Below are 230,686 nucleotides of genomic sequence, written 5' to 3' on the forward strand. Positions count from 1 at the left end.
TTGCAGAGCCTGGTAAAATTCCTGCCCATGCGTATAAGCCTTTTGGCAACGGCCAGAGAGCCTGCATCGGGATGCAGTTCGCACTGCATGAAGCGAACCTTGTGTTAGGCATGATTTTGAAGCATTTTGAGCTGCTTCCGAATGGTGATTATCAGCTTAAAATCAAACAAACTTTGACTTTGAAGCCGGATAACTTCACGATCCGTGTCAAGCTTCGCAGTCCTCAGATGCCTGCTGGAGCAGAGACTGTTCTAAATGCCGATCCTAAGATAGACAATAAGCCTGCTAGGATACAAGAACCTGAGTCGAAGGGTAGTCTCCTAGGTATAAACAATAGGCCGCTTGTGGTGCTGTATGGCTCCAACATGGGAACTGCGCAGGGAGTAGCCCGTTCCTTGGCCGATACGGCAAGTCTGCATGGCGTCAGAAGCGAGGTCGCGGCACTGAATGACCGAGTCGGCAAATTGCCGAAGGAAGGGGCTCTATTGATCGTGGCTTCCTCTTACAATGGCAAGCCGACGACAAATGCTGCTGAGTTCATTCAATGGCTGGACAATTTGGGCGCTGGAGAGCTTGAGGGAGTTACTTACTCGGTATTTGGCTGCGGTGACCGCAACTGGACAAGCACTTATCAGGATGTGCCAAGGTACATTGACGAGAAGCTGGAACAGAAGGGAGCCAAGCGATTCTCACCGCGCGGAGAGGGAGACGCAAGCTCGGATTTCGAGAAGCAGCTTGAGGATTGGCAGTCTACGATGTGGGCTGACGCTATTGCCGAATTCGGGCTAACCTTCAATCCCAGTGCGGAGAGAGAGAAGGCCGCGCTTAACATTCAATTTGTGAGCAGTGCGGCCGGAACTCCTTTAGCCGAAACGTATGAAGCCGTTCATGCGGCAGTGCTTGCGAATAACGAGCTGCAGCTGGAAGGGAGTGAGCGAAGCACCCGCCATATCGAACTGAGGCTGCCTGAGGAGGTGTCTTATCAGGAAGGAGATCACCTCGGGGTGCTTCCTAAGAATTCGGAGGCTATCGTCAAGCGGGTTCTGCACAGGTTCCAGCTGAGCGGTAATGATCATATTGTGCTGACTGCCAGCGGGCTTAGTGCAAGGCATCTGCCACTAGGTCATCCAGTGCGGCTGTTTGATCTGCTCAGCGCAAGTGTAGAGCTGCAGGAGCCGGCGAGCCGAGCTCAGCTTCGGGAGCTGGCTTCATATACTGTCTGTCCTCCTCATAAGAAAGAACTTGAAGCTATGTTGCTTGAGGAGAACTACAAGCGCGAAATTCTGGACAAGAGAATCACGATGCTTGATCTTCTTGAGAGATATGCAGCTTGTGAGCTGCCATTCGAACGATTTCTGGAGCTGCTTCCTCCGCTAAGACCGAGATACTACTCGATCTCAAGTTCTCCTAAGATTGATGCGAGCCAGCTAAGCATCACTGTAGCCGTTGTACAAGGACCTGCACGAAGCGGGCAGGGGACTTTTAAAGGAGTAACATCGAATTATTTGGCTGGCCTTAAGCCGGGAGAGGAAGTCATGGTTTTTGTCCGAACCCCGGAGTCTGGCTTCCAATTGCCGGAGGACCCCGAAGTGCCAATCATCATGGTAGGGCCAGGCACAGGAGTTGCTCCTTTCCGCGGCTTCCTGCAGGCAAGACATGTACTGAAGCAGCAGGGGCGGTCTTTAGGGAAAGCCCATTTGTATTTTGGATGCAGAAACGACCAAGATTTTATTTACCGGAAAGAGCTGAATGACTATCAGGAGCAAGGGCTTGTCACCCTTCACACCGCATTTTCCAGGGGGAAGGGGCTACCGAAAGTCTATGTACAGCATTTAATGGAACAGGATGCGGAGCAGATTATTCGTGTTTTAGATCAGGGAGGAAGATTATACATCTGCGGAGATGGCAGCGCCATGGCCCCGGATGTGGAAGCAACGCTGCGCCGTGCCTATAGTTCTGTCCATGGAGCTGATGAACAAGCTGCACGAGAGTGGCTCAACAGACTGCAAGCAAACGGTTACTATGCCAAGGATGTTTGGGCAGGAATCTAATGGCTAAAGTGTGGATAAAGATGGTAGAATGGTTGGACAATTATATGAATGCTATTGTGAAGGGATGATTGTTCAACGATGACGACTGATGTTCTTCAACAAATCGTAAAAAGCTACGGGATACGCCAGCCTGTTATTACTTACCTAAGACATAGTGAGAACCGGACGTATCGCGTAGAGGATTTGGATGGGCACAAATATCTATTGCGGATTCATCGTCCGGTAAAAGACAGCATGGCAGGTCTTCAGCATACCTATGAGGGGCTGCTGGGCGAACTTGAGATGTTGGAGAAGCTTGCCGCAAAGAGCCGTCAGAAGATACAGTCTCCCTTACGCCAGCTTAATGGAAATCTGATTCATGTAATGGAGTACGAAGGCAAGCAGCTGAACAGTTCGATGCTCACTTGGCTGGAAGGCCGGGATATTCAGCGGGAGGATGTTGCCAGCATCGAGATGGCTAAGAAGCTGGGAGCGCAGATTGCAGAGCTGCATGCCTTCTTCAGAACGTACAAGTCTGCTGGGCTGCAGCATCGCCCAAGCCAGGACATTGCATATAATGAGCGCATGGTTCACACCGTCAGACAGGGGATCGAGAAGGGTTTATTCGCTGCAGACGACATCGATACGATTGATGAGACGATACAGCTCATTAATTCCAGGCTTCACAAGCTTGGCATCACGGCGGAAACATGGGGACTTATTCATGGCGATCTGGGGGTGGGCAATACAATTATTGACGACACAGGGGAGGCAAGCTTCATTGACTTCGGCTTCTTCGGGACGGGCTACTATTTAACAGACGTAGCTATGGGGACGTTCATGTTCCCGTCTGGCCACAGGGACGCATTTATGGAGAGCTACTATGATTATTTGGGCGTGCAGCCTTATGACTTGGAGCTTATAGAAGGTTTCATGCTTGTTGCCATTATAGGCTTCTATGCCTTTGAGCTTGGGAACGAGGCTTTCCATGATTGGATGCGTGAGCGAATGCCAAAACTGTGTGCAGATTATTGCCGGCCCTACCTATTGGGAGAACGCATTTTTTACAAATTTTAATTAATACATGGAGCAATAAGAGAAGGATTTAGTAAATAAGCACTGGCATTTTATAAAGTTATATGTTAGCATATAAAAAATTCAAAATTTCATGTGATGATAAGGACCAGTACCTATGGACCGGTTTCAGAAAGCTGCTGGTTGATGTGAAGCAGCACCTGGTGAATAGGGAACTCCCCTTGGAGCAGCCTGATTGAAATCCTTAATCAAGAATGGTTGATGGAGACTAGGTTAGGACGGACGGCCCTCCGTTAAAGGGGAAGGGGAGCAGCTCGCTTAAATGGCTGTGTCTCTAAAAAGGGCGTGAACAATGTTCACGAAACTAGAGTGGTACCGCGTAGGACAACAGTCTTTCGTCTCTTGATAATTCAAGAGGTGAAAGGCTTTTTTTATTTATAGAGGGGGAATAATCGTATGTTTGACCATCGAAAATATCAGAAGCAGTATTATCTTCCGCCAGTTATGACCTATGATTGGGTGAAGAAGGACAGTATCGAGCAGGCGCCTATTTGGTGCAGTGTAGATCTTAGAGATGGAAATCAGGCCCTTGCCGCACCTATGGATCTGAGTGAGAAGCTTAAGATGTTTGAGCTCCTTGTAGAGATTGGATTTAAGGAGATCGAGGTAGCTTTTCCAGCTGCATCGGATACAGAGTTTCAATTCCTGCGGACCATCATAGAGAATCACATGATTCCGGAAGATGTAACGATTCAGGTGATTACGCAGGCTAGGGAGCATATTATCCGGCGTACGTTCGAAGCCCTTGAAGGCGTACCTAAAGCGATAGTGCATCTTTATAACTCCACCTCAGAGGCACAGCGCAGACAGGTATTCCAGAAATCCAAGGAGGAAATAAAACAGCTTGCCATTGATGGGGCCATTTGGGTTCAGAAGTATGCTCAGAAGACCAAAGGAGATTTCTATTTCCAATATAGTCCGGAAAGCTTCCCTGGAACTGAAGTTGAGTATGCCCTTGAAATTTGCAATGAGGTTCTAGAGGTGTGGCAGCCGACCCCAGACCATAAGGTGATCATAAATATTCCGACGACCGTTGAAAATGCTATGCCGCATATTTTTGCAGGTCAAATTGAGTATATTCACAAGCACTTGCAGTACAGAGACAGTGTCGTCCTATCGATTCATCCTCATAACGACCGAGGCTGCGGTGTCTCCGATGCTGAATTTGGAGTGATGGCCGGTGCCGACCGGGTGGAGGGGACTTTGTTTGGCAATGGAGAACGAACGGGGAACGTTGATCTGATTACGGTAGCTATGAATTTGTATTCTCATGGCGTAGATCCTAAGCTCAAGCTCGGCAATATGCCGAAGATTTGTGAGACTTATGAGCAATTGACTAAGATGAAGGTACATGAGCGTCAGCCATACTCTGGCGCACTGGTATTCACTGCTTTCTCGGGTTCACATCAGGACGCGATAGCCAAGGGGATGAAGTATAGAGAAGCAGCCCAGAGTGAGTTCTGGGATGTTCCCTATCTTCCGATCGATCCTGCTGATGTGGGGCGCAATTATGAAACAGAAGTTATTCGGATCAACAGCCAATCCGGCAAGGGCGGAATTGGTTATGTGCTGCAGCACCATTATGGCATTAAGCTGCCTTACAGCATGAATGAGGAAATGGGCTATCTGGTGAAAGAGGAATCAGACCATAAGCATAAGGAGCTCTCCTCGCAGGAAATCTATCAAGTGTTTGAGAGATCTTATCTTGAATTTAGACCGGTGCTTAATGTTGCGGATTTTAGATTTACACGGGAGGAAGAGATCACGGCAGACGTCACCGTGGAATACCAAGGCAAGCAGCAGCAGATCAGCGGGCGGGGGAAAGGACGACTGGATTCCGTCAGCAATGCCCTAAAACATGAGCTCGGCCTGGAGTTTGTTCTGGAAGACTATGAGGAGCATTCACTCGGGAAGGATTCTTCTGCCAAAGCAATAGCCTATGTAGGAATCAAACATCAGGACAACTATTACTGGGGGGCCGGAACAGATGAAGATATTATCCGCGCCTCGGTCTTTGCACTGACGGTGGCAATCAACAGAATGATAGAACATAAGGGGAGAGCCATTCGTTAACACGGTTACTTTGCTTGATAGATGGATCGAAACTGACTAGGAGGTGGGCGCAGGGCCTGCCTCTTTTTTGTATCAGAGGAATGTAATTTGGATAAGAGTAAGGGAATGAGTAATCCGATTGGTTGGAACATATATGTAAAATAATAAATAATTGACAAAAGCGGAGTCTGATGCAATTATAGTCATGTATCTGCTTACCTTTTGTGCAAACGTTTTCCTTGGAAAGTTCTTGGGATATAAATTCAAATATCATTCTTTATCAGTAGGGCGATATCTAGCAATCTCAACCAAAGAGCAGCAGTAAATCCCTAATTTTGAAAGCGTGTTCAGTACTGTGGTATGGTTCATTTTCGCTCTGTTTACTCCTAACCCTAGGTTAGTTGTAAAAATAAAGACCATAAGGAGAGTGTTGTATGAAGAGAAAAGTCAGACAGTTATGGAGTCTCGTTCTGTTTGCGGCATTGCTGTTGCAGTCCTGGGGCTTTACGGCAGAGGCTCAGACAAGTACGGATATCACACAGCTCGAAAGTCAGAGTATACATCCGTCCCAAGCATCTAACTATGGGCTTCCGCTTAACACCAAAGACGGTCTTATCTTTCACGCATGGAACTGGTCATTTGAGAGCATCATGAACCATCTTCCAGCCCTTGCAGAAGCCGGATTTAAATCGGTGCAGACATCTCCAATTCAGGGCACAAAAGAGAGTTCAACAGAAGGCAGCAAGTGGTGGGTATTATACCAGCCTGTTAACTTCAAGATAGGCAACAGCCAGCTCGGTACTCGGGAGCAATTCAAGAGAATGTGTGAAGAAGCAGAGAAGTATGGCATTAGCATTATTGTTGATGTAGTCGCTAACCACACAGGAAATGCAGGCGGTGGAAATCTAACCTATACTCCGGCTGCAAATGTTGATCCTGCCATCAAGAATAACAGCAGCTTTTGGCATGAAGCAAGAGGAGTTGAGAATTGGAATGACAGATGGCAGGTCACCCAATGGGGGGTCGGACTGCCTGACCTTAATACGTCTAACCAGCAATTGCAGGATATGATCATCTCTTTCATGAATGACGCCATTAATCTGGGCGCCGACGGATTTAGGTTTGATACGGCGAAGCATATTGAGCTGCCTAATGATCCGGGTGGTTCAAATTTCTGGCCAAGAGTATTAGGCGGTCTCTCTAACAAAGCAAGTCTGTTTAATTACGGTGAAGTGCTTCAGGGCGGAGCTGATAACTTTGCGGGTTATACTAGCTATCTTAACGTGACTGCCTCCAACTATGGTCATAGTGTGCGAAATGCGGTCGGCTATCAAAGCAGTAAAAATGTCGAGGCCGCTAAGTTTTTCAACGCCAGTGGGGTTAGCCCTTCAAAACTGGTGACATGGGTTGAATCCCATGACGACTATGCGAATGATAACAATGTTTCTACAGCTATGAATGAATGGCAGATCAAGATGGGTTGGGCGATCATTGCCTCTCGGGCAGAAACTACGTCGCTCTTTTTTAACAGACCTGTCGGGAATGGTAAATTTGCTGGGAAGCTTGGGGACCCTGGGAATTCCCTGTGGAAAGATCCTGACATTGCAGCCGTGAACAAATTCCATAACGCAATGACCGGAGAAGGGGAGTACCTTAGAACCCAAGGAAATGAGACCCTCTTGGTGGAACGCGGCACCAAAGGTATGGCCATCATTAACCTGGGCGGCATTACTCAAATCAACTCAGAGACCAAACTTGCGGATGGCATCTATGAGAATCGGGCCAGCAGCGGCGGTACGTTCACCGTATCTAAAGGCAGAATTACAGGCAGCCTTGGAGGCGGCCAAATTGCAGTTCTCTACAAAACAGGGGGACAAACTCCAACCGTATCCATTGATGTGCCTGAAGGCGAATTCAATACAGATTCCCTTAAAGTTAAAATGACATATGCCAATGCCGATTCTGCAGTTTATTCACTGAATGACGGGCCGGAAACCGCTTTTCGTTCAGGAGACACAATTACGCTTGGAACAGGGGCACCTATAGGTTCTACCTTTGTTCTTAAGATTACTGCTTTGAGTGCGGCAGGCCAGACTGTGAAAACATACACCTTTAAGAAAGAGGACCCGAGTTCATCGCTGATCGTTCACTTCTATAAGCCTTCCGGGTGGGGGACACCGAATATCTATTATTACGATGACACTGCGAGTCCTATCAAAGAAGGAGCTCCCTGGCCGGGAACTGCAATGAGAGGTGAAGGAAACGGCTGGTATGTGTTGCAGATTCCGACATGGAAGATAGCCAAAGTTATGTTCAACTCAGGCAGCAATCAAATCCCCGGACCTCAAATGCCAGGTTTTGAAGTGAGCGGGGAGAAGTGGATTAAGGATGGCCAAGTATTCTCTAGCAACCCTGAATCTAATCCTGTTCATCTCCTCATGGACCAAGAAGAGCAGCTATTCTATACGGAGACACCGGGTGTATATAGAATCAACTAAAGAAAAGAACGTTATAGGACCGTATTTAAGCCGTGATAACAGAAAATTCAATGTAAAACTTTATCTATGTAACTATCAGTAAATAACCGTAAGTAAAGGGTTGGAATTAAAGCGCCTTTCTAAAAGGAATGCAAACGTTTTCTAATTGAGCTTGGTATAAGTGAAATAGTATAAACTTGTGTCTGTTATTGAATAAGATCCCTCATCTATATAGGATAGATGGGGGATTTTGCTTTGTATCTATAAATCTATATTAAAAGTTTGAACCTGATTCATAATCATTTCGCCTATATAGTATAGACAACAAGGTTAGGATGTGATGTTACAAATGCAAGATGAACAATACTGGATCAATTGCTGCCGTAACGGCGACCAAAATGCGTTTTATATGCTGGTTGAGCCCCTGCTGAACAAGGTTTACAGTGCCTCTGTTGCGATTCTGCGCTCTACTCACCAAGCGGAAGATGCTGTCCAGAATGCAATGCTTGAGGCATATGCTGCCATTATGAAGGGTAAGGAAATTCGGAATTTTACCAGCTGGTTCAAGCAGCTAGTTGCCATGAGGGCTATAGATTTAGCCAGGAAACAGACCAGACAACAGCAGCTGACAGAGAATTGGGGATGCATGGAACCGGTTGATGAAGAGGAGCAGCCCGCTGAAGCTTTGCTCAGGAAGGAAGAAGAAGCCATACTTCTGAAGCAAGTGATGTCGCTGGATTTCAACCATAGATCGGTGATCCTGCTCTACTATTATCAGGACATGTCCATTGAAGAAATTGCTGATGTGTTGAACATCAAAAAGGGAACTGTTAAATCAAGACTCCATCACGCCCGTCTAAAGCTGTTAAAGCTTAACCAAGCTAATCCAAATAAGAAGGTGATTCTACATGCTTAATCAGTTGGACGAGAAAGAGCTGGTACAGGGGATAAAGGCATCGTTGGAGCCGCTTGCCGCTCCCGAATCGTTAAAGGCCTTTGCACACGATATTGCCAGCCATGCTCAAGAATCGAAGAGACTCCATGCTGCCAAGCGCAAAAAGAAATACTGGAGAGGACTGGCGGCTTGTGCAGCGGCTTGCGGAATTCTAATATTCACGGCCCAAGTGTCACCTGCATTTGCAAGCATGCTTCAGAACATCCCCGGCTTCTCTGTAGCTTCGGATTGGCTGTCTACCAAGAGAGGCCAGGATGGGGTGGAGAACGCGGCACATCACCAGTACAAACCATTTGAACCTGTGATGGAGCAGTTTGGAGACATTAAAGTCAGCTTAGCTGATGTCTATCTAACGAGCGATAAACTGGTGTATAAAGCTTTTATCAGCTCAAGCGCATTTGAAGGGCACATCATCCGGAATCCGGATGGAACCCTGGGTCTTGACCGGGAAGCAGAGCGTTTCACGGTCTTGAATGAAGATTTTGAACAGATTGAAGGGGGAGAAAGTCAGGAGATCATTCGGGATAAGGAGACTGGGGAATCCATCCTCGTGAGCTCTTACACCATTCAATTGACTCCAGAAGAGGTACAGGCCTTTATCAAGAAGAATCCGAAGATTCTCCAATTCAAACTGTATATAGCAGGTGTGAACAAACAGAAGGCGGATCGAGAATTCGCCGTCAACGTACCCTTCCAATCCTCTCAATGGATGCAGGACCGGGTGATTCATCTTAACCAGCCTGTGGATGTAACAGGTGATCCCGATATCCAAGGCCTTGTGCTGGAAAATGTTAAGATCACACCGGTGCATACTTATGCTGAACTTCGTCTGGATTCAAGCCAGGCTTACGAGCTGAATCTGGACCTAGCCAAGGAGCATGTGGTTCAGCTGACAGATAACAATGGCAAGGTTTATCCGCTGGAAACTTACCGATTAAAGTACCAGCCGACAAACGTTAAATATGAGCCGGGACGAATTGAACTTTCCTTCAATTCTTCTCCATATTTCGATGAGACGGTGAAAAGTCTGCAGCTTCATATAGCAGATATAGAGGTGTCGGATGTATCACAGGGAAGTATGTTTACATTGGACATGAATGAGAAGCTCCCGCAGGTTGTTCAATTTAAGAATAGTAAAATGACGATTACCAAGGCTCGCTATGAGGAGGGATTCTTGAAACTTACGGTCGTTCAAGATACAGAAGCACCTATGCAGATTCGCTTCAATGTTCCAGCCTATATGAAGAAGATAGCCGAATCACCGGAACTCACCAAAAAGTATTATGAGGAAGACACCGCATCCCGTGCGGATTTGCTGATTCCAGAAGCAGGTCGTACTGAATATGAATTGTCAATTATGGCTCCAGAACAAAGCAAATATGAAATCCAAATGGCAAGAGAACTGGATGAGGTCCAGGTCAATCGAACGATTGACGTTAATTTGAAATAAGGCGAAGAATTAGAGTGGCAGACAGAGCAGCCTTGGACGAAATAAAGTCCAAGGCTCCTTCCTATTTTGTTGCATATTCTTATTTCAGGTCATGCTCGAGCTCGGTGATCATCCCTTTGGCCAACTCCATAACCGCATCATCTCCTGCAAGGAGTGCAAATTTGGCAACTAAGGCCGGATAGGCTGCCCACTGTTCCACAATATGCTCATGCATTCTAGGCCAGACTTGGCCTCCAAAACGTTCATACCTCTGAAGCAAATCGCGAAGTCCCTCTGGGCCAAAGAGTCCGAGATAGATGGTGAAATCTTTTCCCGGGTCAGCACCTTCGGCCTCGCTCCAATCAATGAAGCCTGTCACACGCTGCGACGGATCAACTAGAATGTGGGGTGGATGTAAATCGCCATGGTTTATCGTAGAATGCTCTGGCCAATAGGAGTCTGTGGACAACCACTTATCCCACCTTTCTTGAACTTTGGACGGAATTGCAAGGGAGTGTTTAATGTCTTCAATATTGCTGGAAAATTCCTTGCGTGCCTCATCCGGACCCTTGATTCGTATGCCGGCCTTTGCTGCTGCATCTTGATCAATACCGTGAAGAGCAGCTAACGCTTCAGCTAAGGAATCAAAGAACACATCAGGCAGAGCTTGCTGATCCTGCTGCCAGAGATAACCGCCTCCGGAAGGATCCACAGTCGCAACTGGCGTCCCGTTGAGCAGCGGATAGGCGATAAGCTCACGGGTAACAATACGCCAATTCGGCACATCAATAGGGAGTTTGTCCCGGATGAACAGCAGCGCCTTGTGCTCGTTCTCTGCCCGCTCCCAAACATCGGGACGTCTCGGGCTGCGCAGCACCCAATCAGTACCTTCATAATCTGTCGCGAATGCAACGCGAAAGTCCATTCCTGTCTCATTCAATTCCATGCGGTGAGGGTCCAATCTCAAGCCGCAATGGCCGGCGATTGCAGCTAGTTCATCCTTTATCTTCTGATGATCGTGTTTGTCAGCTCCCATAAAGCCAACCAACCTCCTTATGATAAAAATAAATAAACACAGGGCATGCTGCCTGTGTTTATAATCGAAAAGGCCATGATCATCTCTAATAGGCGTAAGAAAATAGACTCCCCCTTAATAGGGGAGAGGAAAATGATCTTAAGGCCATATTATAGGTATACGTACGTGGAAAGAAAGGCCAATCCCGATTCTGCAGAACACAGACAGCTAGCCAGCAGTATGCTGCGGTTATTTGCATTGGATTCTTACTCGGCCATAATCAATCACACGTAACCCTCCGTTCAGTTGAATTATGAAAATTTTACCATACGTTGTCGTTGGAAATCAACCAGCTTCACAACGGAAATATTATGGTCATAAAAAATGAGTTGATTGAGAGGAGCGAGTTCAATGCTTCTTCATCATTAGGTGAGATTCTTCCACTATTAATCATTATATGGCATAATTTTTTTAAAGCTCGTTTGAGGCATTAGGTTTTGAGAAAAGACTGATTTATGATCAGAGAATAGAGGGGATTTACATATGAATATACGAGACTATGTCAAAGCAGGCTTTGAAGCCCATTACAATCGCTTTAATGAAGTATCGGAGGACGGTTTTTGCAGATGGATGCGTCCAGGTGTCCCTAATTCAATGAGGGTAACCCCGAATGATGAGGAATGGGCAGTGTGGAAGCTGGTCCCGTCCACAGTTACTGAAGAAGATATTCATCAGCTGGAAGAAGAGTTTGGTTTAACTTTTCCAGAGTGGTATCGGGCGTTTATTTCTGTATATCATCACTATTTCGACGATATTCCTGAGCAAGGACTGGATGAACCGCTGGATGATATCAGACTCATGTACAATCCCTTGCTGTGCAAGCACGGCTATCTCCCGTTCTCTTGGGATTCGGAGTATGGATGTATTATGTGCATAGATCTTAACGGCGGAGCGGATGAGGAACAGCAAGCAATTTACCAAATCGATCATGAAATACTATTTGATTTCGAGGAGGACGCGGCTCGGGAGCAGCTTCAGGCCTCGTTGCAGTACTTGTACCCGAATTTTAAAACTTATTTTGATCAGCAATTTGTGAATCCTATTACAAGATAAAATGAAAGGGATCCCATAGTAATCGAAGATTATACGAGCAGACAGGCCGAAGATGAGTTTCATTACTCACTTCGGCCTATTTGTCTTACGGTGATGCGGAAATATAGGAATGTATGTTCTTAATTTAGGTCTTTTAGGGCTAGGGTCACTAGAAAATATTAGGTATGATATATACTACAGGCTAAATATCATATATCTATAGTTCTGTTAACTGTTAGATGGACCATTGTAGAGGGGGAAGGGAAGTTTGTTAGAGATTACGGACACTTGGATCGACTCACTTGCGCCAAACAGCGCTGCTATAAAGAATGGAAAAGACTTGAACAAGAAAGGGAAGTACATCGAGCTTCATCAGTCAGAGGATGAGCAGGTGCTGTTCGGTCTATGTGCGGGAAGCGGTAAGAACCCGTATGCTGCCCCTTCAGCAGATTTCGTCACCCCGGACAAACCGGTAATGCGGTGCAGTTGTCCAAGCCGACAGTTCCCATGTAAGCATGTGCTTGGCTTGCTGTATGCTTATGCGGAAGGAAAGCCGTTTACAACTGCTCCGGTTCCTGAAGACCTTGCGGCCAAAAGGGAAAAGGCCGAGAAACGCGAGGAGAAGAAGGCCAAGGAGACTGCCACTGGAGCTGCCGTCAACAAACCGAAAAAGGTCAATAAGGCAGCGCTCAAGAAGAAAATTATGGCCCAGCTTGAGGGGCTGGATTTGCTTGAACGGCTGACGAACTCCTTGATTCGGCGCGGTCTTGGCACGTTGGACGCCAAAGATCTCAAAACCATTCAAGAGCATGTGAAGCAGATGAAGAGCCACTATTTGAGCGGTGCTCAAATTCAGCTGCGCAAGCTGCAATTGATTCTGTCGGATGGTAAGGACCAGGAGAAGGCGTATTCCTTGGCCGCAGAACAGCTTGCCGTGGTTCATGCCTTCATTAAGAAAGGCCGGGCTCATTTGAACGTGCGGCTGGAAGATCCCGAATTAGCGCTGGACCACGAATCCTCGATCGAAGAATGGCTTGGTCATGCCTGGCAGCTATCCGAGCTTAAAGAGGCCGGATTAGTCTTACCTGAGACAGAGCTGGTTCAGCTGTCCTTCCACAGCTGTGATGATGTCTCGCGTCAGGAATTTGCTGATCGGGGCTATTGGATGAACCTACATAATGGAGAAGTATATTATACGGTCCAGTACCGTCCTTATAAAGCTGCAAAGTTGATGCGTGAAGAAGACAGCTTCTTTGAAGTGGCTACCGTGCCGGAACTCTATCTTTATCCCGGAGAGCTAAACCGGCGTGTTCGCTATGAATCTATGGCTGCGAGAGCAATTACAGAGCAGGACATCACGCACATTCGGAAAGCTGCCGCCAAGTCTTATGCGGAGGTTGCGAAGAAAGTGAAGAACCAGCTTAAAAATCCGCTCAGTGATCCGCATCCTGTCGTACTGCTCTATGCAGAGAAGATAGTTACCGATGCCGAAGGCAAACTCTTTATGGCCGACTTGCAAGGGGATACGCTTGAACTGCGGGACATTCTCGAAGACGGTACCATTCATCTGTTGAAATTTTTACAAGAAAATAACTTAAGAGAGGTTGCTGTGCTTGGAATGTTCAATCATGATTCGCATAGCGGACGATTGACGGTCCAACCTCTAAGCATTGTAAATAAGCAAGAGCTGCTTCGTTTGATCTATTAATAAGCCGATATGGAGGAACGTGCATAATGAGTCATGCATTGCTAATAGAACTCAACCAAGAATTACGGCGGCTATATATCGCCGGGAGCGATTTGGCGGCCGAGGACTTTAGATTGAAGAGGCTGCTGCCCTCCTTTCAACAGCTGGGAGAACGGGCACCGGTATTTAAGAAGCTTGCGGAGGGGATTGATGCTTTAATCTCTGGAGGCAGCGGAGCAGACTCGGCTGTGCGGCTCCAGGATGTGAATCTGCTGCTGCAATCGGTACTCCGTACCCAGGGGAAAGGAGGGGCCGAGGGTCAAACGTCCGATCTGTACAATAAGGCGGTGAATCTGCCCACCAGCTTCTCATATCGCAGACTTTCTCCCGTCCGTACCGCGCTTACAACCCGTGGCGGAGGACGTCACGAAATCATTGTAGGAGCGTTCCGGGAAGGGATATTCCAGGACCTCCGCCTGCTTCCGCTGGCGATTGAAGCTTTGAACGATCCCTACGTAGAGATTGCAGAGTTTGTAATGACCGATATTTTACCATCTTATGGCCCGGCGCTTGTGCCGCACCTTATTGAGAGCTTTAATCCAGAAGGCGGCAGGCTTGAAGCCCGCAAGCTGATAGTTATGGCCAAGAGCGGTGGAGAAGAGGTACTGAAGCTGATTTATGAAGCAGCCATGGCCGGCTCGAATGAAGTACGGACGACGGCAATCCGGCTGCTTGCTGATCATGCCGAGTATGAACAGGTTCTGCTGGACTTGAGTCATGATAAGAAAAAGAACATTCGTGAGGCTGCCTATCAAGGGCTGGCCGAGAGCAGCTGGGACAGTGCGGCAGAACGCCTGTATGAAGCGTCCAAAGGGAAAGACAGCGAGCTTGTGGGTCCTTCATTATCCCGAAGTCAGTCGGAGCTGCTTAGCGGTTGGCTGATACGAGATCTTGCTGAGCTGGTTCATATCGCAGAGGACACCGCACTTAATAAGGAGAAGCGAGAAGAGCTGAGAACACAGGCCGTCCGTTATTTCTGGGCGGTGAGCCGCAAGGAGAGCCAGGAATTGGAGCAGATTTATTTAAAGGTTCTGCGAAACTATAAACACTTTATGTTTACATTAGGCTGGACGTTCTTGGTGAATGAAGCGATGAATTATTTGAAGAGCATCGGGTCGGAAGAAGGACGGGAGCTGATGAAGGCGGCAATTGAACTCGATCTGAAAAAGTATGCCGGCACGCATTCCTACGCTGGGGATGTCTTTGTCAAAGCTCAGCCTATTCTTTCTCCAGAGCGGCTATATGAAGAATACTCTGCTCTTCTTAATGGACGGAAGCATGCTTCGGCTGCGAGCCGGAGTGTGAATACGGCCAAACAGCTTCTGGATACGATGGAGAGCATGGTGATCAACCGGAGATACCAGATGATCAGACAGGAATGGGCCTATGGAGAAGAGGGCTATGCCTATAAGGTAGAGATACCGTCACAGGAAGAAATTGCTGCAACCTGGGATTCCCGCTGGCTGGATCATTTTATTGAACTGGATCGTATGAATCTGGTCAGTGTTTTTGCTCGCCCAGGGCATGCGGAAGTAGCCTCTTTCTTACTAAAGAAGCTGCGCCATTCTCCGGAATTCCGCAACCGATTCGCGAATATCGCTGTCATCGGGCTGGTTCGTGCAGGCGTATCGGAAGAAGTATTACACGAGGCGCTCATACAGGCTGTGGAGGACGAGCGAAATACGGAATGCCGGGAGATCGAGCCGTTTTTATTCGAACAGCTAAACCGTCTTCCTGCTGTCTATGCAGACCGTCTTCGCGCTTGCCTGCATAAATTCACCTTCACAAGCAGCGAGCAGCTGGAATTTATCTTGAAAAACATGGAATCGTCCATTCATTCATAAAAGGGAGCGAGCAAAATATGAGTACGGAACCGGTGATGCAGGACATCATGCGTAAGCCTGCGGAGATTTTATATCAAGAAGAACTGCAGGCTTTGATTCGTGAGGACCAGGGGAAAGTTCCGACGGGATGGCAGATGTCACCCCAGTCGGTGCTCAAATTTATTGTTGGTGGAACCGCGGGAAGTCAGATCATTACACCTAAATATATCGGAAACCGGCGTATAGTTGAAATGGCCATTGCGACACTTGTTACAGACCGGGCCCTGCTATTGATCGGTGAACCCGGCACAGCTAAGTCCTGGCTGTCAGAGAACCTGGCTGCGGCAATTTACGGCCAATCCGGTCTGGTTGTGCAGGGAACTGCTGGCACAACCGAAGAACAGGTGAGGTATTCCTGGAATTATGCCATGCTGCTTGCACAAGGCCCTACACCTGATGCCCTGGTCAAGAGTCCGATCATGCGGGCAATGGAAGCAGGGGGGATTGCCAGGTTTGAGGAGATTTCTCGCTGTGCATCTGAGGTGCAGGATGCTCTGATCTCGATTTTGTCAGAGAAGACGATCTCTATCCCCGAGCTCGGCAAGGAGCTGAATGCGCACAAAGGCTTCAGTGTGATTGCTACGGCCAATACCCGCGACCGCGGTGTGAATGAGATGTCAACGGCATTGAAGCGACGTTTCAATATGATCGTGCTGCCTGCGCCAGCGGACCTTGAAACCGAGGTGGAGATTGTGAAGAAGCGCGTCTCCGAGATTGCCGCTTCTTATGATTTGCAGGCGGCGGCTCCGGCTGACGAAGCCCTGCTCAAGGTCGTGACCATCTTCCGGGAGCTGCGCAGCGGAATGACACTCGACAAGAAAGAGAAAGTGAAATCCCCAGCCGGTGTCATCTCAACTGCAGAAGCGATCTCACTGCTTACAAACAGCATGGCGCTGGCAGCGAGCTTTGGAAGTGGAGAAATGACAGATGAGGATCTGGCGGCCGGACTGCAAGGGGCTATTGTAAAGGATGACGACAAAGACCGGTTAGTCTGGAAGGAATATTTGGACAATGTGATGAAGAAGCGCGGAGCAAGCTGGCGCAGTCTGTATACCGCATGTAAGGAGTTGAATTCATGAACACGGCTTGCGGCGCTGGAGTGCATATTTACGGCGTCCGGCATCTGTCGCCAGCCGGTGCATACCATGTTACCGAATATTTGGAGCGGGTACAGCCAACGGCAGTATTAATAGAGGGTCCTTCGGATGCATCATCCGAGATTGTGCACTTGACGAATAGATCGACCAAGCCTCCGGTAGCGATCTTAGCTTTTACGGAGGAGCTGCCGGTACGAACCGTTCTCTGGCCTTTTGCCGTGTATTCGCCGGAATATCAGGCAATGATGTGGGCACAGCATCATGGGGCTTATTGTGCATTTATAGATTTGCCTTCTAGCTCGGCAGTCTGCTTGCAGGATGTCCGGGGGATTGCTCTAGAGGTCCCTTCTTCCGCACATGTTGGAGATGCGGAAGAAGACGGGCTGCCTATCTCTGAGGGGAGCAGCGAGGGCACGGAAAGCACACTTTACAACCAAATCGCGGAGCTCGCTGGGGAGTATGACTATGACACGTATTGGGAGCGCAGCTTTGAACATAACCTGAGTCCGGGCGCGTATGAGCAGTCGATCTTAGAGCTTTCCAAGCAGATGCGGGAGCTTACCGAAGAACAGGAACAGCGACACCACAGGGTTGAATACGTTTATAACGCTGTGCGCGAAGCTTATATGTGCCGGCAAATTGCAGATGCGATTGCAGCAGGACACAAACCGGAGAAGGTTGTGGTCATTTGCGGGGCATATCATGCTTCGGCCCTTCTCGATCTCACGAACGCGATGAACGATAGGGACTTGGAAGAGCTCCCCTCTCGTAAGACCAAGCTGACGCTGATGCCGTATTCCTATTTGAAGCTGTCGTCATTAACCGGCTATGGGGCGGGGAACATCGCGCCATATTATTTCCAGATGATGTGGGAACACATGCGGCGGGGAAAGCTTAAGGAATTACCGTATCTCTATTTGGCTTCCGTTGCCGCCGATCTTAGAAAATCAGGCACTCATCGGTCAACAGCGGAGGTAATTGAAGCAGTCAGATTCGCCGAATCGCTGGCAGCTTTACATGACGGCTTTGCTCCCACATTGATGGATCTTAGGGATGCTGCCAAGACGCTGCTCGGCCGCGGTGAGCTGTCCGTAGTTGCGGAATCGCTGGCTCGGATCGAGGTGGGAACGGCGATTGGTGCTTTAGCCGAAGGTGTCAGCCAGACGCCTATTCAGGATGATGTGAACAGGCAGCTAAAGAGACTTAAGCTGGAGAAATACAAAACGGCGGTGTCAGCCGATCTTGCTCTGGATCTCCGAGAAAATCGAAGAGTGTCTTCAGAAGAAGCGGCTTTTCTTGATCTAAATCGTTCGTTCTGGTTCCATCGTCTGAAGCTGCTGGGCATTCATTTTGTCAAAGAGAGGACAAAGACTGAGACCCAAGCCGTATGGGCAGAGCACTGGATCATCCAATGGTCGCCTGAAGTGGAGATCCAGGTGGTGGAATCCAATCTGCTGGGGGAGACCGTGGAGACCGCTGCTGCATTTGTTCTGCAGCAGCGGCTGGAGAGCTGCTCCTCCATTAAAGAAGCCGGCGAACTTATCACCGCTGCTTACGAATGCGGGATGATTCATCAGATGGAAGCTGGACGAATTGCCTTACAGCGGCTTGCTGTCCAGAGTCAGAATGTGGTAGAGATTGCGACTGCCGCAAGGCAGCTCTCGCAGCTTATCCGGTTTGGCGGCATACGCAGAATAGATACGTCTCCGCTCATACCGCTGCTGCAGCAGCTGTTCTTGCGCGCTTGCCTGTTCTTATATGATGCCAGCCAGTGCAATGATGAAGCCGCACAGGCCATGGCCGGAGCCATGAATGAACTGAACCATATGGCACCTGAACATCACGAGGATGTGGATGATATCCTCTGGGCCCAGGAACTGGTCCGGCTATCTGAAAGGGACGATGCCCATCCGCTGCTTTCCGGGCTGGCCTGTGCCATGCTTCTGGAACGAGGCGCACTTACTGCTGAGCAGTGCGCAGCGGAGGTGTCCCGGCGGCTGTCACCAGGCATTCCGGCAGATCTTGGTGCGGGCTGGTTCGAGGGCTTGTCCATGCGGAATCGGTATGCGCTGCTATCCCGGTTGAGCTTATGGGAGCAGCTTGATGCGTATATATGCGCATTGGACACCGATGAATTTAAGCGAGCGCTGGTTTTTCTGCGGCGCGCATTCAGCGTTTTCAGCTCCAAGGAAAAGACGATGGTTGCCGAATTGCTCGGCGAACTCTGGGGAGTAGAGCCAGAGCAGGCAGCTGAAGTGATGATGGATGATCTGAAGGAGGAAGAAGCCCAGATGTTAGATGAACTCAATGATTTTGATTTTGAGGATTTCTAGGCAATGGTAGAACCGTTAAATCGTCAAGCCCTTTCCCGATGGCGGCTCATTCTGGGCGCGGCCGCTGAAGGGGAGCTTGCGCAGCTTGGCAGAGAAGGACAGGTTGGACTTACGAATGATGAGCTCATCATGGATCAGGCGCTTGCTGCCATCTATGATGAGACAGACCAGACCGGGGGCGGCAGTTCAGGGAGCAGCACAGGTTCCCGCGGGGCCGGACAAGGCAAATCCGCACCCAGGCTGGCTAAGTGGCTTGGGGATGTGCGGAGCTTGTTCCCTGAGGACGTCGTCTCCGTCATTCAGAACGATGCGATGGAGCGCAAGGGCTGGAAGCAGCTCTTGTTCGAGCCTGAGGTGCTTGCCAGTGTGAAGCCGGATATTCAGCTCGTCGGTACGCTGCTCACCCTCAAAGGCAAGATTCCCGAACAGACCAAAGACACAGCACGCATGCTAGTGCAGGCTGTGGTGGATGAGCTGGTCAAGCGGATGAGCCAAGAGATTCATAGGGCGGTAACAGGCGCTTTGAACCGCAGGCAGCATACGCCGCTTCCTTCCCTAAGCGGGATTGATTGGAAGCGCACGATCCAGCGAAACCTCAAGCACTATGATGCTAAATCCAAACGGATCATTCCTGAAAGGTTCTATTATTTCGACAGGGCCAAACGGAACAAAGAGTGGACAGTTATCGTCGATATTGATCAAAGCGGGTCAATGTCGGAATCCGTCATCTGGGCATCGGTGGTCGGGTCCATCTTTGCCAGCATTCCTGCACTCGATACCCGAGTGGTTGTATTTGATACGGAAGTGGTCGACCTGACCGAGCAATGCGCGAACGATCCCGTGGATATGCTGTTTGGCATCCAGCTTGGCGGGGGGACTAATATTGATAAATCTGTCGCTTACTGTGAGCAGTTTATTCATGAACCGAAGAAGACTTTGTTCATCCTTATTTCTGATCTCTATGAAGGGGGCAACCAATCGAGGCTGATCCGTCGAATGCAGGAAATGAAGGAGTCCGGGGTCAAGACGTTATGCCTGCTGGCCTTGTCGGATGAAGGCAAGCCCTTCTACGATGAACGGATAGCCAGAGCCTTCGCTAAGGGCGGAACGCCTAGCTTTGCCTGTACGCCAGCCATGCTGCCGCAGCTGGTGGAAGGTGCGCTGCAAGGACAGGACTTGTCCCTGCTGGTTAAGAAGCTGGAAAATAAAGCCGGTTCTGCTGTTTAAGGGATCTCTGCGAAGGTGCGATGCTTGTATCCATTACAAGGATTCTGTTTTTTTACAAGAGGGAGATTCGTTATAATGGGTACAGTGTTCTAGGAAAGGAATGTCATCATGAAGAAAGTGATTGTGATCGGAGCAGGGATTCTCGGGGCATCTACTGCGTATCAGCTATCAAAAATGGGGTCTAAAGTGATTCTTGTTGACCGTAAGGATGAAGGACAGGCTACAGATGCCGCAGCCGGCATTATCTGTCCCTGGCTATCCCAGCGGCGGAATCAGGCATGGTACCGCCTGGCCAAGGCAGGAGCGCGCTTTTATCCAGGCTTGATCGAAGGGTTGATCTCTGAAGGAGAAACCGAAACCGGCTATGCCCGGGTTGGTGCGCTGAGCATTCACCAGGACCCGGAGAAAGTTGTGAAGATGGAGGAACGGGCACAGCTGCGGAAGGCGGATGCACCGGAAATCGGGGGAATTACCCGTCTTGATGAACAAGCAACTGCTGAGCAATTTCCTCTACTGGCAGAAGGGTATCACTCGGTTCATATCAGTGGTGCTGCTCGTATAGATGGCCGTGCCCTGCGTGATGCACTGATCCGCTCGGCTCAAAGGGAGGGAGCGGTTCTGATTGAGGGAGATGCAGTACTTGAGTTTGAATCTGGCCATGTAATAGGAGTCCGTGTTAGAGGAGAACGGATTCTGGCTGACGAGATCATTGTATGCGCTGGCGCTTGGGCTAATCAACTGCTTAAACCCTTAGGGGTTGACCTTAAAGTTCGTTATCAAAAAGCGCAAATTATGCATTTACAGCTGGATGGTCAGGAGGACACAAGCAACTGGCCTGTCGTTATACCTCCATCAGACCAGTATTTACTAGCGTTCGATCATCAAAAAATCGTGATTGGAGCTACACACGAGAATGAAGTAGAAGGTTACGATACAAGGATCACCGCGGGCGGCATGCAAGAAGTGCTGAATAAGGGACTGGAATTGGCACCTGGTTTGGCGAACAGTACTTTTGCAGAGGTAAGAGTGGGGTTCCGGCCATTCACGCCGGGTTTCCTTCCGGTGATAGGCAGGGTTCCCGGCTGGGAAGGACTAATTGCAGCTAATGGACTAGGATCATCGGGATTAACCATGGGTCCATTCATCGGCAGTCAGCTGGCGAGGCTGGCGCTTGGTCTGGATTTAGAAATCGATATTCGTGATTATGATTTAAGGAGTGCAATGGAGGAGAGCTGATTCAGTTCTGACGGTAAACCTTCATCTGCTTCTCACGACCGTGCTTTGAAGCGCGGTTTTTTTTGTTTCTCATGACACAGAATCTATCATTATTTATCAGTACTGAGTTCCAGAAATTGATAAATTTTGTAATTGCGCACTTATAATAAATACATTAGTCTACCAATAAGATTGTTATTAGGAACCCCAATTTTGCAAACGCATTCAGAGGATGATTTTGGAGGAAAGGGTGAATGATCATTGAAGCATGGCGTTAATCGAGAGTACGGTACAGAACCCAGACACCTTAAGACGGCTTCTGCGCATGCACGGTGACAGCCCAAACACCGAAACCCATTGTCCGATGATGAGCTTGCCCAGCGGCTGAAAGCCTGCTTTAAGCTGGAGAACTAAATTCACCGCATTGTCCACAAAGCTAGTTTCTCTTAGGTGATCTAATTATGCGTCAATGTCGCTCAAGGAACGCCCCGGATATATAACGCTGCGCGACATCACATGTCACTAGATGAGCCCGAGGCTCCTGCATTTGTAGGCCGTCTCCTATGTCAAATTACCGCAGTAAACGAGGTTGGCCGCTTAAGGCTGGATCCTTGTTTTACTGCGGTTTTTTCTATGACTTTAACGCAATAATGTCATAGATAGATTGTTGTCATAGGGAGTCTTCAAGCCGGTCGACAACATCCTTCGCATCTTTCAAGGACAGGTTGGTGGCGATTCGAAGTTCCTTGATGGCCTTAATTTTACTGCCTTTCCGGATCAGAGTGATCAATCTGAAGCGTAGATGATCGTCTAGCTGCATAGTGTCAGGATGCCCGAACTTTGCAGGATCATAGATAAAATGAGTTTGCGGGTCAGGCATGTTAGAAGGGGAACTTGGTGAGTAGTTCTTCAGGCGCTCCACATCACGTTTTAATTCTCGTACCTGACCCGACAAATACATTACCCAAATAAGCAGCAGGGCAACAAGAAGCAGCAGGATCATAGCGAATAGGGTCATGTTCATCACGAATTGCATCTTTCCTTTCCAATTCTGTTACTGATGTCTAGCAAATAATAGGTTATAGTATAAGATTAAACTTCAGACGCATTTGGTACAAACCGGCATTGACTTATGCCTGTCGAGTTTAGCAAGGCCACTCATGAAAAAAACTTTTTCCAGAATAAGATAAGTGAGGGCTAGATCTGGTGTGTAAGTATAATTATTCACAAATAATAGAAAATAAAAATAATTGATGCATTATATATACGGATTGTATAATAAATATTAACGTGAAAAAGAAAGAGTACAAGGGCTAGTACAACTAAGAGATGAAGCGTACTCGAAGTCATCATGAAGGAGGACATATGAAATTAACTAAGGTCTCATTATCAATTGTATCGCTGCTGCTCCTCCTAGTTACCGGATTGTCCGGTTGGACGGGAAGTGCCGCTGCAGAAGCAAACTCAGGAAAGACGTATATTATCGGTACCGATATTACGTTTGCGCCGTTTGAGTTTCAAGATGTGAATGGCAATTATGTCGGCATCGACTTGGATTTATTGGATGCCATCGCCAAAGATCAGAATTTCAAGTATGAGGTTAAGCCATTAGGATTTAACGCAGCCGTTCAAGCGCTGGAGTCAAATCAGGTAGATGGCGTCATCGCGGGGATGAGCATCACCGACGAGAGAAAGCAGAAATTCGATTTTTCAGAGCCCTATTATCAGTCCGGTGTGGTCATGGGTGTACGAAAAAGTAATGAGGATATTAAAAGCTACGAGGATTTAAAGGGTAAAAAGGTAGCTGTAAAAACAGGTACAGCAGGTTTTAGTTTTGCTGAATCGATCGCCTCAAAATATGGTTTTACACTTGTTCCATTTGACGATTCTACTCAGATGTATGACGATGTGAAGACTGGAAACTCGGCAGCCTGTTTTGAAGATTATCCTGTACTTCGCTATGGTGTATACTCCCAAAATAACGGTCTAAAAATCGTTACCGAGATGGAAAAAGGGGGATCCTATGGCTTTGCAGTAAGCAAAGGTCGGAACCAAGAGCTCTTGACAAAGTTTAACGCTGGACTGGCAAATCTCCATGCAAATGGCGAGTACGACAAGATCAAAGCCAAGTATCTCGGTGATGATACGAAGGTGGCACCTCTTGGCCGCTGGGAACTCATCCAGCAATCTTTACCGGCACTCTTAAAAGGTCTTGGAAAGACACTGTTGTACACGATTGTTTCTCTGTTCTTTGCCTTTATTCTGGGACTGATCTTTGGGTTTATGAAGGTAGGCCGCAATCGGTTCCTGCGCGGCGTCGCAACCGTATTTGTTGATGTATTCCGCGGCATTCCGCTAATTGTCCTGGCTTTCTTTATCTATTTTGGTATTCCCCAAGCACTTGGCTTTACTATGCCGCTGTACTTGGCTGCCATTCTGACACTCAGTTTGAACGCGGGCGCCTATATTACAGAAATCATCCGGGGCGGTATTCAATCGATTGATGCTGGCCAAATGGAAGCTGCACGTTCGCTTGGTCTGCCGTACGGGAAGTCCATGATGAAGATTATTATCCCGCAAGCGATTAGGATTATGATTCCTGCCTTTATCAACCAATTGGTTATCACGCTCAAGGATACGTCGATTCTATCGGCCATCGGTCTGGTTGATCTTACTCAATCGGGTAAAATCATTATCGCCAGAACGTTCGCATCCTTTGACATCTGGCTGGTTGTTGCCATTATGTATCTGATTGTTATCACGATCTTGACGAAAATTTCAAGTCATTTGGAAGGGAGGGTTCGCCGTGGGTAAGATCCGTGTTGAAGGATTGAAGAAAAGCTATGGCACGAATGAGGTGCTGAAGGGAATTGATCTGTCCGTCAATGAAGGAGAAGTTGTCTGTCTCATCGGCCCTTCCGGTTCAGGGAAAAGTACCTTCTTACGTTGTATCAATCGGTTGGAGGAGATCTCGGCAGGCCGGGTTATCGTAGATGATCAGGACCTGAATGATCCGAAAACAGATATTAACAAAGCAAGGGAAAATATCGGCATGGTATTCCAGCACTTCAACTTGTTTCCACATTTCAGTGTGCTTAAAAATATCATGTTCGCTCCGATGGAACTTGGCAAAATGAATGGGGAGCAGGCGCGCAGCACAGCGCTTCGCTTGCTGGAACGTGTAGGCCTGGCAGACAAAGCGCAGGCTTTCCCGAATCAGCTGTCGGGCGGGCAAAAGCAGCGGGTCGCGATCGCCCGTGCACTGGCTATGAACCCTGACGTTATGCTCTTTGACGAGCCAACATCCGCGCTCGATCCGGAGATGGTTGGTGAAGTGCTTAGCGTCATGAAGGACTTGGCGCGTGAAGGAATGACAATGGTGATTGTTACGCACGAGATGGGCTTTGCCCGAGAGGTGGCAGACCGTGTTATCTTTATGGACGGAGGCTTCATCGTGGAAGAGGGGTCACCAGAGAATGTATTCGGAAATCCGAAGAACGAGCGTACCATCAACTTCCTGGAGAAAGTGCTGTAAAATAGATATAATGATAAAAAGTTCTTGTTCCTAAGTAGGGGACAAGGACTTTTTTTGTTAATTATGAAGCCTTTGAACGGATGGCATAACAAATTGACAAATATTAATAAAAACGATGGGAAAAGAGCAAGGAAGAAGTAAAAAGCAAGAGGTTTCTATGCTAAGCTTTTATTAAACCCAATTTTGCAAGCGTTATCATTGATTTGGGATATTGTCAGTTGTGCCGTAGCATTCCAATCGTTCTCTTCGTGTTGCTTGGATTAAATTGCAATAAGGAGCAAACTGTCCCTTGGGAAAATTTAAAGTTAAAATACTTATTTACGGTTTGTTGTTAGGGTGCGTTCCGACAGTAATCATCGGTCTCTTCTCATACTTTATAGCTTCCAAAGATGTGGAGAAGAAGGTGAATGAAGGGAATATGCACCTCCTCAACCAGACACGGATGAGGGTGGAGCAGGTATTGGATTCCATGCAGAGAACTGCCTTGCAGTTCGAAAACTCATCTCTGCTTAAATCTGTAATGGGCAGCAAGCTTAGTGGACAGGATTTCATCAAGGTTCGTGAACTGATGAAAGAAATGTTTAATATGCAGACATTAGCCACTTTAAAACAGGCATATGTTGTTAATCTCAAGCAAAGCTGGATTGTGGACTTAAATTCGTTGAGGTCACTAGATACTATGAACCCTGGAGAATTGAACCGTTACTTAAACACTGCAAAAAGCATTTTCTGGGTAAACGGGTCTGATTCATTTTCTAAGAACTCAATGACAGCGGATGCGGATAATGCGGATAATTGGAACGGCCCTCGAGAGACGGCGACGACATTAAGGCTGGTGCATAAAATTCCTCTCCTCTCCCACAAAAGGTCCCCCTCCGGGATCGTGATACTTGAGATTTCGGTCAAAGATATTCTCGATATGCTGGATCCGGGCAGCTTGCTTGCAACACAGTATATTCTTAATGAGCATGGGGAAGCCTTCCTGTCGCTCGCGGAGGATAAGGAAGCTTATCAGGGTATCAATGAACATATCGCTGAACATGTGGGTCGTTCCGGGCAGCTTGAAGGTGCATTTCATGTGGATAGTGAAGAAGGAAAGGTTAGTGTGCAGTACACAAGTTCAGAATATAATGGATGGACATATGTTTCGGTAGTACCGCTTGATAAAGTAACGGAACAGATGGGAAATATCGCTCTGATTACGGCCGCAGCTTGCTCCTGCATGATGGTTACTGTTCTCCTGGCATCCTTGCTTGGCAGCCGGAAGATGTATTCTCCAATCCGAAGACTTCACGAGTTTGCAGCCGGCGTTCAGCCGGAGCGTGGAGCTTTTTCACTTCAGCAGGATGAATTTGAGTCCATCAGGGAGAGTCTATCTTCGCTTGCCATATCCAGAAACGAACTGGACAAACAGATGAAATCCCATACGGTACATTTACGTGAATTCTATGTTCTCAAGCTGTTCACTGAGCAGATGCCTGGGGAATATGGCAAATTTGCTTTTGAAAGATACGGTTTCCCGTGGGGTTGGGGAAGTCTTGGAGTATTGGCACTGGAGATCGATAATCTTCAGCAATCACGATTTCATGAACAGGACCGGGAGTTGTTGCTCTTTGCTATAAATAATATAGTCGCAGAAGCCTTACCGGATGAATCACGCTTTTGCCCAATTGTACTGAATCATACTCAAGTTACGCTGCTAACTTGCAAAGAGGAGGATCCTGCGGCAGGGCATGCTTTGTTCTATGAGACTGCTCAACAGATTAAATTGAAGGTTCAACAATATTTGAGCCTGGAATGTAGCATTGGTATCAGTCATCCATTCAAGAAGCTGGCCGATACGAAGCATGCTTATCAGGAGAGCATGACGGCTCTAAAAATGCGCTTTGCCCTCGGGTCCAATATTATTGTCCGATATGCGGATACCCAGGAACAAGGCAAGGTTGAGAAGATGGCTTACATGAAATTGCGACAAATCGAGGATCAAATTATGCTTGCTTTGGAGGAAAGGCAGCCAGAACAGGTCGAACAGCTGCTCCAGCTGTACCTCAGTCAATTATTGTGTAAAGAAGGACTGCATCAAGAGCATCAATTCCTGTTACTGCAATTGGCATCGAGGACGGTGAGCTTTGTGCATGAGCAAGGCCTGACCTTACAGCAATTATGGAGAGGAGAAGAAGAACTGGAGCATCTGTTCCTTCTCCAGACACGAGCTGAAATTTCGAACTGGTTCCTATCCAAATTGTTTATGCCGATTATCGAAATATTGACGGACATGTCCGAAAAACAATTTGTGAATATATCACGCCGCATGGTCCAGATTGTGCATGAGCAATTTGATAACAATATCTCACTTGACTACTGCGCGGCGGTGATGAACTATAACCCTGCTTATATTAGCCGAGTATTTAAGAAGGAAATGGGCGTCTCCTTCAGTGAGTATTTGTGTGAATACCGGATGAACTATGCCAAGCAGCTGCTTGAGACTACGAATATGAAAATCTCGGAGATCGGCGAGAAGGTTAGCTACACCAATATCAGCGCATTTATTCGAACCTTTCGGAGAAACTTCGGTCTGACCCCCGGTCAGTATCGGGATCAGTTAAACAAGGGAGATGGACGCTAAATCAACCCTCTGCTATAGGATCATCATTCTTAAAGAGCCGGGCGATATCGTCCGGCTTTCCTCATGAAGCAATGTGCAGAATTAAAGATGCTGTCGGGTGAAGTGATAAACAGCATATGGAAGGTTGAAGACGAAGGATGGGCCGGGAAGCTACTAGCTGACAAACTACCTTAGGACCACGCTTTTTCCGCGTCCCACCTAGAAAGTCATAATCGGAGTATAGCTTATCATGAATAGCTTGATAAATAATGAGTTGAGAAAGCGCATTCAACAAGCTGAAGTATACATCTATTGCTAGGGGAGAGGTGCCTATGAAATCTAATCACACTCTGGCGTCGGCAGGTTCACAGATGAAGAAAGATCTGCGCCGGCAGAGGAGGATGCAACTTAAACGGGATTTGCTAAGGGACAGGTGGATGTATCTGATGCTGCTGCCCGGAGTGCTGTATTTTATCATTTTCAAATATGTTCCGATGTACGGGGTGACCATGGCATTTCAGGATTACAAGCCTCATCTCGGCTTTTTCGGAAGCCCGTGGGTCGGATTCAAGCATTTTATTCGCTTTTTCAATGAACCGCAGTTCTGGATGCTCTTCCGCAATACGCTTATTCTAGCCTTGTACAATCTAATCTTCTTCTTTCCACTGCCGATTGTTTTATCGCTCATGTTAAATGAGCTGCGAAGAGAGCGTTTCAAGAGATTTGTACAGACATTAATTTATATTCCTCATTTTGTATCCTGGGTTGTTGTCGTAGGCATTTTCTATATTTTGTTTACCACCGAAAACGGTATTCTTAACGAAATCATATATCAGGTGACCGGACAGAAAATCGCCTTCTTGCTGGAGGCTGATTGGTTTAGGACCCTAATCGTATCTCAGGGTATCTGGAAGGAAGTAGGCTGGGGGACCGTTATTTTTCTGGCTGCCTTAGCCGGTGTTAACTTGACGCTCTATGAAGCCGCTCGTATCGATGGGGCGGGACGCTGGCGCCAGCTTTGGCATATCACGCTTCCGGCTATTCGCAGCACGATCATCATCCTGCTGATTCTTCGCCTCGGGAATTTTCTGGATTCAGGATTTGAGCAGATTTTCCTTATGATTACTCCAACGAACCGGGAAGTGAGCGAAGTGTTCGATACGTACGTGTACACAAAAGGGATGACGCAAGCCCAATACAGCTATAGTGCTGCCGTAGGCTTGTTTAAATCCTTTGTCGGATTACTGCTCGTTCTCGGCTCGAACTGGTTGGCCAAGAAATTCGGGGAAGAAGGCGTTTATTAAGATGGTGCATATTCGCAAGATGACAGGAGGGACAGAAGTTGCGTCAAGATAAGAACTGGGGTAATCGGCTGTTTGACATCATCAACTATTCGGTTCTATTAATTACTGCCATCGTCTGTGTCCTTCCCTTCCTCTATGTTCTGGCGGTGTCGTTTGCAAGCCCGGCTGAAGTTGCCAAGGGCGGGCTGATCTTATGGCCCAAAGAGTGGTCACTTGTATCTTACCGGTATATCTTCTCCTCCGAGACACTTCCTCGAAGTCTACTCGTCTCTGTGTACATTACGGTAATAGGCACGCTGATTAACCTTACTCTTACTTCACTTACGGCATATCCCTTATCCAAGGTGACCCTTCGGGGCAGAAATCCTATCTTACTCGGAGTGTTGATCACCATGCTGTTCAGCGGGGGGATGATTCCTACCTATTTTATCGTGAATGCACTGAATATGACCAATACGCTATGGTCATTAATGATCCCTAATGCAATCAGTGCATTCAATCTGATTGTTCTCAAGAATTTCTTCCAACAGATCCCCGAAGGCCTAGAAGACTCTGCTAAAATTGATGGCTGTCACGACCTGGGAGTTCTGCTGCGGATTGTCATTCCGTTGTCACTGCCCGCAATGGCTACCTTCGGATTATTCTATGCCGTTGCTCACTGGAATCAGTTCTTCAATGCAATCCTGTATATCAATGACAGCTCGAAATGGCCAATTCAGGTACTGCTTAGAGAGATTGTAATTTTGGCACAGAGCCGAGTTGGAGATTCCAATTTTGATGAGATGGATGTACAGCCTCTAACCATCCGCATGGCGGTCATTGTTTTTGCGACCTTGCCCATCTTGATCGTATATCCTTTTCTGCAAAAGCATTTTGCCAAGGGTGTCATGTTGGGCTCTGTAAAAGGTTGAATTCCGGATAGAGAAAATTATTTTGGAGGGATAACATGAGGAGAAGATGGATGAATCTCTTCCTAATGATGCTTTCAGGTATGCTGATCCTTACTGCATGCGGAGGCAAAAGCGATTCTGCTAATGAGGACGATGGACCCTATCCACTCACACTGGTTGTTAATCAGGTAGGGGAAATACCGGACCCGAAGAACCCGATCGAGGAGAAGATCAGAGAGTACACAGGTACGGATCTCCGGATTCAGTGGATTCCTTATTCTGCATACGATGAGAAGATTAACGTCATGATTGCTTCTAATGAGCTCCCCAAGCTCATCAAGCTAAACTATACGCCCACTACAATCAGTTCACTTGAAGCAGATTTGTTCTGGGATATAACCTCTCATCTTAAAAATTATCCGAATTTGGCCGCACAACCGCAGCAATATTACGATAATATCAGTGTAAATGGCAAAGTCTACGGTGTTCCTCTATTCCGGGATATGGGCCGGGCGATTGTCAGCTTTCGTCAAGACTGGCTGGACGCTGCTGGGCTTAAGGCACCTGTAACTTTGGATGACTGGTATAACATCATTCGTTACAGCACAGAAGAAGACCCGGATAAGAACGGTAAGAGGGATACCTATGGCATGATGCTGGATAAAGGGTACAACCGAGGAAATGCCTCTACATTGACCCGGCTTGCCGTCTCTCAGGGAGCTCCTAACAAATGGGGGATCGATGAAGAAGGGAATTTCTATCCTGAATTTGAATCCGCACCATTCTACGAGGTAATGAAGCTGCTTAGGAGATTGTATGAGGGGAAGCTGATCAATCAGGATTTTGCCGTTGTTGATTCATCTGAGCTGAATAAGGTGTATGAGGCAGGGCGTGCGAATATCCGGATTTCTGGAGGGAACGCTCAATCCCTGCAATCCAAAGTGGAGAAGGTGATTCCGACTGCTGTTGTGAACGTATCGCCGTTACAAGGTCCAGAAGGGATTAGAGTTCCTGGAGAAAGCGGAAATACGGGATTTTTGGCCATTCCCAAATCGACCGTTACTTCCGAGGATGAATTGAAGAAAGTGCTGACATTTGTCGACAAGCTGCTCGACCCGGAGATGGTGAATTTGATTAACAAAGGGATTGAAGGCGTCCATTATAAAGTGGAAGGTGATTACACAGTGACCCTAGATGTCGATAAGGATGTTCAGGAAGTGAAGCCTTATCGGGATTCACTTCCGCAGCGGGGCGAATTGTACAATATGGAGAAGAAGGCCAAAGGTACCGAGCTCTTTAATCTGAATAAAAAAATTGTGTATGAAAACGAAAAGTATATCGTTCCCAATCCGGCGCTTACCCTTAAATCCAATACCTATAATGAACGAGGAGGTGAATTGGAGCAGATCATTACCGATGCCCAAACCAAGTTCATCATGGGACAGATTGACGAAGCAGGCTGGAAGGCTGAGGTAGAAAAATGGAAAAAGAGCGGCGGAGATCAAATGGAAGCAGAATATAAAGAATCCAGCCAGCATCAATAGATGACTCTTGATTATTGATTAACTTGAAATCCTAGCCAAGCGAACAATATTTATGGAATGCCTTTATTTTATCCATGTCGTTTGCGATACTGCAACGGAGTCGTACCCGTGACTTTCTTAAATATTTTGTTGAAGTGGGCAGTATGTTCAAAGCCCATTTGTTCGGAAATGACTTGAACGGATTCCCTGCTGCTAATGAGCTTTTCCTGTGCTTCCCAAACCCTTACCGTCTGCAAATACTCGCGAAAGTGAAATCCTGTGAGCTTGAAGAAGATGCGGCTAAGATACGAGGGGCTGATATAGAACTGCTTGGCTACCTGCTCCAAAGTGAGCCGTTCATGATAATTGGACTTGATATAACGGGCAATTTCTGAGATCTTCTGGTGCATGGGATGTTCATATTCAGGAGCAACCTTGGATTGAAGTGTGGCCTCAATCCGGTGGAGACGTATGAGCAGCTCATTCATTAGTGAGCATACCAATGAGATATAATGAGCTTCCTTTGTCTTACATTCGACTTGCATCAGGTGAAGCAGCCGTTCAATTTCAGGCTGATCTCTCAGAGGAATCCGCATGAGTCTTGATTCACCGTGCTTTAATAGCTCAGCTGCATTGGCATTGCTTTGTTCAATGAAACTCTCAGAAAAGCTGATCAGGACTCGCTCAAATAGCAGCTTATCTGAGCTTGCGGTGGAGTGCAGTTCGTGCGGGGGGATGATCATCATATCACCTTTCTTAACAGTAAAGATCTTATCATTTACGAAGTACATCCTCTCGCCGCCAAGCAAATAGTACATTTCAAAGTAAGGATGCTTATGAGGGCGGGGCATGCTGCTGGAACCGTTGCGGGCCATATATTGAATAGAGAAATCGTGATCTCCAATATGGTACTTTGGATTTAATCTGTCATTCACCTTCACACGCAGCTCCTTTCAGCAAGGGTTTATCTTAGCAGTTATGAAATCCTCAACAGCAGAACGCATTAAACATCGTACAAAATATATATCATGGCGGATTCGGTCATACAAGGATAGGGAGATACATTTCGTTGCTTGCATGGCTTAAGACGTAGTTCACATAATTTCTGCAACTGATAACGAATTCTTCACCGTTTTTTAAGAAGAGGAGGGGGATGGAGTGGTATTAATGTCAGAAACGTTAATGTGGTACGACAAACCGGCTCAACATTGGAATGAAGCTTTACCTATCGGGAATGGAAGACTCGGAGGTATGGTGTTTGGATCGGTTGAACAGGAGCGGATTCAATTTAATGAAGACTCAGTGTGGTATGGAGGACCTAGAGATCGGAATAATCCCGATGCGTTACAGAATCTTACACTCATTCGCCAACTTCTGTTTGAAGGAAAGCTGAAGGAAGCACATCGTTTGTCGGAGACGGCGTTTTCCGGAACGCCGCGAAGCCAAAGACACTATGTAACGGCGGGCGATTTGTATATTAATTTCGAGCATCCAGAGGGGGAATTATCTAATTACCGCAGAGAGCTGGACTTGGATAGGGCGATCATAGCAACAAAGTATCAGTATGGAGACATTACTTATCGCCGTGAGGTATTTTCAAGCTATCCAGATCAAGTGATGGTCATTCTGCTTGAAGCAGACCGATGCGGTGCCATTACCTTTGCAGCACGCTTTGAGCGCAGCGAAGGTAAGCACATGGATATATCACACAGATATGGCTCGGATACAGTTGTGATGACAAATGATTGCGGAGGAAGGGATGGGCTTGTCTACAGTGTGGCTGTCAAAGCAATCGCTGTAGGCGGAACAGTAAAGGTTGTCGGTGAGCATTTGCTGGTGGATCAGGCTGATAAAGTTTTTTTATTTCTTGCTGCTGCTAGTACGTTCCGGGTTGCTGAGCCAAGTAGACACTGTTACGAATTGCTCGAGAACGCATCGCTTCAGGATTACAGCCAGCTGCTGAACAAGCATGTTCAGGATTACAGGGAGCTGTTCCAGAGGGTTAAGCTTGAGCTGCGTGCGGCCACAAGTCAGGAACCGAGTTCTATACCTGTTGATAGGCGTTTGGAACGAATTCAGGCCGGTGAGGATGATGCCGAACTGTACACTTTATATTTTAACTTTGGTAGGTATTTGCTTATCTCCTGCAGCCGTCCCGGGTCATTGCCAGCTAATCTGCAAGGCATTTGGAATGATTCGATGTCCCCGCCATGGGACAGCAAATTTACGATTAATATCAACACCCAGATGAATTATTGGCCTGCGGAGAGCTGCAATCTTCCCGAGTGTCATGAACCCTTGTTCGAACTTATCGAGCGGATGAGACAATCTGGACGAATTACGGCGCAGAAAATGTATGGTTGTCGCGGGTTTGTTGCTCACCACAATACAGACATTTGGGCGGATACTGCGCCCCAAGATATCTATCCTCCTGCTACCCAATGGGTGATGGGGGCGGCTTGGCTTGCGCTGCATCTGTGGGAGCATTACAGATTTAACCCACATCCGGCTTTTTTGAAGAAGGCATATGAAACGATGAAGGAATCGGCTTTGTTCTTTAAGGACTTTCTGGTACAAAGTCCAGAAGGCTATCTGGTGACAAGTCCGTCCGTGTCTCCCGAAAACAGATATGTCTTGCCAAATGGTGAAGCTGGGACATTGTGTTATGGGCCCTACATGGATACCGAAATTTTGCTAGAACTGTTAGAAGCCTGCATTCAGGCCAGTACGGAGCTGAACATTGATGAACCTGCCCGTGAGGATTGGAAGGCAATGAAAGCAAGTTTGCCCGAACTGAGAATCGGGAAGTATGGGCAGCTGCAGGAGTGGCTGGTAGATTATGAAGAAGCAGACCCCGGACATAGGCATATCTCCCACTTGTTTGCGCTACATCCGGGTAATGCGATTAGCCCTGATACGACTCCAACCTTAGCGGAAGCTGCCAAGGTCACCTTGCAGCGGCGCCTCGATCATGGCGGGGGACATACAGGGTGGAGCCGGGCCTGGATCATAAATTTCTGGGCACGTCTGCTGGATGGCGAACAGGCTTATTTTCACACAAGGGAGCTGTTGAAGAAGTCTACGCTTCCGAATCTGCTTGATAATCATCCTCCGTTCCAAATCGATGGCAATTTCGGAGCTGCCGCAGGTATGGCCGAAATGCTGATACAAAGCCATCTTGGGTTTATTCGTCTTCTGCCAGCACTTCCGGAAGCATGGCCTAAAGGACGTGTACAAGGGCTTCGTGCAAGAGGAGGCTTTGTCGTTGACATCGAGTGGAACGATCTGCGACTTGTGGAAAGCGTTATCATCTCACAGGGCGGAAAAAATCTTCGGTTGTACACGGATCATCCTGTAACCATCATGGCATCTGATGGAAGGGAAGTGATTGCAGCTCAGCATGGTCATATATTAAATATTCCAACTTATAAAGGTGGAAAGTACAGGATTATTCCATTGTAGAAGCAAAGCCTGTGATTTGGACACAAGGAGGTTCATTTGAAGGAAGGGAGGTGATGCAGTACAAACCGCTGCTCTGAATTATTAATGAAGGAGGAGACTTGCACTTGAAAACAACAAAATGGTTGAAACAGATGATGGTCATCGTGATGTTGTTCACTTGCTTTACGGACGGGGTATACGCAGAAGAGGGATCACAATCCGTGAAATCGACGAATTCTTCAAGGACCCCTGCCTTTCCAGGTGCTGAAGGAGGCGGTAAATATACTACAGGGGGACGAGGAGGTGAAGTGGTTGAAGTAACTACACTTGCCGATTCGGGCCCAGGATCGCTTCGAGAGGCTGTCAGTACAGGCAACCGAACCATTGTTTTTAAGGTTGGCGGAGTCATACAGCTGGAGTCGCCTCTGAAGATTATTGGGGACAATGTGACCATTGCCGGCCAGACAGCTCCGGGAGACGGAATCACGGTCATTGGTCATCCGACGACCTTTGAGGGCAACAATCTGATTGTCCGATATATGCGGTTTCGGCTGGGTGATGCCAATGTCGCTGGAGCTACCCTGCCGAAGCGGGATGCTATTGATGCCAGAATTATTAGCAATGTTATTCACCGGACAGGAACTCATATCAACTCCCAGAACGAGGTGGGAGGATATCCGCTGTTTGAGAGGGCCGTAACGACTTTGGCCGATGACGATCATGATGGGATGCCTAATGAATGGGAAACAGCGCATGGATTAGATCCGCACAATTACGGTGATCGCAATCTGGTTAATGAAGAGGGGTATACCAACTTAGAACTCTACTTGAACTCAATAACGGGAAATGGTTCGGCCAACCCTTCTGTGGCTATTACCAAACCGGCTAACAACACGATTATCAAGGCAGGATCGAACGTGACTTTCGAAACTTCCGTTGCCGACAAAGACGGCACGGTCAAGAAGGTAGAGTTCTTTCATGATGGGAAGAAAGTCGGCGAGGATGACCGCAAGCCATTTCGCTATAAGTGGAAAGATGTGACGGACGGAACCCATTATTGGACAGCGAAGGCTATTGATGATACAGGCACGGCTTCATTTTCAACAAGTGTTGTCGTTCATGTGAATACGAAGGGGAACATCAAGCCTTGGCAGTCTTCAGATATCGGGAATCCTGGCATCCCGGGACATACTCAGCCTGGTGAAAACTCTGGAGACATCACGATTAAATCCGCAGGCGATATCGGCGGCACGAAGGATGCCTTCCATTTTGCACACCAGAAGATTACAGGGGACGCTGAAATTATCGCCAAGGTTGAAAGCGTGACCGCAACAAATGAGGAAGCAGAAGCTGGTGTCATGTTCCGGGAAAGCCTGAAGGAAGACGCTCCCTTTGCCTCCCTTGTCGTCCCGTATATCAGAACAGGCAAAAAAGGCGTTACACTCAGTCGTGCGGCAAAAGGTGGAGAGGTCTCATCTATAGTCCCTGAGCAGGAATTCCAGCTGCCCTATTGGATTAAGCTTGTTCGTCAGGGGAATCAGTTCACATCGCTGATCTCTCAAGATGGGAAGGACTGGACTTCTGTAGGCAAAGTCAACATTGACTTACCGAAGAAGGTATATGTCGGCTTGGTCGCGGATGCTGCCAAAGTCAACAACGAGACGGATAAATATAATACCTCTAAGTTTTCTGGTGTAGCAATAAGGCCTGTTACCGCAGAACGCCCACAAACCATTTACTATGTGAACGATAATTTTGAGAATTTGGAAATTGGCTCAGTTCCTGCCGGATATGTGGTTAACCCGAATCCTCAGGATGCGGATCATACGGTCACGATCCAGAAGGTTCCGGCGGATTTTTCCGGGAATGATTCTGATAAGGTCCTGAAAATCTATGATCAGGCCGCAGGCAGCACCTGGTTCGCCCTTAACTTTCCGAAGCAAATGGGGACGGTTATCGTGGAGGCGGACTTTATGTCTCCTGCAGTTCCAGGGACCTCAACCTTGTTACAGGTAAAGGATCCCGATGGTGCGAAGACACCGATCTCCATAGAGGTGCGTAAACCGCAATTACCCGTGTCAGAAGATGCTTATGCCTTAGTCTACAAGAACAAGCAGGGTCAAGATGTGAAGCTGGCCGACCTTCCGAAAGATAATCGCTGGTACAATCTGAAGCTAATTGCTAACGCGGCAGCGAACACGATGGATATTTACCTAGATAATGTGCTTGCTGCAGAGCAGGTTGAGCTGAGAGAAGATATGCAGCTGCTGGGACATGGGAGTGCTTTGTTTGGCAAGACTCCAGGAACCGGCAAGGGCACCTATTATTTGGACAATATTAAGGTTTATGTAGAGCCTGTAACCATACCGAAAGGATTGCGGGCGATTCCGGGGAATGGGAAGGTACAACTGGATTGGAGCACCGCAAGTGGTGCTTTAACGTATTTGATTAAAAGAAGCACGACTAGCGGAGGGCCTTATGAAACAGTGGCCTCGGGTTTAAGTGCATCCACCACGACATACTTGGATACTACCGTTATAAATGAGACTACATATTATTATGTAGTTACCGCTGTGAGTGAATTAGGGGAAAGTGATCCTTCCAACTCAGTTCACGCCACCCCTTCAGTCCATGCTGTAAAGCCACAAGCCCCAACTGGGCTTATAGGACTTGCCCGCAGCACGCAAGCTGAGCTGGTCTGGCAGCCGGTCGAGCAAGCGATTAGCTATACGGTGAAGCGCAGCGAAAGCCGGGAGGGGCCTTATGTTGAAACTGCTCGTGTGGAGGAGCCTTTTTACAGGGACAGCGGTCTTATTAATGGAAAAGAGTACTATTACACCGTAACGGCAGCGAGTGTTGCAGGTGAAAGCGAGACTTCTGATGTGACAGCGGTTCGCCCCATAGCCCCGCTGCAGACGCCCAAAGCGCTAATAGCTAGTTCCGGCGATGCCTCGGTCATGCTTTCATGGAATATTGTTGAAGGGGCCACAAGCTATCAGATCAAGCGAAGCACAGTGAACGGAGGCCCTTACACTGTAATTGCTGATCAAGTGACTGGAACCAGCTATGAGGATCGGGGTCTGGAGAACGGTACCGTATATCACTATGTTCTCTCCGCTCAGAATGAAGCGGCTTCCAGCATGAATTCCGATCTTGTCCGTGCTACGCCTTACGCTGCGAATACTCTACCAGCTACAGCGCATCTTCAATTATCCGCCGCTGAAGACCGGGTGACGCTCTCCTGGCCGGCCGTTGATGGTGCGAGTTCATACCAATTAACGCGGTCGGATTCCCGAGATAGGGTAGGCACCGTGATCGCTTCCGGTTTGGAGCAGCCAGAATATACAGATACTGACGTCAAAACGGGCAAAACCTACTATTACTCGGTTCAGACGGTTAATGAGAATGGTCCTGGCGTCGCCTCGTACCCACATGCGGCCACTCCTGCTAAAGTGATCGTGGTAGCCAAAAATGGGAGCGGGATGTTTACAAGCGTTCAGGCAGCGGTAGATTCCATTCCGGAAGGGAATACGGACAGAACGGTCATCTATATCCATGATGGAATCTATGAGGAGCAGCTAACGATTCCGAAGACGAAGCGTGCCCTCAGTTTGATTGGCGAAAGCGAGGAAGGAACTATAATTACCTACACCGGAATTACAGGCACAGGGTTTAATGAAAGAGCTACTGCTGTTGAATCCGATGATTTCATTGCCGAGAACATCACGTTTGCGAACGGTGCCGGGCCCCAGGGACCAGCGCCCGCATTAGAGCTTAAGGGGGATCGGGCGTATTTCAATCATGTACGCATGCTTGGTTATCAGGATACATTCTATGTAAATAATACAGGGAAGCGGGCCTACTTGGAGAACAGCTATATTGAAGGGGCAGTGGATTTTATCTATGGGCCAGGGATTGCTGTATTTAACCGAAGCGTTATCCATAATGTCCGGTCCGGTGGATATATTACTGCAGCTAGCACCCCGCAAGATCAGACCTATGGATTCTTATTCATAAACAGCAAGATCACCGGGACAAGCGGAATTGAAGACGTTTATCTTGGACGTCCTTGGAGACCGTTCGCCCAAGTTCTCTTCATGAACACGGAAATGGAAGGGATTCTTCACAGCAAAGGCTGGCATAACTGGGGGAAGCCGGACAATGAGAAGACCGCCAGATATGCTGAGTTCAGCAATTTTGGAGCCGGAGCGGCTGCGGAATCCCGGGCGGCCTGGTCTAAGCAGCTGACGCCAGAGGAAGCCAACCATTTTACGATCCCTATGATGATGAAGGGAAGCGATGACTGGGATCCGACACGGATGCCGGTTCTACCCAAGGTAGGGCAGTGAGATTCGAGTGGACCAAAGCACCGGTTGCTTACGCCGGATGATTTTGGTCCTTTTTTGGCATGATCAGCTAAGCCATCCTTATCATTTTTTGATAATTAGTGTCTATAATCGAACCGAGCCAGAAATGGAATTAGCAGATAGGAGGCAATAATTATGAGAAAATTATCAAGAGCTTGGATGATCTTAATCGTGAGCGTATTCGTCCTGGTAACAGGATGTGATTACTTGGATGACTTCAAACAGAAGGTCATTGAAGAGACGCAAAAAACAGCCCATTATACAATAGATCTCGATGAGGATACTGCCTATACGCTTGAACAGCTTATCGATGAAGGAAGAGTGGACAGAGTCGTGTTTGATGGAAAGCTGTATGAGTTTGAAGGCAGTGCTGAGCCGGAGTCGAAGGGGGAGAATTTGGGTTTTATCGGAAAGACCTATTATGTGGATCAGGAGGGAAAGAGGTGGACGGAGGAGGAACTAAAGAAGCCATATATTAATAAGGATCCAAAAGATATCCGAGAGAAACGTCCCCTCATCTATGGCTTGGTCTATCGTTACAAAGGGGAGCCCAAAGGCAGTACCAGCCGGATCGTCATTGAATTTAACCGTAAGCTTGTCAAGGCGAAGTTAATTCGTGGTGAATAAAATACTGCTGGTTTCTGAGAACCCAAAAAATGAAATGCCCCAAATCATCCGGCACTTTTGCCGGGCGATTTGGGGCATTTATAGTGTGCGCCCGGCATGGGCGATAACTCGGCGGTGAAAGTCCGCTACAGGCTTGGCAGTAGGAACTGTTAGCTGAAGGCAAGGGTGTCCGCCGCGAGGCGGAATCTGAAGGAAGCCGGAGGCAAACCCTCGGTCTGACGAACAGAAATCACATAGAAGGCATCATGGGACGGACGAGCTTGCACTACAAAGCAAAGTCCAATACTGCCCGAATCCCATGGTGTAAATGTGGCAGATAGATGAGGGGAAGGTTATCGCTCTTACCCGGGGAGGTCTCACAGACGACAAGTAGGAAAAAAAACCGAAAGACGGAGTAAAGCTTGCTGTGAGAAGTCAGCAGAGGCCATAGTACCCGGAAGGTTTTTTTTTTCGGGGAAGGGCCGAACAATCGTAAGTCTCGAGTACATACCGAAAGGAGAGCTGACGCGATGAAAGCAGAATACCGAAAGGGCTACCTGCAAAGGGATAGCGTGGAACGCGAAGAGCATGCGGGAGTGCGGAGCGCCGGCACTCGGGAACGTAAAGAAAGAGGCGGTGCAACAGACCTGCTGGAGCAGATTCTGGACAGAGACAATTTGAACAGAGCCTACAAACAGGTCAAACGCAACCATGGAGCGCCAGGAATCGACGGAATGACCGTAGAAGACGCGCTACCCTGGCTGCAGGAACATAGAGACGAGCTGTTGCAAAAGATCCGGGAAGGCAGATACAAGCCCAGCCCAGTACGGCGCAAGGAAATTCCCAAAGCAGATGGAAGCGGAGTACGGAAGCTTGGCATACCCACGGTCGTAGACCGAGTGATTCAGCAGGCAGTCGCCCAGCAGCTCCAGCCCCTGTTCGAGCCGCTCTTCTCGGAGGGAAGCTATGGCTACCGCCCCGGTCGGAGCGCACAACAGGCCATTCGCAAGGTGAAAGACTATGCAGAACAGGGATACGGCTACGCAGTAGAAATCGACCTCTCCAAATACTTCGACACGCTGAATCATGAGCTGCTTATGCATCTTTTGCGCAAACAAATTCAGGACAGACGCGTAACCGAACTGATTAAGAGATACCTGAAAAGTGGGGTTATGGAGAACGGGGTGCACTGCAAAACAGAAGAAGGCTCCCCTCAGGGAGGCCCCCTGTCGCCGCTTCTGGCGAACATCTACCTGAACGAATTTGACCAAGAGATGAAAGGCCGCGGAGTGAACGTCATCCGCTATGCGGACGATATTGTGGTGCTTGCCAAAAGCAAACGGGCAGCGGTGCGGCTACTGGAATCCTGCGGAAAGTACCTGGAGACCAAACTGAGACTCCAGATCAATACGCAGAAAAGTAAGGTCGGTAGCGTAGTGGCTCGAAAGCACTTCAAATTTCTCGGCTTTGCCCTGGGAAAGAACAAGAACGGCATGTATATCCGTGCCCATGGACAATCCCTCGCAAAAGCGAAGAAGAAGTTGAAAGAACTCACAAGTCGCAGCCAGGGCAGAAATGTTCGCCAAGTCATGGAAAAGGTAAAAGTCTACATTCGGGGATGGATTGGTTACTACTATGTGGCCGACATGAAACGGATTCTGCAAAGCTGGAGCGAATGGTTGCGAAGACGACTGCGGATGTACATCTGGAAACAGTGGAAAAAGCCGCGAACAAAAGTACAAAACCTGCGGAAGCTGGGGGTACCGGAATGGCAGGCTTACCAGTGGGGCAATTCCCGTCTCGGGTACTGGCGCATCGCCGGAAGTCCAGTGTTGTCTCGTTCCATAACAAACAAAAAGCTCGTACAGGCAGGATATTATGACTTTCCTGCGCAATACGAGCGTCTACGTAAATTGCACTTATGCGGTTGAACCGCCGTATACCGAACGGTACGTACGGTGGTGTGAGAGGTCGGCTACTCATCTAATGAATAGCCTCCTACTCGATTATGATATGTCTGGTGAAACTCACAAGAAAGTGATGGAGCGTAAGTTATCTGTACCAAGAGCTAGGCTCAACCCTTGGTTTCCAGTTGGAGAGAAGGCCCAAAGAACTCATAATGCAGCTGTTCATCACGGAAGCCGAGCGCTTTAAGATCACGAATGACAGATTCCATGAACGACACGGGCCCACATACATATACATCACCGGATGGGTCTACATATTCCTGAAGCAGTTCTTTGTTGATTCGCTCAGATTTCTGCTTCGAATATACAAATTTCAACTTGGCATTGCTTAGTTGTTTTGCCTTAGCTTCAATCTCATGACGGAAAGCACCAAGCTTCTCGTTACGAGCTGCATGTACAAAGGCAACCTGGCGCTCAGGGGTGAGCGAAGCAACGGTTTCGAACATGCTCATCATCGGAGTAATTCCGACACCCGCAGATATAAATGCAACAGGTGTGGTCTTCTTCGTATCCAGAACGAATTCGCCAGCAGGCGCACTTATTTCCAGTGTATCCCCTTCCTTGACTTCATCATGAAGAAATAGGGAGACCCGGCCATTCGGATCATTGTCAGCTTCCCGTTTAACAGAAATACGGAATTCGTCAGGATGGGCGGCCTGTGACAGGCTGTACTGGCGAATCATGGTATACTCTCCCCCTGGAATAGATACACGTACCGAAATATATTGTCCAGGCTGGTACGAAGGAACTTGCTCGCCATCAGCGGGTTTTAAATAGAAGGAGATGATACTACCGCTCTCCTGCACTTTCCGAGCGACAATAAATGGCTTGAAGAAATTCCAGCTATGCTCCTGTTCTCTTGCTTCTTTGTACATTCCTGCTTCAACGCCGATAAAAGCATCAGCGATTACACTATACGCTTCTTTCCAGGCATTCATAATCTCATCCGTCGCTGCGTCGCCGAGCACCTCTTTGATCGCCTTCAATAGAAATTCCCCAACGATCGGGTAATGCTCCGGTTTGATGCCAAGACTGACATGCTTATGAGAAATCTGCACGACAGCAGGAAGAATAGCTTCCAGATTATCGATGTGTACAGCGGCAGCATAGACGGTATTGGCAAGCGCGGTTTGCTGCCGGCCCTTTGCTTGATTGGCATGATTGAATATATTCAGCAGTTCCGGATGCGCTTCGAACATTCTACGGTAAAAGACCGATGTAATGGCGGTACCGTGTTCTGCCAGTATTGGAGCAGTAGATTTTACGATTTCACGAGTTCGTTGAGACAGCATGTTGATTCCTCCCTAGATAGTGTTTGTCGCTTAACGGAAACCATATTTAAGTTTCATAACGGTTCTAAGGTTAGAACAACTGGATGGTATCAAGCGTGATTATTATCACTATTTTTGTGAATTTTGTGACAAATGTCACTGTCCGAACCGATACAAGAATTAATAACATTTACTTGTTTTACTCCTGATTTCCTATCCTGGAGGCAACTGAACGCAACTGAACGCAACATGAAATGTAATCGTTGAATGGTAGTGAAATCGAAAAAAGAAATTATAATACTTTTAAGGATGTGAAAAAAATGATTAGTATGAATTTAAAAAAAATGCGCAAAGTGCATCGCCTCACTCAAGAACAAGTTGCCGAACGGATTGGGGTTTCAAGACAGGCTGTGGCGAAATGGGAGAGTGGCGAGACTGTGCCGGACATTCAAAATTGCATAGCTCTAGCGGAAATGTATGGGGTGGCACTTGATGACCTTGTTCATTATTCCGATGACAAAGAAGGGATCCGGCCAAAGGGGAAACACATTTTTGGCATGGTAAAAGTAGGAGAAAGGGGACAAATCGTGATCCCTAAGAAAGCCAGAGAGGTCTTCGACATTCGCCCTGGAAGCAGCCTACTCGTGCTAGGTGATGAGGCGCAAGGGGGGATCGCGATTATGAAGAGCGAAGACTTGCTGCAATTTGCTAACGAGATTTTTCAAGCACAGACCCATGAGGAGGATCATGAGTGATTGCCATTCAAACAAAGAACTTGACGAAGAAGTTTCGGAACAAAACCGCAGTAAATGGTCTCAATTTAACGATAAACCACGGAGAATTATATACTTTGCTTGGGGTAAACGGGGCAGGCAAGACAACCACAATCAAGATGCTGACCTGTCTAAGCAAACCTACGAGCGGAGATGCAATGCTGTTAGGTGACAGTATTGCTTCGAGTACATATAACGTCAAGGAAAAGATCAATGTATCTCCACAGGAAACGGCTGTCGCCCGCAATCTGTCGGTTAAGGAAAACCTTGAATTTATTGCCCGGATTTATGGTTTTGATAAAAAAGATATTGCGGCAAAGGTACAAGAAATGCTGAGCACTTTCAAGCTTGAAGATTACTCCAGAGATAAAGCAAAGACTTTATCTGGAGGACTGCAAAGACGGCTTAGTATTGCCATGGCTTTGATTTCTGATCCGAAGATTCTGTTCCTTGATGAGCCAACACTTGGACTAGATGTGCTTGCTAGACGGGAGCTGTGGACAGCGATCGAGAAGCTTAAGGGGGAAGTAACAATCATTCTCACAACGCACTACATGGAGGAGGCGCAGGCTCTTTCGGATCGGGTAGGCATTATGGCCAAAGGGGAATTGAAAGCCGTTGGAACGGTGGCGGAGCTAATGGCGATGACGAACACCAAGACCCTTGAAGATGCATTTGTATCCCTTGCAGCCATGGAGGAGGATAAGTCATGAAGTCTTTAGCATTTGCCACAAGAAACCGCAAGGAAATGGTTCGGGATCCGCTGAATTTAGCATTCGGCATCGGTTTTCCCTTAGTTATACTGCTGCTGTTATCTGCTCTGCAAGCGAACAGTGAAGTCGAACTATATGTTATTGATCAGCTAGTTCCAGGTGTAGCCGTATTTGGTCTGTCCTTTATTTCTTTATTCTCAGGTATGCTAATCGCTAAGGATCGCGGCAGCTCTTTTCTAATGAGGTTATTTACTGCCCCTCTTGGAGCTTCGGAATATATTCTAGGCTATACGCTCCCGCTAATCCCAATGGCGATACTGCAAATTGCCGTTAGTTTTATTGCTGCATTTTTCCTGGGATTACCGGTGAGCTTCAGCGCGCTGTTCTCGATTATTGTACTTATTCCAACAGCCGTGCTATTTATCGCAATCGGGCTGCTGGCGGGCAGTATATTCAATGACAAGCAGGTTGGGGGGATTTGTGGAGCGCTGTTAACTAACCTTAGCGCTTGGCTTAGCGGTACGTGGTTTGATCTGAACCTAGTTGGCGGCTGGTTCAAAGAAATTGCTTATCTACTGCCTTTTGCGCATGCAGTGGAAGCAGGGAGAGCAGCCCTTTCAGGAAATTACTCATTGATCTTTCCTCATCTGTGGTGGGTCATAGGTTACGCGGTTGCGATCACAATTATAGCTATCCTTGCGTTCAAGAGGAAAATGGATGGCGACAACGAATAATCGTTTGAAAGTCAACTTAAGTTTGTGCTACGATAGACTTAACTTAAACGAGAGGAGTGGGAGGATGGATATTTCTTGCTAAGGATATAAAACAATAATGCGATTTTTTTTCGCATGTTTTAATCTTTATGCAAGAAAGTTACTTCATCTTTTCACTCCTAGAATATATCCATATCTGATGCCTTACTTAAGGTCAGTCGGGTTGCTGTATATTTGGGCTGCAGGAAAGTTGTAACTTTCTTGCAGCCTTTAATTTTTGCGCTAGGAGGTTACCTCTCATGTCACTAATCCAAGTTAGCAACCTGACCTTTGCTTATGACGGCAGCTATGACAATATTTTTGAGAATGTCAGTTTTCAGATCGATACTAATTGGAAGCTGGGCTTCACGGGAAGAAACGGGCGGGGAAAAACGACCTTTTTGAACCTTTTGCTTGGCAAGTACGAATACAGCGGCCATATTTCCGCAGATGTCTCCTTTGAGTATTTCCCTTTCCAGCTGGAGAACAAGGAGAAGCTGACCATGGATATCGTTGAAGAAATCTATCCGGATTACGTTCACTGGGAATTGATGCGCGAGCTGTCACTGCTGAAAGTATCTGACGATGTGTTATACCGGCCGTTCGAGTCCTTATCGAATGGAGAGCAAACGAAGGTGATGCTCGCAGCTTTGTTCCTGAAGGAAAATAGCTTTCTGCTGATAGATGAACCGACCAACCACCTCGATCGGGAAGCCAGAACGCTCGTCAGCGATTATTTGAACAAAAAAAGCGGATTTATTCTGGTGTCCCATGATCGAGCCTTCCTGGACAACTGCGTAGATCACATTCTCTCCATAAATAAGACCCATCTTGAAATCCAGAAAGGAACCTTCTCGGATTGGTGGGAAAATAAACAGCGTATGGATAACTTTGAACTTGCAGAAAACGAGAAGCTTCGCAAGGACATCAAGCGTTTGTCTGAGGCGGCTAAGCGAACAGACGGCTGGTCAGATGAAGTGGAGAAGACGAAGAATGGAACAAGAAACTCCGGCTCTAAGGTGGACAAAGGCTACATCGGCCACAAGGCTGCCAAGATGATGAAACGGTCCAAGTCTATGGAACAAAGACAGCAGTCAGCGATTGAGGAAAAGTCCAAGCTTCTGAAAAATATTGAGACTTCGGAGAGCTTGAAGCTTACACAGCTCATCTACCTTAAGCCACAGCTAGTTGAGCTGGAGAGAGTCTCTATTTATTATGGGGATAAACAGGCTTGCCAGGATATCAGCTTTACGATAGAACGGGGGGACCGGATCGCGTTATCCGGACAGAACGGTTCTGGCAAATCCAGTATTATCAAACTAATTAATGGAGAGGATATCCGTTATACTGGAACATTCCGCAAGGGAAGTCAGCTGAAAATTTCCTATGTGTCACAGGACACCTCACATTTGAAAGGCAATTTGTCAGAGTATGCACAAAGCCGTGGTATTGACGAAAGCCTGTTTAAGGCGATTTTGCGGAAATTGGATTTTTCCCGGATACAATTTGAGAAGGATATGGCAGATTTCAGCGGCGGCCAGAAGAAAAAGGTGCTTATCGCGGGAAGCCTCTGCGAGCAAGCACATCTGCTCATTTGGGATGAACCGCTGAATTTTATTGATGTGATTTCCCGCATGCAGATCGAGGAGCTCTTGCTTGAATATGAGCCAACTATATTGTTTGTGGAGCATGACCGTGAATTCTGCGATACCATTGCCACCAAACAAGTTGAACTTTAACAGCAGGTAAGTATAAATCCGGTGTACACCAGACCGATGAGTTGTTTTACAAAGACGAGAGGGAAGCTAGCTTAAGATGCTTAAGCCAAGCTTCCCTCTCCTCTTTGTATAGGCTCAAAAGCCCTAAGAACCCTTTTCTAATTCATCACGGCATACTTTACCCCGAAGCCAGGTTCCAAGCTTCTTTGATTGAAATAGGTGCCTTCTTGCTTGTCTGTCCGCTGCCTTCTTCAGTCCAGAGCGGAGGATAATAGCCAAACACTTGTCCAGCCTCGAGCTGTTTGATGTCCTCTTGCCACCCCTTCCAGCGGAAGGTCTGATAGAAAAGGTTCAAATCTCCACTTGCTAGCCAACCGACGAAACCGGAATATTGAAGGTCTGTTGATTCCCATTCCAGCGCATCCGGTGCAAAATAGTAAATCAGTCCGCTGCGTCCAAATTTGCCTGTGTCTAGCGCAAAAAAACCACCTGCCGCATCATAAGCGACTACAAGCAGTCCATCCGCTGCTGATATCACGGGATTCTGAAGCCCGTTCCAAGAGGCCAGGCTGCCAAAGATTCCATCACAGCCCGAACCAAGCAAAGTAATCCAGCCGCTGTCCCATTGAACCCCGCCTGTCTCGAGCGCAATCGCTCCTAAATACGACTTCGTGCTCACCTGTAAGCGATATAAAGTATCTTCTGCAGACTCACGGTTAGCAGGAAAAAGAGCATAGGAATTGGCACCTTGGCGGAAAAGATCCAGGATCTCATCCCAGGCGTGATGGTTTAGGTCAATTAGTTCTGCAACAGATAATGGATGCATATGATCTCCTGCCTTTCATTATTATATCTATCTAGCTATCTATCTTCTCCATGCTTTTCCAGTGTATCATGCATAGATAAGAAAGATCGAATGGTTATGTTCTTGTACCGTGAAGGGTACCCTCAGCCTTATATCAGCAAAGTTAAGCAGGTCAGCGCTGTACAGAACACCTGACACTCTTCGCTTTGCGGAAATATCTTCTTGTCTACTTTTCAAACAAAACTTGATAAGGTAGAGGGTACAACCAAGAAGAGGTGATGATGAGTATGATCAAAAAGCAGTGTCTGTTCTGTGATGAGATTGTTCCCACAAAACCGGATGGAGATTATGATAGATATATAGGCTGCTCTTGTTCACAAGGCGGGTTCTATCGGCTGCAGAGAGACAGCTATACGGCTATTCATTCGCTTCCTTATCAAAAGAAACGTGACATGTTCCATTTAGTATCGGCTTATATTCGGGAGCTAACAGATGCTGATGAAACGGTCACTTTGTCGGACAGCGACTTAGAGCCTATTGTAAATTCTTCACGAATTCCCGTGAGCATCGAGGACAAAGGAAACCGTCTGCTGCAATATCTATATAGACATTCCGAAGGGCCCATGGACCCGGTAGTCATCCGGCCGCTCTCAAGCAACTATAACCTGACATACTCTCATAATTTACAGGAACTGGTATATATTATCGATAAGCTAATCAGCGAGAAATTGATCCTTAGAGAAGGCATGACCTTTAAGCTAACAGAAGAAGGCTGGCGGGAAGCTTCCGCGGCTGCTGGAGGAAGAGTATTGAAGCCCTGCTTCGTACTCATGCCGAATAAGGAGGATGTTAGAACGGAGTGGCAGGATCGGTTGTTCCCCAAAATCGAGCAATCGGGTTACCTGCCGCGTATACAGACACATTTGGATCAGCCTAATCGTGATAAGTCCACCTTGGAGCAAATTGCTGATAGTAAATTGGTGATTGCTGATTTAACAGGACAAGCTTCGGAAGTGTATTTTGCAGCCGGGTATGCACTGGGCCTGGACATCCCTGTGATATGGACCGTGAACAGAAATGATGCCGATCGGCGAATATGTCCTGTACAGGATATTCGTCCAATCGTATGGGATACCATTGATGAACTAGGAATAATGCTTCAGCAGAAATTGAGTTCATGACCTAAAGGAATGACCAGCAACAGCACATGGCGTTATAGGGCCAAGGCTACAGCTGGTCATCATTATAAGGCCGGGTATCTGTCCTAGATAAGGAGGAACTGATTTATGAATAGCTTGCCTACAATTCTATTAGAACGATTAACATTACGGCCTTTCAGTTTAGAGGATGCACCCGCAGTTCAAGCATTAGCGGGCGATCAATATGTTGCTGCAACGACATTGTACATCCCGCATCCTTACGAGGATGGAATAGCAGAAGAATGGATTCGAACCCATACTGCTAATTTCCATGAAGGCCGGGTACTTGAGTTGGCGATTGTACATACGGAGGAACAATATTTAGTCGGCGCTATAAGCATCGCTCTAAACAAGAACTTTGATCATGGGGAACTCGGATATTGGATTGGGCAGAAGTATAAGGGTCAAGGTTATTGCACTGAGGCAGCACGAGGAATCGTAACATATGCCTTTGAAGAGATGGATTTAAATCGCATATTTGGCCGCCATCTAGCAAACAATCCTGCATCCGGGAAGGTCATGCAAAAATTAGGCATGCAGTATGAAGGACGGCTCAGACAGCATGTGAAAAAATGGGGGAAGTATGAAGATCTGCTGCACTACGGCCTATTAAAGAATGAGTACTATTCAGAAAAAAATTAAAAAACGCTCAAATTAGGAACATCTTCCTCCTCCACTGCCTCAGTTTGGTATAATTAAGAACACCATCAAATATATGGAGGTAACTATGGGAGCAGGAAGAATATTGGGAATAGCCTATAATGTAATTCCGGTTACAAACGTAGAGAAATCTGCAGCATGGTTTGTGAAGCATTTTGGATTCAATATTCGGAATCAACGGGAAGGGTATTTAAGTCTTTTCCGGGATAACCGCCCAATCTTAGATTTGATTCAAACGGACCATCCATCGAGAGCAGTATTTCAAGTACAAGGGAAGAACAGATGGGTCATTACCTTTTTTACAAACGACATCGAAGCCTTACATAACGATTTGAAAGCCGACGAAGTAAAAGTAGGAAACATTAGTGATGAAGGGAAGTACGGAAAGTTCTTTGTGTTTGAAGACCCGGACGGCAACTTATTCGATGTTTGGGAACATCATGATTGTGAATTGGTGTACTGATGAAGACCTCGGAATTTTTTCCGAGTCTTTCTTTAACTTGCGTAACTTGGGCGACTTGATCTCCTATATAATGTGGAGCAAAACATAAAGAAATTAAACTATCGAGCAAATGACAGCGCTTTTATAATTGTGGGGAGTAGTTATGGAAAGGAGCGTGAAATTACGGTGAGTCAGAAGATAAGGTTTAATGATGGCTGGGAGTTTGCCAAAAGCGGTCTGGAGACTTTAGATCTATCGGATTTAACCTTTGAACCGGTAGATGTTCCCCATGATTGGCTGATCTACAATACCCTTGATCTCTATGAAGATAGCATTGGCTGGTACAAAAAGACGTTTACTTATACGGAAAGTAATCAGGAGGTCTTGCTAGCCTTCGATGGGGTTTATATGGATTCTTCATTGTATGTGAACGGGCGGTGGATGGGGGAATGGAAGTACGGATATTCTTCCTTCGAGCATGAGATTACAGAAGCGCTTGCATCTGGGGAGAACGAAATTCTTCTTAAGGTGGTACATCAAAGTCCGAACAGCAGGTGGTACTCCGGTGCGGGGATTTACCGCAGTGTATGGTTGAAGACCCGAAGCCACAGCCATATCGTAACAGATGGCATCTATATCTCTACTGCGCGGGCCGATGAGGACTGGCAAGTGGACATTCAGACGGAATTGCAGCTTGATCAGAATGCGCAAGTTTCCCACACTTTGATGTACAAGGGCAATATCATTCAATCGAGTTCGGAGCGGGTCACAGCAGATGCCGATTCTGAGATATTGAATTTGCAAAAGCTTACAGTCTCTCATCCGCATCTATGGAGTACTGAAGAGCCTCATTTATATACGCTTGTTACAGAATTGCGCGTGGCAGAGCAGGAAACGGATGATTTAATTTCCGGCGTGATCATAGACACCGTGACTCAATCTGTCGGTTTCCGGGAAATACTCTTAACTCCCGATACAGGCCTATTTTTGAACGGGAAGCCAATGAAGTTAAAGGGTGTCTGTGAACATCATGATCTAGGCGCTCTGGGGGCTGCCTTTAATAAGGATGCCTTGAAACGGAGATTTCGGATATTGCAGGAGATGGGCGTTAACGCGATCCGGACGGCACATAATATGCCGGCACCCGAGTTGATGGACCTGGCTGATGAGATGGGGCTTCTGGTTGTATCCGAGGCTTTTGACATGTGGGAAAGATCTAAAACAACCTATGATTACGCTCGCTTCTTCAAGGAATGGTCATCTGCGGATGTAAAGAGCTGGGTCAAGAGAGACCGGAATCATCCTAGCCTCCTTATGTGGAGCATCGGCAATGAAATCTACGATACCCATGCTAGCGAGAGAGGGCAGGAAGTAACCCGGATGCTGATGGAGGAAGTGCTCAAGCACGATCCTAAGCAGAATGCCCGGGTCACCATCGGCTCTAATTACATGCCTTGGGAGAACGCGCAGAAATGCGCGGATATCGTAAAGGTTGCGGGCTATAATTATGCGGAAAAATACTACTCTCAGCACCATTCCGAGCACCCGGACTGGATCATCTATGGCAGTGAAACCGCTTCGGTCGTGCAGAGCCGGGGAGTGTACCATTTCCCGCTGGAGCAGTCTATTCTATCCGATGATGATGAGCAGTGCTCCGCGCTCGGGAACAGCTCTACCAGCTGGGGAGCGAAATCTGCTGAAGCCTGTATTTTGGCTGAAAGAGACACCCCTTTCTCCTTAGGACAATTCTTGTGGAGCGGGTTTGACTATTTAGGCGAACCCACCCCCTACCATACTAAAAATTCTTATTTCGGACAGATTGATACAGCGACTTTCCCAAAAGATTCTTACTTTATCTATCAGGCGGAATGGACGGATTACAGGCAGCAGCCAATGGTTCATTTGTTTCCTTACTGGGACTTTAACCCAGGACAAATGATTGATGTCCGCATCTGTTCGAACGCTCCCCGTGTTGAACTGATATGCAACGGTACTGTAATTGGAAGCCACGAAATTGATCACGCAAAGGGCCAACAGCTGGTCGGATGGTGGAAAATCCCCTATCAGGAAGGTGAGATTAAGGCCATTGCCTATGATGAGAAGGGAGATGTAATCGCGACAGATATCCGCACCTCGTTCAAGGATGCGGCACGGATCAAGCTTATGCCCGATAAGGAGCATCTGATCGCGAGCGGAACGGATCTTATTTTCGTCGAAATCAGCATGGTGGATGAAGAAGGCCGCCTGGTTGAGAACGCAAATAACAGGGTGCTCGTTGAGGTAACGGGAGCAGGCCGGCTCATTGGACTAGATAACGGTGACAGTACCGATTACGATCCATATAAAGGAATTAGCCGAAGACTATTCAGCGGAAAACTCATGGCGATCGTTGCGTCGGGTACAGCGCCAGGCACCATCCGGATGAAGGTCAGCTCACAGGGGATGGAAAGCCAGGAGCAGGAATTTGATGCATTACCTTGTGCGTCCGAAGAGCTGCGGGGAACCTCCACGCTGATGAGCAACCAGGAAATGCCGTGCGTCACTGGCACCTCTGATGAAATTCCGCTGCGCAAGCTGGAACTATTCAGCCGCTCAGGTCAGCACTTGAACGAATCGAAGTCCGAAATTGAGGTGGAAGCCAAGCTGCATCCTCATAATACCTCTTACACAGAAGTGGAATGGAGCATTGTGAATGATGCCGGAATTCCTTCGAATCTTGCTGAAGTTGAAGGAGACGGACATTTAGCACGCATTAAAGCTTTAGGAGACGGTCAATTCCGTGTTCGGTGCACCAGTAGGAATGGTACGGACAAGATCAAGCTGATCTCTGAGCTGGAGTTCCAAGTTACAGGAATCGGTACAGCGGGTAAGGACCCCTACAATTTTATCTCCGCCGGACTATACGATTATAGCTTTGGGGAAATTAGCAACGGTAATGAAAGAGGTGTCGCTACGAGCAGGGACGGCGAAACCCGGGTTGGTTACCGGAATTTAGATTTCGGACCTCATGGCTCTGGTGAAATCACAATTCCTATCTTTGCGTTATCCAGCGAACCTTATCCGCTGCAAATCTGGGAAGGCATGCCTGGAGAAGAAGGCAGTCAGTTGCTTGCAGAGGCCGTTTATCAGAAAAAGTCGAAATGGAATGTATACCAGGAAGCCACGTTCCGTCTAAAGAAGAGACTCAGAGGCGTGACTTCGATTTGCTTTGTATTATGGCAGAAAATCCATATCAAAGGGTTCTATTTCAGCCGCCAGAATAGGGCCTTTGAACAGAATGCAGCGGCAGATTGTAACCGCATTTACGGGGATACGTACAATATCGCGGAAACCCGCGTGGAGGGGATCGGCAACAATGTGTCGCTCGAAATCAAGCAGATGGATTTTAGGACAGAAGGTGCTTCAAGACTACTTGTTTATGGACACTCGCCGATCGACAAGAACACCGTTCATGTTCGATTCTCCGGTCAAGATGGCGAAAGTCAGCAGCTGATCGAATTTACTCAAACCAGCGGGTACGAATTGAAGGAATTCTCACTGAACAAGGTGATCGGCAATCAGGATGTGACGTTTATTTTTCTGCCGGGCAGCCAATTTAATTTTGGCTGGTTCCAGTTCGGAAAATAATGCGCTAAGGCAAAATTTGGAGATACGATCCAGTATATGATATTAAATGACCATTTTTTTATATTTATAAATAGAGCTTATTAACTTAGAATGTCATTATATTTGAGAAGCCGCTCATCAGCGGTTTTTTTGCTGATTGGACTTATCGGATGAACACAAAGGCATAAAGGAGAAGGTAGAGTGGCGAAACGAACGAAGAACTTTAACAAGGCATATGCCATGCAGCTGGCTACGATATTTTTAGGGTTTGTTGTATTTGGATTTTCGGAGAATATCAAAGGTCCGGCCATTCCGCGCATACAGCTGGACTTCTTATTGAATGAATCCCAAATTGGCACCTTATTATCGCTTAATGCGCTAGGCTATTTAATTGCTTGTTCTTTTACAGCTTTCCTGACCAGGAAATGGGGAATCAAGCGAGTAACGGTTGCTGCCTTCACCGTGATGATTATTTCGGGTGTTTTCATTTTTTTCTCCAACCTGTATTCTTTGTTCTCTGCGTCTTACTTCTTGATGTATATCGGCAACGGCATGCTCGAGATCGGTTTGGCTATACTGGGGGCGCGAATTTTTGTTAAGAACACGGGAATGATGATGAATCTGACCCATGGCTTCTATGGACTCAGCTCAACCGTAGCTCCGCTTATCGCCTCAGGACTGATGAGAGTAACTATTAATGGCTATACGCTCGATTGGCGGGGAATGTATCTCGTTATGCTTTCCTTATCCATCCTGCCGATTATTTTTGCTCTCTTAAGCCGCTTTCCAGGAGATGATATTAAGCAGGAGGAACGAGTTCCGTTTAGAATACTGCTGAAAGACCCTGTATTATGGTTGATGGTGCTTATTCTCTCATTTGGCGTCGTATCGGAACTAGCCGTTGGAGGTTGGCTTGTCAACTTCCTGGAGAAATCCTATAAATGGGATGCAGTTACGGCTTCGGGGATGCTGTCTGCCTTTTTTGTCTGCTTCACACTTGCTAGGCTTCTGCTGGGACCGGTAACGGATAAAATCGGATTTACTTTATCCCTTACTATTTTCTCTGGATTCTCGGCCGTGTGCACCTTCGCTGCAATCCTTGGAGAGGAAGCTTGGGCATTTCTATTTGCTGCATCCGGGATCGGAATTGCGATGATATATCCCACAGTGATGGCCTTCATCTCCAAGAGATATCCCAATGGAAGCGATACGGCCATAACGTTCACGGTTACACTTATGGGTCTCTTCAGCGTGATCGGTAACTATCTGATTGGCGGAGTTATAGAAGGGGTCAAGAGCTTATTCAAGGCTGACTCGCAGTTGGCTCTGCTCCGCGGGCTCCAAGCTGGATATGGATTTATCGGCTTATGTGCGGCGTTATGCTCGGTTACCGGGATCATTCTATACGTTTATCTACATAAACGACAAGAAGTAATATAACTACGTGACCTATTGAAATCTATGGATCACCAAGAGTTCTAGGTTAATGTGTGGAAAAATATAAACCAAGCCCAAGCCCTGAGCACTCTGCTCAGGGCTTCGTTAAATTCATCACTTGTTGATGACCCATTAAAACCGCGTTATTAAATAAATACCCAATAAGCAAATTTTCTCAATAGGCATTATTGCACAATGGGCAACCAAGTGTTAAGCTATACCCAATAAATCTTGGAGAAATGGAGGTGTAAGGTGAGACCATGAAGCCACAAAGCTTGCGTGACATCAAAAGGGAAGCAACGGCCAAGGCGCTGGCAAATGCAGCGTTCGAACTAGCCATTGAACGGGGAATGGACGAGTTTGTCGTTGAAGATGTAGTCCAGCGTGCGGGTTATTCAAGAAGAACATTTGCCAATCACTTCTCCTGCAAGGAAGAGGCGATAGCATCAGCAGTCATATCGTTCAGCAGTACAGAAGAAGCAGAGTTCGAGATGCTGGATAAGCCGGAAAACATAACCCCGCTCAATGCGCTTCAGCAGTGGTTAAAATTGCAGCTTACAGCCAATTTGCTGTGGAAGCTTCGGGAGATTATTTCACTATCGAAGCGGCATCCCTCCCTGGAACCGTATATTCTCAGCATGTTCCATGGCCTCCAAAAGCGGGCTCAGGAAACCCTAAGCAGCTATTTTGAAGGCCGCTATTCAGAGGAATATACATATCTCCTGGTAGGGGCTCTGTATGGAGCATTACTGCCTGTACTTGATGGCAGTCTTACTGTACTGCTGCCCGGTGATTCGGCTGAAGGCCATCCTGAGGCTACAACATTTGATCAATATTTGGCTAAGACGTTCAGCTACTTGCGGAGCGGATTCTGATTCCATAGAAGTACAAGGTTTATATTGTATTTAAGGGAGAGAACATACTGATATGTCGAAATTTTTGTATAAGCTGGGAAAGAAGGCGTACGACAAGCCGTGGTACTTTATTAGTGCCTGGATCCTCATATTAGGTGTCGTTATTGCGCTGCTCGGCATTAATGGGATGAGTGTAAGCTCTGATATGAAAATTGAGGGGACCGAGTCTCAGAAGGTGCTGGACAAGCTGGCAAAAGAACTGCCTGAGGCCTCTGGCGGTCAAGGCAGTGTGGTGTTTACAGTCCCTGATGGGGAACGCCTGGATACCCCGGAACGTGTCCAAGCGATTACGGAAGCGGTTAACAAGGTATACGGATTAGATTATGTAATTAATCCTGCCGAATTAGCTGCTGCAGCCGGAAGCGGATCAGCACAAGCTGATCAGACAGCGCAGGCTCAAGCACAGGCTCAAGCCGCCCAGGGAGGGAATACAGCAGGGTCAGAAAACGCTGCACCAGCTGAAATGCCTCCTTACGGACCGCTTAAGGTGAATGGGTTACCTGTACCAGGTGTGTTAATAGCTACAGACGGCAGTGTTGCCCTGTTCCAATTCCAGTTCACTGTGCAGCAGACTTCACTTCCTAAAGGCGTTACGGACTCGGTTCTTGATGCCGTCACTGGAGTAGAACAGAACACAGATATTACTGCGCTGCCAAGTGATTCTCTGAAAACAACAGAAGCGCCGATTGGGACAAATGAGATCTTCGGACTGGTTATAGCGGCTATTGTCCTTATTGTAACACTCGGCTCCATCGTGGCCGCTGGATTGCCCCTTGTCACTGCGCTGTTCGGTGTGGGGATCGGCGTCGGCGGGGCATTCGCGATTTCCAGCTTCGTAGCCATGACCTCCTTCACCCCTGTACTAGCCCTTATGGTCGGTCTGGCTGTAGGCATCGACTATGCGCTCTTTATTGTGAATCGTCAGCGCCGTCTTATTATGGACCAGCAGTTATCTGCGCGTGAAGCAGCAAGCCGGGCTGTCGGCACATCGGGAAGCGCCGTCTTCTTCGCGGGTTTAACCGTCATCATCGCTTTGTGTGGACTGCTCGTCATCGGTATCTCCTTCCTGAGCATGATGGCGATCGTAGCTTCTGTAACGGTGCTGCTTAACGTTCTGATTGCACTTACCATGCTACCGGCACTGCTTGGTCTGGTGGGTGAGCGAATCTGTTCGCGTAAGGCGCGTGAGAAGAGCCATGCCAAGGCGGCGAACAAAGAACATGGCGCTGCAAATGGCTGGATTAAGGGAATCGTGAAATTCCGCTGGCCTGTGATCATCGCTATTGTTGTTATTCTAGGCACAGCAGCTATACCGGTTGCCAAGATGGAGCTGGGAATGCCTTCAGGCGCTACGGCTAACTTGGATACATCTGCGCGGCAAAGCTATGACGCAATTTCCAAAGGCTTTGGTGAAGGATATAACGGTCCGCTTCTTATTGTGGCCGAGCCGAAAGATCCTTCGGGTAAGATCACGACAGAGACGCTGTATGGTCTTGTCCAGGATATTCAGCAGGCCCAGAATGTGTCTGTCGTATCACCAATGGGTGTGAATAAGGACGGTAATGTGGCGATTCTGAGCCTAATTCCGAAAACAGGCCCGACGGATACCGTAACGAAAGATTTAGTACAGGAGCTGCGTGCTACCGATTCAGCAATAGCTCAAAGCCATAACGTAACCCTTGGGGTTACAGGATTCACAGCAATTAATATTGATATGTCGTCCAAGCTTGCGGAAGTCTTCCCGATTTATATTGGTATCATTGTCGTTCTGTCTCTGATTATTCTGTTATTGGTATTCCGGTCGATCCTTGTTCCGATCAAAGCTACAGTCGGTTTCCTGCTCAGCGTGCTCGCTACCTTCGGAGTGACAACGGCCGTCTTCCAATGGGGATGGTTGAAGGAGCTCTTTGGTTTTGATACTGGCGGACCGCTGCTGAGCTTTATTCCGATCATAGTTACGGGGATTCTTTACGGATTAGCTATGGATTATCAGGTCTTCCTCGTGTCTTCTATGCGTGAATCCTATGTCCACGGACACCGGGGCAGACATAGTGTAGTTCACGGCTTTAATCTGGCCAGCAGGGTTGTTGTAGCGGCTGCAATTATCATGGTTTCGGTATTTGCAGGCTTCATCTTCTCGCATGATATTATGATTAAGCAGATCGGTTTTGCGCTGGCCTTCGGTATTCTGATTGACGCATTCGTCGTGCGGATTACACTGGTTCCGGCAATCATGGCACTGTTTGGCGATAAAGCTTGGTGGCTGCCGAACTGGCTGGATCGCTTGCTGCCGAACCTTGATGTTGAAGGGGATAAGCTTATTGCAGAACTTAATGCCGGTGCTGCTAACGGCTCAAAAGGCTTACCGACCTCTCACTAGTATGATCTTTACAAAAAAATGAATAATCTAACCCTATACTTAAAAAGGTCGCCGAAACGGCGGCTTTTTTTGTGTAAACAACACAGATTGGGTGCATCGAATTGACGACTGAGTATATACTGTATATACTATATATATACAGTATATACTCGATGAAATTTAGTGAGGTGTGATCGGACATAAAAATTACAATATCGAACGCTTCAAGCGACCCGATTTATATACAGATCACGAACCAGATTAGACAAAGCATCTTGAGCGGTGAGCTGCACGCAGGAGACAGCCTGCCCTCCATTAGACAGTTAGCTAAGCTACTACAAGTCAGCGTAATTACGACGAAGCGTGCGTATGAAGAGCTGGAGAATGAGAAGCTGATCGACTCCGTCTTAGGTAAAGGATGCTTTGTATCCGGTGCGAATAAAGACTTCATTCGGGAGCAGCGTATGAAACTGCTGGAAGAGAAAATGGTAGAAATTATTCGAGAAAGCAGGGAGCTTAACATGAGTCAGAAGGAACTAATCGGGCATCTGAGTCTATTGTTTGAGGGGGAAGAGACAGAATGAATGTGATTGAAATACGCAATGTAACCAAAGCATATCCAGGGTTCACAATCGATAATTTATCTTTGGATGTAAAACAAGGCTATATTACAGGCTTAATTGGCCCAAATGGGGTTGGCAAAAGCACCTTGATCAAGATGATGATTGGCATGATTCAGCCTGACTCCGGGAACATAAAAATCCTTGGCCGTGATATGCCCAAGCAAGAAGTGGAAATTAAGCAGCGCATTGGTGTCGTTTCAGATGATTGTTTCTACTATGAGCATCTTACGATTCGTGAGATGGAGAGGATGATCGGACCATTCTATAAGCAGTGGAATCGCAAGAAGTTTAATGATTATCTTGAGCAATTTGGGCTGTCGCCCAAGAGCAAGATTGAGAATTTATCCAAGGGGATGAAGATTAAGTTCTCCCTCGCGGTAGCACTATCCCATGAGGCTGAGCTGCTGATCATGGATGAGCCTACCTCTGGACTAGATCCTGTGTTTAGAAGAGAGATGTTAGACCTGCTTGGGGATATGATTCAGGATGAGCGAAATTCGATTATTTTCTCCACTCATATTACGACGGATCTAGACCGTATTGCCGATTATGTCACCTTCATAAACCGCGGTAAACTTGTTATTCATCAAGCGAAAGATGAAATGCTCGACAGTTATGTCATTGTGAAGGGAGATGTCCGGCTCATTGATTCCGACATTAGAAATAACTTTATCGGAATTCGAGAGACTCCTATAGGTTTTGAGGGCTTGGCAGGAGACAGACAGGAAGCTGTAAAGTGGTTTGGCAATGAGGTTATTTATGAAAAACCCTCATTAGAAGACATCATGTATTTTACAGATAAAGGGAAGGTGTAAATATGCTTAATTTGCTGCGTAAAGACTTGATCGCCTTAAAAAGCTCACTATGGATGGGATTTTTTTATCTGGCTGTATTTAGTTGCGCTTTTATACCCAAAAGTGAATTGTCCATTCACTTTGTAGGGATCTACACCGCTTTCGGCTTGATCAGTCTCGGCACCATGATAGATATCAAAAACCATAACCATCATTTTCTGGTGACACTTCCGGTCAACCGCAAGCATATTGTGCAAGCCAAATACGTAGCAGCCGTTATTTTTGCGCTGTTTGGAGTCCTTGGTTCGTATGGGATTCACACGATCGCTAAATCGGCTATCCCGCAGCTTAATAAGCCAGATTATACGGTTCTGGATATCCTGATCCCGGCCGGAGTTCTGCTGATCTTGATCTCCATTTATATGCCTCTTTTTTACGCACTTAGTAAAAAGGGGGCCGGAATTATTAATACCGTTTTCTTAATAGCCTTAATCATTCTGGCCCAGCCCACAGCCTATCTAATCAATATGTTGAATGAGAAAAGTGCAGCCCATGAACAAGCCTTGCTATTGATTCCAGTAGGCATCTTGCTGCTATTCATTGCTTCCTATTTCTTAACCATATATCTGTTTCGTAGAAAGGATCTATAAGGGGAGTGCCGGAAGATGCGCTTGACTACAAATCTGCTAGATGAGATGATGTGTTGATCTTAATTCAGATGATTCATTGACTTCGAAATGAAACAAGCCAAAGCATTCTGCCCAGCAGAACAGCTTTGGCTTCTGGCGATATTCCTGTATAAGGTGTTTGGTTTCTTAAGCGTTCATATCGTACAAACCAGGGCTGTGTTCGTTAGGCATTTCTGGTAGGACAGGAACCGGGAATCCTTGAGGAGGGTTGACGACTTCCAATGTTCCACCGTTGCGGCTTGGCGTTTGACCGCTGAATATTTCGCCGATTCGTGTAGAGTCTAGCCGGAAATTAAACTGTGCATTATGGAAGCCCATATCCACGTATTTTCGGCATTCTGGATATTTATTGATGTCATAGTTAGGAACAGGGAACAGTTTACCCCACTCGACTCCAAGTGTCTCAAGAGCTTTGGCGAATGCATTCTGATGTGCATTATCGCGGACGATCAGAAAGGCAAGCGTCTCGCGGAAAGTTTTATTCGTACTCATTTCATAAATCCGTGATTTCTGCAGCACTCCAGTTGATTCAAGTACAAGGTTGTCAAGCAGGTCACTGATCAGATTGCCATGACTGTATACATAGTTGCCGTTCCACGGATTTCCGGCTGCATCCACCGGTAATGAGCTTTGCGCCCCCATGATGAAATGGTGGGGATTGGCATGTTTAATTGCCTCTTGAAGAGGTGCTCCGTTCACTCCGCCGTTTCCTGGCGGCTCTTCTCCAGAACCGGTTAGCAGTTGGTTAATCGTATTCTGAACCAGTTCCACATGACTGATTTCCTCTAGAAATATTCCTTTTAGTAAATCCCGGTACTGAAGAGCATTCCCGCGGAAATTGCTGCTCTGGAAAAAGAACTGCATCATGGTCCGCATCTCGCCAAAGCGGCCGCCCAAAGTTTCTTGAAGCACCTTGGCTGCTTCCGGATCAGGCTTGTCCGGTACGATGATGTTTATCAAATCTTCTTTATAGAAGTACAACAGATTTCCTCCTTGTCATAGCTGTATTTATTTCTTATACTTCATTTTGGTACAGACGCTGGGTAATTATGCGATGCATGAGAAACTCCATAATCATTTCCAGACTCAATGACAGCTAGTTGTTGGAACGACAGGAGGAGCCTTGAGTGACCATTGAAGTTAAAGACGTTGTTTCCAGGAAAATTCTTAATGAGGCATCGGGCTATTTGGATATTGGATTCACACATTCCCTAAATCCTTATAGCGGTTGTGCATTTGCGTGCAAATATTGTTATGTCAGAGAGATGCCCATTCAACAGTTTAAGGATATGCCCTGGGGAGAATGGGTGGAGATCAAGACGAATGCAGTCGATATCTATAAGAGTGAAATGATCAAACTCCGCCGCAAAAGCAGTAAGGCTCATATTTTTATGTCTTCGGCTACGGATCCTTATCAACCTATTGAGCGCGAGGCTGGCATTACAAGAGCAATACTGGAAGCCATGCTGCAAGAGCCTCCTGATCTGCTGCAAATTCAGACCCGAAGTCCTCTGGTGACCAGGGATATTGACTTATTAACACAACTTAAGGATCAATGCCAAGTTCTAGTCTCGATGACGATTGAAACCGATCGAGAAGAGATCAAGCGCATTTTTGCCCCTTACGCACCTGGAATCAATATGCGATTAGAGGCATTAAAAAAAATTCATGATGCCGGCATTTATACTCAGGCCGCATTGTCTCCTGTGTTACCTTTTACCCCTCAATTCCCAACGGTCTTAGCAGAGATTGCGGATCGAATCTGGATCGACACCTTGAATATTGGAGATGGTCGGAGCGGAAAACGCTCGGAGCGATTAGGCATGCCTCAGTTATTTAAGTCCCACGGCCTTTCGGAGTGGTACCGGAAGGATATCCATATCAGGGTCAAGAAATACTTCATGCGAAGCTATCCACCTGAGAAGATTCATGTTTCAAAGGAGGAAGCTTTTTGGGATGGTGGAGATCTAAAATAAAATAGTAAGGACGATAAAATACAATGAGGGAATGCTGCTTTAAAATAAATCTATCCTTAGAAGAAGCTAAAAAGCGCTATAGAGAATGGTCAAATGAAGATGTCCAATTTGAAATAGATGAAGCTGGGATCTGCATGGCGGATTCAATTCAAATCTCTGAGGCAGAAGAGGGCTGGACCTATTTTATAGACTTTGAAGGTGAAGCATTCTTTGGCTTATCAAGAGAAGCCTGGATCAAGCTTGCAATGGATAGTTCTGTGATCTACGCGTATTATGATGAAAATTTCAATGCAGAGCTAGTTGTAATTGAAAACGGCAAATTAATTCGAGAATTTGCACGTTATGAAGATGAGCCCGATGCGAATGCAGATTTCGGAGTATTAGCTTGTGAAGAGAGCTCGGCCATTGACGGATGGGAGGATGTAGCAGATTACATAGAACAAGAACTGATCATATAATTACTAATTTTCCCCACGAGGTGAGTAATGGATTTACTGCTGCAAATCTGTTTAGCGGTCTTGTTGATTTTAGCGATTATCAGCATTATTGTTTTATTTGTTGACCCTAATTTTAAACATTGTCTTGTTGCCTTGATCATATCAACCAGCTTTTTTATATGTTTTCTTGTTTACATTCAGCAATTTTTAGGAAGGGGGATCTAACCTTACTATTAACTAATAACCTTACATAACGAATACTCAGTTAATAAGATACTGCAATCTGTCATATAGACAGTTATTTTAGAAGCAACCTAATCCCAACATGTAAAGGGGTTAGGTTGTTTTAATTTTTTTTAACTATAGATTAGGCCATATTTTCTATTGAGCAGTAGAGAACTTACGAGAGATGTTCCTAAACTGTGTAGGTGATATCCCTTTTTTAGCTTTAAATTGCTTAAAAAAATAAGTGTCATACTCAAACCCAGTAGCGCGGGCAATATCATCAAGCTTCATATCTGTATGCGTTAAAAGCTCACACGCAACTTTCAACCGATGTGAAAGCAAGTAGCCTATGGCTGTAGTTTCGCACCTTTCTTGAAATAACTTATTAAGAGTTACACGGTTGAGATGCGCGCAATTCGTCAAATCCTCTAAGGAAATCTTTCTCGTGTAGTTCGTGTGAATATATTCTAACACTAAGTCAACAGGGGACTGCTCTCGATTCTGATTTAAGTCCTCTAACAGCCCTAAAATCTGAATGAGGTATTTTTTTATCCTGCATACCCAGCGTCTATCGCTTTGCGCTTGCACTTCCATACCAAGTATAAAAAACCACTCAAATAAAAGCGGAAATGCTTTTTCAGTTACACGAGGCATGCCAGAATATAGATGATCACGTTGAAAAAGTGAAAGCCCTGTTTGGATGCTCGGAACGCTTGGAAAGTACCCTTGAGTTTCAGAGAGGGCTACTGAATTAAGAAATTCACGGTCAAAACTAAAGGATTGCGCAGCGAAAATACAATTCTGGGTGACTACCATATGATCATTTTCAGCCAAGCAAAGGACACCTGGAGCAACTATCGATATTGGATGTTCATTTAAGTTCCCATTCATGGTTCCAGATGTAATTAAAATTAGTGTAAGACGCTCTGGGTAAGGAAGATTAGTAAAGTCCTCGACTGCGATAAATTCAATATTTACGGAACGGTTTTTGTACCGGTCAATTTGCGGCATAGTGTATTCACCTTATCAAATAGTATAGTTAGATGCTTCATTTTTTGCATTGTAGCACAGAAGTTCAAGGGATATTATTCGATGTAACACAACAATAGAGGAGGAAAATTAAGATGGCTGCTGAACGTTTTCATATTCACATTCCCGATGAAATCCTTGATGACTTAAAAAACAGATTACATCATGTCCGCTGGCCAGATCAATTAGAAGGCTCAGGTTGGGAGCTAGGAACGGATTTAAAAGCACTGAAATCTCTCGTCTCGTATTGGCGGGAACAGTATGATTGGCGCAAACAAGAAGCTCAGTTGAATCGCCTCTCCCAGTTCGCCTGCAAGATTGATGGGATTGAGATACACTTCGTGCATGAGCGAGGTAAAGGGCCTAACCCAATGCCCCTTATTCTTACTCACGGGTGGCCAGACAGTTACCTTCGTTACCAAAAAATCATCCCTTATCTTACGGATCCGGTTAGCCACGGCGGTGACCCTGAGGACTCTTTTGATGTCATTGTTCCTTCCATACCTGGATTCGGATTCTCCAGCCACCCTAAGCAACCTGGGATTAATAATTATCGTGTCTCTGAAATGTGGGCTAAATTAATGACACAAGAATTAGGATACAAGAAGTTTGCTGCTGGAGGCGGGGATATTGGCTCCGGGATTACCCGATATCTGGCATCCAACTATCCAGAACTTTTATTTGGAATTCACCTAACAGATATTGGAATTATACGAGATCTTCTCACCTCACAGGAGCAGATAACACTGTCAGAGGAAGAACTGCAATACAAGAACAAAGCGTTAGCATGGATTTCACTAGAGGGAGGGTACATGTCCCTACAATCGACACGCCCTCAGACGCTTGCTTATGGACTTTCCGATTCGCCAGTGGGCTTGGCTGGTTGGATGATTGAGAAATTCCGTGCTTGGAGTGATTGTAATGGAGACCTTCTGCAGAAATTCAGCGAGGATGAGCTGATAACGAATATTATGGTTTATTGGCTTACTAACACCATTGGCTCAGCAGCACGTATATATTATGAGAATTCAAATTCTTTGCCGCCACTCGGCTACATCAAAGTACCGACCGGAGTTGCCTTGTTCCCGGCAGATATATTGTCACCGCCTAAAGAATGGGCCATGCGCAACCTAAATGTAACGCGATGGACTTCCATGGCTCGCGGCGGACATTTTACCGCTATGGAAGAGCCTGAACTTTTAGCCGAGGATATTCGTGCCTTCTATAAGCCTTTTAGGGTCGGAAGATAAGAGCTGAATATGACTATATTTGTAGAAGAGAATATGTAAGCTTCCTTATCATTTCCTTATCATTTCCTTATCATTTCCTTAGAATTACTTGATAATCTTCCCTTAAGATCTACAACGTACTAAGGAGAGGTGACTAGGAAAGATGAGAGTTTTTAGTAAAAAAGGCATGTGGCTAGGTAAAGCAGCAGTAATTCTGACGCTGGGGACAATGGTTCTGAATTCTCCCTTCTCGGTAGGGGCAGCCGCATCTGTAAAGACGGCAAATCAAGAAAACAGAACAAAGCAAGTTATGCAGAAGCAGGCGCATTCATTATGGTCATTAACATCAGAAGACTTCAAAGATTTGCAGTTTCTCAAGAAAACACTCAAAGACAAAAAAGTCGTTAGCTTGGGGGAAAACTTCCATAGAGTGAAGGAGTACAGCCAGATCAAGATCCGCCTGATCAAATACCTGCATGAAGAACTGGGGTATGATGTCATTGCCTTCGAATCCGGGATGATGGAAGCGGAGGCAGCCCGTATCAATCAAGATCAGCTTACACCGGAGATGATGATGAAGGGCTCCATTTTCCAAATTTGGCACTCTGAAGAGACGCTTGAGCTGTTCAACTACATACAAGAGCAGGCAAAAACGGATCATCCGCTCATATTAGCGGGTTATGATATGCAGCTGAGCTCTTACTACTCAACTGCTTTTATTGGACAGTGGATGTCGAAGATCAGCCCCGAGACGGGTGCTGAATTTCAAAAGATGGACATGGAAGCAATACCGGCTGTATACGCAGCTTATGGCAATCAATTGGAGGAAAAAATAAGCCCGGAAAAAAAGGCGGCCCTGAAGAAGGTCGAGGCGGAATATACGCCTAAGTACCGTGCGGCTATGGATTTTATGAAGAAGCATAAGAAAGAGCTGTTAAGTATGTATCCAAAAGAGCCGAAGCTTGTGGATATGGCGGTAAAGATGCTTGCAGATCGAGTGGCGTTTATTCGCATGATGCAGAAGGATGCCGTGGATTCCTATGAATATAGGGATCAGATCATGGCGGAACATGTGGAATGGCTGAGCCGTGAATTGTATCCGAATAAGAAAATGATACTCTGGGCGCATAACGATCACCTGGCTAAAAATACCTCCAAAATGAAGACGATCGAAGGCGGCAAATGGGTCAATAGTTTTAAGAGTATGGGCGAGATTCTTCATCAAAAGCTCAAAGACCAAATGTATGTTGTCGGACTGTACATGAATCAAGGATCGGCTGCGAAAATATCTACAGGAGAGCCATTTAAAATCAAAAGGATGCCGGCAGGCAGCCTGGAATATCGAGTGATGCAAAGCGGCTACAGCAAGTCTTTCATTGACTTATCGGCTTTCAAGACAAAAACAAAAGATACGGCTTGGATGTGGCAGCCCGTCTACGCGGCAGAGGATGGGATGACGTCCGAAGTCATCGCGCCGATGTCCATGAAGTTTGTACCTAAAGAACAGTATGATGGATTGATTGTGATAGATCAGGTTCATGCTCCAACACCGGTGAAATCTACGTTAGAAAAATAGTTTAGCTCCTGAGCTTGTTCAGTAAAAAGTGAATCTGATTAATTCAATAATATACAGTGGCAGCTAAGGATTTGATACAAAGTCCTAGACTGCCGCTGTTTTTTTGAGCCAATTTAAGCTCTCTGCGCGTACAGTTGGGAAGTCACGCGATCGAGCCTCTCTTTGATCAGGATTGCATTTGCATATCGAGCAGGGATACCCTCGAATCCGTAGTAAATCCCTGCCAACCCGCCGGCAATGGCACCGATCGTATCGGAATCTCCTCCCAGATTGGCTGCTTGCTGCACAACCCCTGCAAAATCCGGCGCTTGGAGCAAAATATGCAGTACCCACCTGAAAGTATGTACGACAAAACCGCTCGGCGGGCAGTCAGGCTCTGCTTCAATGTTTCCTTCATATTCACTTCCCGCTATCTCGGCCAGGATGGCCGCTCTTAAGTTCTCACCCATCAGAAGACGATGAGCCATCCGATTATACATAACGCATACTTCAGTACACCTCGGATCGTAATGCGTCATTCGTGACTGCGTTGCGGTTACTCGCTCGGCGGTTTCTAGATCCTTATATGCCAGTGCCACCGGCAGGCATCGCATGAGAGAACCGTTCCCGCCGCTTTGACCTAGGTCCATGTGCGCAACAAAAGCTGATTCCAACCAGTTTCCTTCATATTTTTCAAAAACATGACGAATGATATTCCCTATATCTTTTGGCCTTGATTGGTACCATTCCAAAAATAAACGTCCGATTGGCTCTATCGGATCATCCGGATTCTCGAGAATACCTTCTGCTACGCAGAGCGTCATCATGGTGTCGTCTGTCACTTCTCCTGGTTCCAGGCGCCACACCCCGCCGCCGATGATTTCTGTCAAATAGCCATGATATATCTCAATCTCCCGCGTGCTCATAAATTCCGTTGTTCCGCCAAGAGCGTCGCCAACGGCGACTCCGTATAGTCCGCCCTTAATTCGGTCGAATAATTTGCTGTCCATGCCAGGCACCTCACGTTCTGCTGGTTTTAAAGAAATCTATTCTTCTATCTTCTCCTTACAGTCTATTACTAAATTTAATGTGTTCACAACTCTATTTTGCTGTCGAATCCTTAGAGGAAATATTGTCCGTTAAACCGCTTCTTCGTTTAAAACGATGAGATGTGGTTCTTTCCATATTTCAGCTAAATATGTCATGATGAATTTGGAGGGCGATACAAGATGTTTAATGATTTCAAGCTTACAGATCGGGACCGGCCTGCCTACATCCAGGTCAAAGACTATTTAAAACGGCTAATTCTAAGGGGCGCGCTGCAGGAGAATCAGAAGCTGCCTTCGACTAGAGAAATGAGCACGCTGCTCTCGGTCAGCCGCAACACTGTGATCGCTGCGTATACCGATCTTGAGGAGGAGAGGCTGCTATATGCTGTTCCGGGCAAAGGCAGCTATGTAGCCGCTGTTCAATCCTCCGTTACCGATGAAGAGCTCTCCTGGCAGACCAACTGGGACTCCCGAATCAATTCTTATGCACGCAAGGCTGTGGAGCTGGACCGGATGAAGCATGGCATACGTGCAGGCAGAGGCTTTATTTCCTTTACAAGCATCGCACCTGATGAAGAGCTGTTTGATCTGGAAAATGTCAGACGGGCGTTCATGGACAGAATGGCGATTGAAGGAAATGTGCTGCTGAATTACGGTTATGCCAAGGGTTATAAGCCATTAATCGAATATTTAAAGCGCTATATGGAACAGAAGGGTGTAGATTTGGAAGGGAAGGATCTCTTGATTACCAGCGGTTTTACGGAAGGATTCGATATCGTCTTATCTGCGTTGGGCCGTACTCATGGTACCGTGCTTTGTGAGAATCCGACGCACCATACCGCGATCAAAAATCTCAAGCTGAATGGATTTGAGATTACCGGGATCGAGATGGAGGATGACGGTCTGAATCTTCAGCAGCTGAAGCAAGCGCTGTCCGAGCGGGCATACGATTGTGCGTATCTGGTTCCTTCTTACCACAACCCAACAGGGATCGTAACTTCTCCGGCAAGAAGGATTGCTGTGATGAAGCTCCTGGCAGAGCATCAAATCCCCGTCATCGAGGACGGCTTTAATGAAGAGCTCCGCTATTCAAGCTCACATGCATTGCCTTTAATGTCACTTGCAGGACAGGGGAACGGGGTCATCTATCTGGGAAGCTTCTCCAAGGTGCTGTTTCCGGGAATGCGGGTAGGGTGGGTGCTTGCCGATAGGGAACTTGTTTCTTATTTGGAGAGTATTAAACGGGCTCGTAACATTCATACTTCAACGCTTGATCAGTCGGTGCTGTACCAATACCTGCACAACGGCCATTTGGATAAATATTTGAAGAAAGCACGCTCCATATACAAGAGGAAATTTGAATGGACGCGGAAGTGCTGTGAACAATTCATCCCTTTTGCCAAGGTTTCTGGAGATGGAGGACTGCATCTTTTCCTAAAATTCAATCCGGATTTTGATACACATCTGCTATTAGAAGCGTGTTCTGAGCAGGGCGTCGTCTTTACGCCTGGGGATATGTTCTATACGGATGAAAGGGGCAGAAACACCATGCGGATTGGTTTTTCCCGGGTCAGTGAGAATGATATAGAAAGAGGACTTCGGATCATCGGGCGAACGGCTGCCGAGCTGCTTGGCAAAAGATTATAAGGGGGACGCGATGATGAGAGTAGGCGTTATCATGGGAGGAAATTCCTCGGAAAGGGAAATATCCTTGTTAACCGGAAAGGAAATGCTGGCGCATCTGGATACACGTAAATATGACGCGATCCCTATAGAAATTCGGGACACAGAGGAACTAGCTGCCAGAGATTTAGACATCGATTTTGTTCTGCTTGCGCTGCATGGGTCTTCCGGCGAAGATGGGACCGTTCAGGCGATGCTGGAATCGATGGGCATCCCCTATTCGGGGAGCAGCCCTGCGGCCAGTAACCTATGCATGGATAAAAACAGCTCCAAAAAGCTGCTGCGCTCCTCCGGTATTCCTACCCCGGATTGGCTGTGTTGGAGGAGCCAAAATGACTACTCGGAGGAGGCCGTGCAGCAGCTTGGATATCCGGCCTTCGTTAAACCGAATACGGGCGGTTCCAGCGTGGGGGCATTGCCAGTAACCGGTGAGGAGTCGCTTAAGGCCGCGGTACAGGAGGCTTCTCGTTGGGATACCGCTGTGTTAATCGAACAATTAATCGAAGGCCGTGAACTGACCTGTTCCATTCTAGGCAGGGAAGTGCTTCCTATCCTGAGCATTCGTCCCCAAACTTCCGGATGGTTCGATTACCGGGCTAAATATGAAATGGGAGGAGCGGATGAGCAGGTCGCTGATCTGCCTCCAGCTGTTAAAATACGGGAGGAAGAAGTGGCACTGGCCACTTATCGAGTGTTAAATTGCAGCGTCTACGCCCGAATTGACATGATGCTACACCAAGGGATTCCATACGTCCTTGAAGCCAACACCTTGCCTGGCTTGACACAGACCAGTCTGATGCCCAAAAGTGCTGCAGCGGCAGGCATAAGCTTCTCAGAATTGCTTGACCGCATTATTGAGCTGTCGCTTCAAGAAAGAAACAAGGATAGGAAGGGAATCATCCATGAATAAGCAGACGTTTTTTTATAGAGATACATGGGTAGATGTTGACCTTGGACATATCGCTGAGAATGTGAGCCTGATCAAGCAGCAGCTGCCTGAAGAGGTGGCGATCATCGCTGTAGTCAAAGCAAATGCATACGGACATGGAGATTTGCAGGTGGCACAAACAGCGCTTGCTGCAGGCGCATCCTACCTTGCTGTTGCATTTCTGGATGAAGCCATCGCGCTTAGAGAGCAGGGGATCCATGCCCCAATTCTTGTATTGGGCGCTACGAGGGCAAGAGACGCACATGTGGCAGCAGCTTACCGCGTTACGTTAACCGTTTATCAAACTGATTGGATCGAGGAAGCGAAATATGTGCTAGAAGATCAGGAACAGCTTGCGGTGCATCTAAAGCTTGATACCGGGATGGGCCGGATCGGCATAAGAAACTCAGAAGAACTACAGCAAATAGAACATAGCTTAAAGGGAGTCGGCCGTTTCAACCTGGAAGGCGTATTTACGCATTTTTCCACCGCTGACGGGCCAGATGAGGCTTATTTTCAAGACCAGTATAAGAAATTTCAGGAGCTGCTTGCTGTTATGGAGCATCTGCCTCCCCTCGTACACTGCAGCAATAGTGCGGCTGCTCTTCGGTATCCGGCTGTACATTGCAATGCAGTTCGGATCGGTATTGCTATGTATGGGCTGGCGCCCTCTCCCACAATGAAACAGCAGATGTCAGTATCTTTGAAAGAAGCCTTCTCGCTGCATAGCAAGCTGGTACATGTAAAAAAGGTGGCTAAAGGAGAAAAAATCGGTTATGGAGCCACCTATGAGACCCAAAAGGACGAGTGGATCGGAACGCTTCCCATCGGCTATGCTGATGGCTGGATCCGCAAGCTGCAAGGGCAGGAGGTGCTTGTAAAGGGACAACGGGTCCCTATTGTAGGCAGAATATGCATGGATCAATGTATGATCCGACTGCCATTTGAAGTTGAAGTGGGTACGCCAGTTACATTAATTGGCTGTAATGGCGGACAAAGAATATCAATCGATGAAATAGCGGGCTCGCTGGACACGATTAATTACGAAGTTCCTTGTCTGATTGGGTCCCGGGTTCCGAGGGTTTATACGTATTAAAGAGCATCCATTTTTGTGCGGGAGTGAATTGTATTAGTTTTGAGCCTCATCAGCTATGTTAAATGGCTGATGATTTTTTTCTATGAATAAGCAAAGTATTTCATCAAGAACAAGCAAGGTCCATGTTATAATCATGTTAAACATATCCAGAAGTTCTGTATTTATACGATAATTCCATCTATGTGAAAGTTACCCTCCATACAAAACAAAGCTCATTTCCTTTAAGAACAATTGTAAGCGCTTTATGATGAATGATGAATGAAGGAGGATCTGTCCATTGGAGAACAGGATGTTACCGCCGAATAATACGAACGGTTTACCAAGAAAACTAAACCGAGGTGTACCCGCATGGAAAGAGAAAATCAGCCATTTAGAGGGAACTGTCTATAATCCGTTGATCTGGGCCGATATTCCAGACCCCGATGTAATACGGGTTGGAGAAATCTATTATATGACCAGCACGACCATGCATTTCAACCCAGGCGTTCCGGTGATGAAGTCGTACGATCTCGTACATTGGAATATTGTTAACTATGTCTACGATACTCTAGAAGATGGTGACGAACAAAGACTGAGCAATGGTCGTAGCGAGTATGGAAAAGGCTCCTGGGCAAGCAGTCTACGCTTTCATAGCGGTAAATTCTATGTTGTATTCTCATCCAATTCGGCGGGGAAGACATATATTTACCAAACGTTGGACATTGAGAAAGGCCCCTGGACACGTTCGACACTTGCTTTCTATCATGATATGTCCTTGCTCTTCGATGACGATGGTCGTGTGTATCTCGTGCATGGCAGCGGTGACATACGAATTACAGAGCTCACATCGGACGCGACAATGGAGAAAGAGGACGGTCTGAACAAAGTAATTATCAGAAATGCTAGTTTGATTGCGGGCCCGAACGTCGGCCTTCCCGCAGAAGGTGCTCATATCCAGAAGATAAATGGATATTATTATATATCTCTGATTACTTGGCCTAAAGGCGGCATGCGAACACAGCTGATCTATCGTTCTGACACCATTGATGGACCTTATGAGGGGAGAGTAGCTCTTCAGGATGCTGGTATCGCTCAGGGTGGTCTGATCGATACCTGTTCAGGAGACTGGTATGCGCTTTTGTTCGGAGATCGGGGTTCTGTCGGCCGAATTCCTTACCTCGTACCGGTAACCTGGAAAGATGACTGGCCGATTTTGGGATATCAAGGCAAAGTCCCTGACTCTCTATCCTTGCCGCTTCATCGTACAGAATCAAACCTTGTAACCTCTGATGAGTTTGATCAACGGTCTGAATCTGCTTCTTCCTCTTCCAATCTGGCTCTAGCGTGGCAATGGAATCATAACCCAGATGGTCATTCCTGGTCTCTTACAGAACGTCCTGGCTTCTTGCGGCTTAAGAATGGACGCATATGCCGAGAGCTTCTAGACGCCCGCAACACTTTAACACAGAGAAGCTTTGGTCCAGAAAGTTCTGGCTGCATTGCTATTGAAGTGGGTCATATGAAAGATGGGGATACAGCTGGTCTTGCTGCATTACAGGAGAACTATGGTTTTGTTGGTGTTAAAATGAACGGTTCCGCTAAATCTATCGTTATGGCTAACGGTAGCACTGCACAACTGCAAGTCATTGAAAGTATCCCTCTAACTCAGGATCGCGTTTATTTAAAAATTGAATTTGATTTTTACCATTTAACTGATAAGGCATATTTTTATTACAGCCTTGACGGCAATCTATGGACACCCATTGGCAATACACTTCAAATGACCTATACACTCCCTCATTTTGTTGGATATCGATTTGCATTATTTAACTACGCTACAGTCACTGCTGGAGGATATGTTGATTTTGATTATTTTAGGGTGGACGACCAGATTACTGCTAATCACAAATCTAATTCTGATCTGAGAAGCACAGAAGATCCATTATTAACGAAAGAGGTAGATGGCAAATGAACGAAAATTTCCTGAGAGACCTTCGCTCAAATGTGGGTGATGGTGACGGGCCAATTGCCCCCAAAGATCCGGTTGCCAAACGCAGCGGATTTTATGTTATTCATGAATCTCTGATCGAGTCTACTGTTCGTCCGGATGGCAAGCTTTCACATGAGATATATCTGGAAGGCCGGCTAGCCGAGAAAGCTCGTTATACAGGTGGGGTTTTGGATGAGAGCATTCTGACCCAATTAGGAAACTCCAGTGGTTTTCGTCAGTTAGTACATAGTATTGGGATCTCAGTCAAAGCAGAAGACAGCGAGATATCCTCCGTTCAATTTACCATGGAGAACCGGGAAGTAATCAGTCCATATGAATCAGGCTCTCAATTTACAATCTCCTGCCCGGCGGACGGCTCAGAAGTAATTCTAATTCTGGATCAGTACGAGCGGTCTCCAAATGATGAAGTTCCCGGGAAATTCACCTTTGAATTCGAGCAGGGAGGGGTGGTTGCGACTGCCAGCGTAAAGTTCTACCTCCATGATGGCTATCAAGTTCCGGAGGCTACAACAGAACCACCGATTGACTTTGAATCACAGGCCTATCACGAAATGATTGCCAAATCCCTTCTAAACAAAGGCAACAATAGACGGTTAAAGGCAGCTATCAAAAAAGCGAAGAAAGGCGAGGAAGTTACGATCGCTTATATCGGCGGGTCTATTACTCAAGGTGCAACAGCTGTACCGCTTCATAAGGAATGCTATGCCTATCGTTCATATAATCTCTTCAAGCAAATGTTTGGACAGGACGGAACGGAGAAGGTGCATCTCATTAAAGCAGGAGTGGGCGGAACGCCATCAGAGCTGGGCCTCGTTCGTTATGAACGGGATGTGCTAAGAGATGGGGCTGTGAATCCGGAAATAGTGATTGTGGAGTTCGCTGTTAACGATGCCGGTGACGAAACACGGGGAAACTGTTATGAAAGCTTGGTGCTTAAAGCATTGAACTCCCCCAACAAGCCCGCCGTGATCCTACTGTTCAGCGTGTTCATAGACGACTGGAATTTGCAAGAACGGCTGGCTCCTGTAGGCTGGCACTACAACCTACCTATGGTTAGCATAAAGGATGCTGTAGTTGACCAGTTCCGTCTGAGCAGAGCTGAAGGTAAGGTCATTTCGAAGAAGCAGTTTTTCTATGATATCTATCATCCAACCAATGCTGGACATAAGATTATGTCTGATTGTCTAGGCTGGTTGTTCGAAGTAACAGACCGCTCCTCTCTGGATGAGCAGGACATCACTACAGATAAGCCGCCGATGATTGGAAATGACTTTGTTAACGTGCGGCTGCTGGACCGCCGGAATGCAGATGCGATTGCTGATCTTGACATAGGCAGCTTCAGAGAAATTGACACCGATCTGCAGATGGTGGAATTGGATGATCATCCCTATGCTTCTCCTCAATTCCCATATAATTGGATGCACGCCGGCAATGATGAAAGTCAGGGCTTCAAGATGACGATCTTCTGCAAGCGCCTTCTCCTTGTGTACAAGGACTCAGGAAAGAGCGAATTTGGAACAGCGGAAATATGGGTTGATGGCAAGCTCTTTAAAACTGCTGATCCCCACGAGAACAATTGGACACACTGTAATGCTGTAATTCTGGTCAATGAGCAGGTTGCTGCTGAACATACGATTGAAATCAAGATGGCTGCTGAGCACAAGGAGAAGCAGTTTACCATACTGGCCTTTGGTTACGGGCTGTGACCCATACACAGAAGGTTTCAAGGATGCGGTTTTAGGATGGGAGGTGCTGAACTTGCGAATACTTAAATGGCCCTGGTTAGGGCTTTTTCTTGTGGGGGTATTTTTATTCATTACTCTCGTATTTCAAGATCGAAGCAATAAGCTAGATCAACAGGTCATGACGAAAAATGATGAGAGACATCATAGTTATAGGGGACCAGGATTAAGTAAATACAACCCGCCTATTGTACTTACCTTCGTACAGGAGAATAGCGATGAACTTGAGGATCTGATCAATGTCCTTCCGGGTGAGACACTGGAGAACAATCGCTGGAGCCAGCTCTATGAGCAGGTGCTTGGTATTCAGATTAAATATGATTGGGCTGCTAAAGGAAATTTATATTATCAAAAGCTGGGAGTAGCCCTTGCCTCAGGGAATCTGCCGGATATCGTAAGGGTAAATGGCGAGCAGCTCCGACAGCTCAGCAATGCAGGAATGATACAAGATTTGACTCAAGTCTACGAGGATTATGCGGCTCCATTGACCAAAGAAATTCTTGGTCAGGAAGGAACAGGCCCCTTTGAAGCTGCTACTGTGGACGGGAAACTGATGGGAATACCTGAGACGGATTCATCGATCGAAGAGGCTGAGTTCATATGGATCCGAACCGATTGGCTTGAGCGTTTAGGGTTGCAGCCGCCGAAGACGATGCAAGATGTGCTCGTCATCTCTAAAGCTTTTACGGACCAAGACCCTGATCAAAACAAAAAGAAGGATACCATGGGCTTGCCTATAACGCAGAACCTATGGGACCCTGTTATGGGTCTAACTGGTTTTATGGCAGGTTATGAAGCCTATCCTAACCTATGGATACAGGAGGATTCAGGAAAGCTAGTTTATGGAGCCGTTCAGCCATCAGTAAAGAAAGCATTAAAGGTGCTTCAGGACATGTATCGGACAGGGCAAATAGATAAAGAATTTATGTACAATGACGGTGTCAAAGTAAAGGAACAGCTCACCAATGGGAAATACGGGATGATGTATGGGCAACAGTGGGGCTCTTTTTGGGTTGAGGCCAATTATTCACAAGACCGTTCAGCAAGGTGGAAGGCTTTCCCGATCGTTTCCAATACAGAAAAAGCAGCCAAAGTACCATTACGGTTTGCTACCCACCAATTTCTTGCTGTGAAAAAAGGGTATGCCCATCCTGAAGCGATCGTGAAGCTATTGAATCTGCATTTGGAGAAGAACTGGGGTGCCACAGCCGAATATGAAACCTACTACAGCACCCCTTATCCAGTATGGAAGCTATCTCCAGTGACTCCATATCCCGCTCTTAAGAATCTCGATGCTTATTACCAAATTGAAGAGGCTCGTCGGACGGGCAACTCTGCTGTCCTTAAAGATGAAGCTAGAGCGATTCAAAAATATATGGATGGCTTTGTCACAAGAAATGACTTAATAGGATGGGGATGGGAAAAAACCTATGGACCTACCGGTGCTTTTGCCATTCTCGATCATTATAGGAAGAATAACCAGCTATTGTACGACAGCTTTGCAGGCGCTTCAACAGACACCATGATAGATATGGAACCAATTCTCGATACGCTTAAGAATGATACTTTTATAAATATTATCATTGGTCGTCCGCTTGAAGATTTCGATTCCTTCGTCAAGGAGTGGTATCGATTAGGCGGGGCGAAGATGACGGAAGAAGTGAATGAATGGTACCGAAATAAGAAGGAATAAGTCCATTAAATGAAGTTCAAAAGTGAATTTTAAAGTATCGGAGGGGCGTTTCGTTGTTAAGGATCCCTGTAAATTCATTGCGCCACACCATCTTCGTGAGGCTATTAATGATGTATTTGGTCATTATCCTTCCGATCATATTGCTTGGAGTCTATCTGTACAACTGGAGCTATAGGAATGCAAGCGAGGAAATGTCCCGGAATACTTTGACGCAATTATCAACATACCTCGAAGATTTGAACCGGGAAATAGAATGGCTAGAAATTCAACAGTTCGATATTTTGCAAGAAGGGGAATTAAATAGAATTGCTGTTACTTGGCAGCAAATGGATAGGGTTGAGCAAAGGAGGAGTATTAATTATGTACTCCGTCGCTTGGTCTCGATCAAAAACAGCAGTGCTTATGTTAAAGATATCTATGTTCATATCCCTTCCATAAATAAAACAATATCGGCTAATAGCGCTGTACATGCCCTAGAACGAGAGCGCTACGAGCAGATCCGTTCCATGGGAGGTCCCGGTGCAAGCCGATTGGTCAGACAGGGAGATTCGCTTCAGCTCAGCGCATTCAGGTTTGGGGGAAAGCATAACAAGGAGCCGCTATGTACTGTTCAGGTTGAAATCGATAGCGAGAAATTAAAAGACACACTGCAACTACTCAATGTATACCCTGGAAGCGGATCCATGCTCATTTCGAAGGATTCTGGATTTCAAGTTGAGAGCCGCGGTGCGTCGCAAGAGGTTATAGAGGCTTTCAAGAGAAAGGCTGGGGGGAGAACTGACAATACGATCATTTTAGGAATTGAAGGCCACAAGTATCATTTTAACATGGCAGATTCCAACAAACTTAACCTTTCACTTCTATCCTATTTACCTGAGGAAACCGTTAAAAGACCGTTATATAAATTTAATCGTTGGGCATGGTTATTTATGATTACGTCAGTCTTTGCCCTGCTCGTCTATATTATCTCCACCTATCGTTTCGTTCATCGACCACTGCTTCTATTAGTACAAAGCTTTCGAAGAATGGAGAGCGGAATTCTAAATAGTCAAATCAAACATGCCCAAAAGGATGAGTTTGGCTACCTATACGATCGCTTTAATCAAATGCTCATTAAGCTGCAAACATTAATAGACCAAGATTATAAGCAAAAATTGATGATGCAAAAGGCCGAGTTAAAACAATTACAATCGCAAATTAATCCCCATTTCTTATATAACAGCTTTTTTATTCTGAATTCGCTTGCCAAAACTGGCGATATAGAACGGATTGAGAAATTCACGGTTATGCTGGGCGAATATTATAGATTTATTACGCGTAATAGTGAAGACAACGTGCCGCTCTCCGAGGAAATCAAGCATGCAAGAAGGTATATGGAGATTCAGCAGCTTCGATTTTCCAGACGAATCCGTGTTCAATTCGATGAACTACCTAAGGAGATGGAGAGGATTAAGGTACCTAGGCTGATCGTTCAGCCGATTATTGAAAATGCGTATGAACATAGTCTCGAAAAAGTGCAGAAGGAAGGCTTGTTAAGGGTCACATTTGCACAGTCCTCTGGCGAATGGACTATTTCCGTGGAGGACAATGGAATCTGCCTTGATGATGCAGAAATCGAGATGCTAAAGGAGCACTTAGCACATCATACTAAATCTCATGAAATGACCGGATTAATGAACATTCATCGACGCATCGTACTGACCTATGGAGAAGGCAGCGGATTAATCATATCGAGAAGTGAACTAAATGGTCTTAAGATTGTCATTCGAATTCAGGCCAAGGAGGAGATCCTAGATGTATAGACTTCTGATTGTTGACGATGAGGATATCATTACCGATGGTCTTTATGAAGTCTTTAGTCATTTGAAACCAGGACAGCTTGATGTATGCAAGGCTTATTCTGCCAAGGAAGCCCTTGACTGGATGTCGCGCACAAGAATTGATATTATCTTGACGGATATTGCCATGCCAGGCATGAATGGGCTGGAACTATCAGAAGAGATTCAGCGATATTGGCCCCGGTGTAAGGTCATTTTCTTGACCGGGTATCAGGAGTTTGAGTTTGTCTACCGCGCTATTCAGCAGCTGAATGTGCGTTATGTTCTGAAGGCGGAGGGGTATGGTAAAGTCATTGATGCCGTGCAGAGTGTAATCAGCGAAATAGAGCAAGATTACTCGCTAAACCAGCTTCTAGAGCAGTCTCAGGAGCATTTATTATCGATCCGGTCTATGGAACAGAACAATTATTTGCGGTATGTGCTTCAGGAGAGTGATGTTCTATGCGAGCGGGAGGAAGCTTGGCATGATGATTTTCACAAGCTAGATATACCTTTGGATCCAGAATATCCGGTAGTGCTGGCGCTTGGACACATCTCTTACCGGGTAGGGATGACATATGCGGAGAAAAGCAGCATCGTTCTATCCGTTAAAATGTTAGGCAGTTCTTTTTTTATGGAGAAGACCCGCAGCATGTGCATTGTCGATAAGCATGATGAGCTGATCTGGTTTGTTCAGCCGTCTCCTGAGGTCAGCGGTAACCCTGACGGCCATTTCATGAAGTATGTGGAGGGAACACTGGAACTGTTCCAGGAAGCGTGCATTACATCCTTAGGACAGTCTATCGGGTTAACCATGAGCGGCTTCGCTTGTGAATGGAAGATGGTGACGCACCAGTATGAGCGGCTTCGCCAGCTGCAGCAGTTAAAGATGGGTAATGGCGATTTGATATTTGTCAGAGATCGTGAACATGGTTCGCTCCTAGAAGGTAGGCAAGGCAGGGAATGCTTTGCAGATGGACGGGAAGTCGAAGTATTGAAAACCCATCTTGAATCCGGAAGGATGAAGGAGTTCCTGACGGAGTTAGATAAAGTGTCGAGTAAGATGCTGCACATGGACGGAAACGGAAATGTGCAGCTTGTGGTTGAAACTTATTATACGATTGCGTTGATGCTGTATTCCTGCATTGCCCGTCTGGGGCTACATATACATATTGATGACTACGGAAGGCTTCTGCGTTTGGATGAGCATACCTCGATTCGAGAAGGATTTGCTTATTTAGAGCAAACAGGGAAGCGAATCTTTCGATTTAAACAAACAGAAGAGCAAGGCAGATCTGCGCTCATGGTTGATCGGATCTGTCAGTATATCGAACAGCATCTCGGTGAAGATTTATCGCTTGTTCGGCTTTCCGAAATCCATCATTTTAATCCGTCGTATTTATCTCGCTTTTTTAAGCAGGCGAAGGGGATCAATCTATCCGAGTTTATCGATTCATGCCGAGTCAAGAAGGCCAAGGAACTGCTCAGAGAAAATGATCTGAAGGTAAGAGAGGTCGCTTTGTCTGTCGGTTATGAGGCTGCTCACTCATTTACCCGCTTTTTTAAAAAAATGACAGGGCTGACCCCGCAGGAATATCGTGACAGTTTACTGTTAGGATGAAAAAGAAGACCAATTCCTTGAATTTGACGGGTGATTAGAGCAGATTAGGCTGGTTTTTTTGGCCTAGAGAAGGCATTACAATAATTAAAATTCTCAGTATGAAAAGGCATGGTTATAAACTGGGGAATTAAGCTTACTTGGGAGTTGATGATAATGACGAATGAAGTGATCCATTCACCGATCGGCAAAGTGCCGCCAAACGGTAACCCGCTAGTGTCCCATCGGTTTGGGGCTGACCCTTATGTGTTAGTCTTTAAGAATCGTGTATATGTGTTTAATACGGACGACGTGCTGGAATACGATGAGCATGGGGGAATTAAAGACAATAGTTATAGTACGATTAACCGAATATCAGTCCTGTCTTCGGATGATTTGGTGAACTGGACGGATCATGGAGTCATTCCTGTTGCGGGTTCCGAGGGGATTGCCAAGTGGGCGACTCAATCATGGGCGCCGGCAGCTGTTCACAAGTGCATAGGGGGGAAAGATCAGTTTTTCTTATACTTTGCCAATAACGCAAGTAGCATCGGAGTATTGAAGAGCGACAATCCTACAGGTCCTTGGGTAGATCCTATCGGCAAGCCGCTGATTACAAGGGACACAGCCGGCGTTGAAGGTGTGGTATGGCTGTTCGATCCTGCCGTTCTGGTCGATGATGATGGTCAAGCCTATATATATTTTGGCGGAGGTCTGCGGGAAGGTCAGCATGAGCAGCCGGATACCGCTCGTGTAATGCGACTAGGCGAAGATATGATCAGCGTCACTGGTGAAGCAAGAATAATTCCGGCCCCATTCATGTTTGAAGATTCGGGTATCCATAAAACTGAAGGCATTTATTATTACACATACTGTTCTAATTTCTATACTGGCTCACGATCTGACGGAAGTCCACCGGCGGGGGAAATTGCTTATATGACCAGTGATAACCCAATGGGGCCCTGGACTTATAAAGGTACCATTCTCAAGAACCCAGGTCACTTTTTCGGGGTGAGCGGAAACAATCACCATGCGATTTTTCAGTTTCAGAATGCTTGGTATATCGCCTATCATGCACAAACCTTATCCAAGGCGATGGGGACTTCGAAGGGCTATCGTTCGACCCATATCAATCGAATAAATTATGATGAAGATGGTTTCATTAAGGAGGTCGCTGCTGATTTGAAGGGAGTGGAGCAGATCAAGCCGCTGAACCCTTTCATCCGTACAGAGGCTGGAACTTTAGCTTGGAGTGCAGGAATCAGCGTGCAGATGCTGCAGGAATCCGTTTCGTTGCAAACTGGTGCGTCTAGGATGATCTTGACTGATATCCATCATGGTGATTGGATTGCTGTATCCGGCGTTGATTTCGGTAACGGAGCGGCCTCCTTCTCTGCTTCTATGTTAAATAATGGTGAAGGAGTTGGGTGGATCGAGCTTCATCTGGATACTGTGAATGGAAGGCTCATTGGAATGCTTGAGGTTCCTATAACTTATGGGAAATGGAAGACGATTGCTACAAACATTAGTGATGCTTCAGGTATTCATGACCTGTATTTACTGTTCAAGGGCGCCTCCAAGCAGCCTTTGTTCCAGATTGAGAGTTGGCAATTCAAATCATCCATATCTTGATGCCATCTAAACTAGAGGCCCGCCCGGTCATGCCGAGGCGGGCCTTTGGTGTTATTGAATTATGCAGAGAGGGTGATTTGCTTCCTAAATTCTTTGGCACTAACCCCCGTATAAGACTTGAATTTCTTGTAGAACCAGTCAAGCTCGACATATCCAACTTCCTTGGCAATTTCATAAACTTTCAAATTTGTGTTTGCCAGCAAGTATTTCGCTTTTTCCATGCGCTGTTGAAGTAGGTATTCTTTGAAGGTCATGCTCATTTGGTCTTTAAATTTTTGTCCCAAGTAAGAATAATTAAAATGAAAAATATTTGATATTTCCTTCAGTGTGATATTCTGATCCAGCGTATCTTCAATATAAGCTGTGACCTTATCAATAATGCTGGCTGAAGGCACTGAAGAAGCTTTGTTGGCGGGATAAACAGCAAGTTCTGATCGAGATGCGAAGACGTCCTCTGATTGAGACTTTACCTTTTCCATACTTTCTACAAAGTCCCGCGGCATAAAGGGGTCCGGCAAAAAGTCGCTTACACGGTAGGACAATGCTTTCCGAGCCACTTGAAAGTCTTTGCTGCCGCCGATTAATATAATCGGCACATGGCTGATTCTCCGGATTTGTCCGCACAGCCGGAGACCTTCATCCTCTGAGGATCTCAGACTAATCACTACAAGGGAGTTGTAATCTCTGGATAATATAGACATGGCATCAGCAGGTGAAGCGGTTTGGAATTCATAAGAGAAACTGATCCGTTCTCCGTTAATCAGGGCATGCGTTATTTCTTTTGAACGATGATCGGGATCAACAAGCAGCACTTTATACAAAATGTTTCCCCCTTTAACTTATCGAGTCATAGCTGCAGCATATTTTGTAATCGTTTTCTTCTATTATGAAAAGCACAACCTTATCAGGCAATGTGCTTTTTTTTATTTTGGCAACCGTTGTTTACTTATTCGCACGGTACAGGCAGCAATTTAATTCCATCTATGATTTGACGGGTAGAAATTCTAATTTGCAGCAGGTTGCTCCATTTCGGATGTAAGCGCTACAATTTTCGTGTCAATGGGTTTCTTATCATGAGACAGGGAGGGTTTTGGGCATGCGAATTCGGAAAACGTTGATGCTGCTCTGTACGCTGGTGCTTATATTGTCGGCCTGCAGCAGTAGCAGCTCAAGCTCACAAAACGGGGCTAACAAAAAGGTGAACCAGGAGGCAAAGGAGAACAACAGTACAACAACTGCCAATACAAATAATAAGGTGGATACGGGAGGCGATCAGACGTACAAGACGCCAGAAATGAATTTTGACATGGGCGGCAGAACGATCAAAATGGTCTCGTGGTGGGATATGACAATCCCGGAGGATAATCCGGACAATATCCAGCGTAAGAAGAATCTTGAAGAGCTGGAGAAGAAGCATAACTTCAAGATGGAGTATGTAGCAATTGATTATGGCGAATACCAGCAGAAAGTGACGGCATCTTTATTAGCGGGAGAGCCGATCGGGGACATTGTTAGACTTGGAAAGTTTTATACCATTCCCACGCTCGTAAAACAGGATTTATTCTGGCCCATTGATGAGTATACAAAAAATCCAGTTTCATTCAATCAGCAAGTAACAGATGAATATATGCGTTACAACGGAAGAGGTTATGGGTTCAACAACCAAGCCAATATCGTACAGGGTATTTTTTACAACCGTACGCTGATGAACAAGCTCGGCATGAAACCTCTGCAAGAGTATGTGAACGAAGACAAGTGGAATTGGGATACCTTTATCCAAGTTGCAAAAGAGGCTAATAAGGATACGAATAACGACGGTAAATTAGATTCCTGGGGGCTTGCTAACCCTTCGCCATTGGAATTTGCATTAATATCCAATGAAACTAGTCTTACAAAAGAGGACAAACAAAATCTAAGTGATCCTAAAACAATAGAAGCGCTTAACTTTGTTTCACAGATTGCAAGGGAGAAAGTAGCCCGACCGACTGAAGGCGGAGATTGGACTGAACCAGACCAGTTCTTCCGTCAAGGTAACACGTTGATGTATACAGGAGCTCTATTTCAGTTAGATGGATTTAAGAAGGATATGCCTGATGCTGATATTGGTTTTGTTCCTTTTCCTAAGGGGCCGAGCGCTTCAAAATATCATTCTTACGAGGCGGCATATCAAGCTTTATTCATCCCTAAAGCGGTGAAGGATCCTGATAAATTACTTTATATTTGGGAGAAAATTAATGACATTGATTCTATATATGACTATCCAGACCAGGCATCTTATGAAAGTCTGCTTACGAATGAAGAAGATATAAGTAATGCGAAGGAAGTAGCGGCCAATATGGTCTTACTCGACCACAAGACCTTTCCTAACTTAAAGTACTATGATTTTGTCGGGGAGCTCAGTGATGGAACCTCGGTATCCACCGTTGTAGAGAAATACAAGGCATCATTCCAGGCAGCGATCGATGAGGTATATGGAAAGAAGTAAAGCGACAGCATGTTCATTCGAGTCCCGGTTAGATCTAACTCTGATCGGGACTGATAATTCACTAATAGTCTTTTGCTGCAGGAGGGAGAAATGTGATCTTCAAAAAGAAGAGCCTTGCCATCATCATACTCATTCTTGTCACCCTATCATCTGTCAGTATTTTTTCCCCTTCGGGATCAAATGAGACTAGGCGAGTTCATGCTCAGACGGATTTCCAAAACACAGAACAAACCTTCGACCCAAACGGCTACGAGTCTTATCTAAAGTCTCACTCCAATGCCAAGCAGCCTGCTCAGACGATCCGTATAGAGGGCGAGAAATTCTCCACTACAGAAGGGGAAGGGTTTGAAATTGTTAAGCAGGAAAAGGGAGAAGCCGTCCTAACACCAGAATCAGGGGCGATCAGCTGGAAGGTTCAGATTGATCAGCCTGGTCTTTACAACATCAGAATTCGATATTTGCCTGTGGAAGGTAAAAGCTCTGCGATTGAAAGGCAGCTTCAGATTAATCAGCAGCTGCCTTTTAAAGAGGCGGATATATTCACGTTAGACCGAGTTTGGGGGAACCGTGATCAGAAGATCATACAGGATGACAGGGGAAATGACCTGCGTCCAAAACAAGTCGAGAAGCCTATTTGGCAGATTGGACCCTTAACAGATAAAAATGGTTATTTTGATGAGCCCTTGTTGTTTTATTTTGATGAAGGGCTGCAAAGCATTACTCTGACAGCAATCAGAGAGCCTGTGACCATTGATTATATTGAATTGTACCAGGAAGAGAAGCTGCAGACCTATGAAGAACTGAAGGCAGAGTACGAAGTCAGAGGAATAAAACCGGCCGCAGATCAGTACATGCTCATACAAGCCGAGGAGGCAGTGTACAAATCCTCGCCGACGCTATATCCGATATCTGACAGGTCTAGTCCGACAGTTGTTCCTTACGATGTGTCCAAGATCCGGATCAACACGATCGGGGGTGGGAATTGGAAGCTGCCAGGGCAATGGATCGAGTGGGAATTTGAAGCTAAGGAGGACGGTCTTTATCAAATCGCATTGAAGGAGAAGCAGAATCAGCTCCGCGGCATCTTTGCAACTAGAAGTCTGACGATTGACGGGAAAATTCCCTTTAAGGAAATGAAACGAGTTCGCTTTGATTTTAGTCGGGATTGGAACATGCATGTGTTAGGTGAGGGTGAGAAGGAGCCATATTTGTTTCATCTGACTAAAGGCAAGCATCAGATTCGTATGATGGTCTCACTGGGAGAGATGGCTCCACTGCTTCGAACCATCCAGTCGAGTGTACTTCAGCTGAATGAGACATATAGAAAGATCTTGATGATTACGTCCAACACGCCAGATTTATATCGAGATTATCAGCTGGAGAAGCGAATTCCAGGGATGGTGGAGCAGTTCAAGCGGCAAGCCAAGTCGATCCAAAGCGTCGCGGATTACTTGGAACTAGCAACAGGGGAACAAAGTGATAAAGTCGCAATACTTCACACGATGGTCAAACAGCTGGAAGACATGGCGAATAATCCAGAGACGGTCGCAAAGCGCTTGGAAGCTTTTAAGACCAATGTTGGCGGGTTGGGAACCTGGATTCTTACGGTAAGGGAACAACCGCTTGCCCTGGATTACATTGTCATCTTCTCGCCGAATCAAAAGCTGCCTAAAGCGGATGCCACGCTCATGCAAGTGCTCAAGCATGAAGCTGGCGCCCTAACAGCTTCCTACACTCAGGACTATGACAGTGTAGGCAACATCGGTAAGAATAAGCGTGCGATTACGGCATGGATCACCACAGGGCGCGACCAGGCACAGGTGATAAAGAGCTTAATCGATGAGTCTTTTACCCCAAGCACGAACATATCGGTCGAACTCAAGCTGGTTCCTGCCAATATTCTCCTTCCAGCTACCCTTGCCGGAGAAGGGCCCGATGTCGCCATGCAGATCGGTGAAGATGTACCCGTTAATTACGCAATGAGGGGGGCGGCCGCCGATTTGACGAAGTTTCCTGATTTCGATACAGTAGCCGCCCGCTTTCGTGATAGCGGACTTGTGCCCTACAAGTATGCTGAGGGAGTATATGCTCTGCCGGAGCAACAGACCTTCCCGATGCTATTCTATCGGAAGGATATCCTGAAGGAATTGAACCTCAAGCCGCCAGAAACCTGGCAGGATATCTATAACATGATCTCGGTATTACAAAAGCATAACATGGAATTCTATCTACCCATTGAAGCCATAAACGCCAGCCTAGTTCCGAATGCAACGTTCTCTATGCTGCTGTATCAGAACGGGGGAGAGTTCTACCGCGATGGAGGCAGGAAGAGTGCGCTGGATTCAGATATCTCTATCGAAGCGTTCAAGAGATGGACCCAATTCTATACGAGCTATAAGTTCCCGCTGCTTGCCGATTTTCCGAACCGGTTCCGAACCGGCGAAATGCCGATCGGCATAGCGGATTATACGACTTACAACATGCTCACAGTCTTGGCTCCAGAAATTAAGGGACTATGGGAATTTACCATGGTTCCGGGTACGAAGAGAAATGGCATCATCCATCATGAGGTAGCCAGTCATACCACGGGGGTGATGCTGCTTGAGCGCGCCAAGGAGAAGGAGGCGGCTTGGGAATTTATGAAATGGTGGACGGATAAGGAAACCCAAATCGCTTATGGGCGCGAGATGGAAGGCTTGATGGGCGAGGCTGCGCGGTACCCAACCGCAAATGTCGAAGCGCTGGAAGAACTTCCGTGGCCGGTCAGAGATTATCGCAATTTGGATAACCAGTGGAAATGGGTAAGAGGGATTCCGCAGGTTCCGGGAGGCTACTTTACTGGCAGACATCTAGATAATGCGTTTCGAAAAGTCGTTAACGCAAACGAGAACCCGCGTGAAGCTTTATCTGATTATCTCTTATACATCAATGATGAGATTGAGGTCAAACGGAAGGAATTCAAGTTACCTTAACAGTCAGGGGGTGATGTCCGATGCAACCCGAAACAACTCGTCAAACTTCGCCGGGACGGATTCAACCTAAGAAGCAATCTAGGCTGAGCCAGGTTGTCACAGAAATGAAGAAGAACAAGCATTACTACATTTTGATGGGGCCGTACATGCTTATTTTCTTCACATTTACGGTTATCCCCGTCATTTTTTCAATGATCCTCAGTTTCTTTAATTTCAATATGCTTGAATTTCCGAGGTTCGTAGGCTGGCATAATTATTCCAGATTGTTTTTAAGCGATGATGTTTTTATGATTGCTTTAAAAAATACGCTGTTATTCGCGGTGATCTGCGGACCGGTCAGCTATCTTGCCTGTTTCCTTTTTGCTTGGATTATCAACGAGTTATCCCCTAAGATCCGAGCCATCATGACACTTGTCTTTTACGCGCCATCCATCTCGGGCAACGTGTTCTTTATATGGCTTATCGTATTTTCGGGAGACCGATACGGCTATTTAAATGGATTCTTGATTAAGTACGGGTTCATGCTCGAACCGATCCAGTGGCTAACGAACGAGAAATATATTCTAGGTATTATCATGGTCGTTCAGTTGTGGCTTAGTCTAGGCACCAGTTTTTTGGCGTTTATCGCCGGTCTACAGACAATCGACCGATCTCTAGTCGAAGCCGGAGCGATAGACGGCATCCGAAATCGCTGGCAGGAACTGTGGTTCATTACCCTGCCTTCCATGAGGCCCCAGCTGATGTTCGGGGCTGTCATGCAGATAACAAGCTCATTCGCTGTCGCGGATATTTCGATAGCGCTTGCAGGATTTCCTAGTGTTAACTATGCCGGACATACGATCGTTACTCACTTGCTGGATTATGGAACCATTCGTTTTGAAATGGGCTATGCATCCGCCATAGCGACGGTATTGTTCGGGATTATGCTTGGGACCAACATGCTGACACAGCGACTGCTTAGAAAGGTAGGGGAGTGAGGTTGGGAGCGAGAACGATAGGTGCATTCCGAATGACCAAACGGCTTAACCGGTCGCTTTCTGTCAGCTTTTTCCTGTTCGTCTTCCTTGCTTTGGTCGGGGCATTTATGGCACTTCCATTGGTATACGCTGTAAATAACGCTTTTAAACCATTAGATGAATTGTTTATTTTTCCCCCACGTTTTCTGGTCAATAACCCGACGCTCGACAACTTCTATGATCTCATCGCTTTAATGGGCAATTCATGGGTGCCCCTTTCCCGTTATGTAATGAATACGCTGGTTATTACCGTTATTGGAACTGTCGGCCATATTTTGTTGGCTTCCGCGGCAGCTTACCCGTTAGCGAAATATCGCTTCCCAGGGTCCAAGACATTATTCTCCATCGTGGTTATGTCCCTGATGTTTTCAGGTCATGTTACAGCCATCCCTAATTATATGGTGATGTCCTGGCTCGGATGGATTAATACACATGCATCGATCATCGTGCCTTCTCTTGCATTTTCTTTGGGACTGTTCCTAATGAAGCAATTCATGGAACAGATTCCTGATGCCCTGCTAGAAGCCGCGAAGATCGACGGAGCTAACGAGTACCGTATTTATTGGACTATCGTGATGCCGAATGTGAAGCCAGCGTGGTTAACTTTGATGATTTTGCAGTTTCCATTGCTATGGGGGTCCGACGGCGGCAATTTCATTTATAGCGAAAACTTGAAAACGCTCCATTACGCATTGGGCCAGATTGCTGCAGGAGGAATTGCTCGTGCTGGTGTAGGAGCCGCCGTTGCCTTGATCTTGATGGTCGTTCCGATTACACTCTTTATCATTTCACAGAGCAACGTCATTCAAACGATGGCGACTTCCGGAATGAAAGAGTAGCGAGGAGAGTCTGCCATGATGCGAAGAAGCAGATTGATATGGAAAGCCTCACTTTCGGCCGTGATTTGCTGTCTGGTAAGCATAGGTTTAGGGGCGATGTCAGCTTATGCCGATAATAGCCCCTCCTATAATTACTCATACTGGAAGGATACCGTCCCTGCTCCGGCTGCTTATGAAGCGACTTCCTTGTTGGATGGAAATAGACTGGGAATCGGTCGTTTCAAGGATCCGAGCGATATTCATGTTACAGCAGACAACCGGGTCTATATCCTGGATTCTGGCAATAACCGGGTGGTTGTATTAGATGACAAGCTTGAGCTGGAGAAGGTCATTGATTCTTTTAATCACGATGGAAAGAAGGATACGTTCAACCACCCGCAAGGATTGTTCGTGAGTGAGCAGAACGAATTATTCGTTGCCGATACAGGCAACAAACGGGTTGTTCATCTTAATCCAGAGTTACAGCCTATTAAAATCATTAAAGCACCGAAATCAGATTTGCTGCAGTCAAACTTTGACTTTCAGCCGGTTCGTCTGGTCGTCGATCGGGCTCAGCGAATTTATGTAATGTCGACCGGTGTGTTCGATGGATTCATGGAATTCAATGTTGATGGAGTCTTTACCTCCTTTATCGGAGCTAACCGGGTCAAGGTGAATCCCGTAGAGCTATTCTGGAAGAGAATATCCACGAAAGCCCAGCGCAGCCAAATGCTCATGTTCACGCCCACAGAATTTACGAATCTAGATATTGATGAAGACGGATTCATCTATGCTACGAGCGGGGATTATTCGAACAATCCCATCAAGAAGCTTAATGCACAGGGCACCGATATTTTAAGGCGTACCGGGTATTTTAATCCGGAGGGCGATATCCGCTTTACCGCCGATGAAGGTCCCTCAAGAATTGTCGATATCGATGTCACAGACAGCGAGATGTATTCTGTACTTGATGGTAAGCGGGGAAGAATCTTCACGTACAGCGGAGAAGGGCATTTGATGTATATCTTCGGCGGTCTTGGCAACCGGAGTGGTGAATTTAAAACCCCAGTGGCAATTGAACGGATGGGAGACAATTTTCTTGTGTTGGATAAGGCCTACGGAGAGGTTGCGGTGTTTCATACAACAGAATACGGACGAACTTTGAATCAAGCGGTCAGAAGCTACTACAGCGGAGATGAAGAGAAGGCATATATTCTTTTTAAGCAGACCATCCATATGAATGCCAACCTAGAGTTTGCCTACTCTGGTATTGGCAAGGCGCTCCTTCGGAAGGGGGAGTACAAAGAGGCGATGCATTATTTTAAGGAAAGCTATGACCGAACAAATTATTCGAAGGCGTTTTTGCTCTATCGCAAGCAGGTGCTTAAATTGTACTTTCCATCCATAATGACCACCATTACGGTACTTGCCATAGGTTTGCCGCTTGCTAGAAAAATACTGAGAAAGAGAAGGAAAAGGAGGGATTACGTTGAGTCTTGAACCGTTGAAGTACCCGTTATATCTAATTGTTCATCCCTTCAATGCTTATTGGGAGCATAAATACGAGCGGAACAAGCGGCAAGATCTGATCACCTCCTTCGTGATCTTGTTTCTAATGATCTTGACGAATGTGCTTGGCTATCAGTACAGCGGTTTTCTGGTGAACATGAACAATCCATTGGATATGAATAGTCTCATGGAAGCCGTATATGTAATCGTGCCTGTCTTGTTCTGGTGCGTGGCTAACTGGTCGCTGACAACTCTGATGGAAGGGGAGGGGAAATTTACTGAAATCTTCACATCCACTTGCTTTGCACTGGTCCCCATGATCATTATCAACTTTCCCTGGATATGGCTAAGCAATGTTATTTCTATACAGGAGACTACATTTTATTATTTCTCGCAAAGCTTGGCTATCTTATGGTCGATGTACTTATTGTTTGTAGGAAATATGACGGTACATCAATACTCCCCCTCGAAGACAATCACTACCATTTTCCTAACTATTTTGGCTATGGGGTTTTTAGCCTTTATCTGTTTGTTGTTCTTCGGTCTGATTAGACAGATCGTTTCGTTCGCTGACATCATTTATCAGGAAATTACAATGAGGAGCTCATGAAAGGAGCGGGAGAAGTGGGGAAAGCTGCAACTGCACTAGTCGCCATAATCCTCATTATATTGGTACTGGCCGGTGGCTCTGATTCGAAGTCGGCCAATTCCAACCCTGCAACTAGCCAAACTGCATCCACCTTTACAAAAGGTCAGCCTTTAAGGTCGATCTTCACAGACTCTCGTGCACCCGGGATGTCAGGGGTAGTGGAGAATGAGCGATTACAGCTATTTGTGGATGAGGGAACAGGCGCAATCGCTGTTCTTGACAAACAAAACGGTCAGTTTTGGCACAGTAACCCACCAGGACGAGACAACGACAAAGTCGCTTCCGGTGTAAATAAGAGTAACTTATCGTCGCAGTTAAAGTTCGATTACTATAACAGTTTCGGGCAAGTCACATCAATGAACACCTTCTCTGACAGCGCTGCCCATAAACAAATCAGGTTTGAATCCATTCCCGGCGGGCTTCGGGTAACTTATCAGTTCGGTACAGCTGTAAAGTCAGCCGCCGATTTGCCGATGATGTTAAGCCTTCCGCGCATGGAAGAACTATTGAACAAGCTGGATAAAAGTGGTCAGAGGGCTTTGATCATTGGATATAAGGAAACTCCAGACAAGAAGGCTTTTGTTCGAAATGATAGTGCACTGAGCGGACTGCAGTTGGAGCGGGCTTTTAAGGCATTTGAAAAGGCAGGATATACTCAGGAGGACCTTCGGAAGGACATGGAGGAACTTGGCTTTACCCAGGAAAAGCCTGAACCTCGTATCTTTCTAGTTTCGATAGAATACGTGTTGGATGGAGATCATCTGATTGTAAATGTTCCTGTCTCACAGATTGAATATCCTGACGATTACCCCATCGGCACGATTTCGCTCCTGAGTTTCATGGGAGCAGCCGGGCCGGGGGAGGAAGGTTCGCTTTTTGTACCGGATGGCTCCGGTGCGCTCATTCATTTTAATAACGGTAAGCAACAATACCCAGCATATCAACAAGCGGTGTATGGAGACGATTTGACTTTGAAAATGTCCGAGGGTACCGAGGGGACCAAGACTGAGCAGGCTGTCAGATTGCCTGTATTCGGGATGATCCGAGACCATAACGCTCTTCTTGGAATTATAGAGAAAGGAGCATCGGTCGCAACGGTTAACGCGGATGTAGGCGGGAGGCTTAATAGTTATAACTATGTATATCCCAGCTTCAGTCTAATCAACAAGGGTCAGGTTACACTGAAGGCCAACGAACAGGAACGAACGCTGCCAAGATTCCAAGAGCAGCCAGTTAAGACCGATTTTACAGTTCGCTATGTGTTTTTAGGAAGGGATCAGGCGTCCTATCAGGGAATGGCGAAATATTACCAAAGCTATCTGGAGCAAACCGGTGGCCTGCCTAAACGGGAAGCAACTGCGGATGAGGGGGAAGTACCTTTCTACCTTCAGTTAGTGGGCGGCATTAAGAAGCAAAAGCAATTTATCGGCATCCCCTATCAAACGATTGAGCCCTTAACGACGTTTAAACAGGCTGAGGAGATTCTCCAGCAGATGAGGAAACGTGATATTCACAATATCAAGTTGAAATTTTCGGGTTGGTTTAATGGAGGAATCACGCACAAAGTACCCAAGCGGATTTCCGTTGATCAAGCAGTGGGCGGCAGCAAAGGACTGAATGGCTTGTTATCATTCGTACATGAGCAAGGGATCATGATCTATCCAGACCTGGCCATCCTCAGAGCAAATGCTGGAGAAGGCTTTAGCAAAAACAGGGACGCAGCGAGAACGCTCACAGGGGTTCCAGCCTCAATCTATTCCCTGGATCTTGCACTAAATCGCCGAGAAAGCAGCAAATCGCCATCCTATGCACTCTCGCCTCGGCTTGTTGTTCCATATGTAACATCAATGCTTGAGAATTTAAAGAAATATCAGTTAAGCGGCATCTCACTGCGGGATTTGGCAGGAGAAATTAACAGCGATTATCGGAAGAATAAGCAGATCGACAGATCGGAGTCCGAGGATGCCTCGGTCCAAGCACTGAAGAGCATTCGGAAGGAGGGTCTCCAGATTATGGGCGATGGCGGCAATGGGTATGCCCTATCTTCCTTGTCCGATATTACGAACGCCCCCATGACCCATAGCCAATTGAAAATTGAAGATGAGGAGATCCCATTTTATCAAATGGTCATTCGAGGATACATCAATTATACAGGCAGCCCTTATAACCTATCAACGTTTACGGGGGAGCGGCAATATATCCTAAAAAGCTTGGAATATGGTTCAGGCGTGTACTTCAATTGGATTCACGAACCTAATTACAAGACGAAGGAAACGGAATACAACCATTTATACGCAGTTAATTATGAGGCGTGGATCGATCAGGCTGCTAGAATTTATCATGAAGTGAATGACGTTCTAAAGAAGGTCCAGAATCAGCGCATTGTGAAACATGAGAAGCTTGGTGAAGGTGTGTATAAGACCAGTTATGAGAACAGTGTATATATTATTGTTAACTATAATAATGAACCGATATCGATAGAAGGGCAAACAGTAAAGGCTGAGAGCTATGTGACAGGTGGTGGACAATCTTGAGAATCATCATGAAGCTCGGTGGGAAGCGCCGTTCTTATAAGGAGCAGAAAGCAATTTGGGGAATAATTTACGTTCTTCCCTGGCTGATAGGCTTTGTCTTTTTTTTCTTCGTACCCCTGATCATATCCTTGCGCTATAGCTTAAGCACTATTGATGCAAACGCTAACGGCATGAAGATCAGCTTTGCTGGATTATCCAACTATGCGGAAGCGTTAACGGTAAATACGAGTTTTAACCGAACGCTTATCAATTCAATAGTAGACATGGTAATCAACGTTCCATTGATCGTTATTTTCAGCTTATTTCTGGCTGTATTGTTGAACCAAAAGTTTGTTGGCAGATCCATTGCAAGATCCATCTTCTTCCTTCCTGTCATACTGGCCTCAGGGGTAATTGCGAATCTGGAGGCATCTAGTTTGGTTGAAGCGATTAATCAGCAGAATGCAGGGGGCGTTATCAACGGTTTTGGAACCGGCGAGCTGTCTCGGATCATGATAAGGTCTGGCGTCAATGAGGACATCGTTATGTACCTAGTATCTGCAGTGGATCGTATCTATCAGATTGTAAGTCAGTCAGGTGTACAAATTTTGATCTTCTTGGCAGGGATCCAGACGGTGTCACCCCAGCTCTATGAGGCATCGAAAATGGAGGGGGCTACTGGATATGAAGCATTCTGGAAAATTACACTTCCGATGGTCAGCCCGCTGATTCTAGTCAATGTGATTTATACGATCATCGACTCCTTCTCTCAAAGCAAGATGACGACACTGATTAAGGAAACGGGATTTACGAGCTTCAACTTCGGATTGAGCTCAGCAATGGCTTGGATCTATTTCGTCGCGATAATGATTGTATTAATGATCGCTACGTATATTTTGTCGAAAAGGATTTTTTATCAGGAATAAGGGGAGAGTGAGGAGCGTTGCATATAGCCCGTCTCTTGTCGTTGGAAAGCTGGAAGCGATGGCTGTGGTCATTTGTACGCCTGGTATTGATGGCCGGATTATCGTTCGTGATTCTATACCCTATACTTCAGAAAATATCAACGGCTATAAAGGACAAAAGCGACTTGTACTCACCGGTTGTCATATTTATACCCGAGCATTACACATTAGATAATTTTAAGCAAGCGATATCGATTATGGATTACTGGCTAACGTTGCTCAACACCTTTGCGTTGTCTGCTGTTACTACTATCCTGACAGCCGCTTCCTGTGCATTCGCAGGCTATGCCTTTGCCCGGCTCAAATTTAAAGGCAGCAACTTGCTTTTTGGTGGAGTAATACTAACCATTCTGGTTCCTCCTACGACAATCCTTATACCTATCTATATGAATTTAAAGGATTTCGACCTGATGGGTCTAATTCCCCTGATGACAGGTGGAACGATTAACCTGCTGGATTCGTACTGGCCCTTTATTCTAACTTCAATCACGGCAAATTCCTTAAAAGCAGGGCTTTACATTTTTATATTCAGGCAGTTTTTTAGAGGAATTCCTAAGGAAATGGAGGAGGCTGCTTATATTGACGGAGCAGGAGTAAGCAAGACCTTCCTGCGTATTATGTTGCCTAGTGCTTTACCGGCAATCGTAACGGTATTAATCTTCTCATTTGTATGGCAGTGGAACGATAGCTTCTTTACCACCACATACTTGACCTCGGGTAAAGTGATGTCTACGCAATTGGCTTCGCTGCCTCACAACCTTTCCATCATGCTTGAAGGCGGGGTAGCGACCAACAAAGATCCTTTTTATATGAGTATGGTACAGGATACTGGAATACTGCTTGCTATTCTGCCTTTAATTCTTATTTATTTGGTGGCACAGCGATATTTTGTTGAAAGTATCGAACGTACAGGAATCGTCGGTTAAACACGGCTTGGATAGACACAGATCACTTTTAGATTTGAGGGAAAATATAAAAAGCGCGTGCCATTAAAGTAAAGGCACGCGCTTGCAGTTAACTGATCTTGATGAATTTCCATTGCTGATTTAGATCGCCGCGATATAAATTCTGCTGAAGCTTCGCTCCGTCTGCGTTAGAAGCCCCAGTAACCTCAACGGCTTTATTGCTGTTTACATTAAGAATGCTCCAGTTCCCGTTGCTTAGCTTAATTAATCTGAACTGCTGTGCCGTATTTTTTAGATCCTGCATGAGCTGAATAGCTTCACCATTATTCTTCGTCCCATTTCGAACATCCATTACTTTATGATCAGAAGAGCTTACACTTTGTAGTTTATAAAAATTGTTGTAGGTTCCCAAATCATCGACGATCCATTGCTGAGCAGTCGCGTTATTATCCGGCCATTGCTGGAGTTGGAGTCCATTGGTATTTTGTCCGCCCGGCACATCGATCACTTTGCCTGATGCCTGATTAACAATCTTATAGGTGGAACCTGAGGATAATCCATTCCAAATCCCATTCCAAGGATTAATCTGTGCGCGCTCATAGAACCATTCAAATATAAAGCGTGCCATGCCATCTCGTGCCGCATCTCCATCATATTTCAAGCCCGCTGTCGGATCAGCAAAAGAGCTTCTTGGACCAGCTTCAAGTAGAAACCCATTCATATGAACGGCGATGCTGACATTTCCAGCCTCGGTGAAGATGGCCTTGGTATTCTTGCCGAAACCCGCATTTGAACCATTGAATAATTCCCAATAGGACGAGTCGCCTGGTAATGTTTTGAACCAAGTTGTCTCTGTTATATTAATAGGATATTTGTCAGCACAAGGCTTTATGTTAGTGTCCCATTGCTGCTTCAATGTTGAATAATCGTCATGGGCACCATATCCTGGGTACCAGTGAACAGCATAGCCTAGATTATTTAATGGGTCTGTTAACGGGTGAGAAGCGGCTAATTGATAGTATTGATCCCAGCCTAACCCTGCCGCCCAAATCACATTATCCGCGCCCTTGTTCCGAATCGTTGAGATAATAGAGTTTTGGAATTTCTTGAGGGAATTCCAATGCTCAACAAAGTTCCCTTGGTAGGGATTTCCTCCCCATTGTCCATTTACATCGCTCAATACAGGCTCATTGATAAGCTCGAACATGACGTTATCTGCGCTCTTAATTCCGTTTTGAGAGGCAAGATAACCCCAAATCTGATTAAACTTCTCGAGATTTGATTGTGTTGTGGCTTTATTGTCCAGCAATGTAAAGTCAAGCCCAAGTGTAACATAGACACCTTTAGTCTTAGCATAGTTAATATAAGGAATAATAAGATTCTGAGTAACAGCCTGCAGTCCGGCAAAATTGTATGTTCCTGCCGCAACATCCCCCATGTCTTCCCGGTCAATGAACAGGCGGACCTGATTCATATACCACCCATGACTGTTACCATACTTAGGGGAAGTGCTGGTAAAGGTGTCCGTAATGTCTTTTAAATACTCTAAAGTCGCTGCATGCCGATTCCCTCCATTGCGATCAAGATAGTACTTGCTGCTCTGATATGTCCAGTAAGAACCGCTAGGCTGATGCCATCCACTTAACAATACCGGCTGTCCACTGCTATTTACGAGTTGATTACCGTTAACATGAAGCTTAGAAACAGGCGTGCCCTCCCATGCTTTAGCAGAATTGCCGTTCGCCATTAACGGAACCATGATTAGCGCCACCACTAGCAACATTTTTAGTGCCGAGCTAAATCTTTTCTTCCTCACAAACACCATCTCCTTTTTTATTTTGTATATATGTGTAGTTTCTTGGGGGTTCCAGTTCAGGCATTAAATGTAAACGTGTTCAATAAAATTGTACTGTGCAGGAAAATGAAGAAACAACCTGTTAAATTACGGATTCTAGCAGGCCCCGAGATCAAACGATAAGCGAGAGGGGCTAATATTGAGTTTGGATTTTGGCTGGGCAAGGAACAATTTCGTAAGGGAGGTGAGGAAAGTTGGGCGATATGAACTGATTTCTCAGCCATCAAATCAATATGAAGAAAGAGAGGATCTGTCAACAAAAAAATGATAGCGCTTACCTACTTCCTTGTTCATCAAACGTTGGTTCACATTACGATGAGTAAACGAGAGGATGGGGGCTTGTGATTACGATGAAACGGAAATGCGGATTGATCTTATTTCTATGTGCGTTTACCTTCTCAAGCCTTGGCTGGGGCACATTCTTTGGGATTAAAGCGGTAAGTGCGGCGGTGGGAGAAGAGGAGACCGCTGATGTAATGATGTATAAATATGATTTCGGCTCTGGAGATACGGCAGAAGGCTATACGACAGTCGCTGCGGATACCGCTTATACCGCTGAGTCGGGTTATGGCTTCACAGACCTGTCCAAGGTCACGGTTCAGGACCGAGGCACGGATGACCCGCTCCGGTCGGATTTTGCTTTGCTGACCGAAGGGGCGGGATTTAACATTGATCTGCCAAATGGTGATTACACCGTCTCCCTGATAGCCGGAGATCCGCAAGGGAATACGGACATTGCCATCAAGGTGGAGAGCATGGACAAGGTGCTGTCCACCGCCAAAGCAGCCGGTGAATATCTGGAGATGAGCATTGATATTGCACTGGTGGATGGGCAAATGAACTTTTTGTTTGCCGGAGCGGCGGCAAAATTGAATTCGCTCACAATTAAGAAGCTGCCGGACCGTGAGGCTGGCAGCAAGCCGGTACTGTACCTTGTAGGAGATTCCACCATGCAAACGTATGATCCCTACTGGCAGCCTCAGGCAGGCTATGGACAAATGCTGCCGTCTTTTTTCAGCGATGCCGTGGAGATCAAAAATCACTCCATCGGCGGACGCAGCTCGAAATCGTTCATCGTCCAGGGCAGACTGGATGAAATACTGAGAGTCATTCGTCCCGGAGACTATTTGCTGGTGCAGTTTGGACATAATGACGCTACAATCAGCGTACCTGATCGCTATGCTTCGCCCGCCGATTACAAAAACTATCTGAAAACCTACATAGACGGGGCGAAACAGCGAGGGGCAACGCCGATTCTGGTAACGCCAATGGGACGGAGAGACTTCAATGCCGATACAGGCAAGTTTAATGTGTCTTTCCCTGAATATGTGCAGGCCATGAAAGAGGTCGCCGCTGAGAAAAATGTAAAGCTGATTGACCTTAGCGCACGGAGCATTGCCTATTACGATTCGATAGGTCCGGAAGCGACCTTGTCCGTATTCCTTCACGTGCCTGCAGGGATCTACCAAGCGTTCCCAAACGGGGCAACAGACAATACCCATTTCCAGGAATACGGGGCAATTCAGATTGCCCGGCTTGTTGCTAATGGTATTCGCGAACTGGGTCTACCGCTATCGGAAGCGGTCAAGGATGCCGAGGTTCCTGCAGAAGTTCCTGCCAAGCCTAAGGATCTAAGAGCAGGCAGCATTGGAAACGCAGGAGCAGATCTAAAATGGACAGACGATGAAACTGCTGATATTTACAAGATATACCGCAAACGGGCTTTCGAGCCGGAGTCGGCCTATAAGCTTGCGGGAACGGCAACCGTGCCGATGTTTACAATGAGCGGGCTGACGGAAGGGCAGTCCTATTCGGTTCGCATTACGGGAGTAAACAATCGCGGGGAATCTGAACCGTCCGATGAAGTCGTCCTTACGACCAAGTCTGCTGCCTACAGATATGATTTCGGCCCAGAGGGTTCTCCGGTTGCGACGGGATATACCGAGGTGAATCGCAAGACGATCTATACGCCCGAGCTCGGATATGGGCTGACCTCTTCAGCGAATATGGGGGATCGGGATCGAGGCAGTGTTACGGATGATCTGCGCCGCGATTTCGTCATTTATTTCAACGGGACTTATGAATTCAAGGTGGATTTGCCGAATGGAACGTACTCGGTCAAAACATATACAGGGGATTGGATAGGTTCTACGAGAACTAACGTTTCGATCGAAGGCAAGGATTATGGAACTGTAGCCTCGGGTAAAGGCAGTATTGCAGAAAAGGTATTCACCTCAGTCAACGTCCAAGATGGACAGATGAATTTGGTCTTTGGCGGTCAAACCGCACATCTCAATGGGCTTGAGATCACCCCTATCTTAATGGCTCCTGATCATCTGAAGCTGGATGTACTGAACCTGGAAGAAGATCCTGTTACAGCAGCACTTTCATGGGATGGGGTTGAAGAAGCTTCACAATATAATGTCTATCGCCAAATGGCCGGAACTTCTAAATCGGAATTGTTGACAACAACAGCTGAACCTCATTATATCGACAGCCAAATAAACTTAGGGATGAATTATAGCTATACGGTGACGGCTCTAGATCGAACGGGTACCGAATCCGTAAATTCGAACATCCTAGAGGTATCGACGATAGACTCCTCTGTTGAAAAGGCGGAGGTCCCTTCTGGCCTCATCTTGCAGAATGTGAACAAGAATACGGCTACAATAGGTTGGAATGCAGCGGCAGGGGCCCGTTCGTATCAGATTTATCGTTCGGTCAAAGCGGACGGCCCTTTCGATCTGATCGGGCGTACGCATGAGACAGCATACACAGATACCACCATTCTCAGTACAATTCCTTATTATTATAAGGTGGCTTCGGTGGGAGTATCGGAGCTGTCGGCAATGCTAGAGACGCCCGTAGTCACAAAGCTCACCCGTGACATGGAGTACCTGAATCGCGCCCCCATCGCCGTCCAGACAGACAAAGGCAACTACATCGGTTGGCGGATGCTGGGTTTAGACCCGGATTCCATTGCATTTAACGTATATCGCGATGGAGAGAAGCTGAACAAGGAGCCGATTACGAACAGCACGAACTATTTGGATGAGGAGGGAAAAGAGTCTTCCAAGTACCGTGTGATGAGCGTAGTGGATGACGCCGAAAAGGCGGTAACGAAGGAATTCGGCGTATGGCAGCAGCAGTACCTGTCCATCCCGCTGCAGAAACCAGCGGATGATTATACAAAGGATGGTCAGCCGTATTCTTACTATGCTGGAGACGCAAGCGTCGGTGATCTGGACGGCGATGGCGAATACGAAATCGTCCTCATGTGGTCTCCGAACAACGCGAAAGACAACTCCCAAAGCGGTTATACGGGAATCGTATACATGGACGCCTACAAGCTGGACGGAACAAGGCTGTGGCGCATTAATATGGGACCGAATATTCGGGCTGGAGCGCACTATTCGCCATTTCTAGTCTATGACTTTGATGGCGATGGCCGGGCGGAGCTGATGATGCGTACCGCGGATGGGACGGTTGATGGCCAGGGTAAGGTGATTGGAGATGCCGGTGCGGATCACCGCAACAGCTCGGGCTATGTGCTGCTGGGTGATGAGTTCCTGACCGTGTTTGACGGAGAGACCGGGGCCGCGCTAGACACGGTGGACTATGATCCGCCCCGTGGAGATGTTAGTTCATGGGGAGACGGATATGGAAACCGGGTAGACCGTTTTCTGGCAGCGGTTGCATATGTAGATGGCGAGCATCCCAGCGCCTTGTTTAGTCGAGGTTACTATACACGCACGGTGTTGGCAACCTACAATTTCCGCGATGGCAAGCTAAGCAAAGTCTGGCGATTTGATTCCAATGACGAGGGGTATGCCGAATACGCCGGTCAGGGGAACCATAATCTGTCGGTGGGCGATGTGGATGGGGACGGCAAGGATGAAATCACTTTTGGCGCCATGGCGATTGATGATGACGGCACACCGCTGTACAATACCAAGCTTGGGCACGGAGACGCGATGCATTTGGGGGATCTGGACCCTGCGCGTGAAGGGCTCGAAGTGTTTGATGTGCATGAACATAAAGATGCCAAATACGGGATGGAGATGCGGGATGCGGCTACAGGCGAGATATTATGGGGCGTATTTACAGGAGAGGATACAGGGCGCGGCATGGCAGCCGATATTGATCCTAATTATCCGGGGGCCGAAGTGTGGGCTTCCAAAATCACGAATGCTCAGCATATCCCGATAACAGGATTATATAGTGCCCGGGGTGAGCTGATTTCGACCGAGATTCCTTCATCTACGAACTTCGGGGTTTGGTGGGATGGAGATTTGCTGCGTGAGCTGCAGGACAATATTCGTATCGACAAGTGGGACAGTGAGAAGAGAATGACGGTGAATCTGCTCACGGCCAGCGGAGCCGCTTCGAACAATTCCACGAAGGCCAATCCAAGCTTGCAAGCCGATCTGTTTGGCGACTGGCGCGAGGAAGTGATGTGGCGCAGCCAGGACAGTTCTGAATTGCGCATCTACACCACAACGGATAGAACGGAAGAGCGCATGCGCACCCTGATGCATGATCCTATCTACCGTCTTGGTGTGGCGTGGCAAAATGCTGGCTATAACCAGCCGCCGCATACCAGCTTCTATTTGGGTATAGACATGGAGAAGCCTGCTGCCCCGAACATTCGTTATATCGGTGCACCGCATGAACCCGAGGACACTACTCCTCCGGTTATCACGGGGATGCCTGCAGAACGGATGAATGAGAATGAAGTGCTGCAGGTAAAAGTTAGAGCGGAAGATCTTGAATCCGGTATTACTGGACTGGAGTTGAAGTGGGACGGCGAACCGGTGAAGCAGGGCGATCAGATCAGCCTGAAAGGTCTGGCTGGCAAACACATGTTTACTGCGCGAGCGGTCAATGGGGTGGGCCTGATCACTGAGTTGTCGGTAGAAGTAACGGTAATCGCCGTCGATCAGGTGGCCGGACCGCCAGGGGTGCCTGTGTTGTCTAGCAACAACGGGCATGAAGATGGTCTTGCAGGCGGCAATTATTCGATTACCATGAATATGTGGTGGGGGAACAACGGAACTAAGTACAAATTGTATGAAAACGGAAAATTGATCGACACCCAGCAGCTTACTGCATCGTCGCCATCCGCCCAGAAAGCGGTCACCGAGATTTCAGGCCGCGTGAACGGCACATACGTGTACACCTGCGAGCTTATCAATGCCGAGGGTGTAGCAGAAAGTTCGCCGCTCATTGTGAAGGTTACGAACGCAGCTCCAGGTAAACCTGTGCTGTCAGCCGACAATTGGGATGGCGATGGCAACTATACCATTACGATCAATATGTGGTGGGGGACTAATGCTACCTCCTACCGCCTGTATGAAAATGGCCAAGAGATCGATGCCCAGCTGCTAACTGAAGCAACTCCCCATGCCCAGGAGGCTAAGGTGAAGATCGAGGGCCGTTCACCTGGCGAGTATGAATATGTTGTGGAATGGATTAATGAAGGGGGAACGGTAACAAGCGAGGTCTTGAAGGTAACCGTAACTCATGAATAGAAACAAAGTATGCATGGTGTAAGAATGAGAACAACTTACGGTTACCCCCAGGTAGGGGATAGCCGTGAGTTTCTTATCCGGATTGAGTGAGAAAAATTCAAAAAGAAAATAAGACCATTCGATTCTCTTCCATTCCTGATGATGCTACGATTATAATCACCTTCGTCCGAGCATGTTGAATGAAAGAGAAGCCTTAATCAGGGAGCTTTTTGCGAAAACCGGAGAGAAGTTTATAATAGAGCAGCCTTTTGTATGTGATCAAGGGTATAACATTGAGATAGGTGAGAATTTCTTCTGCAATCATAATAGTGTGATGCTGGATGCAGCCAAGATTACTTTTGGAGATTATGTGTTTATCGCGCCTAATTGCGCATTCTATACTGCGGGACATCCACTGGATGTAGAACAACGCAATCAGGGGTTAGAAATTGCACTTCCCATCACATGAGATCGAGAAATTATTACAGAAGAATATGCAAAACGGCCACTTAGCCGGAAAAGTGTGAGACAAACAAATTACTGTATGAAATCTGGGATTGTTAGGAGATTATAAAGTGATACCAAAGGAGATTGTTCCATATTATTCCTTATGGTGTATAATGGACAAGAATAACTGCATGATTCTAAGGAGGCTGTTCTACATGTCAATCCGTTTGAATCCGTATTTGAATTTTGATGGTAACACCAAAGAGGCGGTTTACTTCTATGAGAAAGCATTAGGCGGAAAACTGATGGGTATCATGACCTTTGGCGATATGCCAGCGGACCCGAATTTTCCAATGACGGATGACATGAAGGAACGCGTTATGCATGCAAACTTGAAAATCGGCGATTCGGAAATTATGTTTTCGGATACGTTCCCAGGCCAGCCTGCTCAGCCAGGTAATGCAATTCAAATTGCTATCCATTTTACAGAGGAATCACGAGCGAAGGAAGTCTTCGCTGCATTAGAAGATGGCGGACAAGTCATCATGCCACTTCAGACGACGGAATGGAGTCCGCTCTACGGGATCGTTAAAGACAAGTACGGAATTACCTTCCAAGTCAATGTTTCAGTTCAGTAATCGTAGAGGTTGGACATAATCTAGTAAGCTTGAGCCCCGGTCTAAGATAAGAGCTATTTTAGACTGGGGTTTGTATTTGGATCCGAATAGTTGATAGGGGGTAAAGCGAATGCCAATGCTTAAGTTTAAAGATTTAGAAATGTATTATGAGAAAATGGGTAGTGGGGACAATGTTATCTTTTTACATAGTAGTTATTCACGCGGGATATTGGCTTTCTCTAATCAAATGTTAGATTTTCAGAATAAATATACTTGCTATTTTCCGGATTTTAGAGGGCATGGTAGAACTAGATGTGAGAGTCTTGAGTGGTCAACACCTCGAATCACAGAGGACATCATTGACTTCATGGATCAACTAGATATTGCTGCAGCGCATTTGATTGGTTACAGTATGGGAGCCAACGTTGGCCTTTACCTTGCCACTAATCATCCTGAGAGAGTTGTGACGCTTACTACAATAGGTACAAGCGGGTTTTGCGACCCAACGGGTGCCGAGGAATTTGAGCCCGAATGGCTTATTCAACATGGACTTCAAGATACAATTGATCAAATGATAGAAAGACATTTGGAAGCACATAGAGGGCATTGGGAAGCGTTTATGAGACAATCGGCACAAGATTGGCGTTTGTACCCGCAGCTTACGTTAGAACAGCTTGGAAATATTCAATGTCCAGCGTTATTTATTACTGGGGAACATGATCATTTTGTTGGTGAGGAAAAAGTCAAACGACTGGCTTCACTTGTTAAAGAATCAAGGTACCATGTGGTTCAAAACGGAAGTCATAGACCTCATATGGTTAGGGAAAATCCTATTGAAGTAAATGATACGATACTCCAGTTTCTGGAACATAACAAAGCACCCGGTTATTGAGCGTCAGGCTTATCTTGTGATGAATGACGATCCGCCAAGGACAGCGGAACCGACTAAGATGATATATAATCGTAGGATCGTAAAGGCATTGCGTTTGACAGGACGATGAAGAAGGTGTACGATGAGTTAATCGTAATTTTTACGATTAGAACAAAACTCCATCAGGCGCTTAAGCAATGAATAGAATTTCTGCAACCGTGGAAGGGGAAGAATTGTGGCTAAAAAGTCTAAAGTAGTGAAGGAACTAAAAAGACAGGCACTTGTTGAAAAATATGCACAAAAGCGACGAGAGCTAAAGGACAAAGGCGACTATGAAGCATTACAGAAGCTGCCGCGCGATTCATCGCCAAGCCGCCTCCATAACCGCTGCTCGGTAAGTGGCAGACCTAGAGGTTACATCAGTAAATACAAGGTCTCGCGAATTGTGTTCCGTGAATTGGCGCATCAAGGGCAAATTCCTGGTGTCAAGAAAGCAAGCTGGTAAGATGCGCTGTACAACCAATTGTTATGTAAAAGCAGCTGATCAGATGTGATCAGGCTGCTTTTTTTACTTTTTTCAAGGCTGTACTAAACTTAATTGTTCCATTGCCTTCTTTTCGTCTGGGAAGAAAAAAATGTCTTTCCCTTTATTGCATTCATAGATAAAATCACTCAAACTCTTGCTTGAATATACCGAGAAGTCCCCTGTAATGGCTATTTTCACATGATAATTGATAAACTTTTGTAGGATTTCCCCTGCAAGTTTCGTACTTAAATGAAAAAAATCCTCACATATTGCCGATTTATTCAGAATTATACGGTTACATCCAGTTTCGTAAGACACTGTCGCTATAAAATCCAATGCTGACTGAACATCTTTTATCAGTATCTCGTCACTGGTTATGACAGCAATTTCAATATTATTGTGATTAACGGTACTTATTTTCATAATAGTCCTCCGCTACGGTAAATCGTTTTTTAAGACACTCCTACGTCTTATTATAATTTATATTAGGTGGATATTTCCATTTCGGAATCACGCAATGATAAATGCGGGAGTACCCCCTTAAGACTGACTAGTTCCACGGGGTTCAAATCGGGATTCAGCTACACACGAATTGAGTAAAGCCGATGTTGAAAAGTGTGCAGATCAGTTCTTTCAAACTTTATTATAGGAATACAGTATCATGAATTGAGAATATAGTGTCTTAAATACATGATACAAGGTGATATAATCATATATTGTAAATCGCTACCATTCTCATAAAATAATAAGGGGGGACTTTACATGCCAAAGTCAATTTTTCAAGACTTTAACTGGCTGAATGAAAGCAGCGTTCGGTATGAAGATGAATTTGTGGTATTGTTCGCACCAGAGCAAAGTGATTTTTTCTGTAATCATGTAGCCGCAGCTGAAGGCGGGACAACCCCACAATCGCTTACCAACGCGCCCTTTTTCTTCACGGAAGTATCCGGGGACTTTGTACTGCGCGTCAAAGTACAACATGACTTTCAAGATGTGTATGATTCCGCCTCTGTCATGGTTATGAAGGACATGAATGTTTGGGCGAAATTATGCTTTGAGCTCACTGATTTCTACACTCATGCAGTTGTAAGCGTAGTCACCAATCAATTCTCCGATGATGCTAATGGGAACAATATCGAGGGGAACTCCGTCTGGCTTCAAATTACACGAGTTGGACAATCTTTTGCCTTTCATTATTCAACGGACGGTACTCAATTTTACATGACAAGATACTTTACTCTGCCCGTTGAAGAGAAGGTGAAGGTAGGGCTCGTGCCGCAGTCTCCTAAGGGCAAAGGTGGGGAGAGAATCTATTCTGACTTTTCACTGGTAAATAAGACTGTAAAGAACATACGAATGGGTGAATAATCCTTGGTATAGCTGATCAACAGGAGGTTGCTATGGATATCGACAAAATTAAGAGCATTACGAATACTGGGGAGATGTATGATGTATGATGACGCTGCTGAAAATGTAGCCGAGGCTAGGGCACATGCATTAGCGATGTGTCGTAAATACAACCATAAAGTAAATACGAATGACGAATACGATATGTCCATTTTGAAGGATTTGTTCTCGAAAGTAGGGGAGAACGTATATATCGAGTCCAATTTTCGCTGCGAATTCGGCTTTAATATATCCATTGGCAACGATGTTTATATCAATCATGACATGATTATTCTTGATTGTAACGAAGTAAGCATTGGAAATGATGTGTACATAGGACCAAGGGCAGGACTGTATGGCGCGAATCATGCTGAAGATCCGTTTGAGCGTGCAGATAAAGGGGTTTATTCCGCTCCTATAACGCTAGAGGACAGAGTATGGCTCGGTGGGGATGTCAGGATTACACACAGCAGGAAATCCATGCAAGGTTATTAGGCCTATTAAGCTTTCTGATATTCGCTGGAAAAGATCAAAATGATCCGCTATGAATGGTAAGTTTGGTTGATAACGTTAATAGAAGTACATGAAGAAACCGGAACTGGTACGTTGACCAGTCCCGGTTTTATTCATTCTACAATGGAGCAGCAGGGAACTTCCTGGTTGCAAACATCAAAAAGATGTCCGTTTCAGTAAGTTCAATATGTGAATCGCAGGAAAACAAAATAAAACAACATAATATGTGTAGTATTTTGTTGACAACAAACTTAAACAAAGATAGGATAAGGGCAGAAGTATTGGATTATCAAAACTTGGCAAAGAAAAATCCATACATAAGGGGAATAACCATGAACGACTATATAGCCGTTGATATTGGGGCTTCGAGCGGAAGGCTAGTTGCAGCACGAATGACAGGGGGCAGGTTGGAACTACAAGAAATTCATCGCTTTAGCAATGGCTTCGCTGAACATGATGGCCATAATTACTGGGATATTGAGTACTTGTTCCAAGAGATCCTGCAAGGCCTCAAGCTTGCCAAAGAAGCGGGGATTCACGATTGCACGCTTGGCATAGATACTTGGGCGGTCGATTATGTTCTGCTTGACAGCGAAGGGAACCGACTCAGTGAAGTTTACGCTTACCGAGACAGCCGTACCCAAGGAGCACCGGATTTATTCCACAAGCTGATCAGCAGGGAGACGGTTTACGCCAAGACGGGGATTCAAGAGCTCAACTTTAACACCCTCTATCAACTGTTTGTCCATGATCGGAAGGAATTATACCGGGCAGAGCGGATATTAATGGTACCGGATTATTTATATTACCGGCTGTCCGGTCGTTATATGAATGAAGTGACCAATGCATCAACGATGCAGCTGCTCAATGCAGCAGTCCGGGAATTTGATGAAGACCTGCTTGCTGCTGTAAAAGTGCGCCGAAATCAGTTCGTAAAGCTGACTGAACCGGGTGAGGTGCTGGGAGAGCTGCTGCCGGAGCTCGTGCAGAAGTATCAGCTTCCCCGATGCAGCCTGGTTGTCGTCCCGTCCCATGATACCGCTTCCGCTGTAGCGGGAGTACCGGCTGATGCGAAGCGCAGCTGGGCTTACTTAAGCAGCGGGACCTGGTCCCTTCTCGGCGTGGAGCGAAGTGAGCCGCTGATTGGGGTGAGCGCCAGGAAAGCTAACTATACAAACGAATGGGGAGCTTACGGCACCTATAGATTTCTGAAAAATATTATGGGCCTGTGGATGATCCAGGAAGTACGCAAAGAGCTGGACAGCACATACAGCTTTGCAGAATTGGCCGAACTGGCCGAGGCTGCTCCTGCATTCAGGAGCCTCGTGCCCTGTAACGCAGCTCGATTTCTTAATCCGGATCGCATGATCGGAGAAATTCAGAGCTGCTGCCGGGAGAGCGGGCAGCCTATACCGGGGTCTCCCGGGGAGCTGGCCCGGTGCATTTTCGATAGTCTAGCTTTGACTTACCGGGATGCCCTGCAAGAGTTAATGGAGTTAACCGGAGAGCGGGTCAATGTGCTGCATATCGTAGGGGGCGGCTCTAACAATAAGCTGCTGTGCCGCCTTACGGCCGATCTCCTTGAAATTGAGGTTCAGGCGGGACCTTCGGAATCAACCGCTCTTGGAAATATTGCGGTACAGATGATCAGCACGGGTCAGCTTAAGGACTTAGCTGAAGCCCGAGAGCTCATTGCCCGGTCATTCCCCACAGAGATTTACCTGCCTGATCCGCTTGAGGGACGAGAAGAGGTCTTAGGCCGATGGCAGGAGCTGAAGTCAAGATTCTAGAGCAGTACAAAACTAATCAATAACAAGGTAAAGGAGCTAGCGCTATGAACCAAGCTATTGAGTCCAGTTATCAGGAAGCCAAACGTTTATATGCCCACCATGGAATCGATACAGATGCTGCACTCGAGCAGCTAGAGAACATCAAAATTTCGCTTCACTGCTGGCAGGGCGATGACGTCAGAGGGTTTCTCTTTAAGGATAAAAGTCTCAGCGGAGGGATTGCAGTAACCGGCAGTTATCCCGGCCGTGCCGGTACGCCAGAAGAGCTGCGTCAAGATTTGGAGAAGGCTCTTTCTATGATTCCCGGCAAGCATAAAGTGAACCTTCACGCGATATACGCGGATACGGAAGAAGAGGTAGACCTGGATAGACTTGAGCCCCGGCATTTTCAGCGCTGGGTAGATTGGGCAAAAGAGCAAGACCTCGGCCTTGACTTCAACCCAACGCTGTTCTCCCATCCGAAGGCGGAAGACGGCTTTACCCTAAGTCACCCGGACCCGGACATCCGTAAGTTCTGGATCGAACACTGCAAAGCTTCGCGTAAAATCGCTGAGCATTTCGGGAAGGAGCTGGGCCAGCCTTGCGTGACCAATCATTGGATGCCTGACGGTTACAAGGACACACCGGTTGACCGGCTGGCGCCACGCGAGAAATTGCGGGATTCACTGGATGAGATTTTCAAGGAGGAAATAAGCAGCGACTACAACATTGACGCCGTGGAGAGCAAGCTGTTCGGCATTGGATCGGAAAGTTACGTTGTGGGATCTCATGAATTTTATATGGGCTATGCCATGAGCCGCAATAAAGCGATCTGTCTGGATGCAGGTCATTTCCACCCGACTGAAGTCATTTCCAATAAAATCTCTTCCATTCTAATGTTTACGGATCAGCTGCTGCTGCACGTTAGCAGACCCGTCCGCTGGGACAGTGACCATGTCGTAACGATGGATGATGAGCTGCTGGAGATTGCAAGAGAACTGGTAAGAGGCGGATTCCTGCCGCGTACGCATATTGGACTGGACTTCTTCGACGGCAGCATCAACCATATTGCCGCTTGGGTAATCGGTACACGCAATACCATTAAGGCGCTGCTTCGGGCCATGCTGGAGCCGGTAGATCTGTTAAGAGCAGCTGAAACCGAAATGGATTACACAACACGACTAGCACTGGTGGAGGAATTTAAATCGTATCCGTTTGGCGCGGTATGGGATTACTACTGTGCAAAATCCGGCGTTCCTGTCCGGGAAGCTTGGCTGGATGAAGTGAAGAGCTACGAACGTGACGTTTTGCTAAAGCGCTAAAATCCTATTAAAGAGGATAGAGGAGAGAGATATGTGATGAATTCTTCCTACATGAATACCCAAAACCAAGCTACAGGACTAGAAATTCCATTTGTCCGTGAGATGGCTGAGATAACCCAGCATATGTGGAGAAACGGCTGGGATGAGCGGAACGGCGGGAATGTGAGCTATATCCTGGATGAACAGGAAGTAGCTAAATACCTTGATCCAAAACAAGTCATTCGTACGATAAAGCCGACTTTTCCGGCTCACGAGCTCGCGGGAAAATACTTTATTGTGACAGGGTCGGGCAAATACTTTAAAAATGTCATATCCGCTCCTGCCGCTAACCTTGGTGTACTCCGTGTATCAAATGATGGTGAGCAGCTGGAGCTGCTGTGGGGCCTGGCGAACAATGCTGTGCCAACTAGTGAGCTGGCCTCCCACTTTATGAGCCATATCGAACGGTTGAAGGTAGACCCTGACCACCGGGTGGTGATTCATAATCACGCCTCTAACACCATTGCGATGACCTTTATACATGATCTGGACGAAAATAAATTCACCAAAACGCTTTGGGAAATGTGCACCGAGTGCATTGTGGTATTCCCTGACGGCATCGGCATTATTCCTTGGATGGTTCCAGGATCGAACGAGATCGGCAGAGCCACAGCTGCCAAAATGAAGGAACACCACGCTGTTATCTGGCCTCATCACGGCATTTTTGGCACAGGCAGCACGATTGATGAAGCCTTCGGCTTAATCGAAACGGTTGAGAAAGCTGCGCAAATCTACATGCTTATTGCCGGGCATGAGATCAAGCAAAGAATTACCGATCAGGAGCTGGCTGATTTGGCGAAGGCCTTTAAGGTAAAACCGCGCATGGGTATTTTGAACGCATAATAACCTATAGACCATAAATAAAGGGATGACATTCTAATATTTGAATGTCATCTTTTTCTTGTTACATATTCATTCTTATTTGATAATTATTTATTGTAAAACAATAAAACAAATGCTACAATCAATGCCAAACTACTAATTGAGGTGCATGACATGGAACGAATAACTACCCTCTTCCTCAGGGTAACCGTTGTCCTTATTGGAATTGTGATTCTCGCTTTATGTATCTTTGTACTGCCTTTGATCGCTAATAAATTAGCAGATCATTATCCGCTTTCCTGGCGATCTTCTGTGATCATAGGTATGTACGCAGCAGTTATTCCGTTTTTTATTGCACTGTTTCAAGCTTTAAAACTATTAAGCTATATCGACAAGAACAAGGCTTTCTCGGATTTATCTGTAAGAGCTTTAAAGAATATCAAATACTGTGCAATTGCAATTAGTATCTTGTATGTCGCCATCGCTCCGTTCTTATATCTTATGGCGCAGAAAGACGACGCTCCGGGTATGGTAGCCTTTGGATGTGTCATTATCTTTGCCTCCCTAGTGATTGCAGTCTTTGCCGCTGTCCTTCAAAAGCTATTAGAAAATGCCATAGATATAAAATCTGAAAATGATCTAACGGTCTGAGGTGGGTAACATGGCGATAATAATTAATATTGATGTGATGTTGGCTAAAAGGAAGATGAGCGTCACCGAGCTTTCGGAGAGAGTGGGAATCACTATGTCTAACCTTTCTATATTGAAGAATGGAAAGGCCAAAGCGGTTCGATTTTCGACTTTAGAGGCGATTTGTAAGGCATTGGATTGCCAACCTGGGGATCTTTTAGAATACCAAAGTAATGATGGGGATTAGGACTTTTTTGCCGAAGCAGGTGCTGCTTATGGGAATTAACCCATTGAAGAAGGAGTGAGCATATGAGGTTTCATGAATTTTATATCGGTCAGGAATTTAGAACCGAATCGTTAACCTTATCCAAAGAAAGTATCTACAAATTTGCTTCGGAATTTGACCCGCAATATATGCACTTAGACGAGGAAAAAGCTATGCAGGGCAGATTCAATGGCATTATCGCCTCTGGCATTCAAACCTTAGCCATCTCCTTCAAGCTATGGATTGAAACTGGGAGTTATGGTGATGATGTCATCTGCGGTACGGCTATGAACAATATCAAATTTACCAAACCAGTTTACCCTGGAGATACATTGTACACTCTTGTGAAGGTGACAGAATTAAGGGAGAATCGGAGTGGGCCTGGCCTAGTCACTGTTATGTTGACAACTTTCAATGAGAAGGAAGAGAAGGTCTTTGAAGGGGAATTATCTGCTTTGGTGAGAAAATAAGGTATAAATTTGTACAAACTAAAGTTGCCGGAGGAAGAGTCAATGGATAAACAGCAAATCATTGATTATTGTCTTACTTACACCGATGCTTATGAAGACTATCCTTTTGACGAGAAGTGGACGGTAGTCCGTCATAGGAGCAATAAGAAAATCTTTGCCATGATCTACAACTATAATGGGCATCTGTGCATTAACCTCAAGTGTGAACCTAACAGAGCCGATTTCCTTCGCAGTATATTTAAAGAGGTTCTGCCTGGTTACCATATGAACAAACTGCATTGGAACACAGTTATTCTAGATGGCGGTATGCAGGATGATGATGTTTTCGAAATGGTACAGCACAGTTTTCAACTTACAATGCCCAAATTAAAAAGAGGACAGGCATAAGCGACAGCCCTCGGAACTTCCGATCCGAAGCTGTCGCTTTTTTTATTTTCTAATAGATGAAATGACCATTGCCGTGAAGGTTATTGGATCATAGCCTAACGCGCGCTCTCAAGAGGATATCCCATTGATGCTGGACCAAAGGTGCTGGTAAAATAGATGCATGACAACGCCCATGATCGCCACCAAATTTCATATCCCTACGCCTCGGCCAAAAACGGTTCTACGCCAGCGCTTAACCGAGAGATTAAGCAAGGGTTTGCACCGGAAATTGACCCTGATCTCTGCCCCGGCGGGCTATGGCAAAACGACTTTAGTTTGTGAGTGGCTAGCTGACTGCGGCCAGCCAGCTGCATGGCTTTCGCTCGAAGAAGGGGACAATGAACTTACCCGTTTTTTAACTTATATGATTTCTTCTCTTCAGACTGTAGTGGGGAAAATAGGAGAAGGTGTACTAGCTGTGCTTAGGTCCCCCCATCCGCTAGCGGTTGAAGCTATTCTGCCGCTTCTAACGAATCTTATTAATGAACTCGCGGCCATGTCGAGTCCTTTAATCCTCGTCCTTGATGACTACCATTTGGCGAGTTCGAAGGAGGTCGATGAAGCTTTATCCTTCCTGATTGAACATCTTCCAAAGCAAATGCACTTAACCATAACGACCCGAGAAGATCCCGGTTTCTCCTTATCACGCTTGCGTGTTAGGGACCAATTAACCGAGCTGCACGCTGCTGACATGAGATTCACTCTTTCTGAAGCCGAAGCTTTTTTTAACCATGTCATGGATCTTAATTTGTCCATGGATAGCATAACTAAATTCCAATTACGCACCGAAGGCTGGGTTGCGGGTCTGCACTTGGCTGCGATCTCTATACATGGAGAGCATGACGCCGGTCAGCTGCTTCAGGCTTTTACGGGGAACTACCATTTTGTGCTCGATTATTTGGTAGAGGAAGTTCTGCAAAGGCAATCCGTAACTATACAGGACTTTTTAATCCGAACATCCATGCTCGATCGACTGTGCGGATCGCTATGTGATGATCTCTTGCTCAATCCTGAGGTTAACGGAAAGAAAATGTTAATCGAGCTGGATCTGAGGAACTTGTTCGTCATTCCCCTGGATAAGGAACGGAAGTGGTATCGTTATCACCATTTATTCGCGGATCTCCTGCGCAGACGGCTGCATGAAAATCTAGATTGGAGCAGTATTAAGGAAATGCATAAACGAGCAAGTGTGTGGTATGAGGATCATGGCTTCGAGGTTGAGGCGTTTCGTCATGCCGTGGAATCTCGGGACATGGATCGCAGCTCACGTCTGCTTCAAGGTGACGGAATGCCGCTGCATTTACGTGGAGCGGCAGGAATTTCGCTCAACTGGCTGAAGTCTCTGCCTTCATCTGAACTTGATGCCAGACCTGCGTTATGGGTGATCTATGGTTCGGCTCTATTGATATCGGGTAAGCCGACAGAGGTTGAACACAAGCTGCAAGCGGCAGAGACGGCCTTGGAAGGCTTGGATCAGGACGCCACCGTCAAGGAACTGATTGGTTGGATTGCGGCGACTCGTGCTACATTGGCATCTTTAATTTTGTCTGATCATGATGATGAGGCTAAGCGAAAACTTTACGAAGCCGAAGCAGCTATGCAAGCCACGGGGCTTGAAGATAAGACCGATGAACTTGTCGGGTTGATAGTTCCCGCAAGCGATGCTCAGACCAGTGGAACACACGGAATAGATGTTGTTATTGATGAGTCACGACGTGCACTCGCATACCTGCGACCGGATAACCTTCCTGTTCGGACGGCTTCCGCTTGGATGCTGGGCGCCGCTTGTCAAAGGCGGGGAGATTACGCCGAGGCTTGTGCAGCCTATAATGAAGTCATATTGAATAGCCAAAAGATAGGTCATCGACTAATGGCTGTATTAGCCACAATCGGAATCGGTCAAATACGAGAGGAAGAAGATCGCCCCGATCTTGCAGCAGAGCATTATCGAGAAGCCCTGCGGCTAGCAGGCGATCTACCGCACCCTTCTATTCAAGAAGCTCAAAGGGGGCTGGAGCGTCTAAATAGGCGCCTCGAACGCAAGCAGATCGAACCGCTCAGCGAGCGCGAATTCGAGGTGTTGGAGCTCATAGCCAAGGGGCTTTCTAACCGTGAAATCGGTGAGAGACTCTTCTTGGCATTAGATACAGTGAAAGGTCATAATCGGAGAATATTCGAAAAGCTTCAAGTGCAGAGACGTACGGAAGCCATTGCCCGAGCCCGCGAGTTGAACTTATTAACTGACACCTCTAAACCACACTAAAGTGTCTACAGGATCAGGTCCTCTTCGAGCTATACTGCTAATAAAATTAGCGAAGAGGAGATCATAAATGAAAAAGACGGCAAGAGTGGTAGGGGTGTTATTTTTACTGTCCACGACCGCATTCCTAATTGGAAGCGGAATGATGGATCCTATTCTACATCGGACGGATATACTTACCCATACGGATCCCAACCGAACAAGCATGTTAGCAGGGGTGTTCTTGGAGTTGATCAACGCCGTAGCAGTTGCGGGGATTGCCATGCTTCTGCAGCCTATTTTGAAGAGATATAATGAAGCGTTTGCGATGGGGTACTTCGCCTCCCGGATCATGGAATCTGTGCTGCTCATCCTAAGTTTAATCGGACCACTTGTCCTTATCATGTTAAGCAAGCAATCCATTCACATAGGAACGTCTGGCGACTCTTACATGCAAACACTTGGTCATTTAGCCGTGCAGGTTCATTTCATGCTATTTGAAATAGCTATGTTCGTGCTGAGTGTAGGCAGTTTGCTGTTTTGTTATATCCTCTATGATTCGAAGTTAGTTCCACGATGGCTGTCCATTATTGGCTTGATCGGGTACACGGGATTGCTGGCGAGCAGCTGTCTCTCGATTGCAGGCCTGGATATAGGGTCTGTTCTCTATATCCCAGGTGCCATATTCGAAATTGTATTGCCGATTTGGTTAATAGTGAAAGGCCTCAATCTTCGCTCGGGATAGAGCATTCAATCAAACAGCGACAGCCCTCGGATGATCTTTTTGTCCAAGGCTGCCGCTATTTCTTTCTCCTCGGCTCTACAGAATAATCGCACTTAAATTTTGCGAATTCGGCTATAGAGCCTTGACCATACGCATACAAACCAATCACGACACCTGTAAACCCGCCAGCAACCTCGGAAGAAAGATATTTTGTCTGTGCCGAGCCTAAGTGTATATCTTTACCATTCGTGTGAAGGTAGAAGTTATATTGTTCAGAATTTGACTGTATTCTTAGTGTAGCTTGGCCGTGATCTCCCAGGTCAATTGCATGCTGAATCGTCTTGATATCTCCAATATTTAGGCGTTCGATGACCTTGTATCCGTTCTCATCTTTGCATAAGGCTAAATCATAATGATGATGCTCGTCCATGTATAGCGTTATGCCGGCTTCTCCACGGGTTAGACTTACATCACACGAAATTAACGCGTTGAAGTCCTTTTGACGGATGCCGATGAAGGTCGGAGATTCGGGTTGATTCAGCGAAACTTCAGTTCCTTTAAGAGTGAGCTTGTTGGGTTCAAATTGGTAATTGTGTGCATGAGGATGCCGGAGATAGATCCATTCTTTGTCCCATTCCGTATTCTCAAAGGTAAAGGACTTTTTCTCCACTTGAACAGTGGCCTCTGGAATTCGATCAGTTTCAAAAGTTAATAGGGTAGTTCCGTTAAGGCCAGCCTTAAACCAGCCATCCTCATCAAACGTTACAGGAGTTAGAAAGACTTCACGCCCAAGGTGATGATAAGTCAGCCACTGCCCGATCTGTCGGAATCCTAAGTGAAATAGCCACCAATTCCCCTGATGATCCTGAACTAGATCCCCATGCCCAACGCCCTGTAGTTCATAGCCACCTAAATTCCGATTCGTGAGGACTGGGTTAAAAGGAAACGCTTCGAAGGGCCCGGATACTAACGTCCCCCTTGCGTAAGTTTCCATATGGCCATATTCGGTTCCACCCTCAGCAGCTAGCAAATAATAGTGACCGTTTATTTTATACATATGAGGACTTTCCAGATAACGGCCCCCTGAACCTTGCCAGATCGTGCGGCTCGGCGTCAGCTTCTTGCCGGTTTCAATCTCTATTTCACACTGAACAATACGCGCTACTCCAAAATCGTCCAAGCCATTGCTCATGAAATACGTCTTGTCATTTTCAAAATATAAGTCTGGATCAATTTGCCCTGATCTACGTAGATCGGTTCAGACCATTCACCATAAATATCATCTGTCCAAACATAGAAATTTTGCCGGGTCGTGTCATTTGTAGTTGTCATGTAGAATCGTCCATTGTGGTGGCGAAGAGTAGGGGCAAATACTCCGCCTGAACTGTTTACCTTATCGAGTTGAACCTGGCTAGCTCTCGTTAAGCAATGGCCGATTTGCTGCCAGTTAATCAAGTCCTTGCTCTCGAAGATGGGAACGCTGGGGAAATACTGAAACGAGCTGCAAATGAGATAGTAGGTATCGTCTACTTTACAAACACTCGGGTCAGGATAGAAGCCTTTAATGACCGGATTATTATATTTCAATTCACTCACCTCAATAGTATATTTTCTTATTATAGGAATTGTCTGTCATGAACAGCTAATGAAATTAAACACCAAGCCTAAAGTGATTTCAATGCAACTAGGTTGAATGTTCCAACAATAACTATTAAATTAATATAAATGTGAATTCAATCGTTGGATGGAGATTATGCACATGCTTAAAGCAAACGGGGAACCCCAATACATGGCCTTATACGAAGCGTTGGCAAGCGAGGTTAGGTGGAAGATCATGGGCTTAATCAGCGTTAAAGAAATGAGTGTGAAGGAAATAGCCGCTAAGCTTGCGCTTAGCCCCTCCATTATCACCATGCATATACGCAAACTCGAACAAGCTGAACTGATCGGGAGCCGAAGGATACGCCGAAATGGCGGAACACACAAAATGTGTTTCCTCAAACAAACAGAAATCGAGATCGAGCTTCCATCTGTCAACAGCAGCATGAGGGTAATAGAACAGACGATTTCCATTGGTCACTACTCGGCTTACGAAATTCATCCCACCTGCGGCCTCGGTACACTGGAGAAGGAGATAGGGGTTTGGGATGATCCACGCTATTTCCTTGATCCCGAGCGAGTTCAAGCTTCCATTCTGTGGTTCGGTAAAGGTTACGTGGAGTATAAAATCTCTAATGATTTACTTCCTGATCAAACGGCTGATGCGGTTGAGATTTCAATGGAAATAGCCTCAGAAGCACCAGGCTTGGGAGATCACTGGCCCTCGGATATTACATTTACATTTAACAGCATTGTACTTGGCACATGGACAAGTCCGGCTGATTTTGGCAGGGCAGCTCGTGGCAAGTATACGCCAGCGTGGTGGCATCGAAACGTGAATCAATACGGTCTGCTTAAGACGATTCGCATAGACGCGTCAGGATGCTATATGGATGGAGAGCGGATGTCAGAGGTGACTCTGGCTGATATCAAGCTCACGGATCCATTCTGGACCCTTCGTTTCGCGGTAGAGGAAGAGGCGGCCCATGTTGGCGGTTTAACGCTGTATGGGTCCGGATTCGGCAATCACGACCAGGATATTGTGATCCGCGTGTATCTGAAGGACGAGACTCACGTCCAATAAAGGGAAATTTGCGGCGCTTGGCAATAGTGGGAATTGTGATAAGGTTATCTAGGCAATGCCAGGATGATTACATCAGAAGACGAACAAAGGAGATTAAACACAGTGTTTTTTAAAAAATGGATTTCCAGCTTATTAATTATTCTAGTTACGTTCATGCTCGCGGGTTGCTCACTTCAATCTATATCTGGTGTTAACTCAGCTCGATCGGACTCAGGTCTTACACAATTTGATGAAGTTGCCAAATATATCACTGAACATCATGAGCTTCCGGCAAATTATATTACTAAGAAAGAGGCTAGGGAGCTTGGCTGGGAACCAAGCAAAGGAAACCTGCAAAAGATAGCTCCAGGTAAAAGCATTGGCGGGGATGTGTATAAAAATCGGGAAGGATTGTTGCCCAAGAAGAAAGGGCGAATCTGGTATGAAGCAGACATTAATTATTCAGGGGGGACGAGAGGGAGTGACCGTATTTTATACTCCAATGATGGCTTAATCTACAAAACAACAGATCATTACCGTTCGTTTGAGCGGCTAAAATAATAGACGGAGGAGCTATGAGAATTATAACTATAGACGGAAAGAATATTCATGGAAAAGAGGAGCTGCATGAGGTGCTTCAATCCAAGCTTGGATTAGACCCAAGCTATGGGCGGAATTTGGATGCATTATGGGATTGCCTAACAGGCTACGTGGCGATGCCGCTAACCATTGAATGGCTGAACTTTGAGGCAAGCAAGGAATCGTTAGGCGAATACGCAGATCAGTTGTTGGAATTGATGTGTGAAGTTGAAGAAGAGCTTGAGGGATTTACATTTGATTTGAAATGATAGTTCATACTAATTACATTTCGTAGGCTTTTAAAGCCATCAAGAACGGTGGAAAAGCAAGAAAAGAACCTGAGATCATTCTCAGGTTCTTTGATATTGCGTATAAACAGACACAATGATATAATCAGATCACATTTGAGTAAATTAAATGTAGACACAAATAGTTTATCCTACAATTTTATTGTAACATGCCGGTAATTCTTTGTCAAATGTGTTTTTCTCAATTTAAGGGTTAGGGGAGATGCTGAAGTGAGTTCAATGGTTCTTGGTCTTCAAGAAATTGAAAAATCACAACTTACGCTTGTCGGTGGGAAAGGATTAAATTTAGGGCGACTGTCAAAAATGGAAGGAATTCAAGTCCCTGATGGTTTTTGTGTTACAACAACAGGGTACAAAAAGGCCGTCGAACCAAACGAAACATATCATGCATTGCTCAATCAACTATCCATGCTTAAAGCAGAGGACCGAGATCAAATCGGTGAAATCACCAGCGAGATCAGGCAAATCATTATGGAAGCTGAGCTTCCTAGTGATGTTGTGAAGGCAGTGACTCACTACCTCTCCCAGTTTGGCGAGGAACATGCTTATGCCGTGCGTTCTAGTGCGACTGCTGAAGATTTGCCATATGCCTCTTTTGCGGGTCAACAAGAGACCTATTTAAATATTATCGGCTTAGAAGCAATTTTACAGCATATCAGCAAATGTTGGGCTTCCCTATTTACGGACCGCGCAGTAATCTACCGTATGCAAAACGGATTTGACCACAGTCAGGTGTATTTATCCGTTATTGTTCAAAAAATGGTGTTCCCAGAGGCGTCGGGGATTTTATTTACCGCTGATCCAATGACTGGAAGCCGAAAGCGACACTCCATCGATGCCAGCTTTGGACTTGGAGAGGCCTTAGTCTCTGGCTTGGTATCTGCGGATGGTTATAAAGTAGAGGAAGAGAAAATCGTTGATAAGCGAATCGCGACCAAACCGTGGGCGATCTATGGCCGAACAGAAGGGGGAACCGAGACCCGGAAGATCGAACCCGAGCAGCAAAAAACACAAACCCTTACGGATGGGCAAATATTACAACTGGCACGCATCGGAAGACAGATCGAAGCTTATTTCGGCCAGCCGCAAGATATTGAATGGTGTTTGGCCCATGATGCGTTTTATATTGTTCAAAGCCGGCCAATCACCACTTTATACCCGATCCCTGAAGCGAATGATCAAGAGAATCACGTTTATGTATCTGTCGGCCATCAACAAATGATGACAGACCCAATAAAACCATTGGGATTGTCATTTTGGCTGTTAACGACTCCTGCAAACATGCGTATAGCCGGTGGGAGATTGTTTGTTGATGTTGCACCTATGCTGGCTTCACCTGCCAGTAGAGAATCTATATTAAAGTTGGGCCAATCCGATCCGCTTATAAAAGACGCACTCCTGACCGTACTAGATCGAGGCGATTTTATTAAAAAGTTACCAAATGATGAAAAAGAAATGAGCTTCGATAAAAGCAAAAAAGGGTTGCCGCCTGCGAGTTATCAAACATTAATTGAGTATGATCCGACCATCGTATCTGATTTGATAAAGCGTAGTCAAACATCGATAGAAGAGTTGAAACAAAAAATCCAAACGAAATCAGGGCCGGATCTGTTTGATTTTATTCTGGAAGATATCCAGCAATTAAAGATAAGTATAACTGATCCACAAAGCTTTGGTGTATTTATGACAGCCATGAACGCTTCAGCCTGGATCAATGAAAATATGAACAAGTGGTTAGGTGAAAAAAACGCAGCTGACACGCTTTCTCAATCTGTAACAAACAATATTACTTCGGAAATGGGCTTGGCGTTACTCGATGTCGCAGATGTGATTCGTCCCTATCCGGAAGTTATTAATTATTTACATCATGTACAAAATGATGACTTTCTTGATGAACTGGTTAAATTTGAGGGCGGGCAGGAGATCCAAACCGCGATCTATGATTATCTCAGCAAATACGGAATGCGGTGTACCGGAGAAATCGATATTACCAGAACGCGATGGAGCGAAAAACCATCGACTCTCCTCCCTATAATCCTTAGTAATATCAAAAACTTTGAACCAAATGCCAGCCAGCGGAAATTTGAGCAAGGGCGGCAGGAAGCTATGAACAAAGAACAAGAGTTACTGGACCGCTTAAGGTTATTACCGGAGGGTGAACAGAAAGCGCAAGAAACCAAAAGAATGATTGACCTAATCCGAAATTATATAGGCTATCGGGAATATCCCAAATACGGCATGGTTCAACGCTATTTCATTTATAAGCAGGCTTTGCTGAAAGAAGCTAAACGTCTCGTACAAAGTGGGCTTATTCAAGACCATGAAGACATCTTCTATCTCACTTTCGAAGAATTTCACGAAGCCGTGCGCTCAAATAAACTGGATGATAAGATTATCAGCAAGCGAAAAGAAGAGTACAAATTATACGATAAACTAACTCCACCCCGTGTGATCACGTCGGATGGAGAAATCATTATGGGGAAGTACCAACGAGAAAATCTCCCAGCCGAAGCTCTCGTAGGTCTGCCTGTTTCCTCTGGAGTGATCGAGGGACGCGCACGTGTCATCTTAAATATGGAAGATGCTAATCTAGAAGATGGAGATATATTAGTTACCTCCTTTACTGACCCTAGCTGGACCCCCTTGTTTGTATCCATAAAAGGCCTAGTCACTGAAGTGGGTGGATTGATGACCCACGGAGCGGTTATTGCTCGAGAATATGGCTTACCAGCCGTGGTTGGAGTGGAGAATGCGACTAATCTGATCAAAGACGGGCAAAGGATTCGTGTACATGGAACAGAAGGGTATATAGAAATATTGTAATTTAGATTAATTATGACTTTTACGAAGAGGCCGCAAAATTGCGGCTTCTTATTTTGTTGAGGACATAGGTTCACCCAAGCATAATCTTATAGACAACATACATTAATAGAGTGAACCTAGTACTTTAGAGGGGGAGATGTTATTGGGTAAGAGCAATATTCATGGCTGTCCAGCCCCGCAGAATATCACCTTGGTTCAGCGACTGCAGCCGCTTGTGGGGCGGACGGTTACGGTGTTTCAACCGGGATTTCCGAAGTTGACCAGAACGACAGGTAAGCTCTCCAACGTGACCAAGTCCTCGTTCACAGTCGGAACAACAGTAGTCGTGATTCAAACCTCTTTCTTTATTGTTTTGAACGAACGGGTTAGACGGACGCTGCCTGTTGAAGTGACGGCCACTGCAGAAGATATTGGAGAGCTGCAGGGCGTATTAATTCGCGTGGGCCGGGGCTTCATCGAGTTTGTCCAGACTCCCGGGCGGAGGGTGCCTACTCTTTTTCCGTTGAATTTGTTTACAGAAGTAACTTGCGAGAGTGAAGAGGAGTAAGGAGTTTACCAATCGAAGGGCCCGCCTGTTGTTTTTATGAAAGGATAGGCTGGCTCTTCCAACTTCTCTTCGAGACTCCGTATAGGTCATGTTAACATTCACTTATGACGTAGAGTAGAAGGTGTGGCTTCTTTCGATGAGTATTCGATCTCCACGTAACCGATTATTAGAATCGCAGCAATTCGTTCATGATCTTGGATTCCTAATCTATAGCGTTATTGCATGGTCGTAGATCCAATTCTCGATGCCTACAAATATGCCAAGCTCATTTTCCGATCCAAGCAATCGTATATTCGTACGGGGGATCAGCTTCCCGATTCGAGTATCTGCAAAAGAACTCATCATGTAGGATTTCTCTCTATGGGAAAAAGAATATCATAATCAGAAAAGATCGTAAAAAAACTGAAGAAATATGTCGAAAATTGTCTAATTCAATAAGGGATTATGCCGATATAATATTTATCACAAATGAAAGAAGGCACCTTATGAGTAGACAAAAACGTCTCAAAAATAAACGAAAATCCATGCAGCGATTACATACATCTTTGCTGGCTGGAACATTACTGGCTGGTTCTATACCGGGTCTTGTTCATGCCGCTGGGGATAATACCGCTGCGTCCTCAGCAGCAGCTTCTTCGAAATTCACCGATCTGAGCAAAACTCCAAAATCCAAGCAGGATGCAATTCAGGAAGCCGCTGGGCTGGGGTTTGTAACCGGGGATTCAACTGGGCAATTTAGGCCATCAGAGATACTAACCCGCCAAGAGCTAGCTGTATTGCTCACACGCGTGATGAAGCTTCCAGTTTCAAGCCAACAACGCTCTTCTTTCAAAGATGTGTCTGCTTCAAGCTGGAGCGCTTCCGCGATTGAGGCGGTAAGCAAGGCAGGCATTATGACGGGCAACGGAACGGGCGGGTTCAGGCCAGGAAAACCTGTATCTAGAGAAGAACTAGCAGCTATTTTCGTCCGAGCCGTGAATGGCGTTGGAGCGCAAGGGGGCAGCGAAGTTCAGGTACAGGACAGAAGTAAGGTATCCGGATGGGCGTCAGATGCTGTAGATACGGCGCTGCGTCTTCAGTTGATTGATACGCCGGATGACAAATTGAATCCGTTAGATTCCGTTAAGCGTGAAGATATAGCATCATTCCTGCTGGATATTTTCCATTCTGGAGAACAAACCTCGACGATCTCCAAGGTGGACGGTGATATCATCGAAGTTGATGGTAAGCCGTATTTAGTGGACGGAAAACTAAAGGAGCTGCTCGGTCAATCGAATGCAGACGCACTTGAGGGGGCCATTCTACGTTATAAATCAGCCAACCGAAATATTAACGATTTGTCGGAACTGGAAATTGTGAAGAGTGCTGTTGTTTTTGATGCAAAAGACACTGTGTTAGAGGGAACTCTGAAAATTTCAGCAAATGGTGTGACCGTAAAGGGCGCCTCGTTAAGCCAGTTAACTTTGGGACAAGGTGTATCTAATGTAAACGTAGATGCCAAGGTTAATACGCTCGTGGTGGACGGGGGACAAGAAATTCAACTGAAGGGCAATGCTCTAGTCGATACTTTGAAGGTGACAAATCCAGGGGCGAAATTGAATCTTGACAGTCATGTAGAGATTGCCAAGGTACAACTGCCTACGGACTTGAAGTGGTCGCAGGTATTCGCAAATTGGCAGCAGCTGGATGGACAAATTCAGCGAGTGCAAGGAGGCATTGACGACCGACCGAAACCAAGTTCAACTTCAAATTCGACTTCGTCTTCAGCTTCATCTTCATATCCGTCTTCGCCTTCGTCTCCAAGTCCGGTAACGCCACCTGTGCAAAAGAATCATGCACCGACTGTGCAAAACAACATGGATTCAGTCACCGCCGAAGTTACGGATGGCATCCAGACAGTGAGCCTGAAGAACGTATTTGCAGATGCAGATAATGATACGCTGAATTTTAAGGCTAATTCTTCGAATGAAGGTATTGCGACGGTAAGCGTTGATGGGGAGAATTTGAAAATTACACCTGTAAATGCGGGAACAACGACCATCACCGTGACAGCAGATGACGGCAACGGTGGCACAATGGATACAGATTTCACCGCAACGTTTACTGCTCCCCAGCTGCCACCCCAGCAGCCTATTAACCATAGTCCAAGCGTAGCCAATCCGATCAATGACGTGTCGGCAGATGTGACGGATGGGCCTCAGCATATAAACCTGAGTAATGTCTTCAGTGATGAAGACAACGATTCGCTGACATACACAGCGATATCTAGCGATGTAGCCACAGCAGAGGTATCTATTACGGACAGCCAGTTGACCGTGACGCCGCTGAAAGCTGGCCAGGTGACCATCACCGTGACAGCAGATGACGGCAATGGCGGCACCATGGCTACGGATTTCACCGTGACATTTACGGCTTCCCAGCAGCCAATTAACCATAGTCCAAGCGTAGCCAATCCGATCAATGACGTGTCGGCAGATGTGACGGATGGGCCTCAGCATATAAACCTGAGTAATGTCTTCAGTGATGAAGACAATGACTCGCTGACATACACAGCGGTATCTAGCGATGTAGCCACAGCAGAGGTATCTATTACGGACAGCCAGTTGACCGTGACGCCGCTGAAAGCTGGCCAGGTGACCATCACCGTGACAGCAGATGACGGCAATGGCGGTACCGTGGATACGGATTTCACCGTGACATTTACTGCAGCGGATCCAACGCTACCGCCATCGGTCGGACAACCATCTCCGTTCATCTCGGAAATGGTTTGGGGTTCTAATTATTCAATGGCCGTCGAGCTCTACAACCCAACGGATGAACCGATCTATAACGTGATTGTACGTATTGAGGATTATGATATTTATGTCAATGATCCAATTCCTGCACATGGCACACTTGTCCTTTATGAAATATCGGGTCAGATGACGGATACGGATTCGTATTCTCCAACGAGCTTTGACAGCTTCATTGACTCCACAAGCCCGGTGGCGCTTTCTCTTTATATCAACAATGATATTGATCATGTGGTAGATCAAGCTACTTACACACCTGGCCAGACTTTACGCCGAAATGTGAGTACCATAAAAGGTTCGGAGGCATTTGATAGTTCCCAATGGGGCCAGCCGCTTCCGGGCGACACGTTCGATGGACTGGGCAGCTTTGATTAAAATAGTGGATTAAACAGACATACAAAAAGTACAAACCTTATTATGAAGTGCGCCTTTTAGAGTAGACATTGGAAAACCTCTGGTGATTCCTATGATCTCTAAGGGGCGTATTTTTATGGTATTGCTAGGACAAATGTTTATCAGTTGGAGAGCGGGGCTTTCAAAATTGATATATTTACATAATTTGGTTCGTGTGCTATGTTAACCGTGAAAGCGCATCCATGAATTGATAGATCAACCAGTTATTTATCAAATTTAACATGGAAAGGAAGATGGGAATGAAAGGTTGGCTTAAAAAGGCAGGCTCAAGTATGCTGGCAATTACGCTGGTAGTTCCTTTGCTGCTTGGATTCATGACAGCACCTGTTCATGCAGGCAGCGCACTTTTCACGATGGAAAGCGAAGATGCTCAGCTCACCCCCGATCTTCATGTCGCGACTGAAATTTATGGGCAGCCCAAGCCCGGATACTCCGGGAAAGGATTTGTCTGGATGCAGAATTCAGGCACATTAACCTTCACAGTGACGGTCCCAGAAACCGGTATGTATGCAATTTCTACTAGGTATATGCAGGAATTGAGTTCTGACGGCAGACTACAATACTTAACTGTTAACGGCGTTACCAAAGGTTCTTATATGCTGCCCTACACGACCACGTGGTCGAATTTCGATTTCGGATTTCATAAGCTGAATCAAGGAAGTAACACCATCCAAGTGAAGGCAGGTTGGGGATTCGCTTATTTTGACACTTTCACTGTGGATTATGCTAATCTCGATCCTTTGGATGTGCAGCCTGTTCTCTCCGATTCTCATGCTACGCCCGAAACGCAAGCATTGATGAATTATTTAACAGAGGTTTACGGCGACCATATTATTTCCGGCCAGCAGGAGATTTATGGAGGCGGGAATAACGGCAATTCTGAGTTGGAATTCGATTGGATCTACAATTTAACTGGAAAATATCCGGCAATCCGTGGTTTCGATTTTATGAACTATAATCCGTTGTACGGTTGGGAGGACGGCACAACCGATCGGGTCATTGATTGGGTGAATAACCGCGGCGGGATTGCGACAGCTTCATGGCATATCAATGTGCCCCGAAATTTCAATGCCTATCAGCTCGGACAATTTGTGGATTGGAAGGATGCCACCTATAAGCCAACGGAAACCAATTTTAATACAGCTAATGCGGTAATTCCCGGAACTAAGGAATATCAATACGTGATGTTGACCATTGAGGATTTGGCGGAACAGCTGCAAATTCTGCAAGACAACAATGTTCCGGTGATTTTCCGTCCTTATCATGAGGCAGAGGGTAACGGTGGATTGAAAGGGGAAGGTGCGTGGTTCTGGTGGGCTTCGGCAGGCGCAGATGTCTACAAACAGCTGTGGGATTTGCTCTATACCGAACTTACGGAAACATACGGCTTGCACAACCTGATCTGGACCTATAACAGCTATGTGTACAGCACTTCTCCTGCATGGTATCCTGGTGACCATCAGGTGGATATTGTCGGCTATGATAAATACAATACGATCTACAACCGCCATGACGGCTTGTCCGGCGTACCGAACGAGGATGCCATAACTTCGACTTTCTATCAGCTTGTGAATTTAACAGGCGGTAAGAAAATGGTGGCTATGACGGAGAACGATACGGTCCCAAGTGTTAAGAATCTGACAGAGGAAAAGGCAGGATGGCTCTATTTCTGCCCTTGGTATGGCGAGCATCTCATGAGTTCTGCCTTTAATTATCCAGCAACTCTAAAGACGCTTTATCAAAGCGATTATGTAATTACACTGGATGAGCTGCCGAATTTAAAGGCTGTTAAATGATGTATAGCTTAATGAACAGGTTACTGGAGATTAGAACAGTCAGTTTGAAATGGTTGATTTATCCGTAGGGAGGTAAGAAAATAAGGGTTGGATCAAGGATTATATTCCTTGATCCGACCCTTGTTTGTTTTGGTAGTTGCGCATTTTTCATAAAACAGCAGACCATATAGCCACTTAAAGCGAAGACATGGAAATGAAAGGAACCTTTCTAAACCTATAAACAAAGTGATTAAATGATGTACAATATTATAAATAATTTATGTAAAATGGCGAGTACTCTCTCCTAAAATAAAGTTCTTAAGTCCATGAGGTGCACAATGAAACGAATTTTACTGGTTGAAGATGATGATAATTTGGTGTTTGGCATCGAATATACCCTAACAAGTGAAGGATATAACGTTGTTCTAGCCGATAGCATAGCAGAAGCAAGAAAGGTAATTAAGACCGAGGCTGTTGATCTAATTTTGCTGGATGTGAATCTACCTGACGGGTCAGGATATGACCTGTGTAGGGAGATCCGGTCAGTGTCTCACATTCCCATCATCATCCTAACTGCTTTGGATGAGGAGGCAAATATTGTTGCCGGTCTCGACTTGGGGGCAGATGATTACATGACCAAGCCCATTCGGACTAAAGAGCTTCTCTCTAGAATGAAAGCCGTATTGAGACGTAATCATAATAATCCTAAGCATGAAGTGAATAGATGGATTTCTGACGCTATTGAAGTTCGAATTCTCGAAGGGACTGTTCTCAAAAACAATGAAGAAGTTTTGTTGACAGGCCTTGAATATCGATTGTTATTGATGCTAATGACTCATTCAAAACAAATTTGCAGCAGAAGTGCCATTCTTAACAGTCTGTGGGATCTGTCCGGAGAATTCATTGATGATAACACCCTCTCCGTTCATGTTAGAAGGTTAAGAGAGAAGATTGAAGATGTTCCTGCTGCACCGAAATATATCACTACGGTTCGAGGGGTTGGATACAAATGGAATACAGATGTTGTAGGGCGATAAGTCATGATTGAAGTCGTCCGTAATCCTGAGTGGAAGTCTCTCGCCGTTAAAATCATTGGATTGCAAGTTGTGTTATCGGTAATTATGTTGTTTTATATGAGTCATCAGGTCAGCCATCTTAATAAGGGGATGGTTGATCAGAATGCTGCATTCATTGGGTTGGTTTTGAAACATGATCCGCAAATCGAAAATGAAATTATTCACTTCGTTACCCAAGGGGCTCAAGAAAATGATATCGTGGAGGGACGTACTAAATGAACAAGATGCCGGATTTAACTACCATGATCGAGTAGAGGAGCTAGCCCAAGCCAAAAACGACACCATGACTCTCAGTATCCTGCTTTACGGTTTTATCGGCGTTATTGTGTTAATTGCATTTTTGAACATCGTAAATACAGTAAGCACGAATCTTATACTTCGAACGAAAGAGTTTACAGTTCTTAAGGCCATCGGTATGACTCAGTCTGAAGTGAGGAAAATGATCCTTTTAGAAGGGATTTTCCATGGTTTGTTTACTGCTGTCATCGGAATTATTATCGGGACGGCGCTGGATTACGGGATACATGATCTTTTCTCAGGTGCTTGGGACACAGCTTGGGTGATCCCGTGGTACAGTATAGCCATAGCTTTCGCAGGTGCGATCATTACGACGCTTGTCGCCACGTTTTGGCCAATGTACAGGTTGAATAAACTTAGCATCGTTGATGCGCTGCGGAGAGAGAATTAAGATATTATGAAAGGTTAGGAGTGTGATTACACTGAGTATTGAAAAAGAGAAGATATACCCTAACTGCCCAATTATAAACAGAATAGTAGAGGTTGGGGGCTTTAAGAAGTCGGAACTTGTCGAGAAATTGCAAGAACACTCTATTCAGTTAAATGAGTATGGTGAGAGACTATTAAATGATGGGAAATTTACGACTTCCGAAACAAGGTATAGCCTGCAGACCGTTGAACTAGCCGTTAGAGACCTTGGTTTTTCGGATGGAGCTGTCACGGCTCAAATCTTTAAGAAGGCGAATGAAGTTGGTTTGAAATTATGCCCGCTCGAACTGGGACCCTACCTACGATTGCAGTATCTGGACCAGCCTGAAGGCCATTTGGGGAATCCAATTAAGCAACACCAGGCTCCAGCGGGTTCCATTACCATAGCATCGGAAATGTTGTCCGAAGATCATGATTTTCCGAAAGGCTTCTACCTTAGACGAATGAACGGCGTCTTGTGGCTGCGTGGATATATTGCTGATGATTTGCATATTTGGAGTCCTGATGACCATTTTATCTTTTGCCAGAAGTGACTATACGATGAAACCTTTTTTCTAAATCACACGCAGAAATATTCCAATGAACGACTAAAGCCTTAAATTGGGTTTTTAATCAATTTGGATCTTAACATGAAAGCAAGCCTTTCGTCCTTTAATCGGATGGAAGGCTTTTTAATGATCTACTGTACTAACTTATCCAATTCTGGCTGTAATTTGGTCCGCAGTGCATACATCATGATAGCACCAACGAGGAACGCGGCCGCATCTGCAATGACGAGCGACCAGACTACCCCGTGAAAGCCGTTCATTCGATTGGCGATATACAGCACAGGAATCAGAGTCACTCCTTGAATGATTGACATCATAAATGCTGCGGTTCCTTGCGCTGTTGCTTGGAAGATTCCCGTAAAGAGCGTGGTCATGCCTGAAATGAACAAGGATAAGAACGTCACATGCAGGATGTAGCTGCCCATTTCAATTAATTGTGGATCATTCGTAAATAAACCAATCAAGTGGTCCGAAATCAGGTAGACAACGACGCCGAACACGACGGCTAATGCCACAATCGTTTTGATTGTAAAACCAATGGTATGCTTCATGCGTAATTTGTTTGCTGTAAAAGAGAAGGCAATGAGCGGCACGATTCCCTCGCATAAGCCCATCAGAATAAACTCAGGAAATTGCAATAAACGTGATGAAATTCCGTACCCCGCTACGGCCTGATCCCCATATTCAACAAGGTAATGATTGAAGATAAGTGACATTGCACCCAAAAAGACACTCATAATAAAGACGGGAACTCCAATTTTGAATACATTACTCAGAATGTCCTTGGTAATCTTGAAGCATCTCATAGATACAGTTAAAAATTGGCTCTTAAATCCTATATGGAAGGCGTAGAATAGACTTGCAACCAAGTTGGAGATGACCGTTGCAGATGCAACGCCGATCACATCCCCATGGAACACGAAAATGACTAACGCATCAAGGACAATATTTACGACAACACTGAGAATCATACCGATCATCGACGTGATTGCTGCACCCTCAGAACGCACGATATTCTCCAGTGTGAAGAATAAGATGACAATTGGTGAACCGATAAGCATAACCGTGACATAGTCTTTCGTGAATTCAAAGGAATCTGGCGTTGCCCCCAGGCTATGAACGATCTGATCGATCAGCGGGAGCCCGGAGACAATTACAACAAGACCGAGAACTAAACTGCTGTAAAAGGCGAATGAAGACACTTGTTTGACATCGTCATATTTTTTCTCTCCTAGCAAACGGGAGATGAACGTACCGCTACCTATACCTATCAGGTTGCCAAACGCCATAATGATCGCAAATAACGGTAAGGTTAATGCGAGTGCGGTTAACATGGCAGTGCTATGGAGTGTACCAAGGAAATAGGCATTCAAAATGGAATAGATGACACTCATTGAAGTGCCTAACATCATCGGTATAGCAAAGTGGGCTACGGCTTTTGCGATGGGTGCTTTTTCAAAGTAATGGAGGTTTTCTGCATCCATGTGGATCACTACTTTCTTTGTTTAATTAGGATCAAACTAACGGTGTTAGATTGAACCTTACAGTGTTAGATGATATCATGAACATATGGACCTGTAAAGTATAAACTTACACTGTTAGATAAAAGGGCGGATTATGATGAGAAAACAGCAGCCTCAGATTTCGGAGGATAAAATTCTTGAAGCTTCTTGGGAGCTTCTTAGGGAGGAGGGCATTGAGAAATTCAGCATGAGACGATTGGCCGACCGGCTGGGGATTCAAGCTCCTTCTCTGTATTGGTACTTCAAGAGCAAACAGAATCTCTACCAGCGTCTGGCCAATCATGTATCAAAAATAATTCTAGAGGAGTTGCAATCCGAAGGAGACTGGAAAGAACAGCTGACGGAGCTTGCGATCACGACAAGAAATGTGCTCAGCCGCTATCCCTGTTCAACACAGCTCATGATGATGACGCTGCCCCACGAACCGGACATCATCCGGTTCACCAACCGTATGCTGCTCTGCGTGGAATCGACGCCGCTGGAGCAAGAGCAGAAAATGCAAGTGGTTACCACGCTTGTGAACTATGTCTTCTACTTCGTTCTGGACGATTATCAGCATGAGCGCAATGTCTCTGCTATGTTTAAGGACAATGTGTCGCTTCCGGAGGATGAGTTGATTCGTCTACTGGATACCATGAGTGATACAGAAGCCGGCTTGTTCCGGAGAATGTTTACGAACGGGCTGTTCGAGCTGATGGGAACCGATAGGGCGTTTGAGTTCGGCTTAAGGCTGATTTTGCTGGGGATTGAACAGATCATAAAGGAGCAGGAGAAGTAGAAGGTAAAAAAGTTCATCCGGTTATCGATGGCGTGTTCATAAGCCGCAGTCAGCGATAAATGATTGGAAGCTGTGAATTAATATAAAAACCCATCTTGAACCAGGCGAAGGTGGCGCCGCCGTTCAAGATGGGATTTAACAGCCTAGTGTTATTTAGTCAACCTTAACCATTAGAGCTTGTCGTTACGGATGCCGATGTCTTTGATCAATATTTTGCCTTCTGCCGTTTTGTCAAACACAAAGCTAATTTTGCTGATTCTCTCTGGCAGCAGATTGGCGTTAGCTTTGATAAAGTCGGCCATATCGAAAGCAAAGCTCTGAAAGACCGGTTCCATAGTTGTCTGAAAGAAACTAAACGGCCACTTTGCAAGTTTTCCTTCGAACATAGGCAGCAGGGGAGAAACATGACTTAGTGGCAAACGGCTGATGTTGCCGTTGGCATCCTCTACGGATACCGTCAAGTCAACTAAGGCGTCAGATTTATTGTTGTTTGCTATAGAAAATACAATGGAGCTTTGCTTGGATGTTTTGATTCCCGATTGAGGCAGATTTACCTTGTAGGTAGGAATGGATGGGGCGGCTGAACTATCCCATTCAAGGGAAGCCGCGCTGTATTGGTCATTCGAAAGTGCCACTTTGACCTTTTCTTCCTTCCAGATCTTAAGTGCCTCACCTTCCAGGCGTCCACCTGGCAGCGTAGTTGTCCCAGGATCGTAATCCTCTTCATAATTGCTAATCAAGGTCGTATTTCCATCCCAATAATTACTAATATACATTGTCTTGGGGAGCCATTCCTTGGCGTAGCCTAGATCCTTAAACACCATTCGATACTGATCATTCTCTCTCAAGGTGGCTTCCAAAAAGGAAGAAATCAATACTTTTGCGACTAATGACTGTTGTTCTTCAGGAAGAAGCTGAGCATTGTTAAACAACCTGTTTCCAAATCCTACAGAGTCGTGTCTGCCCCATGATTTATTGAACTGGCCATGATTCGCGCCATAGATATAAACATAGGATTTGAAGAAATCAGTGTTGTCTGTAATATGAGTTCGATAATACTGATTCGCTCCGGCAAAGGAATTTACGTCCATGTCGTGGGAACCATGCAAAGCCAAATAGTTTATGTTCTTAAGTTCAATGGGTTGCCCGCTTGGTTTGTACTGCATGTCGGTACCTGATATCGAGATGATGGAACGAATATTGAAATGGTAGTCAAACTTGATGTTAGCGTTCTCGGGATATGTAGTCATTTCATTGTAAGCTGCTGCTACAGAAACGGCTTCGCCTCCCCGGGAATGTCCAATTAGCGCAATATGCTGCATATCCACCTTGCCATGGAACGGGTTTCCTTTCGTGGAGTTCCATTTGTCCCATGTCTTCAAATGTTCTAGCATCAGCCAGCCTCTGGCCCGGTTCTCGTCTTCCAAGCCTCCAAAAAACAACAGATCGTCGTAAGGCGATGAGTTCAGAAAGTTCTCATCAATTGAAGCCAAGATATATCCCCGACTCGCCAGCAACTTGCCCAGATAAGCATATCCCGGATCTGAATAATCGGTGGCGAGATGGTTACCATGTACGATCAATACGAGAGGGAAAGGGCCATCGCCTTCAGGATACCAGACTGTGCCGTTTAAGGGCATAGCTTCCGGACCAAAGCCGAACGTCTTCGTTCGCTGGGATTTCCAGTTGTCCACAAAAGCCGATCCGTCTACGGTTTCTGTCGTCAGCCGCTCTTTGCTGTCCAGATCCTTGCGGTACGTTGGATTACTTGCATAGGTTATGGATTTTACGTGAAATGCCCCAGGTTCTGCCGGATTGGCCATTGACGTCTGATAACGCTCTGCTGTTTTGACGGCCTGCAATGGATACGGAATGCGAAGTCCAGCATTTCCTTCACTCACGAGCCAATATCCGAGCACACCAATCATGATAATAACAGCTGCTCCTCCTACGCCCGCCGTTAGTTTTACCCCTTTGGCGGCATCACGATAAGCACCTTTAATGAAACGATAGAGTAGAGATCCCAGCAGGGAAAATAGTATTGTAATTGCTAAAAAGACAAGCAATGAAAGGGGAAATGGACTTAAAAAACTGAGCAGAATAATAAAAAACGAGGCAAGCACGAGCCATACATAACGGGAAGGCAGTTTTTTCGCCCAATGCAATAAACCTGTAATGATCCCTGTGATGGTTAGAATTCCTAACAGAGTTAACAAGGTACCGATGAAGTAGTCTTTAATCCCTCGTGACGCAAGATAATAATATCCTTGAACGAAAAGTATGAATAATGTAATAAGAGACAACCCGAGTAGGGCACCTTTCCAACCCGTACTAAGAGGGGAAACGTGAGGAAATGCAATCTTGGGTAATCGCTTTTTTTTGATTTCTTCTTGGGTTTGAGATGTGATTCTTTCCATAGAATGTTCCGCCTTTCAAATTTTGTTCAGTTCGCTACCATTTAAAACTTGATTAAAACCTGCTTATAATACACATTTTTTTGTAAAGATGGCATACATCAAGCAGCCAAGGCTATTATCTTTATTTATTATATAGATAACGCTTAGGTGTTCCTCCGGGCTGTAGACGGTTTTTTAAACTGGTCTTAGGTCTGAATTATACAGCGTTGGAGCCCGAGTGGATCGTGAATGAGCGAGGGTATCGAAGTATAAGGTTGTCCTGAACAAGGCAGTGGCACTCCGGAATGAAGTTAGGTATCCTATGCTTAAGGAATATCGGCCAAGCATCCAAACAAAGGAAGTGTAAAGCGATGAATTTAGAAATGGTTATGCAAGAACTTGAGGCTCTCGGCAAGGAAAGACTTAAGAAAATGTACCTATCCAATGGGGCGCGGGAGCCTCTCTTTGGGGTGGCTACAGGAGAAATGAAGCCGATATTCAAGAAGACTAAGCTCAATCAAACTTTGGCAGAGCAGCTTTATGCCACGGGGAATTACGACGCCATGTACTTTGCAGGAATCATAGCCGAACCGAACGTAATGACAGAGTCGGATTATGACCGTTGGATGGACTCCGCATATTTCTATATGCTGTCCGATTACGTGGTGGCGGTCACTTTGTCAGAAGCGGACATTGCGCAAGATGTTGCAGATAGGTGGATTGCAAGTGGCGAAGATTTGAGAATGTCAGCCGGCTGGAGCTGCTATTGCTGGCTGCTCGGCAGCCGTCCAGATCCCGAATTTTCGGAAAGCAAACTTAGCAAGATGCTTGAACTAGTGGAACATACGATTCACCATGCTCCTGAGCGAACGAAATATTCAATGAATAACTTTATATACACAGTGGCAACTTCCTATATACCACTTCATGATAAGGCTGTCGCAATCGCAAAGGCAGTATACCCGGTAGAAGTCAAAAGTGATAAGGGAAAAAGCAAGTTCCTAAGCGCTGCCGATAATATTCAAAAGGCTGTAGAGAAAGGGAGGCTCGGCTTTAAGCGCAAGCATGTAAGGTGTTAGTGTTAGCTAACCTAACCAAGGCTCTAAACACCAAAGCGCCGATCGAGCCCGATCAGCGCTTACGGATAAACAGAGTGAGAGATGCCTTTAGTGGCGGCTCATTTACGAAGAATAGAGGTACCCATTTATTTAGGGGACTTAACCGAACCTAAGTCTCAACACGTCCCCTTACTCAAGGGTATTTATTTTATGGACGAGCTGCGTCCGTCTGGAAATACCGAGTTTTTGGAAGATCGCGTTTAAATGTTTTTTTACGGTTATTTCTGAAATGTATAGCTGTTTGGCTATATCTTTATTCGATAACCCTATCATAACTAGGTGAGCGACTTCCTGCTCCCGATTTGTTAAGTGACTTTTCCATGATATAGTTTCTGTGAGAAGGGTCTTAGAAAAGGGCGATTGATTGGATGACCCGTCCGGAGTTATTCGGCTTTTAATTAATATCTGTTCAATAAAGGACCTTAGCTTCTCACCTCGTGTATCTAATACAAACGTTGGTGTTGTCGTTACACTATCATAATTGGTATGGCTCGCGCCTTGTGCTACTTCAAATCCAAAACCCGTGTATGCATGATGAGTAATTGGGCTGGGAAAAGGTGAGGCGAGAAGCAGACCTCCTCTGCACATATACGCATAGAAAAGATAAATTCCCTCGATTCGAATTTCTGGATTAAGGAGATCGATGAAATCAGCCGTCCGGATAAACCAACCGCAAGGAGAATCTTCGTGAACGGCTAAAGCTTTTCTTTCATCAAGACTACATGACAGGATAAAAGGACTGGTAACAGGATCTCGTTCAAGCCAAGGAAGTGTTCCCTTGTGAATGGGGATAATTACAGATAAAGCGGCAACCTCTCCTTGATCATTACGAAGAAGCAGAAGTGAACGAGGATCTAAATGGAATACTTCATAAATATCAAGATGGTGAATATTGAAGCGAATTTCCTCCGAAGAATACTCAATACAAAATTCTTTGCCGGTAACAGGATCGATTTCAACGCGAGAACGTGTTTGACTTGTGGCTCTCCGCCACTCTACGTACGACTTCGCCTCTGGCAAGGTTGATTCCGTGACCACCTCCCAATAATATCCGTTCTTACGTTCTCCTGTTAGTGCACGTATAACATCTACATCCATATAACGAAAGAACTCACCAACCTCCCAATCCATACTTATCCTATCAGAGGAGGTTAATATCCGTTCTGCATAATAGAGGGCACATCGATCGGTTAATTTTCTACAACTCACAGGGGATCTAAATCTAAAACGTTGATGAGTGAAAACGCGCATTAATTCATGAAGCTGCCAACCCCGTTCTGTTCTACGTACAAAGGATAAATGGATTAGCTGATCAAACTGATTCGTCGGTATCTCTTCATTTAAAATAAAGGATAGTGCGTCTTGATCAAACACATGGAATAGTGAGGCGGCGTCCAAATAACGTCTAAGGACTGAATCGGGGACCTCACGCAGCCAAGTTTCTGCAACATCTTCAAACCAATGTTTATGTTCACTTATTAATTCATCTGAGTCACACCTCGATGCAGTATACAAAGAAAGGGACAGGGGATGTCCGTGTGTGCGTTCCCAGATTCGTTGAGTCTCGTTCTCGTCATAAATATCACACTTTTGAAGGTATTGAGAAGTCTCACTTTGATTCAAATAATTTAAGGGGATCTGAAGAATACGTTCTCTCCAGGCTGGAGAAGAGATCCAAGGACCTTTTAACGGATAACGCCCTGCAAAAACAATGAATACCTCTTCCATAATTAAAGGAAGCAGGTCGCGCAGCCAAGGTTCTACTTCTGGCATTTCTTCAAATGTATCAAAAGCAATCACGAGGGTTGTACTCGCAGATATTTGAAGAAGCAGCTCAATGAGATCCGAGAGGGAACTGGACTTCTGCTGACATGCCTTCGCATATGGGGGATGTGTTAGCTCTAATTGTCTATAAATTGCTTTAACTAAACCTTCGGCCGTATGAATAAAATCACTGCTATCCAACTGCAAAAACAAATACCCCAGGTCTTCAACGGCTGTCTTACAGATGTGAAGAAATGTAGTTTTCCCAATTCCTCCGGTCCCATAGATGTGAAATATGGATGGCCGCTCATGATCACGATCCTTAATGAACTGCGAAAACTGTAAAAGTTCCTTTTGACGACCCACAAAATAGTACGTTTCGCGTTCCTTAATCCTGCTTGTTATACCCTCCAACACAATCACCATCCAGAAATACAACTTTATTCCATTATAGCAAACAACGGTTAATTCCAGTCGGTAAAAAATAAATGAAAGCCGTATCCAAGTATCCGTATATTATCCTTTCGTATAATATCGCCACTTCCAAAAATGTGATAATTTTCATAAGGGTTAATTAATCGGGTCCGTTTGGACCTCATCTTATGGAGGTTATATGAAGAAGATTCAACAATTATTAAAATCCGCTTACTCCAATTTAGAGCCAAGGGAAGCTTTGCAGCGGCCCGTAGATATTTTACTTGGCGTAAGCTCTCAAGCACGAGAAGCCTTAGTGAAGCTGGAGATTCATAGTGTATTCGATTTGGCTTTGTCCGTTATTTTTCAAAATGCTTCCAAACTTCTCTCCAGCAAAGAAAACCCGGTAGACTCTCTTGTCCGGTACGGATCGGTACCCTCAGACTTCATTGACTCTTCCGCAGAGAATTCGGATGTTGCAACCCTGGCGGGTATGGACATTCAGGTATTAGCGGGGATTGGACCCATAACAGGTCCAGAGATAAAAAATGCTCTGCAAGTGCAAACGGTACGTGATCTGGCACTATGGCCGGCTTATGAAGCAGCAAAGCTAATTTTTCAAGAGGCTTTTAATCCGGAAAATACGCCAGACTATGATTCGGAAGCTCCGGCGGAACTGTTACCTAAAGCGGGAGTTTATCCGACAGAACGGGTATTTTATGAAACGATTCTTCTGGATCAAATCCTGGACGACCCTTCCGGAATGCAGCCTTTGGAAGGTGCAGGACCTGTAGATGTGACCGCAAGCGCAGGCGAAGATTTTGGATTTAAGAAACCTGCAGTTGGAGCTATTCTAAAACACTCACAAACTTGGTATACACAAGGAGTAGCGCTTGGACAGCTGCTGCACAGCGTGGCATTGGCACCAGGCGAGAGTACGAAGATAGCAATGCTCGACTGGTCAAGACATACTAAAACCAACGTTGATGAGAATATCTCAGAGACAGAGCGGCTGGCCAATATTATGAATCACAACCGCTCGATTAGCGAAGTAACAAAGGCTGTTGCTAACGAAGCTCAAAGCGGCTTTAGCAACACAGCTTCTCGCAGTTCCTCTGCGGAGGTGGGTGCAGGATTAGGAGGAGCCATAGGCGGATTCTTGTTCGGAGCTGCTGGAGGCTACGGCCAGAACGATACCCAAGCTGCCAGCTTCGCTACTTCTTCCGGCCGAAGAGATATTACAGCAAACATGCTGCAAAATATTGCTGACAGCACTCAGCAGAACGCGAATGGAGCTCGCAACCGGCGTGCTTCCATCGTCAAAGAAGTATCACAGGCTGAAAGTGAAAAGGTAACCACTCGGGTGATCACGAACTACAACCATATGCATGCGTTATCGGTCCAATATTATGAAGTTGTGCAATTGTACCGTGTGGTTATGCAGCTATCGGACGTAGATAAGTGTTTGTTCATCCCTATGAAGGTTTTAAATTTTGGTGACCCCAATGTGGTACAACGCTTTAAATCTGTACTGGCCGCAGCGTCGCTTACGCCTCTTATGCAGCAGATGCTCATTAGTGAAGCAGAGCAGTTCTACGTAAAACCGATGACGGTAGACCCGCTTCCACCAAAGCCGGAGCCAATGCCGCCAACTCCCAAACCGGGCCAGCCGCCTGGTGGTGTCGTTTACATTCCGGACGGCAGGTACTGGCTGCAACATATACAAAGGCTAACTGCTGCGGTAGGTACAGAGGTATTGCAAAAGGACGGTCAGTATAAATTGCCGCCTGGCATTCAAATTCTTGGCTTCTATATGGGTTATTCATATAAAACATATACGATTGAACGTCGCAATGGATCGAGCATTTCCGGAGAGAGACCGGTATCAAGTGCGTCTATTACCTTTGCTGAGCCGGTACTTTTGGATGATATCATGTCGGTTACCTTTAACTTCGAAAATGCAGATACGAATCCCTCTTATGCAGATTTGTATCTAAAAGCCAATGTAAAAGGGAATGTGATCGAAATTCACATACCAGTGGCTTACCCAGCTCAAGGAGGTATTGTCAAAGCATTGGTTGTTAGCCCTGGCTTGAAGGGCGGCTCGGATCTTACACAGCATCTGAAAGCCAATGCCCTTTATTATAGCCAAGCAGTTTGGAGAAACCTGGATTCAGCAACACTGTCTCTTCTGTTATCTCCTTTCAAGTTTGAAGGTAAGCCTGTCATGCAGCTCATCGCCCCAAAACCGGTAGCCGTAGCAGGGAACTTCCTTGCGTTCCGGATGCATTCTGACCCCGTAGCTGATCCAGCTTGGGCGACATGGCTGCAAGAACATGGTATTGATCGTTCGGCAGTTAAGCAGGAAATTATCCCGCTCCCAAGCGGCGGCGTGTTTGCGGAAGCCGTACTCGGACGCTACAATGCAGCGGAGAAATTGGATATGACACGGTTCTGGAACTGGCAGGATTCACCGATACCCAATCAGGCACCTGAGATTGCGCCCGTACAAGTCATCACACGAGCCCTGCCGGATGATACAAAGCCCGGGCAGCTTAGCCAACCGGTGATCCAGATTACTCAACCAGCGCCTCTTCCAGATCCGGCAGGAATATCTGCTATACTTACAGCCATCCAAAATGGCAATATGTTCCGTGACATGAGTGGTCTAGCGGCCACTATCGGCTTAGCCCAAGCCGGACTAACCGCCGCAAGTGCTGGTGCTAGCCATGCGGCTGGCCAAGCGGGAACAAACATGAACACAGCAGCGCAATATCAAATTGAAATGCTTAAGAGCTTGTTGCCGTTAATAACAAGCGCAATGGGAGCTACTACAGGTGCTGGTGGCGGGAAGACAAATATTTCAGAAGACGGTGCCAAGTATAACGAAGGCAAAAAGATCGATGAGAAAAACGGGAAAGCGCCGAATGCAGGTGAGGATGGAACTGGGGGATCAGGGCAGAATGGTGCAGATCCTGGATCTAACGGTGGAGGCAAGGGACAGGGGACAGGTGTGATTCCCGCCGTATACGGTTCCGGCTCCCACGCTATTGATGCATTCAATCAGTCATTAGGTAATAGTGGTGCCTTATATTCTCTTCTTGGCTCACTCCTCCAGAATATTATAGCTGCAATGCCACCGGCGGCCACCAAATCCGTCTTGACATTAGGGCAAAAAGTTCCAAATAAGAACGAGGCAGATGTGGTAGGAGCTATAAGCGGAAAAATTGTACGGGGGACTCCAGAATTCGAAAATTTAGTCACAAGCACCAATGTCGATATTGTCTTTAAGGATGAAGAAGGCACAGGGGCTGACAAAGTCATGTCGAAGAGAATGAAAGAAAAACTCGATAAACTTGCCGAACTCGTCAAAAAGGAATGGCCTTCTTTAAAGCTGCGCGTAACCGAATGTTGGGATGAGAATAATGAACACAGCTCCAATAGCACACATTATGAGGGAAGAGGAGCTGATCTCACGACCAGTGACGTTGATAAGAGCAAGCTTGGGCGGCTTGGTCAACTTGCGGTTGATGCAGGCCTTGACTGGGTATTTTATGAGAACGATGCCCACATCCATGTATCCGTCAAAAAAGACGAGTCTCCTGCAGGTGGCAGTAACAATGGAGAAATCCAAGTCTAACTCAAGACAAACACAAATAGACTGGTCCTTATAAAGGGTCAGTCTATTTGTTGTTTAGCCGTGAGGCTGCCTTTATTTGATTAAGGTAGCACAAATTGACTAGGAAATATTATTGTGGAATCATGAAATAGGGTGATGAAATGGCAAAGTTAGTTAATAAAGAAGGAACGGATTGTACGGCTAGCCGTAGGGGAGGAAACCGGAAAGGGGCAGGCCGTAAACCAATCGGCGTAACTAGAAAAATCTCATTAACTTTACCGCAGGAATGTTGGGATGAAATTGACCGCTACTGTTATAGAGGGGATTATTCTATTTCCGAAGTATTACGATCCATTATCGAAGACAATCTTCATAATTCCGATCTATTATAATTTAGTAGTTGGGGGAGGTTCATGTTATGATCGAAGACATTTTAAACATTGATGGCGGACAGCTTTTCTACACAGTTTCAGGAGAAGGTGATCCTGTTGTTCTAATTCATGGAAATTTCAATGATCATCAAATCTGGAATGAGCAAGCGGACTTTTTTTCCACACATTAAATTATATCAATTTCCGGTTGAAAGGGTGCAAGAAAGCTATTGATTCATTCATAGCTAATCCTTACTGGAACTACTTCTTTCCTTCAATAAGAAAGGAAGAAGCTCGAACAAAATTGATCCATAATGTCAGTAACCCTAATAACTTCTGCAGATTCTCTCCGAGACTTTCTGTTGCAGTTAAGCCTTATGCTTTTAATCGACTGCATGAAATACATATACCAACCCTTATCATAATCTCAGATCAAGATCATTTATTTAACATAGAGACTGCGGAAGCTTTACATAAAAGTATTAAACCGTCTTCAAAAATAATCATGCAAGACTGCAGTCACCTCCCATTTGTCGAGGCATCGAATGAGTTCAATCAAGCAGTTCTTGATTTTCTGGCAAAAGGCTAAGAGATTTGCGATGAAAACGTGCCAATTGGGGCCAATATCTCTTCTGAAAGGAATTTGTTCATTTTTAAAATGCCGGGCAGCGAATGAAATTTACTCTTCTTCCCGCTCTGTTTGTAGTCGCTGTTTTTTTGGGCGGATTGTTTTTTTACATAATTGCTTTGCTATTGTATAACCAATAAGATATGCAGCAGAAGATGTGTTTCCATCAACTGTAAATGGAATGATGGATGCATCTGCAACAATCAAATCCATGACTCCGTGTACATTTCCTCTACGATCCACAACTCCTCCTTTGGATAAAGGAGCCATCCGTAAAAAAACTTGCTGATGATGATTATGATCGAAATTTTCTCTAATAAACTCTTCGAGTCTTTCATCATCATCAATCACTTCAAAAGTAGGCGAGATCAGCTGGTAAGAAGGATCAAACTGAGATAGCTCTAAAGCAATATTCTTGATATAAGTTCGATAGATCCTTTTTACAGCTTCCATATCGTCTGGATCAGAAAGAAATCCTTCGTCTGCCAATACAATGTTTAGCGGATCTTTGCTTTGTATGCGGATATTCCCTTCGCTACGGGGTCGTAAATATAAAATCGCTAAGGTTAATCGTTGATCGGCTCCAATCCCAATTAGCTGAACAGCCCGTTGATCTGGATCGTTGCCCGATGGGTCCGGAAGGAAAGCTCCTCCTGTATAAAGTGCATCAGGATCTATGGCGGGGAGAGGGCGATCCTTTGAATTGGTAGAAAATACAGCAAAGTTTAAAGTGTGATTTTTTAATCGTTGCCCTACGTTTGGATTATTGAAGACGACAGGAATACCAGTCTTTTTCAACATTTTAGCGGAGCCGATTCCAGACAGCATCAAGAGCTGAGGGCTATAGATGCCTGCCGATATAATAACCTTTTTTCGAGAATACGCACGGGTGCAGTTTCCATCATTCAAAAATTCAACTCCAATGGCACGTTTACCGGAAAAGAGAACCCGCAAAGCTGTTGTCCTAAATAGAACGGTTAGTTTACGATTATTCACCCCCAGTCCTGAAGGTGTCATAACATCCGAAGATAAAAAGGCTGTGGACGCGCTTTCCCTGTGACCATTAGGCTGTTGGTATAATTGCCAGCGTGTAAACGGGCCAAAGGGAGTATCAGGATCATTATAGTCAAGAATGGTCGGAAATCCTGAAGCCCGCTCAATCGCAGTTACTAATTTCTCTGCCATCGATGTCGGGTTTTCAGGCGCTTGCCTGATATCTATCCTTCCATGAAAACCGTGTACAGCTTTATTTGTAGTTGAACCATTGAAATTTTCCAACTGTTTAAAGCGCTGTAGGGCTTTATCCGGTGACCATAGAGGTCCAAGCAGCCGTTCCCATTTTTGGAGTACAGCTACTGTCGGTCGTACATATTGCTCTCCATTGATGGATGAACCGCCCCCTAAGAGGCGTCCTGTAGTCCACTCGAATGAGCGACCATCGAGTCCTTCTTGGGGAACACCTTCACCTTGCCAAAAGTAATTTGGGTAATAGCTTTCTTCAAGTTCCGGCGCAAAGGTGGAATCCTTAATCGGTTTATCTGTATCATGATTGCTGCCCGATTCTAAGACAAGTACAGAGATTTGTTTGTCGTTAGTGAGCGACTGCGCGATTACGATAAACTAATTTAGAGTATTATGTTGTACTGAAAAAAGTGCCTATTATTGTACCGGCCTACTTATCAAAATGGGAAGAATGCGACGATATGAATAGGCTTATTTGCAAATAGTTTCTATAGTATGACCATTCATCCAAGTCCGTTTATATCTTTCGTCATAGGATAGACAGAACATGATGAAAGGGAGGATTTATATGGCGCATAAAGTGAAGGTAAGCCCAGAATTCAAAAAGCTTTGTAACCAATTTGGAAGAATATTAGGGGGCGAATCGGAGATTGAGCAAGGTCCGGTTTGTTTTGTCACGCGGATGACGAACCTTAGGGAAACCATTCTGGGAAGAAGAACGCGTTCCCCATTAGTCCAGATGCAGATGTTTTCGTTTGAATCTCTGGATAAGGCGGGACGCGCGCTTTGTTTGGGTGAGACTGCCGTACACCAAAATCAAGTAAATCGATTGATATCGAATCTTCGTAAACGTGGGATTAAAGTGACTGCGGTCCATAATCACTGGCTAAATGAAAACCCGCGGTTAATGTACATGCACTGGGAAGCCACTATGAATCCTGTTGTGTTTGCTAGAAGAACTAAAGAATCCATTGCATTCTTAGGTTAATGCAGTCGAGGGTAAAGGTGTGATTAATCATTTAATTGAAAGGAATGATACAGCATGTCTCAACAAGTTAAAGCAAGTCCCCGCTTTAGAAGACTATGTAATCAATTTTCAACCATTTTAGGTGGAACAGAGCACTCCATTACAAAAGGTCCGGTTTGTTTTGTTAGCAGAAATAGAAGAATCAAAGCAACTGTCTTAGGAAGACGTACCACATCTCCGTTGATCCGTTATCAGCTGTTCTCCTTTGAATCGCTGGATAGTTCGGGACGCGCACTCTGTTTAGGGGAAACGGCTCTCTTTCAAAACCAAGTCAATCGCTTGTTATCAAACCTTCGGAAGAATGGGATTAAAGTAACAGCTGTTCATAATCACTGGCTGTTCGAGGAACCGCGTCTGATGTATGTTCACTGGGAATCGATCGACAATCCCATTGATTTTGCAAGAAAAGTAAAACGCTCTATTGCTTTCTTAGGTTAAAAAATGCTCATTCCACTCAAATAAGCAGAGGATACCTTGATCCGAGATATGCTCCTCTCATAATAGACAGAAACAGCCACTTACTCTGTCTATTATGAGGGGATTTTTGGGATTGAAGCTGGGATGCAGCGTGCGGCAATCCATGAGTCAATTATGGCGAAATGGGGAAAAGTAACACTTTCTGGCTGGATTGGTTACTAATGCGGATCCGCCACCTTCCGATCAAAATTACTTAAAGACTCTGCTGACTAGAGCCGGCAGAGCCTATCTAACAATTTGATTTCCGATGAAAATATATCTGTCTAATGTCCCTTCCTTGGGAGAGCACTATCCTTCATTCTTATTTCTTGGATCGAATGACTTCTTCAATCGCATTCTTCATTAATTTCCCGGCCCTGTCCCAGGATAAGCGAAGCATATCCTTTCTACCTTGGCGTCCTTTTTGTTTACAAAGTCCAGGGTTTTGGTACGCTTTCCTCATGAGTTTTTTTAGAGCGTCTAGATCCGGTTCCGCCCATAGTTGTCCCTTTTGTACAAACAGGTTGCTGAACTTTTTAGAGATGGCTCTGTTCATGCCGCTTGACGTACTACGTAGTTGGTACGGAATCAGGAATGAGTTGCTGTGTGTTAGAAAATCCATTTGCCCTCCCCAACTTGTAGTGATGACCGGTACGCCGCTCGCAAGCGATTCTAGAAAAGGTAATCCAACCCCCTCGCCACGAGTTGGGAGTACGAAAACATCGCCGAGCGTATACAAACCTTTTAGCTGAGTTTCACTAAGGCGACGGCCGATAATGACAACGGGGGCTGTGTCTTTTTGAATGCCCCGTCTTTTTTTGTATTGCGCTATTTTTGCCCGGATCCATTTTTCGTTCTCATGGGCCGCATATCCGTTTGTTTTGATCACAAGCACGACGTTATCTTTAGAGGAAAACTCTTCCCAATATGCCCTGAGCAAGCCCTCCGGATTTTTGCGGTGCTGGAAGCCGAATACGGATACGAAAGTAAACCTACCTGCCGCACCCCGCAGTGACAGCTTCTTATTGTGCGGATGAAATGCCTTTGTATTTACACCATGAGGCACGACAAAAATCGGGATTTGCACACCACTATTTCTTAGCGCTCTTCTATTATGCTGGGAGGGTACACAAACGGCATCAAACTTATTGATATGGAAAATCCAGTCCTTTGGAATCTGGCTGGTTTCCCAAACGGTATTCAAAATAATAAGATCATAGATGCTGCGCACTTTTTTCCATTGAATCCTACTGGGTATGTGGTGATAAATCAGTACTTTTTTGAATGGGCTGCCTTTTTTATGCTGTGTCGAGGCTCCGATACTAACAGCAACACCTTGCCGTTTAAGTGATTGTGCATATGCTCTGCTGGCACGGCCAAGCCCGCTTGCTTTGTGTACAGGTCCCTTCCAGACGACATGATAAAGCTTCATGTGACAGCATTCCTTGTAGAAAAATGATCATCTTTGCGTTGGTGAGAAGATACAGATCTGAATCTCTTGATCAGGAAAGACTTCTTTATTGGGATAGTCATTTGCTCATCTCCATAATTCTCATATATGAATTATCATATGCCGGAGGACTAGCACTTGGAGACTCAACAGCATAGGAAAAATTCTACACAGATCGAAACATGGCACTTTGTTTAAACCATTGAGCAAGGTCTGGTTTATTTTGTCACGTGGATGACCGCTCACACCAAAATCAGGTAATTGAATTAATATCGAATCTTCGTTAAAGTAGCAGCTGTTCATAATCTGAGAAGCTAGCGGGTGAGTCCAATACATTTAATCGGGGAAGAGTATTAAAATTCGGTGTAAACAGGGATGATATTAATAAGGTTTCGGAAGGTGACCACATTGGATATATTAACGAATTTGCTGGAACATTACGGGTATAGTCTTATTTTTCTGTTCCTGTGCTTTGAAATGCTGGCCTTGCCGCTTCCCGGGGAAATGATGATGAGCTACATTGGCCTTTCAGTATATGAACAGAAGTTAAGCTGGTTTATCAGTATTGTGTCAGCAGGTGCAGGCGTTTTGACGGGAGTCACACTTTCATATTGGATTGGTTATCGGTTAGGAAGGCCATTTGTCGACCGATACGGAAAACGCGTTCATCTAACGGAAGAGCGCATGGATAAAATGGCCCTTTGGTTTGAAAAATATAGACAAGCTGCTTTTCGCAGCTTATTTCATTCCGGGCGTCCGGCATATTACAGGTTATTTTTGTGGCGTAACTCGTATACCGTTTAAGCGTTACGTTTTCTTCGCCTATACCGGCGCAATTTTCTGGGTGGGCTTGTTCATCTCCTTGGGCAAGGTGCTTGGTCCTAAATGGGAGGAGTACCATACAACGGTAAACCACTACTTGATTATCTTCGGTATCGCATCCGTACTCCTGACCGTTGTCATCTATGTATATGGCAAGTATAAGGATCAGGTAGTTGAAGCACTTATGCAGCTGCTTAAAAAGGGTGTGAACCGTTTTAACTCGTTTGGGAAGGTACGTTTTCTGCTGATCGCTTCGTTCGCCCTTTTCGTGTTGTTCTTCTCGCTGATGCTCGGCTTAATTCAGGACTTTCTTGCCCAGGAATTTGGACAATTCGATGAAATCGTGTCTTATCTGGTTGCAGCTGTGTTCGGTACGGAGTGGAGCGAGTGGATGCGTCGTTTCTCGAAGTTTGGCACCTTATATTTCTATGGGCCCTTGCTTGCTTTAACGGCGTTATGGATCATGCTCCACAGCAAGGAGAGAAAGTTAGACCTTTTCTTTCTGGCATGGGTAGTCGTTGGCGGGGAGTTTATTGATGGAATTTTACGTATAGTGTTCCATCGCCCCGGACCCGTAACGGCTGGCTTTCAGCTTTTTAATACCTTTCCGAGTGAGGAAACGTTAACTTCACTAACAATATGCGGTTTTTCAGCGTATAGCTTTCGTTATACCCGTGTGCCCATCATTTTGGGCGCGATCCTGATTTGCCTGGCGGTTGGGATCAGTCGAATTTATTTCAAGATGCAATATCCCAGTGATGTCTTTGCAGGATATGTGTTCGGCGGCGTTTGGGTCAGTCTCCATGTAATGCTTTTGGAGATTCTCCGAAAATTGCGAACAGTCAAGGGATAACACTTTATGTAAAGGAGGTAGGGAATATGGCTGTTCTGGCTATTCTGCATAATCTTCCTCTCATCGCGGCTCTCTGTGCGATTGTTGCTGCTCAGTTCATTAAGGTACCCATATATCTCATCGCGCATCGTACCTGGAACGTCAGACTTGGGTTCAGTACAGGCGGCATGCCGAGCTCGCATTCCGCAGCAGTGACTTCACTAGCCACTGCAATCGGAATCCGGAATGGTTTTCAATCCAGCGAATTTGCCATAGCGGCAATTGTGAGTGCGATTACTATGTTCGACGCTGCAGGCATTCGACGGCATGCAGGAATGCATGCCTCAATTTTGAACCAATGGGCTAAATCCATTCCGGGGATTTCATCCCAGGAAGATAGCTTATGGACCGAACTGAATGAACTGCTTGGGCACAAACCTAGCGAGGTTTTTGTCGGAGCAATATTTGGGATCTTGGTTAGTGTTGTGCTTCATAGCATCACGTTACTTTTTTAACCGCCTGAAGATATAAACTGCATTTTCATCCGAAGGGGGTAAAATTAAGGAAGATAAGTGTTCGTCTAATTCCATAGAAAAACATTGTTGGTTATAATAAGTTTCAAAATCCCCAGTATAAGTTGCATTCTTTGTTCCGATGACAATGTAAAGATCAACGGAATCTGACTGAAAGACATGCCTTTCATATGTATTTTTGGGGACAGGCCAGGAACATATAACCGCTTTTGGTTGGTACTTGTTTAGAGCCGTTTTGGAGTCCGCTTTTTCCACAAAATCCGGATATGTAATATAGTGCTTCCAACTGTAGTCGTCAGTCGCTCTACATTCAAGTAGCTGCTGTTTGTTTAAGAAAGCAGTTAAAGTACCATCTCCTGCGCCAATTTCCACGCAGCTCTTCTCACCGATTAACACTGAAAGTTCTTTGATTAATTCTTTGGAGTAGAAACAGTATATTCCCTTCTGATTAACAAGTGGCAAGAGCACTCTTTTGTTAATAATCAATCTCCAAAAAATGCGGAACACGCGTACAGATACTGGTTTTCGTTCAAAGCCTCTTCTAAACAGAAGTTTCTGCAAAATGGTTCCATCCCATAGGTTAAAACGCACGCTATTATTAGTAGTGTTGGAAGAGGCAATTACATTTAACTGTTCCAGTAAATAAAAGGCTAGACGGGCTTTTATAATATCTGGTAAAAAAACTTTGATGGTTCTTTCGTTCATTCCGCTTGTAGATATTTTATTTTTTGCAATCTTCGCGCTGTAGGTGTATTTATCGAGAATGGCTTTGATAAAGTTAGGCTTGTCGCTATTCTTCAAAGCTTTGATTTCTTGCAGGACTTCCTCCTGATAATCAGGATATAGCTTTAACAACGTTTCTACATTAATTTCATCTACTAATATTTTTCTTGCTGTTTCTCCACTGAAATTTCTCATTTTTAACCTCACTCACTAGTAAAGGATAAATAAGGGGCATCGCGCTTATTTTACCTGAAATAGAAGTGAAGTAATGTGATATAGATCGTTCTGATGATTGGAATACAATCCAATAACAGGAGGGACGAGGCTAACAGCATTTGTAGACTGGTGCTTGGTTTGTGGCTAGTCCCAAACTTCATCCGGCTCAAGTTTACGGCAGCAAAAGACGTATACGGGCGGAAAGTTAAATGGGTTAAACTTACTCTTCTCAAGTTGGAAGTTTTTAATAAGATCCCATTTCAAGTTTGGTGAAGGATGATAGGCAATAAACTGGCCATTAGGTTTGAGAGCATAGTAAATTTGATCAAGAAAATGCGCGCGTAGCACAGGTGGAAATTTAAGGAGCGGCAAGCCACTTATAATGCAATCGGCTTGCCTTGGTTCTAACGAATGCAGGCTAGAGAGAACATCTATATCTGTTTGAACTCGCTTGACAAGTAAACGAGCGATAGATTCCTGGGCTGCTCCTCCAATTATTACAAGAGCTAGGGAAGTTAAGCAATTGTCGGCGATTCACGAAATAGCGAGAGGAGAACGACGGGCGTTCTTTTTTTTGCAGAAACATATTGTGTACCTCTTTCTAGGCGGAAATCTACTGTTTTTTTCGTTTAAGTATGACCCGCACGCCTGCTAAGCTAAAACATAGTTCCCCTACTAAAATACCTCCAACAATGTCTACCGCTACGTGTTGTTTCACTAGAACAGTTGAGATCATTATAAGAACGGACATACTTGCAATCAGCCACCAAATGACTTTGCTAAATATGCGTGCTCCCCGAAGTATTAAGTAGCTGCTTAACACGTGAATACTTGGAAAACAATTGTAAGGTTGATCTGTACTGTACACTAATTCGATTAAACGATAGAGAAAACCTGGTTCATTTTGGACGTCTGGACGCTGAATTGCCGTTTGAAATAGAGCAAAGAAAAGGTACGAGATGATTAGACCCGCGCAGAGTGCAATGAAAGTTTGAAAATAGGCTTTCCTGTTCTTAAAAGCAAGAGCGACTAGCACACCTGTTATGAAGGGATACCATAATAGATAAGGGATTATAAAGACCGGTACGAAGGGGATCAGCTGCTCAAAACTCATTTCAAGACTAAAGACATGATCTCCAGCCCGATTCAAAATTCCATAGAATATATTTAAGATCGGGATGATTAAGAGCCATAAGAGAGATAACCATGCCGATCTATAAGATGGCTTTTCAAGATGAACCACGTTCTCACTCCTAAAATAGTTAATAAATTCATAATATATACAATCTCTGAAGAACTAAAGAGGAAATTACTAAAGAAATTCCAAAGATTGAACGAGAACCATCATTCTACCATCGGCAGTATCCGGTAATAGGATGTTGTTACTTGGGGGAACGGGATACTAGTCTAACGAGGTCCAAAGTGACAAACGGGAGTCGCGTGCCTGCCGGATATGCTAAATATCTCGGCTACCCTAACAAGGTGCTTCGGGAAGTATGGCTGCAGCGTCACTATTCTTTTAAAAATCCTTTGAGTATTGCAGCAACTCAGGCGCTTACGAACATGGTCAGCAGTGGCACAAAGAATTATTACAGTATCTTGACGATAACTTCAAGTTTACGGATGAGTTTCTAAGTCAATACCTGCCTGAAGCCGAATTTAAAATCCCTGAAGCCACCTACCTGGCATGGGTCAATATTAGCAAATACATTTCGGGAGAGGAAGACGTAACAGGACTCTTCGCTAGTCAGGCAGGTGTGCTTCTGGAGGATGGAAGCATGTTCGTTGATCATGGCCAGGGGTATATCCGTCTTAATCTTGCCTGTCCAAGAGCTGTTTTGAAACATTTTTGAACTGGTTCTTTCACTTAAGGAATCAATAAACGTCCGCATATTGCAGCAAAGAAGAGGGGGACGATTTCCTACAGAGACTTCTTGTAGAATTAGTGTTAGTGGCTCGTTTTTGACACCACCACGTTAATAATTTTATTTTTTAGTTAACTATACTGGTGAAAAGATGATCAGATTGAAATTCAAAATAAATTTTTTTGAATCTGTTTCAGTAAAAGACATACGACCCTAAGCGTTACCCATTCTTTTAATTACAGAAATCATTAACTCGATATTAAAAATTTGATATTATATAATCTATAGGTCATTCGAATTTCGGAAATGAATGAACCTCAGAATAGGTCGAATTCTAAATACACCCGATTATACATCACCATATTTCCTTGAAGGGGGACGCCTGTTATGGATGCGCAGTTTCTAGATTTATTGGCCCAAGAATACGATACAGAAGAGAAAGTCATAACAGAGATCATCAACCTTGAAGCGATCTCCAATCTCCCCAAGGGAACTGAGCATTATGTCAGTGATTTGCATGGAGAGTTCCAGGCTTTTCAGCATGTGCTAAGAAACGGTTCGGGTACTGTAAAAGAAAAAATCAGAGACTTATTCCGTGATGTTTGGACGGATGATGAAATCAACGATTTTGCGGCGTTAGTATATTATCCGGAAGATAAAATACAGCTGGTGAAGGCAGACCTGTCCAATAAAGAAGCCTTGAACCGATGGCATAGAGAAACGATTGAACACATGCTTAAGCTTATTTCCTATGCTTCTTCCAAGTACACTCGCTCGAAATTGCGTAAAGCTCTGCCAGAGCAGTTTGTTTATATTATAGAAGAGCTTCTATACAAGACAGATCCGACCAATAATAAGAATCCTTATTATGAGGAGATATACCGGCAAATTATCTCCTTAGGCCAGGCGGACAAGCTTATTATCGGCCTTGCTTATACGACCCAGCGCCTAGTGGTTGACCACCTTCATGTGGTCGGAGATATCTATGACCGCGGGCCTGACCCCCATAAAATTATGGACACGTTGATTAATTACCATTCTGTAGACATTCAGTGGGGGAACCATGATGTCCTGTGGATAGGTGCTTATGCGGGCTCCCAGGTCTGCCTTGCGAATATTATCCGGATCTGCGCCAGATACAACAATCTAGACATCATCGAGGACGTATACGGAATCAATCTTCGTCCACTGTTGAACTTAGCGGAGAAATACTATGATGACAATCCAGCCTTCAGACCGAAGCTGCAGGCCGACCATAACGCATCGGAGCAGGAAATCCTGCAGATTACTAAGATTCATCAAGCCATTGCCATGATCCAATTTAAGCTTGAAATCCCGATTATCAAGAGACGTCCATACTTTAATATGTCTGACAGACTTTTGCTTGAGCAGATCGATTACGACAAACATGAAATCAAGATCGGCGGAAAAGCTTACCCGATGGAAAATACCTGTTTCGCAACCGTAAATCCACAGCGACCTGAACAATTGCTTGAAGAAGAAGAGCAGGTGATGGAGAAGCTGCTGTTCTCTGTTCAGAATTCCGAAAAGCTGGCCAGACATATGAATTTTCTGATGAAAAAGGGCAGCCTTTATTTAAAATACAACGGAAACTTGTTAATCCATGGCTGTATTCCTTTGGATGAAGAAGGAAATATGGAAGAAATGCAGATTGAAGACAAGACGTATTCGGGCCGTCAGCTGCTCGATGTCTTTGAATATTATTTGCGTCACGCCTTTGCGCATCCGGAAGAGACGGATGATCTGGCTACGGATATGGTATGGTATATCTGGACAGGGAAAAGTTCCTCGCTCTTTGGAAAGAGAGAAATGACTACCTTTGAACGGTACTTTATTCAAGATAAAGAAACCCATAAGGAGAGAAAGAACTCTTATTACCATTTGCGGGAAAATGAAGAGATTTGCCGAAAAATCCTGTTGGAGTTTGATTTGAATCCGGATCATGGACATATCATTAACGGTCACACGCCAGTTAGAGAAATTCGCGGTGAGAACCCCGTTAAAGCAAACGGGAAAATGATCGTCATTGACGGCGGTTTTTCCAAAGCCTATCAATCCACTACGGGCATCGCCGGATATACCTTGTTGTATAATTCCTTTGGCATGCAGCTCGTCGCCCATAAGAAATTTAATTCAAAAGAGGATGTGTTATGTAACGGAACGGACGTATTATCTGTAAAAAGACTGGTGGACAAAGAACTGGAGCGGAAGCTGGTAAGGGAGACCAATGTCGGGGAGAAGCTTCAGCAGAAAATCTCAACTTTGAAGGATCTCCTGGAATATCGCTACATGAAATGAGACAGCAGCTATCTGGAGAATTAATTAAAAAATGGCCGACTCGATGGAGTCGGCCATTTTTTATGTGAGATTGGGAATGAGTCGTTTAGACTGTATTGAAAAGTCATATCCCATATCCAGCAAGGAACCGCACTGTATAAAATCAACTGTTTTATCCATAATAATACAGCTTGGTTTATTTAAAACTTACAGAGGAGCAGGTGGATGTGAAAAACAAATGGATACTAGCATTGCTTGTAACTTTAGTGCTTGTTTTGAGCATGACACAGGTGATAGTACCTGTGCAAGCAATGGTGGCAGAAAAGAAGGATCAGAATTGCATAAGTCCCCAAATGGTGCAGCTGAGAATGGATATGCAGAAGGTTTGGATCGATCATACGATCTGGACGAGAAGTTATATTGTCAGCGCCATCTCCAATCGTGCAGACCAGAAAGACGTATTGGACCGGCTTTTGAGAAACCAGCAAGACATTGGCAATGTGATCAAACCTTATTACGGAGAAGCCGCCGGCAATAAACTGGCTGATCTTCTAAGAGAGCATATTCTGATCGCAGGGAAAATTGTAGCAGCGGCTAAAGCTGGAAATCAGGCTGATATGAAAAAGTTAGAGGCGGATTGGCATAGAAACGCCGACGATATCGCCAAATTTTTAAGCTCGTTGAATCCGAACTGGCAGTTTAAAACGCTGCAAGATATGCTCTATACGCATCTGCAGTTAATTACGGAAATAGTCCTTAACTGTCTTAAAGGAGATTGGAAAGCTGATATTGCAGCAACCGACAAAAACGAGATCCACATGATTCATTTCGCGGACATCTTGACAGAAGGAATTATCAAACAATTCCCCGAAAAATTTTAGGTGATCACGATAAACACCGAAAAACGGAATAGCTTTTTATAATCGCCCGGGTAGGGCTGTAATGAAAACTTTTTTTAAGAAAAATTTTATTTTCTACCTCAGTTCTTTTTTAATAATTTTCTTTATCCTTCGAATATACGAAGGTAAGGAGGAAGCTGGAACATGAAGAAGTGGGTTACTTGTCTTTTAGTTTTATTGCTGCTGTGCTATGGGTATACAAAGTTTAAGACGGGTGCGAACGATCTGTCTAATAAATCTGAGGTACATACTGAAAGCACAGGTATGCCTGATTCGTCTAATCAGGCGGACGGTTCTAAAATAAAATTATCGAAGAAAATGATTTACCAAGGGGATCTGCTGCTTGTCAATAAGGACCATCCCGTACCAGACGGTCTACATCCTGAATCGGATGCAGTGAATCTGTTCAATAATCCTGAGCTTATCAACGGATTTGGTGTGCTTGATAATACGGTTTTACTATCGCCTCGGATAGTGGACAAGTTTCATACTATGATCAAGGACGCGGCACAGGAAGGAGTTGTCCATTTCTTGATCAGCAGCGGATACCGGAACGAGACTCGGCAGGAGGAACTGTATCGCACATCGGGTGCGCAATTCGCCCTGCCGGCTGGGTATAGTGAGCATAATCTCGGTTTATCAATGGATATCGGCTCCTCACAGGCGGAGATGAATCGGGCTCCGGAAGGAAAATGGCTGAAAGATAATTCTTGGAAATACGGTTTTGTTTTACGCTATCCTGAGGATAAAACAGCCGTGACAGGCATTCAATTCGAACCATGGCATTTTCGCTACGTCGGTTTGCCGCATAGCGCGATTATGTGGGAGAAAAACCTTGTTCTAGAAGAATATCTGGATTATCTGAAGCAGCAGGGTTCAGTGAGTACAACGATCGGGGAGGAAAATTATCAAGTCTTCTACTATCCGGTAAACGAAAATCGAATAATCACAGTACCGGCTCATGGCGAATATGAGATTTCCGGCAACAATCAGGACGGTGTTATCGTTACAGTTCACAAATAAGCGGGTCCAGTGATTGCTATTTCCACAGTTCATCATGTTGAAAGAGTACTTGAAATTGCAAGCGGCACTCGGTTATGCTTTCCTTGAAAGGGAGAGAGTGCCATGAAATCTATCACCATTCTGATTGCGGATGACGAGGCGGAAATCGCCGACCTGATCGAACTGCATCTAGTCAAAGAGGGTTACCGGTGCCTGAAAGCTGCTGACGGACAAGCCGCGCTCGACATGTTCCAGACGCAGTCCGTGGATTTAGCGATATTGGATATTATGATGCCCAAGATCGACGGGTACGAAGTGACCCGGTTAATCCGCGAGCAATACCATCTGCCCATTATTTTTCTAAGCGCGAAGGCAAGCGACATGGATAAGATCACCGGCCTGGTTCGCGGTGCCGATGACTATATGGTCAAACCGTTTAACCCTATGGAGCTGGTAGCTCGGGTAAACGCTCAATTACGCCGTTTCATACAGTTGAATCCGTCAATGGCCGGTCCGGCGGACACGTCCGTACTTGAAGCTGGAGGACTCGTAATCCATCCTGAGCAGCGAACGGTTTTCCTATACGGTAACCCGATAGAACTTACGCCCAAGGAGTTCGATATATTGGTGTTGCTCGCGAGCCATCCGAAGAAAGTATTCAGCCCGGAGCATTTATTTCAGAGTGTGTGGGGCGAAGCATATTATGAAGGCGGGAATACGGTGATGGTGCATATTCGAACGTTGCGGAAGAAGCTGGGGGAGGATCAGCGTAAGAACAAGTTAATCAAAACGGTCTGGGGAGTAGGTTATACATACAATGGCTAAACCCATTTTTCGAAGCTTCCGTTTCCAAATGATCCGTTTGTTTGGGCTCAGCATGCTGTTGTCCGCGGGTACTACCTTTTTAATTTACTTGGTGCTACAGCAGTATTACCACACACTGCTCCGTGAAAACGTGATGTTCCAAGTTCGCGAATTCATTCGGGGTATCGGCGATACTAACGCGTTTCTGATCCTCTTTTTTCCGATTTCGTTTTTTTATTTCTTTCTGCTTACCCGGCGTTACGTTGCCTATTTCCAGGAGATTTCCCGCGGGATCAACCAATTGGCTGGAGGGGATTTATTCCATCAGGTTCTTATCCCGACCAATGATGAATTCGGAGACATCGCCCGGGACATCAACTTAGCCAGCGAAAAGCTGAAGCAAGCGGAGGATCGGGGGGATTTCGCCGAGAACAGCAAGGAGCAGTTAGTGCTTAACCTTGCACATGATTTGCGCACCCCGCTGACTTCTGTCATCGGGTATTTGGATTTTGTTCTTCAAGGCAAGGATTTGACAGCCGAGCAAATGAAGCACTACACGACGATCGCCTTTACGAAATCGCAGCGGCTGGAGAAGCTCATCGACGAGCTGTTTGAGATAACACGGATGAATTACGGCAAGTTAAGTATTCACCGCGAGCCGCTTGACCTAGGGAAGCTGCTGACTCAATTAACCGAAGAGATGTATCCGGTTTTTGAAAAAAATGAGCTGACCGCACGGCTTGAGATTGCTTCGCATCTGATGGTCTCCGGTGACGGTGACCTGCTCGCACGCGTTTTCGAGAACCTGCTGTTCAATGCTGTTCGTTACGGTAGGGATGGCGAATACGTCGATATTCGCGGAAGTCATAAGGAGGGGAAAGTCGTTATTCAAGTCATTAATTACGGGAGTACTGCCATCCCGCCTGATGAACTTCCTCATATATTTGATATGTTTTTTACCGGGGATCGTGCACGAACCCACCAGGAGGGGAGCACCGGGCTTGGCCTGTTTATCGCCAAGAACATCTTAGAACAGCATGAAGGTGTTATATCGGTTCAAAGTGATCTCATCTGTACCGAATTCGAGGTGCAGTTGCCTTACTTGGCATCATCAACAACAACAAATTAAAACAATTCCATTAAGGTGCTATGGGGAATACGAAAAAAGAAGTCGATCATTTCGATGATCGACTTCTTTTTAATTTACTGCACGGTCAAAATTTGTGGACCTTCAGGCGTGATCGCGATCGTATGCTCGTATTGGGCGGCAAGCTTGTGATCCATCGTCCGTGCGGTCCAGCCGTCCGAATCAATTGTCATAAGGTAGGTGCCTTCGGTGATCATGGGTTCAATTGTGAACACCATACCTTCCTTGATACGCATGCCTTTTCCGGGTTTGCCAACATGCATATAGGTCGGCTCCTCGTGCAGGTCGCGGCCGATGCCATGGGCGAGAAGATCGCGTACGACGCCGTAACCGTGTGATTCCGCATGCCGCTGAATTGTGCTTGTCACGTCGCCGAGTCGATTGCCAGGCTGTGCCTGTTTGATGCCCAGGTCAAGACATTCCTTCGTGACGCGCATCAACTTCTCGGCTGTCGGCGAGATCTGCCCGACTGCATAGCTCCAAGCCGAATCGCCAAGCCAGCCATCGAGCTCAGCGACCGTGTCGATCGTGACGATATCGCCTTCCTCAAGTGGCTTATTGCTAGGGAAGCCATGTGCGATCACGTCGTTAAGTTAGGATTTGAATGTCGTGGTGGGAAAGATATGTTAATCTGTCTTATAGTGAACCCCATTTAGAGAGAGGGATGTTGCTTGAGAAGAAGCGTATTATATATCGAAGATAATGAGAAAATAGGCAGTTGGGTAAAAGAAGAATTGGAACAGCGAGGATTTTCGGTTCAGTGGCTGCTTTCTGGTGAAGAAGCCGAACGAGAAGTAGGTCAGCATGAAGTCGTTATTTTGGATATCATGTTACCCGGTTTAGACGGATTTACGATAGGAAAGCGATTAAAAAAGGCAGCTCCTGACCTTCCTATATTGCTGTTATCGGCTCGAACGTCGATAGCTGATAAGGTCGATGGTTTGCAATTTGCTGATGATTATTTAACAAAACCATTCCATACGGATGAATTGATTGCAAGATTAGAAGTATTAATCCGGCGAAGAGGCGCAACTCATTCCGAACGCTTTTCATTAGGAAATCAGATCGAAGTAGATCCACAAGGCCAAATGGTGTTTGACAAACGCACAGGAGAAGAAATTATATTGACTGGTAAACAACATCAAATCTTAATGTACTTCCTAAGGCACCCTAATCAGGTTTTACCAAAAGAACAAATCTATGAAGCTATATGGGAAGAACCATACATGACGGGTGACAAAACATTAATGGTACATATCCATCGGCTGCGTCAAAAGCTGGAACGTCATCCAGATTCACCGGAGATTATTGAAACTTTGAAGGGAATTGGTTATCGGGTGAAATTATGAAGCAAAATAGATCATTATTTCGTCGTTTTCTAAAAGTCCATTTTCTATTTATCTTTCTTCCTCCTATTATGCTTATTTTCTTCAGTGCGTTTTTTGAGGTTTCTGATACCCATAAAAAAGAACTAAGTACGTTAAATCTGTTTTACGTTACCGTACTATTGTTTGGTTTTATTCTAATCGCTTTTGTTATTTTATCTTGGCTGTTCTTCTTGAAACTTCAAAAACGTCTAGTCCGCTTACAGGAAGTCATGTCATTTTCAGCTAAAAACAACTCATTTCCAGAACTCATACCTGTTCAATCGGATCGAATGGATGAGATAGATCAATTAGGAAGTTCTTTTAATTGGATGATTCAGCAGCTTGAAGGCAGCCGCAAGCGAGCATATGAAGAAGAATTGTTACGACATCGCCTCATTACAAATTTATCGCATGACTTAAGAACGCCACTTACCATTTTGAGGGGACATATCACCAGATTAAATAAAGAATCCTTGAGTCTTGAAGGACAAGACTCGTTAACAGAGATCAACCATACGATTACACGAGTCGGGGATCTAATGGATGATTTACTTACCTATACGTTGCTTACATCAGGAAAACATCCTTTTGAGCCCGTTTCAACAGATATGGGGCGTTTAGTTAGGGCATCTGTTGCTGCGTGGTATCCTGTATTTGAAGAACATGAGATTCAGCTCGATGCAGATTTACCGGCAGACGAAACTTTTTATTGGCTAGCCGATCCTAAATGGATGACACGGGTTCTGGATAATTTATTTCAGAATATAGTTCGCCATGCAGCAGAGGGAAAGTATGCAAATATTGTGGTCGATGTAGAACAAGAACAGATTATTGTTGCGGACAGCGGTCCAGGTATGAATAACTCTTCCTATGATCAGGGGGCGGGGATTGGTTTATCGACATGTCATTATATGTTGAACAAAATGAAGCTGAAGGCTGATTTTACATCAAATGAAAATGGTACGAGGGTAGTTATTGGTAGGGCTTAATTTAAAGTTAACCCAGAATTAAACAGGCTGATAAACGGGATGTAACTTTGCGTCTATAAAATTAAAACCATAACAGAAAGGGAGTGTTATGGTTGCTTGAAATTAATAGCTTAGTCAAACATCGCGGAACTCAAGAAATTTTATCAGGTATCAGCTTTACAGCTAGACCAGGTAGAGTAACCGGATTTTTAGGTCCAAATGGAGCAGGTAAAAGCTCTACGCTTCGCATCCTGCTTGGATTAGATCGTGCCACCTCTGGGAGTGCGCTAATTAATGGCAAGCCATTCGCAGAATTACATAATCCTTTAACGACTATAGGTGCCGTATTGGATGGATCTGGAGCCCACCGTAGCCGAACAGGACGGGCACACTTGCGCTGGATTACACATGCTGCAGGATTGCCTCGCTCACGTGTCGAGGAAGTTCTGAAGATAGTGGGTCTTATTGATGCAGCTGGTCAAAGAGTGGGAAAATACTCCTTGGGGTTGGGGAGAAGGCTTGGAATAGCAGCAGCACTGCTTGGTGATCCAAAAATATTGGTTCTGGATGAACCCGTAAACGGCCTAGACCCGGAAGGAATTCGCTGGATTCGGACATTTTTACGTGAACGCGCCGAGTCCGGGAACACGGTGTTACTATCCAGTCATCTCATGGGAGAGCTTGCAGAGACTGTTGATGACGTGGTGATTATTAAGCATGGAACCATTGTTGCCAATGGAACCTTGGAACAAGTAATAGGTAACCACTCCTCGCTGGAGGAAGCCTTTTTTGCCCTGACATCTGACAAAGCAGGTGACATGGTATGAGAGCATTCAACGCGGAACTGTCTAAACTGTTCTCCCTGCCGGGCATTTGGCTTGCCTTTCTTATCGGAGCATTTGCCCCAGCGGTCATAGCTGCCTTGGACAGTATATCGGAAAAAGAGGAAATTATAGCTGGCGTTAGCACACGGCTACCGGAAGTTGGTTATATTGGATTAGCTCTTGGAGTGCAGGGTGCCATCATACTAGGTGTGCTTGCTGTCAGCAGTGAGTATTTGACAGAGAGCAGTGAATCTGGCGGAGGACAACAGATTACAACAAGCTTAACTGTTGTTTCATCAAGGCTTCATTTTTTGCTGGTCAAAGCAGGCGCTGTGACAGCGATCAGCATATTGCTTTGTGTTGTTGCTATTATAACAACTTTGTCAGCCACGCACCTTGTTCTTGGTGAGTACACACCGGCATTTGAATGGTCTAAACTGCTAGGTGCAGTTTGTTACTGGACATTTACTGCTCTTTTAGCATTGGGGATTACTGTTCTAACTAAGAATGGCACTATTCCACTTGCTGTGCTCATCCTAAATACATCCTTTGTATCCTTCAGTTTCCTGCTTTCTAAGGCTACAAAGTTAGCGCTATACTTGCCAGACCGGGCTGGCACTGAGATGTTTATGTTTACGAGCGACAGATTTCTCACCCCGTTCACAGGCGGTTTAGTCATGTTTGCCTGGGTAGCCGTTCTTTTCATTGCTGCAGCTATTGTATTCCATAGGAGGGACGTTGCATCATGAGTGTCCCTTCTAGTAAGAAGATAACATTAATCCTCCGTGCTGAACTGGACAAATTAGTCACCTTACCCTTGACATGGCTCACCCTTATGGGCACATTCATTCTTAATTTAATTTTAGCCGCAGCTTATACATCGATCGGTCTACAAGGGGCAGCAGGGAAGCAAAGTATACTGAATATAGGGCTTGCTTCTATGGGATATCTTCAATCAGGGTTCATTATTCTTGGAGTCTTAGCTGCTTGTTCGGAGTATAACGGTGGACAAATTCGAACTACGTTAACTACGATACCTTGGCGAGGGATTCAACTATCCACAAAGTATTTGGCATTGGCAATCATAACCGCTCCCATCGCTTTTATTATTGCTGCATCAGGCGTACTATACACTTTTATTAGGATGAGAAGTACAGCAGTAGGGTTTGAAATAGACACCATAATAGAGGCATTAGCAGGTGCAACAGGCTATCTAACACTAACTACACTTCTCAGTGCAGCTGTAGGTGCTTTATTAAGGCGGACCACTCCTGCTTTAGTGGTAATGCTTGGCTATCATTTCGTTATCAGTCCATTGGCGAGAGACTATCTATCTAGGTTTAAAAATTATTTTCCGGATATGGCAGGATATTATATGTATACGATGCCTTCATCTGGCGAAATAAATGCCCTTACACCAAAGCAAGGGGCAGGTATTTTGATGTTATGGACCCTGATGTTTACTACAGCAGCTATTATATTTTATCGCAGGAGAGATGCCTAAGTTTAGGATTTCTATCTGATAGGGTGATTGTCTGGAGATAAGAATAGTCATAACCAGTAGGTGAAATTCGAGGTGATAAGGATGAGTATATTAAGATACAGTTATCCCACAATGCTAAAAAGAAGCAAAAGCTTGTCTTATCGACAGCAAGTTACTTCAATGACAACGGTACTAATGAATTTTTTAGTAGAGCATAAGTTAATTGTGATAGAACCTTTCCATGAGGATGGTTCGCTTAAGGACGACTTGGAACTGCGGAGCTCTGATTTAACCGATTTAGGGAATGAATTCTTCAAAGTAGTTTTCCCCAAATGGTCTGCGTATATTGATCGCGGCGGAGATATTCAAAAAACAACCATGGATTGAACAAGCTGCAAATATAGCTTCGGTTTTGTGAATAAAAGAACGCTGACAGTTGTTCAACCCGATAGCGTAGTAATGATGCAGCTAACTAGAACAGTATTGGTTGGTTAGCTAATACTTTCCGTTACTTAGGGGGCACAACGCTATGTTGTGCCCCCTTAATTATTTCCATAGAGGGCTTGTTTTCGGTAACAAATTAGGAGGTAGCTAAGAGTGATTCAAGGATTTAGTCCAACTGATCGAGTAGTCATAATGAATGCAGATGATTTGGGAGTGACGCACTGCACGAATCAGGCTAGTTTACCCGAGGTTATCGGAAAATGAACCTTTTGCCCTTATTGTTTGTTCTTATATCAGACGGTAATAACCTTCCAAGTAAGCTTTCACTAGAAGACCGTTGATCTAGAAATTACAGAAGAACGGATGGAGGTGTACTACGGATGAAGAGTGACAGGGAGCTGTTCGAGGCTTATAAGCAGGATGTATATAAGCTTTGCCGGTACATGACAAATAACGGGACCGATGCCGAGGACATTTGCCAGGAAGTATTCATTAAAGCTCTCGGACAGGACCGAAACCGGGTAACCGAGGAAAGGGCGTGGTTGCTGCGCATTGCGGCTAACCTGTGCCGAAATCATTACAATCGGAAAAAGAGAGGGGCTTATAAGGAGATCCGCTCCGTCTTCCTCATGAGGCCATCCATGCCCGAGCAGCCGGAAGATGAGGTGGTGAGGCAGGAGCAGTCCGATGAGTTCGCTCAGTTGCTAGAAGACCTGCCTGTGAAGCTTCGCACAACCCTCACGCTCCGCTACGGGAATGGTCTCAGTCTGGAAGAAGTGGCGCAAATATTGGAGATTCCGCTCGGCACCGTGAAATCGAGAATCCATAAGGGCTTGGCGCTGATGAGAAAAAGGATGGAATCTCAGGAAAGCTGCAACGGGAAAGGAGAAGAGTGCTTTGACTAAGTCGATGGAATGGAATCTAGAACGGATGGGACGCCCTTTGGACGGGGAGCCGGATTATGAGGCCATGTGGAGTAGGATCGAAGAACGGCTCGCGCATAAGAATCAACTGGAGCGTGCTTCCCAGCGGGGGATTCGTCATAAGAAGAAAGTGCTCGTGCTGGTAGCTTCCGTCTCCATTTTGGCAGCCCTACCGGCTATGGCTGCCGTAAACGGTAGCTGGGATAGCTTATGGAATGGCCGAAGCTCGTTTAACGCTATCGAGCAAGGGGTAGGAAATCGTATTAATCAGACGGTCACAAGCGGAGGAATCCCCCTCACCTTAGACGGAGTGGCAACCGACGACCAGCGGATGAACATGCTCTTGACCATGAATGTTTCTGATCTTCCTACTTACGATGCCATAGAATTCGGGAGGTCGGAGCTGTCGGAAGGCAAGGATAAGGCGAAGCGTATTCAAGTACAGCTCAAGCAAGATCAGGGCCAAGGGCGTCTGTTCGGATTAGCGACGGTGCAGAACAAGCTAGGGGAAGAAAGAAAGAGTTACCGTCTTACCTTGGAGAACATAGTCTTCTATCAGTACCGCAACTTCCCGCTGGATGTGATTCCAGCTGAATCACAGGACAAGACAGCTGCGCTTTCTGGTGGTCCTGTGACTTCCGTTGAGATGACCTCGGTAATCCGCAAAGGGAATGTTTTCACGGTACGGTATAAGCTCAGCGGGGTAAACCAAGAGGCCGCACGGAAGGCCAATCCGCATCTTGTGCTTATCTCAGGTGGTCAGGTTATCAAGGAAAAGTATGCAGCTGTGCTTCCTTCTGAGGATCCGAACGTGATCGTATGCCAAAGCAACTTTGAAATCTCCGATGCCGATCTTAAAAAGTCGCATTTTGAGCTCTCCGTTCTTGAGGAATCCGGAAGAAAAGAGGGCAGCTGGAACTTCGCCTTCGAGGCTGACGGGAAGAAAGCGGCTCAGGCTATGTTTGCGGTTCAGCTGGAGCCGGCGGATGTTGCTAATGATTCCATGATGAAATTCACTGAACTGGTGATTACCCCTCTCGAGATCCGATTGATGTATGAAATGGGAGGGCGTTCCCCCCAACCGGATGTTCCTCTGATTCATTATGAATCGGTTAAGCTCATCGTTGACGGGCAGGAAATGGACAGCGGATCGGGCTTCTGGACGACGAAGGACGGCCGCTTCTACCGTAGGTTCGAGCTGCCGCAGTGGTACGAGCAGAAGGATTGGAGTAACGTGCCTATGAAGGTGATTCTTTCTGGCAAAAAAGTTCAGGAGCGCGCCAATAAAGACCATTTACTTACACTGGATCAGCCTGCAGCCCAAAAAAAGACGGTAACGACGGAGCTGCATGGCACTTCGGTTGAGTTTACTTATTACAAAGAAGGTAAGGATCTGATCGTGGAGTCTTCCTCCAGTGATCCATCGTTTGGGGGCATCACCCAAAGCTACCTTGACATCAACGGGGAGAGGAAGTTTCCCGAAATAAATCCGAATCCTCCGGAAGGAAATGGAACCAACCGCAAAGTCGAACGCTACGTCAATATACCAGAGGGTGACTTGAAACTGAATCCTTTCTTGTACCAATGGTTTGATCCCAAGGCTAGAGTGGAGTTGAATCTCCGCTAATATGTCAGTTGTATGTCAGTTGCAGGGCTCTAGCCCTTACAAATGATCAAGGAAGCGGTACAAGGTATTATTCCACATCAACTGGATGCTGAATTTTATCCTTATAATCATCCACATAAAGTTGTCCGTTGCTACCTTTTACGGCGTAAAATATATCCTCTAACTTTTTGCCACGTGCCTTTAGTTGGGACAATATCCAGGATTCAGAGATATGGTTGGAGTTTAGAGTGTCGTGCAAAAGCTGTCCGTCTATTATAAGCTCAATTGGAAACTGTGTGGCATTACCTGCATTCAACTGCAGATCTTTTAATGTCGCGGCTTGTAGCTCCTTTTTCTTTTGAACAGATAGTTTACCGTTAATCTCAAGTAGAGCGTACTCCACATCGTCTATATTAAAAATCTCTTTCTGGCGAAGCTGTTCGTTCAAAGAATCAATTGTCATATTACTTTTTTTCATATTATCTTCCAAAATTAACCCACCTTCTATGAGAACGGTGGGTGTTCCTTCTGTCCACATCTTAAATTTTCTGAATTTTAAAAAAAGCTTGGATAAAACATAAGAAGTAATTGTGAAGACAGACAGGGCTATTAATAGGTGGGTAACTTCTATTTTCTCATTAAATGCAAAGTTGGCTGCTATAGCGCCCAATATGACTGCTGTTACGAATTCATGAAAGTTCATGTTGGAGAGGGTCTGCTTTCCTAGTGCTCTTGCAATTACCATTAGGATTACGAATGCTGAAAAACTTCTAATCAAAATAATGAGATGGTCCTTCATGCAAAACCCTCCAAGTTTAAAAGTGTATTTTCAATATATAGATTACCCACTATAATTGAAGGATATACCAGCATAAGTGTGCTTTTGAACTGGTTGCTAAACGTAATAATCTCTAATTAGGAGTTAACAAGCGAGTAACAGGCGACAACATAACTTTATAGTGGGAGTGGAAATATGAAAAAAATAATATTGCTTTGTATTATGATAATGTTGATGCTAGCATCGGCTTGTGGAAATGTTGAAACGACATCAAATCCAAATACTTCTAGTGAGCCTAAACCTGCAAAGGATGAGTCTATTATTCCAAAAAATACATCCGAATATTGTGATTTAGAAAGTAAAAATTTGGATAGTGAAACTGAAAAATATTTCTATGGAACTTGGAAGGTTGAGAAGCTTTTAGGATTTGCAAATTCATATAATGATGCTTCTGAATATCCAACAGGGCAAAAATTTATTGGAGATGAAATTATAATCAAAAAAGACTTTTTTTCATCAAAAGGACTAAAAAACTATAAGAAATATCAATATGAACTAAAAAATCCACTATATGAGATTACAGCGAAATGCTCTAACTCTGACTCTTTTTATAGATCATATAAAATAGATATCCCAAACTTAAATATAAACGATGTAGTAAAAGTAATAGATATAAGTGAACCTTCTACAAAACGTAGCATACCTGTAAGTGTAGGTTTTTTTGTTGTTAATAACGATAGGCTTATCTTGATATCAGAGGCAACTATTTTTGAGCTTAAAAAAATTACTGATTAAATGAATTAAGGTTCTATGGCAGGAACCTATATGCCAATTTGTGATTCGTTCCAGTTAAAATTTGAACAGAAGATAATGCAGACAGAACTTTTACTTACTTGAAAAAATCAATCCATAGACAAGGAGCAAGATCCACGGAGATCTTGCTCCTTGTCTATATTTATATAGGGAAAGATAAAATTCCTTGGCTGCGACGAAGACCCAATGTGGGATAAACTTCATCAGAAAAACACCCTGTTGCTAAATAAAAACATAGTCCAATAAGAGTTCGCGCCAAGCGCGGTTTTTCTGTTTTAAATGCCGATATGTTTTCTGAATTTCACTGGGACTAAATGAGATTGAAAATCATTATCATTTATGCTATCATGATTTTTGTTCAGTACTGAACAAAAAGTCCGGCTGGCTGCGGCGGCTAATGAACTTGGCCGCCTGTAACTATGAATACAAGAGAGGGGAGATTGTGCAATTGGAGTTTCTGTATCAATCTAAACGTCATCTTTACGAGCAGTATATAAAAATGCTGCATCTGAATGAGTTGTATACTGAACATGAAATTGACATGTTTCGGCAACTAGCCAGGGAGCAACAGATTGACATGCTCTCTAACAATATTACAAGTGTACACGTTATCGATTGCATTGGTGATTATGAACCTATAAACCATACCGGAATTGTGAAGAAAATGGATTTGTCCAAAGCAAGCATTACTAATATTTGTTCAAAGCTGCTGGAAACGGACTTTATTATGAGAAGTCAGCTGAACAACAATCGTAAGGAGATTTATTTTAGCTTAACGGATAAGGGAAGACGTGTTTATCATTTGCATAAAAAGCTGCATCAAGAGAAAGAAGAAAGTTTTTACCGTTTTATCGAATCCTATTCAGAGTCTGAGTTACAGACTATCCGAAAATTTATGAGTGATTTGTTGGTGCGTGCCGAAGAAGACTACGGAAGGGGAGCAGGGGAAAATGAAGACCTTAAAGATTGAAGAATTAAGAAGCAAAGTTGAAGGGAAAGAAATTTTAAAAGGGCTCACATTGGAGATTCATGGCGGAGAAATCCATGCGATTATGGGTCCTTCAATTTGAGATAGAAGGAAGCATCGGTTGACTTATTAATTTAATCTATCAAGCATTTTACTTTTCAGGAGGCATGGGGTGTGTTTTAATGAAGAAAAATAACTCAGACATCTCAGAATTAGAGCAAATTACTCGCGAGAAAAAGAAAATTCAGTTCTATCTCAATATGCTCTTAGGACTGAGTGCAAGTTGTGGTGTGATAATACCTACAGATCCAATTTATACGATTTTAATGGAACTTTCAGATCAAGAGGCCTCCCTTATAAAAAAGTTAGAGGATCAATCAGAACATCTTATGGTCAAATCGAGCAGCTAAGATAGCTTGATGTCGGGGGACAAGAACAGGAGCCGATTGCCGATTAGACAAGTATCTAATATTAAATATCAGAAAATGATATCCCTTCAAGAAGCAACGGCAGTCGGGCCAAGAGATCGGCTGCCGTTGCAGGTGATTGTCATGATGGTGGCTTTCGAAATCTCGCTCAAAGCCTTAAGCCTAAACGGGCGCTTTTCTGGAATTGTGAGAAGGTTTATTAAATTGAATAATGGAAGAATACGTTGTACAATCTCTATTTTAGAGTTATGGATTACATAATATTAAAAGAAGCAAGCCAAAAGTAGAGTTAACTCCCCGAATGAGCCGATGGGCGGGAGAACAAAGCAAAGAAAGGAACAGAAACATGATTAGTGTTTTGATTATAGACGATGACAAAGAGCTTTGCGCTCTTATAAAAAAATGTGTAGAGCAGGAAAATCTACCTGCTTTAATTGCTCCAGGCGGTGTAAAAGGGCTGCGGTTGGCTGATGAAAATCGGAATAGCCTTTCGCTTGTCATTCTTGATGTCATGATGTCCGACTTGGACGGTTTTCAAGTGCTCCAAAAAATTAGAGAAACCAGCAATGTCCCTGTTCTGATGCTCACCGCCAAAAGTGACGAGGAAGATAAAGTTTCCGGGCTGCAGCTCGGTGCTGATGATTATTTGACAAAGCCATTCAGTATTAACGAACTGATGGCCCGTGTCAATTCCCTTATTCGCCGCTATACCACCTTAAACTCTACGACGGGAATAGACACCGAGTGCATGGTGCTTAACGAAATGGTCCTTGACAAAACAAACCGTCTTGTTACTGTGAAGGACAATACGGTCGAGCTTACTGGAAAGGAATTTGATCTGCTTTTCTTCCTGGCAACAAATAAAGGGCGGGTGTTCACCAAAAAACAGATTTACACTCAGGTCTGGGAAGAAGATTACGCTTTTGACGACAGCAATATCATGTCTTTTATTAGTAAATTGCGAAAAAAGATTGAGCCAGATCCAGAGCATCCGTTTTATATCCAAACCGTGCGTGGCGTGGGGTATCGCTTCAATAAGGAGGCATGAATATGAGTATTGATGGTTATCTGATTTTGGGATTTGTCCTTGCACTGCTGATTATCCTGTATCTTGTTTTGAAGCTGCATCATTTCCGGGAACAGCTCTCTTTTATTAAAGACGCTTTGGAGGATCTGAAAAGCGGCAATCTCAACCGCCGTGTTCTGGTACGTGAAAACGATATGACAAGACAAATTTGTTATGATATCAACGAAGTTGCAATTAGTGGCCAATCCCGGCTTATTCAGCAAAGACAAGCAGAGCAGGCATTTAAGCGCCTAATGACAAGCCTTTCCCATGACGTAAAGACCCCTTTGGCTTCGCTTGTCGGCTATTTGGAAGCCATCGAAAACGGGTTAGTAACCGGGCAGGAAAAAGACGAATATATTCATGTAGCTTCTGATAAAGCGCATCGTCTTAAAGATTTCGTCACAGCCCTATTTGAATGGGTAAAGCTGGATGCGGGGGAACAGATTTTTCACTTTGAGCAATTTGACCTCAACGAATTATCCCGCAACATTATCGCAGAGTGGGTTCCCATTTTAGAGAATGCTGGTTTAAATTATGACATTGAGATACCCGAAACAGAGTATCCTATTCGGATTGACCCAAACGCATATACCCGTATCCTTAATAACTTGTTGCAAAATATTATGACTCACAGCGAGGCGAATCATGTAGTGCTGTGCATTACCGAGGATACACAGCAGGCAAAAATCATGGTAACAGACAACGGCAAAGGAATTTCACCCGAAGATATTCCTCATGTCTTTGAGCGAATGTATCGGTGCGATCACTCCAGGTCTGCCAAAGGAAATGGGCTTGGGCTTTCTATTGCCAAAGAACTTGTCAGCGCCCACAAAGGAATGATTACAGCGGCCAGCACGCCTGGCTTAGGAACTACATTTACGGTTTTATTGCCGAAAGCCCTGTGAACCCACAGGGCTTTCTTGCTGTCAAAACAAGTTTAAAACAAGGTTCCGGCAAGGTTTTGGCAAGGTTAATGTTTTATACTTCTAATTGTCATTGTTTCTGCCATTCTACTTGGTTATGACATTACAAAAGCAAATTAATTGAGAGTGAGGAAATTTTATATGAATGATTTTGTGATTGAAACGAAACAACTGACCAAAATCTACGGTGATCAGACAGCAGTTAGCACAGTCAACCTCCATGTAAAAAAAGGCCGGATTTACGGTCTGTTAGGGCGAAACGGAGCCGGGAAAACCACTATTATGAAAATGATTTTAGGCTTAACTCCGATCACTTCTGGCGAGGTAGATGTATTCGGAAAGAATATCAAAGGCCGGGAGAAACGAGTATATCCTCGTATCGGTGCTATTATCGAGACACCAGGATTTTATCCAAATTTAACGGGAACGGAGAACTTGGAGATTTTTGCGAAGCTGCGTGGTACTGCTGCCCCACATGCAGTGGAAAACGCTTTGAAAGTGGTAGGTTTACCTTATAAAGACAAAAAGTTGGTTAGTAAGTATTCCCTTGGGATGAAGCAGCGTCTTGGTATTGCGAACGCTATTTTGCATGATCCAGAACTGCTTATTTTAGACGAACCTACAAATGGTCTAGACCCTATCGGCATTACAGAAGTAAGAGATTTTATAAAGAATTTGAGCGCCACGCAAGGAAAGACAATTCTTATTTCCAGTCATATTCTTTCAGAAATCTCATTATTGGCTGATGATATTGGAATCATCGATCATGGCGTTCTTTTAGAAGAAATCAGCATGAGCGAACTGGAAAAGAAAAACAGGAAGTATATCCAGCTTCAGGTTTCGGATGTTCCCAAAGCCTCTTTGCTTTTGGAGCGGCAGTTTGGTGTGAAGGACTATGAGGTACAGGGCGAGCATTCGCTGCGGCTTTATGACACTTCTCTGGATGTGGCAGCCATCAACAAGGCCCTTGTGGTAGAGGATGTCGCCGTTGTTAGTTCTCAACTTTGTCATGATACCTTAGAGGACTATTTCAAAAAAATTACAGGAGGAGAAGGGATTGCTTAGACTTATTCAAACAGAATTTCTTAAACTGCGCCGAAGAAAACTTGTCTGGCTAATGTTGTTGGCTGCCCTCATTATGCCGTTTTTCGCACTATTATATTTCAAGTATTTTGAGAGAACAGGTGTTGACCCCATACAGTTTTATAAATGGTCTGCATTCGGTTTTACGCTTTGGATTATCTTGCCTTTTATTATAGGAATGCTTTGTACCATACTTATGTATGACGAAAATCAGTATGATATGCTCAAACAACTTTGGATAGTGCCTATCAGCAAAATGGGATACTTTTTCAGTAAATTTTTTGTGGTTTTAATTTACTCCATTTGTTTCATGCTGATTACAGCCGTTGTTTCCGTTCTGTTCAGTGTACTTCCCGGATGTGTCGCATTTGAATGGGGGAGCGTTTTATATTTGCTGAAAAAATGTTTAGAGATTGGTTTTATTACTGCTTTTGCCATGTTACCGATTTTGGCAGTAGCTTCATCCCAAAAAGGATATATTCTTCCGATTTGTATAGCATTGGTTTATATCTTTCTCGGCTTTTTTACAATTTCGGTAAATATGTATTTGCACCCGTTATCCAGTATGGCAGTAATAATTTTACGAAATAGAGATATTCCGGGCATTGTACTTACACAGGCAATTAACATTCCCTTAGCAATTTTTTGCATTTGCTGTTGGGGTATTGTTGCAGTATTACTTGCAAACATCGCATTGGGTAGAAGGAAGTGAGGTGTGATAATGCAAAAATTACTTTGGGCGGAACTTCAAAAGCTTCGCCGTTCAAAGATTATTTGGATTACAGTTTTTGCAACAGTTTTAATTGCAATCATTGTTTTTATAGCGGGCGGAGTTGTGCATGATGGCATCCGAGATATAGACAGTGCAGGTTGGTATATGACTGTTATTCAACCATGGGCAACTTTATTTGTTCTTCCTGCGGTCATTTCCCTTTTGGGCAGTTATATGATTTGTCGTGAAGAACAGGAGGACACTATAAAATCCCTGCGGCTTATTCCCATAAATGAAGCAAAATTAACCGCTTCAAAAATGATTATTACTTTCGCATTCAGCATACTCATTTACTTGCTGCTCTTTGTTATAGCATTTTTAGCCGAATCTATTTTACATTTTTCCGATTTATCGTTGGGAATGAGTTTAAGTTTTCTGAAAACATATTTTCTCAACGGTTTAGGTGTATTCCTTGCCATCTCTCCCATTATTGCATTGGTATCGAATATGAAGAAGAGCTATTGGCTTGCGTTAGTATTAACTGAGATATATTCTTTTGCCGGAATATTTATGAGTATGTCTAATACCCTAAAAACCTTCTATCCCATTACAGCGGTATTTGGTCTTTCCGGCTACTATGAAACTACCATTGAAAATCGGATGGGAAGTATTGCAATCTTGTTGCTATGTGGTTGCCTTTCTGCCTTAATACTAAAAGGGCTAATACATCGTGGAAGAAAATGAAATATTGAAGGGCTAGACGCTTAGGCGCAGAGTAGATGAACAATGAGAGAAAGGTAAATATTCAATGAAAAAAAGGTGGAATATTAGCATATATCCTACTTGTGATTTTTATACTGAAAGAGCCAAAAGGTTTGTAAATTGGGAGGGGGGACGGCAGGCCGTATGATCTTCTGAGCAATATTTTCCGCAATGGTACGTCCGAGGTGTTTGAAGTCTCCGGATTCTTCGACAGCGATTTTATTCATAAACATCCTTATGAGTTGTGACACAATTTATCAAAAGCAAATTTGGGGGTAGTTTAAAGCTACCTTTTATTTAAGGGATTGGCGCATTACCGCTTCAAGTCCATGGGAAACAGCGCTTGAAAGGCGTTTACCATATCCAGAACGTCAGCTACCATAGCCGTCTAAAAAAGGGGATGGACCGTTTCAATGGTGTGGCAACAAAGTACCTGGAGCATTACTTTGCGTGGTTCCGCTATCTCGACAGCAAGGAGTATGAGAACACAACGTCGAACAAGAAGAATATGTTGGTAACATCGTGTTTGCTTTCCGTTAGGGAGACGAACGCAACACTTAGAAAGATAGCTTACGGTTAGCCTTAGCATGCGCGTAGAATATGTCCAATACACAAAATGTTGGCTTTTTTGGAATAGGGGGGTACTTTAATGACAAATGCATTGCAATCAATTATCGAACATTACTTTCCTCTAGATACTGTAAATACTGAACCTGTTCCCTTCGGGTTAACGAATACAACCTGTTTCGTAACGGTAAACGACCAAAAATACGTAGCTCGTCATTATGACCGTTATACTAAGTCCGCAGAAAGTTTACACTTAGAAATGGAAGTGACATCATTTCTGCTACGCTCGGCTCTTTCGTTTAGTATCCCGTCGTTTCTGCCAACGCAGAATGGAGACTTGTATGTTAAGTTATTAGACGGGACAATGGGTGCTCTCGTATCTTATATTCAGGGAACACCTCCACCGCTTCAAACTCCAGATGATGCATACTTATTTGGTCGCGTTGTCGGTGAAGTCAGTGCGAGACTGAGTGAATATAAAAGACCGAAGGATATAAATTACGATGGAATCCAATTTACTGACCTGTATCGGCTACATCCTCTTGCTAGTGCAGAAAATGTAGCTTCTTTCTGGAAACGACCGCCTTTTCCAGTTACAGACGAGCAGAAACATTTTTATTACGAAGCACTGATTTCTGTTGAGACAAATCGTGAAGCTCTATTGTCTTTGCCCCGACAACTGGTCCATCACGACTTATTGGTCTTCAACTTATTATCTGTAGACCGCTGTATTACGGGGGTCTTGGATTTTGATTTCCTTGCGGTCGATATCTCTTTTTTGGAATTCGTGATAAGCCTTAATCATGTTCTTCAGATGTCTGGCGGATCACTTGAAATGGCGGCAGCTTTTATTGAAGGGTATGCTGTGTTTCGGACCTGCTCATCTGAGGAATTGCTGCAACTACGCACATTGACCCGTTTGTACCATATTGCTGTCCTACACATATATATAGGACAATACGGAGCAGGTAAGGACAACTCTACTGCTTTTGCCTACATTGCGAATCAACTAATTGAACGAGATAACTGGTTGGAGCATAATAAAAGTCATCTAGAAGGGTTGCTATTACCGTTATTTCGAAAGGAAACCCTCTAAAATCCGAACAGTTAAATAATCGACCACAGAAGAGGCGGTTGATTATTATTTAAGATAAAATCAACAATCAAATTTAACAAAGCCTTTTGTTTAGAAGACTATATTCGGCTTTGGAGAAACTCGCTATTCTAGAAGAAACTGAACATGAGAGAGCTGGCTTAAATGCTGTCGGCCAAAAATACAGTATTAATACGGGATGGCAACGCCGGTATATGGTGTATGGTTTTGAAGGTTTGGAGAGCTGTGTTCATAATCGAGTTATAGTGCTGAGCTTAAGCTCCAAACGGTGAAGGATTACCTTGAAGGGACGTTATCCCATTATCAGACAACGATAAATATAAGATTGCTAGTAGATTCTGTACACACATATGGAGCAAAAAGAATAATGATGTGTACGTCAATGGCAATACTGTCTCGCTTCAATTCATAAACAAGGTGTTGTAATTCCGGTTGCTGATAAGCTTTCTAAAATTCTTATTGAGTATAAATCTCAAATTAAAAATGTAAATATATTTGACCAGATATTTATGTTTAAAAAAGGGGAGTTTGCTCAAGCGTCAGTTGTCGAGGGACAAGAACATATTCCTATTGAAGTCGCTATTTTAGCGGCTTTTTTATTTTATCGGTACAAGTTCTTGTCCCAAGCCAAGGACAAGAACTTGTACCGATGCCGAAAAGGACAAGAATATGAGCCGATTATCGATTAGATAAGCATTCAACTGCATTTATTAACAAGCAGGGGAGTTCAAGTCTGCTTGAGCTACTCCATTGTCAGGAGTGGCTTTTTATATTTTATGGGGTCAAACTGTACTTTGTGTTTTGATACGTTACGGTGAACCGTATCACAAGTGATGGTACACACGATCACCATTAGAAAAGAAATTGTTTTGGATAGTAGCTATATCAGCAGATTAAGACGATAGTAAGTAATCCGGCGAACAAAGAATAGAACATAGGCTTTTGTTCGCCTCTGCTTTATTGAACCTAGCGTTTCCCGCTGCCCTAGTGGCTTATTTTTTAATCATTGGCTTCATTTCTAAAATTTCGATAATCTTTGGGTGTTCGTTCATAATATTTCTTAAATGATTGAATGAAATGGTTAACATGATTGAAGCCTACTTTGTGCGCAATTTCTGTAATTGTATAATCTGTTGACAGTAACAATTCACTACTTTTTTTGATACGGTACTTAATTAAGTAGTCGTAAGGTGTCATATGAATTTTTTTCTTAAAACTTCGAGTGCATTCCGAAACACTCAGATGTGCCACATCAGCAATTTCTTGCAGCGTGATATTATTAGAGTAATTCTGATGGATGAAGCTAAGCATTAATTGTAGTCTTTCTTGCTGCAATTTTAAGTGTTTAGGAGTTTCCTCAGAAATGAGTGGGATTTTAGAAATTAAGGTAAACCAAAGTTGTACCGTTTTGATTGAAACCTCATATTCCCATCCCCAGCTTTTTTTCATATCAAATTTCTTTTTCATTTCCCAAAGCATAGCTAGCACTTCGTTTTCCCACTCCAGCTCGCCCTTGATTACAAGTGACACCAAAGAAGAATTTGTATAGGGTAGTACATAATTTTTTTCCATGGCACTATCTGTGTAGAAGGCTAGCAGCTTCTCTGGAAAATTAAAGCTGACATACTGACCTTGATGTGTAAGGTGCGTAGTAACATGAAGAATCCCTTTATTAATTAAAATAGCCTGTCCTGTTTCTAGTTCATAATCCATCCCATTAACTTGTATAGCTAGCTTTCCCTTAGTAACCAAAGTAATTTGTAGTTCTTCGTGCCAATGTAAATCATTAAATCCTCTACCTTCCGGAATACTTTTATGAATAGTATGGGTGTACATGATGTACGGAAATGAAACATCAGGATATACAATGGACTCGTGCAATTGTTTTTTCATTTGTGTGGCTCCTTTTCCGTGACGATATTTCTATATAAATTAAAGATATAGTTACACAAATAAAATAAAAATGGTGATATTATTATATCAAATCTTCGGTTTATCATTACAATCCTGTGCACAGACGATTGGATAAAACATCTTGGGGGCGTACATGTGTGAAAATAAATCGATCGTCGTTATCGTTTCATCCGTATATTTTGCTTTTCATCAGTATACTGTCTGTTTCTATCTCATCCATCATGATAAAGTCCTCAGATACTCCAACCTCTGTGGCGGGGATGTACAGATTGTATATATCAGTAATCATTATGCTTCCTTTTATACCTTGGAAAACTCTCCGATCCTCAGAGATCAACAAAAAAGATTGGAGCACTGTTTTTTTAGCTGGTCTATTTCTCGGATTATATTTCTTATGTTGGATGGAATCTTTAGTATATACCTCAGTTGCGAGCTCCATGGTTATCTTATCGTTACAACCTTTATTTGTAATGATTGGTTCATATTTTATGTTTAGAGAACGAACCAACATATTGACAATTCTTTGTTTGTTAGGTGCTCTTCTAGGTTCAGTAATTATAGCTTGGGGAGACATCGGGGTTTCGAGAGAGGCGTTAATAGGAGATGGATTATCCTTATTAGGAACAATTTTGGTTTCAGCTTATATGTTAGCTGGACAGAAAGTAAGTCGCAAAATTCACGCAAATTTATACAGTGTTATTGTCTTCTTTATTGGTGGGAGCGTCATGCTAATATACAGTTTGTTAAATAATATCACTTTGGTAGAATATGACTCCTCTGATTGGACATATTTCTTTTTACTTGCAGTAATCCCAACTATCTTTGGACAATATATTTTTAACCTGTTGTTAAAATCGATAGGTGCAACTACTGTTTCTGTAGGTATTATTGGAGAGCCTGTGTTAGCAATAATTCTCGCCTATCTATTCTTGGGAGAAACAATCTCTATATTTCAATCAGCAGGTGGATTGATGACATTACTGAGCATGGGTATGTATTTTTGGTTACAATCCTTAAACCACTCAGTTGCTAATTATAAATCTAATTGATTAGTGTGTAATTAAGAAAAAACAATAGATGGGGTGAATTTTTAAATGGCAACAATTGATGATTTTTTGGAACTGGATATTCGTGTTGGAACAATTATTAAGGCTGAGTTTTTCGCAAAAGCAAAAGTACCTGCTATCAAACTTGAAATTGATTTTGGACAAGAAATCGGAATAAAAACGTCTAGTGCACAAATAACAAAAAGATATACAGCTGAAGATATTATAGGACAACAAGTAATAGGGGTAGTCAATTTTCCCCCACGCCGTATAGCAGGGTTTAATTCAGAGGTATTAGTTCTTGGGGGAATACCAGAGAAGGGTGATGTCGTTCTATTGAAGCCTGATTTTAAACTACCTGATGGTACACCGATAGGGTGATAGATCGTTTCTATTATTGAGAGTAAGATTTATAAACTGGGTTTACTTTTTATTAAGTAGGTCGTAAACTGTAAAAAGTAAGTAGTACCTAAGACACTTAACAACTTTGAAAATATAAACTTGACCAAACACTTAGAAGGCTTATTCCACTTGTTTAAGATGGAGTGAGCCTTTTTTGCATGCAGAAAACACTAAGGAGATGAACAGACAATGGCAAAACGTGAATAGGTAGTAGAGGCGGCAGTAGTAGAGGAAACGGCAGAAGAAACGGTTCGTTCGATTGCCCAGGCACAAGCAGACTATGAACAGCTTATGGATGAGATTCGGGGTTATTGGCAACAGGCAAGGGACTTGCGGGAGAAGGCGGTAGAGTTGGAACTATCGGGGCGCACAGATGCACAGGTAGGAGCAGAAATTCGGCATAGATCAAGCTGGACGGTTTGAAATGTTAGGGGATCAGAAAGACAGGCATGAAAAACAAGAAGCAATTCGTTACATTGAAGATTTACAGCGTGAAGCATATGCGCTGCGGGGAACTGTACAGCACAACCAAACTGTATTAACCCGCCAGCGTAAGGAACTGGAGGAAGCGAAGAAAGAAGCGGTGAGAAGAACGAGTGCAGGAAACGGAACAGCTTTTAGTCTATGAGATGGCGAGGCTGGCAGAATTGGAGGGGAACGGAGTTGAATAGAAAGCTACCTAGAGAACTTGAACCAATGGCAAAATACCTTAGGCGGAAATACGGCACAAGGGAGCCTCATTATCTGAATGGTTACGAAATAACCGGAGTAAAGGCAGAAGATGAGTTTGTCATTGAGATAGTGGACGAAGACGAAGTAATTGAAATAGTGGAGGATTAGTTATATGACACAATTAAGCCACGAAGCACTGGAAGCACGCCGCAAGCATGAACGGGAGTACAAAAGGAAGTGGCGGCAGAAGCCAGAGAACAAACAGAAGGTAAAGGGATATAGGCAGAAGTATTGGGAACGTAAAGCAAAGGAAGTAATGCAGTAATACGATCACCAACGAGAAGGGTGCAGAGACGTGTTGCGGATAACTTGTACCGTATATTCTAGCCCCCGAACACTGAAACACGATATAAACCAAACTTCATGGTTACAGGAGGGTATAACAAAGATGGACGAGATGACAGAGTACGAAAGGTTCTTATGGGAAGAACTACGCGCAGCAAATGACATGATGTTACTCAACGCGTACCTGCTAGATGACTATATAGATTACATCAATGCAGCAGGACTGCGTGAAGAGTTTGAAGCATTCAGGAAAGTAAAGGCACAGCAAGAAGCAGCTACGAGGAACTGAAATAATGTCGTTAGATGTCGAACAGTGATGAAACAAGACTTGAAAATATAGCATGAGGTTATGCACGGCTGGGAGTGGATTCATCCCCCTGGGGCAAAGGAAACGAACCCCATGATATATGGTTAGGCGGTGTAAGGATGGAGAAAAAGCTGTGTGGAGCTAAGACGAGAAGCGGCGAACCTTGTAAGAAAGCTGCTCTAACAAATGGGTTGCAGGTTTCCTGGAGGAAAATCCACTGGAGCGAAAAACCCTAACAAACTGAAAGGGAACAAAAATGCCTTGAAGCATGGACTGTAAACGATATGGCTAGATACATTGACTGAGGAAGAGCAGGAGCTGTTCGCTCAGGTATCAACTGACCCGACAACGCAAGTAGAGAATAGGTTCAAGTTATCAGAGAAACGCATACGACGCATGATGAACCGGATAAATCAAGAGCAACAGAAGAAAAAGCCGAACCCTACTATCATCCGAGCCATTGAGGAAGGCATTACGAGAATTGAAGTGAACTTGGTGAGCCTTGTAAGAGAGAGTAGCAGGTTGCTAGAAATAAACAAAAGTAAAAATGATGGGTCATTAGATCGGCTGAATGAAATACTTGAGCGCGCAAGGAAAGATCATGCAAGGAAGGAATACGAACGCTAACAGAGGGGGGGACAAACAGGTGATGAAGCTTGTTCGTTCCCTTTTTGTGATTGAAGCAGTAGGATGGCAAAATTCAAAATAAATTTGTTTTACCACGATCACGGTAAAAGAGCTGTAGGAAGGATAAAAGGAATTGTAATTTCCTTAATCTAGGTCGTATAGTGTTTACAAAAAAGGAGGACTGGACATGGGTAACGTGAAAATGAAGAGAGTGGTTGGATACGCCCGTATTTCTTCTGAGAGACGGGATTAAGCATTCACACATTGCGATACTATGAGCAAATTGGGTTAGTTGACGGTATAGAACGGAATGAAAATGGATATCGTCTGTTTTCAGAGCCCGATGTCGCATGGTTTCAAGTTTTAAGTTACTTTCGAGCGATGGGGATGCCGATTCGGGAGATGCAGCAGTTTATCGTCTTACATAATAGTGAGGTCTCAACAACAACAGCACGACAAGAATTTATGGAAGCTTATCGCCGGAAAGTTATCAATTAAATGAAGGAACTTGAAAAGACGCTGAAGAAAATCGATCTCAAAATCAATTTTTTCAAAAATCTAGAGGACCTAGATAAACTACAAGAGGACAGATAATAAAACAGTGACCATAACGTGTTAAGATCTCCGTTGAGCATTAACAAGGATCTCAAACCATAGAAATCAATGATAGTTACGAAGGGGTTGCCTTGTTTAATATACATATGTACAAAATACGAGTTTTGTGAAGAAGTATATAGAATCAATGTCACTAAACACTCTTTAAGTGTTAAATTTTTTTATCCGTTGAAGCGACCACTATTGCTTCAATTGCAACTGTTCAGTTGGTTATTCAACCATATTAAGCTTCAAATGTTTAGTTATACACTTACTTTATTTACTTAGGAATTCCATCATGAACATTTCTCTAATGCGATTGACAGGAAAAATTCAAATTTTCACTAGCCAATGACAATGCGGCCATAATTATATAGACAAGTAAGAATTTCCTTTATATTGAAGTCTACTTCCTCTTCTCTTTATAATTAATATTGTCGCACTCCCACCAAAGTCCCCTTCATTTATAACATAACAACATCGATAATTAAGTACTCAGCAAAGGACAAAAACTTCAAATTTAAGTAAAGACAGCGGCCCTAAACAGCACACTGTCCTTTTTTACTATCCTTGATCGTAGACGGACTAAAAAGCTATGCCAATTCCACCTTCACCCGCATAAGTCCCCATTACAGGCCCCATGCAGGATAGCAATACCTCTTTAAAGGGATACTTATCCAGAATAAGTTTCTTAATCTGAAGTGCTAGTTGCTCGCAGTTACTATGCACAATAGCAACTATGGCTTTTTCGTAATCATGCTCCTTGTCCTCTAGCTTCGCCAATAGATGGTTAATTGCCTTGGAGGTCCCTCGAGTTTTCTCTACAACCTCAACAGTACCTTCGGCACTGATCTTTAACAGCAGTTTGATGTTTAATACAGAAGCTACTGCACCTGGCAGCCGTTTTAGCCGTCCTCCCTTAATTACATTCTCCAACGTAGTGAGTGTGAAGTAGGCGTTTACAGATTTGATTTTATTCAGAACCATTTGTTTGAGCTCCTTCAGACTTGAGCAGGTAAGTGACCATTTCGCCGCCATGTAAACAATAAGAGCCAAACCGCCAGAGAAATTTCTGGAATCGATAATTTCAATTGCATTTTGATGACCTTCTTCTTCATACATTTCCTTAGCTAATATTGCAGTATGATAGGTGCTGCTTATATTGCTTGACATACAGATGACCAGAATATCTGTACCTGCTTCCACTTCGAGAAATTTGTTCAGAAATACCTGCGGGCTGGGGCTGGCTGTCTTTGGCAGATCTTTGGATTCCCGCATCTTTGAATAAAAATTCTGCGTATCCATACCTTCTGGCATCACTTCGTGTCCAAAATGAACTGGTAGAGGCACTATATCAACATCGAACTTCTCAACAACATCAAGAGGCAAGTCAGAACCACTATCCGTAATAATTTTTATAGGCATTAGAACACCTCCATAAATTGTACCTACAAGACGTTTCTATCTCTTATCAGATTAATCAGGAAACTTCTCATTTAAACCTCTTCCTCCGTATGTTCGGTTTATCGATATATCAGATATGAATAATTCCGCGTTCCATGGCTGTTGCGACGGCTTGGGATCTTGACTCCACTCCAAGTTTAGTATAGATGCTTGTTAAATGTGCTTTGACTGTCCGTTCAGTGACCCCCATATCAAATGCGATCTCTTTGCTTTTATATCCGCGCGCCACAAACTGCAGGATAATCTTCTCTTTGTCTGTTAAAACGGAGAACTCCGCTTCTTTAGGTTTTGATAACTTATTGCGCTCTTTGGCCGCTAATACTTTGGGAAGCATATCTGCCTGTAATAGCGTTTCTCCCAATACTGCCGATTCGATAGTGCGGAACAGATGGGTACGACTGGTATCTTTCAACAGATATCCTTTAGCACCAAGTGCAAGAGCATTGACCATTAAATCATCTTCATTATAAGTCGTTAATATGATGACAGGAATGTCACATTGATTATTACTTAATACTTCCATAACTTCCATTCCGCTCATTACTGGCATATTCAGATCCAACAGAATCACATCAGGCTTCATTTCATCAATGAGATCCAGCCCTACCTTCCCATTTTCTGCTTCACCAATGATAACAAAGCGTTTGTTGGTCTCGATAATGAGTTTCAAGCCATCACGAACAAGTTGATGATCATCAACAATTAATACCTTTATAACACTCATAGTTTATCTCCTTCATCAATTGGGGCCTCTAGTGTAATCCGTGTGCCGTTGGATAAGCTAAAGATTTGAACCTGCCCTCCTATCAACCTTGCACGTTCATAAATACCCAGTATGCCATAATGGCCAGTTTTTGTACCAATTAACGCCGTATCAAAGCCTATTCCATTGTCCTTAATTTCAATACGCACGCGGCCGTTTTGTTCAGTAACTGTAATCCATACTTTGTCAGCTTTAGCGTGCTTGGCCACATTAGTCAGGCATTCACTAACGATTTGCAGAGTATGCTCCATCAGCATTCTAGACAAACGGCTAGACATTTGGATTGTAGGATAAACGTTAATTCCCGTTGCTAGGAAAAAACGCTGAATCTCATCAGTAAGTGACTCAAAAAAATCCACATCGGAGGCAGATTTCGACCGAAGATTATCAATTGCCCGCCGAGCTTCAGAGAGCGTCCTTCTCGCTTGACTCATGGACTGCTGGATAATTTCCTGTGACCTTTGGATATTACCTTGTGAGATGAATTCATCTGCCGCCTCAAGCTGCATAATAAAACCCGCTACCCCCTGAGCCAGCGTATCATGGAGATCGCGAGCTATACGCTGCCGTTCATTTGCCAGGGTTAGCTCCTCCACCTTGCGGTGCGCATCTTCCAGATCTTTCAGAAAAGCTTGTGTACGCAAGCGGGCATGAACTTGTTGAAAGAAAAGCAAGGCGTACGCTATAACTACAATTAACATTAATATGAATAAGGGGATCAGCAGTAGCAAATCAGGCATTTTCCCCAAATAGATCTGAGCATAGGAAAACATAAACACACAGTAGAGAAACACAAGCATGATTTTTGTTTTTTGATAATAAAGCCCTAAACTTTGTCCGATTAATATAGGCAACAATCCAATCAGAACAGCGGGAGAACCTTCAGGCAGAAGCAATGCGCAGGTCAGGATCAGCAATCCTTGAATCAGGAAATACAACCATGACCTAGCACGAGTTAAGCGATATGAATTCCAGTGTATCAGGATATGAAGTAAATAGATAATTGTGAAGAAAACACTGGGTAAGAAAAGCAGTTCTTTAACATTCTGTAGAATCATCGTCGCTATATATACCATTTGCAACCATAGCAGAATAGGAAGCCGTGAGACAAGCATTTCTTCAACACTTTCAAGCTGGTCTATTCTATTTTTATAGAATGTGCTAAATTTATTCATTATTACACAACCTTCCTCAAACTTGTCCATGGCAAAATGGTATGACAACCATTTTTGAGGCTATTTTACAATCCTGTCTAAGCTGTCTCAGGAACATAACACAATTGAAACAAGATCAACGGAATGAGCAGCAGCCGCAATCGGTGCCAAGGAAAGTTCGCAGCCCATTCAATCTCTCATTAGATTACCGATGTGACTTCAACAATATCAATATTTACTTTTGTCACAACCAGCCCTGTCAATCTTTCTACTTCCTGTTTCACATTCATCTGGAGTATTTTCATCAGAAGATGGAGTGGGGTGCCCAGAAGTACAACCGTATGCAAGTCAATCAAGAGTCCAGATTCTTCGATACGTATTCCAACAGCCTTATAGAACTTTTTTTTGTCGGTTCGTTTATTCCTCCCATCTACGAGTGCCGTCACTTCACGAATCGTTTGGATGACCGAACTAGCAATTTTCGCAATCGCCCGATGTGATATATTAATACTGCCCTTTACATTTTCATGCATTGTTTTCATTTAACACCCTCCTGTTTTTAGGACTTCGTTCGAAAAGGTCTTTAATAACCCTATCCTTGTTGAAGAAGTGACATATAGATCCCCTTGACCTCAATGTTTGTATACTTTTTCATTATAACGTTCTGAAGGCATAAAAAAATCGTACGTAAGGGTATGTACCTTATGTACGAAAGGGAAGTGAGTATGCCTTTGTCATCGTCTAGAAAAAAAACACACAAGAAACCGGGTCTACCCAGCCTGCGTGTTCTTTTTTACTGTTTCCGGCTTCTGTCCGAAGGCGTCAAACAGGACTTCCATCTTAGAATCGCATCACTATATTCAGAGCTGCTGTTCCGGAGACAATTGCAAGTGGTCCAGTTTGTCCTTCCTACCGCTTGGGTGTTTCATCTCCGTCATTACGGCATCCCCTTCAATATCCAGGTTCGGAAGTATTCGGTCCAGCCACTTCGGCAGATACCAAGCCGATTTCCCCATCAGTGTCATGGCCGCAGGAACAATCAACATTCTGACCACAAAGGCATCGAACAGAATGCCGAACGCAAGCGCAAAACCCATCGATTTGATGATCGGATCTTCAGCTAGCATAAAACCCGTAAAAACAGAGATCATAATGAGGCCCGCTGCAGTTACCACACTACCGCTGTGCCCCATTCCGGCAAGCACCGCCTGTTTCGCATCTCCGGTGTGCTTGAATTCCTCGCGCATCCGGCTTACAAGGAATACCTCATAGTCCATTGCAAGACCGAACAGGATACCCACAACGATAATCGGCAGAAAGTTCAACACCGTCCCCGTTCCATAGAAGCCAAACAGGCTGCCCATATGCCCATCCTGAATAACAAACACCGAAAATCCGAGCGTTGCCGCAAGGGACAGCATAAAGCCAAGCACGGCTTTAAGCGGTACAAGTAGGGAGCGGAACACCATCATCAGGAGAACAAAAGCCAATCCGACAATAACCAGACAAAATTTAGGGAGCGCCTCGTTCAGCTTTTGGGAAATATCTATATTGACTGCGGCAGTTCCCGTGACCATCAGTTCTACATGATTCTTTTTCAAAATCTCTGGTGCCTGATCCCTGATCGAATGTACAAGCTCTGAGGTTTTAATGTCATGAGGCCCGGTCGCAGGGGTAATATTGATCAACGCCAGTTTTCCAGATGGTCCTGGAATGGCCGGAGACAAACTTCCTACATTAGGCAATGCCCCGATCTCTTTCACTACATTGGATACATTCTCTAGAAATTTTCCTTCACCGTCAGCCCGTGCCAGAACCACAAGCGGACTATGGAAACCAGGGCCATATCCTTCAGACAGCAGATCGTAGGCACGGCGTTCTGTCTTTTGAGTTGGCTTTTGGCCATCATCGGGCAAGCCAAGCTCTATGTGAAGAAACGGCAGGGCTATCGTGCTCAGTAGAATCACGCCTGCGATGGTTATTATCATAGGCTTACGGGTCACGAAGCGACCCCAACGGTTGCTCTCATGGTTCGCTCTCTTGCGCGGCTTCAGCCATCTGTTGCCGCTGCTCGCGGTGATACGCTCTCCTAAAGCCGCCAACACCGCCGGTATCATGATGATAGAGGTTAGCATGGAGACAAATACAACAAATGCTCCAGACAACCCCATTGCAGTGAGAAATGGGATTTGAGCCACGGCAAGACCAGCGAGACCGATAATAACTGTTGCGGCCGCAAAAACAACCGAACTCCCTGCTGTTGCGTTAGCGATGGCAATCGATTCAGACCGCTCATACCCTTCCGCCAGCTGCTGACGGAATCTGGAGATGATAAAGAGCGCATAGTCTATTCCAACTGCCAGTCCCAGCATGGCTGCAAGCGAAAGTGCTACAGATTGAATATCTACCATATTGGAGCCTATCATCATTCCCAGCAGTCCGATCCCCAGCCCCACTACGGCAGTGACAATCGGCAGGACACCCAACAGAAACGAACTGAACGTAATGGCTAACACCACAAAGGCGATAACAACACCAATGACTTCCGATGGCCCCATAATCTTCATTTGTACGAATGCTTCGCCGGACAATTCAGCCTGCCAACCTGAGAGGCGCATAGATTCAGCCACAGCCGTTATATGTTCTCTGGATTTATCATTCACCTCACTTGCTGGTGTTTTATATGTTACGTCTATATACGCTATGGTCTTGTCTGCACTCAGCGACTGGTTCTCATAAGGACCCACAACGGACTTCACTTGTGTGTCTTCCGCAATCTCTTTCAAAGATTTCTGAATGAAGGCCTGAGAAGCTTCCGAGGACAATGTCTCCTGTTCCGGAGCCTTGATGACCATACGGGTCTGTCCTCCTTCTCCTCCTTGCGGATTCGCGAATTCCTTGTTCAGCAGTTCAATCGCTTTTTGGGATTTAAGCCCCGGCATTGACATGTCTCCACTGAATGCCGGTCCCATTGCTAATACCAGCACTGCCAATACCAACAATATCCCTACCCCTCCGATAATTACCTTCTTTGCATTTCTCGCCGACCAGTGTGCTAGCCGATACAAGTACTTGGCCATTCCATTTCCTCCCGCTATCCGAATTTTCTCTCTATACTTGAATTTATTTTACGATTTGGGCAGAAAAAAAACATTGTCCAAAAGGGAAGATAGTCCATGTACTTTTGGGAAATAACATATAAAAAAACATACGGAAGAGTATCTCTCCTCCGGTATGTCCGGAACTTATGACTTAATAATTGAAAATATCGGAAACAAAATTGTAAGTGGCAGTGGACTTATTAGTGACTAAGTAAGTCAAGTAAGTGAAAAAGGAGCCGTTGTCGTGAGACAACAGCTCCTTTTTCATAAATTCCCTAATCTAAATCCTCTCTAAAAAGATTCCACATTCAAGAATGAGTTGATTCGTATTAAGTTCCCAGCCTTTGCGATTCTTGAATCTACTGAATCAACAGTTATTTAATATCGTAGATTTTATATAGTTCATCTAACATCAGATTTGCTGCTATGACTCCGCCAGCTGTGTTCCAGATGGCATCATCTACACGAATAGCTTTGTTATTTTTTACCACATTAAGGCTTTTCCAGAGCGGATCATTCAGCATTTCTTTCTCCATTTCATTTCCTTTGCCGTCCCCAGTATCATATGTAAAGTAAAATAGCATGTCTGCATCTACTTCGGGAAGCCGTTCTTTTGTAATTTCCTCCACAAAGGTATCGGAATATTTCTGGTTGTCCGGACGTGTGATGCCTAATTTGGAGAAGGCTACGCCTGTAAAGGTGTCATCCAGGTAGATACGCGTCTTGCCAGCCATGAAACGAACAACTGAAACCTTCTGTTTCAGTTTATCTCCCGCTTTAGCCTTGAAATCTGCAGTTCGTGCATCGTACTCCGCAATAATCTTGTCTCCCTCCGCTGTTTTGCCCACAGCTTCAGCGTACAGTTTAAAGTTAGACTGCCATTCTCCACGGAGTGTTTCAGAGAATACGGTTGGAGCAATAGCTTTCAACTGATCATAAATTTTCTCCTGCCGCAGCTTATTGCCAATAATCAGATCTGGTTTGAGACTTGCAATCAGTTCAATATTAGGCTGACTTTCATCCCCTACCACAGTAACGCCTTCCATTTGATCCTTAATATGAGGATACCAAGGGTCACCAGTCCAGGATTTCACGGCGCCTACGGGCTTGATCCCCAATGCCAGAAGAGCTTCCGTCCCTTCGTTCGTTAGGACAACTACGCGCTGTGGGGTTCCCGAAATCTTGGTATCATCACCCATAGCATGCTTAACTATACGCACCTCTCCCTGAGCTTGTGAGCTATCCTTCGAGCTGACATTCTCCTTAGATGCTGAATTCCCGGTTTGCCCGCAACCTGTAATCAATACTGCAAAGACAAGCAGCAAGGTTGTCGCTGTCCCGATGATTTTACGTTTAAAAATGGCTGTCACGTGTTCTCCTCCTAGTAAATGAAAATGATTCTCAATTCGATACAAGCGAAACTATACCAAGTAAATTGTAAAGTGTCAATATAATTGAAAATGATTATCATATTCATTGACAAGGAAATACTCCATATTTAAAATATCTACTTAGTGATAATTTATTGAAACTTAAAAGGAAAGGGAAGCTATGGATATTCTATTATCTACACGAAATCAGAAAATTTTTGCCCTTTTGATCGCTACGCTGCTTCTCGCTGCAGGCATGGTCTGTAGTATTGCATTTGGAGTGACGAACATCAGCTGGCAAACCATCCTCAGCGCGCTGAACCATTTTGATGGAAGTCAAGAACAGCTTATTATCAAGACAGCGCGTATCCCTCGAGCTTTAATTGCTGCCATTGTAGGCGCGAGTCTAGCTGTTGCTGGCGCCCTTATGCAGGGCCTGACCCGCAACCCACTAGCTTCTCCCAGTATTCTTGGCATTAATTCCGGCGCCGCCTTTTTTATTGTAGTAGGTTCTGCTTATTTTAGTGCTGGGAGTCTATCCACATTCGCTGGATTAGCTTTCTTAGGCGCCGCATGCACAGCTATTTTAGTATACATACTAGGTTCAATCGGTACAGACGGTTTAACACCCATTAAAATAACTTTAGCCGGGGCCGCCTTGACTTCTTTTTTCTCTTCCCTTTCTCTCGGCATATTATTGACCGGTGGGCAGACCTTTGATCAGGTGCTGTACTGGTTCGTCGGCTCCGTCTCGGGACGGGATCTTGGCATTTTCAATGCTGCCTTCCCTTATATGACCCTAGCACTGATGGGAGCTGTGGTACTAGCCAGACATATGAACGTACTGGCTTTAGGTGAAGACATTGCTTCAGGCTTGGGACAAAAAACAATATATATCAAACTGGCCGTCGGCCTCGTCATTATCTTGCTTGCAGGAGGTTCGGTTTCGATGGCTGGCCCCATCGCCTTCATAGGGATTATTATTCCGCATGTGGCACGCTTTCTTGTGGGAACCGACTATCGGTGGGTGATTCCCTACTGCGCTATACTGGGAGCCGATCTTCTTTTGGCAGCTGATATTGGTTCACGTTATATCGCTTTTCCCAAAGAGGTGCCTGTCGGTATCATGACCGCCATATTAGGAGTTCCCTTCTTTGTATACATTGCACGAAAAGGAGGCCGCCGTTAGATGAACCATTGGTATTCCTTTAGGGGCCGCAAATACTCATTTCAGATTAGTAGAAGGACCCTTTGGGTCATCACACTATTAGCCATTGTTAATGTTATTGTAGCTATCCTATGTGTCGGTCTTGGCAGCCAGTACATTCGTCCGGACAATGTGGTCCGTTCTATGCTGGGTATCGGTGATTCGGTGGATTCTATGATCATTTTCTCGCTGCGCATGCCTCGTATCCTGATCGCTATTTTGGTAGGTGCTGCCCTTGCTGTATCCGGAGCCATTCTTCAGGGAGTTGTGCGTAATCCGCTCACTTCTCCTGATATGATTGGTATAACCGGTGGTGCTTCTCTCGGTACCGTTGTATTCATTATCTATTTCTCTGAAGTGAGTATTCGTTATATGCCTCTTAGTTCCATTGCTGGGGCATTTGGTGCAGCTCTGCTCATCTATATTCTCGCTTACCGAGGAGGCGTTACGCCACTTCGGCTTGTACTGATCGGCATAGGCATGGCTACTGCCCTGACGGCAGTAACTTACATGCTGATTCTAACAGCCTCATTCACACCGACAGCAGTTGCGGTTAAGGCATTTACTTTTATGACTGGAAGCATATACGGGGTATCGTGGGATCGGGATGTAACGACATTGCTTCCTTGGATCCTAGTCCTACTTCCTGTGGCGCTGTTCTATGCAAGACATTTGAATGTACAAGAGCTTGGCGATGACATCGCTGAAAGTGTCGGTAGTTCTGTTATGCGCAAGCGGACTATTCTATTAATGATGAGTGTTGCACTTGCCGGGGCAGCTGTTTCCATTGGAGGGGCCATTAATTTCATTGGTCTTATGGCTCCTCACATTGCCCGGAAATTAGTAGGCCCTGCTTTTGGGGGAGTCATTCCAGTGTCTGCACTTATCGGTTCACTAATTCTGCTGCTCTCTGATTTAGTGGCCAGAACTACCTTCCTACCCCTTGATATCCCGGCTGGCGTATTCACGGCAGCCATCGGAGCTCCATTCTTCATCTATCTGCTCTACCAGAGCCGCAAAGCGGCTTGATCGCATTATTATTTTGCAAACAAAGGAAGTGGGTCGTGTGTCTGTAATTGAGGTAAAGAACCTAGGGCTCGCCTATGGGCAGAAGCAGATTTTCTCGAATTTGGACTTAACCATCCCATCCGGTCAAATTACCGTATTAATAGGCAGCAATGGCTGCGGAAAATCCACGCTGCTTCGTTCCCTAGCCCGGCTTCTAAAGCCACAAAAGGGAAGTATTATCCTGGATGGTGAAGAAATATTTAAACTCCCGAGCAAAGAACTCGCTAGAAAGCTTGCCATCCTTCCGCAAGGTCCGATAGCGCCAGAAGGACTTACCGTTCATCAGCTTGTCAAGCAAGGTCGATATCCTTATCAGAGCTGGCTTCAGCAGTGGACGAAGAAAGATGAACTTATGGTTAATAAAGCACTTGAAGTCACCCGAATGAACGAATTCTCGCATCGGTCTCTGGACTCTTTATCAGGTGGACAGCGGCAGCGGGCTTGGATTGCGATGACATTAGCTCAGGATACCCCTTTCATCCTCTTGGATGAACCGACCACTTATTTGGATATGACCCATCAAGTTGAAATTCTCGATTTGCTTTTTGAGTTGAACGAAGTGGAAAAGCGAACCATTGTCATGGTTCTGCATGATATTAATCTGGCCTGCCGCTATGCCCATCATATTATTGCCGTCAAAGAAGGTGCTATCTATGGTAGCGGTGCACCTGAAGACATTGTAAATGAACAGCTGATTCGCGATGTATTCCGGATGGAGTGCAAGGTTGCTGCTGACCCCCTCTTCGGCACGCCTTTGTGTGTTCCCTTCGGCAAAGGACGTAAGCTTTCACAAAAGTTGAATGTATAACTGTTCTACGGTACCATCAGGAAAAAGCGAATTTACAACGCCGAGACTTTAGATCAAACCGGAGGGGAAGTTAAAATGGCTATTACTTATTGGACAGGGCAAGACCTAATATTAAGAGCAAGTCAACCTGACGATATTGTTATATTTGAATCATTAGATGATGAAATTCTGCGCAACATGGACTCGCTTCATTTTCCTCGTTCATCTGAAAAAATGAGAGAATGGGTAGAAGAACAATTGGAAGAAGATGAATTCCGTTTTATTGCAGTTGATAGAGATAATAATATTGTGGGTATAATTGAAACCTTTGATTGTGATCGGAAAAACGGTACCTTCGATTATTATTTGGCTGTATTTGAACCATACAGAGGCAAAGGGTATGCTAAATCCATGATTTTGATGGTTCTTCGTTTCTTCTTCTTGGAGCTTGCCTATCAAAAAGTAAATACGACTGTCTATTCTTTCAATACTCCCTCCATGCGATTACATGAAAAATTAGGTTTTATGAAAGAAGGGCAACTAAGAAATATCATTTTCACTAAAGGGCTGTATTATGATGGTATTTGCTATGGAATGACAAGAGAAGAATTTAAACTGAATCATGAAAAATAAAAAATTATTACATAAAGGTATCTTTTCATCCTGGATTTTCTTAAGCGTTATAAATTCATATTTTCCATACGGTACCCTCTATAATGCTATAAACGTAAAATGCACCCCGCTGTAGTTAGTGAACTACCGCGGGGTGCATTTTTGTTTCAAACGACCGGCTTATATGCATTGGTTTGTCAATAGCAGATCGCTATTAAACCAGCTTTACCAAGCTGTATTTCTTCTTGCCCTTCCGAATGATGATGAATTGTCCTCCGATGGCATCATCAGGAGTGACTTCAGCATCCAGTCCGCTCACACGTTCTCCGTTCATAGAGATCGCCCCACTGTTAATGTCCTCGCGTGCTTGGCGTTTGGACGGCTCAATGCCGAGATCCACCAGCCAATCTACAATGTTCTTGCTTTCTTTCCCCGCAGTATAGGTTGGCATCTCTTTGAAGCCTTCCTCGATTTCCTCTGCAGATAGAGAGCGAATGTCACCGCTGAATAGTGCAGCCGTAATGCGCTTAGCCTGCTCAAGCCGCTCTTCGCCATGCACGAATTTCGTCATTTCCTCGGCAAGAGCCTTCTGAGCTTCACGTTTGTGCGGTTCAGTCTCCACCTTGTGAGCCAGCTCTTCAATCTGCTCACGATCCAGGAAGGTGAAGTATTTCAAATATTTCACCACATCACGGTCATCGGTGTTCGCCCAGAATTGGTAGAATTCATACGGCGTCGTCTTCTTCGGATCCAGCCAAATGGCTCCGCCGGCAGATTTGCCGAACTTGGTGCCATCAGACTTCAGCATAAGCGGTATGGTCAGGCCGAAGGCTTTGGCCTCATTGCCTTCCTTTTTACGGATTAAATCCAGTCCGCTCGTGATATTCCCCCACTGGTCTGATCCACCGATCTGCAGCTGCACGTCTTCATGCTGGTACAGATGCAGGTAATCGATAGATTGAAGAATTTGATAGGAGAATTCAGTAAAAGATATGCCGCTATCCAGTCGGCTGGATACAACATCTTTGGCCAGCATCGTGTTGATGCTGAAGTTCTTGCCGTAATCACGCAGGAATTCAATGACATTGATTTGATGTGTCCAGTCATAGTTATTCACCATGCGGACCTGGTTATCTCCGTCTGTAACAAAAAGTTTCTTCATCTGTGCCGTCAAGGCTGCCACATTCTCCTGCACCTGCTCAAGAGTCTGCAGCGAACGCTCAGTCTGCCGGCCACTTGGGTCCCCAATGGTTCCTGTTGCTCCCCCAATCAAGATGACAGGACGGTGTCCTGCCAGCTGGAATCGCTTCAGCATAATAAACGGAATCAAGTGTCCGACATGCATGCTGTCCCCCGTTGGGTCAACCCCGCAATATAGGGAAATCGACTTGGTACTTGTCAGTTCCCGCAGGCCCTCTGCATCGGTTTGTTGGTTAATGGCATCGCGCCATTCCAGTTCATCAATAATGTTCAATTTAGGCAACTCCTTCTAAGTCATCTATTGGTTTATAAAAATAAAAAATCGTCCCCAGTCTTATTAAGACAAAAGGGACGATTATGGTTAACCGTGTTACCACCCAAATTGCATGATCAGCCCTCAAGACTTATCATGCCACTTTCTGCGAGGTATCGTTCGCTTGCATCCGCTTGGCATTACCCAAGTAGCTCCAGAGTGTAATTCACAGCATTTGTGTGTATCAGGTTCCATCAACCCCTGACTTTCTATAACAGGGACAAAGCCGCTACTGTCTCCTTCATTGCATATCACCTATAAGATTACAGATAGTATAGCCCAGCGCTAAAATCATTGTCAACCGCTTGAAGCTAATCTAATAATGAGTGAAGAAGCGTTCAGATATCTACAAATCAATCGGCTTAATAAACAGAGGTGTAGTCGCCTTAAGAGATCAGCTGGCCTGCAGGTGTTGCTGGAGTGGAACCATATGATGACGGTCATGCCAAATAAAGTCTTGCAGGTACTGCGGAATATTGAATTCATTACCATCGGCATCCGTATATTTTCGCGCGATGACCTCTTCTGGCATGACGCTGATTTCATGAATGATCTTCATCCGGATATCGATCGCCTGCTGGATCAATTCATCGGTAGAAACGTTTGCTGCATAATCCACAGCTTCCTTATTAAAGTCATCATATTTCAAATGCTGAAGCGTCAAGCCTTCCCCAGCAGCTATTTTTGCAATGGCTGTATCGTAAAAGTATTTGTCCCATCTCATCATGTGGGCGACAATGTCCTTGATAGACCATTTTCCCGGCTCCAGACTTGAGGCCCATTGTGCTTCATTTAACCCTTTCAAATCCTCGCAAAATAGAGCCCATTGTTCAAACGTAGTCAGCAGTGATGTTAATTCATTAGTCATCTTATCACTCTCTCCTTTAACGTTAATCCTCACGTGAAGATACTAGCGCTAAACAGTTGCTGCCCTGAGTCTGTCGCATAACTGCTTCTTACGATTACCAAGACTTCTCAAGCAGCTTCTCAAATTTACCTGCACTCATAATTTCATGCGTCACGAATTTACCGTTATAGAACAGACTGAACGTTGTCCATATGGCAGGAGATTGCTGGGCCTCTTCCCTTGTGGTGATGCGCTGCGTCTGAAAAGGAACTCCCTTGGCCTCTGCCACTTGACGCAAATCCTCTAGCACACCTATAGCGAATGGGCACTGAGCAGTATAGTAGATGAAAATGCCCTGATCTGAGCTTGCCCTTCCATGAACCGATGCTTTAAAAGAGGGGTTCGGCGCTTGCTCATTCCATTTGAGAACCAAAAGTTCGAAATAAGGACCGGCTTGATCCACTACCGTGAAGCCCATGTGCTCAAGATAGCGCTTGTCACTCAGATAAGGCATCTTCTTCTTACTGGACAAATGGACGATACCGTCCATACCCGCCTTCTTCGCATCCTGAATACATTGATCCAGCAGGTTTCTACTGTGCCCGCTACCTTTATGCCGTCCTGAAACCCAAAGGCAGTCAATGTACATGTAATTCGGAGCGTCGATGGGTACCCATGCTCTCTCAGCAGGCAAGTACTCGATAAATACCTTGGCCCTGTCATCAAGCCGATAGAATTTGAGCCCTTCCTCCATTCGATCGCTTAGCCATTGCTTCTTCTCGCGTACCGCGTCTTCGTACTGCTTGGCCCCCAGTGCGCAGCATATATGTTCTCTATCGATATTCTCCTTCGTAATTTGCAAATAAGTCATGATTGTATGCCTCTCCTTCGACTTAAGTTCAACATAAATAAAACTTCAATTACTAATTGAATTCTAAAGCTGCTCAATGTTCTATGTAAATTTGACGTACTTCAACTCAAAATCTCTGTTATTACTTTATCATGTTCAGCGCCATTTAAAAACCAATCTTTGGGACTACAACTATTTTTTTGTTTTACAAGTAGAGTAAAAAAAACGCAAAAAAGGAACCGTATTTTTGTACGGTTCCTCCCTCTGGGTCAGGCTAAATTCAGGTGCGTTTTGTCTCATCCAACCCGTTGGTTTCTTCCGTAGGCTGAGTGGTATAACGAGTTTGAGTTGGCAGAGGATACGTGCGCTTTGCATTATGAATGCGCGTGTCCTCATAGATCGTATTCGGATCTCCGTCTGTTTCATCTGGTCTTTGATCATAGGGCACTTGATATATCCCCTCCTTTTTATGCTTAGTTTATCCTGTATTCAGGCTTTCCATGCAAATCCTATTTATTGTGCCTTACGCCAGAATTGCCGCGATTTCTCATCACGTATAATGTAGCCCAGCTTCGCCAGTTCCCGCCGTAAGTCGCGGATATCCTCCGCCTCGTCCTTCTTCAGTGCGGACTCGCGTGCCTTCAAGAGAGCGTTAGCAGCCGCAGGCAAATCTGGAGTTTCCGGCACCCAACGGCAGAATTCTTCCTTATAGGGATCACCGGAATCCAGCCAAGGGTAACCATGCCTCTTGAAGGCTTCTGCAACTTTATTGGCAGACTCATCGCTTTGCTCTCTCGCAAGCTCGAACCCATTTCTCCCCAAGATAACGAGATGCTTTTTATCCAAAAATACGCTCCCCATCTCTTCTCTTAGGATGTCCTGTGTATAGTCCCCAATCACCAGTCTAACACTGGCATCCGATAGGATAATTCGAAGGGTCTCTTTAGCTACAATATAAGCTAGAATAACTCCAATAATTAACCCCACCGCACCGAGGATAAAGGGCAGCCATGGTCCATCAAACTTACGGATAAGCTTCAGCGGACCTTCAAACGGAAACCAGGGGAGATTTAAGAGCCACTTGGCTAGACTAGGAATAAAATAACCGATTACAGCACCAACGACTCCCAGTCCGCCATACATCATAATCAATGCAGATTTAGTAAAACCTACAATGGTGGCGGATGAGTCAGGGTATGTTTTCGGTGCAGACATATCATATCACCTTCGCTTTGAATATTATGAATTTTTAACATTGCATGGCTCTATTCACGATGTGAATGAGCTGTGTCGCATAAACTTCTAAACTGACCTTCTTAGTGATTCCTGTATGGAGCATATATTCTCCAATCGCTCCTTGAATAAAGCTGGCCAGCACATCAATATGAAATGAGCCGAATTCCCCCTTCTTCTGTCCTTCACTTAAGATGCTCCTAAGCAAAGCCATCTGCTCATCTTCCGAATCGTCTTGCAATTTATAATAAGGAACATGATCGGAAGTCCTGACATGAAACACAATCTCCACCAGGGCTGTGCTGCGTTCAGGATATGTATGTTGGTAGGTGAGACTAGCTCTAATGAATGCATCCAATTGAGCTTGGGAGTTTTGTTCTCTGCTGACACTGTCCTTAATGTAAGCCGTGGACATTTCAATCAGCCGTGTGAGCAACTGGTCCATCAGATCATGTTTGTCAGAAAAATGATATGAGATCAGAGCTGTACTAATACCGGCTCGCTTAGCTATTTGTGACAGACTGGTCTTTACATATCCAATCTCATCCAGGGTTTTTATCGCTGCTTCAATAATTTGTTCCCGTCTTGCACCTGCAATGAATGATGGCTTTGCCTTGTCGTTCAAATCAGAACACTCCTTATAGTTAAAAGCACGTTCAATAATTTGATTGCTCATTCAATAAAATCGTAGCATGGATGATTATGGCAGTCAATAACGCAAAAAAAACGGACTTGCATGATGCAAGCCCGTTTGCCCAGTAGTAATTTAAAACTCATCAATCACAGAGATTATATTTTTTAACACTTCGATAGATTTAATGGGTTCTCCATCAAGCTCTAAATTGTGATTTCCACCGTCGATCATTTTTAATTTCATATTTTGATTGCTTTTCAATTTCTCATAACGGTCCACAATGTAACAACGATCCTTATCTCCAATTATACAGAGTCCTTTATTGCTATTGTTAACCATTGCGTTAAATACATCATTTCTTTGAAGCAATGGAGTCAACCATACTACTTTTGCTTCCTTCAACCTTGTGTGATTAAGCAGATAGCCCAAAGTTATCGTCCCTATTGATTTTGCCACTACATAATAATTACAGTATTTCTTGTTCTTGATTGCATTGTCGATAGTAAATTCTACATCTTTTGCGAAATCGTCTTCACTTAGAACAGATACCTCTTGCTTGCTAAGGGTGTAGTTCATGTGAAGGACATCAAAACCTTTAGTGTAAAATAACTTTGTTGTAAAGTGTAACAAGGGAGCTTGTGTTGTGTAACCAGCCCCTGGTAAGACAATAACTAAATGATTACTTTCTTCTTGTTGTTCTATCAATTTAAAAGAAATCCTATTAGAACCAGTATTAGTCACCGCATACTCACTCCCTAAGTTTCTATAGTTATTGTCTAGATTCAATACGGAAATACAATTTCCCTTCATGACTTTGTTATTCAATTATAGTTCCTATCTTCTAGCACCGGGGAAAATCCCGCTACTAACCTAGTTTTACTGAATGGTATCACCAGGACATATATCATAAACCGTTAAATCTTCAATATCAGAAAGCAGAGCAGAAAGTTCGCTTGGTCGACCGGTTAAAAAATCAAATCCGCCAAAATGTGTCGGGATTACATGTTTTATATTTAGAAGGCGGACTGCCTTGGCCGCCTCTCGAGGGGACATCGTAAAGACATCGCCAATTGGCAATAATGCCAGCTCTGGATCGTATAATTCCGCAATTAGAGCCATATCGCCAAATACGTTGGTGTCCCCAGCGTGATAGACCGTGTATCCATTTTCGAATTTGATTACGTACCCCATCGGCTCCCCACCATAGATAATCTGATCATCATCAACGAAAGCCGAAGAATGGTCTGCATGTACAGCAGTAATTGCAATGTCTCCTAATTTTCGAGTTCCGCCCTTATTTATCGCAACAACATTTTTGACACCTTTTTTCTGGAGAATAAATGCCAATTCCCAGCCTGCCAATACTATGGCACCTGTCGTTTGCGCAAGCCAAACAGCATCTTCTGCATGATCTCGATGTGCATGTGTGAGTAAAATGTAATCAACTTTTTGAATGTTTTTAATCGTCTCGGGGCAGGAAGGATTGTTTTTAATCCATGGATCAATAAGTATTTCTTTATTTCCGGGTGTTTTTATATAAAATCCGCCAAAACCAAGCCAAGTAAAAGAAATATTCCGGTTTAACATGTGGATGTTCCCCTTTTATAAATTTCTATATAGGAGGGCCATATTAGGCCGTGAGAATAGAAAGTTCAATGTAACTTTAGTTCAATCTATATAGTTGTAAAAACTTCCTTAGCCGCATTCAATCCATTTAAAGCGGCGGGGAAACCAGCATAGACTGCCATTTGCATCATGATCTCTAAAATCTCATCTTTTGTGCATCCAACTTTTAAGGCACCATTAATATGTACTTTCAGTTGGGGGATTGCGTAACCAAGGGCTGTTAAAGCAGCGATTGTAGCAATTTCTCGAGATTTCAGATCCAATTTAGGCCGACTGTAGATGTCACCGAATGGAAATTCAACTAAGAAACGTTCAAAATCTGGGGCAATTTCTTTCAAAAAGTCACGAGTATGACCTCCAGATTCTCCGACAACCTCATTCATGAATTGTAAACCGACTTCATATCTTTTTTCCGTCATCTTTAAAATCCTCCGTTTCTATTTTACCCGTGCCCTCAATGTACTTTTCGTAGAATGAAATTTTTTGAGCTACGGCATTCATAAGTAATTCAATATTTTGTTGTTGTTCAAGTAACTTATTCTGATGATCCATAAGAATCGAAAGTCGCTTGCTAACTGGCTCTTTGGGCATCTCTCCGGATTCCAAACGTTCCAGTATGCAGCCTTCTTTTGTAAACTCCAAAATATCTTCAAGGGACATCCCTGTTTTTTTGAGAGTTACCATAAATATAAGAAAGTTCACATCAGAATCCGTAAAATCTCGTATTCCGCTATCGTTTCTCTTTATTTTTGGAATCAACCCACTTCTTTCATAAAATCGAATGGTATGTGCAGAAAGTCCGGTTCTTTCCGCAACTTCTTTAATATTCATTTCAAGGAACTCCTTTTTGTTGTCGACTTGGTCCCATCTTACACCTTTAAGTTGACTCTAAGTCAAGCTATCTCTTTGGAGATTTTGGCTATCGGTGGTAATCGGTATGGAAGACCAAACGAAGACTTGCCGACAGATTTTGAAGAACAGCGTGAAGAAGCTTGATCACGACCTTTCCCAAAAACCAAGTTTCGAATCACGGAAAGGACAATTTGTCACGTGTCAAGTCGGAGCAACTGCGGAACTGGCCGATGACAAGTCTTCTGGATATTCTGAGAGTGGTGGTAAGCATGGGGGAAATCTGCAAAAAAGAAGCAGGCGTCTCTTTGAGTCAACGTGGAAGAAAAATCATCTTAAACAGAACGACCTAATCAATGGCCGTCCGTTATCTATACAGTGCAGGGGACGAACCTTATCCTTAATAAAGGAGAAGTCGGTATACTTGTCCGCTTTCTCCAGCAAAAGAAGGCTGTCGAGACTTACTCGACAGCCTGAAGCCATTGCGCCTGCTTTCTTTTGACTGGCGCTACTCTATTTTGCCTAAACTTCAATAATGATTGGAAGAATCATCGGCCTTCTCTTTGTCTGACTGTAAATATATTGACCTACGTTGTCTTTAAGCGTCTGCTTGATCAGATTCCATTGACTCCGCTCAAACTCCGTCAATTCATTCATGGTCGATAAGACCCTCTCCTGAATCTGATTCATCAGCTCTTCAGAATCCCTAACGAACACAAAGCCTCTGGAAATCACTTCGGGTGATGCAAGCATATGCTTTTCCGTTTTGCTTAAAGTGGTAACAATGATGATCATCCCGTCTGAAGACAGCTTGCGACGATCGCGCAGTACAATATTGCCTACATCGCCGATGCCGAGGCCATCTACAAGACTGTTGCCGGAAGCAACTTTGCGGCCTAAAGAAGCCCTTCCGCCCTCTACCTGGATCGTATCCCCGTTATTAACGATAAATACGTTCTCACCAGGGATTCCAACAGACTCCGCCAGCTGACGGTGTTGATACAGCATTCTAAATTCACCGTGGATCGGAATCAGATACTCCGGCTTCATCAAAGTCATCATTAGTTTAAGCTCTTCTTGGCTTCCGTGTCCGGAGACATGCATGCCTGTTGAGCTGCCAGAGCCATATATCACTTTGGCACCCAGAGCATAAAGATTATCAATAACATGGGCGAGGTTACGTTCGTTACCGGGAATGGCTCCTGCAGCGATAATAACCGTATCCCCTGGGAGGATCTCAATCTTGGGATGTTTGGAGCTAGCTAGCCGTGAAAGTGCAGCCATGGGTTCACCTTGGCTTCCTGTACAGAGTACAGCGATCTTATTCGAGGCATATCTCTCGGTCTCCACCGCCTCAATAAGCAAATTGTCCGGAAGATTTAAATAACCGAGATCGCGCGCCACTGAAACCACATTGACCATGCTCCGACCAAGCAGGACGAGCTTACGGCCTGTCTCCACCGCCGCATCGATAATTTGCTGAACCCGGTTTACATTGGAGGCAAAGGTGGAGATGAACACCTGCTGTTTGGCCCTGGCAAATGCATCAAGAATATGATCGCCCACCAAACGCTCAGAAGGTGTAAATCCGGGACGCTCTGCATTGGTGCTTTCTGATAATAGAACCTTGACCCCCTGTTTGCCTATATCCGCCATCCGGTGTAAGTCCGGATAGGGTCCACTCACTGGCGACATATCAAATTTGAAGTCACCAGTATGCACAACATTGCCTTCCGGCGTCTGGAAGAAGACACCAAGGCAATCAGGGATGCTGTGACTGGTAGCGAAGAATGTCGCACGTATTGCTCCGCAATCCACGGTTGAATCCGCATTGATGACGTGGAGCATCGCGTCTCTAAGAATGCCATGCTCTTTTAATTTGATCTTAATGAGACCCAGAGTCAGCTGAGCCCCGTATACGGGTACATTCAATTGCTTAAGAAAATAAGGAATCCCGCCAATGTGATCCTCATGTCCATGGGTCACGATAAGCGCTCTGACCCTCTCTTGGTTTTCCAACAAGTAAGTGATATCCGGGACAATCAAATCGATACCTGGCAGGTTCTCATCAGGAAATTTGGACCCGCAATCTATAACCACAATATCTTGGCCGTACTCAATAAAATACATGTTTTTCCCGATCTCATTGACGCCGCCTAAAGCCGCGATAAGCAATTTACTTCCCAAGCTTACGCCCCCTTTAAAACCGTAAAGTCTCACCATTAGTATTCATTTTCCAGGGAAACTTATTCATTGGGGGATGTTCCCAGTTAATCAAAGGGATTACTCAGCGCAGCAGATTAGTTTTCGCCAGTTCAATCAGTTCATCCCCTCGGCCATTCAGCACCGCCTTCATCATCCACAAGGTAAAGCCCTCCGCCTGTTTCAAATTGATGCGCGGCGGAAGTGACAGCTCCTGGCGGTTCACTACAACATCAACAAGTACAGGCCCCGGATGGTCGAAGGCTTGCTTCATAGCTTCTGGAAGTTCAGCCGGGTCCTCGACACGTATCCCCTTAATCTCCATTGCCTCTGCCACCTTAGCAAAGTTGGGATTCACGAGCTCTGTTCCCGATTCCAGGAAGCCGGCGGCTTTCATCTCCAGCTCTACGAAGCCGAGAGCTCCATTATTGAATACCACGACCTTGATCGGAAGCTGATGCTGCTTCAGGGTCAACAGATCCCCCATCAGCATCGTTAGTCCCCCATCACCGGATAAGGAAACCACTAGCCGATTCGGATTGGAGACTTGTGCGCCAATCGCTTGCGGGAGTGCATTGGCCATCGTGCCATGATTAAAGGAGCCGAGCAGCCTGCGGCTGGGATTCATTTCAAGATAGCGTGCCGCCCATACTGTTGGAGTGCCAACATCGCATGTAAAGATCGCATTTTCAGCAGCCGTATCACTGATCACCTTTGTCAGATATTGAGGATGAATCGGCTTCCTACCCGGCTTACCAACAGCCAGTTCATCCAGGTCCTTGCGTACTTTAGCATACCTGTCAACACACTTCTCCAGATGCTTGCTGCTATGCTCTGTGGTGAGATGAGGCAGCAATGCTTCTATTGTGGCTTTCACATCTCCGCATAATCCGAGGTCAAGCTTCGTCCTGCGCCCTAAGTGTGAGGACTGAAGATCGACCTGAAGCTTAATGGCATGCTCCGGGTAGAACTGTCGATAAGGGAAATCGGTGCCCAGCATTAGCAGAATATCGCAATCCATCATCGCGTGGTAGCCCGAAGAATACCCAATCAGTCCTGTCAGACCAACAAGGTAAGGATTATCATATTCTAAATGTTCCTTACCTCGTAGTGCGATCACCATGGGTGATTTCAATCGATCACAGAGCTCCATTAACTGTGCCTGAGCACCTGCGCAGCCGGAACCGCAGAGAAGAGTGATTTTTTTGTCTTGATTCAAATAGTCTGCCAGCTTCCGGATCTCCGAATCCGAAGGCTGAACCACCGGCTTGGTCACATGGTACACATGTTCCGGAACAGGCTGGTCAGAGGCATTAAGCGCGGCCACATCCCCTGGCAGGATGATTACTGACACCCCAGAGCGGGCAACCGCGGTTTGTATTGCCATCGTTAACGTACGCGGCATCTGCCTAGGCGTCGTGATGATTTCACAGAAATGGCTGCATTCCTGAAACAGCCTCTCAGGATGGGTCTCCTGGAAGTAATCACTGCCGAATTCATCACTCGGAATATGAGCGGCAATGGCTAGTACAGGGACCCGGTTGCGATGACAATCATATAGCCCGTTGATCAAGTGCATATTACCGGGGCCGCTGCTGCCTGCACAGACTGCAATACTGCCTGTAAGATCTGCATCCGCACCGGCTGCAAAAGCAGCTACCTCCTCATGACGAACATGAATCCATTCAATTTGTTCCGATCGGCGGATCGAATCCAGTATGGCATTAAGCGAATCACCTACAATCCCGTAGATGCGTTTGACTCCGGCATTTAGTAAAGCTTCTAGAACTTGATCCGCAATTGTTGTTTTCATCTGGACGCTCTCCTTCTTATTAAGGTTGTCAGTATTATCACCATTCTACAATTTAACAATTCTAATACCCATTGCTCCAAAGTATTAAACAATTACACAAATGAACCCCTCTGACAATTGCGTCCGAGACGCAGCAAGGCCGCTAACAGCTGTTAGCGGCCTCGTCCTTTGAATGATAATAATGTAGTTTTTTTATTCTCTTGGTTCACTGTCGACACTAAACATGTCAAGCAGTGCGGCCGGAACATGGAACTCCCGATCGCTTATGGTAATACGGCGAAGCTCCTGAAGCTCCTGCTCCTGCTGTGCATCCTTAATCTGCTTAATCTCACGATGCAGACGCTCCATCTGATGATCGAGCGCATTCGCAGAGTCAGCAGCCATCTTAAGCTCACGAAGCAGGTTCTCAGGAACCTCCTGATTATATTTATAGAAGATCTTATGCTCCAGACTGGCCCAGAAATCCATGGCAATCGTGCGGATTTGGACTTCCACACATACATGCTCCACCCGGTCTGACAAGAAGACAGGCACTTCAACAAGCAAATGCAAGCTTTGATAACCGTTCGGCTTAGGATTCTTGATGTAATCCTTGACCTTTAATACCTTAAGGTCGTTTTGCTTCTGCAACATCTCACTAACCTGATAAATATCAGAAATGAAGGAACATGTGATCCGAAGGCCTGCAATATCGTGAATTTCCTGCTCAATAGCTTCTAAGGAGAAGCCGCATTTTTTCCGCATCAGCTTCTTCATAATACTCTCAGGAGACTTCAGTCTGGATTTGGTATGCTCAATCGGACTATAATCATGCAGCGAGTGGAACTCTTCCTTTAGAATTTCAATTTTCGTCTCAATTTCATCAAGTGCGAACTTGTATTTCATCATAAAGCGGACAATTTCGTTTCTCATCGTCTTGATCTGTTCAATTTGAGGTGTTTTCATGATTTTGATTTCCTTCCTTGTGTTCGAGTAAGCTCCTGGTTAGGATCGTATGTACGGGTCATAAGAGACCTCCTCCTTGGAGAAGGGTCCTGAAGTCTTAATTTTACTTTAACGCGTATATAGTTCTAATGCAAATCATTAAGGATGTTCATTCTGATCTTAAAAAATAAGCAGCCTATCCATCAAGTTGTGGATACGACTGCCCTAAATGAATTATTCCCGCAAAATTAATCTTAGATGCTTGTACCTGTCATCTGCTGGTGCTCAAGGCTTTCGTGCTTTTGTGTGCTCCTTTTTAATTTTGCCGGTCTCGTAAGAGAGTAGATCGCACATAGGAAAGCAAGAATCATCAATCCCCCGCCGACCCAAGCATTGCTCTGAATAGAGGACGAGTGATCAATCACGACACCGCCTAGGCCCGATCCGACGGCAATCCCCACTTGGAGGGCCGAGAAATTAAAACTTTGCTGTATATCCGAGGAGCCCGGAGCGTTTTGAATAAGATAGCTTTGCTGCGCCGGGGACAGCGCCCAGCTGAGAACCCCCCAAATAAAGAGCACCACAGTAAACAACAGTTTACTCTGTGTTGAGAGCGGCAGCAGGAAGAGGACGGCAATGAATGCTCCCACAACGATTAAGATACTCTTACGGCTGCCAAGCTTGTCGGACAATACGCCGCCAATCAATCCGCCGCTGACCGCAGCGAGGCCGAATACGAAATAGGCTGCACTGATCCAGAAGGCATTCAGATGCATCGTACTCTCAAGAAACGGAGTAAAGTAAGCATACAGCGTATAGTGGCCAGCAAGCGTTAAGGTGGTGACCAGATGTGCGCTTATAATTTTGACGTCCTTTAAAGAGGAGAGCTGAGACTTAAGCGGCACATTTTGTTCTGTTAGAATTTTCCCTAAAAATAGATGTATAGTGACCATGGCTACCAGAGTTAGCAGGCCAATGATCAGGAATAGAATCCTCCAGCCAAGATAATCCTCTGCTACGACCCCCAAGGGAACCCCGAGCACGATGGAAGAGCTGACTCCCATGGAGATAATGCCAATGACACGGGCCTGAAATTCTTTTGGCACGATTTTGACGGCAATCGTTAAAGAGAGAGTAACAATCAACGAGCCGCTGGCTGCGGTAATAATTCTTGTGGCGAACAATACGGCATAATTAGGACTCCATGCGGCCAGCAAACTACCTGCTGTAAAAATTAGCATGGACCATAAGTAAAGCTTCTTCCGTTCCACTCTTCCGGTGACGGCAAGCAGTGTTGGACCGGATATTGCATACACAAGCGCATAAATGGTAATCAGCTGTCCTGCTGTGCTTAGTGAGACATTTAAGTCGCCTGCAATCATAGGCAGAACACCGCCAATAATCAACTCGACCAAGCCTACCGTAAACGTGGCTATGGTCAATACGAAAATTTTAAGATTCATGACCGATTGCTCCTTATTTAGTTAAATATTAACGTCTGCTGTACTCGTCGATACAAAAAAAATCCTGATTACAAGGGAAGGTAAGAATACACTTTCGCTTGTAATCAGGATTTATCGGTTCCTGGTAGAGACCCTCAAACCATATTATTGAGGTTATACAGACGTCGTATGAAATTGCACAAGTTGCATTTTATAGGATAGCTACTAAAAGGTCAACCCTATTTGCTGGCCAACGTGGATCCCTGCAAGACACTTCTCGTATAATCCTTGCAGGTTAAAGTATAGTAAGTCCCCTGCATTAACAAATAAATTCCAATAATCACAAGGGAATAACCCCAGTTGGACAAAGAGAGCAGCCTATCCATAGCCCACATGGCTACTAAAGAATTTAGAATCCCTACCGCACAAGGAAGAAAGAAGATTATACCCATTTGCATTCGTACCAAGCCTCGTACCTCAGATAGGGTCATGCCCATCCGAATAAGCGCCTGAAATTGTCTACGGTCCTCTTCTAGCTCAGTGTACTGCTTGAAATAAATGATACTTCCCGCAGCAATGAAGAACAGAAAACTAATAAACATCCCAATAAATAGGGTGAGCGATAATAACGATTGTGGATTTTCATATTGGGTTCGGTAACCGTCAAATTGAACGGACCGCCACAGGAGGTACATCGCACCCGACGATGTTAGAATAACAGAGCTCATGACCGACACGATAAAGAGCATACGCGCGTAGTCCTTAAGCTTGTATCCGAGCTGCGCAACAAGCACCATATTGATGCGATGGTAATACAGCGAATACCGCCGCTGAATGAACTGTATCACCCCTGTGCTTAACTGGGTGTACAACAGATAAGTCCCTAGAAGCACCAGCATCAACACCAGAAACGCTGTGTATTCGAAATATTTCACTTGAATTGTCAATGCAAGCGTATATCCGGCTGCTAAGCACACTACGGACAATACGGCGAGCGGCCTGGAGTATACGAATCGAGATTTTGATTTAACGCTGGCCTTTAACAGGTCCAGAATTTGTGTCCTACCTACGCTGATAGCATTGCCTGCTGAAACCAAAAGGCACAGCATAAGAAAGCAAGCAATCGTAAGGACTACCGCCCGAAGCGGCACTATGAACGGTATCGGCTGATTCATGTCCAGAAGAACTGCCAAGCCCATATAAAACAGCTTGCTGAATAAGATTCCAAGCCCTGTTCCGAGGACTATAGCCATAGTAGCTATTATCATACTCTCTTGGAAGATAAACCGACGAAGCTGCTGGCGTGTCATCCCAAATAAGCTGTAGAGTCCGAACTCCTTTTTTCTGGTCTTCAGAAAGGCGGAATTCGAATATATCATGAATAGAACCGAAAATATAATGATGATGTACTCACATAGCCGCATGGCCGTCCTAATCTGATTTGCGGCGATAATCTCGCCCCTGATCACGGCAGGGTGTTCAATAAATGATGCATAAATATAGAATAGCATTACTGAAAACCCGCTGCTCATAAAAAATGCGCTGTAGGCTCTTAGATTTCCTTTGATACTGCTAAGCGCCAGTGAACGGAACGTCATCAAAATTCCCTCCCAATACACTCAAGCAGTCCAGAATCTGCTGGTAAAAAGCCTGCCGATTTACGCCTCTGCGAATTTCAGAGAATAAACGGCCGTCCTTGATAAACAGAATTCTTTTACAATAGCTGGCTGAGAAAGGATCATGGGTCACCAAGAGTATCGTAGCCTGCTTTGCTTCGTTCATGCTTCTAAGGGATTCCATAACTTCTTTGGCTGCTCTGGAATCAAGATTACCTGTCAGCTCATCTGCCAATAGCAAAGAAGGGTTATGAATAACAGCCCTTGCAATCGCGGCTCGCTGCTTTTGCCCTCCTGAAATTTCATAGGTCCGCTTATCCACAAGCTGTTCAAGGCGTAAGCTGTGAAGCAAGGGCTGTAAGCTATACTCTATATCCTGTGGAGGCAACCCTTCAAGGACGAGAGGAAGAATAATATTTTCTTTTACAGACAGAGTATCCAGCAGATTGAAATCTTGAAAAATATATCCCAGTTCCCGGCGGCGAAAAAGGGCAAGCTCTTGATCGCTTAATAGACTGAGTTCCATCCCATTGACCTCAATCTTTCCTGATGTCGGTTCATCAAGGCCTGCTAGCAGATTAAGCAAGGTAGTCTTTCCGCTGCCCGAAGGACCCATAACCCCAACAAAATCACCGGCTTCAATCGTGAGATCAATATCATCCAATGCTCTGTAAATGACATTTCCTCTGGAATTATAATATTTACTAAGTGCCTGTGCCTGTAGTATAACGTTCAAGTGAGTGAACCTCCCGATCGCTGTAATGACTAGCTCTTCTCCACCTTATCATGGTTACCCGGGAAGGACTCATCGATATTCCTTGCAAACTTCCTTACGTTTCTGTCACTTTCCTCTCTTCTTCCGTTCTCCGGAAAAGTCTGACCATGAAAAAGAACGGTCATTTTCGTCCAGGCTCCCCTCTCCGATTCGGCCGTAAGCCCGTGTCCCAATCGGCTGCAAGCCTGTTTGGCCAAATAAAGGCCCATACCTGTAGATTCTCCGGACTCATGGCGATCTTCCCCTGTAAAAAAGGCATCAAAGATTCTTGGCAGGTCATGTGCTGCTATCCCAATACCGTTGTCAACAACCTCCAGAGATTTGGTGCCGTCTGCAACTGCAGCAAACAATCGAAATTGTAACTGTTTTACACCCGGCTTGCTCTTGCTGTATTTTATTGAATTACTGATCAATTGATGAAGTACAACAGTCAGCCACTTTACATCACTCTGCACCCACATTTGGCCTTGAATCTCCGGGAAAATGCTATGACGAATGCACAAATGCTTATATGTATTCACTGTCTTCCGTATTAGGTCATGAAGCGCGATGGTAGATGGCCGAAGATCCATTTCAAACTTACCAAGCCTTGCTGTATGGAGCATCAGCTCTAGACCATGATTTAATCGGTCTGTTTCTTCCTGGAGGTTCCTAAACAACTCCTTCTGCTCCTGCTCGGTTAACAAGCTTTCTTGTTCACCCTCCTGAGCCAAGAGGTCTATGACAGATACAGGTGTCTTCATGTGGTGTACCCATTGGAGCACAAAGTGGTTGTGAAGCTCCTGCTCTCTTCGATATCTCCCTAATTCGCTCAGATAAATAGCGTGCTGCTGCTTCATCAGCTGGACGACAAGATGCTGCTCATGTGAGACAGGGGCACTGAGCCCAATCACGGTTGGCAAGCTTTCCTTATCCCTAACGGCCAGCTCAAGCTGCCCAAGATACCTTCGATGCCGAATATAATCCATAGAGAACCAGGCGATGATTATTAGAATGCATAAGATTCCATAGTAAATCATCGTGCCCTTCTCTATGCCGGTAGAGGTTCTCAATCTCTCTAGCAGCAGCAGTCCCACTCCCAATCCTGACAGGATTACGCTAAGCAGGAGATAGCCTAAGCGATCCTTAACAAACCGATAAGCAGTTCGTTTTCTCATGGCGCAGTCCCTAGTCTTCCAGGATCTTCAGCATCCAGCCTATACCCCTGGCCGCGGACAGTAACAATGGCATGAGGCAGTCCAATCTCTTCTAGCTTCTTGCGGAGACGAGTAACGTTAACGGTTAGTGTATTGTCGTCGACGAATTGAGTATCGTTCCATAAGCATTCCAGAAGCTTCTCCCTGGAGACAATGCTCGCGTAACGTTCAAGGAGGCATCGGGCTAGCAGCTGTTCATTTTGGGTTAGGGTAACTAGAGAGCCCTGGAAATGCAGTTCATTTCGCCCTAAATCGAGTCTTAGCCCAGCGGCCTCCACCATATTGAGGGATAACTCCGAAGTCTTCTCATAGGCCTCATTCATCTGTTTGGCATATTCCCCATATGCCCTGCGAAGGACACCTTTAACTTTAGCGATCAGAAGCTCCAGCCGAATTGGCTTCGTGATATAATCATCCCCGCCATGCTCAATCGCCATGACCTGATCCATCTCTCCAGATCGTGCTGAGAGAAAGATAATGGGCAAATTCGAACGTGCGCGAATTTGCCTACACCAGTAATACCCATCGTAGTAAGGCAGATTAATATCCAGCAGCACCAGGTGCGGATCATATTCTATCAGTTCGGGCATCAATTCCTTGAAACCAGTCGCCGTCAAAGCTTCTAGCCCGTATTTCTCCAGCGTCTTCTTAAGAATCGTACGGATTTTGACATCATCCTCCACGATATAAATCCGGTACATTTATCGGTACCTCCATGCTCCCATTTGTTCGTTCATCGCGTATCCCTAGCACTACTGCTGGGGAATTAATTCATACAGGTCGGAGGGATCGCAGTTCAGTGTAGCCGCAATTGAAAGGGCTGTCTTTAACGGCATCACCCTGCGGTCCTCCATATAATCCATCAAGCGCTCCGGCCTGATCTTGAGCTCCGCTGCCAGCGCTTGGATGGATAAGCCCGCTTGGCCGAGCCTCTGCTGAAGCAGGCATGATCCTAGCTCGTATTTCAAGATTAGTACCTCCCTTCTTGGCAGCTGGAGCTTCGCGAGGAAGCCTGCTGCTAACGATGGTTCTCGTATTGATTAGGCTTACTAATGCTCTGAAGCTTCGAATATTCCGTCTCCGTTAAGGTGCCCCGCTTTGCTGCGCGGATATTATCCAGCAGCTGATTCACAGAGCTCGCTCCTGGAATGGCAGCAGCAACAGCAGGATGCTGGAGGCTGTAACGAATAGCTATAGTTCCCATATCTTCCGGGCTACCTGCAAGTTCTCTTAGCTGCAAGCGAACCTGCTTCAGCTCTTCAGAACTGTAATCCAAATAACCGTCTTGAACCTTTGTTTCTCCAGTTCCCGCTAATCTGCCGCCTGCAAGCGGTCCTCTGGCGATAAGCCCGATGCCGTTTTTCTCAAGGAGCGGCAGAACTTCTTCCTCGGCGCGGCGGTCCAGCAGACTGTATTGGTTCATTACACTTACGATCCGCGAACGGCTTACGTATTCCCTTATGACATTGGGGCGTATGGAGGAGATACCGTAATACCGAATAAGCCCTTCTTTCTGCAGCTGCTCAAAAGCCTCAATGGTCTCATCAATAGGATCATCCAGTGTGCCGCCATGAAGCTGATACAGATCTATATAATCTGTCCCAAGTCTGCGTAAGCTTTCCTTCACGGCATTCAGGATATAGTCCTTGGAAGGGTCCCATACCCAGCCTTCCCTTCCGGGAATTCGACGATTCCCAACCTTGGTAGCGATCACAACATCCTGCCTTCTTCCGCGAATGGCCTCGCCCACAACCTCTTCATTGCGTCCGCTGTCATACAAATCGGCTGTATCTAAGAAGTTGACGCCGAGATCCATCGCTTGATGGATAAGTTTAGTTCCAAATTCCATATCGGTTCCAAGGGACATGCATCCAAGCCCTACCTCAGATATCCATAAATCTGAGCTTCCCAGACGGTTCTTATTCATTGTTTTAGCCTCTTTTCTGCGCATCTCTAGTTTTGTAGTTAAATTGTAGATAAATCAGGAAGCTTGGTCAACGCTTCGCCAATAGCATTATGAGAAAATTAGAAAAGACGCTCACGATGTGAACGTCTTCCTCCTACTTACCTTATTTCCATTCGATCCTCAGGTGGGGTATCCGGCTGATCATATTGGTGCCTTGCCTGTTTTTTCTTCTTAATTCCGGACGAGATGAATTTCCAAAGGGCCACAATCCCCGCAATAATTACAAACCATACCTTCTTCAGGGCCAGCAAAATCATGGCCAGCAAGCCGGTCTTCTTGGCAACTACCAAGCCTGCGCCTCCGAGTATCAATCCTGTCAAGCCGTACTTGGCTTTTTTATCTGTAGATTTATTGAAATCCTGATAACGCTGACCTTCTACAATGGAGAAATTGCTTAATATCTTGCTCTCCATGGTTGCCCGGTCTGCAGCTAGATGCTCCGGATCGGAGACGAGAATGGCTGATATGTATCCCTCACGTGTAAGAAGACGGACATTGTAGTTGATCAGTTTATGTTGTGTCGAATCATGTCCAAGCAGTGACCAGCTCAAATTGTGCGTCCGATCATCATATTTGGGCGGTGTATCCCAGCCATCTATAAATAGTTGATTTTCAGGCGTTAATGTCTTGTTCGCCTCTTCGGTACCCTGTTTGTAGCTTTCCAGCAATGCATCGGCATCAATGTCATCCTTTTCACTATCTTCCACATGCCCTGGCTCTTCATATTCGAAAAAAAGTCCCCAAACGGCATCCTCGGATTTCGGGAACACAGCCCCGATTTCAAGTCCTGTTGGATTGCCGCCATTTTGCCGTTGAAGGGTCTGTGCATCAGCACCGTTCAAGAATAGAAAATCAGGATCAAGCTTAAGCTTTGCTAAATCTCCAACTTTGACTTCCTGCCCAGTCCCATCAATCCAATTCAATTCGGCTTGAGACTCTGTCTGGGAGCCTGAGATATTGCTTGTCCCTTCAGTCGCATACGTACTGGACGGGTGGGTTGTCCATAATAGCGCTGCGCTGAGAAGTAATACAGCTCCTGCCTTCTTATACATCTTCCCTCTACTAATCAATGTAATTCAAACCTTCCTTTTGAAGTTAAAATTTGCCTTCCACATCTTATCACAAAATTCAAGCTTTATTTCGGTAATGCAACAAAATACGACTTCAGACCCATAAAAAAAGGACATCTGTTATAGACGTCCTTTTCTTTACATGGTTTATTTTGCAATACTCTGCGGGGGTTCTGAGACTGATGGGCCATCCACTTTTTTACGCATTTGCTTGACAAAGAAAACCTGCTGAACGGCAAAAACCGCCAGCATTAACCCGCAAAAAATGACGTAGGACATGATCAATACAGCTACATTAACCTGTGGTGCCAAAACGGTCGAGCTTAAGATACCAAACAACCAAATGTGGGACAGCATCCCCCACACACTTGACCAAACGTAACCCCGAAACCGGATGGAAGATACAGACGCCATAAAAGAAACCAGGTTATTCGGCATGATTGGCAGAGTTCGCAACACGATCAGTGCCCAAATCCCGTAGTGGTCCATATAGCTCTGCCACCTTGAATAGCGCTTTAGCTTGTTCAGCCATTTACGCTGAAACCATTCAGAGAAAAAACGTTCAAACACCAAGTATACAATCAGTGTTGAGATAATTCCGACGCCCCAGCTGACAAGCAGCCCGCTGCCTAAGCCCAGCGCGGAAATATGAAGCATAATCAATGCCGCAAACGGATAAATGCCTAGAAAAGCCTGAATCACGGCAAGTGGGAGCGTGATCATGAGAACGGCGTAACCGTCAAGCTGAAGGGTGCTCAAAAGCCAATCAAGCCCCTCATCAATATAATTCCCCATGGTATGATCTACTCCTCTATAACAACCGCATTAATTATAATTATGTATATAGTTATATATTAACCTAAAAGTAACGGATTTGACATCCTTTTAGCAAGACAATTATACCCATTGAACAGGGCAGCTTTCATCCAGCAGAACGAAAGCTGCCCTCTCATATAACGATTAAGGCTTGAGGATCACCTTAGTACCATCCTCTTCCTTATCGTCAAATACCTGAAACCGTACAAAAAAACCGATCGGAGTCCGATCGGCCGGTGTAATGATATATAGCGATCATCTGTCTGCTTCATGTAAAGCGTTATAAATCTTAATATCTCCCACTGATTCTGCCCTCTCCACATAAGGCCCTTCGCTCAGACAAGAGAATGAAAGATGACAAGTACGCAGGCAAAGCAGCTTATCACCGGGGGCAAGTCCAAATTGCTTTAGCGACTTCAATGGAAGGTGGAAGATTCGGTCATGGTTTAGATGAACCCAGCAGAACAAGCGCTCTTTGAATTTCAGAACACGACCCTCTTCCACAGAGAAGTTCATGAGCTGGGGGACATTAGCAAAAATGGTTGCTAACGGTGAATTCCCGATAAGCTCCTTACATACAACACTAAATCCCCTTGACGTGTTACGCCCGGACATGAGAATAATAGGGGTTCCCGGCTGAATATGATATTCCTGCAGGGCTTGCTCCGGCAGGTAGAAGCTACCGTCGGACCCGATCATGCTCCATGCATAAATAAATTTACCGCCCTTGGCGACAAATGACATGCTCATCGACCTCCGATAGAGTAATGGAAAGCGATATCTTGATTCCATCATCTCTTAAAAAAACAAGGAGGGGATATGATATCTGTCACTTTTTCACCCTATACGGGATCAGTCCACTATTTCCTCGACTTTATCGGACAGGAAAATATGATAAATCTTCACCACTAGGATTTTAGCCATCATATACAGTGGGATCGCGAGCAACATACCAAGAATCCCGGCAATATCACCGGCAATCAAGATCAAGACCACCGTAGTTAGCGGATGGATATTAATGGTCTTCCCGTAAATATACGGTGATATCAAGTTTCCTTCAATCTGCTGGGCCACAAATACCACTACAATGACCCAGAGCACCATGGTTGTAGATTCTGTAAAGGCAACGATCACACAAGGAATAGCGCCTAGGATCGGTCCGAAATACGGGATAAAGTTAAATATAGCACACACGAGCGCAAGCATCAGCGGATAAGGAAGCCCGATAATCAGGAAGCCGATAAAGCTGAGCAATCCCAAGAGAAACGAGCTGATAATTCTTCCGGCGATAAATCCGCTGAGCGCATGGTCAATTTCTTCAGATACCTGCTTGCCATCCTTGCGGAATTTGGAGGGAACCATCCGCAGGAGAGCGGGCGATATGTTCCCGTCTTCTTTTAATAAATAGTAAAGAATAATCGGTACAGTCCCCACCACAATAAAGAAATCGCTAATAAAAGAGAAGAAGTGTGTCAAGGACGCAGTAAGCATGGATACAGCTTCATTAATGTACTCCGTTATTTTGCTGGTAATCTCTGAGCCGTTGTTAATCATTGCGAAATATTTGCTTTTCTGGATTTCATTAAATTGAGCACTGAGCCCGTTAATCAAGTTCGGCACATTATTGATAAATTGCTGAATCTGATTTCTCAGAGGCGGCCAGACCACGATAAAGAATACGGTAAGCAGGCCGATGATAACCAAATAAATCAACAGAACCGAGAGCATGCGCTTCACATTTTTCTTGTCCAGATAATGCACTACGGGTCTTAACAGATAGTATAAAAATACAGATACACTAACCGGAACTATGAGGATGGAGACAATGGTCACCAGCGGGTTAAACACGAAGCTGACCTTGTGCAGCAGATAGACAATCGTTAGAACCATGATGATAGCCAGTGATATTCGGTAAAAAGGCTTCTGTGGCATAGATACCCCTCCTTAACCTTTACGCATCCTAGTCAGCGAATTAATAACGATAAAAAGGGGATTACTCCCCTTCTCCAGGCATTGTATCAATCGCAGCATCAAGCAAGTCATCAAAAGAATCGTTATCGCCTTCAATATATTCATCTACAAGAAGCATCTTGTCCTCATCGCCTGATTCGTCAAAGAAATGAAGACTATAGTCCCAATCCTTCCCGTTCTTACTGAAGAACGTGATCTCGTAAGGAACATCATGTCCTTCAACCGTAAAAACCGTACTCCCCAGAAAGGAACCCTCCGCTTCTATTGTCATTGTCGCATTCGTAATGGTGATATTCATTCCTATTCTCCTTCTGGCTCTCTCTAGGAGAGCGTAATATTAGATTCATCAAGCCAGACCTTCATGAGCTTCAAGACATGCTCCAAATCCAGCGGCTTGCTGACATAATCATTAGCTCCGGAAGCTATGGACTTCTCCCGGTCCTCCTTCATCGCTTTGGCCGTCAAAGCAATGATCGGCAGCTCGGATAATTGGAGGGTACTTCGAATTTCCTGCATCGCCTGATAGCCGTCCATCTCCGGCATCATAATATCCATCAGGACGATGTCTACCTTCTCTTTAGTAAGTACCTCCAGACACTCATAGCCATTTTGAGCAATAAGCACTTGCATCTTGAATTTCTCAAGGGCCGTCGTCAGTGCATATACATTTCGGATATCATCGTCAACGACTAGGACGGTTTTCCCCTGCAAAATCTCATATCCCTGATCCAATCCTCCCCCTTCTAGGCCTGATATTTCGAGCCCAGCCGATACAGAAGTGGCTGCCTCCTCTGCTGCCGCAACCTCAGCAAGCGCCATGAGTGATTCCTCCGAGCTTCTCATGGGGGTATAGGGCGCATTTACAGGAAGAAGTAAGGTAAAGGTGCTGCCAACGCCCTCCTCGCTTTCTGCGCTCAGCTCGCCTCCTAACAGACGGGTCAGATTCAGAGAGATGGACAGGCCGAGTCCTGTTCCGCCATATTTTCTGGAGATAGCCCCATCCGCCTGACGGAAGGCCTCAAAGATTCCTTCCTTGTGCTCTGCAGCAATGCCTATGCCCGAGTCTTTGACTTTGAAGGAGAGAGCCTCCCCTTCGATCTCAATTCCTTGAAGCTTGGGATTCCTGATCCGTGCAATTGTTAATGATACTTCACCTTGATGCGTGAATTTAAACGCGTTGGACAGAAGATTTTTGAGAATTTGCAGCAGGCGCTGCTCATCCGTGTAGATGATCTCAGGTACATCCTCAGCACAGTGAATCCCAAAGCTAAGGTGCTTATTGTCGGCCGTTGCCTGAAAATAATTCCTCAGGATATTCGGCAGTTCCACTACCGCCACCGCATTTTTCTCCACGCTCATCTGCCCTGCCTCTACCTTCGAGAGGTCCAGAATATCATTAATCAGATTCAACAGGTCTTCACCCGAGCTATGAATGATGGAAGCGTAGTTTTTTTCCTCCTCAGAGAGCCGCCCCCCTTGATTCTCAGCAAGAATTTGAGACAGAATAAGCATACTGTTCAGCGGAGTGCGCAGCTCATGGGACATATTGGCCAGAAATTCCGATTTGTAATTTGAGCTCTTCTCCAGCTCCTTCGCCAGCCGATCAAGGCTGTTCGCCGATTCCTCGGCCTCGGCCTTCTGCACTTCAAGCCGTTCATTCAGAATTTGAAGCTCTTCAGCCTGCATCGTCAGCTCTTCCGTCTGGGCCTGTAATTCTTCAGCCTGTGATTGAAGCTCCTCGGTCTGCACCTGGAGCTCTTCATTCATGGTTTGAGATTCACGATATAGGCGATTGATCTCCATTCGTCTTAAGCAAGAATGAACGGCAACGCCTGCAATGCCTAACAGCTGATCTAGGAAAGCCATTTGTCTTTGCTCTAGAGGCTTAAGCAGGGCCAATTCCACTACGGCAACCGTCTCCTGCTCGAAGATGACCGGAGCCAGCAGTAAATGAAACGGCGTCATACTCCCCAAGCCTGAATGGACCTTAAGATAGTCTCCAGGAACATGATCCAGACAGATCATCTTCTTGTCTAATGCACATTGACCGACTAAGCCTTCACCATAATTGATCTTGAGCTCCCCAGGATTGAATCCGTTCTGACCAGCATAGACAGCATCCTGTCTTAAGCGTTGATCCTCTGTAGCTAAATATACCGCACCGGCAGCAGCCTGAAACAGCTCTGTTAGACGATTCAACAGTACAGCCGTTAAAGCACTGGGCTCCAGCGCGTTCTGTAAACTGGCTGAAAGCTCATTCAAGCGGTCCTTCTCTGAATTGGTTTTCTCCACCTCACTTAGGAGATCGTTCGCTGCATGGCCAAGTTCCCCAATTTCATCCTTAGTACGGACATGGATACGCTTTGATAGATTTCCACCTATACTAATTTCTCGGATCACGTTCATTACTTGCCGTACTGAGCTAACAATATTGCCTGAAACCACGATTCCGCTTCCGACCGCAATGCCGGCTACGGCGATCCAGAGAAGTACAATAAAACCAATCAGCCGATCGTTTCCCTCCGCAAGCTTCTCAATTCGTGCTGTAGTGAGTTCTTTCTCTGTTGTGCGGAAAGCATCAAACTCTACACGAATTTTATCGATAATCGGTTTTCCCGGATCATTAGAGAAGAAAGCACGAATTTGCTCTTCATTCCCCTGCTGCTTGTAATGAATAGACGGCTCGCCTGCGATTCGAATCCACTTCTCAATGTGGTTCTTGATCCCTTCCAGATTTTTGAGCTGATTCGGATTATCGGATATCAAGTCTTCCAGCTTGCTGTAGGACAGGTTTCAGGTGCTTAGCGCATTGTTATAAGGAACCAAATAGCTTTCATCTCCGGACAATAGGTACCCGCGCTGAGCGGTCTCCATGTCCAGTACCCATTTCTCAATATCATTGGTCAAATTATGTACTTCCAGATCATGGCTATTCAAAAAGTCTGTCTCCTGCTGAAGTGATTCAATACGTGCTGATACCATCCATAGAGACAAACCCACGGAAAGCACAACAATAAAGTAACCAAACAGGATTTTGGTTCGTATATTGATTATTCGACTTTTTAACAACTAACTCTTCCCTCCATAACATGTAATATAATAAAGAAAAGACTATAATGATAAAGATGATTTCTAATGAACACCTGTGTCCCAAATTATCCTACCACTTTTAACACAAATTCGGCATTGTTTTTTAATTTGAGAAGGAGTCGAAGCATACCGATGAACAGTTTAGCTTACGCATTGTTAGCCATGCTCGTTCGAAAGCCTTGTTCAGGCTATGAACTCGCAAAAATGATGGAAGTATTCTGGCAAGCCAAACACAGCCAAATCTACCCTCTCCTGGCTAAATTAGAGGGCGGAGGATTTCTTACAGCAGAGAATATAGAGCAGACGGGCAAGCCTAACAAGAAGATTTACACCATAACCGAAAGTGGACGAGCCCAATTGAAATCCTGGATCGGTAAGGCTCCCGCACATCCGGTGTCCAGAGATGAGTTCCTTATTAAGGCGTACTCTTTGTCGCTGTCTGATCGCGGCACCGCGGTGCGGCTATTTGAAGATCGGATCGAGTTATATGAGAAGAAACTGCAAGCCCGAAATCTGAAGTTAAATAGCATGATTGAGGAGTTTGGCGAACAGATTGAAAATCCCATCCATCCCGCTTTCGGCCGATATATTGTGCATCGCAGAAGGCTGCATTTGGAGGAACAAGAAATCGCCTGGTGCAGATGGGTGCTTGAACTGCTAGAGGCTTAGCATATTGATTTGGTGAGCAGGTTGAGATAAGGTAAAATAGTCTTTGTATAGACCATTATAATGGAGGAATCTAAAATGTCGGATTTTCAACAAAAGCTTGAGAAATACGCCGAACTGGCTGTCAAGGTTGGCGTCAACGTACAGCCAGGACAGAACCTTATAGTCAATGCTGCGCTTGATTCTGTGGAACTGGTTCGCCTGATTGTCAAGAAGGCCTACGAAGTAGGAGCCAGATTTGTCAAAGTCAATTGGAGCGACGACGTCGTTACCCGCTTGCGTTACGATATGGCTGCAGAAGAGTCTTTCTCGGATGAACCCAAGTGGTATGCCGGAGAAATGCTGGAGCTCGTGGAGGGCGGAGCCGCTGTCCTGCATGTGATGTCGTCCGATCCCGATCTTCTCAAAGGAGTTGCTCATGACCGCATTACCAATCTCCAGAAGGCAACCGGCAAAGTGATGAGCAAATACCGGCAGTATCAGCAATCTGATAAATTCAGCTGGTCGATCGTTGCCGTACCTTCCAAAGCTTGGGCAGCCAAAGTGTTCCCTAATGTACCAGAAAGCGAGCAGGTTGACAAACTCTGGGAAGCCATCTTCCGTTCCGTTCGCATTGACCAGCCGGACACATTCGAAGCCTGGGATAAACATATTCGCAATTTGAAGGAAAAATCCGAGTACCTCAATAATAAGAAGTATAAAAAATTGCATTACATAGCTCCAGGAACAGATTTAACCATCGAGCTTCCAGAGGGCCATTTGTGGGTAGCTGCTGACAGCATTAATGAGCAGGGGCATTCTTTCCTTGCCAACCTGCCAACAGAAGAAGTGTTCACAGCACCTAAGAAAACTGGTGTGAACGGTAAAGTTTCCAGCACCAAGCCGCTGAGCTACAGTGGTAACATTATTGACGAGTTTACCGTAACCTTTGAGAATGGACGGATTGTGGACGTAACGGCTAAGCAAGGCGAAGAAACGCTGAAGCAGCTGATCTCCCTGGACGAAGGAGCCCATTATCTGGGTGAGGTGGCTTTGGTGCCCCATAACTCGCCGATTTCAGAATCGAACATTTTGTTCTACAACACCCTGTTTGATGAAAATGCCTCCAACCACCTGGCCATCGGCAGTGCTTATGCCTTTAATCTTCAAGATGGTAAAGGCTTATCCCAGGAAGAGCTTGAGGCCCGCGGCTTGAACACCAGTATTACCCATGTGGATTTCATGGTGGGATCTGCAGAGATGGACATTTACGGTGTTACAGAAGACGGTAAAGAAGAACCGGTATTCTCCAAAGGGAACTGGGCGTTCTAATTAGACGTTTTAGGATCATTGGATAGTACTTATCATCGGCTGGATTTCGGCTTAACTGCTGAGGTTCAGCCGATTTTTCTTATCTTCAACTAAGTATCTGCATGAATAGACCCGTTCTTCTCTACTCCCTCTCTTCTTTGCTGTAGAGTGATTTATGTGTCAGCAATGGCTGTTTCCGGTTAAGAAAGAAGTATCCCTAGCAGCAAGGAGGAGTCAACAATGAGTCATCTAACAGAATCACAGCTGGATCAGCTGAAGAAAAGTCTTCTGGACGAAAAGCAGGATTTGGAGGAGCATTTTGATGAGAACGGAAACGGCCCTGGCCTCGATGAATCCCTGCGCGACTCTACAGGAGAACTGTCTGCGGCCGACAATCATCCTGCGGATGTAGGGACAGAAGTCTTTGAGCGAAGCCGTGATCTAGCCATTGATGACAATCTGGATCATCAGCTGAACCAAATCAATCATGCACTAGATTTGATGGACTCTGGAGATTATGGAAAATGCGAAGTTTGCGGACAAGAGATCCCTTTTGAACGGCTTGAGGCGCTCCCCTACACTACCTTCTGCATTGAACATACCCCGGAGAAGAGTATCTCCGAGCGGCGGGCGATAGAAGAGGAAGTGATGACCCTTCCCCCCAAAGGAGCCGGGGAATATCGTCAGCAGGATGCAGGACGATTTGATGATGCCGATGCTTGGCACACCGTTGAAGAGTATGGCAACTCAGACTCACCAGCTATGGCCGCCAAGCGTAATGTCGATAATTATGATGAGATTGCCGCAGACACTACTCCTGATGAAGATTAATACGGCAGCAACCCCGGGAGCTTGATGGGTTCAAGCGTCCGGGGTTGCTTGCATGAACAGCCTCTAAACAAAATGACAGGCTACCGAATGTTCGCCCTCGATAGGCCTCAAAATAGGCATCTCCTGCTTACATATATCCGCGGCATAAGGACAGCGAGTATGGAATTTACAGCCAGACGGAGGATTAGCCGGACTCGGAATATCGCCCTTAAGAACCATTCGTTCCCGTTTCATTTTAGGAATCGGGAGGGGAATCGCCGACAGTAATGCCTTAGTATACGGATGAAGCGGATTGTTGAACAGCTCTTCCCGTGTCCCCGTCTCCATTAAAGATCCCAAGTACATGACTCCAATCCTCGTGCATAGATGCTTCACTACGCTGAGGTCGTGGGATATAAATAAATAGGCAAGTCCTCGGCTCGCTTGAAGCTTGCTGAACAGATTAATAATCTGTGCTTGGATGGATACATCCAAAGCCGAAACCGGCTCATCCGCAATGATCAAATCCGGATTCAGGACTAGCGCCCGAGCAATACCAATTCGCTGACGCTGACCGCCTGAGAACTCATGAGGGAAGCGATCGATATGATATGTTGACAATCCGCATAACTCCAGTACTTCCTTCACCCGGTCACGGATCTCGCCTCGAGCCATAAGCCCATGATCCAGTAGCGGTTCCCCGATCGCATCTCCTACGCGAGTTCTGGGGTTTAAGGAGCTGTAAGGATCTTGAAAAATAAGCTGCAGACGCGGACGTATGCGCCTTAGCTCCTCAGACGAAAGACGATGGATATCCTGTCCGTCAAAGAAGATTTCTCCCTCTGTTTTGTCTACCAATCTGACAATACTTCGTCCCACCGTACTCTTACCGCTGCCTGACTCGCCAACAAGCCCATAGGTCTCACCGGGCTTGATCGTTAAGCTAATATCATCTACGGCCTTCACCTGGCCAACCGTTCGGTTGAACAAGCCGGATTTGATCGGAAAGTACTTCTTCAAATGGTTTACTTCAAGTAAACTTTTAGACATAAGCCCCCTCCCCTTCATATAACCAGCAGGCGGCTTGCTGCTCATCATTAAGCCGATTTAATTGAGGGGCTTTGATCCTGCATACTTCCATGCAGTGCTCACAGCGGTCATGGAAATAACATGACTCGGTAAGGTCCAGAGGATTGGGAACCTGCCCGGGAATAGAGTATAGCTCGGATAGCTGCTGATCCAGCGCCGGTTTGGATTTTAACAACCCCTGTGTATAAGGATGCTTGGGTGACTCGAACAATTGGCTGACCTCGCCCTCCTCAACGACCTTCCCAGAGTACATCACCACCACGTAATCCGCCATTTCGGCGACCACTCCCAGGTCATGTGTGATCAGAAGAATGGACATGCCTGATTTCTCCTTGAGCGATCTTAGCATATCAAGAACCTGGGCTTGTATGGTTACATCAAGAGCCGTTGTCGGCTCATCGGCAATAAGCAGTTTCGGATCACAGGAGATCGCCATCGCAATCATTATGCGTTGAAGCATCCCCCCGCTCAGCTCATGCGGATAAGACCTGAATATTTGTTCAGGACGTGAGATTTCTACAAGCTCAATCAATTCAATCGCCCGCTTAGCCGCTTCTTTCTTGCTAAGCTTCTTATGCTCAATTAACGGTTCCATAATTTGCTCACCGATCGTAAGCACCGGGTTAAGCGAGGACATCGGTTCCTGGAAGATCATGGATATCCTACTACCCCGGATCGCTCTAAGCTCATTCTTAGACATTCGGAGCAAATCATCGCCTTCAAAACGAATAGTCCCACCAGTAATGCGTCCGGCCGTTTTGTCAATCAGCCCCATGATCGACATCGCTGTAATGCTCTTGCCGCATCCCGATTCTCCGACAATACAAACCGTCTGCCCGCGCCGAATCTGTAGACTCACATCGTCCACAGCTTTAACGGTGCCTTCCCCGGTTTCGAAAAATGTTTGTAAATGCTCGATCTCCAACAGTTGTTCCATACGAATCCTTCCTCTACTTCCTATGTTTTGGATCCAAGACGTCCCTTAGGCCATCCCCGAACAAATTAATAGCTATAACAGTAGCAAATATAGAGAACCCTGGAGGAATCCACAGCCAAGGACGCTCCTGAAAATCAATAAGATTATTGGCGGTATCAATCATATTCCCCCAGGTAGGCGTCGGGGGGATGACCCCGAGACCGAAGAAGCTTAATACCGATTCCATCAGGATGGAGCCGCCGATGTTGAGGGTAGCAATAACAATTAGCAAAGGGATAATGTTAGGCAACAAGTGGTGAAACAGCTTCCGCCGATCTCGTAATCCCAGTACTGTTGCCGCTTGCATAAATTCCCGCTCCCTAAGGCTGAGCATCTGTCCTCTGACCATTCGGGCCAGTCCGGGCCAACCGACAAGACTAAGCATCACCATCACAATATACATCCTGTAATCCGTAGGCACTTTCCAATCAGACAGCAAGGCTCCAGCAATAAATAACAGCGGCAAGCTGGGAATAGTCAGCAGCAGATCCGCAATACGCATCACGACTTGATCTACAATTCCGCGATAGTACCCCGCAATAGCTCCTAGAATGGAGCCGATAAATACACTTAGAACCATAGAAGCTAATCCGACCGTTAATGAGATTCTACCCGCCTGCAGTACTCTAGTGAGCACATCTCTGCCCAGCTTATCCGTCCCCAGCCAGTGGTGAAGGCTTGGCGGCCTATTCATCTGGGCTAGGTTCACTCTACCGTCCGTATACGGAGAGAAAAAAGGACCCATAAAACACGCAAGAAACATAAACAGCACAACAATTAACCCGGTGACGGCAAGCTTGTTCCGCAGGAGACTTTTAAATGCAGTACGCCAAAGTGAGGACTTGGCCTTCTTCCGTTCCGGGGTAAAGCTCTCTGCATGTGGTGCGTCACTGCTAAGGAATGACATCGGTTCCCCCTCCTCAGAGCTTAACCCGCGGGTCAGCTAAACGATAAAGAATGTCGGACAACAAAGTGCCGATTACGGTTAAAATTGCAATAAACATCGTGAATCCCATCAGAAGCGGGTAGTCTCTAACCGAGAAGGAGGACATATACAGCTGGCCAATCCCTGGCCAATTGAAGATCTTCTCAATGATCAAGGAACCCCCGAACAAGCCAGGCAGCTCAAACCCCACCAGCGTGATCGCCGGCAGCAGCGCATTGCGCAGTGCATGTGTAAACAGCACCTTGCGCTCTTTCATTCCTTTAGCTCTTGCGGTTCTAATATAATCCTGCTGGATCACATCGATCATGTTCCCTCTGAAATATCGGGTTAATGAGCCCACCCCCAGCAGGGTCATCACAATGACGGGGATGGTCATGTGATGAATCACTTCTTTTACGTAAGCAAGCCCTGTAGCCGTGCTTCCGGTTGTGAGCATTCCTCCAGGAGGCAGCCATTTCAGGTCAACGGCCAGAATCTTGATCAGAAATAACCCGATAAAGAAGGATGGGATGGACATTGCCGCAAAAATGAACACCATCACGATGGAGTCAAACCAGGAATATTGCTTATAGGCAGCGATAACGCCAATAATTACAGCCAGCAGCCAGGTGAAGAAAGTAGACACAATCGCTAGCAAAAATGAGTTCCATATGTACTCATTGAAGAGCTGAAGCACAGGTTTCTGTTGGGCCAGTGAATATCCAAAATCACCATGGAGCGCGTTCTTCATCCACGTGATATAGCGTTCCATCAGCGGCTTGTTGAGTCCAAAAATCTCCCGAAGCTCTGCTTTGCGCTCAGGACTCAGCTTCATATTCCCGCTCACAAAGTCACCAGGCGTTAAGGCATACAAACTGAAGATAAGTAATGAGGCTGCAAGTAAAATAATGAGCATATAAGTCAGTCGCTTAATTAAATAAGTGCTCATGAACATAGCTCCTTGTTATTAACAGCCCCCGGCCAAGAAGACCTCCGGCACAGGGGCTGTGTATTGGATTTACTTAAGTGTCCAAGCCGGTATAGTCTGGGACAAACCGACGAACGGATTAATCTTAAGATTCTCAATTCTGCCGTTATAAGCAGAGACCGTCTTCTTATAGCTTGTGAAGATCACCGGCAGATCTTCATTGGCAATCTTGTACAGCTGGGAATAAACCTTCTTGCGAGCCTCAATATCACTGGTCTCCAGTCCTTGTTGATACAGCTTATTAAATTCAGGATTGTTGTAACCCTTGATCTCCCCATCAACGAATTGCACAAGCCCTTCCGATGGATCGGAGAGAATGGATGTAGAGAACGAGGCCATGTCATAATCGCCGCTCTCCACTTTGGATACCAGTGCGTTAAAGTCCGCAAAGACCTCAGGCTGGAAGTCCACGCCAATTTCTTTATAATTCTCGCTCGCCATAGCGATAAAGGTATCGGTCCCTGCATTCTTGCTGCCTAGAAAATGAATGGTCAGCTTCTTGCCGTCCTTCTCGCGGATTCCTCCAGCCCCTTCCTTCCATCCAGCCTCATCCAGCAGCTGCTTGGCCTTCTCGGGATCGAACTTATACGGGTTAATCCCTTCCTCGGTGTATGACCATGAGATTGGAGAAGAAGGAATGTTAGCCACTTGGCCTGCTCCTTGATTGGCATCCACATAAATACTTTGACGGTCCAAGCCATAGGTCAACGCCTGACGTACCTTTTTGCTCTTAAGCTGCTCATGCTCCAAATTTAGCTGTAGATATCCGTAATTGCTCGGCGTGTAAGGAATAATGTTCACGAAGCCAAGGCTTTTCAGCTTATCTAAATTCTCCTGGGTTGCATTAAAGGTGGCATAATCCACTTCCCCTGTCTCCAGGTATTGCCACACATCGCCTTCAGAGGTTTTATAAATAAACCGTTCTGTCTTGGGTTTGCCTTTATAGTAATATTCATTAGCCACAAACCGAACCTCTTGCCCCGGAATAAACTTATCCAGTTTGTATGGCCCATTGCCTAGCGGCTTCTCATGAAGCTTCTTTATGTAATCCAGTTGCCCAAATTTATAGTCTTTACCGTAATAAGCCTTGGAGAGTACAGCAGAGCCGAGTGTCGTAAGTGCCGTAGCATCCGGTTTCTCTATTGTGGCGGAAATGGTATGCGGATCAATAATCTTAATTCCGCTAATCGCGCTTGCCTTCCCTTCCTTATAATCCTTAGCTCCTTTGATCCCTATCGAATTTAATGTTGAATCGCCATCATAAGCCTTATCATTGATCAGCGTCCAGGTGAAGGCCACGTCTTCTGCGGTTAGAGGCGAGCCATCGCTAAACTTGGCATCTTGTGCAAGATGAAAGGTATAAGTTAATTCATCCTCACTAATATCCCAGCTCTCAGCGATCGCTGCTTCAGGCAGCCCTTTCTCATCCAGAGTTACCAAGGGAGTATACAGGAGGCTGGATACGTTACCGTCATACCCGCTCTGGTGAAAGTAAGGCGTAAACGCCCCAGAGGGGTCCGTTAACCCAACGATGATCGTATCCGTTCTTTTCTTCGCAATATCGGGCAATTTGGACAAATCTGCTGCTTGAACTGGTTCAAGCGATGTTGCTGTAGTTGTCACTGCATTGCTTGAGCCTTTGCTGCTTGGAGAGTTTGAGGCATTCTGCGAAGCCTGTTCATTGCTGTTTGAGCAGGCTGATAGCACCATTAATCCGGCTACAAATGCAGATACCAATACGAGCTTGCTAGTCTTCATCTCACTCCACTCCCTATTTTTTGGAATTAAACCTTGAATTCTACAATAATAAAACATATAATTTTGTCTAATTAATATATTCCGATTGTTTAACTATGTTTTATTTTGTTAAAGATCATTATAATAATTTGTTCCATTTATGTAAATAGTTATTTGTTTATGGATTATATGATAATAGACCCATTTTTTTATTATCTTATCATGGCAGACCAATAAACCATTCATTGCAAACAAATTCACCTCACAAATTGACGCAAAGAAAGGACAGGCACCCCGCCCTGTCCTTTCTTAATAGATATGAGTATGGCCTGCCCGTATGAAGCGCCGCCCGAAAACATACAATTTAATCTAAAAAAAGACAAGGACTAAGGTCTCTTGTCTTTTTCGTTCTATATGAAGTTAAGCGCCTGCTTCTTCAACCTGGAGGAAGGTCTCCGGCTGCTTCAGCAGCTTGATGCGCGATATTCTCTTGTTGTCAGTCTCCTCGATAATAAAGGTATAACCTTCAAAATTCACAGTCTGCCCAACCCGAGGAGGAAGTACCTCGATGTGCGAATAAACCCAGCCGCCAATCGTATCATAATCTTCTGAATCCATTTCCATGCCGAACCGGTCATTAATGGTCTCGATCAGCATCAACCCATCAATTGAGAAAGAATTCTCTCCCGTCTGCTCGATACCAGGCCGCTCCTCGTCGAATTCATCCTGGATTTCCCCTACAATCTGCTCCATGATGTCTTCCAAGGTCACAAGACCTGAAGTGCCGCCATATTCATCAATCAAGATGGCAATCTGCGTCTTGTTCCGCTGCATTCGCTTCATCAAATCACTGATAGAGATTGACTCTGGCACGGCCATAATAGGACGCAGCAGACTGCGAAGATCAATGCTTTCGGATCGAATCATATCTTTGATATGGATAAAGCCAATGATATGGTCCTTATCATTATCTGCAAGCGGATAGCGTGTTCGCATACCCTCAAGAGCAATATCAATATTCTCCTGAACCGTATTGTTCATGTACAAGCAGATCATTTCCGTACGGGGAATCATGATCTCCCTCGCTGTTGTATCCGCGAATTCAAAGATATTATCCATCAGCTTCATTTCTGCGCTGTCAATTAGGCCGCTCTCGCTGCTTTCTTTCATCAGAATTCGGATTTCTTCTTCTGTGTGCGCATAATCCTGCTCCGTTGCTGGACGGATATGCAGCATAGCCAACAAAGCGTTCGCAAGCCCATTAATTACCCATATCAAGGGGTACATTAAGGTATAGAAAAAGGTCATCGGTTTCGCAGACAGCAAGGTGACTTGCTCCGCCTTACGTACCGCGATCGTCTTGGGCGCAAGTTCGCCCAGTACAATATGCAGGACAGCTATGAAGAGAAAAGCTATAGCGAGGGACACGCCGTAGACTAAGCCTTGATGCCATCCCATCCAGTCAAACAGCGGCTGCAACAAGTTTGCCACAACCGGCTGCCCCAGCCACCCCAGTCCCAGGGAAGCTAGTGTTATGCCTAATTGGCACGCAGACATATATCCGTCTACATGGTTAATAATTCGTCTAGCTACCAGAGCGTTCTTACGGCCTTCTTCGACCAATGTCTCCATTCGGCCGCCTCTAATCTTGACCATGGCGTATTCCGCCGATACAAAAAAACCATTTAAAAGCACTAATAATAAAATCAGCCCAATTTGCAATAGACTCGGTAAAGGGTCACTCAATACGCTTCCTATCCCCGCTACATCTTACAGCAGTGAATAGGTGCACCTCCTTCGCGGATTAAAATGTGGATCTCCCAAACAACGACTCTTCATTCTTCCCAGCGTCAACTTCCCAATGTATCCATCTCCCTATCCTATAATTAATTCAATACTTACTTAACTTCATTATATATTTATACACTACACAGTCAAATCCCGTATTATGACACAAAACAGCGCAGAATGCCAAAGAACCCCCTTCTAAAGAAGCAGGAGGAGGTTCTTTGGCTGCTAATTGCTTAATATCGGCGGGTTACTGGCGGATTTCCAATCACACCAGGATATTGATAAACCAGCGGTTCGTCGAATGTAGCATAGTCCAAGTTCACCATCAAGAGAACCGTACGCTGACCCGTTGATGGATCACTAATGATGATATGATCGCGGCCAGCAGCTTCCAGAACACCCTTGAATATTTTTGCATTCCATTGACTGTTATTCTCATAGGTCATGTAGAAAGTGCCGATTTTCCCTAGATTAAGACGGAGTATATTCTCAATATAGGACTGTTCAAAAGTTGGGATTTGTTGCGGAACCACTGTTCCCCCTTGAGTCATAGGGCTTCCGCTTGGCACGCTTGGCGGCATGTTTCCTCCCTGCATAGTTCCCCCGTACATGGGTGCCGGAGCTTGAGCTGGTACTCCTGTCTTGTAATTCACCGTGCGATAAGGATATCCGTACATTTGTTTTTCCTCCTTAAAATAAGTGTTAAGTATAAGATCCAAACCTTAATATACGGCCGGGCAGTCCTCTGCGGATGGCGCGAAGAAGCAGTGGGCTTTAAAACGGCCTGTGTTTTGCTGATCGTACCAGGTCGCAGGACAATCCCCTGCCGGACGGAAGAACCACAGCGCATTGCTGGCCGGCCTAATCTTCTCCCCGTTAATCACCCGCTGTGCCAATCGAATGTCCCGATCTCTCGCCCTTTGGTAAAAGTATCCCTTCTGGGTGGCCTCAAATCCTCC

General features: G+C 45.2%; 194 protein-coding genes, 8 pseudogenes, 1 riboswitch and 2 other annotated features (2 of these 205 running past the window's edge). Of the genes and pseudogenes, 136 read left to right on the forward strand and 66 right to left on the reverse strand.

Features of this window, described 5'->3' with window-relative positions; genetic code table 11:
- The 6 genes from DCC85_RS10595 to DCC85_RS10620 all read left to right on the forward strand — a co-directional run.
- Nucleotides 1-2,051: the 3' portion of a bifunctional cytochrome P450/NADPH--P450 reductase gene (locus tag DCC85_RS10595; protein WP_108465561.1), read on the forward strand. 1,150 nt of this gene lie to the left of the window's left edge; the window shows 2,051 of its 3,201 coding nt (coding positions 1,151-3,201); the start codon falls outside the window, past its left edge; it ends in the stop codon at nucleotides 2,049-2,051.
- Between the two features lie 78 nt (nucleotides 2,052-2,129).
- Nucleotides 2,130-3,107, forward strand: coding sequence for a phosphotransferase enzyme family protein (locus DCC85_RS10600; protein ID WP_108465562.1), 978 nt, complete (start codon nucleotides 2,130-2,132; stop codon nucleotides 3,105-3,107).
- Nucleotides 3,108-3,194: 87 nt separating this feature from the next.
- Nucleotides 3,195-3,471: a binding site (T-box leader), on the forward strand.
- A 50-nt stretch (nucleotides 3,472-3,521) separates the two neighbouring features.
- Nucleotides 3,522-5,198 (forward strand): 2-isopropylmalate synthase, encoded by a 1,677-nt coding sequence (locus DCC85_RS10605; protein ID WP_108465563.1) that lies wholly within the window; start codon nucleotides 3,522-3,524, stop codon nucleotides 5,196-5,198.
- Nucleotides 5,199-5,611: 413 nt separating this feature from the next.
- Entirely contained in the window at nucleotides 5,612-7,675 is a 2,064-nt protein-coding gene (locus tag DCC85_RS10610) for a starch-binding protein (RefSeq protein WP_108465564.1), read from the forward strand.
- A gap of 328 nt (nucleotides 7,676-8,003) precedes the next feature.
- Nucleotides 8,004-8,570: an RNA polymerase sigma factor gene (locus tag DCC85_RS10615; RefSeq protein ID WP_108465565.1), complete on the forward strand. Its 567-nt coding sequence runs from the start codon at nucleotides 8,004-8,006 to the stop codon at nucleotides 8,568-8,570.
- Entirely contained in the window at nucleotides 8,563-10,059 is a 1,497-nt protein-coding gene (locus tag DCC85_RS10620) for a DUF4179 domain-containing protein (protein WP_108465566.1), read from the forward strand. The genes DCC85_RS10615 and DCC85_RS10620 overlap by 8 nt, the downstream gene beginning before the upstream one ends.
- A 79-nt stretch (nucleotides 10,060-10,138) precedes the next feature.
- Here DCC85_RS10620 and DCC85_RS10625 read toward each other — a convergent pair whose 3' ends face one another.
- Nucleotides 10,139-11,074 carry a macrolide 2'-phosphotransferase gene (locus DCC85_RS10625; RefSeq protein ID WP_108465567.1) on the reverse strand — a complete coding sequence of 312 codons (936 nt, stop codon included), beginning with the start codon at nucleotides 11,072-11,074 and terminating at the stop codon, nucleotides 10,139-10,141.
- Between the two features lie 522 nt (nucleotides 11,075-11,596).
- Here DCC85_RS10625 and DCC85_RS10630 point away from each other — a divergent pair.
- From DCC85_RS10630 to DCC85_RS10660, 7 genes are all read left to right on the forward strand, one after another.
- Nucleotides 11,597-12,166, forward strand: coding sequence for an SMI1/KNR4 family protein (locus DCC85_RS10630; protein ID WP_108465568.1), 570 nt, complete (start codon nucleotides 11,597-11,599; stop codon nucleotides 12,164-12,166).
- A 247-nt stretch (nucleotides 12,167-12,413) separates the two neighbouring features.
- Nucleotides 12,414-13,853, forward strand: coding sequence for an SWIM zinc finger family protein (locus DCC85_RS10635; RefSeq protein ID WP_108465569.1), 1,440 nt, complete (start codon nucleotides 12,414-12,416; stop codon nucleotides 13,851-13,853).
- 26 nt (nucleotides 13,854-13,879) lie between these two features.
- Nucleotides 13,880-15,736 carry a HEAT repeat domain-containing protein gene (locus DCC85_RS10640; RefSeq protein WP_108465570.1) on the forward strand — a complete coding sequence of 619 codons (1,857 nt, stop codon included), beginning with the start codon at nucleotides 13,880-13,882 and terminating at the stop codon, nucleotides 15,734-15,736.
- Nucleotides 15,737-15,753: 17 nt separating this feature from the next.
- Nucleotides 15,754-16,854 carry an ATP-binding protein gene (locus tag DCC85_RS10645; protein WP_108465571.1) on the forward strand — a complete coding sequence of 367 codons (1,101 nt, stop codon included), beginning with the start codon at nucleotides 15,754-15,756 and terminating at the stop codon, nucleotides 16,852-16,854.
- Nucleotides 16,851-19,205 carry a DUF5682 family protein gene (locus DCC85_RS10650; RefSeq protein ID WP_108465572.1) on the forward strand — a complete coding sequence of 785 codons (2,355 nt, stop codon included), beginning with the start codon at nucleotides 16,851-16,853 and terminating at the stop codon, nucleotides 19,203-19,205. Before DCC85_RS10645 ends, DCC85_RS10650 begins: the two co-directional genes overlap by 4 nt.
- A 3-nt stretch (nucleotides 19,206-19,208) precedes the next feature.
- Complete coding sequence (locus DCC85_RS10655) at nucleotides 19,209-20,432, forward strand: VWA domain-containing protein (protein ID WP_108465573.1); 1,224 nt, start codon at nucleotides 19,209-19,211, stop codon at nucleotides 20,430-20,432.
- Nucleotides 20,433-20,540: 108 nt separating this feature from the next.
- On the forward strand, nucleotides 20,541-21,668 hold the full coding sequence (locus DCC85_RS10660; protein ID WP_108465574.1) for an NAD(P)/FAD-dependent oxidoreductase: 1,128 nt from the start codon (nucleotides 20,541-20,543) through the stop codon (nucleotides 21,666-21,668).
- A gap of 237 nt (nucleotides 21,669-21,905) precedes the next feature.
- Here DCC85_RS10660 and DCC85_RS23160 read toward each other — a convergent pair whose 3' ends face one another.
- Both DCC85_RS23160 and DCC85_RS10665 read right to left on the reverse strand, forming a co-directional pair.
- Nucleotides 21,906-22,079 carry a hypothetical protein gene (locus tag DCC85_RS23160; protein WP_199909996.1) on the reverse strand — a complete coding sequence of 58 codons (174 nt, stop codon included), beginning with the start codon at nucleotides 22,077-22,079 and terminating at the stop codon, nucleotides 21,906-21,908.
- 238 nt (nucleotides 22,080-22,317) lie between these two features.
- A complete protein-coding gene (locus tag DCC85_RS10665) occupies nucleotides 22,318-22,671 on the reverse strand; it encodes a ribosomal protein L7/L12 (protein WP_108467812.1) in 354 nt (117 codons plus the stop codon).
- A gap of 341 nt (nucleotides 22,672-23,012) precedes the next feature.
- Here DCC85_RS10665 and DCC85_RS10670 point away from each other — a divergent pair, with 341 nt between their 5' ends.
- The 6 genes from DCC85_RS10670 to DCC85_RS10695 all read left to right on the forward strand — a co-directional run bounded on the left by DCC85_RS10670 (nucleotide 23,013) and on the right by DCC85_RS10695 (nucleotide 31,525).
- Nucleotides 23,013-24,461: an amino acid ABC transporter substrate-binding protein/permease gene (locus DCC85_RS10670; protein ID WP_108465575.1), complete on the forward strand. Its 1,449-nt coding sequence runs from the start codon at nucleotides 23,013-23,015 to the stop codon at nucleotides 24,459-24,461.
- Nucleotides 24,454-25,182, forward strand: a complete 729-nt coding sequence (locus tag DCC85_RS10675) for an amino acid ABC transporter ATP-binding protein (protein WP_108465576.1) — start codon at nucleotides 24,454-24,456, stop codon at nucleotides 25,180-25,182. The genes DCC85_RS10670 and DCC85_RS10675 overlap by 8 nt, the downstream gene beginning before the upstream one ends.
- A 289-nt stretch (nucleotides 25,183-25,471) precedes the next feature.
- Nucleotides 25,472-27,808: a helix-turn-helix domain-containing protein gene (locus DCC85_RS10680; protein WP_108465577.1), complete on the forward strand. Its 2,337-nt coding sequence runs from the start codon at nucleotides 25,472-25,474 to the stop codon at nucleotides 27,806-27,808.
- A gap of 350 nt (nucleotides 27,809-28,158) precedes the next feature.
- The gene (locus DCC85_RS10685) at nucleotides 28,159-29,091 is read left to right on the forward strand and encodes an ABC transporter permease (protein ID WP_234414463.1); all 933 of its coding nucleotides are present in this window, start codon (nucleotides 28,159-28,161) and stop codon (nucleotides 29,089-29,091) included.
- A 38-nt stretch (nucleotides 29,092-29,129) separates the two neighbouring features.
- Nucleotides 29,130-30,002, forward strand: a complete 873-nt coding sequence (locus DCC85_RS10690; protein ID WP_108465579.1) for a carbohydrate ABC transporter permease — start codon at nucleotides 29,130-29,132, stop codon at nucleotides 30,000-30,002.
- 35 nt (nucleotides 30,003-30,037) lie between these two features.
- Nucleotides 30,038-31,525: an extracellular solute-binding protein gene (locus DCC85_RS10695; RefSeq protein ID WP_108465580.1), complete on the forward strand. Its 1,488-nt coding sequence runs from the start codon at nucleotides 30,038-30,040 to the stop codon at nucleotides 31,523-31,525.
- A 68-nt stretch (nucleotides 31,526-31,593) separates the two neighbouring features.
- On the opposite strand, the gene DCC85_RS10700 is transcribed toward DCC85_RS10695, so the two are convergent.
- A complete protein-coding gene (locus DCC85_RS10700) occupies nucleotides 31,594-32,439 on the reverse strand; it encodes a helix-turn-helix domain-containing protein (RefSeq protein WP_108467813.1) in 846 nt (281 codons plus the stop codon).
- A gap of 232 nt (nucleotides 32,440-32,671) precedes the next feature.
- On the opposite strand from DCC85_RS10700, the gene DCC85_RS10705 reads away from it, so the two are divergent.
- The 4 genes from DCC85_RS10705 (at nucleotide 32,672) to ltrA (ending at nucleotide 41,849) form a co-directional block, all read left to right on the forward strand.
- Nucleotides 32,672-34,966: a glycoside hydrolase family 95 protein gene (locus DCC85_RS10705; protein WP_234414423.1), complete on the forward strand. Its 2,295-nt coding sequence runs from the start codon at nucleotides 32,672-32,674 to the stop codon at nucleotides 34,964-34,966.
- A gap of 104 nt (nucleotides 34,967-35,070) precedes the next feature.
- On the forward strand, nucleotides 35,071-39,294 hold the full coding sequence (locus DCC85_RS10710) for a pectinesterase family protein (protein ID WP_159081844.1): 4,224 nt from the start codon (nucleotides 35,071-35,073) through the stop codon (nucleotides 39,292-39,294).
- A gap of 153 nt (nucleotides 39,295-39,447) precedes the next feature.
- Nucleotides 39,448-39,939 carry a NisI/SpaI family lantibiotic immunity lipoprotein gene (locus tag DCC85_RS10715; protein WP_108465582.1) on the forward strand — a complete coding sequence of 164 codons (492 nt, stop codon included), beginning with the start codon at nucleotides 39,448-39,450 and terminating at the stop codon, nucleotides 39,937-39,939.
- Between the two features lie 509 nt (nucleotides 39,940-40,448).
- Nucleotides 40,449-41,849, forward strand: a complete 1,401-nt coding sequence (gene ltrA / locus DCC85_RS10720; RefSeq protein WP_108465583.1) for a group II intron reverse transcriptase/maturase — start codon at nucleotides 40,449-40,451, stop codon at nucleotides 41,847-41,849.
- Nucleotides 41,850-41,992: 143 nt separating this feature from the next.
- On the opposite strand, the gene hmpA is transcribed toward ltrA, so the two are convergent.
- Nucleotides 41,993-43,177, reverse strand: coding sequence for an NO-inducible flavohemoprotein (gene hmpA, locus DCC85_RS10725; protein ID WP_108465584.1), 1,185 nt, complete (start codon nucleotides 43,175-43,177; stop codon nucleotides 41,993-41,995).
- A gap of 299 nt (nucleotides 43,178-43,476) precedes the next feature.
- Between hmpA and DCC85_RS10730 the strand changes: the two genes are divergently transcribed.
- From DCC85_RS10730 to DCC85_RS10745, 4 genes are all read left to right on the forward strand, one after another.
- Complete coding sequence (locus tag DCC85_RS10730; protein ID WP_108465585.1) at nucleotides 43,477-43,911, forward strand: helix-turn-helix domain-containing protein; 435 nt, start codon at nucleotides 43,477-43,479, stop codon at nucleotides 43,909-43,911.
- The gene (locus DCC85_RS10735; RefSeq protein ID WP_199910015.1) at nucleotides 43,911-44,642 is read left to right on the forward strand and encodes an ABC transporter ATP-binding protein; all 732 of its coding nucleotides are present in this window, start codon (nucleotides 43,911-43,913) and stop codon (nucleotides 44,640-44,642) included. The genes DCC85_RS10730 and DCC85_RS10735 overlap by 1 nt, the downstream gene beginning before the upstream one ends.
- Entirely contained in the window at nucleotides 44,639-45,376 is a 738-nt protein-coding gene (locus tag DCC85_RS10740; protein WP_108465587.1) for an ABC transporter permease, read from the forward strand. The genes DCC85_RS10735 and DCC85_RS10740 overlap by 4 nt, the downstream gene beginning before the upstream one ends.
- A 278-nt stretch (nucleotides 45,377-45,654) precedes the next feature.
- On the forward strand, nucleotides 45,655-47,133 hold the full coding sequence (locus DCC85_RS10745) for an Lsa family ABC-F type ribosomal protection protein (RefSeq protein ID WP_108465588.1): 1,479 nt from the start codon (nucleotides 45,655-45,657) through the stop codon (nucleotides 47,131-47,133).
- A gap of 157 nt (nucleotides 47,134-47,290) precedes the next feature.
- Here the strand turns inward: DCC85_RS10745 and DCC85_RS10750 are convergent, their stop codons facing one another.
- Complete coding sequence (locus DCC85_RS10750) at nucleotides 47,291-47,938, reverse strand: DUF2625 family protein (protein WP_108465589.1); 648 nt, start codon at nucleotides 47,936-47,938, stop codon at nucleotides 47,291-47,293.
- A gap of 260 nt (nucleotides 47,939-48,198) precedes the next feature.
- On the opposite strand from DCC85_RS10750, the gene DCC85_RS10755 reads away from it, so the two are divergent.
- From DCC85_RS10755 to DCC85_RS10800, 10 genes are all read left to right on the forward strand, one after another.
- Complete coding sequence (locus DCC85_RS10755) at nucleotides 48,199-49,098, forward strand: hypothetical protein (RefSeq protein WP_234414424.1); 900 nt, start codon at nucleotides 48,199-48,201, stop codon at nucleotides 49,096-49,098.
- A 105-nt stretch (nucleotides 49,099-49,203) separates the two neighbouring features.
- Nucleotides 49,204-49,758, forward strand: coding sequence for a GNAT family N-acetyltransferase (locus tag DCC85_RS10760; protein ID WP_108465591.1), 555 nt, complete (start codon nucleotides 49,204-49,206; stop codon nucleotides 49,756-49,758).
- A gap of 85 nt (nucleotides 49,759-49,843) precedes the next feature.
- A complete protein-coding gene (locus DCC85_RS10765; protein WP_108465592.1) occupies nucleotides 49,844-50,239 on the forward strand; it encodes a VOC family protein in 396 nt (131 codons plus the stop codon).
- A 165-nt stretch (nucleotides 50,240-50,404) separates the two neighbouring features.
- Nucleotides 50,405-53,845 carry a glycoside hydrolase family 2 TIM barrel-domain containing protein gene (locus DCC85_RS10770; RefSeq protein ID WP_108465593.1) on the forward strand — a complete coding sequence of 1,147 codons (3,441 nt, stop codon included), beginning with the start codon at nucleotides 50,405-50,407 and terminating at the stop codon, nucleotides 53,843-53,845.
- A 219-nt stretch (nucleotides 53,846-54,064) separates the two neighbouring features.
- Nucleotides 54,065-55,264 carry an MFS transporter gene (locus tag DCC85_RS10775; protein ID WP_108467815.1) on the forward strand — a complete coding sequence of 400 codons (1,200 nt, stop codon included), beginning with the start codon at nucleotides 54,065-54,067 and terminating at the stop codon, nucleotides 55,262-55,264.
- 257 nt (nucleotides 55,265-55,521) lie between these two features.
- Entirely contained in the window at nucleotides 55,522-56,136 is a 615-nt protein-coding gene (locus DCC85_RS10780) for a TetR/AcrR family transcriptional regulator (protein ID WP_108465594.1), read from the forward strand.
- 52 nt (nucleotides 56,137-56,188) lie between these two features.
- Nucleotides 56,189-58,555, forward strand: coding sequence for an MMPL family transporter (locus DCC85_RS10785; RefSeq protein ID WP_108465595.1), 2,367 nt, complete (start codon nucleotides 56,189-56,191; stop codon nucleotides 58,553-58,555).
- 179 nt (nucleotides 58,556-58,734) lie between these two features.
- Nucleotides 58,735-59,118 (forward strand): GntR family transcriptional regulator, encoded by a 384-nt coding sequence (locus DCC85_RS10790; protein ID WP_108465596.1) that lies wholly within the window; start codon nucleotides 58,735-58,737, stop codon nucleotides 59,116-59,118.
- Nucleotides 59,115-59,972 carry an ABC transporter ATP-binding protein gene (locus tag DCC85_RS10795; protein ID WP_108465597.1) on the forward strand — a complete coding sequence of 286 codons (858 nt, stop codon included), beginning with the start codon at nucleotides 59,115-59,117 and terminating at the stop codon, nucleotides 59,970-59,972. Before DCC85_RS10790 ends, DCC85_RS10795 begins: the two co-directional genes overlap by 4 nt.
- Before the next feature lie 2 nt (nucleotides 59,973-59,974).
- Nucleotides 59,975-60,601, forward strand: a complete 627-nt coding sequence (locus DCC85_RS10800; RefSeq protein WP_108465598.1) for an ABC-2 transporter permease — start codon at nucleotides 59,975-59,977, stop codon at nucleotides 60,599-60,601.
- Between the two features lie 165 nt (nucleotides 60,602-60,766).
- Here DCC85_RS10800 and DCC85_RS10805 read toward each other — a convergent pair whose 3' ends face one another.
- A complete protein-coding gene (locus DCC85_RS10805) occupies nucleotides 60,767-61,621 on the reverse strand; it encodes a manganese catalase family protein (RefSeq protein WP_108465599.1) in 855 nt (284 codons plus the stop codon).
- Nucleotides 61,622-61,767: 146 nt separating this feature from the next.
- Between DCC85_RS10805 and DCC85_RS10810 the strand changes: the two genes are divergently transcribed.
- A complete protein-coding gene (locus DCC85_RS10810; protein WP_108465600.1) occupies nucleotides 61,768-62,616 on the forward strand; it encodes an SPL family radical SAM protein in 849 nt (282 codons plus the stop codon).
- 23 nt (nucleotides 62,617-62,639) lie between these two features.
- A complete protein-coding gene (locus tag DCC85_RS10815; RefSeq protein WP_108465601.1) occupies nucleotides 62,640-63,074 on the forward strand; it encodes a hypothetical protein in 435 nt (144 codons plus the stop codon).
- Between the two features lie 360 nt (nucleotides 63,075-63,434).
- Here DCC85_RS10815 and DCC85_RS10820 read toward each other — a convergent pair whose 3' ends face one another.
- Nucleotides 63,435-64,289: a helix-turn-helix domain-containing protein gene (locus DCC85_RS10820; protein ID WP_108465602.1), complete on the reverse strand. Its 855-nt coding sequence runs from the start codon at nucleotides 64,287-64,289 to the stop codon at nucleotides 63,435-63,437.
- A 113-nt stretch (nucleotides 64,290-64,402) separates the two neighbouring features.
- Here DCC85_RS10820 and DCC85_RS10825 point away from each other — a divergent pair, with 113 nt between their 5' ends.
- Both DCC85_RS10825 and DCC85_RS10830 read left to right on the forward strand, forming a co-directional pair.
- Entirely contained in the window at nucleotides 64,403-65,557 is a 1,155-nt protein-coding gene (locus tag DCC85_RS10825) for an epoxide hydrolase family protein (protein ID WP_108465603.1), read from the forward strand.
- Nucleotides 65,558-65,699: 142 nt separating this feature from the next.
- The gene (locus tag DCC85_RS10830) at nucleotides 65,700-67,112 is read left to right on the forward strand and encodes an erythromycin esterase family protein (RefSeq protein ID WP_108465604.1); all 1,413 of its coding nucleotides are present in this window, start codon (nucleotides 65,700-65,702) and stop codon (nucleotides 67,110-67,112) included.
- A 113-nt stretch (nucleotides 67,113-67,225) separates the two neighbouring features.
- On the opposite strand, the gene DCC85_RS10835 is transcribed toward DCC85_RS10830, so the two are convergent.
- Nucleotides 67,226-68,101 (reverse strand): ADP-ribosylglycohydrolase family protein, encoded by an 876-nt coding sequence (locus DCC85_RS10835; RefSeq protein ID WP_108465605.1) that lies wholly within the window; start codon nucleotides 68,099-68,101, stop codon nucleotides 67,226-67,228.
- 219 nt (nucleotides 68,102-68,320) lie between these two features.
- Here DCC85_RS10835 and DCC85_RS10840 point away from each other — a divergent pair, with 219 nt between their 5' ends.
- From DCC85_RS10840 to DCC85_RS10880, 9 genes are all read left to right on the forward strand, one after another.
- Nucleotides 68,321-69,787 carry an aminotransferase-like domain-containing protein gene (locus DCC85_RS10840; protein ID WP_108465606.1) on the forward strand — a complete coding sequence of 489 codons (1,467 nt, stop codon included), beginning with the start codon at nucleotides 68,321-68,323 and terminating at the stop codon, nucleotides 69,785-69,787.
- A gap of 13 nt (nucleotides 69,788-69,800) precedes the next feature.
- The gene (locus DCC85_RS10845) at nucleotides 69,801-70,733 is read left to right on the forward strand and encodes a D-alanine--D-alanine ligase (RefSeq protein WP_108465607.1); all 933 of its coding nucleotides are present in this window, start codon (nucleotides 69,801-69,803) and stop codon (nucleotides 70,731-70,733) included.
- Nucleotides 70,726-71,847 carry an alanine racemase gene (gene alr, locus DCC85_RS10850; RefSeq protein ID WP_108465608.1) on the forward strand — a complete coding sequence of 374 codons (1,122 nt, stop codon included), beginning with the start codon at nucleotides 70,726-70,728 and terminating at the stop codon, nucleotides 71,845-71,847. Before DCC85_RS10845 ends, alr begins: the two co-directional genes overlap by 8 nt.
- Nucleotides 71,848-72,124: 277 nt before the next feature.
- On the forward strand, nucleotides 72,125-73,798 hold the full coding sequence (locus DCC85_RS10855; protein WP_234414425.1) for a glycoside hydrolase family 43 protein: 1,674 nt from the start codon (nucleotides 72,125-72,127) through the stop codon (nucleotides 73,796-73,798).
- Nucleotides 73,795-75,543, forward strand: a complete 1,749-nt coding sequence (locus DCC85_RS10860) for an SGNH/GDSL hydrolase family protein (RefSeq protein ID WP_108465609.1) — start codon at nucleotides 73,795-73,797, stop codon at nucleotides 75,541-75,543. Before DCC85_RS10855 ends, DCC85_RS10860 begins: the two co-directional genes overlap by 4 nt.
- Before the next feature lie 157 nt (nucleotides 75,544-75,700).
- Complete coding sequence (locus tag DCC85_RS10865) at nucleotides 75,701-77,272, forward strand: extracellular solute-binding protein (RefSeq protein WP_108467817.1); 1,572 nt, start codon at nucleotides 75,701-75,703, stop codon at nucleotides 77,270-77,272.
- 236 nt (nucleotides 77,273-77,508) lie between these two features.
- The gene (locus DCC85_RS10870; protein WP_442789527.1) at nucleotides 77,509-79,074 is read left to right on the forward strand and encodes a sensor histidine kinase; all 1,566 of its coding nucleotides are present in this window, start codon (nucleotides 77,509-77,511) and stop codon (nucleotides 79,072-79,074) included.
- The gene (locus DCC85_RS10875) at nucleotides 79,067-80,710 is read left to right on the forward strand and encodes a response regulator transcription factor (protein ID WP_108465610.1); all 1,644 of its coding nucleotides are present in this window, start codon (nucleotides 79,067-79,069) and stop codon (nucleotides 80,708-80,710) included. Before DCC85_RS10870 ends, DCC85_RS10875 begins: the two co-directional genes overlap by 8 nt.
- A 153-nt stretch (nucleotides 80,711-80,863) precedes the next feature.
- Nucleotides 80,864-82,318 carry a glycoside hydrolase family 43 protein gene (locus tag DCC85_RS10880; RefSeq protein WP_108465611.1) on the forward strand — a complete coding sequence of 485 codons (1,455 nt, stop codon included), beginning with the start codon at nucleotides 80,864-80,866 and terminating at the stop codon, nucleotides 82,316-82,318.
- A gap of 59 nt (nucleotides 82,319-82,377) precedes the next feature.
- Here DCC85_RS10880 and DCC85_RS10885 read toward each other — a convergent pair whose 3' ends face one another.
- A complete protein-coding gene (locus DCC85_RS10885) occupies nucleotides 82,378-83,130 on the reverse strand; it encodes a response regulator (RefSeq protein ID WP_234414464.1) in 753 nt (250 codons plus the stop codon).
- A gap of 284 nt (nucleotides 83,131-83,414) precedes the next feature.
- Here DCC85_RS10885 and DCC85_RS10890 point away from each other — a divergent pair, with 284 nt between their 5' ends.
- The 9 genes from DCC85_RS10890 to DCC85_RS10930 all read left to right on the forward strand — a co-directional run bounded on the left by DCC85_RS10890 (nucleotide 83,415) and on the right by DCC85_RS10930 (nucleotide 96,171).
- Nucleotides 83,415-84,803, forward strand: coding sequence for an ABC transporter substrate-binding protein (locus DCC85_RS10890; protein WP_108465613.1), 1,389 nt, complete (start codon nucleotides 83,415-83,417; stop codon nucleotides 84,801-84,803).
- 92 nt (nucleotides 84,804-84,895) lie between these two features.
- The gene (locus DCC85_RS10895) at nucleotides 84,896-87,775 is read left to right on the forward strand and encodes an extracellular solute-binding protein (protein WP_108465614.1); all 2,880 of its coding nucleotides are present in this window, start codon (nucleotides 84,896-84,898) and stop codon (nucleotides 87,773-87,775) included.
- A gap of 20 nt (nucleotides 87,776-87,795) precedes the next feature.
- Nucleotides 87,796-88,752, forward strand: a complete 957-nt coding sequence (locus DCC85_RS10900; RefSeq protein WP_108465615.1) for a carbohydrate ABC transporter permease — start codon at nucleotides 87,796-87,798, stop codon at nucleotides 88,750-88,752.
- A gap of 32 nt (nucleotides 88,753-88,784) precedes the next feature.
- Nucleotides 88,785-89,630, forward strand: a complete 846-nt coding sequence (locus DCC85_RS10905; RefSeq protein WP_108467819.1) for a carbohydrate ABC transporter permease — start codon at nucleotides 88,785-88,787, stop codon at nucleotides 89,628-89,630.
- Nucleotides 89,631-89,648: 18 nt separating this feature from the next.
- Entirely contained in the window at nucleotides 89,649-91,109 is a 1,461-nt protein-coding gene (locus tag DCC85_RS10910) for an NHL repeat-containing protein (RefSeq protein WP_108467820.1), read from the forward strand.
- Complete coding sequence (locus DCC85_RS10915) at nucleotides 91,099-91,728, forward strand: Yip1 family protein (RefSeq protein WP_108465616.1); 630 nt, start codon at nucleotides 91,099-91,101, stop codon at nucleotides 91,726-91,728. The genes DCC85_RS10910 and DCC85_RS10915 overlap by 11 nt, the downstream gene beginning before the upstream one ends.
- Before the next feature lie 14 nt (nucleotides 91,729-91,742).
- Nucleotides 91,743-94,301 (forward strand): DUF5696 domain-containing protein, encoded by a 2,559-nt coding sequence (locus DCC85_RS10920; RefSeq protein WP_325048414.1) that lies wholly within the window; start codon nucleotides 91,743-91,745, stop codon nucleotides 94,299-94,301.
- Nucleotides 94,298-95,206 (forward strand): carbohydrate ABC transporter permease, encoded by a 909-nt coding sequence (locus tag DCC85_RS10925; protein ID WP_234414426.1) that lies wholly within the window; start codon nucleotides 94,298-94,300, stop codon nucleotides 95,204-95,206. The genes DCC85_RS10920 and DCC85_RS10925 overlap by 4 nt, the downstream gene beginning before the upstream one ends.
- A 17-nt stretch (nucleotides 95,207-95,223) precedes the next feature.
- Nucleotides 95,224-96,171, forward strand: a complete 948-nt coding sequence (locus DCC85_RS10930) for a carbohydrate ABC transporter permease (protein WP_108465618.1) — start codon at nucleotides 95,224-95,226, stop codon at nucleotides 96,169-96,171.
- Nucleotides 96,172-96,259: 88 nt separating this feature from the next.
- On the opposite strand, the gene DCC85_RS10935 is transcribed toward DCC85_RS10930, so the two are convergent.
- Entirely contained in the window at nucleotides 96,260-97,966 is a 1,707-nt protein-coding gene (locus tag DCC85_RS10935) for an RICIN domain-containing protein (RefSeq protein ID WP_234414427.1), read from the reverse strand.
- Nucleotides 97,967-98,355: 389 nt separating this feature from the next.
- Here DCC85_RS10935 and DCC85_RS23655 point away from each other — a divergent pair, with 389 nt between their 5' ends.
- The 5 genes and pseudogenes from DCC85_RS23655 (at nucleotide 98,356) to rpsN (ending at nucleotide 105,955) form a co-directional block, all read left to right on the forward strand.
- The gene (locus tag DCC85_RS23655) at nucleotides 98,356-103,536 is read left to right on the forward strand and encodes a rhamnogalacturonan lyase family protein (RefSeq protein WP_108467823.1); all 5,181 of its coding nucleotides are present in this window, start codon (nucleotides 98,356-98,358) and stop codon (nucleotides 103,534-103,536) included.
- 154 nt (nucleotides 103,537-103,690) lie between these two features.
- A pseudogene (locus DCC85_RS10945) lies at nucleotides 103,691-103,984 on the forward strand (sugar O-acetyltransferase); the annotation flags it as partial.
- Nucleotides 103,985-104,177: 193 nt separating this feature from the next.
- On the forward strand, nucleotides 104,178-104,600 hold the full coding sequence (locus DCC85_RS10950; RefSeq protein ID WP_108465619.1) for a VOC family protein: 423 nt from the start codon (nucleotides 104,178-104,180) through the stop codon (nucleotides 104,598-104,600).
- 109 nt (nucleotides 104,601-104,709) lie between these two features.
- On the forward strand, nucleotides 104,710-105,471 hold the full coding sequence (locus tag DCC85_RS10955) for an alpha/beta fold hydrolase (protein ID WP_108465620.1): 762 nt from the start codon (nucleotides 104,710-104,712) through the stop codon (nucleotides 105,469-105,471).
- Nucleotides 105,472-105,685: 214 nt separating this feature from the next.
- A complete protein-coding gene (rpsN, locus tag DCC85_RS10960; RefSeq protein WP_108465621.1) occupies nucleotides 105,686-105,955 on the forward strand; it encodes a 30S ribosomal protein S14 in 270 nt (89 codons plus the stop codon).
- 72 nt (nucleotides 105,956-106,027) lie between these two features.
- Here the strand turns inward: rpsN and DCC85_RS10965 are convergent, their stop codons facing one another.
- Nucleotides 106,028-106,399: a DUF4180 domain-containing protein gene (locus DCC85_RS10965; protein ID WP_108465622.1), complete on the reverse strand. Its 372-nt coding sequence runs from the start codon at nucleotides 106,397-106,399 to the stop codon at nucleotides 106,028-106,030.
- Between the two features lie 339 nt (nucleotides 106,400-106,738).
- Between DCC85_RS10965 and DCC85_RS10970 the strand changes: the two genes are divergently transcribed.
- From DCC85_RS10970 to DCC85_RS11020, 11 genes are all read left to right on the forward strand, one after another.
- Entirely contained in the window at nucleotides 106,739-107,344 is a 606-nt protein-coding gene (locus DCC85_RS10970; protein WP_108465623.1) for a DUF1349 domain-containing protein, read from the forward strand.
- 78 nt (nucleotides 107,345-107,422) lie between these two features.
- Nucleotides 107,423-107,857 (forward strand): maltose acetyltransferase domain-containing protein, encoded by a 435-nt coding sequence (locus DCC85_RS10975; RefSeq protein WP_199909997.1) that lies wholly within the window; start codon nucleotides 107,423-107,425, stop codon nucleotides 107,855-107,857.
- Between the two features lie 350 nt (nucleotides 107,858-108,207).
- Nucleotides 108,208-109,665, forward strand: coding sequence for a rhamnulokinase (gene rhaB, locus DCC85_RS10980; RefSeq protein WP_108465624.1), 1,458 nt, complete (start codon nucleotides 108,208-108,210; stop codon nucleotides 109,663-109,665).
- A 44-nt stretch (nucleotides 109,666-109,709) separates the two neighbouring features.
- A complete protein-coding gene (gene rhaA / locus DCC85_RS10985) occupies nucleotides 109,710-110,966 on the forward strand; it encodes an L-rhamnose isomerase (RefSeq protein WP_108465625.1) in 1,257 nt (418 codons plus the stop codon).
- 36 nt (nucleotides 110,967-111,002) lie between these two features.
- A complete protein-coding gene (rhaD, locus tag DCC85_RS10990; protein ID WP_108465626.1) occupies nucleotides 111,003-111,848 on the forward strand; it encodes a rhamnulose-1-phosphate aldolase in 846 nt (281 codons plus the stop codon).
- A gap of 153 nt (nucleotides 111,849-112,001) precedes the next feature.
- Nucleotides 112,002-112,478 (forward strand): DUF2975 domain-containing protein, encoded by a 477-nt coding sequence (locus DCC85_RS10995; protein WP_108465627.1) that lies wholly within the window; start codon nucleotides 112,002-112,004, stop codon nucleotides 112,476-112,478.
- 10 nt (nucleotides 112,479-112,488) lie between these two features.
- The gene (locus tag DCC85_RS11000) at nucleotides 112,489-112,704 is read left to right on the forward strand and encodes a helix-turn-helix domain-containing protein (protein WP_108465628.1); all 216 of its coding nucleotides are present in this window, start codon (nucleotides 112,489-112,491) and stop codon (nucleotides 112,702-112,704) included.
- Nucleotides 112,705-112,766: 62 nt separating this feature from the next.
- Nucleotides 112,767-113,192, forward strand: coding sequence for a MaoC family dehydratase (locus tag DCC85_RS11005; RefSeq protein ID WP_108465629.1), 426 nt, complete (start codon nucleotides 112,767-112,769; stop codon nucleotides 113,190-113,192).
- A gap of 42 nt (nucleotides 113,193-113,234) precedes the next feature.
- Entirely contained in the window at nucleotides 113,235-113,579 is a 345-nt protein-coding gene (locus DCC85_RS11010) for an MmcQ/YjbR family DNA-binding protein (protein WP_108465630.1), read from the forward strand.
- 172 nt (nucleotides 113,580-113,751) lie between these two features.
- Nucleotides 113,752-115,881: a helix-turn-helix transcriptional regulator gene (locus DCC85_RS11015; protein WP_234414429.1), complete on the forward strand. Its 2,130-nt coding sequence runs from the start codon at nucleotides 113,752-113,754 to the stop codon at nucleotides 115,879-115,881.
- A 67-nt stretch (nucleotides 115,882-115,948) separates the two neighbouring features.
- The gene (locus tag DCC85_RS11020; RefSeq protein ID WP_108465632.1) at nucleotides 115,949-116,602 is read left to right on the forward strand and encodes a DUF4386 domain-containing protein; all 654 of its coding nucleotides are present in this window, start codon (nucleotides 115,949-115,951) and stop codon (nucleotides 116,600-116,602) included.
- A gap of 55 nt (nucleotides 116,603-116,657) precedes the next feature.
- On the opposite strand, the gene DCC85_RS23390 is transcribed toward DCC85_RS11020, so the two are convergent.
- Together DCC85_RS23390 and DCC85_RS23395 are read right to left on the reverse strand one after the other, a co-directional pair.
- The gene (locus tag DCC85_RS23390; RefSeq protein ID WP_234414466.1) at nucleotides 116,658-117,251 is read right to left on the reverse strand and encodes a beta-xylosidase family glycoside hydrolase; all 594 of its coding nucleotides are present in this window, start codon (nucleotides 117,249-117,251) and stop codon (nucleotides 116,658-116,660) included.
- Nucleotides 117,252-117,380: 129 nt separating this feature from the next.
- Nucleotides 117,381-118,177: pseudogene (locus tag DCC85_RS23395) on the reverse strand (glycoside hydrolase family 43 protein); the annotation flags it as partial.
- Nucleotides 118,178-118,340: 163 nt separating this feature from the next.
- Between DCC85_RS23395 and DCC85_RS11030 the strand changes: the two are divergent.
- The 5 genes from DCC85_RS11030 to DCC85_RS11050 all read left to right on the forward strand — a co-directional run bounded on the left by DCC85_RS11030 (nucleotide 118,341) and on the right by DCC85_RS11050 (nucleotide 123,500).
- Entirely contained in the window at nucleotides 118,341-119,264 is a 924-nt protein-coding gene (locus DCC85_RS11030; RefSeq protein ID WP_108465633.1) for an ArsR/SmtB family transcription factor, read from the forward strand.
- Nucleotides 119,265-119,417: 153 nt separating this feature from the next.
- Nucleotides 119,418-119,804, forward strand: a complete 387-nt coding sequence (locus DCC85_RS11035) for a ribonuclease domain-containing protein (RefSeq protein ID WP_442789541.1) — start codon at nucleotides 119,418-119,420, stop codon at nucleotides 119,802-119,804.
- A gap of 14 nt (nucleotides 119,805-119,818) precedes the next feature.
- Nucleotides 119,819-120,091, forward strand: a complete 273-nt coding sequence (locus DCC85_RS11040) for a barstar family protein (RefSeq protein WP_108465635.1) — start codon at nucleotides 119,819-119,821, stop codon at nucleotides 120,089-120,091.
- Nucleotides 120,092-120,340: 249 nt separating this feature from the next.
- Nucleotides 120,341-122,953: a phosphoenolpyruvate synthase gene (gene ppsA, locus DCC85_RS11045; protein WP_108465636.1), complete on the forward strand. Its 2,613-nt coding sequence runs from the start codon at nucleotides 120,341-120,343 to the stop codon at nucleotides 122,951-122,953.
- Nucleotides 122,954-123,095: 142 nt separating this feature from the next.
- The gene (locus DCC85_RS11050) at nucleotides 123,096-123,500 is read left to right on the forward strand and encodes a hypothetical protein (protein WP_234414430.1); all 405 of its coding nucleotides are present in this window, start codon (nucleotides 123,096-123,098) and stop codon (nucleotides 123,498-123,500) included.
- A 207-nt stretch (nucleotides 123,501-123,707) separates the two neighbouring features.
- Here DCC85_RS11050 and DCC85_RS22945 read toward each other — a convergent pair whose 3' ends face one another.
- A complete protein-coding gene (locus DCC85_RS22945; RefSeq protein WP_159081845.1) occupies nucleotides 123,708-123,845 on the reverse strand; it encodes a hypothetical protein in 138 nt (45 codons plus the stop codon).
- A gap of 140 nt (nucleotides 123,846-123,985) precedes the next feature.
- Between DCC85_RS22945 and DCC85_RS11055 the strand changes: the two genes are divergently transcribed.
- The 6 genes and pseudogenes from DCC85_RS11055 (at nucleotide 123,986) to DCC85_RS11075 (ending at nucleotide 130,816) form a co-directional block, all read left to right on the forward strand.
- Entirely contained in the window at nucleotides 123,986-126,667 is a 2,682-nt protein-coding gene (locus DCC85_RS11055; RefSeq protein ID WP_108465638.1) for an S-layer homology domain-containing protein, read from the forward strand.
- A gap of 278 nt (nucleotides 126,668-126,945) precedes the next feature.
- Nucleotides 126,946-128,490, forward strand: a pseudogene (locus tag DCC85_RS11060) (glycosyl hydrolase); the annotation flags it as partial.
- Between the two features lie 329 nt (nucleotides 128,491-128,819).
- A complete protein-coding gene (locus DCC85_RS11065; RefSeq protein ID WP_108465639.1) occupies nucleotides 128,820-129,518 on the forward strand; it encodes a response regulator transcription factor in 699 nt (232 codons plus the stop codon).
- 3 nt (nucleotides 129,519-129,521) lie between these two features.
- Complete coding sequence (locus DCC85_RS22950) at nucleotides 129,522-129,776, forward strand: hypothetical protein (protein WP_159081846.1); 255 nt, start codon at nucleotides 129,522-129,524, stop codon at nucleotides 129,774-129,776.
- Nucleotides 129,748-130,245, forward strand: coding sequence for an ABC transporter permease (locus DCC85_RS11070; protein WP_159081847.1), 498 nt, complete (start codon nucleotides 129,748-129,750; stop codon nucleotides 130,243-130,245). The genes DCC85_RS22950 and DCC85_RS11070 overlap by 29 nt, the downstream gene beginning before the upstream one ends.
- 31 nt (nucleotides 130,246-130,276) lie before the next feature.
- The gene (locus DCC85_RS11075) at nucleotides 130,277-130,816 is read left to right on the forward strand and encodes a helicase (RefSeq protein WP_108467824.1); all 540 of its coding nucleotides are present in this window, start codon (nucleotides 130,277-130,279) and stop codon (nucleotides 130,814-130,816) included.
- A 146-nt stretch (nucleotides 130,817-130,962) separates the two neighbouring features.
- On the opposite strand, the gene DCC85_RS11080 is transcribed toward DCC85_RS11075, so the two are convergent.
- Nucleotides 130,963-132,315 (reverse strand): MATE family efflux transporter, encoded by a 1,353-nt coding sequence (locus DCC85_RS11080; RefSeq protein WP_108465641.1) that lies wholly within the window; start codon nucleotides 132,313-132,315, stop codon nucleotides 130,963-130,965.
- Nucleotides 132,316-132,451: 136 nt separating this feature from the next.
- Here DCC85_RS11080 and DCC85_RS11085 point away from each other — a divergent pair, with 136 nt between their 5' ends.
- Complete coding sequence (locus DCC85_RS11085) at nucleotides 132,452-133,132, forward strand: TetR/AcrR family transcriptional regulator (protein ID WP_108467825.1); 681 nt, start codon at nucleotides 132,452-132,454, stop codon at nucleotides 133,130-133,132.
- Between the two features lie 170 nt (nucleotides 133,133-133,302).
- Here the strand turns inward: DCC85_RS11085 and DCC85_RS11090 are convergent, their stop codons facing one another.
- A complete protein-coding gene (locus tag DCC85_RS11090; RefSeq protein WP_234414431.1) occupies nucleotides 133,303-135,549 on the reverse strand; it encodes an alpha/beta hydrolase family protein in 2,247 nt (748 codons plus the stop codon).
- A gap of 350 nt (nucleotides 135,550-135,899) precedes the next feature.
- On the opposite strand from DCC85_RS11090, the gene DCC85_RS11095 reads away from it, so the two are divergent.
- Nucleotides 135,900-136,607: a DNA alkylation repair protein gene (locus DCC85_RS11095; RefSeq protein WP_108465642.1), complete on the forward strand. Its 708-nt coding sequence runs from the start codon at nucleotides 135,900-135,902 to the stop codon at nucleotides 136,605-136,607.
- A gap of 168 nt (nucleotides 136,608-136,775) precedes the next feature.
- On the opposite strand, the gene DCC85_RS11100 is transcribed toward DCC85_RS11095, so the two are convergent.
- Nucleotides 136,776-138,836, reverse strand: a complete 2,061-nt coding sequence (locus DCC85_RS11100) for a LuxR family transcriptional regulator (protein WP_108465643.1) — start codon at nucleotides 138,834-138,836, stop codon at nucleotides 136,776-136,778.
- 187 nt (nucleotides 138,837-139,023) lie between these two features.
- Between DCC85_RS11100 and DCC85_RS11105 the strand changes: the two genes are divergently transcribed.
- Together DCC85_RS11105 and DCC85_RS22955 are read left to right on the forward strand one after the other, a co-directional pair.
- Nucleotides 139,024-142,464, forward strand: coding sequence for a hypothetical protein (locus tag DCC85_RS11105; protein ID WP_108465644.1), 3,441 nt, complete (start codon nucleotides 139,024-139,026; stop codon nucleotides 142,462-142,464).
- 397 nt (nucleotides 142,465-142,861) lie between these two features.
- Nucleotides 142,862-143,005 (forward strand): alpha/beta fold hydrolase, encoded by a 144-nt coding sequence (locus tag DCC85_RS22955; RefSeq protein WP_159081849.1) that lies wholly within the window; start codon nucleotides 142,862-142,864, stop codon nucleotides 143,003-143,005.
- A 488-nt stretch (nucleotides 143,006-143,493) separates the two neighbouring features.
- Here DCC85_RS22955 and DCC85_RS11120 read toward each other — a convergent pair whose 3' ends face one another.
- On the reverse strand, nucleotides 143,494-145,059 hold the full coding sequence (locus tag DCC85_RS11120; RefSeq protein WP_108465647.1) for a GMC family oxidoreductase: 1,566 nt from the start codon (nucleotides 145,057-145,059) through the stop codon (nucleotides 143,494-143,496).
- A gap of 193 nt (nucleotides 145,060-145,252) precedes the next feature.
- Between DCC85_RS11120 and DCC85_RS11125 the strand changes: the two genes are divergently transcribed.
- A complete protein-coding gene (locus tag DCC85_RS11125; RefSeq protein ID WP_108465648.1) occupies nucleotides 145,253-145,672 on the forward strand; it encodes a DUF1259 domain-containing protein in 420 nt (139 codons plus the stop codon).
- A gap of 54 nt (nucleotides 145,673-145,726) precedes the next feature.
- Nucleotides 145,727-146,149, forward strand: a complete 423-nt coding sequence (locus DCC85_RS11130; protein WP_108465649.1) for a DUF1259 domain-containing protein — start codon at nucleotides 145,727-145,729, stop codon at nucleotides 146,147-146,149.
- A gap of 340 nt (nucleotides 146,150-146,489) precedes the next feature.
- Here DCC85_RS11130 and DCC85_RS11135 read toward each other — a convergent pair whose 3' ends face one another.
- A complete protein-coding gene (locus DCC85_RS11135; RefSeq protein WP_108465650.1) occupies nucleotides 146,490-147,599 on the reverse strand; it encodes a glycosyltransferase family 4 protein in 1,110 nt (369 codons plus the stop codon).
- Nucleotides 147,600-148,025: 426 nt separating this feature from the next.
- Here DCC85_RS11135 and DCC85_RS23400 point away from each other — a divergent pair, with 426 nt between their 5' ends.
- The 3 genes from DCC85_RS23400 to DCC85_RS11145 are packed head-to-tail and all read left to right on the forward strand — an operon-like array spanning nucleotide 148,026 to nucleotide 149,786.
- Entirely contained in the window at nucleotides 148,026-148,421 is a 396-nt protein-coding gene (locus DCC85_RS23400) for a DedA family protein (protein WP_234414432.1), read from the forward strand.
- Complete coding sequence (locus DCC85_RS11140) at nucleotides 148,324-149,292, forward strand: phosphatase PAP2 family protein (RefSeq protein ID WP_159081851.1); 969 nt, start codon at nucleotides 148,324-148,326, stop codon at nucleotides 149,290-149,292. The genes DCC85_RS23400 and DCC85_RS11140 overlap by 98 nt, the downstream gene beginning before the upstream one ends.
- A 26-nt stretch (nucleotides 149,293-149,318) precedes the next feature.
- The gene (locus tag DCC85_RS11145; protein ID WP_108465652.1) at nucleotides 149,319-149,786 is read left to right on the forward strand and encodes a divergent PAP2 family protein; all 468 of its coding nucleotides are present in this window, start codon (nucleotides 149,319-149,321) and stop codon (nucleotides 149,784-149,786) included.
- Here the strand turns inward: DCC85_RS11145 and DCC85_RS11150 are convergent.
- Both DCC85_RS11150 and DCC85_RS11155 read right to left on the reverse strand, forming a co-directional pair.
- Entirely contained in the window at nucleotides 149,775-150,722 is a 948-nt protein-coding gene (locus DCC85_RS11150) for an SAM-dependent methyltransferase (protein WP_108465653.1), read from the reverse strand. The genes DCC85_RS11145 and DCC85_RS11150 overlap by 12 nt on opposite strands.
- Before the next feature lie 634 nt (nucleotides 150,723-151,356).
- On the reverse strand, nucleotides 151,357-151,857 hold the full coding sequence (locus tag DCC85_RS11155) for a phosphatase PAP2 family protein (RefSeq protein ID WP_234414467.1): 501 nt from the start codon (nucleotides 151,855-151,857) through the stop codon (nucleotides 151,357-151,359).
- Nucleotides 151,858-152,165: 308 nt separating this feature from the next.
- Here DCC85_RS11155 and DCC85_RS22960 point away from each other — a divergent pair, with 308 nt between their 5' ends.
- The 6 genes from DCC85_RS22960 (at nucleotide 152,166) to DCC85_RS11180 (ending at nucleotide 158,740) form a co-directional block, all read left to right on the forward strand.
- Nucleotides 152,166-152,378 (forward strand): hypothetical protein, encoded by a 213-nt coding sequence (locus DCC85_RS22960; RefSeq protein WP_159081852.1) that lies wholly within the window; start codon nucleotides 152,166-152,168, stop codon nucleotides 152,376-152,378.
- 617 nt (nucleotides 152,379-152,995) lie between these two features.
- Complete coding sequence (locus tag DCC85_RS11160; RefSeq protein WP_108465655.1) at nucleotides 152,996-154,927, forward strand: fructose-1,6-bisphosphatase; 1,932 nt, start codon at nucleotides 152,996-152,998, stop codon at nucleotides 154,925-154,927.
- A gap of 206 nt (nucleotides 154,928-155,133) precedes the next feature.
- Nucleotides 155,134-155,787, forward strand: coding sequence for a glycosyltransferase (locus tag DCC85_RS11165; protein ID WP_199909998.1), 654 nt, complete (start codon nucleotides 155,134-155,136; stop codon nucleotides 155,785-155,787).
- Between the two features lie 162 nt (nucleotides 155,788-155,949).
- The gene (locus tag DCC85_RS11170) at nucleotides 155,950-156,828 is read left to right on the forward strand and encodes a M15 family metallopeptidase (RefSeq protein WP_108465657.1); all 879 of its coding nucleotides are present in this window, start codon (nucleotides 155,950-155,952) and stop codon (nucleotides 156,826-156,828) included.
- A 102-nt stretch (nucleotides 156,829-156,930) separates the two neighbouring features.
- Nucleotides 156,931-157,632, forward strand: a complete 702-nt coding sequence (locus DCC85_RS11175; RefSeq protein WP_108465658.1) for a response regulator transcription factor — start codon at nucleotides 156,931-156,933, stop codon at nucleotides 157,630-157,632.
- A complete protein-coding gene (locus tag DCC85_RS11180) occupies nucleotides 157,625-158,740 on the forward strand; it encodes a sensor histidine kinase (RefSeq protein WP_108465659.1) in 1,116 nt (371 codons plus the stop codon). The genes DCC85_RS11175 and DCC85_RS11180 overlap by 8 nt, the downstream gene beginning before the upstream one ends.
- Nucleotides 158,741-158,814: 74 nt before the next feature.
- On the opposite strand, the pseudogene map reads toward DCC85_RS11180, so the two are convergent.
- Nucleotides 158,815-159,351 (reverse strand): annotated as a pseudogene (gene map / locus DCC85_RS11185) (type I methionyl aminopeptidase); the annotation flags it as partial.
- A 78-nt stretch (nucleotides 159,352-159,429) separates the two neighbouring features.
- On the opposite strand from map, the gene DCC85_RS11190 reads away from it, so the two are divergent.
- The 8 genes from DCC85_RS11190 (at nucleotide 159,430) to DCC85_RS11225 (ending at nucleotide 166,394) form a co-directional block, all read left to right on the forward strand.
- Nucleotides 159,430-160,107 (forward strand): response regulator transcription factor, encoded by a 678-nt coding sequence (locus DCC85_RS11190; RefSeq protein WP_108465660.1) that lies wholly within the window; start codon nucleotides 159,430-159,432, stop codon nucleotides 160,105-160,107.
- Nucleotides 160,104-161,114, forward strand: a complete 1,011-nt coding sequence (locus DCC85_RS11195; RefSeq protein WP_108465661.1) for a HAMP domain-containing sensor histidine kinase — start codon at nucleotides 160,104-160,106, stop codon at nucleotides 161,112-161,114. Before DCC85_RS11190 ends, DCC85_RS11195 begins: the two co-directional genes overlap by 4 nt.
- 83 nt (nucleotides 161,115-161,197) lie before the next feature.
- A complete protein-coding gene (locus DCC85_RS11200; RefSeq protein WP_442789528.1) occupies nucleotides 161,198-161,920 on the forward strand; it encodes an ABC transporter ATP-binding protein in 723 nt (240 codons plus the stop codon).
- Nucleotides 161,917-162,666: an ABC transporter permease gene (locus DCC85_RS11205; protein WP_108465663.1), complete on the forward strand. Its 750-nt coding sequence runs from the start codon at nucleotides 161,917-161,919 to the stop codon at nucleotides 162,664-162,666. Before DCC85_RS11200 ends, DCC85_RS11205 begins: the two co-directional genes overlap by 4 nt.
- Nucleotides 162,663-163,421, forward strand: coding sequence for an ABC transporter permease (locus DCC85_RS11210; RefSeq protein WP_108465664.1), 759 nt, complete (start codon nucleotides 162,663-162,665; stop codon nucleotides 163,419-163,421). The genes DCC85_RS11205 and DCC85_RS11210 overlap by 4 nt, the downstream gene beginning before the upstream one ends.
- A 159-nt stretch (nucleotides 163,422-163,580) precedes the next feature.
- Complete coding sequence (locus DCC85_RS11215) at nucleotides 163,581-163,787, forward strand: hypothetical protein (RefSeq protein WP_199909999.1); 207 nt, start codon at nucleotides 163,581-163,583, stop codon at nucleotides 163,785-163,787.
- 437 nt (nucleotides 163,788-164,224) lie between these two features.
- On the forward strand, nucleotides 164,225-164,749 hold the full coding sequence (locus tag DCC85_RS11220; RefSeq protein WP_108465665.1) for an RNA polymerase sigma factor: 525 nt from the start codon (nucleotides 164,225-164,227) through the stop codon (nucleotides 164,747-164,749).
- Nucleotides 164,742-166,394, forward strand: a complete 1,653-nt coding sequence (locus tag DCC85_RS11225; RefSeq protein WP_108465666.1) for a DUF4179 domain-containing protein — start codon at nucleotides 164,742-164,744, stop codon at nucleotides 166,392-166,394. Before DCC85_RS11220 ends, DCC85_RS11225 begins: the two co-directional genes overlap by 8 nt.
- Nucleotides 166,395-166,461: 67 nt before the next feature.
- On the opposite strand, the gene DCC85_RS11230 is transcribed toward DCC85_RS11225, so the two are convergent.
- Nucleotides 166,462-167,172 carry a DUF421 domain-containing protein gene (locus tag DCC85_RS11230; RefSeq protein ID WP_108465667.1) on the reverse strand — a complete coding sequence of 237 codons (711 nt, stop codon included), beginning with the start codon at nucleotides 167,170-167,172 and terminating at the stop codon, nucleotides 166,462-166,464.
- Between the two features lie 174 nt (nucleotides 167,173-167,346).
- Between DCC85_RS11230 and DCC85_RS11235 the strand changes: the two genes are divergently transcribed.
- From DCC85_RS11235 to DCC85_RS11285, 11 genes and pseudogenes are all read left to right on the forward strand, one after another.
- The gene (locus tag DCC85_RS11235) at nucleotides 167,347-167,946 is read left to right on the forward strand and encodes a hypothetical protein (RefSeq protein ID WP_108465668.1); all 600 of its coding nucleotides are present in this window, start codon (nucleotides 167,347-167,349) and stop codon (nucleotides 167,944-167,946) included.
- A 415-nt stretch (nucleotides 167,947-168,361) separates the two neighbouring features.
- On the forward strand, nucleotides 168,362-168,934 hold the full coding sequence (locus tag DCC85_RS11240; protein ID WP_108465669.1) for a MarR family transcriptional regulator: 573 nt from the start codon (nucleotides 168,362-168,364) through the stop codon (nucleotides 168,932-168,934).
- Nucleotides 168,915-169,028 (forward strand): annotated as a pseudogene (locus tag DCC85_RS11245) (ABC transporter ATP-binding protein); the annotation flags it as partial. The gene DCC85_RS11240 and the pseudogene DCC85_RS11245, both read left to right, overlap by 20 nt.
- Before the next feature lie 85 nt (nucleotides 169,029-169,113).
- Nucleotides 169,114-169,341 carry a hypothetical protein gene (locus tag DCC85_RS11250; RefSeq protein ID WP_108465670.1) on the forward strand — a complete coding sequence of 76 codons (228 nt, stop codon included), beginning with the start codon at nucleotides 169,114-169,116 and terminating at the stop codon, nucleotides 169,339-169,341.
- 319 nt (nucleotides 169,342-169,660) lie between these two features.
- Entirely contained in the window at nucleotides 169,661-170,407 is a 747-nt protein-coding gene (locus DCC85_RS11255) for a response regulator transcription factor (RefSeq protein WP_442789529.1), read from the forward strand.
- A gap of 2 nt (nucleotides 170,408-170,409) precedes the next feature.
- Nucleotides 170,410-171,333, forward strand: coding sequence for a sensor histidine kinase (locus DCC85_RS11260; protein WP_108465672.1), 924 nt, complete (start codon nucleotides 170,410-170,412; stop codon nucleotides 171,331-171,333).
- Between the two features lie 159 nt (nucleotides 171,334-171,492).
- Entirely contained in the window at nucleotides 171,493-172,416 is a 924-nt protein-coding gene (locus DCC85_RS11265; protein ID WP_108465673.1) for an ABC transporter ATP-binding protein, read from the forward strand.
- Nucleotides 172,409-173,146 carry an ABC transporter permease gene (locus tag DCC85_RS11270; RefSeq protein WP_108465674.1) on the forward strand — a complete coding sequence of 246 codons (738 nt, stop codon included), beginning with the start codon at nucleotides 172,409-172,411 and terminating at the stop codon, nucleotides 173,144-173,146. The genes DCC85_RS11265 and DCC85_RS11270 overlap by 8 nt, the downstream gene beginning before the upstream one ends.
- A gap of 9 nt (nucleotides 173,147-173,155) precedes the next feature.
- The gene (locus tag DCC85_RS11275; protein WP_108465675.1) at nucleotides 173,156-173,890 is read left to right on the forward strand and encodes an ABC transporter permease; all 735 of its coding nucleotides are present in this window, start codon (nucleotides 173,156-173,158) and stop codon (nucleotides 173,888-173,890) included.
- Nucleotides 173,891-174,192: 302 nt separating this feature from the next.
- Nucleotides 174,193-174,423, forward strand: a pseudogene (locus DCC85_RS11280) (IS1595 family transposase); the annotation flags it as partial.
- A 134-nt stretch (nucleotides 174,424-174,557) separates the two neighbouring features.
- Nucleotides 174,558-175,571: a phosphotransferase enzyme family protein gene (locus tag DCC85_RS11285; protein ID WP_108465676.1), complete on the forward strand. Its 1,014-nt coding sequence runs from the start codon at nucleotides 174,558-174,560 to the stop codon at nucleotides 175,569-175,571.
- A 1,017-nt stretch (nucleotides 175,572-176,588) separates the two neighbouring features.
- On the opposite strand, the gene DCC85_RS11290 is transcribed toward DCC85_RS11285, so the two are convergent.
- Nucleotides 176,589-177,482 (reverse strand): AraC family transcriptional regulator, encoded by an 894-nt coding sequence (locus tag DCC85_RS11290; RefSeq protein ID WP_108465677.1) that lies wholly within the window; start codon nucleotides 177,480-177,482, stop codon nucleotides 176,589-176,591.
- A 242-nt stretch (nucleotides 177,483-177,724) separates the two neighbouring features.
- On the opposite strand from DCC85_RS11290, the gene DCC85_RS11295 reads away from it, so the two are divergent.
- From DCC85_RS11295 to DCC85_RS11320, 9 genes and pseudogenes are all read left to right on the forward strand, one after another.
- Nucleotides 177,725-178,552, forward strand: a complete 828-nt coding sequence (locus tag DCC85_RS11295; protein WP_234414142.1) for a DMT family transporter — start codon at nucleotides 177,725-177,727, stop codon at nucleotides 178,550-178,552.
- A gap of 45 nt (nucleotides 178,553-178,597) precedes the next feature.
- A complete protein-coding gene (gene csaA / locus DCC85_RS11300) occupies nucleotides 178,598-178,930 on the forward strand; it encodes a chaperone CsaA (RefSeq protein WP_108465679.1) in 333 nt (110 codons plus the stop codon).
- A 312-nt stretch (nucleotides 178,931-179,242) separates the two neighbouring features.
- Nucleotides 179,243-179,374 carry a hypothetical protein gene (locus tag DCC85_RS23590; RefSeq protein ID WP_267896062.1) on the forward strand — a complete coding sequence of 44 codons (132 nt, stop codon included), beginning with the start codon at nucleotides 179,243-179,245 and terminating at the stop codon, nucleotides 179,372-179,374.
- Nucleotide 179,375: 1 nt separating this feature from the next.
- Nucleotides 179,376-179,579: a hypothetical protein gene (locus DCC85_RS23405; protein ID WP_234414143.1), complete on the forward strand. Its 204-nt coding sequence runs from the start codon at nucleotides 179,376-179,378 to the stop codon at nucleotides 179,577-179,579.
- A 35-nt stretch (nucleotides 179,580-179,614) separates the two neighbouring features.
- Nucleotides 179,615-179,791 (forward strand): hypothetical protein, encoded by a 177-nt coding sequence (locus DCC85_RS22965; RefSeq protein WP_159081853.1) that lies wholly within the window; start codon nucleotides 179,615-179,617, stop codon nucleotides 179,789-179,791.
- Between the two features lie 4 nt (nucleotides 179,792-179,795).
- On the forward strand, nucleotides 179,796-179,948 hold the full coding sequence (locus DCC85_RS23165) for a hypothetical protein (protein WP_199909912.1): 153 nt from the start codon (nucleotides 179,796-179,798) through the stop codon (nucleotides 179,946-179,948).
- Between the two features lie 123 nt (nucleotides 179,949-180,071).
- Nucleotides 180,072-180,257 (forward strand): hypothetical protein, encoded by a 186-nt coding sequence (locus tag DCC85_RS11310; protein ID WP_108465680.1) that lies wholly within the window; start codon nucleotides 180,072-180,074, stop codon nucleotides 180,255-180,257.
- Nucleotides 180,258-180,572: 315 nt separating this feature from the next.
- Entirely contained in the window at nucleotides 180,573-180,902 is a 330-nt protein-coding gene (locus DCC85_RS11315; protein WP_108465681.1) for a hypothetical protein, read from the forward strand.
- Nucleotides 180,903-181,154: 252 nt separating this feature from the next.
- Nucleotides 181,155-181,400: pseudogene (locus DCC85_RS11320) on the forward strand (MerR family transcriptional regulator); the annotation flags it as partial.
- A gap of 681 nt (nucleotides 181,401-182,081) precedes the next feature.
- On the opposite strand, the gene DCC85_RS11325 reads toward DCC85_RS11320, so the two are convergent.
- The 6 genes from DCC85_RS11325 to DCC85_RS11350 form a co-directional block, all read right to left on the reverse strand.
- Nucleotides 182,082-182,921, reverse strand: coding sequence for a DegV family protein (locus tag DCC85_RS11325; RefSeq protein ID WP_108465682.1), 840 nt, complete (start codon nucleotides 182,919-182,921; stop codon nucleotides 182,082-182,084).
- 109 nt (nucleotides 182,922-183,030) lie between these two features.
- Complete coding sequence (locus DCC85_RS11330) at nucleotides 183,031-183,684, reverse strand: response regulator (protein WP_108465683.1); 654 nt, start codon at nucleotides 183,682-183,684, stop codon at nucleotides 183,031-183,033.
- The gene (locus DCC85_RS11335; protein ID WP_108465684.1) at nucleotides 183,681-184,898 is read right to left on the reverse strand and encodes a sensor histidine kinase; all 1,218 of its coding nucleotides are present in this window, start codon (nucleotides 184,896-184,898) and stop codon (nucleotides 183,681-183,683) included. Before DCC85_RS11335 ends, DCC85_RS11330 begins: the two co-directional genes overlap by 4 nt.
- Before the next feature lie 179 nt (nucleotides 184,899-185,077).
- On the reverse strand, nucleotides 185,078-185,419 hold the full coding sequence (locus DCC85_RS11340; RefSeq protein ID WP_108465685.1) for an Asp23/Gls24 family envelope stress response protein: 342 nt from the start codon (nucleotides 185,417-185,419) through the stop codon (nucleotides 185,078-185,080).
- 318 nt (nucleotides 185,420-185,737) lie between these two features.
- The gene (locus DCC85_RS11345; RefSeq protein WP_108465686.1) at nucleotides 185,738-187,957 is read right to left on the reverse strand and encodes an MMPL family transporter; all 2,220 of its coding nucleotides are present in this window, start codon (nucleotides 187,955-187,957) and stop codon (nucleotides 185,738-185,740) included.
- Nucleotides 187,958-188,352: 395 nt separating this feature from the next.
- Entirely contained in the window at nucleotides 188,353-189,348 is a 996-nt protein-coding gene (locus DCC85_RS11350; RefSeq protein ID WP_442789487.1) for an ABC transporter substrate-binding protein, read from the reverse strand.
- A 181-nt stretch (nucleotides 189,349-189,529) separates the two neighbouring features.
- Here DCC85_RS11350 and DCC85_RS11355 point away from each other — a divergent pair, with 181 nt between their 5' ends.
- From DCC85_RS11355 to DCC85_RS11370, 4 genes are all read left to right on the forward strand, one after another.
- Nucleotides 189,530-190,537: a FecCD family ABC transporter permease gene (locus DCC85_RS11355; RefSeq protein ID WP_108465687.1), complete on the forward strand. Its 1,008-nt coding sequence runs from the start codon at nucleotides 189,530-189,532 to the stop codon at nucleotides 190,535-190,537.
- Nucleotides 190,538-191,584 carry a FecCD family ABC transporter permease gene (locus DCC85_RS11360; protein ID WP_108465688.1) on the forward strand — a complete coding sequence of 349 codons (1,047 nt, stop codon included), beginning with the start codon at nucleotides 190,538-190,540 and terminating at the stop codon, nucleotides 191,582-191,584.
- A 37-nt stretch (nucleotides 191,585-191,621) separates the two neighbouring features.
- The gene (locus tag DCC85_RS11365) at nucleotides 191,622-192,431 is read left to right on the forward strand and encodes an ABC transporter ATP-binding protein (RefSeq protein WP_108465689.1); all 810 of its coding nucleotides are present in this window, start codon (nucleotides 191,622-191,624) and stop codon (nucleotides 192,429-192,431) included.
- A gap of 75 nt (nucleotides 192,432-192,506) precedes the next feature.
- Nucleotides 192,507-193,043: a GNAT family N-acetyltransferase gene (locus DCC85_RS11370; RefSeq protein ID WP_108465690.1), complete on the forward strand. Its 537-nt coding sequence runs from the start codon at nucleotides 192,507-192,509 to the stop codon at nucleotides 193,041-193,043.
- A 193-nt stretch (nucleotides 193,044-193,236) separates the two neighbouring features.
- Here the strand turns inward: DCC85_RS11370 and tyrS are convergent, their stop codons facing one another.
- The 27 genes and pseudogenes from tyrS to DCC85_RS23660 form a co-directional block, all read right to left on the reverse strand.
- Nucleotides 193,237-194,496 carry a tyrosine--tRNA ligase gene (tyrS, locus tag DCC85_RS11375; RefSeq protein WP_108465691.1) on the reverse strand — a complete coding sequence of 420 codons (1,260 nt, stop codon included), beginning with the start codon at nucleotides 194,494-194,496 and terminating at the stop codon, nucleotides 193,237-193,239.
- 70 nt (nucleotides 194,497-194,566) lie between these two features.
- Nucleotides 194,567-194,789 (reverse strand) — a binding site (T-box leader).
- 140 nt (nucleotides 194,790-194,929) lie between these two features.
- Nucleotides 194,930-195,403, reverse strand: a complete 474-nt coding sequence (locus tag DCC85_RS11380; protein ID WP_108465692.1) for a DinB family protein — start codon at nucleotides 195,401-195,403, stop codon at nucleotides 194,930-194,932.
- 94 nt (nucleotides 195,404-195,497) lie between these two features.
- Complete coding sequence (locus tag DCC85_RS11385; RefSeq protein WP_108465693.1) at nucleotides 195,498-196,253, reverse strand: N-acetyltransferase; 756 nt, start codon at nucleotides 196,251-196,253, stop codon at nucleotides 195,498-195,500.
- 259 nt (nucleotides 196,254-196,512) lie between these two features.
- Entirely contained in the window at nucleotides 196,513-196,680 is a 168-nt protein-coding gene (locus DCC85_RS22970; protein ID WP_159081855.1) for a hypothetical protein, read from the reverse strand.
- A 65-nt stretch (nucleotides 196,681-196,745) separates the two neighbouring features.
- A complete protein-coding gene (locus tag DCC85_RS11390; RefSeq protein WP_108465694.1) occupies nucleotides 196,746-197,447 on the reverse strand; it encodes a YqeB family protein in 702 nt (233 codons plus the stop codon).
- Nucleotides 197,448-197,481: 34 nt separating this feature from the next.
- Entirely contained in the window at nucleotides 197,482-198,090 is a 609-nt protein-coding gene (locus DCC85_RS11395; protein ID WP_234414145.1) for a TetR/AcrR family transcriptional regulator, read from the reverse strand.
- 141 nt (nucleotides 198,091-198,231) lie between these two features.
- Nucleotides 198,232-198,840 (reverse strand): alpha/beta hydrolase, encoded by a 609-nt coding sequence (locus DCC85_RS11400; RefSeq protein ID WP_108467828.1) that lies wholly within the window; start codon nucleotides 198,838-198,840, stop codon nucleotides 198,232-198,234.
- A 135-nt stretch (nucleotides 198,841-198,975) separates the two neighbouring features.
- A complete protein-coding gene (locus DCC85_RS11405) occupies nucleotides 198,976-199,686 on the reverse strand; it encodes a metal-dependent hydrolase (protein ID WP_108465696.1) in 711 nt (236 codons plus the stop codon).
- 86 nt (nucleotides 199,687-199,772) lie between these two features.
- Complete coding sequence (locus DCC85_RS11410; protein ID WP_108465697.1) at nucleotides 199,773-200,144, reverse strand: carboxymuconolactone decarboxylase family protein; 372 nt, start codon at nucleotides 200,142-200,144, stop codon at nucleotides 199,773-199,775.
- The gene (locus DCC85_RS11415; protein WP_108465698.1) at nucleotides 200,125-200,556 is read right to left on the reverse strand and encodes a MerR family transcriptional regulator; all 432 of its coding nucleotides are present in this window, start codon (nucleotides 200,554-200,556) and stop codon (nucleotides 200,125-200,127) included. The genes DCC85_RS11410 and DCC85_RS11415 overlap by 20 nt, the downstream gene beginning before the upstream one ends.
- 540 nt (nucleotides 200,557-201,096) lie before the next feature.
- Nucleotides 201,097-202,761: a ribonuclease J gene (locus DCC85_RS11425; RefSeq protein ID WP_442789488.1), complete on the reverse strand. Its 1,665-nt coding sequence runs from the start codon at nucleotides 202,759-202,761 to the stop codon at nucleotides 201,097-201,099.
- Between the two features lie 100 nt (nucleotides 202,762-202,861).
- On the reverse strand, nucleotides 202,862-204,589 hold the full coding sequence (poxB, locus tag DCC85_RS11430) for a ubiquinone-dependent pyruvate dehydrogenase (protein WP_108465701.1): 1,728 nt from the start codon (nucleotides 204,587-204,589) through the stop codon (nucleotides 202,862-202,864).
- 192 nt (nucleotides 204,590-204,781) lie between these two features.
- Nucleotides 204,782-205,534, reverse strand: coding sequence for a GTP pyrophosphokinase (locus tag DCC85_RS11435; RefSeq protein ID WP_108465702.1), 753 nt, complete (start codon nucleotides 205,532-205,534; stop codon nucleotides 204,782-204,784).
- Nucleotides 205,535-205,767: 233 nt separating this feature from the next.
- The gene (locus DCC85_RS11440) at nucleotides 205,768-206,976 is read right to left on the reverse strand and encodes an MFS transporter (protein WP_108465703.1); all 1,209 of its coding nucleotides are present in this window, start codon (nucleotides 206,974-206,976) and stop codon (nucleotides 205,768-205,770) included.
- An 81-nt stretch (nucleotides 206,977-207,057) separates the two neighbouring features.
- A riboswitch (purine riboswitch) is annotated at nucleotides 207,058-207,157 on the reverse strand.
- A 37-nt stretch (nucleotides 207,158-207,194) separates the two neighbouring features.
- Nucleotides 207,195-208,553, reverse strand: coding sequence for an FtsX-like permease family protein (locus DCC85_RS11445; protein WP_108465704.1), 1,359 nt, complete (start codon nucleotides 208,551-208,553; stop codon nucleotides 207,195-207,197).
- Entirely contained in the window at nucleotides 208,528-209,307 is a 780-nt protein-coding gene (locus tag DCC85_RS11450; protein ID WP_108465705.1) for an ABC transporter ATP-binding protein, read from the reverse strand. The genes DCC85_RS11445 and DCC85_RS11450 overlap by 26 nt, the downstream gene beginning before the upstream one ends.
- 29 nt (nucleotides 209,308-209,336) lie before the next feature.
- Nucleotides 209,337-210,503, reverse strand: coding sequence for a sensor histidine kinase (locus tag DCC85_RS11455; protein WP_108465706.1), 1,167 nt, complete (start codon nucleotides 210,501-210,503; stop codon nucleotides 209,337-209,339).
- On the reverse strand, nucleotides 210,500-211,243 hold the full coding sequence (locus tag DCC85_RS11460; RefSeq protein WP_108465707.1) for a response regulator transcription factor: 744 nt from the start codon (nucleotides 211,241-211,243) through the stop codon (nucleotides 210,500-210,502). Before DCC85_RS11460 ends, DCC85_RS11455 begins: the two co-directional genes overlap by 4 nt.
- Nucleotides 211,244-211,294: 51 nt before the next feature.
- Nucleotides 211,295-211,510, reverse strand: coding sequence for a helix-turn-helix domain-containing protein (locus DCC85_RS11465; protein ID WP_108465708.1), 216 nt, complete (start codon nucleotides 211,508-211,510; stop codon nucleotides 211,295-211,297).
- A 50-nt stretch (nucleotides 211,511-211,560) separates the two neighbouring features.
- The gene (locus tag DCC85_RS11470) at nucleotides 211,561-212,469 is read right to left on the reverse strand and encodes an aldo/keto reductase (protein ID WP_108465709.1); all 909 of its coding nucleotides are present in this window, start codon (nucleotides 212,467-212,469) and stop codon (nucleotides 211,561-211,563) included.
- Nucleotides 212,470-212,606: 137 nt separating this feature from the next.
- Nucleotides 212,607-213,560: a DUF2167 domain-containing protein gene (locus DCC85_RS11475; RefSeq protein ID WP_108465710.1), complete on the reverse strand. Its 954-nt coding sequence runs from the start codon at nucleotides 213,558-213,560 to the stop codon at nucleotides 212,607-212,609.
- A 165-nt stretch (nucleotides 213,561-213,725) separates the two neighbouring features.
- Entirely contained in the window at nucleotides 213,726-214,373 is a 648-nt protein-coding gene (locus tag DCC85_RS11480; protein ID WP_108465711.1) for a TVP38/TMEM64 family protein, read from the reverse strand.
- Nucleotides 214,374-214,649: 276 nt separating this feature from the next.
- Nucleotides 214,650-215,138 carry a hypothetical protein gene (locus DCC85_RS11485; RefSeq protein ID WP_108465712.1) on the reverse strand — a complete coding sequence of 163 codons (489 nt, stop codon included), beginning with the start codon at nucleotides 215,136-215,138 and terminating at the stop codon, nucleotides 214,650-214,652.
- Nucleotides 215,139-215,246: 108 nt separating this feature from the next.
- Nucleotides 215,247-216,326, reverse strand: coding sequence for an AI-2E family transporter (locus tag DCC85_RS11490; RefSeq protein ID WP_108465713.1), 1,080 nt, complete (start codon nucleotides 216,324-216,326; stop codon nucleotides 215,247-215,249).
- A 61-nt stretch (nucleotides 216,327-216,387) separates the two neighbouring features.
- Nucleotides 216,388-216,663, reverse strand: a complete 276-nt coding sequence (locus DCC85_RS11495; protein WP_108465714.1) for a hypothetical protein — start codon at nucleotides 216,661-216,663, stop codon at nucleotides 216,388-216,390.
- Between the two features lie 23 nt (nucleotides 216,664-216,686).
- Nucleotides 216,687-218,168 (reverse strand): response regulator, encoded by a 1,482-nt coding sequence (locus tag DCC85_RS11500; RefSeq protein WP_325048421.1) that lies wholly within the window; start codon nucleotides 218,166-218,168, stop codon nucleotides 216,687-216,689.
- 27 nt (nucleotides 218,169-218,195) lie between these two features.
- A pseudogene (locus DCC85_RS23660) lies at nucleotides 218,196-219,347 on the reverse strand (CHASE3 domain-containing protein); the annotation flags it as partial.
- A 240-nt stretch (nucleotides 219,348-219,587) separates the two neighbouring features.
- Here DCC85_RS23660 and DCC85_RS11510 point away from each other — a divergent pair.
- From DCC85_RS11510 to DCC85_RS11520, 3 genes are all read left to right on the forward strand, one after another.
- The gene (locus tag DCC85_RS11510; protein WP_159081856.1) at nucleotides 219,588-220,124 is read left to right on the forward strand and encodes a PadR family transcriptional regulator; all 537 of its coding nucleotides are present in this window, start codon (nucleotides 219,588-219,590) and stop codon (nucleotides 220,122-220,124) included.
- A 75-nt stretch (nucleotides 220,125-220,199) separates the two neighbouring features.
- Nucleotides 220,200-221,432: an aminopeptidase gene (locus DCC85_RS11515; RefSeq protein ID WP_108465718.1), complete on the forward strand. Its 1,233-nt coding sequence runs from the start codon at nucleotides 220,200-220,202 to the stop codon at nucleotides 221,430-221,432.
- Nucleotides 221,433-221,651: 219 nt separating this feature from the next.
- Nucleotides 221,652-222,242: a TraR/DksA C4-type zinc finger protein gene (locus DCC85_RS11520; RefSeq protein ID WP_108465719.1), complete on the forward strand. Its 591-nt coding sequence runs from the start codon at nucleotides 221,652-221,654 to the stop codon at nucleotides 222,240-222,242.
- A 63-nt stretch (nucleotides 222,243-222,305) separates the two neighbouring features.
- Here the strand turns inward: DCC85_RS11520 and DCC85_RS11525 are convergent, their stop codons facing one another.
- From DCC85_RS11525 to DCC85_RS11560, 8 genes are all read right to left on the reverse strand, one after another.
- A complete protein-coding gene (locus DCC85_RS11525) occupies nucleotides 222,306-223,271 on the reverse strand; it encodes an ABC transporter ATP-binding protein (RefSeq protein ID WP_108465720.1) in 966 nt (321 codons plus the stop codon).
- Complete coding sequence (locus DCC85_RS11530; protein WP_108465721.1) at nucleotides 223,264-224,247, reverse strand: ABC transporter ATP-binding protein; 984 nt, start codon at nucleotides 224,245-224,247, stop codon at nucleotides 223,264-223,266. Before DCC85_RS11530 ends, DCC85_RS11525 begins: the two co-directional genes overlap by 8 nt.
- 13 nt (nucleotides 224,248-224,260) lie before the next feature.
- Nucleotides 224,261-225,193 (reverse strand): oligopeptide ABC transporter permease, encoded by a 933-nt coding sequence (gene opp4C / locus DCC85_RS11535; RefSeq protein WP_108465722.1) that lies wholly within the window; start codon nucleotides 225,191-225,193, stop codon nucleotides 224,261-224,263.
- Between the two features lie 13 nt (nucleotides 225,194-225,206).
- A complete protein-coding gene (locus DCC85_RS11540) occupies nucleotides 225,207-226,160 on the reverse strand; it encodes an ABC transporter permease (RefSeq protein ID WP_108465723.1) in 954 nt (317 codons plus the stop codon).
- 69 nt (nucleotides 226,161-226,229) lie between these two features.
- Nucleotides 226,230-227,957 (reverse strand): ABC transporter substrate-binding protein, encoded by a 1,728-nt coding sequence (locus DCC85_RS11545; RefSeq protein WP_108465724.1) that lies wholly within the window; start codon nucleotides 227,955-227,957, stop codon nucleotides 226,230-226,232.
- Between the two features lie 399 nt (nucleotides 227,958-228,356).
- On the reverse strand, nucleotides 228,357-229,682 hold the full coding sequence (locus DCC85_RS11550; protein ID WP_108465725.1) for a hemolysin family protein: 1,326 nt from the start codon (nucleotides 229,680-229,682) through the stop codon (nucleotides 228,357-228,359).
- Nucleotides 229,683-229,960: 278 nt separating this feature from the next.
- Nucleotides 229,961-230,404, reverse strand: a complete 444-nt coding sequence (gene gerQ, locus DCC85_RS11555) for a spore coat protein GerQ (protein WP_108465726.1) — start codon at nucleotides 230,402-230,404, stop codon at nucleotides 229,961-229,963.
- Nucleotides 230,405-230,449: 45 nt separating this feature from the next.
- A protein-coding gene (locus DCC85_RS11560; RefSeq protein WP_108465727.1) for a cell wall hydrolase crosses the window boundary here: on the reverse strand, nucleotides 230,450-230,686 show its 3' portion. It continues 186 nt past the right edge of the window; the window shows 237 of its 423 coding nt (coding positions 187-423); its start codon lies beyond the right edge, outside the window; the stop codon is at nucleotides 230,450-230,452.

Source organism: Paenibacillus sp. CAA11 (genome assembly GCF_003060825.1).
Lineage (GTDB): Bacteria > Bacillota > Bacilli > Paenibacillales > Paenibacillaceae > Fontibacillus.

Bases quoted from the DNA above. Each gene is read 5' to 3' on its own strand.
- DCC85_RS11330 (WP_108465683.1), bottom strand. From the start codon at position 183,684: ATGAGTGTTATAAAGGTATTAATTGTTGATGATCATCAACTTGTTCGT.
- DCC85_RS22955 (WP_159081849.1), top strand. From the start codon at position 142,862: ATGATCGAAGACATTTTAAACATTGATGGCGGACAGCTTTTCTACACA.
- DCC85_RS11215 (WP_199909999.1), top strand. From the start codon at position 163,581: ATGACAACGGTACTAATGAATTTTTTAGTAGAGCATAAGTTAATTGTG.
- DCC85_RS11250 (WP_108465670.1), top strand. From the start codon at position 169,114: ATGAAGAAAAATAACTCAGACATCTCAGAATTAGAGCAAATTACTCGC.
- DCC85_RS10875 (WP_108465610.1), top strand. From the start codon at position 79,067: ATGTATAGACTTCTGATTGTTGACGATGAGGATATCATTACCGATGGT.
- DCC85_RS10665 (WP_108467812.1), bottom strand. From the start codon at position 22,671: ATGAACATGACCCTATTCGCTATGATCCTGCTGCTTCTTGTTGCCCTG.
- DCC85_RS11460 (WP_108465707.1), bottom strand. From the start codon at position 211,243: ATGTACCGGATTTATATCGTGGAGGATGATGTCAAAATCCGTACGATT.
- DCC85_RS11445 (WP_108465704.1), bottom strand. From the start codon at position 208,553: ATGACGTTCCGTTCACTGGCGCTTAGCAGTATCAAAGGAAATCTAAGA.
- DCC85_RS11205 (WP_108465663.1), top strand. From the start codon at position 161,917: ATGAGAGCATTCAACGCGGAACTGTCTAAACTGTTCTCCCTGCCGGGC.
- DCC85_RS10955 (WP_108465620.1), top strand. From the start codon at position 104,710: ATGCCAATGCTTAAGTTTAAAGATTTAGAAATGTATTATGAGAAAATG.
- DCC85_RS11260 (WP_108465672.1), top strand. From the start codon at position 170,410: ATGAGTATTGATGGTTATCTGATTTTGGGATTTGTCCTTGCACTGCTG.
- DCC85_RS11285 (WP_108465676.1), top strand. From the start codon at position 174,558: ATGACAAATGCATTGCAATCAATTATCGAACATTACTTTCCTCTAGAT.
- DCC85_RS11510 (WP_159081856.1), top strand. From the start codon at position 219,588: ATGAACAGTTTAGCTTACGCATTGTTAGCCATGCTCGTTCGAAAGCCT.
- DCC85_RS11480 (WP_108465711.1), bottom strand. From the start codon at position 214,373: ATGGGGAATTATATTGATGAGGGGCTTGATTGGCTTTTGAGCACCCTT.
- DCC85_RS11080 (WP_108465641.1), bottom strand. From the start codon at position 132,315: ATGGATGCAGAAAACCTCCATTACTTTGAAAAAGCACCCATCGCAAAA.
- DCC85_RS23405 (WP_234414143.1), top strand. From the start codon at position 179,376: ATGTTAGGGGATCAGAAAGACAGGCATGAAAAACAAGAAGCAATTCGT.
- DCC85_RS10800 (WP_108465598.1), top strand. From the start codon at position 59,975: ATGCTTAATTTGCTGCGTAAAGACTTGATCGCCTTAAAAAGCTCACTA.
- DCC85_RS10715 (WP_108465582.1), top strand. From the start codon at position 39,448: ATGAGAAAATTATCAAGAGCTTGGATGATCTTAATCGTGAGCGTATTC.
- csaA (WP_108465679.1), top strand. From the start codon at position 178,598: ATGGCAACAATTGATGATTTTTTGGAACTGGATATTCGTGTTGGAACA.
- DCC85_RS10815 (WP_108465601.1), top strand. From the start codon at position 62,640: ATGAGGGAATGCTGCTTTAAAATAAATCTATCCTTAGAAGAAGCTAAA.
- DCC85_RS11125 (WP_108465648.1), top strand. From the start codon at position 145,253: ATGGCGCATAAAGTGAAGGTAAGCCCAGAATTCAAAAAGCTTTGTAAC.
- DCC85_RS10965 (WP_108465622.1), bottom strand. From the start codon at position 106,399: ATGAAAATAAGTACCGTTAATCACAATAATATTGAAATTGCTGTCATA.
- DCC85_RS11175 (WP_108465658.1), top strand. From the start codon at position 156,931: ATGAAATCTATCACCATTCTGATTGCGGATGACGAGGCGGAAATCGCC.
- DCC85_RS11490 (WP_108465713.1), bottom strand. From the start codon at position 216,326: ATGCCACAGAAGCCTTTTTACCGAATATCACTGGCTATCATCATGGTT.
- rhaB (WP_108465624.1), top strand. From the start codon at position 108,208: ATGAACGACTATATAGCCGTTGATATTGGGGCTTCGAGCGGAAGGCTA.
- DCC85_RS10820 (WP_108465602.1), bottom strand. From the start codon at position 64,289: ATGCCGCAAATTGACCGGTACAAAAACCGTTCCGTAAATATTGAATTT.
- DCC85_RS10880 (WP_108465611.1), top strand. From the start codon at position 80,864: ATGACGAATGAAGTGATCCATTCACCGATCGGCAAAGTGCCGCCAAAC.
- DCC85_RS11495 (WP_108465714.1), bottom strand. From the start codon at position 216,663: ATGAATATCACCATTACGAATGCGACAATGACAATAGAAGCGGAGGGT.
- DCC85_RS11180 (WP_108465659.1), top strand. From the start codon at position 157,625: ATGGCTAAACCCATTTTTCGAAGCTTCCGTTTCCAAATGATCCGTTTG.
- hmpA (WP_108465584.1), bottom strand. From the start codon at position 43,177: ATGCTGTCTCAACGAACTCGTGAAATCGTAAAATCTACTGCTCCAATA.
- DCC85_RS10860 (WP_108465609.1), top strand. From the start codon at position 73,795: ATGAACGAAAATTTCCTGAGAGACCTTCGCTCAAATGTGGGTGATGGT.
- ltrA (WP_108465583.1), top strand. From the start codon at position 40,449: ATGAAAGCAGAATACCGAAAGGGCTACCTGCAAAGGGATAGCGTGGAA.
- DCC85_RS10730 (WP_108465585.1), top strand. From the start codon at position 43,477: ATGATTAGTATGAATTTAAAAAAAATGCGCAAAGTGCATCGCCTCACT.
- DCC85_RS10795 (WP_108465597.1), top strand. From the start codon at position 59,115: ATGAATGTGATTGAAATACGCAATGTAACCAAAGCATATCCAGGGTTC.
- DCC85_RS11470 (WP_108465709.1), bottom strand. From the start codon at position 212,469: ATGAATAAGAACCGTCTGGGAAGCTCAGATTTATGGATATCTGAGGTA.
- DCC85_RS10825 (WP_108465603.1), top strand. From the start codon at position 64,403: ATGGCTGCTGAACGTTTTCATATTCACATTCCCGATGAAATCCTTGAT.
- DCC85_RS10760 (WP_108465591.1), top strand. From the start codon at position 49,204: ATGAATAGCTTGCCTACAATTCTATTAGAACGATTAACATTACGGCCT.
- DCC85_RS10830 (WP_108465604.1), top strand. From the start codon at position 65,700: ATGAGAGTTTTTAGTAAAAAAGGCATGTGGCTAGGTAAAGCAGCAGTA.
- DCC85_RS11240 (WP_108465669.1), top strand. From the start codon at position 168,362: ATGAACTTGGCCGCCTGTAACTATGAATACAAGAGAGGGGAGATTGTG.
- DCC85_RS11010 (WP_108465630.1), top strand. From the start codon at position 113,235: ATGGATAAACAGCAAATCATTGATTATTGTCTTACTTACACCGATGCT.
- DCC85_RS11335 (WP_108465684.1), bottom strand. From the start codon at position 184,898: ATGAATAAATTTAGCACATTCTATAAAAATAGAATAGACCAGCTTGAA.
- DCC85_RS11355 (WP_108465687.1), top strand. From the start codon at position 189,530: ATGGATATTCTATTATCTACACGAAATCAGAAAATTTTTGCCCTTTTG.
- DCC85_RS11095 (WP_108465642.1), top strand. From the start codon at position 135,900: ATGAATTTAGAAATGGTTATGCAAGAACTTGAGGCTCTCGGCAAGGAA.
- DCC85_RS10765 (WP_108465592.1), top strand. From the start codon at position 49,844: ATGGGAGCAGGAAGAATATTGGGAATAGCCTATAATGTAATTCCGGTT.
- DCC85_RS11265 (WP_108465673.1), top strand. From the start codon at position 171,493: ATGAATGATTTTGTGATTGAAACGAAACAACTGACCAAAATCTACGGT.
- DCC85_RS10645 (WP_108465571.1), top strand. From the start codon at position 15,754: ATGAGTACGGAACCGGTGATGCAGGACATCATGCGTAAGCCTGCGGAG.
- DCC85_RS11090 (WP_234414431.1), bottom strand. From the start codon at position 135,549: ATGGAAAGAATCACATCTCAAACCCAAGAAGAAATCAAAAAAAAGCGA.
- poxB (WP_108465701.1), bottom strand. From the start codon at position 204,589: ATGAAAACAACAATTGCGGATCAAGTTCTAGAAGCTTTACTAAATGCC.
- DCC85_RS11195 (WP_108465661.1), top strand. From the start codon at position 160,104: ATGAAGCAAAATAGATCATTATTTCGTCGTTTTCTAAAAGTCCATTTT.
- DCC85_RS10620 (WP_108465566.1), top strand. From the start codon at position 8,563: ATGCTTAATCAGTTGGACGAGAAAGAGCTGGTACAGGGGATAAAGGCA.
- DCC85_RS10905 (WP_108467819.1), top strand. From the start codon at position 88,785: ATGACCAAACGGCTTAACCGGTCGCTTTCTGTCAGCTTTTTCCTGTTC.
- DCC85_RS11055 (WP_108465638.1), top strand. From the start codon at position 123,986: ATGAGTAGACAAAAACGTCTCAAAAATAAACGAAAATCCATGCAGCGA.
- DCC85_RS11520 (WP_108465719.1), top strand. From the start codon at position 221,652: ATGAGTCATCTAACAGAATCACAGCTGGATCAGCTGAAGAAAAGTCTT.
- DCC85_RS11005 (WP_108465629.1), top strand. From the start codon at position 112,767: ATGAGGTTTCATGAATTTTATATCGGTCAGGAATTTAGAACCGAATCG.
- DCC85_RS10910 (WP_108467820.1), top strand. From the start codon at position 89,649: ATGCGAAGAAGCAGATTGATATGGAAAGCCTCACTTTCGGCCGTGATT.
- DCC85_RS10600 (WP_108465562.1), top strand. From the start codon at position 2,130: ATGACGACTGATGTTCTTCAACAAATCGTAAAAAGCTACGGGATACGC.
- DCC85_RS10610 (WP_108465564.1), top strand. From the start codon at position 5,612: ATGAAGAGAAAAGTCAGACAGTTATGGAGTCTCGTTCTGTTTGCGGCA.
- DCC85_RS11160 (WP_108465655.1), top strand. From the start codon at position 152,996: ATGGATGCGCAGTTTCTAGATTTATTGGCCCAAGAATACGATACAGAA.
- DCC85_RS23165 (WP_199909912.1), top strand. From the start codon at position 179,796: ATGACACAATTAAGCCACGAAGCACTGGAAGCACGCCGCAAGCATGAA.
- DCC85_RS23655 (WP_108467823.1), top strand. From the start codon at position 98,356: ATGAAACGGAAATGCGGATTGATCTTATTTCTATGTGCGTTTACCTTC.
- DCC85_RS11065 (WP_108465639.1), top strand. From the start codon at position 128,820: ATGAAACGAATTTTACTGGTTGAAGATGATGATAATTTGGTGTTTGGC.
- DCC85_RS11145 (WP_108465652.1), top strand. From the start codon at position 149,319: ATGGCTGTTCTGGCTATTCTGCATAATCTTCCTCTCATCGCGGCTCTC.
- DCC85_RS11275 (WP_108465675.1), top strand. From the start codon at position 173,156: ATGCAAAAATTACTTTGGGCGGAACTTCAAAAGCTTCGCCGTTCAAAG.
- DCC85_RS10685 (WP_234414463.1), top strand. From the start codon at position 28,159: ATGAAGAAAGATCTGCGCCGGCAGAGGAGGATGCAACTTAAACGGGAT.
- DCC85_RS11405 (WP_108465696.1), bottom strand. From the start codon at position 199,686: ATGTTAAACCGGAATATTTCTTTTACTTGGCTTGGTTTTGGCGGATTT.
- DCC85_RS11390 (WP_108465694.1), bottom strand. From the start codon at position 197,447: ATGTCTGCACCGAAAACATACCCTGACTCATCCGCCACCATTGTAGGT.
- DCC85_RS11455 (WP_108465706.1), bottom strand. From the start codon at position 210,503: ATGAGAAAACGAACTGCTTATCGGTTTGTTAAGGATCGCTTAGGCTAT.
- DCC85_RS11435 (WP_108465702.1), bottom strand. From the start codon at position 205,534: ATGAAAACACCTCAAATTGAACAGATCAAGACGATGAGAAACGAAATT.
- DCC85_RS11155 (WP_234414467.1), bottom strand. From the start codon at position 151,857: ATGAGTTTTGAGCAGCTGATCCCCTTCGTACCGGTCTTTATAATCCCT.
- DCC85_RS11135 (WP_108465650.1), bottom strand. From the start codon at position 147,599: ATGAAGCTTTATCATGTCGTCTGGAAGGGACCTGTACACAAAGCAAGC.
- DCC85_RS10750 (WP_108465589.1), bottom strand. From the start codon at position 47,938: ATGCATCCATTATCTGTTGCAGAACTAATTGACCTAAACCATCACGCC.
- DCC85_RS11530 (WP_108465721.1), bottom strand. From the start codon at position 224,247: ATGGAACAACTGTTGGAGATCGAGCATTTACAAACATTTTTCGAAACC.
- DCC85_RS10970 (WP_108465623.1), top strand. From the start codon at position 106,739: ATGCCAAAGTCAATTTTTCAAGACTTTAACTGGCTGAATGAAAGCAGC.
- DCC85_RS10950 (WP_108465619.1), top strand. From the start codon at position 104,178: ATGTCAATCCGTTTGAATCCGTATTTGAATTTTGATGGTAACACCAAA.
- DCC85_RS10775 (WP_108467815.1), top strand. From the start codon at position 54,065: ATGCAGCTGGCTACGATATTTTTAGGGTTTGTTGTATTTGGATTTTCG.
- DCC85_RS11295 (WP_234414142.1), top strand. From the start codon at position 177,725: ATGATAAAGTCCTCAGATACTCCAACCTCTGTGGCGGGGATGTACAGA.
- DCC85_RS10740 (WP_108465587.1), top strand. From the start codon at position 44,639: ATGAAGTCTTTAGCATTTGCCACAAGAAACCGCAAGGAAATGGTTCGG.
- DCC85_RS10745 (WP_108465588.1), top strand. From the start codon at position 45,655: ATGTCACTAATCCAAGTTAGCAACCTGACCTTTGCTTATGACGGCAGC.
- DCC85_RS10615 (WP_108465565.1), top strand. From the start codon at position 8,004: ATGCAAGATGAACAATACTGGATCAATTGCTGCCGTAACGGCGACCAA.
- DCC85_RS10650 (WP_108465572.1), top strand. From the start codon at position 16,851: ATGAACACGGCTTGCGGCGCTGGAGTGCATATTTACGGCGTCCGGCAT.
- DCC85_RS11360 (WP_108465688.1), top strand. From the start codon at position 190,538: ATGAACCATTGGTATTCCTTTAGGGGCCGCAAATACTCATTTCAGATT.
- alr (WP_108465608.1), top strand. From the start codon at position 70,726: ATGAATAAGCAGACGTTTTTTTATAGAGATACATGGGTAGATGTTGAC.
- DCC85_RS10865 (WP_108467817.1), top strand. From the start codon at position 75,701: ATGACGAAAAATGATGAGAGACATCATAGTTATAGGGGACCAGGATTA.
- DCC85_RS11105 (WP_108465644.1), top strand. From the start codon at position 139,024: ATGAAGAAGATTCAACAATTATTAAAATCCGCTTACTCCAATTTAGAG.
- DCC85_RS10900 (WP_108465615.1), top strand. From the start codon at position 87,796: ATGCAACCCGAAACAACTCGTCAAACTTCGCCGGGACGGATTCAACCT.
- DCC85_RS11150 (WP_108465653.1), bottom strand. From the start codon at position 150,722: ATGAGAAATTTCAGTGGAGAAACAGCAAGAAAAATATTAGTAGATGAA.
- DCC85_RS11085 (WP_108467825.1), top strand. From the start codon at position 132,452: ATGAGAAAACAGCAGCCTCAGATTTCGGAGGATAAAATTCTTGAAGCT.
- DCC85_RS11255 (WP_442789529.1), top strand. From the start codon at position 169,661: ATGAGCCGATGGGCGGGAGAACAAAGCAAAGAAAGGAACAGAAACATG.
- DCC85_RS11485 (WP_108465712.1), bottom strand. From the start codon at position 215,138: ATGTCATTTGTCGCCAAGGGCGGTAAATTTATTTATGCATGGAGCATG.
- DCC85_RS11070 (WP_159081847.1), top strand. From the start codon at position 129,748: ATGATATCGTGGAGGGACGTACTAAATGAACAAGATGCCGGATTTAAC.
- DCC85_RS11325 (WP_108465682.1), bottom strand. From the start codon at position 182,921: ATGCCTATAAAAATTATTACGGATAGTGGTTCTGACTTGCCTCTTGAT.
- DCC85_RS11525 (WP_108465720.1), bottom strand. From the start codon at position 223,271: ATGTCTAAAAGTTTACTTGAAGTAAACCATTTGAAGAAGTACTTTCCG.
- DCC85_RS11130 (WP_108465649.1), top strand. From the start codon at position 145,727: ATGTCTCAACAAGTTAAAGCAAGTCCCCGCTTTAGAAGACTATGTAAT.
- DCC85_RS11290 (WP_108465677.1), bottom strand. From the start codon at position 177,482: ATGAAAAAACAATTGCACGAGTCCATTGTATATCCTGATGTTTCATTT.
- DCC85_RS11545 (WP_108465724.1), bottom strand. From the start codon at position 227,957: ATGAAGACTAGCAAGCTCGTATTGGTATCTGCATTTGTAGCCGGATTA.
- DCC85_RS11015 (WP_234414429.1), top strand. From the start codon at position 113,752: ATGATCGCCACCAAATTTCATATCCCTACGCCTCGGCCAAAAACGGTT.
- opp4C (WP_108465722.1), bottom strand. From the start codon at position 225,193: ATGTCATTCCTTAGCAGTGACGCACCACATGCAGAGAGCTTTACCCCG.
- DCC85_RS11230 (WP_108465667.1), bottom strand. From the start codon at position 167,172: ATGAAGGACCATCTCATTATTTTGATTAGAAGTTTTTCAGCATTCGTA.
- DCC85_RS11340 (WP_108465685.1), bottom strand. From the start codon at position 185,419: ATGAAAACAATGCATGAAAATGTAAAGGGCAGTATTAATATATCACAT.
- DCC85_RS11370 (WP_108465690.1), top strand. From the start codon at position 192,507: ATGGCTATTACTTATTGGACAGGGCAAGACCTAATATTAAGAGCAAGT.
- DCC85_RS11040 (WP_108465635.1), top strand. From the start codon at position 119,819: ATGAGAATTATAACTATAGACGGAAAGAATATTCATGGAAAAGAGGAG.
- DCC85_RS11170 (WP_108465657.1), top strand. From the start codon at position 155,950: ATGAAGAAGTGGGTTACTTGTCTTTTAGTTTTATTGCTGCTGTGCTAT.
- DCC85_RS10625 (WP_108465567.1), bottom strand. From the start codon at position 11,074: ATGGGAGCTGACAAACACGATCATCAGAAGATAAAGGATGAACTAGCT.
- DCC85_RS22950 (WP_159081846.1), top strand. From the start codon at position 129,522: ATGATTGAAGTCGTCCGTAATCCTGAGTGGAAGTCTCTCGCCGTTAAA.
- DCC85_RS10630 (WP_108465568.1), top strand. From the start codon at position 11,597: ATGAATATACGAGACTATGTCAAAGCAGGCTTTGAAGCCCATTACAAT.
- DCC85_RS10845 (WP_108465607.1), top strand. From the start codon at position 69,801: ATGAGAGTAGGCGTTATCATGGGAGGAAATTCCTCGGAAAGGGAAATA.
- DCC85_RS11440 (WP_108465703.1), bottom strand. From the start codon at position 206,976: ATGAATCTTAAAATTTTCGTATTGACCATAGCCACGTTTACGGTAGGC.
- DCC85_RS11030 (WP_108465633.1), top strand. From the start codon at position 118,341: ATGCTTAAAGCAAACGGGGAACCCCAATACATGGCCTTATACGAAGCG.
- DCC85_RS10660 (WP_108465574.1), top strand. From the start codon at position 20,541: ATGAAGAAAGTGATTGTGATCGGAGCAGGGATTCTCGGGGCATCTACT.
- DCC85_RS11000 (WP_108465628.1), top strand. From the start codon at position 112,489: ATGGCGATAATAATTAATATTGATGTGATGTTGGCTAAAAGGAAGATG.
- DCC85_RS11540 (WP_108465723.1), bottom strand. From the start codon at position 226,160: ATGAGCACTTATTTAATTAAGCGACTGACTTATATGCTCATTATTTTA.
- DCC85_RS11475 (WP_108465710.1), bottom strand. From the start codon at position 213,560: ATGTATAAGAAGGCAGGAGCTGTATTACTTCTCAGCGCAGCGCTATTA.
- gerQ (WP_108465726.1), bottom strand. From the start codon at position 230,404: ATGTACGGATATCCTTATCGCACGGTGAATTACAAGACAGGAGTACCA.
- DCC85_RS11385 (WP_108465693.1), bottom strand. From the start codon at position 196,253: ATGACTTATTTGCAAATTACGAAGGAGAATATCGATAGAGAACATATA.
- DCC85_RS11035 (WP_442789541.1), top strand. From the start codon at position 119,418: ATGCTCGCGGGTTGCTCACTTCAATCTATATCTGGTGTTAACTCAGCT.
- DCC85_RS11235 (WP_108465668.1), top strand. From the start codon at position 167,347: ATGAAAAAAATAATATTGCTTTGTATTATGATAATGTTGATGCTAGCA.
- DCC85_RS10655 (WP_108465573.1), top strand. From the start codon at position 19,209: ATGGTAGAACCGTTAAATCGTCAAGCCCTTTCCCGATGGCGGCTCATT.
- DCC85_RS11210 (WP_108465664.1), top strand. From the start codon at position 162,663: ATGAGTGTCCCTTCTAGTAAGAAGATAACATTAATCCTCCGTGCTGAA.
- DCC85_RS11100 (WP_108465643.1), bottom strand. From the start codon at position 138,836: ATGGTGATTGTGTTGGAGGGTATAACAAGCAGGATTAAGGAACGCGAA.
- DCC85_RS10780 (WP_108465594.1), top strand. From the start codon at position 55,522: ATGAAGCCACAAAGCTTGCGTGACATCAAAAGGGAAGCAACGGCCAAG.
- DCC85_RS11415 (WP_108465698.1), bottom strand. From the start codon at position 200,556: ATGAATATTAAAGAAGTTGCGGAAAGAACCGGACTTTCTGCACATACC.
- DCC85_RS10840 (WP_108465606.1), top strand. From the start codon at position 68,321: ATGTTTAATGATTTCAAGCTTACAGATCGGGACCGGCCTGCCTACATC.
- DCC85_RS10995 (WP_108465627.1), top strand. From the start codon at position 112,002: ATGGAACGAATAACTACCCTCTTCCTCAGGGTAACCGTTGTCCTTATT.
- rhaD (WP_108465626.1), top strand. From the start codon at position 111,003: ATGAATTCTTCCTACATGAATACCCAAAACCAAGCTACAGGACTAGAA.
- DCC85_RS10605 (WP_108465563.1), top strand. From the start codon at position 3,522: ATGTTTGACCATCGAAAATATCAGAAGCAGTATTATCTTCCGCCAGTT.
- DCC85_RS10670 (WP_108465575.1), top strand. From the start codon at position 23,013: ATGAAATTAACTAAGGTCTCATTATCAATTGTATCGCTGCTGCTCCTC.
- DCC85_RS10835 (WP_108465605.1), bottom strand. From the start codon at position 68,101: ATGGACAGCAAATTATTCGACCGAATTAAGGGCGGACTATACGGAGTC.
- DCC85_RS10705 (WP_234414423.1), top strand. From the start codon at position 32,672: ATGTCAGAAACGTTAATGTGGTACGACAAACCGGCTCAACATTGGAAT.
- DCC85_RS10755 (WP_234414424.1), top strand. From the start codon at position 48,199: ATGAGTATGATCAAAAAGCAGTGTCTGTTCTGTGATGAGATTGTTCCC.
- DCC85_RS10890 (WP_108465613.1), top strand. From the start codon at position 83,415: ATGCGAATTCGGAAAACGTTGATGCTGCTCTGTACGCTGGTGCTTATA.
- rhaA (WP_108465625.1), top strand. From the start codon at position 109,710: ATGAACCAAGCTATTGAGTCCAGTTATCAGGAAGCCAAACGTTTATAT.
- DCC85_RS11220 (WP_108465665.1), top strand. From the start codon at position 164,225: ATGAAGAGTGACAGGGAGCTGTTCGAGGCTTATAAGCAGGATGTATAT.
- DCC85_RS11410 (WP_108465697.1), bottom strand. From the start codon at position 200,144: ATGACGGAAAAAAGATATGAAGTCGGTTTACAATTCATGAATGAGGTT.
- DCC85_RS10640 (WP_108465570.1), top strand. From the start codon at position 13,880: ATGAGTCATGCATTGCTAATAGAACTCAACCAAGAATTACGGCGGCTA.
- DCC85_RS23590 (WP_267896062.1), top strand. From the start codon at position 179,243: ATGGATGAGATTCGGGGTTATTGGCAACAGGCAAGGGACTTGCGGGAG.
- DCC85_RS10975 (WP_199909997.1), top strand. From the start codon at position 107,423: ATGATGTATGATGACGCTGCTGAAAATGTAGCCGAGGCTAGGGCACAT.
- DCC85_RS11345 (WP_108465686.1), bottom strand. From the start codon at position 187,957: ATGGCCAAGTACTTGTATCGGCTAGCACACTGGTCGGCGAGAAATGCA.
- DCC85_RS10785 (WP_108465595.1), top strand. From the start codon at position 56,189: ATGTCGAAATTTTTGTATAAGCTGGGAAAGAAGGCGTACGACAAGCCG.
- DCC85_RS11020 (WP_108465632.1), top strand. From the start codon at position 115,949: ATGAAAAAGACGGCAAGAGTGGTAGGGGTGTTATTTTTACTGTCCACG.
- DCC85_RS11310 (WP_108465680.1), top strand. From the start codon at position 180,072: ATGGACGAGATGACAGAGTACGAAAGGTTCTTATGGGAAGAACTACGC.
- DCC85_RS10695 (WP_108465580.1), top strand. From the start codon at position 30,038: ATGAGGAGAAGATGGATGAATCTCTTCCTAATGATGCTTTCAGGTATG.
- DCC85_RS11515 (WP_108465718.1), top strand. From the start codon at position 220,200: ATGTCGGATTTTCAACAAAAGCTTGAGAAATACGCCGAACTGGCTGTC.
- DCC85_RS11500 (WP_325048421.1), bottom strand. From the start codon at position 218,168: ATGGAGATCAATCGCCTATATCGTGAATCTCAAACCATGAATGAAGAG.
- DCC85_RS11380 (WP_108465692.1), bottom strand. From the start codon at position 195,403: ATGACTAATGAATTAACATCACTGCTGACTACGTTTGAACAATGGGCT.
- DCC85_RS22945 (WP_159081845.1), bottom strand. From the start codon at position 123,845: ATGATGAGTTCTTTTGCAGATACTCGAATCGGGAAGCTGATCCCCCGT.